The following is a 229,102-nucleotide window of genomic DNA, read 5'->3' as shown; positions in this document are numbered from 1 at the left end:
GCCAGGCGCAGGCGCAACAGGCGCAGGAAGGGCGCGTCCGCGCGCCGGCCGAACCGCGCTGCCACGGCCGCATCGCGGACCACCTCACGTGCCAGCACGCGGGTGGAAGGCACCAGGCCGAGTTCGCGCATCTCGTCGGTGAAGCCCTTGAGCTGCTGCAGCACGGGCGACACCTGCGGCGCGCTGTGCACGGCCGTCCCGCCGCGCCGGCCCCGGCTTCGCAGCACCTGGGCCTGGCGCAGGCCGTCGTAGCTGCGCTTGACGGTGGCGCGGCTCACCTGCAGCGCTTCGGCCAGGTCGCGCTCCGAAGGCAGGTTGCTGCCCGCCGGCAGGGCGCCGGACTTCACAAGGGCCTCGATCTGCCGCTGCAGTTGCAGGTAATAGGGCTCGGAACTGCTCGTCTCCAGCCGCAGGCGGCCCAGCAGTTCGCCGGCATCGATGGTCGTTGGCGGCAGCACGGCGGAAGAAGAGGACGAGGTGGGCATCGGAACGACGCCCAGGATTCTAGGGAGTCGGCGCCGGCACCCGTCCCTTGGCCCGGCCGGTGGAACCTCTCTACGGCCCCGAAGGCAGCAGATGGGTGCGGTCGTGGTCTGCATCCACCCACAGCGCCAGGGCCGTGTAGTTGTCGTGGCCGGGCTTGGCGCGCGCCTGGATCTGCGCGTCCAGCAGCGCCAGCCAGGGCGCGGCCGTGGTGGAGGCATGCAGCGTGCTCAGCAATCCCTCGTCGCCCAGCACTTCCCACACGCCGTCGGAACACAAGAGCAGCACGTCGCCCGGCTGCACGCGCATGCGGTCGGACACCGCGATCTCGGGCGGCTCGCTCAGGGAACCCAGCGCCGACAGCAGCATGTTGCGCTGCGGATGCAAACGCGCGCCCTCTTCGTCGAGCATGCCGCCGGCCACCATCTGCTGCACCAGGCTGTGGTCGGTGGTGCGTGCCACGATGGCGCCGTCCCGGAAGAGGTAGGCCCGGCTGTCGCCGCTGTGCGCCCACACCAGCCCCTGCTCATCCAGGTTGAGCGCCGCCAACACCACCGTGGAGCGCATGCTGGCCAGCGCCCCGCCCTCGGCCTGGCGGGCCACGATGTCGGCATTGGCCTGCTCCAGCATCTGCCGCAGCGCCTGGGTGTCCAGCGTCGGTGCAGCCGCGAAGCGGCCCAGGATGCTCTGGCGCGCGGTGGCGGCCGCCACGTCGCCCCCGCCATGGCCGCCGGCGCCATCGGCCACCAGGCAGGCCACGAAGCGGCCGTCGTGCCAATACCCCTGCACGTCTTCGTTGTAGTCGCGTCCCCCCTGGCGGGACAGCGTGACGATCTCGATCTCCACGGTTCTTCCCGGACAAGGTTCAGGAGGCCGGCGGTCCGCCGCCCTTCAGGCGCGCCATCTGCGCTTCATAGGCTTCGCGGAAGGCCTTGCCGAACAGCGCATGGAAATCGTCCTCGGCTTCGCTGGCGATGGTCTGGTACAGCGCATGGAACTGGTCCCAGAGCTTGGCCTTGCGATTGGCGGCAAACAGGCTGTCGAGCGCCGAACGCGCGGCGATCTTCTTCTCCAGCTCCTGCGGCTCGAAGCGCGCAATCAGCCGCTCCAGCGCCGCGCGCATGCCGACCATCACACCGAACTGATGCGCGCGCAGGTCGTCGTAGGCATCGCGCATGGCGGCCTCGGCGGGCATGAAGCCGCGGATGCCCGGGCCCAGCAGGTGCGCCAGCGCCACGTCGGCCGTGGGCGAGAACTTCAGCGGGTTGTTGGCCTGCGCTGCGATCAGGGTCACCTCGGCCCGCACCTCGCGCTTGAGCTCCTGGCGGGTCAGCAACAGCTGCAGCGTGCCTTCGGTGGCGCTGCGCAGCAGGCTGCCGATGCGCTCCATGAGCGCCGGGGTGAGCACGGTGGGCGCCTGGTGCACCGGGCCCAGGCCGCGCAGGAAAGCGGCGAGGAGCTCGGCGTCACCGGCGGGGTCCTGGCGGGCAACAGGCACTGCGGGGGCGGCGACGGCCGGCACCGGCACCGGCACCGGCGCTTGCTGCTGCGGCTGCGGCGGCGCCACACGGTGCGTCGCCGGCAAGGGCTGTGACGGCACGGCAGGCGCGGGAGCCGGAGCGGCTGGAATGGGTTGCGCAGCGATGGCCGCCGCAGCCGACGGGACGTCCTCCAGCAGACCGTCCAGCGCCGCCGCCGGTGCGGGCGAGAGCGCCCCGAGCAGGTCGTCGAAGGCATCGGCGGCGCCCGGCACGCCCTCGCCTGGAGCGAGCGCATGCGGCGCCTCGGGCAATGGCGCAGTGGCGGGCTGCGCCGCTCGAGGGGCACGGGCAATGCGTATCGGCTGCCCCGTCTGGTCGTCGAAACCCACGATCGGTTCCATCGCCTCCGGCCCGGCGGCCGGCGGCGGCACGGTCGACACCTTGGGCGGCACGAATCCGAACTGGCCAATGGGCAGATGGTCGCTGCGCGCGGCCTGCACGGCGGTCGGCGCTTCGCCGAAGGCCGCCAATGGATCGTCGCGCGCGGCGGTGTTGGGCTGCAGCAGCGGGTCGGCCAGGGGCGACAGCGCCAGTGGATCGCCCCCCAAGCCAGGGCCCATCCCACCAAAAAGCTCGTCGATGCGCTGGGCGTTCGCCGTCGGGCGGGCCGCCGCGGGCAAGCCCAGGTCGGAAAAATCGTCCGCTGCCCCATCGGGTGGGCGCGAGGACGCGCCCGAGGAAGGCGGCCCCAGCAGATCGGCGAAGGGGTCGAGCGCCGTCGACGAACCTGCCGCCCGTCCAGGTCCACTCAGGGGGGCGGCGAGGGCATCGCCGGCCTCCATGAACGCGGCCGGCGCTGAGGCGGGCGCATTCGCACGGGCCGCTGCCACCACGGGTGCGGCAGGTGCCAGCCCTTGCAGCAGGTCGGCAAAAGGATCGTCTGCGCCCCCCGCTTGCGCAGGCACGGTTGCCGCGGGCACGGTGACCCGTGCGGCCTGTGGCGACGCATCGGCCTCGGGCACGGACACCGCCAGCTCGAACCCGCCCACCACGAGCCGCTCGCCGCCCGTCAGAGGCACCTCGTTACCGGCCCCCAGCGCCACGCCGTTGCAGTAGAGGGGGTTGCTGCCGCGATCCACGATGAAATAGCGGCCGTCGCGGTACAGCACCTGGGCATGCACGCGCGAGACCGTGCGGTCCGGGTCGCTGAGCACCAGGGTGTTGGTGTCGGCACGACCAAGGGTGCCGCCTTCGGGCCCGAAGCGCACGCCCCGGGCCTGGCCGATCGTTGCCCCTTGCTGGGCAACGACGACGATTTCGATCATGTAGGGGTCTCCCAACCACGCACCTGCCCGGCCAGGGGGGCCCAAGGGCAAAGACGCGCGCAGTATTGATGCGGCGAGACGCCATTGGCAATCCTGCCAGAAGAGGTATGCCAAGCACCCGGGCTGCGCAATGAAGGCATCGGTCCTCTAACAGGCCGTTGAAAAAATGCTCATCGAACGCGCCAGGGTCGTGGATTTCGAAGAAACGGATCGCCCAAACTGGCCTGCGCAGCGATTGGAGCGGCCATTTCGGCCTGTTTGCAGGCCGTTTTGCCCGTTCCGGGCGCACGTATCCCATGGTTCACGCATGATGCGCGTCCCACCAGCCGCCCAGACTGCCCATGCGCACCAGGTTGTAGGTGGCAAAGCACAGCAGCGCCTGGCCCGCGAGCTTGGCCTGACCGATCAATTTGGTCTTGGCCAGACCACCCACTGTCTTGATCCAGCCAAAGGCCTCCTCGATGCGCTTGCGCACTTTGAGGCTGGTCTTGTAGCCCTCGTGGCGCCGGATGCGGCCATCGACCGCCGAGTGCTTGTCCTTGGCCGCCACGTGTGGCGTGACTTTGAGCTTTCGGCAGCCCTTGATGAAGGCCTGGCTGTCGTAACCTTTGTCGGCCCCGACCGTGGCCCGCTTGTTCTTGTTTCCCCGGCGTTTGAGCATCGTCAGCGCCGCCTCGCGCTCGGCGGTGCCACTGGCATGTGTGATCTCCACATCCACGATCAGCCCGTTGCGGTTCTCCATGAGGATGTGCCCCATGTGGCACAGGCGAGATTTGTCGCCCGCGCCCTTCTTGAACAGCCGGGCATCGGCATCGGTGGTGCTGGCGTGGGGGTCGTTGCAGCGCTCCTGCCCTTTGAAGTTCACCTCGGGGTTGCGTCCGGGTGGCGTGCCGCTGTCGTCGTCTTTGCGTTTGAAACTCTTGTGCGAGGCCCAGGCCTCAATCAGCGTGCCGTCCACGCTGAAGTGTTCGTCGCTGGCAAGCCGGCCCCACTGGGCGCTGAGCTTGACGCGCTCGAAGAAGGCGCGCGCCAGGTCTTCGTTGAAGAGGCGTTCGCGGTTGGCGCTGAAGGTGGAGTGGTCCCAGACCTTGTCTTCAATGTTCAGGCCCACGAACCAGCGGTACAGCAGGTTGTAGTTGACCGCCTCGACCAGCTGGCGTTCGCTGCGGATGGAGAACAGGATTTGCAGCAGCAAGGCCTTGAGCAGCATCTCCGGCGGCACCGAGGGGCGGCCACGGCGGGCGTACACCGCTTCGAACTCGCTGTTCATGCTCGACAGCAGCGCATCCACCACGGCGCGCAACTTGCGCAGCGGGTGTGCCGCTGGCACTCTTTCTTCAAGGCTGATGTAGCTAAACATCGCCCCCTGGAAGTCTTGGTTGCCTCTCATCTTTCTTGTCGCAGTTGTTCCGGGATGGCTTCAGATCGTAGCGGCCGACGCGGACGCTCGCAGGGGATTTTTCAACGGCCTGCTAATGCAGGCATGCCTCTCTTTCGCTTCCAGAGTCTGGCCATGGCACTGCTCAGCACCTTGACCGCCTTTCTGACAGCCTGCACCGGCGGCACCCCGGAAACGCCCGGCGACCAATCCAGCCCCGTGCTCGCGGCGCTGCTGCAGAAAGCCCTGGAGGCCGAGATCGGACGCATGAACCCGGTGTGGGCGCCGGGCCTGCTGCCCTCCGCGTCCAAGGCGGCCCGCGAGTGGCTGATGACAGTCGACGAAGTGGTGGCGCGCTGCCGCTATGGCCCGGGCAATCGCACCAAAGGCAACCGGCTCGAATACGACCTCAGGCTGCACAGCGGCGAGCAGGTGACGGGCCTTCAGAGCGGCCAGCGCTGCCTGTACGGCTTTGCGCCGCCGCTGGTGATGCGGGTGCAGTTGGAAGGCGGGCAGGTGCGCGATGCGCAGACCGACGGCCGCGAGCGGCAGTCCCCCATGGATGCCATCTCGCCCGAAGTGCAGCAGTTCGCCCGCAGCCTCATCCGGGCCGACTGGAAGCGCCGCCCCGGGCTCTACTTCCCGCCAGAAAAGTCCGCCGAGGACATTGCGCGCGAGTGGGCGCAACCGCCCGCCAAGTAAGCCCGGCAGCAGGGCAGGCACGCGCGATGCGCGTCTGCAAAAGCTCCACACGCGCGGCAGCGCCGCCAGGCACGCCCCTATGCGCGTGCTCTGGGCAGGTTCAGGCCCTGGCGCCAAGCGCATGGAGGATGTCCGACCTCATGGCGCCAGCAGCAACACGATGGTCTGGCTGGGCACCGTGCGCACGCCGGGGCAGTTGGTGCTGTTCTGCAGCGATACGCTGGTCAGCCGCGTGGCCGGCATGCCATTGAGCAGGACCGTGAAGGCGCCGGTCAGGTGGCGGCTGGGCCCCATCACCGTGCCGGACGCCACGCCCAGCAACACGCCGGCGTTGTCGCCGTTGGTCATGGGAATGGTGGTGCCCAGGTTGTGGGCCGGCCCCCCCATGAAAAGGATGGTGGGGCAGTTCGGGATGGCCATTGGTCCCATCGCGATGTTCGGATAGGGCACGGGAATGGGCGAAGGCGCGGCGGGCGTGATGCACACGTCCGGAAAGCCCATGTCGGTTCCCATCAGCTGGCAGTTCGCAAACATGGCGCTCTCCGGGTGCGGGCCGGCGCTCAGCCGAAGTGGATCTGGCCACCTCGGGCCTTGACCAGCTTCTCGCCGTTGACCAGCGCATGCTCACCCGACAGGCGCAGCAGTTGCTCGGCCTCGCAATCTAGGTGCGTGGCATGCACGCGGTCCAGCCCTTCGGTGCGGCGCAGGTAGTGATGGCTGAAGTGCTGCACCCGGTCCATGACACTGGACAGCACCGAGCCGACGAGCTTGAGCACGCCCGCGCTCACCCGCAACTGGCGCCCCATCACCTCGCCTGTCTCAACGGCCAAGCGGGCCTGCGAGGCGGCCAGTTCCAGCGCGTCATCGGCACGCAGGGACAGGTCGGGCGCCCGCACCGCAAGTCGGCCGTGCTCGATCTGCAAGGTGGTGTCGCCGCGCAGGCTCAGCAGATGGGGCGCGTGATCGTCTTCACGTTGCAGCACGGCGGTCACCCACCACTCGTCGGGCGCCACGCGCATGCAGGCCACGGTGTCGCCCGCGCGCGGCTCCAGCAGACAGCTCAGTGCGCGCCTCGCCCAGGCCTGCACGCCCCCGCTGTGGATCTGCAGGCGACCCTTCTCGGTCGCGCCGACCACGCCCACACAGTACTCGGCAGCCAGTGCCGCCGCGCGGGGCGCGGTGCGCGATGCGGTGGAAGTCAAAGAGGACATGGTCTTGCTCCAGGGAGAGTGAAGGCTCAGCCGGCCTGCGGCTGCCATTGTTCAGCCTGCGCCAGGGCGGCATCGGTGTCGAGGGCCTGGGCGCGGCCGGGGATCGCCGCGTCCTGGGTCTGCGCGCCATGCAGCACCGTGCGCATCAGCCGGGCGCCTCGCAGGTCGGCACAGTTCAGGTCGGCGTGACGCAGGTCGGCGTAGCTCAGATCAGCGTTGCGCAGGTCGGCGCCTGGTAGTTGCGCACCGGCGAAATGGGCCTGATACAGGTCGGCTCCCGCGAACCGGGCCGCCGGCAAGCGGGCGCCGGTGAACAGGCTCTGCCGCAGATGGGCGCCACCAAAGTCGATCTGCGCCCCTTCGGCTTCGCAAAACAGCGCATGAACCCCCTGGACGCGCGCGAAGCGGGCGCCGTCCAGGCGCGCCTTCTGGAAGTTGCAGCGCCCCAGGGCGGCCTCCGTGAAGTCGCTGCGCGACAGGTCGGCGCCCAGGAACTGGCAACCGTCGAGGGACAGGCCCGCGAAGTTCATGCCGGCCAGCGAGGTGTCCACGAAAACGGTGCGCAGCATGCGCGCGCCCGCCCAGCTCAGGTGGTCGAGCCGGCACTGCGCCAGCACGGTCTGGCGCCAATGCACGTCATCGGCTGCCACGTCGAGCAGGGAGACTTCGGTCAGCGTGGCCGCGTCCAGATCGGCGCCGCGCAGCACGGCGTGATCGAGCCGCGTCTTGCTCAGGGTCGCCATCGACAGTTGCGACTGGCCCAGTTGGGCGTGGTCGGCCTGGCATTCGGCCCACACGGTGCCGTGCAAGTTGGCCCCGCGCAGATCGGCATGGTCCATCCGGCAGCGGTTGAAGACCGCCTTGCGAAGCTGTGCCCCGCCCAGCAGGGCTCCGCGCAGGTCGCACGCGTCGAACACACATTCGCGCAGATCGGCCTCCCGCAGATCCACGCCGGCCATCGCGCAACGCGAGAAGGTGCCACCGGGCAACCCGGCACGGGCGTAGCTGCCCTGGGCGAGGTCCGCGCCTTCGAGCAGTTCGCCGAGCGCGACGGCGATGGACAGGGTGTCGAGGGACAGGCTCATGGCCAAGCCCTCCCCGCAGCGCGCGCAGCGGGCCGGGTCGAGGTGAACGGCAGGCGCTCGCGCATGATCTCGCTCACGGCGCGACCTGTTGCTCGGGCGTGAGCCGCGGCCAGGTGCGCGCGCGGGTCAGCAGGGCTTCGTCCAGCCGAACTTCCCCGTCGAGCCGCACGCGCGACAGATCGGCCGCGAACAGGTTGCTGCGGCGCAGGTCGGCGCTGCGCAGGTCCGCGTGCTGCAGCACCGTGTCCTGCAGGTTCGCACCGGCCAGCAGCGCCTGACGCAGGCGCGCCTTGCGCAGCACGGCACCGCGCGCACTGGCCAGCCGCAGGTCGGCCCCCTCCAGATCGGCCTCGGCCAGGAAGGCGCCGTCCAGCACGGCACGCACGAAGCTGGCGCCGGCCAGGGCGGCGCCGCTCAGGTTGGCGCCGCGCAGGCGGGCGCCGCTAAAGTCCGCCTTGCCCAGGGCGCAGCCCTGCACGAAGACCGCGCCTTCGAGCCAGGCACCCGCCAGGCGCACGCCGTTCATCCGGCAGTTCACGAAGCTGGCCTGCGCCAGCCGGGCACCGCGCAGATCGACACCGCTCAGCTCGCATTCGGTGAAGGTGGCGCCGTCCAGTTCGGCTTCGGCCAGTTGCAGGCCCTGCAGATCGCGTTTGTGAAAGATCTGCTTGGGCGCCTGGACGCCGGACCAGTCCGCCACCCCCCACTCGCTCTCATGCAGCAGCGCGGCCGCCATGCGCGCGCGCCGGAATTGCGTCTGGGCAAAGCGGCAGTTCATCAACGTGGCCTGATCGAACCAGGCTTCGTCGAACACCGCGTCCGCCAGTGACGCGCGCCCCAGGTTGGCCCCCGTGAAGCGGGTGCCCACCGCAATCGCGCCCTGCAGGTCGGCATGGGCCAGCACGGCGGCGCTGAAATCGGCGCCCGATAGATTGGCACGCCCCAGCCGGGCGCTTTCCAGCCAAGCGCCCTTGAAGTCGCAACCGCGCAGGTCCAGGCCCGAGAAGTCGGCGCCGGTGAAGTCCATACCCGCGAACACGCGCATGCCCGAGGCGACGGCACGCTCCATCTCCACGCGCAGCGCGCGCGCGGCGGCAGCCTCCATCGACAAAGCAGGGGGCTGGGCGTGGGCCGATTGCAGATAGCCCAGCCGCTCGGCCGCCTCCTGCTGGATCAGGGCCGGGTAGATGCGGGCCTTGTCGATGCCCTTGCCTTGTGCCGCGGCGCCGGCCACCCATGCATCCAGGCGCGCTTCCGCGCTGAACTTCGGCGGTCCGCGGTGGGCCAGGCTGGCCAGATTCAGCTTCTGGCTGGCGGCGAATTCCAGCGCCTTCTCGGCCTGGGTCACCACATCTTCGAGCATGGCCCACTGCTGCCGCTCGGCTTCCTTGAACTGCTTTTCCAGGTAGGCCGGCATCTCGCTCAGGCGCCGGGGCGGCGTCTCACGGGGCGGCATGCGGATGCCCAGCGCATCAGGGTCAAGACCGGCCGCGCGGGCCTGCTCGCGGGCCAGTTGCACCTCGACCTCGGCACGCCGACGCTGCGACTCGGCCTGCAGGTTCTCGCTGGCGAACACGGCCCGCGCCGCTTCGGCCGCGGGGTCCAGGTCATCCAGGCCCTCGGGCAACAGGTCGGCGTCGTTGAGGACGTGAATCGCGCCCATCCGCGGGTCGGCCCGCTTCTCGATCACCTGTGCGTAATGCGCATCGGAGCGGGTCTGCGACAGCCGTTCCACCGCGCCCAGCAGCAAGCGGATATCGCTGCCATCGTCGGTGCGCACTTCGGCCATACCCTGGAACAGCAGGATGCTGCGCTCGGCATGCGGGAAGAACCACGCCGTGGTCAGGCGCAGCGGCACTTCGCGCAGGCAGGATTGGCCATCGGCCAGCACGTAGTCGGCAAAGGCACGCGCGCGCAAGCCGGGCAGATGGCCCTGCACCCGGGACTGCGTGGGATGCATGTGGTCGAAGGCGAAGGCCTCGTCGCCCCGCAGCGGTTGCGGGAACCACTGGTCGGGCGGGGCCAGATTGAAGAAGCGCCAGTCGAGGTCGGGCGCAAAGCCCGGCGCATGCGCCTGCAGATAGTCTTCGTCATAGGTGCCCCGGTGCTGCACACGCCAGGGGTGCACGGCCTCCAGCGCGCCGAAGCCGGCCGGCGCGGCCGTCTGGCCGGGCCGCACCAGGCGTTCGCCGGGCGATTCGATGCGGGGCAATACGTGAACGCCATCGACCGCCACATGGCCGCGGCCCACCGGATTCAGCATGAAGCCCGGGCCGCCATAGGCCTGCGTCCAATCCAGCGGGAGGGACTCGAAGGCCTGAGGCGGCGTGGAACGGTCGCCGTCCCAATGGCGCTCGCCGAAGACCAGCAGCGTTTTTTCGAGCGAGCCCACCTGCGCCCGCACGGCGCAGGCCTGCGGCTGCGCAGGGTCGGGCCAGGCCTGGCCATGCACCAGGAACTCGGACGTCGTCTTGGCCACGCCCTCGTCGATCAGCGGCACGGCCATTTCCTGGGCCAGGAACTCCCACATCGACTGCTCGCCCCACAGCGTGCCACCCTCGGCCTGCGAGAAGGGCACATGCAGGCTGGCCGTGATGCACAGGCCGAATCGCTTGCGGTATTCGATGGGCCGGGTGGAAAGACCCATTGACAAGGGTTTGTGGACCTGCATATGGCCTCAATGCCCCCCGGGCGGCTGGTACGGTGGCGGCAGCGGCGGCATGTCGGGCAGATCGGGAAGCACAGGCGCAGGGGGCGTGACCGGCGGCAGGCCGGCATTGGCCGGACCACTGTCCTTGGCTCCGGTGACGAAGTCCCAGGCTGACTTGGCTACCGCCACATCGGACGCGACGGACTCACCGATGCCCACCAGGCCCGGCGCCACCACGCCCGCCACGCCTTCAGCGGCACGCAGCCTTGCCGTCCTAGCCAAGCCGCTCAAGCGAGTGGAGAGCGAAGTCAGGCCCTGTGATCGAGCCTCCTCAGCCGCTGTCTCCAGATCGCTCGCCGCATCCAGGTACTGTTTGATGGTGGCACCGACATCGAAGAGACCACGGATCGCGGCCCCTGCGCCGACCGCCAGGCCCGCCAGCATGCTTCCTGCAGAGGCTGCCGATACCGCGGGGCCATTGCCAGCCCCGCCACTGATCGTCTTCAAGGTGCTCAACTCCACTTCGATGGTGTTCTGGCCGATATAGGCTGCGGCGACGTTCTGCAGCCGCAGCGCGGCCGTGTTCTCGATCTGCAGCCCAGCGAAGTTGGCGATGTCGATCGCCAGCGCGTTGCTCATGCTCAGCCCCATGAACGTGGAGCGAGACATGCCGATGCTGACATCGGTGGCGGATCCGATGTAGCCATTGGAGTTGGCGCCCAAAACCGTCGTGTTCGATCCCATGGAGGTTGCATTGATGTCGCCCACCGACATCGTCTCGACCTTGCCGGCAATCACCTTGACCTCGTTGGCCATGATGGCGTGCTTGCCATTGGTCACGTCGTTGCGTTCGCCGCCAGTCTGGATCTTGGTGTTGCCGTTGACCAGCAGTGCGGCGTCCGCCCCCACCGAAGTGGTCTGGAAGCCCACCACGCCCACGTCCATGTTGGCGCCCACCACGGTCTTCTGGAAGCCGCCGATGGCCACGTCCTGGTTGGCCGTGACGATCAGGTTCTGCATGCCCTTGACCGAGGTCTTCTGACCCGCGTGGTAGATGTTCTCCTGAAAACCCGCCACCTGCGTGAGCTGGCCACCACCGCCGATGGTGTTGATCTGGCGCACGCCGATGGTGTTCTCCTGCTTCTCGGCCACTGAGTTCGTGTCGTTGCGCCCCACCGTGGTGGTGTGGTCGCGTTTCACGCCTTCGGTCTGGTCGCGGCCAACGCTCAGGGAATCGTCCACCTCCACCGAGGTGCTCATGTTCCGCTCGGCATGGATATTGATGTTCTCCTGCCCCTTGCGGTCCTCGAACATGATCTCGTTGTAGTTCGCGGGCTTGCCGTTGGGCGTGGAGCGGGTCTTGAAGCCGCTCTGCGTGGGCGAGGCGTAGGGAATGGGCTGGTCGTCGTTGTAGACGCGCCCCGTGATCAGCGGGCGGTCCGGATCGCCGTCGAGGAAGTCGACGATCACCTCCTGCCCGATGCGCGGCGCGAAGTAGCCGCCCCACTTCTTGCCGGCCCAGGGCTGCGACACGCGCAGCCAGCAGGTCCACTTCTGGCCGTCGAAGTCCTTCTTGCCTTTCTCGTAGCGGTTCCAGTGGAAGAACACCTTGACGCGGCCGTAGGCGTCGACGTAGAGGTCTTCGCCGTTCTCCGGGATTTCCTCGCCCTTGGGCCCGACCACGATCGCCGACTGCGGCCCGGGCATGCGCACGCGCGGCGTCAGGCGCGGCGGCTTGTAGGGCACGGACAGGGGCCACACGGTGACCAGGAAGGCGCGCGTGCCGACCACGAGCTCGCGCAGCGACGGCGAGCTGTCCACCAGCCGCCGCAGCGTGTCGGCCGTGTCGCCGTTGACGGCGTCGTTCTCCAGCGCACGGTCCAGCATGCGCCGCACGGCCCACGGGTCGGAGGGCGGGCGCGGCACGCTCTCGTGCCCGGGATGCACGGCCACCACGATGCAGCCGCCGATCAGGTACTTGCCGTTGCGCGCAGTGTCCGGATCGCCCTCGTAGGTGAAGCTGCAGCCCGGGGCCACGTCGGGCCATCCGGTCAGCGCCCAGTGCCGCTCGCGGCGCGAGCGCAGCTCGTCCACGCGGCGCCCGAGCACGAGCTCGGACGCGTCCGGCTCCTGGTAGCCGCCGGGGAATTCGAACTCCTCGAAGTCCGCCAGCTCGTGCTCTTCCAGGTCCGCGCCGATCGCGCCGAGCTTGGTGCGGATCTTGCGGTAATTGCTGTCGCGCGAGTCGAACCAGCCCGTGTCGAGCTTGCGCTCCGATTCCCAGCTCCAGACGTCGTTGAAGCGGGCCTCGCTGGCGCCGCCGGGCGCATGGTGCAGGGTGTCGGCCACCGGCAGCGGCGCGTGGGCGACGGCGGCGTTGTCGGCCAGCCGCATGGTGCCGGGTTCCGCATGGGCGTCGAACCAGTAGTAGATGCCCTCGTCCTCCAGCAGCCGGGAAAGGTAGTGGTAGTCGCTTTCCTGGTATTGCACGCTGTAGCCGCGTGCATCGTGCGTGCCCAGGCCGTCGCTCCTGAGCTTCTTGATCGCGCGGATGGGGCTGTTCTCGAGCACGATGTCGAGGATCTCCAGCACGTTCTTGGCCGCGCCCTCATCCTTGTCGTCGCCCAGGATGCGCGAGTTGCGGCGCTTGTGCAGCAGCCAGAACCACGAGCGCAGCTCGATCCGGTACTCGTGGTAGCGGCCCAGCGCATGCAGCCGCGCGAAGCGCACGGCCACGCCCTGGCAATGGCGCTCGTGCGGGTTGCCGTCGGCGTCCTCGAAGCCGATCGCCACGTCGAAGCTGCGCCCCAGGATGTCGGCCGCCTGGATGTGCGGGTTGGCCGACAGCACCGTGAGCTCGTACACCGAAGGCCGCGACAGCGCCTCGTGGCCGATCAGCGACCAGAACAGGAGGTCGCCCCCCGCGGGCGAGTCGGTGTCGATGCGGTAGTCGGTGCTGGAGGCCATGGTGTTCGTCGCTCAGGGGTGCGCAGCGCGCGGCTTCAATCGAAGGCGTAGGTGAAGTCGCTGTCCTTCACGTCCAGCGCCACGCGCTGGATCTCGCCGCCCGCGGCCAGGCGCTGCAGGTACTCGACCGAGATGGTCGGCAGCACGGTGTTGGTGAGGATGGCGTCGATGACACGGCCGCCCGACTCCGGGTCCTGGCAGCGCGCCACGACCTGGTCGACCACCGCGTCGCTGTACTCGAAGGGCACGCCGTGGTTGGCCTCGACGCGCTTCTTGATGCGGCCCAGCTGCAGCCGCACGATCTTGGCCATCATGTCGGGCGACAGCGGGTAGTAGGGAATGGTGACGATGCGGCCCAGCAGCGCAGGCGGGAACACCTTCATCAGCGGCGCCTTCAGCGCATCGGCCAGGGCGTCGGGCGCGGGCAGCAGCTCCGGGTCGCGGCACATGCTCATCACCAGGTCGCTGCCGGCGTTGGTCGTGAGCAGGATGATCGTGTTCTTGAAGTCGATCATGCGGCCCTCGCCGTCTTCCATCCAGCCCTTGTCGAAGACCTGGAAGAAGATCTCGTGCACATCGGGGTGGGCCTTCTCCACCTCGTCGAGCAGCACCACGCTGTAGGGCCGGCGGCGCACCGCCTCGGTCAGGATGCCGCCCTCGCCGTAGCCCACGTAGCCCGGCGGCGCGCCCTTGAGCGTGGAGACGGTGTGCGCCTCCTGGAACTCGCTCATGTTGATGGTGATGATGTTCTGCTCGCCGCCGTAGAGCGCCTCGGCCAGCGCCAGCGCGGTCTCGGTCTTGCCCACGCCCGACGTGCCGCACAGCATGAACACGCCGATGGGCTTTTGCGGGTTGTCCAGCCGCGCGCGCGAGGTCTGGATGCGCCGCGCGATCATCTCCAGGCCGTGCTTCTGGCCGATGACGCGCTGGTTCAGCGTGTCGGCCAGCTTGAGCACGGCCTCGACCTCGTTCTTCACCATGCGGCCCACGGGGATGCCGGTCCAGTCGGCGACCACCGAGGCCACGGCCTGCTCGTCGACGGAGGGCAGGATGAGTGGCGATTCGCCCTGCACGGCGTGGATCTTGGCTTGCAACTCATGGAGCTCGGCCAGCATCGCTTCCCGGCCTTCGCTCCCTCTCCCGTCTGCGGGAGAGGGTTGGGGTGAGGGCTGGGCGGCGGATGAGGCACCACGCGTGGACTCGGCGCCATTGCCCTCACCCCCGCCCTCTCCCGCAGGCGGGAGAGGGAGTGAATCCGGCACATCCACCGGCTTGTTGCCGGCGCGCAGCTTTCCGCGCAACTCCAGCAGGCGATCGACCAGCCCCTTCTCCTCCTGCCAACGCGCGTTCAGTTTCTCCAGCTCGGCCTTCGACTCGCCCAGCATCGCCGTGACCTGCGCCGCGCGCTTGCTGACGTCGATCCCGATCGCCTCCTCGCGGCCGATGATTTCCTGCTCCACGGTGAGCGCCTCGATGCGGCGCATGCAGTCTTCCACCTCCGGCGGCGTCGCATGCTGGCTGACGGCGACGCGCGCGCAGGCGGTGTCGAGCAGGCTCACCGCCTTGTCGGGCAACTGGCGCGCGGGGATGTAGCGGTGGCTGAGCTTGACGGCGGCCTCGATGGCCTCGTCCAGCAACTGCACGCGGTGGTGCTTCTCCAGCACGCTGGCCACGCCGCGCAGCATGAGGATGGCCTTCTGCTCGTCGGGCTCGGGCACCTGCACGACCTGGAAGCGGCGGGTCAGCGCCGGGTCCTTCTCGATGTACTTCTTGTACTCGGCCCAGGTGGTGGCGCCGATGGTGCGCAGGTTGCCGCGGGCCAGCGCCGGCTTGAGCAGGTTGGCCGCGTCGCCCGTGCCGGCCGCGCCGCCTGCGCCCACCAGCGTGTGGATCTCGTCGATGAACAGGATGATGGGCGTGGGCGAGGACTGCACCTCGTCGATCACCTGCCGCAGGCGCTGCTCGAACTCGCCCTTCATGCTCGCGCCGGCCTGCAGCAGGCCGATGTCCAGCGTGAGCAGCTTCACGTCCTTCAGTTGCGGCGGCACGTCGCCGCGCGCCAGGCGCTGCGCGAAGCCTTCGACCACCGCCGTCTTGCCGACGCCCGCCTCGCCGGTGAGCAGCGGGTTGTTCTGACGCCGGCGCATCAGGATGTCGACGATCTGGCGGATCTCCTCGTCGCGGCCCGTGACCGGGTCCATCTCGCCCTTCTTCGCCTTCTCGGTCAGGTCGACGGCGAACTTCTTCAGCGCGTCGCCCTTGCCCATCGCCGCCGGCGCCATGGCGCCGGTCTCGTCGCCCACGTCACCGCTGCCCATGCCGGTGCCGTCCTGCGCGCGCATCTTCGACTCGGCCGAGGCATCGCAGATCTTGGCGAAGTTGTCGCCCAGGTCCTCGACCTTCACCTTCTCGAATTGCTTCGACAGCCCCAGCAGCGGGTTGCGCAGGCTGGGCGACTTGAGCATGCCGAACACGAGGTAGCCGGTGCGCACCTGTGCCTCGCCGAACTGCAGCGTGGCGTAGGTCCAGGCGCGCTCGATGGCGTTCTCGATGTGCGGCGAGAAGTCGCTGATCGCGGTGGCGCCGCGCGGCAGGCGGTCCAGCGCGGCCGTCACGTCCTTGGCCAGGACGGAGATGTCCAGCCCGTAGTGCTGCACGATGCGGTGCAGGTCGCTTTCCTGGTTCTGCAGCAGCTGCGCGAACCAGTGCTCCAGCTCCACGTAGGGATTGCCGCGCATCTTGCAGAACACGGTCGCGCCCTCGATGGCCTTGTAGGCCAGCGGGTTCAGTTTTCCGAACAGGGCGGTGCGGCTGATTTCGCTCATGGGTGACTCCGGGAGATAGACGATCCGACGCGCGTGTTTTGCAAGTCCGCGCGCCTGTCCGCGATGGGGGGGCGACGGCCGGGCGGCGGGCCCGCGGCGTTCGCGCCGGAAATGCGCACGTCGCGCGCATCGCGCGTGCGCGGGCGATGGCCGAGCCAGCTCGTCCAGCCGAGCCGCGAGGCATGGGCGGCGGGCCCCGGCGAAGCGCCGGCGCCCAGCTGCGTGGGCGGCACTTCGTCCTGGCGCAGCACCAGCTCGGCATCCCAGTCCAGTGCTTCGCCCACCAGCTGGCGCATCCATGCGGCCAGCACCGGCCGGGCATCGCCGATGGGCAGGAAGCGCCGGTACTGGGCCAGCGTCAGCGGCCCCAGGTGCAGGCGCACCTTGTGCTGGCGGTCCCACACCTGCCGACCGAGCACGGCGCCCAGGCCCAGGGTGCGCGAGGGCGCGTTGGGATTGCTCGCGCCCACGCGCGTCAGTTCGCCGTCGGGCAGGCGCATCCAGTGCCCCACCCACCGCTCCAGCCGCACAGGCACGCCGAAATAGGCGCCGACCACCGCTTCGACCCCTTCGGCGCTGTGCACGCCGCGCGCCAGCCAGCCCGAAAAATGCAGCCGCGCATCGTCATGGACCGCGTCGCGTTCCTGCCGGGCCGTGGTGCCGATGCCCACGAAGGCGCCGATCTGCCGCCGGAAGGCGTCCTCGCCGGGCCGGTCCATGCCGGTCACGGGGCGCGCCTGCGCCCACGCCCGGTAGAACTGCAGCGCGAAGCGGTGCAGGAAGGTGTCGAGAAAGGCCAGCCAGGTGGGATCGCCGTGGTTGAGTGCCCGCTCGCGGATGAATTCGCTCAGGTGCACTGGCAGCGGCCCGTTGGGGCCGATGTAGCTGAAGAAGTGCTGACGCAGTCGCGGAGGGAGATGCGCGTCGGCCGGCTCGAAGCGGCTGAAGCCGGCCGGCGCGAAGCTCAGCGAGGGCTCCTGCGCCACGCGCACGGGCTCCGCGCTGGGGCGCAGCGCGCGCCCCCAGCGCGGCAGCTCCGGCGCCAGCGATTCCAGCCGGCGCAGGGTGGCGAAATAGTCATAGGCCCAGGCGCGCGCCGACCAGGACGCCAGCAGCTGCCCGGCGCTCGTCGCCGCCGGAGGCAGGGGGGCCGTGGCCGCGTTCACAGGATCTGCCGGGTTCCGCACGCGGGCCTCCATCGCATGCGCTCGCCCTGGCCGGCCATGCGCAGCACCGTTTCGACGAAATGGTTCACTTCCACGTGGCGCCCCAGGTAGCGCGACATCACCGCACCGAACAGGAAGGCGCTGTGGCCATGGAAGGCGGCCGGGTCCAGCTCCAGCGTCACCTCCAGCCCGCGCCCGAAGGCGATGGGGCCCGGCAGCGGCAGGCGGCGCGTCACGGCGCGGCTGCGCACCGACAGCAGCCCACGCACCTGCATCTGCCGCGCGTCGTCGGCGTGCACCGCGTAGAGCGTGAGCATCTCGCGCAGCGCCGCCGCGCCCTGTTCGGGGCTGCTGTCGGACAGCGACAGGTAGTTCAGGGCCAGATGGTCGATCACGCGCCAGCCCAGGCCGCCGCTGACCACCGGCGACACGGGCCGCGAGGGCCCGCGCAGCATGCGCACGCGCGCCACCGGAAAGGAGTCGACGCAGTCGAAGTCGTTGTCGCGTCCGGCCGGCAGCAGCAGCGGCAGGTCGCGGTTGCTGACCAGGGCGCTCACCGCCAGTTGCCGCAGCGCGGCCGAATACGGCGCCTGCTGCGGATCGACGATCTGCAGGTACAGCTCCGAGCCGATGTGGCTGCTGCGATGCCCTTCGCTGCGCTGGCGCTGCGACTGCACGCGCGGCTCGCGCGTGGTGGTGTAGTAGGCCGGATGGCGATGGCGCGCGCCATGGAAGGCGGCGTAGAAGGGCAGGAAGAGCTGCTCCAGCGGCGCGTCCTGCGGCGCGCCGGCGCTGGCGCCGCCGTGGCCCACCACTTCGGTCAGGCTGTGGATCTCGAAGTCCTGCGGCCGCGTGCGGTCGGCCAGCAGGTGGTACTGGCTCACGCCCTCGTCGACCACCACGCGGTCCAGCCGCTTGGGAAAGAGGTTGATGGCGGGCACACAGTGCAGCTGCACGTTGTCGGCGCTGACCAGCTTCTCCAGCACCGCGTCGCCGCGCGAGAACAGCAGCACCAGCTCGACCTCGGTGGCCGGCGTCTGCGCCAGCAGCGGCGCCAGGCCGGTGATGCGCGCGAAGCGGAAGCGCTCGGCAAAAGCGAAGTACTCCTGCACCAGCCGGAAGCCCGAGAAGCCCGTGACGGTGGCCGGAAGCAGGGCCTCCTCGTCGGCGAAGCCCATGTCCTGGATCACCTCGCCCGGCAGCATGCGCACCGGCGCCGTGGGCTGCGCGGCGCGCAGCATCACGCCCACCGGCTGGCCCAGCACGCACTCGTGCAGCTGCCAGGCCACGTCGTCGGCGCCGCCGAAGTACAGCTCCAGCGCGTCCAGGGCGATCTGGTCGAAGCGCAGGCCGGCGGTGGCCTGCAGCGTGAGGCGCAGGCCGCCCCGGATTTCCCTTGCACGCGGGTGCTGCGCCAGCGGCAGGTCGGGCGCATAGCTGAAGTACTGGGCGCGTGCGATCTCCACCGGCCACAGGCGCAGGGCATGCGCGGTGCGGAACTCGCAATGGGTGTTCTGCCCGGCGGCCTGGCGCGCGCGCAGCGCGCTGCCGCGCGGCAGCGCCGGGCCCTGCGCCAGGTTGGCGTCGTCGTGCATCGGGGTGACGGCGCAAACGGCCATCGAGGGCGTGGGCGCCAGGAAATGCGGGTAGACGATGTCCAGCAGGTGGCCCGTGAAGCGCGGGTATTCGGCATCGAGCTTGAGGTTCACGCGCGCCGCGAGGAAGGCCGTGGCCTCGATCAGCCGCTCCACGTAGGGATCGGCAACCTCCTGGCCCTCGATGCCCAGGCGGTGCGCGATCTTCGGGAAGGCGCGCGCGAACTCGCCCGAGCTCTCACGGAAGTAGCGCAGTTCCTGCTCGTAGAGCGACAGAAGCCGGGGGTCCATGCGTGCGTCCTGGCGTCCTGGCCCGTGGCGCTCAGAGCGCATCGACCTCGATGCGGCCTTCCTCCAGGTCGATGCGGCTGCGCAGCAGGAATTCCAGCGGCACCGGCTGCGCCCACAGCATGCCGCGCACCTGCAGGCCGATGCAGTTGTGGGAATCCAGGACCGAGCCTTCCATGATCAGTTCAACCTCGAGTGTGCGGGGCAGGATGCGCGGCTCGAACCGCAGGATCGCGGTCTTCAGAGCCTGCTCCATGCTGACACGCTGGATGGAAGAGGTGAACTGGCCTGAAAGCATAGGCAATCCGTAGTTCAGCACCGAGCGCGCGGCCTGCGGGTGGCGCCGCTCGTCCAGGCCCATCCCCGTGGCGTTGAACAGCCAGGCCAGGTCGCGCAGGATCGCCTGGCGCAGGGCCTGGCGCGTCAGCGTGCGCTTGTCGTCGCTCTCGCGCTTGTCCTGCGGTGCGGTGTCGACGAGGCGGTCCAGCAGCGAGGGCTGCAGGCGCTCCTGCGCCAGCGGCTCAGCCATGGTCCGGCGCGGCGGGCCCTGCGCCCTCGGCCCCGGCCCCAGTGCCGGAGGCGGCGGTGGCGGTGTCGAACACGATCTCGCGCACATCCATCAGCGCATGCTCGCCCGCGTCGCTGCCGAACAGCCGCTGGCCCAGGCCGCACCACACGTCGGGCGCGCGCTCGCGCCATTCGGTCTTGCGCGCCAGCAGCACGCCGCCGTCGGCGCTGGCTTCGCTGCCCTCGTAGCGCGTGGGCACCAGCGCCAGCGCTTCGCCGCCGTTCTCGAAATCCAGGTGCACCGGCATCCAGACCGCGTCGCGCAGATCCTCCGGCGGCTCGATCTTCACGCGCGCCAGGCGCGCGAAGGGCACCCAGTAGTAGCGCCCGTGGATGAAGGCCTCGAGCACCGGCCCCAGCCGCATGTCGGCATCGGCCAGCCATTCGAAGGGGGCGCCGTCGATGCGGCCGGCGACGGCCGGGGCGGCGTCGAAGGCCCGCGCGCGCAGCTGCTCGCCCGCGGCGGCATCGCCGGCGCCGATGCGCAGCAGCGACTCGATGAGCAGCGCCAGCCATTCGTCGGGCTGGCCGAAGACCATGGGCGTGCGCCGGCCCGCGAAGACCTGCGCACGCAGCCCCTCGCAGCGGATGGCTTCGCCGTACACCTGCTTCATCGGCACGGCCAGGGCGTCGAGTTCGGCGGCCACGCCGAGCTGGTTCAGCGCCCGCTCCCACTGGCCGAGCACGCACAGCAGTTGCGCCAGGAACACGCGCAGCCGGCTGTCGCCGGGACGGGCGCGCACCTCGTCGGTCAGCGCCCTGAGCGCGGCCGCCGGATCACCGGCCTTGAGCAGCTCTGCAGAAGACGGCATGGCGGTGCCTCACTGACCGCTGGCGGTGTTGATCTGGCATTCGCGCACGGCGCCGCGCGAGCCGGTGGCCTTCTGCGGCGCCGCCTTGATCTGCACGCTGCGGTAGCTGAAGACCAGCACCTCGCGCAGTGTCCCGTCGGCCCCGCTGACGAAGTACTGGCCGATGATCTGGGCCTCGCTGATGGCGATCTCGAACAGCGGCTCGGTGTCGACGACGGTGAAGTCGCCGCCGGAGCGGTAGAGGCTGATGCACGCCGAGATCTTGCGCGTGCGGTTGCTGGCGAGGATGGCCAGCGAGCCGGAGGCCGAGTCGGCCAGCCGCACCACGGTCAACGGCGTGAGGTGGCGCGCCGCGTCCACGGCGCCGCTTTCGGAATGGGCGCTCTGGCCCCAATGCCAGCCGGTGATGTCCAGGCGCGACTTGCCGTCGGGATGGCGCCGCGCCGATTCGCCTTCGACCACGGTGCCGGCGTTGTCGACCAGCATCACCAAGTCGGCGCCCGAGCGGGTGCCGCCGGCCAGTTCGAGGGTTCGCAGCAGTTCGTCGATGCTCAAGAGGGACATGGGAAAACTCCTTTGCGTTAGCGTGCGGCAGATGGGGCGGCGGCGCCATCCACCCAGACGGCATACACCGCCCGCACAGGCTCGGCGCGCCACTGGCCGCGCACCCGGACGTCGGCCGCTTCGTAGGCCGGCCCGGCGCCGAACAGGCGCGGGCCCTGGTGCGTCGAAGCCGGCGTGGCCACCAGCAGCAGGCGGCTGCCCGGCGCGCCCAGCCAGGGCAGATCGAAGCGCTTGGCGGCCACCGCCTCGCGCGTGCCGCGCTCGAAGCGGTTGCTTTCGCCGGCGTCGGCGGGATAGACGGCGTGCAGTTCGCCCTGGGCGTCGATGCCCACGGCCACCAGGTCCAGCGACTGGCCGCTGCTGTTGCGCACGTGCAGGCGCGCCCGCTCCTGGGGGCGCAGCGGCAGCACGCCGGCCGCCACGGCCTGCCGCGCCTCGGCGTCGCGCAGCAGACGCTCGCCGGCCCAGGCTTCCAGGCGCACCTCCAGCCCCTCCAGCACGCCATCGCGCGCCAGCGCATGCAAGTGCTGCAGCCACTTCAGCCGCGCCAGCGCCTGCAGGCGGCGCCGCAGCAGTGCGGGCTCGGAAGCCGGCACGCTCAGGGTCGCGCGGCCGAGGGCCGGGTCCAGCACTTCGAGGCGCGTGGCGCCGCCACCCGTCACCAGGCGCACTTCGGCATCGGCGCCGGCCTTGACGATGCCGGCGGGGTAGTCCAGCGCCAGGCCGGCCGGCAGCGGCCCGTCGGTGCGCACGCGCAGCGCCAGGGCCGGCGGCGGTGCCACGGGCCCAACGCTCCACAGCGGCTGGCCGGGCAGGCCCGCCAGGGCAGCGGGCAGCGCCACGCGCGCATGGTCGCGCTCCAGCGCCAGCACCGTGGCGGTCGTCGTGCGCTGGCTGCCGTCTTCCAGCACGGCCTGCACCTGCACGGCCTGCTGCGGCACCAGGCCGTCGAGTTCGCCCGCCGACACCAGCAGCTCCGGCCCCGCCCGCCGCGCGCGCCAGACGGGCCGCGCCGAGGCCGGCGCCGGGCTGTTGGCGAACAGCGCCGCGTCCAGGCTGCCTTCGGCCACCGGCGAGGGCAGTTCACGCTCGGGAAAGCGCTGCGCCAGTTCGTCGATGACCGGCGGGTACAGCGCCAGCATGCCGTCGAAGAGCGCGCGCCAAGTGGCCGGCTTGCGCGCCAGGGATTCGGCGAAGGCCCAGGTCAGGAGGCCGTGCGGCTGGGCGCCGCGGCGGCCGCGCGGCAGCCGCAGTTCGGGCGTGACCTGGTGGCTTTCGGCGGCGAACAGCGCCACGTAGCGCGCACGCGCGACCTGCGCCGCCGGCGCAGGCGCCGCCTCGGCCGGCGCGGCGGCGGGCGTGGAGGCCGGGCCCGCCCGCAGCTGCGCGGCGGGCACGCCGCGCCAGCGCACGTCGTCCTCGGCGGCGGCGGGGGCCGCCGCCGCGGGGCGCCCGCGTGTCATGGAGGCGGCCGCGCAGGTGTCGAACACCGCGGCGACGAAGACGTTGCGGGCCAGGAAGGCCTGCACCCAGGCATCGACATCCACGTCACGCAGGCCGCCCTCGAGCGTGGGGCTGGTGCCGATGGCGCCGCGCACCTCGCGCGCCAGGAAGTTCTCGGCCAGCCCGTCGGGCTCCTGGTAGCGCTTGCGCGTGTCGCGCAGCCGCGTGCCATGGCCCGAGAAGTACAGCAGCACGAAGTCGCCCTCGCGCGAGGCCTCCAGCAGGCGCCGCAGGGCGGCATGGATCTGGGCCGCTTCCGGCAGGGCGGCGCCCGGCACACCGTCGGCCAGGGTGAGGATGTCGTCGGCGGCAAAGCCCTGGCCGAGCAGGGCCTCGCGCATCAGGCGCACGTCGTTGCGCGGCGCCTGCAGCCACAGGGCGGGCGGCTGGTGCACCAGCTCCGACACGCCCACCAGCAGCGCGCGCGGGGTGGCCTGCGCCGGCAGGGCCGCGCCCAGGCCCACGGTCATCATCAACAACAGCAGCAGCGCGGCCAGGCCCCGCAGGCCAGGCCGGAAGCCGCAGCGGCCGGACGGATTCATGGCGGCGTCACCAGCACATCGACCAGCGGCGAGGACTGCAGCACGCGCTGGCCGTCGCGCGGATGCTGCAGCCGCAGCGCCCAGAAGCCGTCGGCGTCGGGGCCGCCGATCACCTGGGCGTCGGCGCGCTGCAGCAAGGCCGTGGCTTCGGCCACGCCGGTGCCGTCGCGCCAGCGCAGGCGCAGATCGGGCGCGGCCGGCAGCGGGGCCGTGGGCACGGCGGCCGGGCCGCCGCGCAGGCGCACGTCGTCCGGCTCGGCCGGCAGCAGCCCCGCGTTCTGCACGACCACCACCAGGGCCAGCACGGCCGCCGCCGGCCGCCACAGGCCCGCGCCACCGGCGGGGAACGACAGGCCCAGCCAGCCGCGCAGCCGCGCGCCCCAGCCGGGCGACTGCCGCCCAGCAGGCGCCGCCGGCCGGGCGGCGGCATCCGCCCGCGCCGGGCGGGCCGCCAGCAGCGCCTGCGCCGCTTCGCGGTACAGGGCCTGGTGCTCGCTGCGCGGGTCGCCCTGCGCCGCCAGGGGCGTGCCCGTGAGCACGCCAAAGCCCGCCACCTCGCGCAGTGCGATGCGCCCGGGCCGCGCCGCCAGGCCCAGCGAGGCCGGGGGGGCCGCATCCCCGCATGCCGCCTGCGCGGCCACGGCCCGCACGGCCGCCATGCGCGAGGCCGACAGCTCGCCCTGCACCCGGGCCTCGGTCAACGCCGAGGGATGCAGCTCGACCGGGTTCCAGGTCTGCACCACGCCCCACGCCGGCTCGAAAGGCTCGTCCTGCGGCTCCAGCAGCACGTCGAAGGGGCCGGCCCAATCGGCTTCGCCCGCGACCAGCCAGCCTTGCCAGCCCGGCACAGCGCCCGTGGCCGCGGCCAGCGGACGGTCCAGCAGCACGCCCAGGCGCCAGCAGCCGTGGCGCACGCTCAGCAACCGGCCGCTGGCCCAGTGCGCACCGAAGGCGCGCTGCGCCAGCGCCTCGCGCCGGCGGGCCAGTTCGGTCAGCGGCAGCAGCAGGGCCTCGGTGTCCGGGGCGGGCGCGACGGGCGGCGCCTGCGCATCGCGCGGTGCGGCGGGGATGGGGGTGGCCGCCGCGGGGCGCTCCTGCGTCAGGCCGCGGCGGATCAGCGCCAGCGGGGGCCAGAGTTCAACGGGCGAGGTCATGCGTCGGGTCCTGAATGGCTATGTCTTCAGGCATAAGACGCTTCAGCGCCGAGGATTTTGAACACCTGCAGGATGGCGGCCATGTTCTCGGCCTCGATGCGCAGGCCCAGCTCGGCGTGCAGCCAGTGGCCGATGAGCGTGCGCGCATAGTCGGCCGGCAGTGCCTCGCGCTTGTGCACCAGGCCCAGCCGCCCGGCCCGGTAGTGGTAGGAGGCGATGGCATGGCGCGCGGCCACGCCCGACAGCGGCGCCTCCTGCCCGAAACCCTCACACAGCAGCAGGCGCTCGGGGGCTTCCAGGCCGGCGATGAAGGCGCGCGCGGCCGCCTGCACGCGGGCGCTGGACAGGCCGTGTTCGGCCAAGCAGTCCTCGGCGTCCTCGTGCGCGCCCAGCTGGGCCTCGAGCTGGGCGTCGTCCACCTCGTCGCCGAGGGACAGCTTGCGCCGGAAGGCGCTGGCGCGTGTGCAGTCGATCAGGTAGCGGCGGAAATAGGCGCACAGCGCGAAGGCGGTGGACGGCGCGCTGTGGCCGGCGCGCGCCTTGGGCGCGGGCTCGCCGTCCTCGCCGTCGTCGGGGTCCACGTCCAGGCGCAGCACCTTGATGTAGATGAACTGCGCCACCAGCTCCTGCCGGCTTTCGCCCAGGGCCTGCAGCTCGGGCGGATGGCAACCCGCCAGCGCAGCGCCGACGATGGCGTAGAGCCGCCCCATCTGCGGCGGCGCCAGCGCCTGCCGGTGCTGCCACAGGCGCACCAGTTCGGCGCTGTCGTCGGCGGACAGGGGCGGCTGCATGGCGCGCCCTCAGCGGCGCATCCGCACGCGGGCGGCCGCGCGCCCGGCGCGAAGCCGCGCCGGGCGCATGCGGCGGCACGCCGGGAACGCGGCCCGCCGCCATGCGCAGAGCCACCGCCGGGAGCCGGGGCCTGCGAACGCCATGCAGGGGGCCGCGCAGCGCATCGCGGGCCTAGTCATTCACGCAGGTGTCGTCGTCGGGCACCAGGCAGCTGGCCAGCGCCAGGCCGGCCCCGCGCGTGCGGATGCCGCCCTGCGTGCCGGTGGCCGCCGCCACCTGCTGCCCGCGCGGCAGCAGGATCCACATGTTGCCGCGCTCCTTCATGCGGCGCGCCTGGTCGGCCGCCTGCGGGCCGTAGCCGAAGAAATAGTCGGCCCGCACCGCGCCGCGGATGGCGCCGCCCGTGTCCTGCGCGATGGTCAGCCGCTGCGTGGGCGCGTTGGCCCCCGGCATGCGGGTGGACACGAACACCGGATAGCCCAGCGGCGTGCTGCGCGGATCGACGGCGATGGAGCGGCCAGCCTGCAGCGGCACGCCCAGCGCGCCCACGGGGCCGGCGCCGCCGGTGTCCACCTCCTTGAAGAACACGTAGCTCGGGTCCTTGATGCCCGACCCCGTCACCGGGCCCGACGCGCGCCGGCCCGGCACCACCACGGCGCCGCTGGCCACCGGCCGCGCGAGCGTGAAGCCGCGCGTGCGCACCGCCCCCACGTCGCCGATGTCGCTGTCGTCCCCGTCGTCCACCTCCAGCTCGATGCTGGAGCCGCGCGTGCGCACGGCCTGGCGGCCCTTGCCGCCGCTCGCCTGCGCCAGCGTGGGGCGGAAGGGCTGGCCGTTCTGCTCGGCATAGCCCAGGCGGATCACCTGGCCGTTGGTCAGGCGGATGCGGCCCGAGCCCTGGATCTGCATCTCGTACAGCGCGTTGGCATTGCTGACGAAGGCCAGCACGCGGGCGTTCGGGGCGCCGCGCGTCTCGATCTCCTCGCGCGTGTAGTAGGGCAGCAGCTGGCGGCCTTCCACGCGCAGGCGCATCTTGCGGTCCAGCGTGTCCCGGATGACGGTGGACAGGTCCAGCGCGAGCAGGCCCGGCGCCCCCATGTCGCGCGTGCTCAGGCCCTGCTGGATGACCACGTTGCGCCCGTCCAGGCGCGCGGCCACCGTGCCGCGCCCGGCAGGCAGGCGCCGCGTGTCCAGGAACACCATGTCCTCGGGCTGGCCGTAGACGGGGTAGATGAAGGGCGGCGCGTAGGTCCGGCTGCCTTCGATCTCGGGCTCGAAGTAGCCCGTGACCACGCCGTCGGGCCGCCGGTCGTCGTCGCGGATCTGGTAGGCCGCGAATTCGCTTTCGTAGAAGCTGCGGATGGCCGGACCGCTCTTGGCGTTGACGGCGCGCGCCCGCGTGCACAGCGCTTTCCACTGCGCACCGCGGCGCGTGAGCACGCGGCAGCTTTCGAGGAAGGCGGGCCAGGTTTCGGAGAAGTCGTCGCGCGCCCAGCCGGGCAGGGTGTCGAAGCTCACCGCGGTGTAGGTGGCCAGCTGCGTGGAAAAGGTGCGGGCCTGGCCCGCCACGCTGCCGCCGCCCGCCGCGGGGCCGGGGGCCGGCGCGGGCGCGGCGGCCTGCGGCACGGGCGCAGGCGCCGCCGCCACGGGCGCGGCGGGCGCAGGCGCGGGTGCCGGCGCCGGGGCGGGCAGCAAGGCGCAGCCGGCCAGCGCCAGCGCCGCGGCGGCGCACAGCGGGAGGGGGCGGAAGGAAGAAAGGGCAGTCATGGTGATCTCCTGGCGAGGGGGCGCATGCCCATCAGTCGGCGGACGGCCTGCCGGCGCCCCGGCCCGCGCGCACGCCGGGGCGTGGCGGGGTGGACGATGCGCGCGCAGGTGCATGTCATTCACAGACGATCACCGCTCGACGATTTTGAAATCGGCCACGCCGAACACGTCCGTGCAGCCGCTACCCTGCGGGCACTGGGGCTTGCCCAGCAGGGGCGTCGGGCCCTTGCCGGCCTGCGCGGCCTCCAGGGCCGAAAGCACCGGCAGCGGGAACTGCGGGAACACGCCGTCGGTCTGTATGCCGGCTTCGCTGAAGTCCCGCTCGTGCTGGCTCACCACCACGGCGAAATGGTTGACGCCCGGCGGCCCGCCCGCATTCATGGGCCAAGAGGCGCGCGGCAGCGACAGCGTCTGGTTGGCGTTGATCTTGTTGTACTTGTCCAGCAGGTTGGGAAAGAGCATGAACATCTCGCCCCCGCTGGCCAGCAGGTAGACGTACACGAAGCCTTCGCGGTTGCTGCGCAGCTCGAAGGCCAGCTTGTCCTTGCCGACCACCACCTCGGCCTGCGCGGGCCGGGCCTGCACCTGGAAACCCGGCGTGGCCGTCTCGCCCAGGGCCTGCAGCGATTGCAGCGCGTTGCGGCGCACGGGCGGCGGCGGGGGCGCCGGCGGGGGCGGCGCGGGCGCGGGGGGCGCCGCATCGGCCGGCGCAGCCACCGGCGCCTGGGCCACCGCGGGCGCGGGCGCTTCTGCAGGCGCGCGGCCCTGCATCCACCACCCCAGGCCGCCCGCCAGCAGGACGGCGCCCAGCACGCCGGCGCCGGCCAGGGCCTTGCCGCGGCCGGCCGCAGCCGCCGCGGGGGGCTTGGCCGCGCCCGCGGCATGGGAGGTGGCGCGCGCGCCGCCCGCCCCGGGCACCGTGCGCGGGCCGGCGGCGCGCAGCGGCGCGATGGTGGTCGTTTCTTCCAGTCCCAGCTCGGCGCGCAGCGCCAGCATGGACTGCGGCCGCTGCTCGGGCCGCACGGCCAGGCCGTGGTCGATGGCTTCCAGCAGCTTGCGGCTGTAGCGCTGGCGCAGCAGCTCGTTGCCGGCCAGCGGCACGTAGGTGTCGGACATGATGCGCGCCACCGACGGCGGCGGCGGCCGGCCGCACACGGCCACGTGCATCACGGCGGCCAGCGCGTAGACGTCGGTCCAGGCGCCCTGCGACATGTCGGGCATCTCGGCGTACTGCTCGACCGGCGCGTAGCCCGGCTTGAGGATCACCGTGATGGCCTGCGTCTTGTCGCTGATCACGCGCCGCGCCGCGCCGAAGTCCAGCACCACCGGCTTGCCCGAGCCTTCGAGCAGCAGGATGTTGTCGGGCGCGATGTCGCGGTGGTAGCAGTTGGCGTTGTGCATCACGGCCAGCGCCTGCGTCACGCCGTCCATGATGCGCAGCAGCCAGCCTTCGTCCACGTTGGGCCTGTCGGCCAGCGTCTGGCGCAGCGTCTTGCCGCGGTACAGCGGCATGACCATGTAGGTGGTGCCGTTCTCCTCCCAGAAGCGGTAGACCTTGAGCAGCGAGGGGTGGTCGAACTGCGCCAGCAGCCGCGCTTCGTTGATGAAGCTGCGCATGCCCAGGTCGAAGGTCTCGCGGTGCTTGTCCGACAGCGGCGTGACGGTGCCGTCGCCCCCGCGCGTGGACAGCGAGGTGGGCAGGTATTCCTTGATCGCGACGGTGCGCTCGAGCGTGTGGTCCCAGGCCTCGTAGACGGCGCCGAAGCCGCCCTGCCCGATCAGGTGCGTGATCTCGAACTCGGCCATGCGGCTGCCCGGCGGCAGCACGCCGGCGTCGCCCGCAGGCGATGGCGCACGCCCCGCCGCCTGCGTCGGCGCGCCCGGCGCCGCCGGCGGCGCGGCCATGCCCGGGGCGCCGCTGGCCACGTTCGCGGGACCGCGCCCGGTCATCACGCGGGTCGGCTCTTCGGCGCCGGAGGAAGGGCGGGAGGTGTCGGTCACGGGGCAGCAGGGGTCAGTTCAACGGCAGCGCATCGGCCGTGTCGTCGAAGCCGAACAGGCGCTCGAAACGCGCGCTGCGCGGCAGGCCGGCGGTGCGCAGGCGGGCGGCCCGGGCGTCGCACAGGTCGGTCAGCCACAGCGACTGGCCGTCCGCGGGCCAGTCGGGCCGAAGGGGGGGCGGCGCATCCGCGCCGTCCGAGCCCGCCCCGGGCGGGGGCGCGTGGCCCAGCAGCGCATCGACGCCGGCCGCGTCCAGGTCCTGCTCCAGCGCCGCGAGCGCGCAATGCGCGGCGTGCCGCCACCAGCGCGCCAGGTCCAGCCACCGGGCGCCCGAGAGCGTGTGAAGCGGATCGGCCAGCTCGCACGCGATGGTGAAGGGGAAGTAGCGGCCCACGCCATCCACCGACGGCATGAGCACGCCGATCCAGGGCCGCGCGCCCGCGACCTGCGGCGCCAGCACGAAGAACCACAGCGGGCTTTGCAGGTAGCGCGCGGTCCAGTCCTGCGCATGCTGCTGGCGCAGGTGCAGCAGGCCGGTCTGCAGCCAGTGGTCCCAGCGCTCGCGGAAGGCCTCGGGCAGCCGGCGATGCGCGAAGTCGCCCATGCCCGGCAGCTTGCCGAACCAGCCCGGCTGCATGCCGGTTGCGCTGAACGATGCGCCGCTGCTCACAAGCCCTCCGGACACGCGAACTCGCGCAGCTCGGGCATGCGGATCGGATGCCGCACGCTGTTGGTCGTGACCTCGAAGCGGGTGCGCCGCTGATCGAGCTGGAAGGTGATGATGAACTTCTCGGGCGCGTCGCCGGGCGCGAGCTGGCCGCGGTCCAGCGTCTTGAACAGCGCCCAGGGGCCGTCGGTGGTCATGCCCGAAGTGCCGGCCGAGGTGGGCGGCTGGATGTTCAGGCGTACCTGGTTGGTGTTGCGCGGGCCGGGCCACTGCACGGTCATGGGCACGATGGGGCCGTGCGCGTACTTCACGATCTGGCCGTCCACGTCGAGCGAGAACTGTGTGATGCCCGCATCCATCTCCAGCGGCCGGAAGTCCAGCCGCAGGCCCGGCACGCGGCCCCCACTGCGAAAGAACACCTGCTTGATCAGGTCGGCGCGCTCGAACTGGCGCAGCGCCGCGGTGGAGATGGCGCCCTGCTCGGCCACCGGCTTGTAGCGCCACGGGCGGCGGCTGGTGTCCACCAGCTGCGCCAGGCGCTTCTGGAAGAACTCGTCCATCAGCCCGCCCGGCCCGAACATCTGGCCGAAGTCCTCGGGCAGCACGTCGAGATTGCTGCTTTCCACGAAGGGGTAGCGGCCCGCGATGGCACGGCGGCAGAACTCGGCCACGGGCTGCAGGTCCTGGCTCAGGTTGCCGCGCTCGGCCACGCGCGCCTGCGCGGCGCCGGTGCTGGACAGGCCCTCCACCATCGAGCGCACGGGCTCGGGCAGGCGGCCCGCGTCGGAACGCAGCTTGCCGGCCACGTCGCCGGGCGGCGGCGAGCTGCGGCTCTTGACGGCCGTGTCCACCGCCGTGAGGTAGACGTACACCTCGTTGAAGAGCTTGAGCGCCTCGTCCAGCGGCGGCGGCGCATTGGGCACCGGCGAGACGACCAGCCGCCGCAGCGACTCGAAGCGGTCGTCCACGATGCTCTCGATGCGCTTGCCCGGCGGCAGCGCGCGGCCGCCGCCGGTCTCGGGCCCGGCGCCGAACAGCGCCTCCAGGCCCTGGCGCGTGCTGCGCACCGTCTGCGCAGCGCGGTCGACGGCGGACTTGTCGGTCTCGGGCGGAATCAGCGTTGTTTCCTTGACCACCGCGCGCAGGAAGTTGGCCAGCGGCGAATCGGCGCCCGAGAGGATGCGCGCGATCTCGATGTTCTTCTCCAGCCCGCCGGCGCGCACCAGGCGCACGTCGGTCAGCAGCCCTTCCCAGACCTTCACGTACTCCTCCAGGTAGAGGCGGCGCACGCGGTCGGTGAGCTGGCCCAGCGCCGCGGCGTCGCGCGCGCGGTCGGCGGCGCTCCGCTCCTGGCCCAGCACCCACGGGTCTTCGGCGGCCAGCAGGCCGGTGACCACCACCACCTCGCTCTGGAAGCGCTTGTGGTAGCCGTCGAAGGTGAACAGGCCCGGCACGCCTTCGGTCAGCGGCTTGCCGCTGGGCCGCTCGAAGACGAGCGGGGTGGACGGGCCGCCGGCCTGGGCCACGCTGAAGGCCGGCACGTCGCGGCCCAGGCGCTGGCGCTTGAGGCGGCTGAAGATGCGCTGCTCGGGCGGGTAGCTGGCCAGCAGCGCGCGCACGCTGCGCACCAGGTTCTCGTCCATCTTGAGCGGCACGCGCGGTGGGCCCTGCGCGATCAGCGCGTCCAGCTGCGCTTCCAGCAGCTGGCGCTGCGCCTGCGGCAGGCCGCGGTCCAGGCTGCGCGACCAGTCCAGCGTGATCCAGGCCTTGAGCGCCTCGGCATCGAAATGCTCGGGCTGGTGGATCATGAGGTAGCTCTTGAGCGCCTCGTAGCTGAACTCGAGGTTGTCCTTGCCGGCGCTGCGCAGCTGCTGCTCGATGCGCAGCGCCAGCTGCGGCAGGAAGGCCTCGTTGAGCGCGCGCTGGTGCGCCATCTGCGCGGCCGAATCCAGCTTGTCGCCCTGGTACAGCCCCAGCATCATCGAAAGCGGCGCATCGCCCTGCCGGTTCTCGGGCACCTTCCAGATCTCGCGCAGCTGCTGCAGCACGGGCGCCACGTGCACCAGGCTGTGCGTCTGGGCGGGCAGCGCCTGCAGCTGCTCCCTGGCGGGCGGCACGCGCGCTTCCACGGCCTTCAGGTAGTTCAGGTTCTGCCAGGCGCTCCAGCCCCAGGCGGCGGCGAGGCCCACGGTCAGCAGCACCAGGGCCGCGACGGCCGCGCCGCGCAGCAGGTGGCGCCGGCGCTCCAGCTTCAGGTCGGCCCCGGCCAGGCGCTGCTCGGGGAAGACCACCTCCTTGAGCAGCGTGGTGAGGAAGTAGCTGCGCCCGCTGCCCTGCTGCGGCGCCAGGATGGCACGCTCCAGCCCGAAGCTGCGCGCCAGCGTGCCCATCACGCGGTCGATGGGGCTGCCTTCCTGCGTGCCGCTGGTGAAGTACACGCCGCGCACCCAGGGCGGCTGCGCGAAGCGCGAGCCCGTGAACACCTGGTCCAGCAGGTCGGCCAGCAGCGGGCCGACGGCCGCGAACTGCGCCGGGAAGCCGAAGATGGCGGCGCGGCGCGTGCCGTCGGTCTCCTGCTGCATGCGCTCGACCAGGCCGTCGTTCAGGCGCCCGTGCAACAGGGCGAACTCGCGCTGGAAGGGCGCATCCAGCCCATGCTCGGCCAGTTGCGTGCCTTCCTCGGGCGGCAGGGTGAAGCCGAAGACCTGCGCGCGCTGCTCCTTGCCCAGGTCGGCGAAGTAGTCCGTAAAGCCGTAGAGCAGGTCGCTCTTGGTCACGAGCACGTAGACTGGCAGCCGCGTGGTCAGGCGCTCGTCCAGCTCCAGCAGCCGCGCGCGGATCGAGGCGGCGAGCGCGCTGCGCGCCTCGGTGCCCTGGCTCAGCAGGTCCGCCACGCTCACGGTGAGGAAGACGCCGTTGAGCGGCCGGCGCGGACGCGCCTTCTTCAACAGGCCCAGGAAGCCGTCCCAGGCGCTCTTGTCTTCGCTGGCATGGCTGTCCTGCGTGGTGTAGCGGCCCGCGGTGTCGATCAGCACTGCCTCGTCGGTGAACCACCAGTCGCAGTTGCGCGTGCCGCCCACGCCGCGGATGGCGCCGGGCCCGAACTTCTCGGCCAGCGGGAAGGACAGGCCCGAGTTGACCAGCGCCGTGGTCTTGCCCGAACCCGGCGCGCCGATGAACACGTACCAGGGCAGGTCGTACAGGTAGCTGCCGCCCGAGAGCGAGAGCCAGTCGCGCCAGCCGGGCTTCCTGCCGGCCGCGTGCAGGCGCATCTTCTTGAGCGTGGCGATGGCCTCGGCGAAGCGGTCGCCCAGCACCTTTTGCTCGCCACTCACGGCCGGCGCACCGGGCGCGGCGGCCACCGGCGCTTTCATGAGCCCGTCGGTCAGGTGCTGGCTGGCGCGCCGCACCCGCCAGCGGCGCAGCGCCCAGCGCAGCAGCACCAGCAGCACGAGCACGCCGATGACGAGGGCGCGCGCCAGCTCGCTGGCCAGCGGCATGAGTTCGCCCACCTTGACGAGCGGGCCGATCCACCAGACCAGCACGCCCAGCACGAGCAGCGCCAGCCCCGTGAGCAGCACGGGATGGAAGAGGAGGCGCAGGAGCTTTTTCATCGGGCGGCTCCCTGAGGGGCGGGCGCGAGCGCGGGGGCGGCCGGCAGCGCCGCTTGCGCCAGCAACGCGGGCGGCACCAGCAGCACCACCTCCACGCGCCGGTTGCGCGCGCGGTTGGCCGGTGTGTCGTTGGGCGCCACGGGCTCGGCATCGGCCTTGCCTTCGGCGCGCATGCGCGACGGATCGACCAGCGGTGTGAGCGCGGCCTTGACGGCCTCGGCGCGCGCGGTGGACAGGTGCCAGTTGGAGGGGAAGCGCAGCGAACGGATCGGCTGGCTGTCGGAATGGCCGGTGATCAGCACCTGGCCCTGCACCTCGGCCAGCGCCTGGCCGATGCGCGCCAGCACGGGCAGGGCGGCGGGCATGGGGTCGGCGCTGCCGGAACCGAAGAAGGCATCGCCGCGCAGGCGCACCGTGCTGCGGTCGGCCTCGTCGGTCACGGTGACCAGGCCTTGCTTGACCTCGGGCTCCAGGAAGCGCGCCAGACGCGGCGCGCGCGCCGGCACCGGGGGCGGCAGTGCCACCTGCACCTGCGGCATGCGCAGGCCGGCGAGCTGGGTCCAGGTCAGGTCCGAGCGGTTGCCCAGCCACACCCGCAGGCCGAACCACAGCAGCGCCAGCAACAGCAGCAGCGCGGCCCCGACCACCCACAGCGGAATCGCGTCGCGCAGCGCCACGCCGCCGCCGCCCTGCCCGCGCCAGTGCGGCGACAGCGCCGGCTCCAGCGGCGGGCGGTCCTTGCGGATCAGGTCAGCCAGGCGCTGGCGCACCGTGTCGAGCTGGGCCTTTCCGTTGTCGATGACGCGGTAGCGGCCCTCGAAACCCAGCGCCAGCACGGCGTACAGCAGCTCCAGCAGGTCGCGGTGCCTGGGCACGTCCTGCGCCAGCCGCGCGAGCAGCTGGAACACCTTCTCGCCACCCCAGGTCTCGTTGTGGAACTGCACCAGCAGGCTCTGCTTGTTCCAGCCGCCCTGCACGCCCCAGGGCGTGTTGGCCACGGCCTCGTCGAGCGCCGTGCACAGGATGTAGCGCGCGGCCAGCACCGTCTCGTTGCTGGCGCCCGCGCGGCGCGCCTCGGCGTCGAAGCGCTGCACGGCCTCGGCCGTGGAGGCGCGCAGCGTCGCGATGTTGGAGGGCTGCACCTGGTGGCGCAGCTTGGCCGTGAGCACCAGCAGCCCGGCCGCCGCCGACACCAGCGGGTTCAGCAGGCCCAGGCTGCCCAGCTCCACCGGCAGCACCTCGCCCGAAGGCGCAGCCTGAGGCATCGAAGGCGGCGGCGGCGCCCCGCCCGGCGTGCGCGGCTTGGGCTTGATGACCGTGCGCTCGGACTCGAAGGCCGCGAAGGGATCCGGGGTGCTCATGATCGGACGGCCCAGAAAGCGAGGTCGAGGCCGGGAAACTCCCCGGCGATGTGCATGGCCAGGCCGCCCGACTGTTCGAGCTGGCGCCACAGGTCGCTGCCGCGCGTTTCCAGCTCGAAGTAGTTGGCGCCCGCGTGGTACGGAATCTGCCGCGGCGCCACCGGCATGGGCGTGAGCGTGACGCCGGGCAATTGCAGGTTGACCAGGTCGCGGATGCGCTCGACCGGGCCGATCTTGACCTGCGTGGGAAAGCGCGCGCGCAGCGCCTCGCCGGGCATGTTCGACTGCACCGCCAGCACGAAGGTGGCGTTGCGCTGCAGTTCCACGTCGGAGATCAGCGCCACGCGCACGCCATGCTTGCGGTCGTGCAGTTCGATGCGGATGGCCGACTGCTCCAGCACCATCGACAGGCTGCGGCGCAGGTCGTCCATCAGCGGCTTGAAAGTGGCTTCCAGCTCGTCGTGCGCATAGGCCGGGAAGCGCGCGGCGCGCCGGCTTTCGCGGAAGGTGCCCAGGTCGCCGGCCAGCTGCAGCGCCTGTTCGTAGAAGTGCCGGGGATGCAGCGCCGTCTCGCCCGCCAGGCGCGCGAAGTGCGCCAGCACGGGCTCGTGCCGGTTCACGGTCTGCAGCAGCAGGAAGTCGGCGATCTCGGCCACGCCGCCGGTGCCGCCCTGCGTGAGGCGGCCGGCCAGCGCTTCGCCGCGCTGGCGCAGCAGGCCCAGCAGCTCGTCGACCCAGCCGCGCACGTTGGCGCTGGCCGCAACCTGCAGCAGCGGCGGGATCAGGCCGCGGTGCAGCTGCACCTGGTTGTCGGTGCGGCGCTCCTGCACGCGCGCCACGCGCAGCGTGGTCCAGGCGTCGGTCCTTTCCGTGGCGCGCAGCAGCCGCGTGTGCAGCGCGCCCAGCTGCAGCGTCGCCGTGCGTTCGCCGGCGGTGTTGGAATCGGGCACCTCGGACTCCAGCACGCGGTGGCGCACCAGTTCGTCGTAGTCCTCGGCATCGGCCTCGCGCGCGCCGGCGCGGCGCAGCGGCAGCGCGAGCAGCAGATCCTCGTCGCGCAGGCCGGGCGGGACCTCCAGCGGCTCGGGCAGCGGGTCCACGGCCGGCATGTCGAACACGGTGCCGTCCGCGAACACCCCCACCGCGCGCACGAGGGCGAACTTGCCCAGCGACAGCGCGGCGGCGTCGATCTCGAGCTCGGCAAAACCCCAGCCATGCGGCACCGTGCCGCGCAGCAGCACCTGGCGCGCGTGGTCGGCATGGCGCTCGGCCTGCTGCAGATGCTGGGGCTGCAGCAGCATGCCCTCGCTCCACACCACTTTGCTTCGCCAACTCATCCGCGCGCGCTCCGTCCGTTCGTTCTCCGGGCGGGCCCGCCCCATGCGGACCCGGACCCGGGCGACGCCGGCGACCGCCCGTTCAGGAACAGGGGCCGCAGCCGGGGCGGCGCACGTGCGACGCGCGCGCGGCCCCGGCACTTTGCAGCGTCCGGTGCAGTGTCCGGCCCGGGGATGGGCCGGCAAATCCGACGGACGGCCTAGGCAGCCGGCGCAGACACCCCGAAGGGACTAGTACCCGGGCGGCTCAGGCGCGCACGTGCAACGTGCAACGTGCAACGTGCAACGTGCAACGTGCAACGTGCAACGTGCAAGGCTCAAGGCTCAAGGCTCAAGGCTCAAGGCTCAAGGCTCAAGGCTCAAGGCTCAAGGCTCAAGGCTCAAGGCTCAAGGCTCAAGGCTCTGCAGCAGCGTGACCTGGCGCGCATGGGCCTGCGCCAGCTTGTGCAGGCGCGCCTCGCGCGCGGCTTCGCTGACCCACTGCGCCGCCGCCGCGCGCTGGCGCCCCAGCTCCAGCACCAGCTGCGCGACCGGCAGCAGCGCGCGGTTGTCCGCGGCACGAAAGCCGCGCGGCATCTGCAGCGCGTTCAGGGCCGCGCGCCATTCCGGCGGCGCGGCCGGTTCGCCCACGCGCACGAAGAAGTCGCGCACCTGGGCCTTCCAGGCCTTGGTCGCCTCCTCGCGCACCAGCAGCAGGGGCGCCGGGATGGGTGCGGAGCGCCAGACCACGCGCAGGCGCGCGGCCTCCAGCGGAAACTGCTGGGCGAAGCTGGCGAAATGCAGGCTGTCGGCGGTGGCCAGGTCGACGTCGCCGTTGGCCAGCGCCAGCAGGGTCTCCTGGGGGCTGCCCACGCGCTCGTCGCGGAAAGCCGTCTCCATCGGCAGGCCGCGCGGCAGCAGCAGCTGCGCCTGGGGCACCACGAAGCCGGACAGCGAGCGTTCCTCGCCGCGCGCCAGGCGCCAGCGCGCGGCCTGGCTCAGCAGCGCGTCCAGCTCGGACGGCAGGCCCGGCGCCCGGCGCGTGAGCAGCAGCGCCTGCGGCGCCTCGGCCGGTTCGCACGCCATCTGCGCGACCACCCGCAGGCGGCGCTCGCTCACGGCGTCCAGCGCCAGCCGGCCGCCCAGGAAAGCCACGTCGACCTGGTCGCGGGCGATGGCGCGCGCGAGGGCCTCCTCGCCGGCCACCGACACGCTGCTGACGGGCCGCTGCACGCGGGCACCCAGGGCGGCCAGCAGCGTGTCCCAGTGCCGGCGCCATTCCACCGCACCACCCACGGGCAGGGCCGCGAAGCGCACGAAGGCGGTTTCGCTCGCCGCCCGGCGGCGCGGCACCCATTCGGGCTGGGCGCCCACCCGGGCCGGCGCCCAGCCCGCCAGCAGCCCCAGCAGCAGCAGCAGCCGGCGGCGGCCGCCGGCCGATGACGACGGGGCCGCGCCGGGGGTCATGGCCGGGCGCCGGCCGGCGTCTCCAGCACCTGCAGTTGCTCGGCGAACTGCGCTTCGATGCGCGCCAGGCGGGCCTGGCGGGCCGCGTCGTTGACGAACTGCGCGCCCGCGGCATTGCGCAGCGCGAGCTGGTGCGCCAAGCGCGCGGCCGGCACCAGCGAGCGGTTGTCGGCCGCCACGAAGCCGGCCAGGTCGTGCAGCGACTTGAGCACGGCGCGCTGGGCGTCGGCCTGCGGCCCCTTGCCGCGCGCGTAGGCCACCAGGAAGCTCTGCACCTGCGCCTGGAAAGCGGGCGGGTAGTCGCCGCGCATGACCACTTGCGCATGCGGGATCAGGTCCGACTGCCAGATCACCTGCAGGCGCTGGGCCTCGCGCGGGAACTGGGTGCGCAAGCGCTCGAAATCGGCGGTGTTGTTGGTGGCGATGTCGGCTTCGCCATTGGCCACCGCGAGCGCCGTGGCCTGGTGCGTGCCCACGATCTCGTCGCGGAAGGCCGTTTCCATGGCCACGCGGTTGGGCAGGAAGAGCTGCAGCTGCGGCACGATGAAGCCCGACACCGAGCGCGACTCGCCGCGCGCCAGCCGCCAGCGCCCGGGCTGCTCCAGCACCGGCTGCACCGAATCGAGGCCCGACCCCTTGCGCGAGAGCAGCAGCGCCCGGTAGCCCGGCAGCCCGTCATGGCGCGTGACCTGGGCCAGCACCTGCATGCGGCGCTGGGTCACGGCATCCAGGGCCATCTTGCCCGACAGGAAGGCCATGTCCACCTCGCCGCGCTGGATGGCCTGCTCCAGCGCTTCGTAGGAGGTGACCGAGAGCACGGCCACCGGCCGGCCGATGGCCGTGCTCAGGTCGGCCAGCAGCGGATCCCAGTCGTTGCGCGATTCGAAGACGCCGCCCAGGGGCAGAATGCCGAAGCGCAGCGGCGCCGGCGCGGTCTGCGCGGCCGCCGGGACGGCCGCGAGCGCCAGCAGGAGCAGGCCGCCCGCCGCAGCCAGCCGGCGCCGCAGGCGCGAAGGCGCTTCACGCAGCAGACGGGACAGGAACGGCAGGCGGATCATGGAGCGGAGCACGATGACGCAGGAAGATGGCCAAGCGGCCGACTGGTCAGGCCCGGGGCGCGCCAACACAATTAGAAACCAAATCCTTCGCCGGAACGTAGATTTCTTCATGGGCAACTCTCCTGCAGCGCCGCAGACGCCGGGCCGGGCGGCCGCCGGCGCGCCCCCTCTCCCGGGGCGTGGGCTGTCGCTGGCGCAGCAACTGGTGCTGCTGGCCGTGCTGCCGGCCGTGCTGGCCATGCTGGGCACCATCGGCGTGCTCACGCGGCAGTACCTGGACGGCGTGAGCGAGCTGGTTCGCGCCAATGCGCGCACCGTGGCGCTGCAACTGGCCACCGCCGCCCAGAGCCCGCTGGCGGCAACCGACCGCCGCGCTCTGCTGCGGCTGGCGCAAAGTGGCATCCACCAGCCGCATGTGCAGCAGGTGCAGCTGTGGTCCGAGGACGGCGAGATCCTCGCCAATGCCGAAACCGTGGACCGCCAGCGCGCCGAGGGCGTGCAGGTGCTGGTGCCGGTGACGGACGAGGCGGGCCGGGCGCTGGGCCAGGTGATGGTGGAAATGAGCCTGGAGGCCGTGCGCCATGCCCGCCGGACCGTCTGGTTCAACGTGCTGGTGGTGCTGGGCGCCAGCCTGCTGGGCGTGCTGCTGGCGGGCACCTGGGCCGCGCGGCGCATCAGCGCGCCCATCCATCGCCTGGGCCAGGCCGTGGACCGGCTCGGGGCCGGCGAAGAGGTGCACGTGCCCCTGGAGGGCGCCGCCGAGGTGCGGCACCTGCAGGCGGGGTTCAACGAGGCCTCGCGCGCGCTGGCCGAAAGCCAGCGTCTGCTGCAAAGCCGCATCGACGCCGCCACGGCCGAGCTGGCGCACAAGAACCAGCAGCTGGAGGTGGCCAGCCAGGCCAAGACCCGGCTGCTGGCCGCCGCCAGCCATGACCTGCGCCAGCCGCTGCATGCGCTGACGCTGTTTTCGGACGGGCTCGCCAACGGCGAGACGGACCCGGTGCGGCTCACGCGCATCGGCCACATCCGCGAATGCGTGGAATCGCTGGACCGCCTGTTCTCGGAACTGCTCAACCTGTCGCAGCTCGACGCCGGCGTGCTGCAGCCGCAGTGGCGCGAGTTCGCGCTGGACCCGCTGTTCGACGAGATCAGCCGCAACTTCCGCCCGGTGGCCGAACAGCAGGAGCTGCGGCTGGTGGTGCGCAAGACCGACCTGTGGGTGCGCAGCGACTACGTGATGCTCTCGCGCATCCTGTCCAACCTGGTGTCCAACGCGCTGCGCCACACGGCCGAGGGCGGCGTGCTGGTCGGCGCCCGGCGGCGCGGGCGGCAGGTGTGGATCGAGGTGTGGGACACCGGCATCGGCATCGCGCCGCAGCACCAGCGCCGCGTGTTCGAGGAGTTCTACCAGATCGAGACCGCCTGCCCCGAAGCCCGCCGCGCGCAGGCGCGGGCCCCGGGCGCCGCGGACACCGGCAGCCGCGCGGCGCGCGGCATGGGCCTGGGACTGGCCACGGTGCAGCGCCTGGCCGCGCTGCTCAACACCCGCGTCGAGCTGCGCTCGCGCCCGGGGCGCGGCACCTGCGTGCGCGTGAGCGCGCGCGTGGTGCCGCCTGCGCAAGCCGTGCCGTCCGCGCGGGACGAGCCGGCGGTGGAGGACGGCCGCCTCGATGGCCTGCGCATCCTGGTCATCGACGACGAGCGCACCATCCTCGAAGGCCTGCAGGCGGTGCTGGGCAGCTGGGGCGCCGAGGTGATGGCGGCCCAGGACCGTGCCGAGGCCCTGGCCCTGGCCGCGCGCTGGCCGCAGCCGCCCGACGTGGTGGTGAGCGACCTGCTGCTGCAGGGCGGGGACAACGGCCTGGACGTGCTCGCCGCGCTGGAGCGCCACCCGGGCGGCATCCGTGCCGGCACGGCGCGCCTGCTGGTGACCGGCGAAACCAAGCCCGACCGCCTGCGGGAAGTGGCCGCCGCGGGCATCGCCGTACTCTACAAGCCTGTGTCGCCGACGGCGCTGCGCCAGGCCATCCTGGCGCAGGTGCGCGCCCGGCAGGGACAGGGGCCTGCCGCCTGAGCGGCCTGCCGGCCGCCGGCACACCGGGACGCTAGGCCATCAGGCATAGACCGCGCGGCACAGCCGCGGGCAGCGGCCCCGACCTCCGGCCTTCGCCGCTAAGCCCTCTGCCTTATCGCGCGCGCCGGGCGCGCTCCGTACATTCCCGGCAGGGCCCACATGGTGCGGGCCCGTCGCTGTGCGTCCATGACCCTGGCTGTCTTCCTGGCGCGCGGGGCGCTGCCTGCAAGCCTTGCACGCACGCTGCTGCGCTTTGCCCTGCAGGGGCTGCTGCTGACGGGCGCCTGCGCGGCCTGGGCGGTGGAATGGCAGTTGGTGCCGGGGCCAGCGGCGCAGGCACCGTCGCAGGCCGAGTTCCTGCGTGCGCTGCAGGACCTGGGACAGGCCACGCCGGACGAGCCGGCCGCGAACGCCGGGGTGCGCACGCGCGGCGTGCGGGCCGCCGGCGCCGGGCGCGTGACGCTGGCCCTGGGCGCCGAGGCCGCCCGGGCCGCGCTGGCGCGGGACCCCGCCGAGCCGCTGCTGCTGGCCCTGCTGTCCCGCCAGGACTACGACGCCCTGCCCGCGGCGCCGCGCTCCGCCGCCCGCGTGGCCGTGCTGCTGCGCGACACCGCGCCGGCCGAACAGCTGAAGCTCGTCGACGCCCTGCTGCCGGGCCGCCGGCGGCTGGGCCTGGTGGTGACGGCCGGCTCCGAAACCCTGCTGCGCGAGCTGCAGCAGGCCGCCGAGGCCGACGGGCGCGGCTGGTCGCTGCAGGTGGCCACCGCCGCGGACCCGCTGGCCCTCGGCCCCGCGCTGCGCGAAGTGCTGCCGCGCAGCGACGTCCTGGTGCTGCTGCCCGACGCCATCGGGACCAGCCAGGCCGCCACGCTGGCGGTGCTGCGTGCCGCAGCGGCGGCCGGCGTGCCGGTCATCGGCAGCGGGGAAGGCCCCGTGCGCTCGGGGGCGCTGGCCGCCAGCACCTCCAGCCCCGCGCAGCTGGCGCGGCGCGCGCACGCGCTGGGCGAGCGCCTGCTGGCCCGTGGCGGGCCCGCGGCCCCGCTGCTCGAGTGGGCGCCCGTGGCGCAGGTGCGCATCAACCCGCACGTGGCGCGCAGCCTGGATCTGCGGCTGCCCAGCGAGCAGGCGCTGACGCAGCGCCTGGCCGTGCCGCCAGGGGGTTCGTGAGCGGCATGAGCGCGGCCCCTTCCCTGCCGGCGCCTGCCCTGGCCTCTCCCTTGCCCGAGGGGCCCGCGCCGCCACCGGCGCCCCTTCGCCTGCGCGGCGGCCTGCAGCGCGACCTGCTGCGCCTGGGCGTGCTGCCCTGCGCCCTGCTGGCCCTGCTGCTGACGGGCTGGTTCACCCATGCGCGCCTCGATGCGCTCGACAGCCTGTTCGAGGCGGAAGGCCTGGCCATTGCGCGCCAGGTGGCGGCCCTGTCGGACCTGAGCCTGTACGCCGGCGACGTGCCCGCACTGCAGAGCGTGGCCCAGGCGGCCCTGCGCACCGGCCAGGTGACGCGCGTGGAGATCAGCAACAGCGCCGGCGTGTACGTGAGCGCGGGCCCGGCGGCGGGCGTGCAGCAGCGCAGCTTCTCGGCCCCGGTGCTGCTGCGCGAGGCCTCGCAGGCGGCCTTCGCGCCGCCGGGCAGCGCGTTGGCCGGCGAGCGTCCCATCGGCCTGGTGCAGACCTTCCGCGACACACAGCCGCTGTCGCGGGCCCGGGCCACGACCTGGCTCACCAGCGCCGGCCTGGCGCTGCTGGCCCTGCTCGTGGCTTGGCTGGCCGCGCGGCACATGGCGCGCCGCATCTCGCGCCCGCTGGGCCGCATCTCGCGCACGGTGGCGGCGCTGCAGGCGGGCCATTTCGGCGCCCGCTGCGGCGTGGCCGCCGATGCCCCGGCCGGCCGCGCCCCCCACGAACTGGCCACCCTCGCGCAGGACGTGAACCGTCTGGCGGAGCACCTGCAACAGCACCAGCAGATCAGCGAAGCGCGCGTGCGCGAAGCCACCGCCGTAGCCCTGATGCGCATGACCGAGGCCGAGCAGGCCTCGCTGTCCCGCGCCCGCTTCCTGGCCGCAGCCAGCCACGACCTGCGCCAGCCGCTGCATGCCATGGGGCTGTTCATCGACGGCCTCATGGCCGGCGCCAGCGCGTCACAGCGGCCGGCCATGCAGCGCCTGCAGGAAAGCACGGCCTTCATGAGCCTGCTGCTCGACGACCTGCTGGAGATCTCGCGCCTGGATGCGCAAGTGCTGACCCCCGCGCTCGCCGACGTGCGGCTGGCCGACGTGTTCGACGCGCTGGCCGCGCAGCACGCCGCACAGGCGGCGCAGGGCGGCGTGCGCCTGGTCTGGCAGCACCGCGGGCTGAGCGTGCGCAGCGATGCCGCGCTGCTGCAGCGCGTGCTGGGCAACCTGGTGAACAACGCCATTCGCCACGTGCCCCTGGACGGCACCGTGATGGTGGTGGCCCGCGCGCGCGCCGGCGGCGTGCGCGTCGAGGTGCGCGACAACGGCGTGGGCATCGCCCCCATCCACCAGAGCCGCATCTTCGAAGAGTTCTACCAGGTCAGCAACACCGAGCGCGACCGCCGGCAGGGCTTCGGCCTGGGCCTGGCCATCTGCGCGCGCATCGCGGCCCTGCTGGGCACGCGCATCGCGCTGCGCTCGGCACTGGCACACGGCAGCACCTTCTCGATCCAGCTGCCGCGCGCGGGCGAGGCGGCCCCGCCGGCCGCCGCGGCACCGGCCGAAGCCGCGGCGGCGCCCCCCGCCTCGGTGGCCGGCCTGCACTGCCTGGTCGTGGACGACGACCCCGTGATCCTCGAAGGCACGCGGGCGCTGCTGCAGCAGTGGGGCTGCACGGTACGGGTGGGCGCCACCTTCGACGAGGCGCGCGCCCACCTGTCGGCGCCCGGCGCCGCGCTGGACGTCGTGCTGTGCGACCTGCAACTGGCGCACGCGGGCGGCGCCGACCCCGCCGACGCTTCCCGCGGCGGCCTGGCCGTCCTGGCCGCCGCCCGGGAGATGCAGCCCCAGGCGCTGTTCATCGTAATCTCCGGCGCCACCCACGCCGAAGCCCTGCAGCGCCTGCGGCAGCAGGGCGTGCTGCTGCTCACCAAGCCGGTCGCGCCGGCGCGGCTGCGGGCGCTGCTGGCGACGCGCTGCGCTCCGCCCGCCGGGGCGGCGAGCGCCTGATGCCCAGCCGGCCTGCCCATCCGGAACCTTCGCCATGCTCGACACCCACGCCCTGCGGCAGATCTGTCCCTTCGTGGCCACGCCCACGCATTCCGGCGCGCTGAGCAGCCTGTACGTACGCAGCCTGCTGGCCTTCGTCAACGAGGCCTGGAACCGCGGCATGGCGCTGCAGACGCGCTTTCTGGACGGCGACAGCCTGATCCCGCGGGCGCGCAACCGGCTGGAGCGCGAGACCGGCCGCGACCTCAGCGAGGGCGGCGCCTTCTGCCGCCGCTGGCAGGCCCTGGGCGGCAAGGTGCACGTGGACACGCGCTCACGCCTGGCCCACCAGGGTCTGCAGACTTGGCAAGGCGATCTGCCGCGTGCGCTGCTGGCGCGGCACCCGGGCTGAGCGGCAGGCACGGCGGGTTCCCGGCGCACGCGGGGCGCACGCGGCACCTGTGGGCGCGCCTGCGGCCTCACATCCCCCGGGCGGGGGCCGCGTTCAGAAGTCGCCGCACCCGTCTTCGCGCCCGGTGTCGATGCACTGCGTGAGGTTGGGCCGCGAGCGCACCTTGACCCATTCGCGCGACAGCGTGTCCTCGCCCGGCAGCACCCGGTCGCCGGCCAGCCGGTCCGTGGCCAGGCAGACAGGCACCGCATTGATGTTGCGGTCGAAGGTGTAGGTGTTGGGCAGGTCGCGCAACAGGTCGAATTGCTGGGCCACACGCTGGAGCACCTGCGCGTCAATGCCCCCCCGAGGTGGCAGCGGCAGCGGTGGCGGTGGCGGTGGTGGCGGTGGCGGTGGCGGTGGCGGTGGCGGTGGCGGTGGCGGTGGCGGTGGCGGTGGCGGTGGCGGTGGCGGTGGCGGTGGTGGCGGTGGTGGTGGTGGTGGTGGTGGCGGTGGCGGCGGTGGTGGTGGCGGCCGTACGTCCACCACGGCAAGTGTCCCCGGCACAACATTGACCGCATAGCCCTCGGCAGACGTGAAAGTGCCAGTGATCGGATAACTGCCTGCCGGGCTGCCCGCGTTCGCCGGAGTCGAGACCACGCCCGAGATCCCCGCCCCCGTGTCGCCCAGGATCAGCCCGGTGAGCGTGTAGCTGAACGCAGGATTGGCTTCGCCCACCGCGCGCTCGGCAGGCGCGATCGAAACCGTCGCCACGGGCTGCTGCGCATAGATGAACTGGCTGTCGCTGCCCGAGACAGTGACGCCGCATGCGCCGGCATAGCGGCAGTTGTAGAGGTTGGGCAAGGTGCCCGTGCCGGCCATGCCCCCGCGGCTTTCGCCGACCCAGGTGTCGGCCCAGACGCGCCAGCGCCCGCCCGTGATGCGATAGGCGCCCTGGTTCTGGAAGCGGCTGCCCGCGACCAGGTCGGCCCCGGCGCTGCTGCTCACGTCGGTGGCCAGGGAAAGATCGCCGGCCAGCGTGCGGATGAACACGGTCTGCGCCTGCATGGAGGTGGCGCTGATGACCTGCGGCTGATCGCTCGCGGTATTGAAGCCCGTCACCGACACGCTGCCCAGGCGAAGCGCATCCACGTCCTGGTAGCGGAAGTCCTGCGCGGCGCTGCCGCCCAGCGTGGCCGCGCTCACGTCGTTCGCCGCCTGGTCCAGCAGCACGGAGCCCCGGCTGGCGCTGGCCAGCAGCGTCTGCGCCGTGACCGCGCCGGCCGCAGTCTGCGTCACCGTCCCGCCGGCCACCAGGCCCAGCGTGCCGGCCGTCACGGGCGCCATCAGGGCGATGTTGCCGGCCCCGCCGCTGGCGCCGTCGTTCTGCAGGGTCAGCGCACCGCTGCGGCTGACGGCCCCCGCCACGGTGATGTCCCCCGCATGGGTGCTGCCGCCGATGACCAGCGTGGGCGCATTCAGCCGGCCCAGGTCCGCCGAGGAGATCGACAGCCCCGTGGCATCAACCCCGCCCACGCGGATGCCCTGCCCCACGCGGTTGACGGCGGTGACGGCCATCGCATCGGGCCCGCCCGCCACGTCCAGCCCGCCGGGCCGCAGGTTGAGCACCCGCGCCGCGCTCACGCTGCTGCCGGCGCCGGTCACGAAGGCGTCGCCGGCCCCGTTGTTCGCGGCCCGGATCACCACGTCGCGCTGGCCTTCAACGCGCGCGGCGGCCAGCGCGCCGGAAGCGGCCGCCAGCTCGACACCCGCCGCGGCACCGCGGGTCTCGCCGGTCAGCTCCACGCGCCCTTGCCCGGTGGCCCGCACGCGGGTGCCGGCCGCCAGCAGGAGGCCGGCGCCCGGCTGCGCGTCCGGCACGGGGTCCGCCATCCGGCTCACGCCGCGCACCTGGATGTCCCCATCGGCCGACACCAGGCCGGGCCCTTCGAGGGCGCTGCCCGCCGCCCCCAGGACGACGCCATGCCCGGGCGAATAGCCGCTGCTGGGCGAATAGCCGCCCACGCCCGTGATGCGGATGTCGCCGCTGGTGGTGCGCACGCCCGCGTTGGCGCTGCTTCCGGTAAGGATCACGCCGCTGCCCGTGGTCGCCGTGCCGAGGATGTCGACGTCGCCGGTCGAGGTCCGGATCTGCGTGCCGCTGATGCGCACGCCGTCGAAGGAGTTGAAGGCCGACTCGAAGTTCGTGCGTCCCGTGATGGCGAGGTCCCCGCCCGGCAGCCCATCGCTGCCGCCCGAGTTGAGCAACGGCCCGCCCGAGGGGAGCGGCGTCTGCGTGTTGCCCTGGCGCGTGTCGATCACCGGGCCGTCGAGGCTCACGCTCACCGAGGCGGTGTTGTTGGCCGCGGCGCCGTTCATGCGCACGTCGCCGCCGTTGCTGTAGATGCTGCCGCTGTAGCTGACCTGGCCGCCGCCGGTGGCCTGGCCGCCGCCTTCCGCATCGGCGTTGAAGACCACGTTCAGGGCGCGCCCCGCACCCGCCGCGGCGATCACCACGCCGGTGTCGGCGCGCACGCTGTTGGTCGCATCGAGCGTGAAGGTGCGCGTGCCGGTGGCGTTCTGGTTGTACTGGATCTCCACCCCACTGAACATGCGGATGTCGCCCGCCTCGCTGCCGCCCGAGGCCTGGGTGGTGGCGATGGTGACGTCCGTGCCGGCGTTCAGGGCGGCGCTGATGGCACTGTCCTGAAGGGTCGAGCTGGCCAGCGCCGTGAACGGGTTGGCGGGCAGGCTGCCGGCATCGGACCCATGGACGATGATGACGTTGTACGGATCCACCAGCCACTGCCCGCCCGCCCCCGACGCCGCCCCCGCGTCCACCGCGATGCCCGAGAGGTCGAAGGCATCGGCCGAGGTTTCGACGAAGCCGCCCTGGCCGCCGGCGTCGCCGCCGCGCGCGCGCAGCGTGCCGTGCGCACGCAGGCTGCGGTCGCCCAGCACCACGATGCGGCCGCCGTCGCCGGCCGCGCCGGCCTGCGCGCTGGCGTCCAGCGTCAGGCGCGGGCCGATGGCCACGGCACCGGTACCGGGTGTCTGCGCAACGCTGCGCACCTCGATGCTGCCGCCCTGGCCCAGGCCGCGCGCATCCGCCAGCGTGCCCGCATCCACGCCCGCATTGGCGATGGCCACCAACTGGGTCCCGGTCAGCCGGATGTCGCCGCCCGCCCCGCTGTCGCTGGACACGTCGAGCAGCGGCCGGGCATCGCTGCCCACTGCCACCAGCACATCGCCCTCCTTGGCCTCCAGGTGGATCTTGCCGCCCTGCGCCCGCAGCCCGTCGGTGCTGCGCGAGGAGCCAACCAGCACCCCGAAGGGTGTCAAGCCCTCCTCGATCGTGGTCGGCGCGGGCGTGGGCGTGCCCGCGGCGGTGACGCCGAAGCCGGCGCTGCCCATGGTGCCGAGCACTTCGATCGTGCCCTGCGGGCCGGCCTCCACGCGCGAGCCGCTGACCACGGCGCCGTAGGACGCGCCGACCGTGGCCGCCTCCTTCTGGCTGGTCGCCCATCCCGGCAGCACGCTCTGCAGGCCGCTGAGGTCCGCCCCTTCGCCGCGAATGCTCACATGGCCCCCGGTCACCAGCTCGGACCGGGTGGCGATCACGCCGGCGCTCACCTGGCCGGCCCGCGGCGGCGCGGAGACGTCGGTGTCCGTCCAGCCGCGCGTCGTGCCCGCGATGTCAATGGTCCCGCTGGCCGATTGCAGTTGCAGGGTGTAGCCCACGTCGGCGCCGCCGCCCTGCAGCCGCACGCCGGTGGCGCTCACCGCACCCTCGCCCTGGATCTGGATCGCGCCGCGCTGGGTCTCGATCCGGCTCGCGCCCTGCAGGTGCACGCCATCGCTGGCGACCAGGTAGGTACCGCCCTCCGTGCCGCCCGCACCGCGCAGCAGGACCTGCCCGTCGCCCTTGGTGCTCAGTGTGCTGTCGCCCAGCCAGATGCCGCTGCGCAGCACGTTGTCCACGTCCGCCGGCGGCCCCTTGACCACGCCGCCCACGGCATGGCCACGGGTGTCGAAGTTCACGTGGCCCTGGCCATAGAACAGGATGTCGCCGCCATTGGCATCGATCGAGGCGCCGTTCATGCGAATGGCAGCCGCAGGCGCGCCGGGCGCACCGAGCCGGGCCTGCGCCAGGCCTTGCATGTCGGTGTCGAATTCCACCTGAAGCGCCCCTTGCGAGGCCGCGATGCGCGCGCCCGGCGCCATGTCGATGTGGCTGGTGGAATGCACGCGCAGCACCGCATCGCCGCCGGCCTGCTTGAGCACCTGGGCGTTCTCCTCGAAGGTCACGCCCAACGTGTCCACACCCAGGGTCCCGGGGCGCAGCAGCGTCACGTCGGTGGCGCTTTCGAGCGTGCGGCCGATCACACCGGCATCGAGCTGCGTGCTGGGGTGTTCCGGCGCCACCGCGGCCACGATGCGCATGTCGCTGTGGGCCTCGGCCTCCCAGTGGCCGTTGAAACCATTCTTGCCACCGCCGCCGTCGGCGCGGATGCGCGCGCTGTCCAGCACCTGCAGCCGGTCGGCGCCGGTGTAGATGGAGCCGCCGGCCACGCCCGCCTCGGCCGCGCTGGCGTCCAGGGTGCCGGCCACCACCACCTGGTTGCGCGGCGCGTCGCCCTCGGGCGCCAGCGCTTCGAGCCGGATCTCGCCGCGGCGCGAGACGAGCGACTGCGCGCGCAGCGTGCCGCGCTGGTTGACCACCTGCTGCGCCAGGTCGGTGCGCCCCATCAGCACGATGCGCCCGCCATCGGCCAGCACCTGGCCTGTGGTGCCATTCATCACCTGCGCCACGGTGTCCTGGTCCAGCGGGTCGGCCGACGCCCGCACGACCTCCAGGTTGAGGCCAGCCATGCCGTCGGCGGGAATGACGAAGCGCGTGAGGCCATCGCCCGCGAAGTCGACCGACACCTTGCTGGCCGACACCAGCCCGGCCGTGCCGCGCGCCACCTGGATCTCGCCCTCGTTGCGCACCAGGCCGCCCAGCAGCGCCACGGTGCCGCCCTCGGCCGTGAGCTTCGCGCCGCCCTCGACCATGACACGCGCGGTGGTGCCCGAGGCGCCGGTGAAGTCGAACTTCTGGTTGCCCGCGTCCATGACCTGGGCATCGGCCACATCCAGCGTGGAGGCGACGAGCCCGCCGACATTGACGCGCGACTGGTTGCCGAACAGGACGCCGGCCGCGTTCACGATGAAGACCCGCCCCGGCGCCGTCAGCGTGCCCTCGATGCGCGACGGCGCGCCCCCGCCGTTGACGCGGTTGAGCAGCACGCTGGCGGCGCCCTGGGTCTGCTGGATGTTCACGAGGTCCTTCGCCCCGATCGAGAAGCTGTTCCAGTTGAGCACGCCGCGCAGCGAGGTCTGCTGGATGTCCATGCGCGAACCGCCATTGCCCAGCGGCGTGCTGCCGAAACTGCCCGCCCCGAAGGTGCCGCCCACCACGGTGGGGCCCGTCGGCAGCGTCTGGGCCAGGGCATGACCGGCCCCCATGCAGGCCAGGGACAGCACCAGCGGCCGCAGCCGCCCAGGGTGCGCGGCGCGGTTCGAAGCGGAAACGGATCGGCGGTTCATGACGGTGTCCCTGCATTGCGTCGTCACGCGGGTGACGGCTTAGAAGCTCTTCTGGGCCTGGATGTACAGGCGCGGGTTGCGCCCACCGCCATCGGTCAGCGCGGGCGGCGTGCCCTGGCGCCAGGCCAGGGTGGCGTTGATGGCGAAGTTGCCGCTGCGCACCCAGTTCAGGCCGATGCCGGCGCCGCGCAGGCTGCGGCTCTGGGGCCCGGTGTCGAACCAGCCGGGCTGCTTCAGCGGGCGCCCCCGCGCAGCGTCGTAGAAGACGAAGGGCGTGAACTCGTCGTTGAGCGACCAGCGCCACTCCAGCGTGCCCACCCACCCCTGGTCGACCAGCACTTCGCCCGAGGGGTAGGCCCGCACGGCGCGCGCACCGCCCAGGGCCAGCTTCTCGGAGGCGTCGAGGTTCTTGCTGGCCCACTGGCCACCCAGTGACGCGTACAGCGTGTGGCCCGGCATCAGCGCCTGCAGGCGCGCCACCTGCGCCGTGAGTTTGGAAAAGCCGCCGGCCGTGCGATGCCCGCCGAAGCCTTGGTCGGAGGCCAGCACGTCGGCCTGCTGGATGCTCAGCCGCCCGCGGTAGAAGGTGCCGGCGCTGGACCAGTACCCCCCGCCCAGCAGGTCGTCGCGCCGCTCCCAGGTCCAGCCCAGGCCCACACCGCGCACGCGCTTCTTCAACTCGAAATCGACCGCGGTGTATTCGTCCGTCAAGCGCTTGCTGTCCGCGCTCGCGCGCAGGAACAGGTTGTGCTGGCGCTGGCGGATCAGCGGGTACGACAGCGAGACGTCGAACACGTCGGCCTTGCCTTGCGCCCCGAGTTCGGCGAATTCGCCGCCCAGTTCGTAGTTCACGCGCGCCACCCCCACGCCGGCGCGCAACCCGCTGGTGCCCAGCGGGGCTTCGTAGGACACGCGGCCGAACTTCAGGCCCTGCCCGTTCGACACCATGAGCCGCACATCGAGGTTGTCACCGATGCCGAAGGGGCTGTTGAGCCGCGCCGTGCCCCCGACGCGCCAGCGCCCCGACTCCTGGGTGCCGTGGTTGTCGGCTTCGGCGCTGAACTGCCAGCGCTGCGCCGGGTTGACCTCGACGGCCAGGTCCGTGGTGCCCGGCTGCGCGCCCTCGCTGAGCGCGGAGCTCACGCGCAGGCCGGGTTGGTCGGACAGCAGCAGCATGGCCCGCTCGTACGCGGGCGCGTTCACGGCCGCCCCCACCGCCACCGACGCCAGGAAGCCGCGCACGCGTGCCTCGGCGATGGGCGCCTCGGGCGCCACGACCACGTCCACCTTGCCGATGCGGCCCTCGATGACGCTGATCTCCACCACGCCGCCCTGCACGGTCTGCACGGGCACCACGGCCTGCGCAAGGAAGTAGCCGCGATCGCGGTAGCGCTGCGTGATGGCCTGCGCCAGCGCCTCCAGGTCCGCCAGCGTCACGTCGCGGCCGATGTAGGGCGCGGTGGTGCTGCGCAGCTCCTCCGCCGTGAGCGCCTCGGCGCCGTTCAGTCGCAGGTCGTTGAGGCGGAAACTCGCCGCCGGCGTGGGGGGGGCGGGCAGGCTCTGGGGCGCGGCCGGGGCCGTTTGCGCAAGCGGCGCCGCGCAGGTGCTGCATGGATCGGCCGTCGGCAGCAGCGGCGTGCCGCTGGCGGGCAGCGTCTGCGGCGCGTTCTGGGCCGCCGCCGTCACTGCGCCCCAGGCGCAGACCGCGCCGGCGGCCCAGGCCACTGCGCGCATCCCGTTGTGCGCGCGCACCGGGCGCTGCGGGGTCAGGGTGTTCGTGTTCATGCGCCCGCTCCCACCGTCAGCCGCCAGTTGCCGATCAGGTTGAACGGCGCCCAGAAAAAGGGATGCGCGAGCTTCGGCTCCCTGAGCACCGCCAGCTGCCCCGTGCGCATGGCGCTTTGCAGGTCGCGGCCTTTCGCCAGCTCGCCGTACAGGGTGGTCATCAGCACCTCGGTCGCATCGTCGGACACCGGCCACAGCGAGGCGATCAGCGCCGAACTGCCGGCCGTGAGGAAGGAGCGCGTGAAGCCCAGCACCTCGTCGCCCTGCGCGATGCGGCCCAGCCCCGATTCGCAGGCCGACAGCGTCACCAGGGCCGTGCGCTGCATGGGCAGCTCCAGGATCTCGTGCGCCTCGAGGAAGTTCTGCCGGCCGCCCTCGTTGGCCAGCAGGATGCGCGAGTACAACGGGTCGATCTCGTCGGCCTCGGCATGCGCGGCCACGTGCACGATGGGCGCGGCACTCGCCACTTCGCGGAACTGGGTCTTGGTAGCCTGCGCGCCCATGAACACGCTGTTGCTCGGGAAGAGCTGGGCCAGGCGCTTGACCTCGGCCTCCGAGCCCGGCAGGTCGTACTTGGCTTCGATCAGCGGATTGCCGAAGGCCGTGAGTGCGGGCGGGACCTGGGGTGAGCGCTGGGCCAGCTGCACGGCCAGGCTCATCGACGGCGCCACGGCCACCGGGTGGTCCTCGATCAGGTACCTGCCATTCAGGCGCAGGGCCTGGAAGGGCAGGTAGTGCAGCGCGCCGTGCGGCACGAAGATCAGCCGCTGCCCGGCCTTCAGGCCCAGCGGGCCCAGCAGGCCTTCGCCCATGCGCTCGGCATTGGTGACGGCCGTGCGCCGCCCGCGTACCACCGAGTTGCGGAAGGTGTCCACCAGGTTCACCAGTTCATCGCGCTGGATGGGCAGCGTGCGGGCTTCGATGCTGTCGGGGCCCACGACCCACACGCGCAGCTGCTGCGGCAATGAGTGGAACTGCACCACACGCTCGTCGGGGCGCAGCAGGCGCTGCAGCTGGGCCAGGTCGGCCGTCTGCGCCGCCGTTTCGGGGACGCTGGCGCGGCCGCGCACCGCGTCGAGCAGGGCGCGTGCGCGGCTGCGCTCGCTCACCTCCAGCGCCCGGCGCGCGTCGCCCATGTCGCTGTACAGGTCCACCGCGCGTTCGAAGACCGCCTGCAGGTCCGAGAACACGCCCATCTTGAATTCCTCGCTGCGAAAGCGCGCCCGCACCTTGTCGAAGCCGTCCAGCGCGCGCTGCATGGCCGCGGCGGCCTCGGTCCGGTTGCCCAGCGCCAGCTGGCTGCGCGAGACACCGTCCCAGGCCCACAGGCGGTAGTACTCGGTCTCGGTGTCCACGCGCCGTTCGGTGAGGGCGCTGAACAGCTGCAGCGCCTCGGCCGGCCTGGCTTCGGCCAGCAGCAGGCGCGCGCGCGTGCGGTCGATCTGCGCCGCCAGCGCGGCCTCGCGCGGCGTGGGCAGGCTGTCGAGCAGCGCGCGGGCGCGGGCGGTGTCGCCCTGGTCGATGAGGGCGCGCACCAGCGAGGCCTGCACCAGCGGCGCGTAGCGCGGCGAGCTGTTGGCCAGCGCGGTCTCGTAGCTGGCCACGGCGCCGGCCGCGTCGCCGCGGCGCACCTGCACGTCGCCGATGACCTTGTGCGCCGGGCCGACGACGAGCCTGGGGTCGCGCGCTTCGTGGCGCAGCGCCTCGCGCGCGAACTGCTCGGCCTTTTCCATCTGGCCGGCATAGCTGAAGACGATGGCCAGGTCGCGGTTGGCCAGCGCGAGCAGGTTGGGGTCGCTGGTGCTGTGGGCCAGGTGCAGCGCCTTGCTGGCCGCGCGCACGCTCTGGCGGAACTCGCCCTTCTCGGCCAGCGCCACGGCCTGGCTGCAGTACTGGTAGCCGCTGAGCTTGACCGCGTCCTGCGCGTAGAGGATGGCGCCCTCGCTGGTGAGGGCCAGCAGCGTGTCGCTGTCGGCCAGCCGCGCGGCCGCCGCGCGCGTGGCCACCGCCTCGGCGTCGGGCGCCGCAGGCTGGGCGCCGGCGGCCGTGCAGGCGCACCAGAGGGCGGCCGCCACCCACCAGCCCCGCCGCCCCCTGACGGGCGCAGCCAGGACGCGCCCCCTCGGCCATACCACTGATACATTCCGCCTCCGCACCCCAGCGCGCCGAGGCCATCTGCGAAGGCAGCCGCCCCGGGGAGCCGGCGGCGCCGGCCCCTCATGCCTGGTGGGCAGACTTTAGGCAGCGCCTGCGGGCGGCGCCAGATGCAATTCCGGCTAGGTCGAAAAGCCTAGGGCACTCGACGGAGGGGGCTTCCCAGCCGCCCCGCGCGCCTTCAGGCCGCGACCTGGTCCAGGCCCGGGCGCTCCCAGTGGCGGTGCCTGGACAGGGCCTGCACGAACTGCTGCACGATGGCCGGCACGGCCTCGGTGTCGCCCGTGCTCACGGCCGGCGTCGGCACCCGCAGCACGCCCGGCACCTCTGCCGCGCCCTCGGACGGCAGCGGCAGCCCCTTGAGCAGCTGCGCGCCTTCGCCCACCGCGCACACCGTCTTGCAGTGCCTGTAGGCCTCGTGCACGAAATGCACGGCGTCGCCGAGGGCCGAAAGCGCCTGCGCGCCCTGCTCGCCGGCCGGGATCAGCACCGCGTCGAACATCACCGAAGGCATGGCGGCGAAGGTGGCGTCCACCTCCAGCTTGCGCTGGCTCGCGCTGCGCACGGCCCCCAGCCACGGCCCGACCACGGTGCATTGCGCGCCGGCGGCGGTGAGCCCGTCGCGCAGCGGCTTGAGCGAGGCCGAATCCACCCCGTCGGCCACCAGGATCGCGATCTGCCGCGTGCGCACCGAGCCGTCGCCCGTGCCCACCATGCGCAGCGACGGCGCTTCCTCCAGCGGCAGGTTCGCCTCGGCATGGCGAAAGCCCGCGCGGCCCGCGGCGGCCCGTGCGTCGGGGGGATGAATGCCCAGCGCCTCGGCCACGCGGCGGGCCAGCTTCTCGTCCACGTGCGCGAGGTTGTCGACCATGCGCTGGCGCACGGCCGGCACCGTCACCTTGCCCAGCTCGAAGCGGAAGGCCGCGACGATGTGCTCGCGCTCCACCGCACTCTGGCTGGCGAAGAACAGGCGCGCCTGGGAGAAATGGTCGTCGAAGCTGGCGCTGCGCTCGCGCAGCTTGGGCGACTCCACGGCCTCGGGCCAGGTCACGAAGCCTTCGCTGTCGCCGTCGACACGGAACTCGCTGCCGTTGGCCAGGGTGTTGGGCTCATAGGCCACGTGGCCCTGCGGCACGCTCTGCTGGTGCAGGCCGTCGCGCTGGAAGTTGTGCACCGGGCACACGCCGCGGTTGATGGGCAGCTGGTGGAAGTTGGGGCCGCCCAGGCGCGAGACCTGCGTGTCGGTGTAGCTGAACAGGCGGCCCTGCAGCAGCGGGTCGTTCGTGAAGTCGATGCCCGGCACCACGTGGCCCGGGTGGAAGGCCACCTGCTCGGTCTCGGCGAAGAAGTTGTCGGGGTTGCGGTCCAGCACCAGCTTGCCCACGGGCGTGATGGGCACCAGCTCGGCCGGGACGAGCTTGGTCGGATCGAGCAGGTCGATGCCCAGGCTGTGTTCCTTGTCCTGCGGGATCAGCTGCACGCCCAGCTCCCATTCGGGGAAGTGGCCGGCGGCGATGGCGTTCCACAGGTCGCGCCGGTGGAAGTCCGGGTCCTTGCCCGCGATCTTCTGCGCCTCGTCCCAGGCCAGGGCGTGGATGCCCAGCTTGGGTGTCCAGTGGTACTTCACGAAATGCGCGTCGCCATGCGCGTTGACCCAGCGGAAGGTGTGCACGCCAAAGCCCTGCATCATGCGCAGGCTGCGCGGCAGCGTGCGGTCGCTCATCGCCCACAGCAGCATGTGCGTGGTCTCGGGCATCAGCGAGACGAAATCCCAGAAGGTGTCGTGCGCGCTGGCCGCCTGCGGCATGCCGTGGTGCGGCTCGGGCTTGAGCGCATGCACGAGGTCGGGGAACTTCATCGCGTCCTGGATGAAGAAGACCGGGATGTTGTTGCCCACCAGGTCGTAGTTGCCGGCGCGGGTGTAGAACTTGACCGCGAAGCCGCGCACGTCGCGCACCGTGTCGGCCGAGCCCGCGCCGCCGGCCACGGTGGAAAAGCGCACGAACACCGGGGTGCGCTGGCCGGGCTCCTGCAGGAAGTCGGCGCTGGTGAACTGCGACATCGACTTGTAGACCTGGAAATGCCCGTGCGCCGCACTCCCGCGGGCATACACGGCGCGCTCGGGGATGCGCTCGTGGCCGAAGTGCGAGATCTTCTCGCGCAGGATGAAGTCCTCGAGCAGCGTGGGCCCGCGCGCGCCGGCGCGCAGCGAGTTGTGGTTGTCGGCGATGCGCACGCCCTGGTTGGTGCTCAGGTGTGGCAGAGGCAGTTCGTTGCCCTGGCTGGCCTGCGCGAGCTGGGCCTGCTTGGCCTGCGAGGGATCGGACGAGACGGCCGTTCGGCGCGAGGAAGGGGGACGGGAGGAGACAGGGCTTCTGGGCATGGTGTGGGTTCCGAAAAATCATCGCCCCACGCTTCGAAGCGCAGTACCGGGACCAGGCTTTCGCGCCGAAACGGGGGCCGCGCAACAACGGCGGCGATCGCGGAGGCCCGGGGCGCGGTCCGCCCCGGGGGAGCGTGGCGGCGCCGCCTGCGCGCGTCAGGCGCGCGCGGCGGCGCTCCGGGCACCGCGCGCGCCTTCAGGACATCTCGCTGTCGAACAGCATTTCCAGCGCATTGACCAGGGCCACGACCGCCAGGCAGGCGGCCACACCGGCAACGCCCCAGATGAGCAGTTCGTCCAGATGCGGGGGCCAGTTCGCGAAGAGGGAGGCGGCGAGGTCCATGGATGCTCCTGGGAACATGAAGAACAAAAAGAGGGAATGGCGGCCGCATGTCCCTGGAGACCTCGTCTCGTGGTCCGGCGGGCCGTCATGCGGCGGCGCCCGCCGTGCCGGGGGGAGGTCCTTTGCTGCGGTGGAGCCAAGCTTAGGAGCCCCATCGGCGCCTTCTCGTAGTGGCGGCCCGCTGGCGACCGTGGGAGACGCCATGGCGCATGAGTAGGAAGCCGCCGACCCGACGCGCGCGGCGCCTACGCGCGCACGGGCTGTGCGAGCGCAGCGCCCGCGTGCCCGCTCGCCCAGGATGCAGGCACGGGCACCGCTCCGCATTCAGGAACGGGCCGCCTTCGCCCGCCCCGCGTGCGGATCTCTTGCACTCACCCGCTCACCCATCCCTTGCAGCCTTGCCCCATGCGCATCCGCATCGGCTACGACATCGAACTGGGCCTGCAGCCCCCCACGGCCGTGGTCTTCCTGCTGCAGGTGCACCCCGACCGCGCGCAGGACCTGCTGGCCGTGGACACGCCCCGGCTCGAGCCGCCGCTGATGCGCGACGGCTACACCGACGCCTTCGGCAACCGCTGCGTGCGCGTGCGCGTGCCCGAGGGCGTGACGCGCCTGGCGCTGCACGCCCGCGCGCTGGTGAACGACAGCGGCCTGCCCGACCCCGTGCCCGCCGACGCGCCGGCCTGGCCCGTGGACCGGTTGCCGCCCGAGACGCTGGCCTTCCTGCTGCCCAGCCGCTACTGCGAGGTGGACAGCGAACTCATGGCCTTCGCGTGGCAACGGTTCGGCGCGCTGCCCGCGGGCTGGCCGCGCGTGCAGGCGGTGTGCGACTTCGTGCATGCGCACCTGCGCTTCGACTACCAATGCGCCCAGCCCACGCGCAGCGCACGCGGCGCCTTCCACGAGCGGGTGGGCGTGTGCCGCGACTTCACGCACCTGGCGCTCACGCTGTGCCGCTGCCTCAACATTCCGGCGCGCTACGTCACGGGCTACCTGGGCGACATCGGCGTGCCGCCCGCGCACCATCCGATGGACTTCAGCGCCTGGTTCGAAGTGTGGCTGGGCGGGCGCTGGTACAGCGTGGATGCGCGCCACAACCGGCCGCGCATCGGCCGCATCGTGATCGCGCGCGGCCGCGACGCCGCCGACGTGCCGATCACGATGGTGTTCGGCGAGCACCAGCTGCTGCGCTTCGACGTCGTCACCGAACTGGAAGCGCCCTGAACCTTGCGCCTGCGGCGGCATTGCGGGCCGGGGCGGCGCCGCGGCGCCCCTTCAGGCGTCGAGCCGCCGGTCGCTCGCCGTGGCGAAGTAGAACCACTCCGTGCCCGGCAGGGCGAGCGGATTGGGGAACACGATGAAGCCCTCGCCGGGCGCGCGCACCGGCGTGCCGTCGGCGCGGTGGCCCACGGTCTGGCCGGCCTGCACGGGATCGAAAGTGGCCCATTCGCGCACGAAGCGGTCGCCGGCATGCAGCCGGTCCACCACGCTGTGCAGGCGCAGCACGCGCGGCGCGGCCGGCACCGGCAGCGCGGCCAGCCCGGGCGGCAGCGGCGCCATCTGCAGCAGCGCCAGCGTGCGGCGGATGGCGCGCCAGGCCACCTCGGGCGCCTGCGGGTCGCGGTGCTGGCCGCATTCCAGCGTCACGGCATAGCCGCTGCGGCTGCGCATGTATTCGTTGGTGCCGCAGCCATAGGCGATCTCCTGCGCCGTCGGCGGCACGCCCCCGCCGCGCTGCGCCAGCCCGGCTGCGTAGATCTCCAGCCAGCCCTCGACGACGGTGGGCGTGCCGATGTGCCAGGCCAGGCGGCCTTCCTCGCGCGCGCGGTGGAAGGGCTCGAGCGCGCCGTCGTTGTCGCGCGGGCCGATCATCGCGAACGCCTCGCCCGGGCTTTCGAAGGAGTGCAGGTCCAGCAGCACCTCGTGCCGGTCGATCACCGGGGCCAGCAACCGGGTGATGCGGTCTTCGTTGTCCTGCGGCGCGTCGGTGGGCGCGAAGCTGCGGTTGAGGTTGCGCTCGCCTTCGCGCGCCAGGCGCCGCCGCGCCAGCGGGTTGGCCACGGGCACCAGCGTGAGTTGGCCGCAGGCGAGCGACAGCGCGCCGCGCTGCAGTTCGTCCAGCACGCGCTCGATGCCGGCGGTGCCGCTGGTCTCGTCGCCATGCACGCCGCCGATCACCAGCAGGCGGGGCCCCGGCGTCAGGCTGCTGAAGCTGAACACGCGCAGCGTGTCGTCAAGGGGGGTGGCGGGCATGCGGGGATTATGGGCGTGCCCGGCGCCTGCCCTTCGCCGCGCAGGCCGACAGCCGCTGCGCGAGGCGTCCTACCGGCGGGCTGCGCGCTGGCGCAGAGCATCGAGCCATCGATTCCACCGCGCCGCGGCGCCCGGGCCCTCGCGGCCCATCCGTCCGGCGGCGCCACCCCAGGAGGCTGCATGGCCCGCACGCAAGACCGCCCCGACACGCCCGACACGCCCGACACGCCCGACACGCGAAACGACCTGCGCGAAGGGCAGACCACCACCCGGCAGAACGGCGAATCGTCCCCGCGCCTGCCGCACGAGCGCGACCAGTCCGCCGACAGCCAGACACCGCCCGACGGCCAGCCCACGGAAGTCGGCCGCCAGGCCCACGAGGACGTGGAGAGCGGCCTGGTCGACACCGACCGCGGGCCGGTGATGGACAGGCTGCGCAAGAAACTGGCGCCCTGAGGCGCCGGCGTCCTGGCGGCGCGCCGGCACGGCGCCGGGAAACGCTCAGCGCGCCGGCACGCCGCGCAGTTGCCCGCGCATGGCCTCGATCACGCCCGCGTAGTCGGGCGCGTTGAAGATGGCGCTGCCGGCCACGAAGGTGTCGGCCCCGGCGGCCGCCACGCGCGCGATGTTCTCGGTCTTGATGCCGCCGTCCACTTCGAGGCGGATGTCGCGCCCGCTGGCCTCGATGCGCTTGCGCGCCTGCTCGATCTTGCGCAGCGCCGAGTCGATGAAGCTCTGGCCGCCGAAGCCCGGGTTCACGCTCATGATCAGGACCAGGTCGATGTCGTCGATCGCCCAGTCCAGCGGCTCCAGGCCCGCGCCGGGGTTGAACACCAGCCCGGCCTTGCAGCCCGCAGCCTTGATGGCCTGGATGCTGCGGTGCACGTGCGGCGAGGCGTCGGGGTGGAAGCTGATGTAGTCCGCGCCCGCCTTGGCGAAGGCGGCGGCCAGCGCGTCCACGGGCTGGATCATCAGGTGCACGTCGATGGGCACGGCCTGGCCGTCGGGCGTCCTGGCATGGGGCTTGAGCGCCTCGCACACCATCGGGCCGAAGGTCAGGTTGGGCACGTAATGGTTGTCCATCACGTCGAAATGTATCCAGTCGGCACCGGCGGCGATCACGTCGCTCACTTCGGCGCCCAGGCGGGCGAAATCGGCCGACAGGATGGACGGCGCGATGCGGAAGGTGGGGCTGCTCATGCGGCCATTGTCGCAGTGCGCGTGCATGCGCGGCCGGCCGCGCGGGAAGGCCGGCAGCCGTTGCTAACATCGCGGGCATGGCCAGCTCCCCCTTGCGCATCGACGTCGAACCGCGGTTCCTCGCGGACCAGTCCGCGCCCGAGGCGGGCCTGTACACCTTCTCGTACACGATCACGGTGACCAACACCGCGACGGTTGCGGTGCAGCTGATCGCGCGCCACTGGCTCATCAGCGACGCCTCGGGCCACACGCAGGAGGTCAAGGGCCTGGGCGTGGTGGGCCAGCAGCCGCTTCTGGCGCCGGGCGAATCGTTCCGCTACACCAGCGGCTGCCGGCTCAAGGCACCCAGCGGCACCATGCACGGCAGCTATTTCGTGGTCAGCGAACACGGCGAGCGCCATGACGTGCCGATCCCGATGTTCCTGCTCGAAGCCGACGCGCCCGCCGGCACGGCCGGCGGCACGCCGCGCGTGCTGCACTGACCGGGCCGGCGCGCGCCGGCCGCCGGGGCCGCGCATGCGCCGCGGCCGCTTTCCGTTGAACCTGCCTGGAGCCCTGCCCCTGCCATGCCCGCCGCCGCGCGCGATCTTTCCAGCCTGCTGAGCCAGCTCGATCCCGAGGCCGGCCTCGCGCAACGCCACCTGTGGCTCATCGCGCTGTTCGACTGGATCCGCGGCGACGGTGCCGCGCCCGAAGCCGCGGCGGGCCGCGTGGAACTGCTGCTGGACGCGGTGGACGCCCGCGCCGAACTGTCCGCGCGCGTGCGCCGCTGGTGGCTGCGCTTCACGCGCGAGGTGGACCTGGCGGCCCTGCTGGCGGACCACGGCTTCGCGCCGCGCACCGCTTTTCTGAGCGAGCTGGCGCTGCGCCTGCGCCACAAGCTGCTGCCGGGCACGCCCGAGACGGCCGATGCCAGCGAGCTGTTCCGCCTGGTGCTGCCCGGCGACTTCGATGCGCGCTGGATCGCGCGGCTGCCCGAGCGCCAGCTGGCGCGCATCGGCGCGCTGCTGGGCGATGCGCAGGCGGCCGCGCCTGCGCTTGCTGCCACGGGCGAAGCCGGGACCGGCCCCGAGGCCCCGCGCTGGCGCCATGTGCTGGTCGACGCCGTGCTGTACTGCACCAGCCAGGTGGCGGCCACTGGCTTTTCGCCCGAGCTGCGCCTGCGCATGAGCGCCGCCGCGCGCGACGCGCGGCCCTTCCACGCGCTGATGAACGACCTGGAGCGGCTGCACCACGAGCTGCTGCGCGTGCCCGCCGACGACGCCGCGCTGCAGGCCGCCTTCACCGCCTTCCGCGAGCGGCTGGAAGCCTGCCGCGCCGCCTCGGCCACGGTGTACGAGCATTTCGAGGAGAACGGCATCTCCGTGGGCCTGGTGTTCCGGCTGCGGCAGCTGCGCGAACGCATCCTGCGCATCCGCGAACTGCTCGACTGCCTGATCGCGCCGCAGCCCGGGCCCAGCGTGGCGCGGCTGCTTACGCGGCTGATCGCCGCCGGCAGCGAGCGCCAAAGCGTGCGCGCGCTCATCGCCAGCAATTCCTCGCTGCTGGCCGCCAAGGTGGCCGAGCGCAGCGCCGAGACCGGCGAGCACTACATCACGCGCGACCGCGCCGCCTACGGCCGCATGCTGCGCCAGGCCGCGGGTGGCGGCGCGATGACGGGGCTGACGGTGCTGATGAAGTTCGCGCTGCTGGCGCTGGGCCTGTCGGCCTTCTGGGGCGGGCTCGCGGCCGGCCTCATGTATGCGGGCAGCTTCATCGCCATCCAGCTGCTGCACCTGACGCTGGCCACCAAGCAGCCCGCCATGACGGCGCCGGCCATGGCGGCCAAGCTGCGCGACCTGCGGGACGATGCGGCGATCGAGGATTTCGTCAGCGAAGTGACGCACCTGGTGCGCTCGCAGGTGGCGGCGGTGGTCGGCAACGTGACGGTCGTGGTGCCGGCCGTGCTGGCGCTCACGGGCCTGCTCTGGCTCACGCTGGGGCGGCCCATGGTGGAGCCGGCCTATGCGCACAAGGTGCTCGAGGGCCTGTCGCTCGCCGGCCCCACGGCCCTGTTCGCGGCCTTCACGGGCGTGTTGCTGTTCGCGGCCAGCATCGTGGCGGGCTGGGTGGAAAACGCCTTTGTCCTGCACAGGCTGGACTCGGCCCTGCGTTACAACCCCCGCATCGTGCGGCTGTTGGGAGCGGCGCGCGCCGATCGCTGGGCGACTTTCATGCGGCAGAACATCTCGGGACTGACATCGAACACCGCGCTGGGCCTGATGCTGGGCCTGGTGCCGCCCGTGGCCGCCTTCTTCGGACTCGGGCTGGACGTGCGCCACGTCACCCTGTCGGCCGGCCAGATCGCGGCGGCCGCCGCGGCCCTGGGGCCGGCGGTGCTGCAAAGCCCGGCGCTGGGCTGGGCCCTTGCGGCGATCCCGGTGATCGGCGCGCTCAACGTCAGCGTAAGCTTCTACCTCGCCTTCCGCCTGGCGCTGCGGGCCCACAACGTGGGGCAGGTGCAGCGCGCACGCATCCGTTCGGCCATCTGGGCGCGCTGGCGCCACCGGCCGCTGAGTTTCTTCGTGCCGGCGCGCGCCGGCTGATCCCGACGATCCTTCCTTCACACGCTGCATGTCCTTCCTCCCCACCGAACTCGCCGGCTTCTGGGCCGAATGGATACGCCCCACGGCCGGCCTGCCCACGGTGTGGTGGGCGCTGCTGGTGGCGGTGGCGGCGGCCGTCGGGCATCTGGTGCAGCGCTACATCGGGCTGCCCAAGCTGGTCGGCTACACGGTGGTGGGCGCCATAGCGGGCCTGGCGGGCTTCGAAGGCGCCGTCTGGCCGCTGCAGGGCACCGCCCTGTTCCTGCTGGAGCTGGGCGTGGCCATCGTGCTCTTCGAAGCCGGCGGGCGGCTGCCGCTGGGCTGGTTCCGCCACAACCCGATGGTGCTGGTGCAAAGCCTCGTCGAGGCCACCCTGACCTATTTCGCCGTCTTCTGGACGCTGCATTTCTTCGACGTGCCGCACCCCGTGGCCGCGCCGCTGGCCATCGTGGCCGTGGCGGCGGCGCCCGCGGTGCTGATGCGCGTGGCCATCGACACGCGCGCCTCGGGCCCGGTGACGGAGCGCGCGCTGGCCTTGTCCACGCTCAACACGCTCTATGCGCTGGTGCTGGGCTACACGCAGGCCAGCTGGATCGAACGCGGCCCGCAGGGCCCGGCGCAGACGCTGCATGCCGTGCTGGTGGTGCTGGGCCTGTCCTTCGTGGTGGGCGCGCTGATGGCGCTGGCGCTGCGCTCGGCCCTGCGCGTGATGAGCCCGACCAGCGAGAACACCGCCATCCTGCTGCTGGCCATCATCGGCGCCGGCGCGGCCGTCTCCACCTACCTGGGCGGCGCCTCGCCGCTGGCGGCGCTGCTGGGCGGCGTGCTGCTCAAGCTGCTCTCGCCCCGCCCCTGGGCCTGGCCGCGGCAGTTGGGCACGGCTGCCTCGCTCATCACCATGCTGATGTTCGTGCTGGTCTCGATGGTGGCCGCGCAGGCCCCCTGGAACCTGCACGTGGCCACCACCGTGCTGGCCCTGGTGGGCGTGCGCGCGGTGGCCAAGATCGCAGGCGTGGCCATCGCCAACCCCGGCAGCGGTGCCAGCTGGAGGCAGGCCGTGTGGATGGGCTGCGCGATGTCGCCGCTGTCGTCCATCGCGCTGCTGATCACGTCCAACTTCGTCATCGCCTCGCCGCTGCTGGGCGCCATGATCACGCAGATCGCGCTGCCCGCCATCCTGCTGATGGAGGTGTTCGGCGCGGTGCTGGCCACCGTCGCCATCTATGGCGCCCGGGAAAGTTCGCGCCCCTGGGCGCCCGAGGCCTTCAAGCCCGCGCCGCCGGAAGACACGCAACGATGAGCACCTCTCCCTTTTCCACCGCCCCGCTGCCCGAGGCCGACCTGCCGCCCGCGGCGCGGAGCCAGGCCGACGCGCGCATGGTGCCGCTGGAGCCCTTCACCAGCTCCAAGGCGCTGTCGCTGGGCGTCGAGCTGGAGCTGCAGCTGGTCAACACGCACGACTACGACCTCGCGCCCTACGCCGAGGACATGCTGCGCGGCATGGCCCAGTTCGACCTGCCCGGCAGCGTGGTGCCCGAGATGACCTCGAGCATGATCGAGATCTCCACCGACGTGTGCCACTCGGCCGAGGAGGTGCTCACGCAGCTCACGCCGATCCGCGACGCACTGGTGAAGACAGCCGACAAGCTCAACATCGCGGTGCTGGGCGGTGGCACGCATGCCTTCCAGCAGTGGCACGAGCGGCGCATCTACGACAAGCCGCGCTTCCAGGAGCTGTCGCAGCTGTACGGCTACCTGTCCAAGCAGTTCACCATCTTCGGCCAGCACGTGCACGTGGGCTGCCCCGACGCCGATTCGGCGCTGCTCATGCTGCACCGCATGAGCCGCTACATCCCGCACTTCATCGCGCTGTCGGCCTCCTCGCCCTTCGTGCAGGGGCAGGACACGGCCTTCGACTCCGCGCGGCTCAATTCGGTGTTCGCCTTCCCGCTGTCGGGCCGCGCGCCCTTCACGCTGAGCTGGAAGGAATTCGGCCACTACTTCGAGCGCATGACGCGCACCGGCGTGGTCAAGAGCATGAAGGACTTCTACTGGGACATCCGGCCCAAGCCCGAGTACGGCACGATCGAGATCCGCGTCTTCGACACCCCGCTCACGGTGGAGCGCGCCGCGGCGCTGGCCGGCTACGTGCAGGCGCTGGCCTCGTACTTCCTGCAGGAACAGCCCTTCATGCCCAGCGAGGACGACTACCTGGTCTACACCTACAACCGCTTCCAGGCCTGCCGCTTCGGGCTGGAAGCCGTGTACGTGGACCCGGCCACCGGCGACCACCTGCCGCTGCGCGAGCACATCCTGCGCACCATGACCCTGCTCGAGTCGCACGCCGCCACGTTGGACGCCACGCGCGCCTTCGCGCGCCTGCGCACCTCGGTGGAGGCGAGCCAGAACGACGCGCGCTGGCTGCGCGAACGCCAGGGCAAGGAGCGGCTGCTGGCCGAGGTGGTGCGGCAGGCCGGCATGCGCTTTCGCGCGAGCGAGGGCTGAGCCCGGCGCCGCCGCCAGGCCCGCTGCCAGGCCCGCCTCCAGACCGGCCCTCGCCGCCACGACGGCGCCTCCCGCACTTCGCTGCACGCGTCGGCTGTCGCCCGCGCCTCATGTGCGGGGCCCGGTCTTCGGGCCACTGCTGCGGGGGCATATCCCGGCCGTCGCCTATGCTTGGCCCATGACTTCTTCCGTGGGTGAATTCGACCTGATCGCGCGTTACTTCAAGCGCCCCGTGCGCCGCTCGCCCCTGGGCGGCGGCGATGACTGCGCGCTGCTGGCCCCCGCGCCCGGCATGCAGCTGGCCGTGTCCAGCGACATGCTGGTGGAAGGCCGCCACTTCCTGAGCACCGTGGACCCGACGAGCCTGGGCCACAAGGCGCTGGCCGTGAACCTCAGCGACCTGGCGGCCTGCGGCGCCGCGCCGCTGGGCTTCACATTGGCTTTGGCTTTGCCGGCCGTCGATGCGGCCTGGCTGGAAGGCTTCTCGGCCGGCCTGTACGCGCTGGCCGACGCCCATGGCTGCGAGCTGGTGGGCGGCGACACCACGCGCGGCCCGCTGAACATCTGCGTCACGGTGTTCGGCGAAGTGCCCGCGGGTGCCGCCCTGCTGCGCAGCGGCGCGCGGCCGGGCGACGAGCTGTGGGTCAGCGGCACGCTGGGCGATGCGCGGCTCGCGCTGGAAGCCTTTAGCGGCACGGTGCAGGTGCCGATGGAGGTCTTTGCCGCCGCGCGCGCGCGCATGGAACGGCCCACGCCCCGCGTGGCCCTGGGCCTGGCCCTGCGCGGCTTGGCGACCAGCGCCATCGACCTGAGCGACGGCCTGGCCGGCGACCTGGGCCATGTGCTGGCCGCCAGCGGCGTGGGCGCCACGGTGGATGCCGACGCGGCCGCCGCTTGCGTGGCGGCGCGGGCCACGCATCCCGCCCTGTTCGACGGCGCCACCTGGCGCCAGCTGGCCCTGTCCGGCGGCGACGACTACGAACTGGCCTTCACCGCCCCGGCCGAGGCGCATGACGCCGTGCTCGCCGCGGGCCGGGCCAGCGCCACGCCTGTCACGCGCATCGGCCGCATCGAGGCCGCGCCCGGCCTGCGCATCGTCGACGCGCAAGGCGCCGCGGTGGCGCAGCGCTTCGCCTCCTTCGATCACTTCGGCTGAGCCTGCGCGGGCTGGAGCGTGCGCGCCAGCGTGTCGACGAAGCTGCGCGCCGCGGCCGACAGCGAGCGGCCGCGCTTGGTCACGACCATCACGTCGCGCGACACGCGCGGCGCCGACAGCGGCCGCACCACCAGCGACGGATCGCCCGCCGCGCGCGCATAGGCCGAGGGCATCAGCGACGGGCCCATGCCGCTGGACGTCATCCATAGCGCGGTGGACAGGAAGGACACCTCGTTGAGCACCTCCAGCGCCACGCCCGCGCGCCCCGCCGTGGCGTCGATCAGCGGCCGGATGCCGTAGCCCGGGCGCACCGTGATGAGCGGCTGCCCCGCCAGATCGGCCCAGCGCACCGTGCGGCGCGCGGCCAGCGGGTGGTCGGCCCGGCACACCACGGCCAGGTGGTCGCGCAGCAGGGTCTGCGTGTCCACCTCGGCGCCCGGGCGCTCGGGCGTGCCGATGCCGAAGTCCGCCTGCTCGCCCAGCACGCGCGCGACGAACTGGTCGGGCGCGCAATCGTCGATCACCAGCCGCACCTGCGGATGCTCCACGCCGAAGCGGCGCACCGCCTCGGGCATGAGGAAGCCTGCCAGCGTGGGCGTGATGGCCACGCACACGCGGCCGCGCTCCAGCGTGCCCAGCTCGCGAAAGCCGGTGGTCAGCGCGTCCACGTCGCGCAGGATGCATGCGGCCATGGCCAGCATCTCTTCCGCGGCGGCCGTGGGCTGGAGCGAACGCGTGGTGCGGTCGAACAGCCGCGTGCCCAGGCCTTCCTCGAGCTGGCGGATCAGCATGCTCACGGCCGACTGCGTGACGAACAGCTTCTGCGCCGCCGCGCCCAGCTTGCGCAGCTGGTAGACCGCGACGAAGGCACGCAGCTGGCGGATGGTGGGGCTGAAACGCGGATTCATCAGCTTGTCTGAAATTTCATTCGTAATTTTTTAATTTACGGATGAATGAGGGAGAAGTCCAATCGTCCGCGGAGACAACACAGGAGCATCCGCATGAAAACATGCACATGGGCCCGCGTGGCCCGCCGGGCGCTGCTGCCGGCCGCGCTGGCGCTGGCCGGCGCGGCCCCGGCCCTGGCCCAGGCTCAGCCCCCGAGCCCCGCCGCCCCCTACCCCGACAAGCCCATCCGCATGGTCGTGACCTTCCCGCCCGGCGGCAGTGCCGACGCGGTGGTGCGCATGATCACCCCGCGGCTCAACCACAGCCTGGGCCAGGCCGTGGTGGTGGACAACCGGCCCGGCGCCGGCGGCAACGTGGGCCTGAGTGCCGTGGCCAAGGCCCCCGCGGACGGCTACACGCTGGGCGTGGGCGCGGCCGGCGCGCTGGCGGCCAACAGCAGCCTGTATGCGGACATGCCCTTCGACCCGCTCAAGGACTTCCGGCCCGTGGGCATGCTGGCCGCCATTCCCTTCGTGATCGTGGGCCACCCGAGCGTCGAGGCCAAGACGCTGCCCGAGCTCATCGCGCTGGCCAAGCGCCAGCCGGGCGGCCTGTCGATCGCGCATGGCGGCAACGGCACGGCCATGCACCTGTCGGCCGCCCTGTTCGAGCAGATGGCGGGCCTGAAACTGGTGGGCGTGCCCTACAAGGGCTCCGGCCCGGCCGCGCTCGCGGTGCTGGCCAACCAGGTGCCGCTGGCGGTGGTGGACCTGCCTTCGTCGCTGCAGCAGATCAAGGCCGGCAAGCTGGTGGCCTATGCGGTCACCAGCACGCAGCGCCTGCCCATGCTGCCCGAGGTGCCGACGGCGGCCGAAGCCGGCCTGCCCGGCTATGACGCCGTCGGCTGGTTCGGCGTCGTCGCGCCGGCCGGCACGCCCGAAGCCATCGTCGCGCGCCTGAACGCCGACATCGGCAGCGCGCTGAAGGATCCGCAGCTGCAGGTCGCCATGCGCAACCTGGGCGTGGAACCGGCGCCCGACAGCCCGGCCGATTTTTCCCGCTACATCCACGCGGAAACCCGCAAGTGGGCCCAGGTGATCCGCAGCGCCCAGATCAAGATCGACTGATTTCCCTCTTCTCCCATGACTTCCGACAACCGAACGGCCCTGGAGGCCGACGTGCTCATCGTGGGCGCCGGCCCGGTGGGCCTGACCCTGGCCATGGACCTGGCGTCGCGCGGCGCCACGGTGCTCATCGCCGAGACGCGCCATTACGCCGAGCCGCCCAGCGTCAAGTGCAACCATGTCTCGGCGCGCACGATGGAGCAGTTCCGCCGCCTGGGCGTGGCGCACAAGCTGCGCGCGGCCGGCCTGCCCGAGGACTACCCGAACGACGTGGTCTTTCGCACACGCATGACGGGCACCGAGCTCACGCGCATTCCGATCCCGTGCCGGCGCGACCGCTACACCGAGACCACGGGGCCCGACGGCTGGTGGCCCACGCCCGAGCCGCCGCACCGCATCAACCAGATCTACCTGGAGCCGATCCTGCTCGAACACACGGCGGCGCTGCCCGGCGTGACCTTGCTCAACCGCACGCAGGTCACCGGCTTCACGCAGGACGCGCAAGGCGTGCGCGCCGAGGCCGTGGACCTGGGCAGCGGCGCGGTGCGCACCCTGCGCGCGCGCTACCTGGTCGGCTGCGACGGCGGCAGCTCGGGCGTGCGCAAGGCCATCGGCGCCAGGCTCGAAGGCACGCCGGTCATCCAGCGCGTGCAGTCCACCTTCATCCGTGCGCCGCAACTGGGCGCGCTGGTCGACGGCCCACCGGCCTGGTGCTGCTACGCGGTCAACCCGGACCGCTGCGGCACCGTGTTCGCCATCGACGGCCACAGCACCTGGCTGGTCCACAACCACCTGCACGCCGAGGAGCCCGAGTTCGATTCGGTGGACCGCGACCGCGCGATCCGCGACATCCTGGGCGTGGACGCGGACTTCACGTACGAGGTCATCAGCAAGGAGGACTGGGTGGGCCGCCGCCTGGTGGCCAACCGCTTCCGCGACGGCCGCGTCTTCATCGCGGGCGATGCCGCGCACCTGTGGGTGCCCTACGCCGGCTATGGCATGAACGCCGGCATCGCCGACGCCCTGAACCTCGCCTGGCTGCTGGGGGCCTGCCTGCAGGGCTGGGGCGACGAGGCGATGCTGGACGCCTACGAGGCCGAGCGCCAGCCCATCACCGAGCAGGTCTCGAACTTCGCGATGGACCATGCGCAGAAGATGATCCGGGCCCGCCGCGCGGTGCCGCCGAACATCGAAGGCATCGACGCCGAGGCGGCCGCCGTGCGCGCCGAGGTGGGCCGCGAGGCCTACGAACTCAACGTGCAGCAGTTCTGCTGCGCGGGCCTGAACTTCGGCTACTACTACGCCGGCTCACCGCTGATCGCACACGAGGAGCAGGCGCCCCCGCCCTACACCATGGGCGATTTCACCCCCTCCACCGTGCCGGGCTGCCGGGCGCCGCACCTGTGGCTGGCCGACGGCCGCTCGCTGTACGACGCCTTCGGCCCCGGCTACACCCTGCTGCGCCGCGACCGGGCCGTGCCGGTGGACGCGCTGCTGGCCGCCGCCGCCCAGGCCGGCATGCCGCTGCAGCTGGTGGACCTGGCGGACGCGCGCGGGGCGCTGCCCGCCGCCTACACCCACGCCCTCACCCTGTGCCGGGCCGACCAGCACGTGGCCTGGCGCGGCGCCCGGCAGCCCGCCGACGCCGCCACGCTGGTGGCGCAGCTGTGCGGCCGCCGGGCCGCGTCGCCGCGCGGCGACGAGCCGATACCATCAGGGGCTTGCGCCGTGGGCTGAACCGCCCGCCCAGGCGCAGCGCTCCATGACGACCGACGCCGCTTCGCCTTCCCCCGCCCCGCGCCGCCCCAGCGCGCGCTTCCTGCTCTCGCACCCCGCCCACTTCATCGCGCTCGGCGCCGGCACGGGGCTGTCGCCCGTCGCGCCGGGCACGGCCGGCACGCTGTGGGCCTGGGTGGCGTTCCTGGTGATGCAGCAGTGGCTGTCGCCCGCCGCGCTGGGCGGGCTGATCCTGGCCGGCCTGCCCGTCGGCTGGTGGGCCTGCAGCGTGACGGCCCGGCACATGAACGTGGCCGACCCCGGCGCCATCGTGTGGGACGAGATCATCGCCTTCTGGCTCGTGCTGTGGCTGCTGATGCCGGCGGGCCCCTTCATGCAGGCCACCGCCTTCCTGCTGTTCCGCTTCTTCGATGCCGCCAAGCCCGGCCCCGTGGGCTGGGCCGACCAGCGCTTCAAGCCGCTGCCCGGCCAGCCGCGCTGGTGGCGCGCGGGCTGGGGCATCCTCTTCGACGACCTGGTCGCGGCCTTCTGCACGCTGCTGGCCATCGCCCTATTCATGCGCATGGGATGAGGCTGCCCATGTCCCCGACCTTCGACGACGACCTCCACGAACTCGACGTTCCCGCGCTGGTCGCGCACACGGCGCAGCTGCTGCAGGCCCGCGGCTGGATGCTGGCCACGGCCGAAAGCTGCACGGGCGGGCTGATCGCCGCCGCCTGCACCGAACTCGCCGGCTCCAGCGCCTGGTTCGAGCGCGGCTTCGTCACCTATTCCAACGAGGCCAAGGCCGAGCTGCTGGGCGTGGACCCGGCGCTGATCGCCGCCCATGGCGCCGTGAGCGATGCCGTGGCGCGGGCCATGGCCGAGGGTGCCGTGGCCCGTTCGCGCGCGCAGGTGGCGCTGTCGGTCACCGGCGTGGCCGGCCCCACGGGCGGCTCCCCCGAAAAGCCCGTAGGGACCGTGTGGTTGGGCTGGCAGTTGCAGGGCCAGGCGCGCACCGAGCGCCGCCGCTTCGACGGCGACCGTGCCACCGTGCGCAGCGCCACGGTGGAACATGCCTTGAGAACACTGGTACAACTGCTGCAACAAGCGCCCGCGCGCTGAACCTCGCGCCAGCGGCCGCCTGCCCGCCGCACCGCGGTCCCCCGCGCCTGCCGGGCGCCCGGCGCTGCCGTGTGCGCGCCCAAGGAGAACACCATGACCGACGTCCCCGCCCTGCACTTTTCCAACAACGTGGAAAGCCACCGCTACGAGGCCCACCACGGCGACAAGCTGGCCGCGTACGTGGAATACAGCCAGCTCGCCAACGGGGTGCTCTTCAGCCACACCGAGGTGCTGCCCGAGTTCGAAGGCCAGGGCGTGGGCTCGGCCATCGCCCGCCATGTGCTGGACAGCGCGCGCGCCGACGGCCAGGCCGTGATCCCGGCCTGCCAGTTCATCGCGGCCTACATCCGCAAGCACCGCGAGTACGTGGACCTGGTGCAGCCGCAGGTGCGCGCAGCGTTCAAGATCTGACGCGCAGGCTGCGTCGCCCCCGGATGGGCGGCGCGCGGACGGCAGCGCCGCGCTGCCCGGCGCTGCCGCTCAGAAGCGGTGCCGCACGCCCACCCCGAACGAGGTGCCGCTGTGCACGTCCGTCGCGCGGTCGTGCATCACGTTGGCGTAGAGGTCGGTGCGCTTGGACAGGAAATAGTCGTAGCCGACGGTGGCGGTGGTCCGCTTCGTCGCTTCACGGCCGGACTCGACCGGCCAGCCGGCCCATGAGGCATACAGCGGCATCTCGCGCTTCGTCTGCGCGACCGAGGCGGCGATGCGGCCCGCGCCGATCGGCGCCGACACGCCCAGCTGCACCGTCTTGAAGCGCTCTTCACTCAGCTCGCGCTTGGCTTCGCCATAGGTGAGGAAGAACTTGGCCCACTGGAAGTCGTAGCTGGCGCCCAGCATGCCGCTCTTTCGCACGTCGCCCCCCGCGATCAGGCTGGTGCCTGCGGGGTTGGCGATCTGCGCGCGCTCGTAGTAGGCCACCAGCGACAGCGGCCCGGCGCCGTACCAGACGTCGATGCCGTGGTTGTTGGCGTCGCGCAGGCCCGAGGTGCTCTGCTCGCCGAACTGGTAGTGCAGGTTGGCGCGAAAGCCCCCGAACGTGGGCGTGGAGTAGACGACCTGGTTGCTCCAGCCCGTGTCGGCCGTGTTGGTGGTGGTCGGGAAGCCCGCCGCCGACACCGCCGAATGCAGCACCAGCGGCGAGAAGGCGAAGGAATCGCCGAAGGGGTTGAACAGCACCGTGGGCAGGAAGTTGGGCGCCGACGAACGGCCCAGCGACAGCGTGCCGAAGCCGCCCGAGAGGCTCACGTTGGCATCGCGCGCAAAGAAGTTGTCGCCGTTGAAACGGCCCGCGTCCCCGGTGTCGATGCGGTAGAAGGCGCCGAGCTTGAAGCCGGCGGTGAGCCCGCCGCCCAGGTCCTCCGTGCCCGACAGCCCCCAGTACGAGGTGCTCATGCCCCCGCTACCCAGCACCGTCTTGCGGGCATCGCCCGCCATGCGGATGGAGCCCACATAGGCATCGGCAATGCCCGACAGCGTGACGCTGCTCTGGGCCCATGCACCCGTTGCGCACATCACGGCGGCCGCCATGCACCATTTCTTCATGTTTTCCTCGTGTCTGGTTGAAGAGGCACGAGGATTTGCAACTTGCGGGCCAGCCTGCGGAAGCCGCCCGCCACACCGGCGACGCAGGAGCGGCCTGCAAGAACCGCGAGCGCAGCGGCAGAAGCAGGCGCCTCAGAGCCTATTCAGCGTCTCCAAGGGATCGCGGAACAGGCGCTCAGACCACCGCCGGCACCATCGCCCCATCCATGGCGATGACTGCGCCCGTGATGTAGCTCGCGCGCGCCGACGCGAGGAACAGCACGGCATCGGCAATCTCGCGCGGCTCGGCCACACGGCCCAGGGGCTGGCGGCGATGGGCGCGGGCCAGCGCCTCCTCGGGGGAAATGCCCAGCAGCTGCGCTTCGGCCCGGGCGCCTTCGTGCAGGCGCTCGGTGGCCACCGGGCCCGGGTTCACCACGTTCACGCGCACGCCGCGCGATGCGTAGGCGTTGGCCAGCCCCGCGCTCGCCAGCATCAGCGCCGCATTGGCCGCCCCGCCGGCCAGGTGCGTGGGGCTGGCCACCTTGCCGCCGGCGCCCACCACGTTGACGATGGCGCCCGCACCGCGCGCGGCCATGCGCTTGACCAGCGGGTCCATGACGTGGACGTAGGTGAAGTATTTGGCCTCCATGGCCGCGTGCCACTTGGCGGCCGTGAGCTCGTCGGGCGGCGTGCGCCGCGCGGCGCCGGCCGCGTTGACGAGCACATCGACCGGCCCGTGGGCCTGCTCGATGCGATCGAGCGCCGCGACCGTGGCCTGCGCATCGCCCAGGTCGACCGGAAAGGTGGCGATCAGGCTGTCGGCATCGGCCCGCGCGTCCGTCAGGCTCAGCGCGGCCTGCGCCAGTGTGTCGGCGTTGCGCGCCACCAGGCTGACGCGGGCGCCCTCCTGCAAAAAGCCGCGGGCACAGGCCAGGCCGATGCCCTTGCTGCCGCCGGTGATGAGCACATGCTTGCCTGCGAGTTCGAGGTCCATGCGCGCATTGGGGCGCAAGGCCGGTGCGCTGTCAAATGGGCCCGCCAGTTCCCCGCCGGGGCGCAAGCCCGCTCAGCGCGCCGCCAGCGGACAGCGGCGGCCTGCGCTCAGGCCCCGTGGCACTTCTTGTACTTCTTGCCGCTCCCGCAGGGGCAGGGGTCGTTGCGGCCGGGCTCGTCGGCACGGCGCACGGCCTGCACGCGCGGGCCCAGGCTGCGCCAGAGCTGGCGCAGGTCGTACACGGCCCAGATGGCTTCGCCGAAATCGTTGAGGCGCTGCTCGCTCACCGTGGGCGGGCCGTTCTCGTCGTACATCGACAGCGCGGGCGGCGCGGTGTCGTCGCCGGCCAGCACCTCGATGGCTTCCAGGCCATCGGCCAGCATCTCGGCCACTTCCTTGTCGCGCGGCGGCGCCCAGTCCTCGGACCAGTGCTCGACGGCCGCGAGGAAGCCCAGCGCCCACACCTGGGCGAAGGACGGCAGCTCGCCATCGCCCGTGACCGCCTGCTCGCGCTCTTCCGCGGGCAAGGCCGCGATGGCGCCGCGCAGGTCCAGGCATTCGGGCTGGAAGCAGCGTTCGTCGTCCAGCGACTCCACCTTCTCGGCGTCGAGCGCATTCCGGATCTCGGCCCAGCGGCGCTTCCAGCGCCACACGAATTCCATGTGCTGCGCGGGCGAGAATTCGGGGCCGAACAGGGCCGGCCAGTATTCGTCCGCACCGACCTCGCGGCGTGTGCAGATCAGCGCCGTCATGAAGCCCTCGCAGAACTCCCATTGCGGCACGTCGTCGTCATGCGCGCGCATGGCGTCGAGCGCGTCGTCGAGGGCATCGAAATCTTCGGGGGTCAGCGCGGCCGTGGCCTGGGCTTCGGGGGCACTGGAGGAGGCGTTGGGGGTCGTCATGATGCGTGCCATTGTCCGTCCTATCATGCGGCGCCCGGTTCACCGACTTCTCCCACGGAGCCCCGATGCGTTCCCTGATGCGCCTGCTGTTCACGCGCTACACCGTCTTCGGCCTGTGCGTGGCCGGCCTGCTGGCCAGCCTGGCCGTGCTGCTGCGCCTGCCGCTGGCCTGGGGCGCCTGGCTGGGCGCCGCCGTGTTCGGCGTGCTCACGGCCACCGGCGTGCACGACCTGCGCCAGACCCGCCACGCCATCCTGCGCAACTATCCGGTCGCGGGCCACCTGCGCTTCCTGCTCGAGTACATCCGCCCCGAGATGCGGCAGTATTTCATCGAAAGCGACACCGAAGCCGCGCCCTTCTCGCGCGCGCAGCGCTCGCTGGTCTACCAGCGCGCCAAGGGCGACCCGGACAACCGCCCCTTCGGCACGCAGCTCAGCGTGTCGCTAACGGGCTACGAGTGGATCAACCATTCGATGGTGCCGACGCAGATCCCCAGCCACGACTTCCGCATCACCATCGGCGAGGGCTGCGCCCAGCCCTACAGCGCCAGCGTGTTCAACATCTCGGCGATGAGCTTCGGCGCGCTGTCGGCCAACGCCATCCGCGCGCTGAACCTGGGCGCCAAGCTGGGCGGCTTTGCGCATGACACGGGCGAAGGCTCCATCAGCGCCTACCACCGCGAACACGGCGGCGACCTGATCTGGGAGATCGGCTCGGGCTACTTCGGCTGCCGCGACGAGCGCGGCCGCTTCAGCGAGGAGCGCTTCATCGCCAACGCGCGCGACCCGCAGGTGAAGATGATCGAGATCAAGCTGAGCCAGGGCGCCAAGCCGGGCCACGGCGGCGTGCTGCCCGGCCCCAAAGTCTCGCCCGAAATTGCCGCCGCGCGCGGCGTGCCGGTGGGCGTGGACTGCATCTCGCCCTCGTCCCACAGCGCCTTTTCCACGCCGCTGGAGATGATGGCCTTCATCGCGCGGCTGCGCGAACTGTCGGGCGGCAAGCCGGTGGGGTTCAAGCTGTGCATCGGCCACCCCTGGGAATGGTTCGCCATCGTCAAGGCCATGCAGCAAAGCGGCATCACGCCCGACTTCATCGTGGTCGACGGGGCCGAGGGCGGCACCGGGGCAGCCCCTGTGGAGTTCATCGACCACGTGGGCGTGCCGCTGCAGGAAGGGCTTTCGCTGGTGCACAACACGCTGGTGGGCGTGAACCTGCGCCAGCGCGTGAAGATCGGCTGCGCGGGCAAGGTGATCACGGCCTTCGACGTCGCGCGCATGATGGCGCTGGGCGCCGACTGGTGCAATTCGGCGCGCGGCTTCATGATGGCGCTGGGCTGCATCCAGGCGCAGGCCTGCCACACCGGCCACTGCCCCACGGGCGTGACCACGCAGGATGCGCGGCGCCAGCAGGCGCTGGTGGTGCCCGACAAGGCCAGCCGCGTGCACAACCTGCACCGCGCCACGCTGCATGCGCTGCAGGAGCTGGTGCAGGCCGCGGGGCTGTCCCACCCGCAGGAAATCACGGCCCACCACATCGTGCGGCGCATCTCCGACACCGAGGTGCGGCTGCTGTCGAACCTGGTGATGCAGGTGCAGCCGGGCGCGCTGCTGGGCCCGCTGGACGCGCAGCACAACGTGTTCCGCAGCTACTGGCCGCTGGCCAGCGCGCACAGCTTCCAGGCGCAGCCGCTGCCCGTGCCCGCGGCGCCGGCTGCGCTGGCGGCCGCGGCCTGAGCCCCGCGGCCACGCTGGGGCCGCAAAGCGGACGGTCCCGCCGGCGAAAGCGGGCGGTGCGCACTTTGCTATCGTCGCGGGCGTGAGAGGACACGCATGAATCCGCTGCGACGACCGCGCAGCCCGCAGGCCCGACGCGGCCCCGCGAGCACGCCCGCCGCCCTGGGCGCACAGCCCGAACCCGCGCCGGGCCATGAGGACTACAGCGCCTTCCTGCGCCGCATGCTGCCGCAGCAGGCCACGGGCGTGGCCGCCCACCGCATCGGCGGCGAGCGCGTGTGGCTCAAGAAGGCCGGGCCGCGCCACAGCCGCCTGCGCTACCGGCTGCTGGCGCTGATCGCGCGCACGCTGCGGCTGGACATGCTCACGCCCGTGCCCAACCTGGGCGGGGAAGCCGCCATCGCCACCGAAGCGCGCCGCCTGCGCGCGCTGGCCGAATCGGGCCTGCGCGTGCCGCGCGTGCTGGCCCAAACGCGCGAGGGCCTGCTGATCTCGGACCTCGGGCAGGAGGGCCGCGCCGCGACCGTGTTCAACGAACGGCTGGAGCAGGCGGTGGCCCAGGGCCCGGTCGCGCTGCTGGCCGCCTGGCGCGAAGGGCTGCGCGCCATCGCGGCCGTGCATGCGCGCGGCGCCTACCTGAGCCAGGCCTTCGCGCGCAACCTCATGCACTGCCCCGACGGCGTGATCGGCTTCATCGACTTCGAGGACGACCCGGGCGAGGTGCTGTCGCTGGCCGAATGCCAGGCGCGCGACTGGCTGAGCTACCTGCATTCCACCGCGCTGCTGATCGACGCCGCCGCGCCGCAGGCCGCGCGCGCCGACTGGCACGCCGCGCTGGCGCCGGCCGACCCCGAGGTGCGCCACCGCATCGCCATCGCGGCGCAGCGCATGCGCTGGCTGCGCCGGCTGCCGCGCGGGCGCCGCTGGGGCCGCGACACCCAGCGCGTGCGCGCGGTGGCGCGGCTGCTGGCGCAGTGGCACCTGAGCCCGGCATCCAGCTCCTGACACGACGCCCCCGAGGACATCCGCCATGACCCTGCCTCCCACCCCGCCCACCGGCCTGCACGAAGGCGGCTGCGCCTTCGCCGACGGCGCCTACGTGCCGCTGTCGGAAGCGAAGGTCTCGCTGTTCGACTGGGGCTTCACCCGCTCCGACGCCACCTACGACGTGGCCAGCACCTGGGAGGGCGCCTTCTTCCGGCTCGACACGCACATGGACCGCTTCTTCGCCAGCCTGGAGAAGATGCGCATGTCGATCCCGTACAGCCGCGAGGCGCTGCGCGCCATCCTGCACGGCTGCGTGCGCGCCTCGGGCCTGAAGGACTGCTACGTCGCGATGGTGTGCACGCGCGGCGTGCCGCCTCCCACGAAGTACGGCGCGCGCGACCCGCGGCTGGCCGAGAACCGCTTCTACGCCTATGCCCTGCCCTACGTGTGGATCGCCTCGCCCGACAAGCAGCGCGAGGGCATCGACCTGCACATCAGCGAGCGCGTGCGCATCGCACCCGAGTCGGTCGACCCGACGGTGAAGAACTACCACTGGATCGACCTGGTGCAGTCGCTGTTCGACGCCTACGACCGCGGCCGCGACACGAGCTGCGTGGTCGATGCGCAGGGCAACGTGGCCGAGGGGCCGGGCTTCAACGTCTTCATCGTCAAGGACGGCGAGGTGCGCACGGCCGACCGCGGCGTGCTGGAAGGCGTCTCGCGCCGCACGGTGATCGAGCTGTGCGGAAAGCTGGGCATCCCGCTGCGGGTGGCGCCGCTGCCGGTGGCCGAGGTGCGCGCGGCCGACGAGGTGTTCCTCAGCTCCACCGGCGGCGGCGTGCTGCCCATCGCGAAGCTCGACGGCGTGCCGCTGCCGTGCTTTCCCGGCCCCGTCACGCAGCGCCTGCACGACGCCTACTGGGCGCTGCGCAAGGAGCCGGCGTACCGCGACGAGGTGGACTACGGCTGAGGCCAGCGCGGCGCCACCGTGGCGCCCACGCGGGCCAGCCGGCGCGCCAGAGCGAGCACGGCCTTGTCCTTGCTCAGCAGCCAGGCGCCGTGCGCGGCGGCCAGGTCGACGAAGCGCTGGTCGTCCGGGTCCTTGCAGGTGAAGGGGGCCTTGGCCGCCGGCTCGGCGATGCGCGCATGGCGGTCGAAGCGCGCCAGCACCGCCTCGGCGCTGAGCGCGTGGTGCGCCAGGCGCGGCGCGATCTGCGGGTAGGCCAGCACCCGGGCCAGCTCGCCGCGCATCTCGGCGGTGGCGATCCAGCGCAGCGCCCCCGCTTCCAGCGCAGCGCGCAAACCGGCCGCCGCCTCGTCGGCGAAGACGAAGAGGTCGAGCACGATGTTGGTGTCGAGGACGACGGCGGGCGCGTGCGTCACGGCTTCTCGCGCGCCGAGCCGGCCACCATGTCGAAGCGCAGCAGGCGGCACTCGATGGGGCCGTTCCACATCGGCACGCGGCGCGACTCCTTCAGGCGCATGCGCTGCGGCAGCTTCATGTCGGGCGTGAGCACCCAGGCGGTCCAGCCGGCGTAGTGCTTCTTCCAGTGGGCGGCGAGGCGGGCGAAGAACTCGCCGCCGTCGTCCCCGGTCTGCGCCGTCTCGCGCGCGCCGCGGCCGGCGCCGGCGAAGCCGCCGGGCGCGATGCGCTCGCCGTAGGGCGGGTTCAGCAGCATCACGCCGGGCCGCTCCGAGGGCGGCATGCGCTGCAGCGCGTCGCCGCCGCGCAACTGCACGCGGCCGGCCACGCCCGCGCGCTCGGCGTTGCGCTGCGCGAAGTCGACCATGCGGTGCGAGACGTCGCTGCCGAAGATGAGTACCTCGCGCATCGCCGCCGCAGTGGCCGCGGCCTGCGCCTCGGCCCGCAGGGCGGCCCACGGCTCGGCCCGGTGCGGCAGCAGGCGCTCGAAGCCGAAGCGGCGCTGGCCGCCGGCGGGCAGGCCGGCGGCGATCTGCGCGGCCTCGATGGGCAGCGTGCCGCTGCCGCAGCAAGGGTCGTACAGGGGCAGGTCGGCCACGGCGCCGGTCTCCGGGTCCCACCAGCCGCTGGCGGCGAGCATGGCGGCGGCCAGCGTCTCCTTGAGCGGCGCATCGCCCTTGTCGGTGCGCCAGCCGCGCTTGAACAGGGCCTCGCCGCTGGTGTCGATCGACAGGCTCAGCCGGTCGGCCGCGAGGTGCGCGAACACGCGCACGTCGGGGCTGCGCGTCTCGATGCTGGGCCGCACGCCGCCGGCCCGGGCGCGGAAGCGGTCGGCGACCGCGTCCTTGATGCGCAGGGTGGCGAAGTTCAGGCTCTTGAGCGGGCTGCCGGCGGCGGTGGTCTCGACCTTGAAGGTCTGGCGCGGGGTGAACCAGGCCTCCCAGGCGACCGCGCCGGCGGCCGCGTACAGATCGTCCTCGCTGCGGTAGGGGGCGTGCGCCAGTTCCACCAGCACGCGCTGCGCGAGGCGGCTCTTGAGGTTGAGCGCCAGCACGTCGCGCCAGGCGGCGTGCACGCGCACGCCGGCGCGCAGCACCTGCAGGTCGGCGCCGGCGCGGCCGGTGATGGCATGCACCTCCTGCGCAAGGAAGTCCTCCACGCCGGCGGCGCAGGGCAGGAAAAGGGAAAGGTCGTTCACGAAGCGGCGGCGGTCGGCGGGGTGGCGATTGTCGCCGCGGGCCGGCCGGCGGCCTTCAGGCCGAGCCGGCGCGCCAGCTTGTGCAGGTTGCTGGCGTCCAGCCCGAGCGCGCGCGCGGCGGCGGCCCAGTGGCCCTGGTGGGCGGCCAGCGCCTCGTGGATCGCCTGGCGCTGGCAGGCCTCGACCTGCCGGCGCAGGCTGCCGGCGACGGCGGCGGGCGGCAGCGGCGCCGCACCCGGCGGCGCGGGCGGCAGCACCGACGGGTCCAGGTCCAGCAGCTCCGGCGCCAGGGTCACGATGTCGGTACGCGCCGCGCCGCGGCTGACGGCCTTGAGCGCGGCGCGGCTGATCACGTGCTCCAGCTCGCGCACGTTGCCCGGCCAGGGGTAGCTGCGCAGCGCCTCCTCGGCGGCGGCCGACAGCCGCAGGCTGCGCAGCCCCAGCCGCGCGCAGTTGAGTTCGAGGAAACGGCCCGCCAGCAGCAGCACGTCGCTGCCGCGCTCGCGCAGCGGCGGGATGGGGATCGGGTAGACCGACAGGCGGTGGTACAGGTCGGCGCGGAAGGCGCCGTCGCGCACCTGGTCGCGCAGGCTGCGGTTGGTGGCGGCGATCACGCGCACGTTCACCTTGCGCGGCTGGTCGGCGCCCAGGCGCTGGATCTCGCCGTTCTGCAGCGTGCGCAGCAGCTTGGCCTGGATCGCCAGCGGCAGCTCGCCCACCTCGTCGAGGAACAGCGTGCCGCCCTCGGCCGCCTCGAAGCGGCCGGGCCGGTCGCCCACTGCGCCGGAGAAGGCGCCGCGCACGTGGCCGAACAGCTCGCTCTCGGCCAGCGACTCGGGCAGCGCCGCGCAGTTGACGTGCACCATCGGCCCGCGCGCGCGCCGCGACAGGCGGTGCAGCCGGTGCGCGAACAGCTCCTTGCCCACGCCCGTCTCGCCCAGCAGCAGCACGGGCAGCTCGGAGTCGGCCACCACCTGCAGCTCGTGCAGCAGGTGGGCGATGGCCTCGCTCTGGCCGACGATCTCGCCCTCCTCGCGCGAGGCCGCGCCGCCGGCCGCCAGCACGCCGGCCGACTGCTGCGCGGCGGCGCGCAGCGCCAGCTCCAGCCGCGACACGCGCACGGCCGCCTCGACCAGCGGCTGCAGCTGCGCCAGTTCGAGCTGCATGGCCTCGTCGAAGGTGCCCACGGTCAGCGCGTCCAGCGTCAGCACGCCCCAGCGCTGGCCTTCCAGGTCCAGCGCCACGCCCATGCAGTCGTGCACGTGCAGCGGCTCGCCGGCGCGCTCGATCACCAGGCCGTCGTAGGGGTCGGGCAGGCCGCTGTCGTGGTGGAAGCAGGTGACCTCGCGCCGCTGCAGGATGGCCGCCAGCCGCGGGTGCTCCTTGATCGCGAAGCGCCGGCCGAGCGCGTCGCTGGTCAGGCCGTCCACCGCCACGGGGCGCAGCAGCTCGCCCTCGCCGTCCAGCCGCAGCAGGGCCACCGCGCCGCAGCGGAAGTGCAGGCGCAAGGTCTCGACCAGCCGCTGCGAGCGCACGGCCACCGGCAGGTCGGCCGCCAGGTCGGCCAGCAGCAGGGCGTGGACGGGGTTCATGGTGATAAATACCTCTCAGGGTCTTTATGACCTTCTTGAGCAATGGTGATTTTAACCATCACTTTTACAACCCATTGAATGCAAAGGGATTTTTTCTGGCGCGCGCCATGCAAGGAAGAAGGCATCCACACAACCGACCGAGAGAGTTTCATCATGTCCCCGCGACGTCTTCTCCCCATCGCCGTGGCCATCGCCGCATTGGTGTGCGCGACGGCGGTCCCGGCCCAGCAGGCGGGCGCGCCCGCCGCCACCCCGGCGCAGGCCGCGCAGGCCGCCGTCAAGCGCTTCGTGCTGCACACCAACATCGTGGACGGCAAGATGGTCTACGTGGACGACAAGGGCGCCGTCAACCCCACGCTGAACGCGGCGGTGGGCGACACGGTAGAGATCCTGCTCGACAGCGGCGAGGGCGCCGAGCACGACCTGGTCATCACCGAGCTGAACGTGGCCTCGCCCAAGTTCAGCGCGGGCACCGGCCGCCAGAGCGTGCGCTTCCAGGTCACGCAGCCGGGCGAGTTCAGCTACTTCTGCTCGGTGCCCGGCCACCGGCAGATCGGCATGGAGGGCAAGCTGCGCGTGACGGGCGAGGCCGTGGCCGCCAGCCCGGCCCGCGCCTCCACCGACGCGGCCCTGGCGCTGTACACGCCCGCGCCGGTGCCGCAGCGCGGGGCCGACCCGGCGGCGGTGGACGTCTCCGCCGATCCGGCCAAGGTGCCGCCGGCCATCGGCGCGCGCGCGCCGCAGACGCAGAAGGTGCGCCTGGAGACGGTGGAGCTGGCCGGCAAGCTCGACGACGGCACCAGCTTCACCTACTGGACCTTCGATCGCCAGGTGCCCGGCCCGATGCTGCGCGCCCGCGTCGGCGACACCATCGAACTGACGCTGGCCAACGCCAAGGACAGCAAGGCGATCCACTCCATCGACCTGCACGCGGTGACCGGCGGCCACGGCGGCGGCGAGCACACGCAGGTGGCGCCGGGCACCGAGAAGACCATCACCTTCAAGGCGCTCAACCCCGGCCTGTACGTCTACCACTGCGCCACGCCGCTGGTGCCGCAGCACATCGCCGCGGGCATGTACGGAATGATCCTGGTCGAGCCCGAGGCGGGCCTGGCCAAGGTGGACCGCGAGTACTACGTGATGCAGGGCGACATGTACACGCACCGGCCCTTCGGCGCCAAGGTGCACCAGGAGCCCGACCTGGACAAGATGTCCAACGAGCTGCCCGACTACTACGTCTTCAACGGCGCCGTCGGCGCGCTCAGCAAGACGCACAAGCTGCAGGCCAGGGTCGGCGAGACGGTGCGCATCTACTTCGGCGTGGGCGGCCCGAACAAGGTGGCCTCCTTCCACGTCATCGGCGAGATCTTCGACAAGGTCTACAGCGAGGCCTCGCTCACCGGCCTGAAGAACGACGTGCAGACCACGCTGGTCGCACCGGGCGGCGCCACCATCGTCGAGCTCAAGGTCGAGCACCCCGGCAGCTACCTGCTGGTGGACCACGCGCTCTCGCGCACCGCCAAGGGCGCGGTCGGCGTGCTCGAAGTCACCGGCGAGGGCGTGCCCGGCGTCTACAAGCCCCGGAAGCTCTGAGCAGGCCGGCGCCCCACGTACCCACCCCACCAAGGAGACCCCCATGGACTACCTCGACCAATCGCTGGGCCAACTGGCCCGCCGCATCCCGGGCGCGACGCGCCTGTTCGACCAGCACCACCTGGACTTCTGCTGCGCGGGCAACCGCACGCTGCGCACGGCGGCGCAGGACCTCGGCATCGCGGCCGAGCCGATCGCCGCCGAGCTGCAGGCGCTGCAGCAGCGCACCGAGGCCGGCGCCGCGCAGGACTGGAGCACGGCCACCGACACCGAGCTGGTCGACCACATCCTGGCGCGCTACCACGCGGTGCACCGCGAGCAGCTGCCCGAGCTGATCCGCCTGGCGCGCAAGGTCGAGCAGGTGCACGGCGAGCGCGCCGACTGCCCGCACGGCCTGGCCGACCACCTGGAAGCGATGGCGCAGGAGCTGGAGAGCCACATGCGCAAGGAGGAAGCGGTACTGTTCCCCATGTTCGCCCGCGGCCAGGGCCGCATGGCGGGCATGCCCATCGGCGTGATGCGCGCGGAGCACGACAGCCACGGCGCCGAGCTGCGCCGCCTGGCCGAGCTGACGAACGACATCGCCGCGCCGCAGGGCGCCTGCACCACCTGGCGCGCGCTGTACGCCGGCCTGCGCACCTTCCGCGAGGACCTGATGGCGCACATCCACACCGAAAACAACATCCTGTTCGAGCGCTTCGCGCCCGCGCAGGTGCACTGAACGCATCCCACGAGGAGAAGACACCATGGGTCCCTACAAGAAGCACTGGTACACGCTGATCGGCCTGTGCATCGTCATGTTCTCGCTGCTGGGCTACTTCGGCGCGGACATCTACCGCTCGGCGCCGCCGATCCCCGCGCAGGTGGCCAGCAGCAGCGGCAAGGCGCTGTTCACCGAGAAGGACATCCTCGACGGCCAGACCGCCTGGCAGTCGGTGGGCGGCATGCAGCTCGGCTCCATCTGGGGCCACGGCGCCTACCAGGCGCCCGACTGGACGGCCGACTGGCTGCACCGCGAGCTGAGCGCCTGGCTCGACCTGGCCGCGCAGGAGCGCCACGGCAAGCCCTATGCCGAGTTGGACGACAGCCGCCAGGGCGCGCTGCGCGCCGAGCTGCGCGCCGAGTACCGCGGCAACCGCGTCGACGGCGAGAACAGGCTGGTGGTGAGCGAGCGCCGCGCCGAGGCCATCGCCCAGGTCGCCGCCTACTACGACCAGCTCTTCTCCGACGCGCCCGCGCTGAAGAAGAGCCGCGAGAGCTTCGCCATGAAGGAGAACACGCTGCCCAGCGCCGAGCGGCGCCAGCAGCTCACGCACTTCTTCTTCTGGACTGCCTGGGCCGCCGCCACCGAGCGCCCGAACAGCAAGGTGACCTACACCAACAACTGGCCGCACGAGCCGCTGATCGGCAACGTGCCCAGCAGCGAGAACGTGGTCTGGTCGATCGCCAGCGTGGTGGTGCTGCTGGCGGGCGTGGGCTTCCTGGTGTGGGGCTGGTCCTTCCTGCGCCGGCACGACGAGCCGCAGCCCGCCGCCCCCGCGCGCGACCCGCTCACGACCTTCGCCCTCACGCCCTCGCAGCGCGCCTTGGGCAAGTACCTGTTCCTGGTGGTGGCGCTGTTCGTCTTCCAGGTGTTCATCGGCGGCTTCACGGCGCACTACACGCTGGAGGGCCAGCAGTTCTACGGCATCGACGTGTCGCAGTGGTTCCCCTACTCGCTCACGCGCACCTGGCACATCCAGAGCGCGCTGTTCTGGATCGCCACCGGTTTCCTCGCCGTGGGCCTGTTCCTCGCGCCCGTCATCAACGGCGGCAAGGACCCGAAGTTCCAGAAGCTGGGCGTGGACGTGCTGTTCTGGGCGCTGGTGTTCGTGTGCGTCGGCTCCTTCGTCGGCAACTGGCTGGCCATCGCGCACAGGATGCCGGCCGAATGGAACTTCTGGCTCGGCCACCAGGGCTACGAGTACGTGGACCTGGGCCGCATCTGGCAGATCCTCAAGTGGGTCGGCATCCTGCTGTGGCTGGTGCTGATGCTGCGCGGCGTGCTGCCGGCGCTGTTCGCACGCAGCACATCGGGCAAGAAGGAAGACAAGAACCTGCTGGCCCTGCTCACCGCCTCGGTGGGCGCGATCGGCCTGTTCTACGGCGCGGGCCTGTTCTACGGCGAGCGCACCAGCCTGTCGGTGATGGAGTACTGGCGCTGGTGGGTGGTGCACCTGTGGGTGGAGGGCTTCTTCGAGGTCTTCGCCACCACCGCGCTGGCCTTCGTCTTCAGCAGCATGGGGCTGGTGTCGCGGTCGATGGCCACCTCGGCCAGCCTGGCCTCGGCGTCGCTCTTCCTGCTGGGCGGCATCCCGGGCACCTTCCACCACCTGTACTTCGCCGGCACCACCACGCCGGTGATGGCGGTGGGCGCGGCCTTCAGCGCGCTGGAGGTGGTGCCGCTGATCGTGCTGGGCCACGAGGCCTGGGAGAACTCGCGCCTGAAGACCCGCGCGCCGTGGATGGCCAACCTCAAGTGGCCGCTGGCCTGCTTCGTCGCCGTGGCCTTCTGGAACATGCTGGGCGCGGGCGTCTTCGGCTTCATGATCAACCCGCCGATCTCGCTGTACTACATCCAGGGCCTGAACACCACGCCCGTGCACGCGCACTCGGCCCTGTTCGGCGTCTACGGCTTCCTGGCGCTGGGCTTCACGCTGCTGGTGCTGCGCTACGTGCGGCCGCAGTTCGTGTTCAGCGAGGGGCTGATGAAGACCGCCTTCTGGGGCCTGAACGCCGGCCTGGTGCTGATGATCGCCACCAGCCTGCTGCCGATCGGCTTCATCCAATTCCACGCCAGCGTGACCGAGGGCCTGTGGTACGCCCGCAGCGAGGCCTTCATGCAGCAGCCGATCCTGGTGACGCTGCGCTGGGTGCGCACCTTCGGCGACGTAGTGTTCATCGTCGGCGCGGTCGCGATGGCCTGGCAGGTGGTGCTGGGCCTGGCCGGGCGCAGCGCGGCGGGACACGCCGACCCGCTGCTGCAGCCCGCAGCCCGCTGATTCGGGGCAGGCCCGCGCGATGACCCACGTCGTCACCGAGGCCTGCATCCGCTGCAAGTACACGGACTGCGTCGAGGTCTGCCCCGTCGACGCCTTCCGCGAGGGGCCGAACATGCTGGCGATCGACCCCGACGACTGCATCGACTGCGCCCTGTGCGTGCCCGAGTGCCCGGTGCACGCGATCTTCTTCGACGAGGACACGCCGCCGGACCAGCGCGACTTCCTGCCGCTGAACGCGCGGCTCGCCAAGGTCTGGCCGTTGATCGTCCGCGGCCACGGGGCCCTGCCCGATGCCGACGCCTGGGCCGACGTGGCCGACAAGCGCCATCTGCTGGACGAAGGCTGAGGCGTCCCATTCCAGCCGCCGCCGGGCGCGAGCTTCGACCTCGGCCCGGCGGCGCTGTTTTCACGGCGCCGGCATCGGGTCAGAATCGGCCCCGACGCAACAGGACCCTTCATGACCATCGAAACCCAAGACGACGTCGTCGCACTGAAACGCATCGGCAGGATCGTCTCGCTGACGCTGCAGCGGATGCTCGATGCCGCGGAACCCGGCATGACCACCCGCGAACTCGACCGGCTCGGCGAACGGCTCCTGGAGGAGCACGGCGCGCAGTCGGCGCCGAGGCTGACCTACGGCTTCCCGGCCGCGACGTGCATCAGCATCAACGAGCAGGCGGCGCACGGCATTCCCGGGGACCGGGTCATCCGGGCCGGCGACGTCCTGAACGTCGACGTGTCTGCGGAACTCGGCGGCTATTTCGCCGACACCGGCGGAACCACCGTCGTGCCGCCCTCCACTGCGCAGAAGACGCGCCTGTGCCACGCTACCCGCGCGGCGCTCGCCGAGGCCATGAAGCGCGCCCGGGCGGGGCAGCCGGTCAACGGCATCGGCGGGGCCATCGAGCGCACCGCGAAGGCGTACGGCTTCAAGGTCATCGAGAACCTCGGAAGCCACGGCGTCGGGCGCGCACTGCACGAGGCGCCGGACCACATCGCCGGCTACTTCGACCCCGCGGACCGGCGCATCCTGCAGGAAGGCATGGTCATCACCATCGAGCCCTTCCTGTCGACCAAGAGCCGCACCGTCACCGAGACCTCCGACGGCTGGACGCTGGCCGGCGCCCGCGGGAACCTGTCCGCGCAGTACGAGCACACGATGATCATCACGAAAGGCGCGCCCATCGTCGTCACGCAGCACTGACGGCGCGCGGGCGGAGGGCAGGCCCTACAGCGCCTTGCGCAGGTTCGCCGGCGCGATGCGCAGCGCCTCGCGGTACTTGGCGACGGTGCGGCGCGCGCACTCGATGCCCTGCTCCTTGAGCATCTCGGAGATCTGGCTGTCCGACAGCGGCTTCTTGGCGCTTTCGGCGCCGACGAACTGCTTGATCAGGGCGCGCACCGCGGTGCTGGAGGCGTTGCCGCCGGTCTCGGTGCCCAGGGCCGAGCCGAAGAAGTACTTCAGCTCCACCGTGCCGAAGGGCGTGGCCATGTACTTGGCGGTGGTCACGCGGCTGATGGTGGACTCGTGCAGGCCCAGCTCGTCGGCGATCTCGCGCAGCACCAGCGGGCGCATGGCCAGCTCGCCGTGCACGAAGAAGTTCTTCTGCCGCTCGACGATGGCGTTGGACACGCGCAGGATGGTGTCGAAGCGCTGCTGGATGTTCTTGATGAACCAGCGCGCCTCCTGCAGCCGCTGGCCCAGCGCCTGGCTGCCCTCGCCCTTGTGCGACTTGAGCGCGCCGGCGTAGATGTCGTGCACGCGCAGGCGCGGCATCACGTCGGGGTTGAGTTGCACGCGCAGCTTCATGTGGGCACCGCGGCCCGTGCGCGTGACGATCACGTCGGGCACGATGACGTTGCGCTCCACGTCCACGAACTTGCGGCCCGGCTTGGGCTCCAGCCGTGCGATCAGCTGCAGCGCCTGGCGCACATGCTCCTCGCGTGCATGCGTGAGCGCGGCCAGCCGCTTGAAGTCGCGCTTGGCCAGCAGGTCCAGCGGCTGCTTGCACATGGCCAGCGCCACTTTCATCACCGCCTCGGCGTCCTCGTCGTCCGTGCCCTCTTCCTCCTGCTCGCGCGCCAGCGCGCGCAGCTGGATGGCCAGGCATTCGCCCAGGTCGCGCGCGCCCACGCCCACCGGCTCCAGGCTCTGCAGCAGGCCCAGCGCCACCTGGAAGTGGTGCACCAGTTCGTCGAACTCGTCGTTGTCGTCGCCGGCCAGGCCCGAGGCCAGTGCCGGCAGCGAATCCTCGAGATAACCGTCTTCGTTGAGGGATTCGATCAGGAAACGCAGCGCGGCCGAATCCTCGGGCGACAGGCGCAGCGCCAGGGCCTGGCGGTGCAGGTGGTCCTGCAATGACTCCTGGCTGCGCGCCAGTTCGGTGGCGTCGGCGCGCTCGTCGTCGCCGGTGCCGTTGTTGCGCGCGGGCGCGTCGCCGCCCCACTCGCTGTCATCGGCCGCGATGTCGGTCGTGCCGTCGCCATCCCAGTCGGGTTCGGACTCGGGGGCGTCCGACGCCGCGCTGTCGGTCTCCGACGCCGACTCGGCCGTGGATTCGGTGGAGCTGGTGCTGGTGGCGGGCGACGCATGGTCGGCACCGTCTTCACGCTCTTCGCGCGGCGCGGGCGCATCGGCCTGGTCGACGCCGAATTCCTCGCGCGTCGCCTCTTCGGTCTGGCGTTCCAGGAAGGGGTTGTCGTCGAGCATCTGCTCGATTTCCTGGCTCAGCTCCAGCGTGGACAGCTGCAGCAGCCGGATCGATTGCTGCAGCTGCGGCGTGAGCGCCAGATGCTGGGAGACGCGAAGAGACAGGCCCTGCTTCATACGGAACGGGCCGCTTACATGCGGAAGTGCTCGCCCAGGTACACGCGGCGCACCTCGGCGTTGTCGACGATCTCCGAAGGCGTGCCTTGTGCCAGCACTTGCCCGTCGCTGATGATGAACGCGTGATCGCAGATGCCCAGCGTCTCACGCACGTTGTGGTCGGTGATCAGCACGCCGATCCCGCGCTCCTTCAGAAGCTTGATGATGTTCTGGATCTCGATCACCGCGATCGGGTCGATGCCGGCGAAGGGCTCGTCCAGCAGGATGAAGCGCGGCTGCGTGGCCAGCGCCCGCGCGATCTCCACGCGGCGGCGCTCGCCGCCCGACAGGGCCAATGCAGGCGACGCGCGCAGGTGGTCCACGCGCAGGTCGGCCAGCAGCTCGGACAGGCGCTCCTCGATGCGCGCCTTGCTCAGCGGCAGCAGGCGGCCGCCGGCGTCGGGCTCGCGCTGCAGTTCCAGCACGGCGCGCACGTTGTCTTCCACGCTGAGCTTGCGGAAGATGGACGCCTCCTGCGGCAGGTACGACAGGCCCATGCGCGCACGGCGGTGGATGGGCATGTGCGCCACGTCCTCGCCGTCGATGGTGATGCTGCCGGCATCGGCGCGCACCAGCCCCACGATCATGTAGAAGGAGGTGGTCTTGCCGGCGCCGTTGGGCCCCAGCAGTCCCACCACCTCGCCCTTGCGCACTTCGAGCGAGACGTTCTTGACCACCTTGCGGCTGCCGTAGCTCTTTTGCAGGCCCCGGGCCTGCAGCAGACTGTCGCCGGCCAATGCGCCGCCGGGCGCCGCGCCTGCGGCGCTGTCCAGGACGGGGTCGCTCACGGGCGGGATCCCTCGGTGGCCGGCGCGCCGTCCAGCGTGGTGCTGGGCCGCAGGTTGCGCCCGTTGCCGGGCGCAGGCGCGGCGGGCGGCGCCGGCTGGGCGCCTTCCGTGCCGGCGCGTGGCGCCAGCACGGCCCGCACCCGGCCGCCGCTGCCCGGGGCCGACACGCTGGCGTCGGGCGGCAGCGCCGCGCCGTTGACGGTGAAGGTGTCGTTGCTCTGGTCGTAGACGATCAGCGGGCCGGTGGTCTCGTCGTTGACCTTGGCGCCCACCAGCCGGCGCATCACGGCGCGGCGGATGAACTTGACGTTGTCGGCGCGGCCGTCGTATTCGATGACTTCGGACTCGCCCTCGATCCATTCGTCGGGACCGGCGTCGCGCTTTTGCTTGTAGTAGGCGCGCTGGCCCGGCGCGGCCGTCACCACGCCGTACTGGTAGCCGTCCGGGTCCTGGCGCACGTCGATGCGCGCGCCACGGATGATGATGGTGCCCTTGGTGACCACCACGCGCCCCGTGAACACGGTGGTCTGCTTGATGTCGTCATAGCGCATCGCATCGGCTTCGATGTTCATGGGCTTGTTGCGATCGGCGCGCTCGGCCATCGCCGTGCCTGCGCCGCCCAGCGCCAACGCGCACAGGACTGCCGCCGCACCGGGGCGCAGCAGGCGGGAAAGGCGGGGGGGAAAGTGCGTAGTCATAAAGGCACGAAACTTGCGTTCATTGTAAGAGCGCCTGGGGCGACGCCCCCCGGAAAAAACGAAGCCCGCAGCAGCGGGCTCGGAGGGGTTGACACGGGCGCCAAGGCGCTGTGGTCTTGGGGACCTTCAGGTCTTCGCCGCCTGCCCCACCAGGTAATCGCAGATCTGCAGCATGCGCGGCAGCGTCTTGCCCATGCCGCCGTCCACGTACCAGCGGCCGGCCACGCCCATGGCCGGCGTGCCAGGGATGTCGTAGGCCTGCGTGAGCTGGCCCGCGCGCTGCACCTTGCCCGCCACGCCGAAGGACTTGAAGGTTTCCTCGAACCTCTTGGCGTCGATGCCGGGCTGCTTGCCCGCCCATTCCAGCACGGCAGCATCGCCGAACAGGCGCTGGCGGTCCACGTGGATGGCCTGGAAGACCTTCATGTGCAACTCGTCGAGCTTGCCCATGGCTTCGAGCGTGTAGTAGAGCTTCTGCTTGGTCGCCACGTCGCTGCCCACGAAGGGCACGGGCACGCGGCGCAGCACGGCGTTGGCCGGCATCTTCCTGGACCAGGCCTCCAACGCAGGCTCGAAGGTGGCGCAGTGCGGGCAGTTGTACGAGAAGAACTCCACCACCTCGACCTTGCCGGCAGGCGCGTCGGTGGGCGCGGGCTTCTTGAGCACGGCGTAGTCCTCGCCTGCGGCGAAGGGCGCCGACTGGGCATGGACGGCGGGGGCGAGGCTCGCCAACCCCAGGGCGGCCGAAGCCAGCGAAAAATCACGACGGTTCATGGACATGGGAATACTTCTCCTGTGCTGCTGACAGAGCCCGAGCGCAGCGCCGAGTTCCCTGCCGATGTTCGGGTGGCGGTTCACCGGCACTGCGGGCCCTTCGAGCCCACCGCCCGGCACCTCACACTGAATGCGCCTATCGCTGCACGCGCACCAGCGCCGATTCGAAACCGTTGCCTTCCAGGCGGCTCTTGGCGCGGTCGGCATCGTCCTTCTTGCCGAAGGGCCCCACGCGCACGCGGTAGACGGTGCGGCCGGCCTGCTCGCGTTCGGTCACGCGCGCCTCCACGCCCATCATGGAGAGCCGCGCGCGCTGCGCATCGGCATCGTCCTGGGTGCGGAAGGCGCCGGCCTGCACGAAGTAGATGAAGGGATCGTCGCTGGGCGTGGTCGCCGGCGAAGCGGCGGCCACCGCCGTGCTGCTGCTGTTGTTGCTGCTGCCACCGGCGCGGGCGCGCGCGAAATCGCCCAGCGGGTCGGACGAGGCGGAGCCCTGCGCGCCCGGGCGGATCGGATTGACCGTGATCGGCGGGGCCGGCTGCGCGGGCGCGGCCGGGCGCGGTGCGGCCGGCGGCGGGGCCGGCACGGTGACGGGGGCCGGCACCGTGAGCGGGCCGCCGGCCACCGGGCCGCTGGCGACGGGCGGCGCGGCCGGCACTTCGCTGGGCACGGGCGCCGCGGCGGTGGGTGCCGGGGCCGGCGCGGCCGGCGCACGCGGGCGGCCGGCCAGCGGCGAATTCGGATCCCAGTCGCGGTTCCTGCGGGCTTCGGCCTCGTCCTGGTCGGCGCTGCGGGTCTGCGGCTTGCTCACGAAGGGCACCGGCACCTTGGTGACGTACACGGCCACGCCCAGCGCGAGGCCCAGCCCCAGCACGCCGCCCACGATCAGGCCGATGAGGAAGTTGCCCTTCTGTCTGGATCTCATGAATGCTTTCCGCTCACATCTTGCGCGGCGCGCTCACACCCAGCACCGCCAGGCCATTGTGCAGCACCTGTGCGGTGGCGGCGACCAGCGCGAGGCGGGCCTTCTTCACCGTTTCGTCGTCGACGAGGATGCGCTCGGCGTCGTAGTAGCTGTGGTACGCGGCCGCCAGCTCGCGCAGGTAGAAGGTCACGTCGTGCGGCGCGAAGTCGCGTGCCGCGGCCGTCAGCATCTCCGGGTACTTGGCCAGGAGCAGCATGAGCGGCTGCGCGGCCTCGGTGGCCAGCGGCGACAGGTCCACGCCTTGCAGCGCCGCCACGTCGGCGCCTTCCTTGTCCAGCACCGAGCAGATGCGCGCATGCGCGTACTGCACGTAGTAGACCGGGTTGTCGTTGTTCTTCGCCACGGCCAGGTCGACATCGAAGGTGTATTCGGTGTCGGGCTTGCGGCTGAGCAGGAAGAAGCGCACGGCATCCGTGCTGGTCCACTCGATCAGGTCGCGCAAGGTCACGTAGCTGCCGGCGCGCTTGCTGATCTTGACCTCTTCGCCGTTGCGCACCACGCGCACCATGGTGTGCAGCACGTAGTCGGGGTAGCCGGACGGAATGCCGACGTCGGCCGCCTGCAGGCCGGCGCGCACGCGCGCGATGGTGCCGTGGTGGTCGGTGCCCTGGATGTTGACCACCTGGTGGAAGCCGCGCTCCCACTTGGCGATGTGGTACGCGACGTCGGGCACGAAATAGGTGTACGTGCCGTCCTTCTTGCGCATCACGCGGTCCTTGTCGTCGCCGTACTCGGTGGACCTGAGCCACAGCGCGCCGTCCTGTTCGTAGGTCTTGCCGTTGGCGATCAGGCGCTGGACGGTGGCCTCGACCCGGCCCGAGGTGTAGAGGCTCGATTCGAGGTAGTACTGGTCGAACTTGAGCTGGAAGGCCTGCAGGTCCTTGTCCTGCTCGTTGCGCAGGTAGGCCACGGCGAACTGGCGGATGTTGTCCCAGTCCTCGACGTCGCCATTGGCCGTGAAGCTGCGGTCGTCGGCCTGCACCGTCTTCTTCGCCAGGAAGTCGTTCGCGATGTCCTGGATGTAGTCGCCGTTGTAGAAGGCCTTGCTGGCCGGGTTCTCGGGGTCCGTCGGCCAGCAGTCGTCGCCGGGCTTGAAGCCCTTGGCGCGCAGTTGCGTGCTCTTGGTCAGCGTGTCGATCTGCACGCCCGCGTCGTTGTAGTAGAACTCGCGGTGCACCTGGCGGCCCTGCGTCGCGAGCAGGCTGCAGATGGCGTCGCCCAGCGCGGCCTGGCGCCCGTGCCCCACGTGCAGCGGGCCGGTGGGGTTGGCGGAGACGAATTCGACCAGCACGCGGTCATCGGCCCGCGCGGGCTGGCGGCCGAAGTCGGCGCCCTGCGCCAGCACTTCCTTGACCACCTGCTGCTTGGCGGCGGGCTTGAGCCGGATGTTCAGGAAGCCCGGGCCGGCGATCTCGATGGCGTCCACCCACTGCGCGTAGGCCGGCCGTGCCAGCAGGGCGCCGCGCAGTTCCTCGCCGAGCTGGCGCGGGTTCTTCTTGAGCGGCTTGGCCAGCTGCATGGCGGCCGTGCAGGCGAAGTCGCCGTGCGCGGCGACCTTGGGCGATTCGAAGGCGGCCTTGGCGCCGGCACCGGGCACGAGCGCCTCCAGCGCCTCGGCCAGGGCGGCCAGCAGATCCTGTTTGACGGTAAGCATCGATCGATTTTATCGGGGGCAAACCCTGGGGCAGCCCGGCTGTCGGCGCGCCGCGGCTGCGGTACGTTAGAGGGGCGGGCGGCGCCCTTGCCGCCTGCCGAACTCACCGGAAGGAACAACACCATGAAGAAAGCCGTCTTTCTGCTGGCCCTGGGCGCCGCCCTGTCGCTGAACGCCCTGGCCCAGGCGCCCGCAGCCGCCCCGGCGGCGCCCGCCGACAAGGCGCCCACCGCGCAACAGAACAAGATGAAGAGCTGCAACGCCGAGGCCGGCGACAAGAAGGGCGACGCGCGCAAGGCCTTCATGAAGCAGTGCCTGTCGGCCGCCAAGGCCACGCAGCAGGAAAAGATGAAGACCTGCAACGCAGAAGCGGGCGCCCAGTCGCTCAAGGGCGACGCGCGCAAAGCCTTCATGAAGACCTGCCTGAGCGGCGCCGCGGCCTAGTTTGACGGCCCGCCGGGCCGCTTCGCGGCGCCCCTTCTGCTGCGCGAGGGGGCCCAGAGGCCGGGTCCAGCCCGTTCCTCGGGTGCCTTGAGCGCTTCGCTGCGCTCGCCCGTGGCCTTCGCCGCGGATCGCGCCCCGCTCAGCCGCCGAAGCCGCGCGCCAGGAACACGGCCGCCAGCGGGATGAGCGCCACGAGGTGCGCCTCGATCATCACGAGCTTGCGCGTGGCGCGGATTTCGGCCTCGGTGGGCAGCGCGCCCGTGGCGCGCAACTGCCGGCGCCAGCGCAGGAAGCGCATCGTGGGCCCGATGGACAGCAGGCCCACGACGATGAAGAGCGTGAACTTGATGTGCAGCAGCGGGTTGCTCCAGTACCAGCTGGCGCCTTTCACGCCCCACACGGTGCGCGCCACGCCGGTGGCCAGCACGGCGATCGACGCAATGCCATAGATCATGTCCACGCGCGCCAGGCGCTCCACCACCTGCGCATTGAGCCATTCCACGCGGCACAGCGCCGCCTCGCTGGCGAGGAAGACGACCATCGTCAGGATGGCCAGCAGGTGCAGGTAGGCAAGGATGGCTTCGAGGGTCATGGTTTCGCTCGCGGCTGGAAAGGGTGGCGCCGGCGCGCCGCCGCGCATTGTCCACGGCGGCGATGACCTGGCCGGACGTGGCCCACACCCCTGGCCGCGCACGCGCCCCGCTAGCCGCGCCGCGCCCCGAACTCCTGGCGCACCCAGTCGTCGATCAGCGCCTTCTCATGGCGCAGCGGGTCGTCGCGCGGGTGCGGGCTGGGCCGCATCAGGAAGGCGGTGTCGCTCAGCGTGCGGGCCCCTTCGCGCAGCACCCGGCCGTCGGCACCGCGCAGGCGGAAGTCGAGCTCGATGCGCGGCGGGTAGATGTCGCGCACGATGCGCACCTCCCCGGCCTGCGGGCCGCGCCAGGGCTCGAAGGCGCCCGCACGCTGCACGCGGCGCAGGTGCACATCCAGCCGCTGGCCCTCGGGCAGGGCCGCCGCGCTGCGCTCGGCCAGGTACGCGCTCAGGGCGTCCACCCAGGCGCGGCGCGCGGCCTCGCTCTCGGGCGGGCCCTGCCGGCCGGCCTCCAGGCGGTCCGGCTCGGCATGGGTCACGCTGACCGTGCCGGCGGAGCGGAAGGTGCCGGCGCCGTGGCGCAAGCGGCAGCGAGGCCCGCCACGAGCAGCCAGCCGGCCGAGCGCAGCCGCAGGATCCAGGGGCGGGACCGGTGCCAGAGCATGGCCCATTATGGGGAGCCGGGCCCTGCGCCCGGCGGTGCGCCGCCCCAGTAACCCGGCTGGGCGTATTGGTGCTTGAGGAAATCCAGCCAGAGCCGCACGCGCAGCGGCAGGTGCTTGCGTTGCGGCACCACCGCATAGATGCCGTTGGGCGGCGCCGCGAACGCGTCCAGCACGGCCACCAGCGTGCCGTTGCGGATCTCCGAATCCACCTCCCAGGTGCTGCGCCATGCGATGCCGTGCCCGGCCAGGCACCAGTCGTGCAGCACCTGGCCGTCGGAGCAGTCCATGGGGCCGTGCGGCTTGAGGTGGATGACCTCGAAGTCCGCGCCGGCTTCTTCAGGGGCTTCACTGCTGCGCCCCTGGGCGGTCCGTGGAACGCCGGCGTCCGAAAGGGCGCTTTCGGCATGGCGCCCCTGGGTGGTCCGCGGAATGCGGAACGCCCAGCCGCGCGTCTGCGAGGCGTCGCTGCTGAGGGTGAGGCAGGCAAAGCGCAGCAGCTCGTGCGGGTGCTGCGGCACGCCGTGGCGCTGCAGGAAGGCGGGCGTGGCCACGCAGCGGCGGCGGTTGTCGGCCAGGCGGATGCTCACCAGCGAGGAATCGGGCAGGTCGCCCACGCGCACGGCGCAATCGAAGTTCTCGCCCGCCATGTCGATCACGCGGTCGCTCAGGTTCAGCGAGATCGTCACCTCGGGATGCAGCGCGTGGAACCGCGGCACCAGCGGCGCCACGTGGCGGCGGCCGAAGCCGGCCGGCGCCGTCACGCGCAGATGGCCGCTGGCCTTCACGCCGCCCGCGCTCACGCTGGCCTCCGCGTCGGCCAGCTCGACCAGCAGGCGCTGGCAATGCTCGAGGAAGGCGCTGCCTTCGTGCGTGAGCGTGAGGCGGCGCGTGCTGCGCAGCAGCAGCTTGACGCCCAGGCGCTCCTCCAGCGCATCCAGGCGCCGCCCGATCAGCGCGGGCGCCACGCCTTCCGCGCGCGCAGCCGCCGAGAGGCTGCCGCGCGCGGCCACCGCGACGAAGGTTTCGAGCTGCTTCAGGCGATCCATGGCGCGAGCGTACGCCAAGCGCGGGCGCCGCAGCCGCGCCGCTACCATGCACGGCCTCGCACGCCCCGCGCCGCCATGTCCGATCCCGCCGACTCCGTCGATGCCTCCGCGCCCGCACCCGCGCAACCGCGGGAGTGGTCGCGGCTGCTGATGGCCTCGCCGCTGCCGCTGGCGTGGTGCGATGCCGAAGGCTTGGTGCGCTGGGTGACGCCGGCCTGGTGCGCCTGGTTCGGCCAGACGCCCGCCGCCTGGCTGGACCGGCCCTGCGCTCAGTGCCTGCCGGCCGCGCGCGCCGAGCGGCACCAGGCCCATGTGGCGCGCGCCCGAGGGGGCGCGGGCGGCAGCTTCGAGGACGCCTCGCCCGACAGCAGCCCGCCGCGCTGGGGCCGCATCCATCTCACGCCCGAAGCCACGGGCCGGCCGGGGCAGCACAGCGTGCTGCTGTGGCTGCAGGACCAGAGCGCCGAGCGCCGCGGCGACGCCGCGCGCGAGGCCGAGCTGCAGAAGGCGCGCACCCTGCTCGACTGGCGCACCGCCATGCTGCAGGAACGCAACGACATGCTGCAGCTGCTGTCGCACGAGATCCGCCAGCCGCTGAACAACGCCTCGGCCGCCATGCAGGCGACCATGAAGGCCATCGCGGGCGTGTCCTCCAGCGAGGCGGCGCAGGCCGGCAGCGCCCTGCTGCGCGCCGAGCACGTGCTGCAGCAGGTGATCGGCACGCTGGACAACACGCTGGCCGCCGGCACCACGCTGGCCGACGGCGCGCATCCGCTGTCGGAATGCGACCTGCCCACCCTGGTCAAGCTGGCGGTGCACGACATCGCCGCCGATGCGCGCGCACGCGTGGCGGTGGAGTGGCGCACCGGCACGCGCACCGTGCAGCTGCACCCGGCCCTGATGCGCCTGAGCCTGCGCAACCTGCTGAACAACGCGCTGGCCTATTCGCCGCCGCAGGCGCCGGTGGTGCTGCGCATCGACGAATCGGACGAGCCGCTGGCGCTGCACCTGGAGGTGGTGGACCAGGGGCCCGGCATTCCCGACGAGCTGCGGCCGCGCCTGTTCGACAAGGGTTCGCGCGGCAGCAATGCCAGGCACCATCCTGGCGTGGGGCTGGGCCTGTTCATCGTGCATGCGGTCGCGCGGCTGCACCAGGGCAGCATCGAGGCGCTGTCGGCGCCCGGCGGCGGCACAATCATGCGGCTGACCCTGCCCCAGGGTCTGGCCGATTGAAAGGCCGGGCGCCTTTCACCCCAGCCATCCCCCTCCGCTTTCCGCCCATGCTCCCCCGCAGTCTGGCCCTGGTCGACGACGACACCGAATACACCGAGTTCCTCGCGCAGCACCTGCAGGCGCAGGGCGTGGCGGTGCAGTGCTATGCCGACAGCAGCGACCTGCTGGCCGACGTGGCGCCGTGGCGGCACGAGTTCTACGTGGTGGACCTGATGCTGCCCGGCGTCGCCGGGGCGGAGCTGATCCGCATCCTGCGCAAGCGCACCGACGCGGGCGTGCTCGTGGTGTCGGGCCGCCTGGGGCCGGAAGTCTTCGCCGAGGTCATCCACGCCGGCGCCGACATGTACCTGGCCAAGCCGGTGACCTTCGAGCAGGTGGAGCTGGCCGTGCGTGCGGTGCACCGCCGCATCATGACCACGGCCCGCACCCACACGGCCTGGAAGCTGGACCCGCCGCGCAGCCTGCTCACCGCGCCCGATGGCGCCGCGGTGGAACTGGGCGCCACGGACCTGCTGGTGATGCAGTGCTTCCTGCAGGCGGCCGGCGAGACCGTCACCCGCGAACAGCTGCGGGCGCAGCTGGGCCACCTGAGCGGCATCGAGTCCGACAACAACCTGCACGCCACCATCTACCGCCTGCGCCGGCGCATCGAGCGCGCCACACCCATCGCGGTGCCGCTGCAGTCGCAGCAGCGCGTGGGTTACGTGTTCCGCGCGCCGCTGATCGCGGCGTAGCGACCGCCGCCGCATTCACCGCTTCCTGCGCTGCGCAGCGCTCGTCGTCAGCGGCCGGCACAAAAAGAAAGGGGCCGCGCATGGCACGCAGCCCCCCGAGCTCGCGAGCGCCGCGCAGAACTCAGACCGTCAGGGTCTTTTCCACGTCCTGCACCTTGCGGCGCGCCAGGGCGAGGTTGGCGCGGTTCTTGTCGAGCACGTAGTAGACGAACACGCCTTCGGTGCGGGCCGAAGGGCGGATCAGGTGGTACTGCTTGCCCAGCGTGATCAGCATGTCGTCGATGGTGTCATTCAGGCCCAGCGCGCGCATGGTCTTGATCTTGGCACGCACCACCTCGGTGTTGCCGGCCGCGGCCAGCTCCATGTCCACGCCCGAGCCGGCCGAGCCCAGCAGCATGCCGCTGTTGGCGTCGACCACGGCCGCGCACATGGCGCCTTCGAGGGTCAGCAGTTCATTCAGGGAATCGGTGATGTTGGCCATGGCGGGCTCCGTGTGTGCGTTGGAAGAAAAAAGAAAGGAGAGGCGGCAATCCATCAGATTTCCGATGGTTGCAACAAAATATGACGTATGCAATCAGAACTGATTTCTTGACGCCAGGCAAGGCAGAACTTCGTTCTATGCCGAGTGGAATTGCACGCCGTGAAAAAGTTGGCGAAGACGTGTGGCTTCACGGCCAAGGCGAGCATGCCGCGGGAGCGGCGCAGAGACGCACGTGCGCCTTCGTTCCTCTGGGGAAACCCGCGCGTGCCCGCCAAGGGGCCGCCGCCAGGTGATTACTGCGCCTGTGCCCGCCCGCTGGCGATCAGGGCCTCCACCGCTTCGGCGCTATAGCCGGCGCCCAGCAGCAATTCGCGCGTGTGCTCGCCGGTCAGCGGCGGCTGCAGGCGGATGCCCGGCCGCGCGCCGTCCAGCGCCAGCGGCAGCAGCGGGACGGGCGAGAAGCTGCCGTCGTTCATGCGCACCGGCGCCATGCCGCCGCTGGCCTTCAGGTGCGGGTCGTCGAACAGTTCATGCGGCTTGGTGATGGGCGCGAAGGGCAGCTCGTTCGCCTCAAACAGCGCCGCCAGTTCGGCCGCGCTGCGCTCGGCCACATGTGCGCGCAGCAGCGGCATGAGCCAGTCGCGCGCGCGCACGCGGTCGTTGTTGCTGGCCAAGCGCGGATCGGCCAGCAGCTCGCCCAGGCCCAGCGCGCGGCAGAACACCGCCCACTGCTTGTCGCTCACGGCCGCCAGGAAGATCTGCTCGCCGTCCTTGACCGTGAACACGTCGTAGATGCCCCAGGCCGAGATGCGGCTGGGCATGGGGTCGGCCGCCTGGCCCGTGGCGGCGAACTGCATCATGTGCTGCGCCACCAGGAAGATGTTGTTCTCGAACAGGGCCGACTGCACCTCGCAGCCCTCGCCAGTCAGTTCGCGCTGGCGCAGCGCGGCCATGGCGCCGATGGCGCCGAACATGCCGCCCATGATGTCGTTGACGCTGGTGCCGGCGCGCAGCGGGTCGCCGAGGCGGCCCGTCATGTAGGCCAGGCCGCCCATCATCTGCACCACCTCGTCGAGCGCGGTGCGCTGTTCGTACGGGCCGGGCAGGAAGCCCTTGTGGCTCACGTAGATCAGGCGCGGGTTGCGCGCCTTGAGCGTGGCGTAGTCCAGGCCCAGCTTCTTCATGGTGCCGGGCTTGTAGTTCTCGGTCACGATGTCGGCGCTGTCGGCCAGCGCCAGCGCAGCGGCGATGCCCTCGGGCGTCTTGAGGTCGAGCACGATGCTCTTCTTGTTGCGGTTGAAGGCGGGGAAGAAGCCCGCGCCCGAGCCCAGCAGCCGGCGCGTGCTGTCGCCGCCCACGGGCTCGACCTTGATCACTTCCGCGCCCAGGTCGCCCAGCAGCAGGCCGCAGGTCGGGCCCATGACCATGTGCGAGAACTCGACCACGCGGATGCCCGCATAGGGCAGTGGCGCCTGGGAATCAGACATGAGGCAACGCTCCTCCGGCCCTGTGTCTCGAGGTGGCGGGCTGGAATCCCAGGGGCAGGCCCGCCTCGGGCGTCATGCCGTAGAGCGGCTCGCCGGGCAGGCCTTCGCGCAGCGCTTCGCGCGCGGCCAGCAGGCGTTCCAGGTCCACGCCCGTGGCAATGCCCATGGCCTCGAACATGAAGACCAGGTCTTCGGTGACCACGTTGCCCGAGGCGCCCGGCGCATAGGGGCAGCCGCCCAGGCCGCCCTGCGAGGCGTCGAAGGTGCGCACGCCGGCCTCGTACGCCGCCAGGCAGTTGGCCAGGCCCAGGCCGCGCGTGTTGTGCAGGTGGGCGGCGCCGGCCTTGTCGCCCAGTTCGGCACGCAGGCGCGTGAACAGGCGCCGCACCTGCGCCGGGTTGGCATGGCCCACGGTGTCGGACAGGCCCACCTCGTCGGCGCCCGCCTCGGCGCAGGCCACGGCCAAGCGGATCACGGCGTCTTCGTCGACGCGGCCCTGCAGGGTGCAGCCGAAGGCGGTGGAGATGCCGGCCTCCAGACCCGCCAGGGGCCCGCCAGCCGCGTGCGTGCGCCGCAGCGCGTCGATGGCGCGCACTTCCTCGACCATGGCCAGCGGTGTCTTGCGCACGTTGGCCAGCGAATGCGCCTCGCTGGCGGACACCGGCATCGTGAGCTTGTGGGCGCCGGCCGCCAGCGCCGCCTGCGCGCCGCGCAGGTTGGGCACCAGCGCCATCACGCACAGGCCGGGCAGGGTGGCGGCATGGCGCACCACCTCGGCCGCGTCGGCCATCTGCGGCAGCAGGCGCGGCGGCACGAAGGAAGCCACCTCGATCTCGCGCAGCCCGGCCGCCTGCAGGGCGGCGATCCAGCGCAGCTTGGCGGCCGTGGGCATGGTGGCGGCCACCGACTGCAGGCCGTCGCGCGGCCCGACCTCGCTGATCAGGAGGGGCGGCGCCGGCGGCAAAGAGGAGGCGGGGTGGGCAGCGTTCATGCGCAAGAAGAGAGAGCTGGACCGGCGTTCTATCTTGCAGAACGATGTTCCAATAGTCAGAATTAGACCGTGCCTGCGCACCCGCTGTCAACGCAAAGCCCCGCCCCTTCCTGTCCCGCCCGCACATGCCCCGCCCCGCCCGCACCGAATCGCTCGCCGACCACAGCGCCGCCGCCGGCGGCGTGGCCGCGGTGGACCGCGCGCTCACGCTGCTGGCCGCCTTCCGCGAGTCGGACACCGCCCTGGGCCTGGCCGAGCTGGCCCAGCGCACGCGGCTGTACAAGAGCACGGCCTTGCGCCTGCTGGCCTCGCTGGAACATGCAGGCCTGCTGCACAAGCAGGCCGACGGGCGCTATGCGCTGGGGGCCGAGATCGCGCGCCTGCATGCGGTGTACGCGGCGGCCTTCTCGCTCGACCGGGTGGTGCTGCCGGTGCTGCAGGACCTGGTGCGCGAGACCGGCGAGAGCGCGGCCTACCACGTGAAGCAGGGCCAGGGCGCCCAGGCCGTCCGCGTGTGCCTGTTCCGCGTCGATTCGCCGCACCCGGTGCGCGACCACATCAAGGCCGGCGACGTGCTGCCGCTGTCACGCGGCACCGGCGGTCGCGTGCTTTCGGCCTGGGATCCGGAACGGCAGGCCGCGGCCGACGCCGCCGAGCGCGCGGCCTTCGCCGCCATCCGCGCCGCCGGCGGCCATGCCGCGGTGGGCGACCGGCTGGCCGACGTGGCAGGCATTTCGGTGCCGGTGTTCGACGTGCGCGGCGCCATCGCCGCCGCGCTCACGCTGACCATGCCCGCGCACCGCTACCGCGCCGGCTACCTGGCGGCCGTGCAGCGCGCCGCCGCGCGGCTGCACGGGCAGGTCGGCTAGCGCAGAACGGGCGCAGCGGCAGGCGCCGCACAGCCCCCGCTCAGGGACGCTCGCGCGCCATGGCCCAGGCCAGCCCCGCCAGCACGACCAGCACCGCGCCATAGGCCAGCGTGGTGGCGTGCAAGCCGAAGGCGCCGATCGCCAGCCCGGCCCCCATGGCCGGCACGCTGAACGCCAGGTAGCTCAGCACGAAGAAGCTGGACAGCAGCGCCGCCCGCTCGTGCGGCGGCGCGGCCGGCACCAGCAGGCGCACGTTGGCATTGAGGCCGCCCCCGAAGCCCATGCCGGCCACCCAGGTGCCGCCGAAGAACAGCGCCGCGCTGCCGGCCTGCACGCCCGCCAGCGTGAGGACCAGCCCTGCGCCCAGCAGCAGCGCGCTGGCGCGCAGCACGCGCTGGGCCGGCCGCTGGCGCACCACGTAGACCGCGGCCGCGCCCGTGAGCACCAGCGTGGCGATGGCCGCGCCCCCCACCAGCGGCGCCGACCAGCCGGTCACCTGCCGCGCCAGCGTGGGCCCCAGCGACAGGAAGAAGCCGCCCAGCGCCCAGCCCGCGGTGTTGAGCGGCGTGAGCCGCCACAGCACGGCGCGGGCCGAAGGCGGCACCTGCACGCGCGGCACCATCGAAGCCCAGGCGCCGGGGCGGCGGCTGGCGGTCTCGGGCAGGAAGAGGGCCAGCGCGGCCTGCACCACCAGCACGGCCAGCAGCAACTCGTACACCAGGCGCGTGGGCTGCGGCGCGAACTGCACCAGCGCACTGGTGCCCAGCGCGCCCAGCGCCATGCCGAACATGGGGGCGAGCCCGTTGAACAGCGAACCGCGCGCCGGATGCAGGTCCAGCAGGGTGGCACTGAGCACGCTGGTCGCCATGCCCGTGGCCACGCCCTGCAGCACGCGCGCGGCCAGCAGCCAGGCCACCGAATCGGCTTCCCAGAACAGCCCGAGGGCCCCGATCTCCAGCACCAGGGCCGCGAGGATCAGCGGCCGGCGGCCCACATGGTCCGACAGCGCGCCGAAGACCAGCAGCGAGCCGAGCAGCGCGAAGGCGTAGACCGCGAACACCACCGTGAGCACCAGCGCCGAGAAGCCCCAGGCCTCGCGGTACAGCGCGTAGAGCGGCGACGGCGCGCTCGAGGCCGCGAGAAAGGAGACGACCAGGCTGGCGACCAGCAGAAAAGCCCCGTCGGGCGGCAGGCGGCGGGCGGGCGCGACATCGGCGGTCGCAAGGCGCGAGGAAGACATGGGAAACCTCTAACGCAAAGATTTTGCGTTTGCGGATTGTGCGCCGCGCCCTGCCCTAACGCAAATTCTTAGCGTTAATATGCCGCCATGCACCCGTCCCGTCCCATTGCCCCCCGCCCCGGCGGCCGCAGTGCGCGCGTGCAGGAAGCGGTGCACCGCGCCACGCGCGAGCTGCTGGCCGAGCACGGCCGCGAGGCGCTCACTGTGCCGCTGATCGCCGCGCGCGCCGGCGTCACGCCCTCCACGGTCTACCGCCGCTGGGGCGACCTCGACGACCTGCTGGCCGACGTCTCGGTCGAACGGCTGCGGCCCGACGGCGAGCCGGCGGACACCGGCAGCCTGCGCGGCGACCTGCAGGCCTGGGCCGAGCAGTACAACGAGGAAATGGGCTCCGACCTGGGCCGCGGCATGCTGCGCGACGTGCTTTCGGCCCTCTCGCCCGCCGACCGCCCGGCCTGCCGCTGCGCCGCCTTCACGGCCGCGCAGATGGAGGTGATGCTCGAGCGCGCCCGCGCGCGTGGCGAGGCGGTGCCCGGCGTGCAGCGCGTGATGGACCATCTGGTGGCGCCGCTGGTGTACCGTCTGCTGTTCACCACCGCGCCGGCTTCTGCGGAAGAGATCGCGCACTGGGTGCGGCAGTGCGTGGACGCACCCGCCCCCCCTGCCGTGCTGACGCGAACGCGGCCCCGGCGCCCGCAGGCGCCGGCCTGACGGAGGGATCCGGCCCCGGCCGGCGCCGCGAACAGGGGGCCTGCCGGCACGGGCCTGCCCGGCATCCCTGGCGTTCGGGCCCTAGCGGCGGGTCCGTGCCCCCGGGCGCTCATGGCCGGTCGATTACCATCTTTTTTGTCACAAATAATCAGATGGACTGGGGATTAATCTTCAGCCACGTATCTAATAAAGTGAGGCCACAGCGTGGCCGCTTTGCCGACCGCCGCGCGATTTCCCGTGTTTCAACCGCTTGCGCGGCACCGCCGCATACCGAGAACGCCCATGACCGCACGCACCACGACCCAGCGCCTCCAGGTGGCCACCGAGCTGTACCGCTTCATCGAAGACAAGGTGCTGCCCACGGTCGGCCTGCACAGCGAAGCCTTCTGGAAGGGCTTCGACGCCATCGTCCACGACCTGGCGCCCAAGAACGCCGCCCTGCTGGCCGAGCGCGACCGCATCCAGCTGGAAATGGACGCCTGGCACAAGGCGCACCCGGGCCCGATCGCCGACATGCCGGCCTACCGCGTCTTCCTCGAGAAGATCGGCTACCTGCTGCCGCAGCCGAAGGGCGTGAAGGCCACGACCGCCAACGTGGACGCCGAGCTGGCCCAGCAGGCGGGCCCGCAGCTGGTGGTGCCGATCCTGAACGCACGCTATGCGCTGAACGCCGCCAACGCGCGCTGGGGTTCGCTGTACGACGCGCTGTACGGCACCGACGCCATCCCGGAAACCGACGGCGCCGAAAAAGGCAAGGGCTACAACCCCGTGCGCGGCGCCAAGGTGATCGCCTTCGCCCGCGAAGTGCTGGACCAGGCCGCACCGCTGGAAAACGGCTCGCACAAGGACGCCACGGGCTACAGCGTGAAGGACGGCCAGCTGGTCGTCGCGCTGCACAGCAGCAGCACACGCCTGAAGGACGCGGCCGCCTTCGTCGGCTACCAGGGCGACGCGGCCCACCCCTCGTCGGTGCTGCTCCGGCACAACGGCATCCACCTCGACATCCAGATCGACCGCAGCACGCCCATCGGCAAGACCGACCCGGCCGGCGTGAGCGACGTGGTGCTGGAGTCGGCCCTGTCCACCATCCTGGACCTGGAAGACTCCGTGGCCGTGGTGGACGCCGAGGACAAGGTGCTCGCGTACAGCAACTGGCTGGGCATCCAGCTGGGCACGCTGACCGAGGAAGTGAGCAAGGGCGGCAAGACCTTCACCCGCCGCCTGAACGCCGACCGCGTGTACACGGCGCCCGACGGCTCGGGCCCGGTCACGCTGCACGGCCGCTCGCTCATGTTCGTGCGCAACGTGGGCCACCTGATGACCAACCCGGCGATCCTGTGGGGCCCTTCGGAAGCGCCCAAGGAGATCCCCGAGGGCATCATGGATGCGGTGATCACCACCGCGATCGCGATGGCCGACCTGCAAGGCAAAGGCGCCAACGGGCTGCGCAACTCGCGCACCGGCAGCATCTACATCGTCAAGCCGAAGATGCACGGCCCGGCCGAGGTGGGCTTCGCCAACGAGCTGTTCGGCCGCGTCGAGCAGATGCTGGGCCTGGCGCCCAACACCGTGAAGCTGGGCATCATGGACGAGGAGCGCCGCACCAGCGTGAACCTGCAGGCCTGCATCGCGGCGGCGCCGGCGCGCGTGGCCTTCATCAACACCGGCTTCCTCGACCGCACGGGCGACGAGATGCACACTGCCATGCAGGGCGGCCCGATGCTGCGCAAGGGCGACATCAAGGGCACGAAGTGGATCGCCGCCTACGAGCGTAACAACGTGCTCACCGGCCTGAACTGCGGCCTGCGCGGCCGTGCGCAGATCGGCAAGGGCATGTGGGCCATGCCCGACCTGATGGCCGAGATGCTCAAGCAGAAGATCGGCCACCCCAAGGCCGGCGCCAACACCGCCTGGGTGCCCTCGCCCACCGCCGCGACGCTGCATGCGCTGCACTACCACCAGGTGAACGTGGCCGAGGTGCAGAAGGAGCTGGAGAAGACCGACGCGGAAGGCCAGCGCGACGCGATCCTCAACGACCTGCTGCAGGTGCCGATCACCGCCACGCCCAACTGGAGCGAGGCCGAGAAGCAGCAGGAGCTGGACAACAACGTGCAGGGCATCCTGGGCTACGTGGTGCGCTGGATCGACCAGGGCGTGGGCTGCTCCAAGGTGCCCGACATCCACGACGTCGGCCTGATGGAAGACCGCGCCACGCTGCGCATCAGCAGCCAGCACATCGCCAACTGGCTGCTGCATGGCGTCGTCACCAAGGAGCAGGTCAACGCCACCTTCGAGCGCATGGCCGCCGTGGTCGACCAGCAGAACGCCGGCGACCCGCTGTACCGCAAGATGGCCGGCAACTTCGCCACCAGCGCCGCCTACCAGGCTGCGCAGGACCTGGTGTTCAAGGGCGTCGAGCAGCCCAGCGGCTACACCGAGCCGCTGCTGCACGCCTGGCGCCTGAAGGTGAAGGCGGCGGGCTGACCGGCTCGCGCCTTCGGCGAAGCATGAACAACGGCGCCCCAGGGCGCCGTTGTTCATGAGGCGGGCCGCGGCCTGGCGCGAAGCGGTTCAGGAAGCCGGGCAGGCGGCGCGGATGATGCGCTCGGTCGGGTTGGGCTGCACGTCTCGAAAGCGCATGGGCGGGCGCGGCTCGTCGTAGTGGGCGTCCTGCACCGGCCCCTCCCACAGCGGCTGCACGAACATGCGAAGGTTCAGGTACTCGCCGCGCCGCTCCTCGCACAGAATGCGCACCTGTGCGGTGTACGAGCGGTAGGGCACCCCGTCCCAGTTGTTGCGCAGGCGCGCGCGATTGACGCGGATGTGGAGCGTGCGCGAGTCGGCGCTGCGGTCCAAGGCCACAGGGTTGACCTGCACCGTGTCCAACCCGGCCTGGCGCGGATCGCCCGTGAGGGTGAGCCAATCGTCCGCCGCCCACGCGCTGTGCGCGATCAGGCAGCCAGCCAGCAACAGGGCCCGCTTCACGGCATCTTTCTCCTGGGTGTGTCGACCTGCGGACGATTCTAGGAAGCGGCGCGATGCCCGCGCCTTGCACGCGCACAATGTTTGACATGGCTCACGCACCTGCCCCCGCCCTCCATCCCGCGCAATGCCCGCTGTGCGGCCACGGCAACCATTGCGGCGTGCAGGCCGCGCGCGAGGCCGGCCGGCCCCTCCAGGACGCGGCCTGCTGGTGCATGGCGGTTCGGGTGCCGGCGAGCCTGGTTGCGCGCGTGCCCGCCGCCGCGCGCGGGCGCAGCTGTCTGTGCGCGGCCTGCGTGGCCGCGGCGCGGCAGGCGGACCCGGCCGCCCGAGAAGGCGCTCTTCACGCCGGGGCGCCGGGCGAGGCAGCCGCCGGGGCCATCGCTGCCGGCCCCTGCGCGGGCGGCGCCTGATCGTCCGCCGCCCCGGGCGCCGGTGGAGCCGCCTGCGCCTCGCGCTGCGCCGCCACCAGCTGGTGGATGAACTGCAGCTTGCCCACCGCCGCATGCGGCAGCACGAAGGGGTAGTAGTCGGGCTGGCCCATGCTGCGCGACAGCTCGTTGAGCACGTTGGTCAGCCGCACCCAGCCGTTGAGGAAGTCCAGGAAGGCCTGGGCGCCCGCGTGCTCGGGCTGCCACAGGTCCTTGAGCTCGAACAGGTCGCTGCTCAGTTCCACGTTGGCGGCGTTCACGCCGAAGCTCAGCGCGGTGTCCACCGTGTCGGCCATGTGCAGGTAATGGGCCCAGGTCTCGGCCCAGTCCTCCCACGGGTGGGTGCTGGCGTAGCTGGTGACGTAGCGCAGCGCCCAGTCGGGGGGCGGCCCGTGGTCGTAGTGCGCGCGCAGCGCGGCGGCGTAGTCCTGCGTTTCGTCGCCAAAGAGCGTGCGGAAGTCCTCGTGCCAGGCCGTGTTGGCGACGAGCAGGTCCCAGTAGTAGTGGCCGATCTCATGCCGGAAATGGCCCAGCAGCGTGCGGTAGGGCTCGCGCATCTCGGCCCGGATGCGCTCGCGCACGGCGTCTTCGGCTTCCTCGGCATTGAGGGTGATGACCCCGTTCTGGTGGCCCGTCATCACGTGCGGCTGGCCGGGCAGGCTGGACAGGAAGTCGAAACTCATGCCGTGCACCGGGTCGGTGAAGCGCGTGTGCACGGGCAGCCCCAGCGCCAGCAGCTGCGACAGCAGCCGGCGCTTGGCGCTCTCGAGCTTGCGCCAGTGCTCGTCATTGCCCGCGATCGACAGGTCGGGAATGGTGCGCGTGGTGCTGCAGGCCAGGCAGAAGCCCTCGGCCAGGTCGGCCGCATGGTCGCCCGTGCCGCCCTGGCCGGCCGGCAGCGGCACCATCCAGTTGCAGCCGGCGGCGGTCTCGAAGTTGGCGCAGCGTCGCCAGGCCGGGCCCTGCGGGTCGTCGTGCACGGCCCAGGTGCCGGGCTCGGCGCCCGGCGTGAGCGGCACCACGCCCAGGCGCTCGATCACGTAGCCCAGCGCCGTGCCGCAAGCCAGGCACTGGCTGTTGCGCAGGTAGACCGGGCGGCCGCACTGGCATTCGTAGGCGCGGCTGACGCTGGGCGCGGTGAGCGTGTCGGCCAGGCTGGCCGCTTCGCCGGCCGGGGCGGCAGCGGGGGTCCCCGCCGGGGAAGCCGCAGCGTCCTCGGGGGCGGCGGGCGGCGCGGCGTCGGCAGCGGTCGGCGGTGCAGTCATGCGCGGAATCTCCCTGCGGCACGGGTTGGAGCTGTTGTGTGTGCGCCGGATCGGCCGGCCGGGCCATTGTGGACAGGTGCCTTCGCCGGCGCGCCCGCCGCAAGCCCGATATGCTCGTAGGACAGGCCCGATGACTCCCTCCACCCCGCCCCGACCCCGCCGCCCCGCCGATGCCGCAGCGCCACGGCCCCCGCTACCGCTGGCTGCTGCTGGTGTCGGTGATGGTGGGCGTGATGGCGTCCATCATGTCCTCCACCATCGTCAATGTGGCGATCCCGGGCCTCAGCCACCACTTCCAGCTGGGACAGGAGCGCGCACAGTGGGTCAGCTCCGGCTTCATGGTGGCCATGACGGTGTCGATGCTCACCACGCCCTGGCTGCTGGCGCGCTTCGGCTACCGCGCCACCTACATGGGCACCATGGCCGCGCTGCTGGCCGGCGGCCTGCTGGGCGGGCTGGCCCAGCATTACCCGCTGGTGCTGGCCGCGCGCGTGATCGAAGGGCTGGCCGCGGGCGTGGTGCAGCCCATCCCGGCCATCATCATCCTGCGCGCCTTCGAACCGCACGAGCAGGGCCGCGCCAGCGGCCTGTTCGGCATGGGCGTGGTGCTGGCGCCGGCCATCGGGCCCAGCATCGGCGGCGTGCTGGTCGACCTGTTCGGCTGGCGCTCGATCTTCTTCATGGTCGTGCCCTTCTGCATCGCCTCGCTGGGGCTGGCCTGGAAATACGTGCCGACCACCGCGCCCGGCGGCGTGGCGGCCAGCCGCGGCAGCCAGCTGGACTGGCGCGGCATGCTGATCGCCACCGTGGGCACGCTGTGCCTGCTCAACGGCCTGGTGGAACTGCGCGGCGACACGCCCTGGCACGGCCTCGTGCTGATGGCGCTGGCGGCCGGCGCGCTGGCGGTGTTCATCGCCTGGCAGAAGCGCCTGGCCGAACGCGGCGGTCAGCCGCTGATGGCGATGGGGCTGTTCCGCTTCCGCGCCTTCGCCATGGGCTGCGTGGTGGCCTTCATCTACGGCACGGCGCTGTTCGGCTCCACCTACCTGCTGCCGGTGTACATGCAGGTGGCGCTGCACCTGTCGGCCTCGCACGTGGGCACCATCATGCTGCCGGCCGGCATCGTGCTGGCCTTCACCATCGCCGGCGTGGGGCGGCTGGCCGACCAGCAGCCCACGCGCCGGCTGGTCAGCATCGGGCTGGCGCTGCTGGCCGCGTCCTTCGCGCTCATGCTGCTGCTGGGGCTGGATGCTTCCCTCTGGTGGCTGGCGGGCATCGTGGTCATCGGCCGGCTGGGCCTGGGCTTCATCCTGCCCTCGCTGAACCTGGGCGCCATGCGTCCGCTGGACAAGCCGCTGATCCCGCAGGGCGCCAGCGCGATCAGCTTCCTGCGCCAGCTGGGCGGTGCGGCCGGCGTGAGCCTGTGCGCTGTGGTGCTGGAATGGCGGTTGGCCGAGCATGGGGATTCGCTCACGAACCCGCTGAGCAGCGCCGCGCGCCTGGCCGCGTTCAACGAAGTCTTCCTGGTGCTGGCCGCGCTGTGCCTGCTCGCGCTGTGCGCGGCGTGGCAGCTGCGCGAGCCGGCGCGCGCCGACGCGGCACCCGCAAAGCCTTGAAGCCCTGGCCGCGAAGGCAGGGACTCACTTTGCAGGGGAAACACCAAGTGTGAAATAGTTCCTATCAGTATCCAATTGTTTCTCAATTCCAACGAGAGACAGCATGGAACGAAGGAGTTTCCTGGCGGCGGGCGCCGTCGCCGGCAGCGCCGCCTTGGGCGGCAGCCGCGCCTGGGCGCAAGGGGGTGGCGTGTCCGACACCGAAATCGTGCTGGGCCAGACCGGCATCCTCAACGGCCCGCTGGGCGCGCCGATCCGGGTGGTGCTGGCCGGCGCGCAGCTGGCCTTCGACGCCGTCAACGCCCAGGGCGGCGTGGCCGGCCGGCGCGTGCGCATGGTCTCGCTCGACGACGACCTCTCGCCCGAGAAGGCGGTGGCCAACTACAACGCGCTGCTGAACCAGCACCAGGCCTTCGCCTTCTTCTGCTGCGTGGGCTCGGGCACCACGGCAGCCGCGGCGTCCTTGCTGACGCAGACCGGCGTGCCCATGGTGGCGGGCTACGCGGTGTCCGATTCGGCCCGCACCAAGGCGGGCGGCGCGGCGTACTTCGTGCGCGCCACCTTCGCGCGCGAAGCGCAGGCGCTGGTCCAGCACCTCACGACCATCGGCGTGTCGCGCATCGCGATCGCGGCGCTGGACAACCCGGGCGGCGCCGAGGTGATCCAGCTTGGCGAGGCGGCGCTGGCCGCCCAGCAGCTCAAGCCCGTGGCCGCCGTGTCGGTGAAGGGCGATGCTTCCAACGCCGCCGCGGCCGGCAAGACGCTGGCCGAGAGCAAGGCGCAGGCCGTCATCATGTACCTGGGCGGCACCGTGGGCGGCGAGCTGATGAAGGGCGCCGCCGCGGCCGGCGGCCAGAGCCAGATGTTCTACGGCATGTCCATCGTGCCGGGCGACCTCACGGCCAAGCTGGTCGGCAAACAGACCAGCGGGCTGGCCATCTCGCAGGTGGTGCCCTACCCCTGGAGCGAATCGGACGCGCAGACGCGCGAGTACCGCACGCTGGCCGAACGCTCGCAGGTGCCGGTGGGCTACCTGAGCTTCGAGGGGTACGTGAATGCGCTGGTGATGATCGAGGCGCTGCGCCGCGCCGGGCGCGAACTCACGCGGCCCCGGCTGCATGCCGCGCTCAGGACGCTCAAGCTGCGCGTGGCGGGCATGGACGTGGACTTCACCGGCAACGGCGGCAACACCGGCTCGCGCTTCATCGAGCTGGTGCGCGTGACGCCGGAAGGGCGCTTCCTGCGCTGAAGGTCGCGGCCGGCCCGCGCGGCGGGGCGCCGAACGGCGCTCAAACGTGTCTAATCGGCCGCATGTGCCAATTGCTAGGGATGAACTGCAACACGCCCACCGACGTGCAGTTCAGCTTCACGGGATTCGCCCAGCGCGGCGGCCGCACCGACCACCATGCCGACGGCTGGGGCATCGCCTTCTTCGAGGACCGCGGGCTGCGCCACTTCGTGGACCATGCACCGGCCTGCGATTCGCCGGTGGCCGAGCTGATCCGCCGCTACCCCATCAAGAGCCGCAACGTCATCGCCCACATTCGCAAGGCGACGCAGGGCGAGATCAACCTGCAGAACTGCCACCCCTTCGTGCGCGAGCTGTGGGGCCGCTACTGGGTCTTCGCGCACAACGGCGACCTGAAGGACTTCCACCCGCGCCTGCACGGGCACTTCCGCCCCGTGGGCAGCACCGACAGCGAGCGCGCCTTCTGCTGGCTGATGCAGGAGCTGGCCAAGTCGCATGCCGACGTGCCCAGCGTGGAGGAGCTGACGCTGACGCTGCGCGAACTGGCGCCGCAGATCGCGCGCCACGGCACCTTCAACTTCATGCTCAGCAACGGCCAGGCGCTGTGGGCCCATGCGTCCACGCACCTGTGGTCCATCGAGCGCCAGCATCCCTTCACCGAGGCGCGGCTGGCCGACGAGGACCTGTCCATCGACTTCGCGCAGCACACCACGCCGCAGGACCGCGTGGCCGTGGTGGTCACGGCGCCGCTGACCACCAACGAGACCTGGACGCCCTTCGCGCCCGGCGAGCTGCGCGTGTTCCGGGATGGTCGGCAAATCGGGCGCTGAGTCCGGGCGCTCGGCGCCAGCGTGCTCCGGCTCGCCCACTTGCGGGACGCCCGCCGCTTGGCGCTCTCTGCGCCTGCCTGGGCCCGTACACCGGCACCCATTTGCGCTGCGGCTGACATACACAGACAAAAAGTATCAGCGCCGCCTCGACGCAATAAAATAATAACAATTCTCATTTGCTATTCGGCTTCGCGCATGTCCTCCCCTTTCCCCGCCCTCCACCCCTTGAGCATCGCCCTGTGGCTGGCGCTGCCTGCGCTCGCCGCCCAGGCGCAGACGCCCGCGCCCGCCGAAGCCCAGCCCGCCGTGTCGGCCGGCACCCTGAGCGCCGTGACGGTGGAAGCCAGCGCCGACGCCAGCGCCGAAGGTCTGGCCAAGCCCTACGCCGGCGGACAGGTGGCCCGTGGCGGCCGCGTCGGCATCCTGGGCACGCAGGACGTGATGGACACGCCCTTTTCCAGCACCAGCTACACCAACGAGCTGATCCAGGACCAGCAGGCGCGCAGCGTCGCCGACGTGCTGCTCAACGACCCGTCGGTGCGCCAGGCGCGCGGCTTCGGCAACTTCCAGGAGCTGTACGTGGTGCGCGGCTTCCCGGTGTATTCCGATGACGTGGCGTACAACGGCCTCTACGGCATGCTGCCGCGCCAGTACATCGCGTCGGAGTTCTTCGAGCGCGTCGAGGTCTTCCGCGGCGCCAACAGCTTCCTGAACGGCGCAGCCCCCTTCGGCAGCGGCATCGGCGGCGCCATCAACCTGCTGCCCAAGCGCGCGCCGAACGAGCCGCTCACGCGCATTGGCGTGGGTGTGCAGACCGGCGGCCAGGCCTATGTCAACACCGATCTGGCCCGCCGCTTCGGCCCGGACCAAAGCACCGGCATCCGCATCAACGCCGTGCGGCGCGAAGGCGGCACCGGCATCGGCGACGAGAGCCAGAAGCTCAGCGCGCTGGGCGTGGGCTTCGACTGGCGCAGCCGCAACGTGCGCCTGTCGGCCGACCTGGGTTACCAGAGCTACGAGTTGCGCGAAGGCCGTCCCAGCGTCACGCCGCTGGCGTCGGTGCCCATTCCGCGGGCACCGGAGTCGAGGACCAACTACGCGCAGCCCTGGACCTATTCGGACGAGACCGACAAGTTCGCCACGGTGCGCGGCGAAGTCGACATCACGAACAACATCACAGCCTGGGCCGCAGGCGGCATCCGCCGCAGCTCGGAAGACAACGTGCTGTCGAACCCGACGATCAGCAATGCCTTCGGCGCCACCAGCAACACCCGCTTCAGCAACACGCGCGAAGACAAGGTCGGCACGGGCGAGATCGGCGTGCGCGCGAAATTCGCCACGGGCTCGGTGAGCCACAGCGTGGTCGCCTCGGCCGCCACCTTCAGCAACGACCGCGACAACGCCTATGCCATCTCGGCCGGCAGCGTGCGCAACAGCATCTACCAGCCCTACGATTCGTTCTACCCCGTGGCGAACGGCGCCTTCGTGGGCAACCGGCTCAGCGATCCGCGCCTGACGGACAAGATCAAGACTTCCAGCATCGCCATCGCCGACACGATGGGCTTCTTCGACGAGCGCCTGCTGGTGACGCTGGGCGCGCGCCGCCAGACCATCGATCAGGAGAACTACGCGTACAACACCGGCAAGCTGAACAGCGCCTATGACAAGAGCCGCACCACACCGGTGGCCGGCGTGGTGTTCAAGGTCACGCCGCAGCTGTCGGCCTACGCCAGCTACATCGAAGCGCTGGTCAAGGGCAACGTGGCGCCCACCACGGCCAACAACCTGCCGGTCACCAACGGCGGCACCATCTTCGCGCCCTACCAGTCCAAGCAGAAGGAAGTGGGCCTGAAGTACGACGGCGGCAGCATCGGTGCCAGCGCCGCCTTCTTCACCACCGCCCAACCGCAGTTCTTCGTCGTGAACCAGACCTACGGCGCGAACGGCGAGCAGCGCAACCGCGGCCTGGAACTGTCGGTGTATGGCGAGCCGGTCAAGGGCCTGCGCCTGCTGGGCGGCCTGACCCTGCTCGACGCCGAGCAGCGCCGCACCGCGGGTGGCGCCACCGACGGCCGCGACGTGATCGGCGTGCCCAGGCAGCAGCTGAACATCGGCGCCGACTGGGACGTGCCGGGCGTGCGCGGCCTGGCCATCAACGCCCGCCTGCTGCACACGTCCAAGCAATACGCCAATGCCGCCAACACGCTGGAAGTGCCGGCCTGGACGCGCTTCGACCTGGGTGCGCGCTACCTGATGGACATCGGCAACGGTCGCACGCTGACGTTGCGCGCCCGCGTGGACAACCTGTTCGACAAGAACTACTGGGCCTCGGTCGGCGGCACGCAGGGCTCCAACTACCTGATGATGGGGTCACCGCGCACCTTCGCGCTGAGCGGCACGGTCGACTTCTGACCGTGGCGGCACGGGTCGACTCGCTCGGCCCTCGCGCCCGTCAGGCGCGTATCAGCGACATGCGCGCCGCAAAGCCAAAAGGCCGGGTTTCCCGGCCTTTTGCATCAAGCGAACTCCGCAGTGTCGGCGGGATCAGCGCGGCGCGCTCAGTCGCTTCTCCAGCGCGTCGATGAACATCGCCGGCACGTTGAAGCCGGTCTGGTCCGTGATCTCCTGGAAGCAGGTCGGGCTGGTCACGTTGATCTCGGTCACGGCGTCGCCGATCACGTCCAGGCCGATCAGCAGCAGCCCGCGCGGCGCGAGCTTGCGGCCAATGACTTCGGCGATCTCGCGGTTGCGCGGCGTGAGCGGCTGCGCCACGCCCTTGCCGCCGGCCGCCAGGTTGCCGCGGACCTCGGTGCCCTGCGGAATGCGCGCCAGCACGAAGGGGACCGGCACGCCGTCGATGATGAGGATGCGCTTGTCGCCTTCCGCCACGGCGGGCACGAAGCGCTGCACCATGATCGTTTCGGCGCCGTCCTTGTTCAGTGTCTCGATGATCGAGCCCAGGTTCAGCGCATCGGCCTTCACGCGGAAGATGCCCATGCCGCCCATGCCGTCCAGCGGCTTGAGGATGATGTCCTGGTGCTCGGCATGGAAGGCCCGCACGTCGGCCGCGCTGCGCGTGACCAGCGTAGGCGTGATGAACTGCGCAAACTCCATGATCGCGAGCTTCTCGGGGTGGTCGCGCAGCGCACGCGGGCTGTTGACCACGCGCGCGCCCTCGCGCTCGGCCTGCTCCAGCAGGTGCGTGGCGTAGATGTACTCGGCGTCGAAGGGCGGGTCCTTGCGCATGAGCACCGCGTCGAAGTCCTTGAGCGCCACGCGCTCGACCGCGTCTTCGGTGAACCACGCGTCCGGCTCGCCCGTGAGCGTGATCCGGCGCACCGTGGCGGTGACGAGCCCGCCCGACACCCAGTTCATGTCCTGCGGCAGGCAGGCGGCCACGCGGTGGCCGCGCCGCTGCGCCTCGCGCATCATCGAGAAGGTGGTGTCCTTGTAGATCTTGAAGTGCTCGAGCGGATCGGCGACGAAGAGGAGGTTCATGGTGCGTTCTTTTCCGTGGCGGCAGCATTCGCCGCCTTCTGGTCCAGCCGGATCTTGCACGCAGGCGCAATGGCTTTGCCGCCCTGGGTGCTCTTGCCGCGCCCCAGCTGCTGCACCGCCAGCGCCAGCGCGCCCGCCACCACGCCCCAGAAGGCCGAGCCGATGCCGGCGATCGTGACGCCCGACAGCGTGACCAGGAAGGTGATGAGGGCGGCCTCGCGGTGCGATTCCTCGCGCACCGCGGCGGCCAGCCCGCCGCCGATGGTGCCCAGCAGCGCCAGGCCCGCGATGGCGGCCACCAGCTCCTTGGGAAAGGCCGTGAGCAGGCCCGTGACGGCCGCGCCGAACAGGCCGATCAGCACATAGATGGCGCCGCAGCTCACCGCCGCCGTGTAGCGCCGCGCCGGGTCTTCGTGCGCCTCGCGGCCCATGCAGATGGCCGCCGTGATGGCGCTCAGGTTGAGCGCATAGCCGCCGAAGGGCGCCAGCAGCAGCGTGGCCACGCCGGTCATCGTGATCAGCTTGCTGATCGGCATGTCGTAGCCCGCCGCACGGATGGCCGCCACGCCCGGCAGGTTCTGCGAGGCCATGGTGACGACGAAGAGCGGCAGCGCCAAGCTCACCACGGCCTGCCAGCTGAAGGCCGGCATCGTGAACACCGGCATCGCCAGGCTGAAATGCACGGCCGACCAGGCCAGCTCGCCGCGCAGCGCGCAAAACACGATGGCTGCCAGCAACGTCAACGGCACGGCATAGCGCGGCATGGCGCGCCGCCCGGCCAGGTAGGTGCCCAGCATCAGCAGCACCAGCGGCAGCGCCGTCTGCGCCGCCTGGAACGCGGCCAGGCCGAAACGCGCCAGCACGCCCGCCAGCAGCGCCGAGGCAATGGCCATGGGAATGCGGTTCATCACGCGTTCGAACCCGCCCGTGACGCCGGCCAGCGTGATGAGCAGCGCGCAGACGATGAAGGCGCCCACCGCCTCGTTCATCGAGAAACCCAGCCCGGCCGTGGCCAGCACCGCGGCGCCCGGCGTGCTCCAGGCCACCATCACGGGCTTCTTCAGCCACAGCGAGGGCAGCGCGGACGTCAGCCCCATGCCGATGCCCAGCGCCCACATCCAGGACGCGATGACTTCCGGCGTCGCACCGAAAGCCTGCGCGGCCTGGAACACGATCACCACCGAACTCGTGAACCCCACGAGCACGGCCACGAAGCCGGCCGTGAAAGCCGAGAGGCTCAGGTCTCTGAAGAAGCGCATCGGATGATTGTCTCCCGCCCGGGGGCCGCGCTACCTGCGGCGCCGCTCAGATCTCGACCTTCGACCCCAGCTCCACCACCGCGTTGGTCGGCAGGCTCAGGAAGGCCGCGGCACCGCTGGCGTTGTGGTGCATGTGTGCGAAGAGCTTCTCGCGCCAGGGCGCCATGCCGCTGCCCAGCGTGGGAATGACGACGTCGCGCGACAGGAAGTAGCTGGTCGTCATGGGCTCCATCTGGCAGCCGCGCAGGCGTGCGTGTTCCAGGGCGCGCGGCAGGTCGATGTCGTTCTTGAAGCCGTAATGCACGATCACCTGCCAGCAGTGGTGGCCCAGCGGTTCCATCTCGATGCGCTTGTCCATGGGAATCCACGGCACTTCGTGGTTGCGCACGGTGACGAACAGGTTCTGGTCGTGCAGCACCTTGTTGTGCTTGAGGTTGTGCAGCAGCGCGTTGGGCACCACGCCGGGCTCGGCCGTCAGGAACACGGCCGTGCCTTCCACGCGCGTGGGCGGGCTGATGAACACCGATTCGAGAAAGCTGCGCAGGTCGATGGCGTCGGCGCGCTGGGCCTCGCTCATCAGCTGCCGCCCGCGGTGCCAGGTGATCATCAGCGTGAACATGGCCAGGCCGATCATCACGGTGAACCAGCCGCCCTGCGGCAGCTTGAGCATGTTCGAGGCGAAGAAGGCCAGGTCGATGAGGAAGAAGACCGAGGTGGAGGCGATGCACAGCAGCAGCGGCAGCTTCCACGCGAAGCGGATCACAAAGAAGGTGAGCACCGTGGTGATCAGCATGTCGGTGGTCACCGCGATGCCGTAGGCCGCGGCCAGGTTGCTGGAATTGCGGAACATCACCACGGCCAGCACGATGGCCACGAACAGGCCCCAGTTGATGAAGGGGATGTAGATCTGCCCGGCCGAGCGCACGCTGGTGTATTCGATGCGCAGGCGCGGCAGGTAGCCCAGCTGGATCACCTGCCGCGTCACGCTGAAGGCCCCCGTGAGCATGGCCTGCGAGGCGATCACCGTGGCGGCCGTGGCCAGCAGCACCAGCGGCACCAGCGCCCATTGCGGCGCCATCAGGAAGAAGGGGTTCTTCACCGCTTCGGGCGTTTCCAGCAGCAGCGCGCCCTGGCCGAAGTAGTTCAGCACCAGGCAGGGCATGACGACGGCGAACCAGGCGATGCGGATCGGCTTCTTGCCGAAGTGGCCCATGTCGGCATACAGCGCCTCGGCGCCCGTCACGCACAGCACCATGGCGCCCAGCACGATGAAGCTGACACCGGGGAAGTCCCAGATGAAGCGCAGCATGTAGAGCGGGTTGATGGCCAGCAGGATCTCGGGGTGCGTGGTGATCTGCGCCACGCCCAGCAGCGCCAGCACGAGGAACCAGGTCAGCGTGATCGGGCCGAAGAAGCGGCCGATGCCGGCCGTGCCGCGCTTTTGCACCGCGAAGAGGCCGAAGAGCACCACCAGCGTGATGGGGATGACGTAGTGCCTGAAGTGCGGCGAGACGATCTCCAGCCCTTCGACGGCCGAGAGCACCGAGATGGCCGGGGTGATGACGCCATCGCCGTAGAACAGCGCGGTGCCGAAGATGCCCACCACCAGCATGCCATTGCGCAGCTTCGGCCGGTCGGCCACGGCGCGCGAAGCCAGCGCCAACATCGCGACCAGCCCGCCCTCGCCCTCGTTGTCGGCGCGCAGCACCAGCACCACGTACTTGAGGGAGACGATGATGGTCATCGTCCAGAAGATCATCGAGAGCATGCCGTACACGTTCTCGATCGTGAACGGCACGTGGCCGTGGCCGAAGATTTCCTTGATGGCGTACAGCACGCTGGTGCCGATGTCGCCATAGACGATGCCGATGGCGCCCAGCACGAGCGCGGGAAGAGGCGTTTTGGGGGCTGACACGAGGTCGGGGGGACCGGCGGAGGGCGCGCGGCGCCTGCACCGGGACGGCAGGCGTGCAGAACGACGATGCGCGCTTCAGGGGTGCGGCGGGACGCCGCAGGCATGCTTCTCCGCTGGGCGGGTCCGTTGCTGTGGGGCCGCTATTGTCCCAGCCGCGCGGGCGCCGGCAAGCCCGCGCGCGCCGTGGCCCTGCCGCGGTGTGGGCTGGCCGCCACGGTGGGTGGCGGGCCGCCCGCGCGGCTCATTCGTAGACTTCGGCCTCGGGATTGGTCGCTTCGAGTTCGTAGGCGCCGGCCACCATCGCCAGGCGGCCGATCACGCCGTACATGTAGAAGCGGTTGGGCGCACTGGCCGTGAGCCTGGCGCCGGGCTGCGGCAGGTGCGCGCTGTCGGGGAAGCCCAGCGGCACGAAGCTGGCGCCGGCGATGGCCAGGTTCTCGTCACTGCCGCGGTCGGGATGCACGCGGTAGAAGCCGCCCACCACGTAGCGGTCCATCATGTAGACCACGGGCTCGGCCACGCCGTCGTTCACGCGCTCGCTGGTGCGCACGCCTTCCTGCACCAGCACGTCGATGTCGCCTTCGCTCTCGCCCTTGCCCTTGAGCGAGGCCACCAGCGCCTCGAACTCCCGGGCGTCGCGCACGGTCAGGATCGGCATGCTGCTGGCGCCGTTGTCGGCCTTCACGATGACGAAAGGCTTCTCGTTGATGCCGTATTCCTTGTACTTGCGGCGCACCTTGGCCAGCACGGCATCCACCTGCGCGGCCAGGCCCTCGGTGCCGCTGCCGCGCGTCAGGTCAACGTCCTCGGCCTTGGCCCAGATGGGCTGGATCAGCCAGGGGTCGATGCCCAGCAGCTTGCCGAAGCGCTTGGACACTTCCTCATAGCTGTGGAAATGGTGGCTCTTGCGGCGCACCGACCAGCCCGCGTGCAGCGGCGGCAGCAGGTACTGCTCGTGCAGGTCTTCCAGGATGCCGGGCGTGCCGGCCGCCAGGTCGGTGTTCAAGAGGATGGTGCAGGGGTCGAAATTCTTGATGCCCAGGCGGCGCTTGGTGCGCACCACGGGCTCGAGCAGCAGCAGTTCGCCGCTGGGCAGCTCGATCTTCTTGGCGCTCTTGATGGCCGGGTCGATGGAACCGACCTTCACGTTCAGGCCAGCCAGCCGGAAGATGTGCGCCAATCGCGCCAGGTTGCTGTAATAAGACGTCGTCTTGAGCTTGTTGTCCGGAATGATGAGCAGGTTGCGCGCCTCCGGACAGATCTTCTCGATGGCCGCCTGGGCCGCCTGCACGGCCAGTGGCAGCATGGGCTGCGTCAGGTTGTGCCAGCCGCGCGGGAAGAAGTTGGTGTCCACCGGCGCCAGCTTGAAACCCGCGTTGCGCACGTCCACCGAGGTGTAGAAGGGCGGCGTGTGCTCCATCCATTCGAGGCGGAACCAGCGCTCGATGGCCGGCATGCCTTCGAGCACGCGCTGCTCCAGTTCATTGAGGGGGCCGGTCAGGGCGGTGACGAGGTGGGGGACCATTCGGGCGACCTTGTTGGACTTGTGCTGGGCGGCGAGGAATCTTGAGCGGGATTGTAGGAAATGGGGATGACGGCCCCGGCTTGCAAGCACCGCCCCGCGAATCGAAACGCGCCCGCCTGCCCGCCCCGGCCTGCCGGCTCCATCCCCGGCGCTCAATGCCGCCAGAACGAGGGCGTGAGCAGCGCGATCAGGCTCAGCATCTCCAGCCGGCCCAGCACCATGGCGACGGAGCAGACCCAGACCTGGAAGTCGGTGAGCACGCCGTAGTGCCCGGCCGGCCCCACCTGCCCCAGGCCCGGCCCCATGCAGTTGACGCTGGCGATCACCGAGCTGAAGGCCGTGACCGGGTCCAGCCCCGACAGCACCATCGCCATGCCCAGCACGACGATGGTGCCGCCATAGACCAGCATGAAGGCCAGCACGGCAAAGATGTCTCGGTGCTCGACCACCGTGGCGCCCAGGGTCACGGGCTGCACCGCGCGCGGGTGGGCCAGCCGCGTCATCTCGCGCCGCGCCTGCTTGAGCAGGATCAGCACGCGCACCATCTTGATCCCGCAGCCGGCCGAGCCCGCGCTGGTGGCCACGCCCGAGAGCATCAGCATGAACAGCGGCGCGAAGGCCGGCCAGAGCAGGAAGTCCTGCGACGCGAAGCCGGTCGTGCTGCCAATGGAGATGGCATTGAAGAAGCCATGCCGCACCGCGTCGAGCGGGGCGTGTTCGCCCTGCGCCAGCAATACCAGCGAGACGATCGCCCCGCCCCCCAGCAGCGCCAGCATCGTGGCGCGCAGCTCGATGTCGCGCCAGCAGATGCGCAGGCTGCGCTTGCGCAGGGCGACGAAGTACAGCGCGAAGCTGCCGCTGCCCGCCAGCATGAAGACGATCGCAATGCCTTCCAGCAGCGGGGAATCGAAATAGCCGAAACTCGAATCGTGCGAGGACAGTCCCCCCAGGCTCACGGTGGTGAACATGTGCATCAGCGCGTCCATGGGGGTCATGCCGCCGGCCCAGTAGGCCAGGAAGCAGGCCACCGACAGGCTCACGTAGATGCCCCACAGCCCCTTGGCGGTCTGCGTGATGCGCGGCGTGAGGCGGTTGTCCTTGATGGGGCCCGCCACCTCGGCGCGGAACATCTGGCTGCCCCCCATGCCGAACATGGGCAGCACGGCCACGGCCAGCACCAGGATGCCCATGCCGCCGATCCACTGCAGGAAGGTGCGCCAGACATTGATGGACAGCGGCAGCGAATCCAGCCCCTGCAGCACGGTGGCGCCGGAGGTCGTGAGGCCCGAGACGGCCTCGAAATAGGCATAGGAAAAGTCCAGCTCGCGGCCGATGGCGTGCAGCACCATCATCAGCGGCAGGCAGGCCACCAGCGGCAGCACGAGCCAGGTGGCCGACACCAGGATCACGCCGTGCCGCGCGCGCAGCTCGCTGCGGTAGGCATGCAGGCCGGCCCACAGCCAGGCCCCGGCGCCGAAGGTGGCGCCGGCGGCGCCCAGCCAGAAGCCCAGCAGCCCGTCGCCCTGCACCCACGACACGCCGGCGGGCAGCAGGAACGCCAGGGAGAACAGCGTGATCAGCGCACCCAGCAGGCGCAGCACGGGCAGCAGGTCGGTCATGGCGCGCGGGCGGGCGGCGTCAGAAGAAGGTCGGTGCCACGCGGAAGAGCTTTTCCACTTCGCGCACCAGCCGCTTGCGCGGCATGAAGATGACCACATGGTCGCCGTGCTCGATCACCGTGCCGGCGTGGGGCACGATGACCTCGGGCTCCGGCGGCTCGTCCGCCTCGGCCCGGGCCGCCTGCGCGTCGTGGGCGGCGTCCGGGTCCGGCAGCCCGCGCAGGATCAGCCCGAAATGCGCCTCCTTCGGCAGCTTGATGTCGGCCACGCGCCGCCCCACCACGCGCGAGGTGCGCGCGTCGCCGCGCGCCACGATCTCCATGGCCTCGGCCACGCCACGGCGCAGGCTGTGCACCACCTGCACGTCGCCGCGCCGCACGAAGGCCAGCAGCTCGCCGAGCAGGGTCTGCGAGGGCGTGAGCGCGATGTCGATCTGCGTACCGTGGATCAGGTCGGCATAGCTGCGGCGGTTGATGAGCGCCAGCACGCGCCGCGCGCCCATGCGCTTGGCCAGCAGCGCGCCCATGATGTTGTCTTCGTCGTCGCTGGTGAGGGCCAGGAAAAAGTCCGTCTCGCCCACGCTTTCGTCGCCCATCAGCTCTTCGTCGGTGGCATCGCCCTGCAGCACCATCACCGACGAAGGCAGCTGCGCCGCCAGTAGCACGCAGCGCTCGGGGTCGCGCTCGATCAGCTTGATCTGCAGGCCGGGGAAGACCTCGTGCAGCTGCTGCGCCAGCCGCAGGCCCACGCGGCCGCCGCCCGCGATGGTGGCGCGCTGCACGGTGCGAGGCGTGTTCGCATCGCGCCGGTGCAACGCCGCGAGCGCGGTGCGCAGGTTCTTGCGCGCGGCCAGCACGAAGACCTCGTCGCCGGGCTCGATCACGCTGCGGTGCGCGGCCGGAATGAAACGGTCGGGCCCGTCTTCCTGGCGCCGGTACAGCGCCACGATGCGCGTGCCCTCGGCCGGCGCATGCACGCCGAGTTCATCCACATGGCAGCCCACCAGCGGCGCGCCGGCCACCGCGCGCACCGACACCAGGCTGGCCATGCCGCCTGCGAACTCGTGCACCTGCAAGGCCTCGGGGTAGTCGATCAGCCGCACGATGTAGCGTGTGAGCGATTCCTCGGGGCGGATCACGCGATCGACCGCAAAGCCTTCGCGCGACAGCAGCGGCGAGTCGCCGGCGAAGGCCTCGGAACGCACGCGCGCGATGCGGGTGGGGATGTTGAACACCTGCTGCGCGATCTTGCAGGCGACCAGGTTGGTCTCGTCCTGCGCCGCGCAGGCGATGAGCATGTCGGTGTCGCGCGCGCCCGCCTCTTCCAGCAGGGCCGGCTCGATGCCGTTGCCCACCACGCCGCGCAACTCGAAGCGGCTTTCCAGCTCGCGCAGGCGCGGCCCGTTCTGGTCGATGACCGTGATGTCGTTCTGCTCGGACACCAGCGTGGCCGCCACGCTTTCGCCGATGCGGCCCGCACCGAGAATGATGATCTTCATCCGCCCTCCCGGCCGCCCCGTCGCGCGGCTTGGCTGTTCGCTGTCAGCCCCTGATTTCGCCCTGGCCCAGCACTACGTACTTGAGCGAGGTCAGGCCCTCGATGCCCACCGGCCCGCGTGCGTGGAACTTGTCGGTGCTGATGCCGATTTCGGCGCCCAGGCCGAATTCGAAGCCGTCGGCGAAGCGCGTGCTCGCGTTGACCATCACGCTGGCCGAATCTACCTCGCGCAGGAAGCGCTGCGCATGCACGTGGTCGCGCGTGAGGATGGCGTCGGTGTGGTGGCTGGAGTAGCGGTTGATGTGGTCGATGGCCTCATCGATGCCGGCCACCACTTTGATGCTGATGATGGGCGCGAGGTATTCCTCGGACCAGTCCTGCTCGGTGGCGGGCACGATCTTCGGCTGGCCGGCCAGGCCCTGGAGCAGCGCCGCGGCCTCGGCGTCGCAGCGCATTTCCACGCCCTTGGCCGCGAACACGGCGCCGATGCGCGGCAGGAACGCGGCCGCCACGCCGCGCGCCACCAGCAGGCCTTCGGTGGCGTTGCAGGGGCTGTATTTCTGGGTCTTGGCGTTGTCGACCACCTTCACGGCCATGTCCAGGTCGGCCATGTCGTCCACGTAGGTGTGGCAGTTGCCGTCCAGGTGCTTGATGACGGGCACCTTGGCCTCGGCGCTGATGCGCTCGATCAAGCCCTTGCCGCCGCGCGGGATGATCACGTCCACGTATTCGGGCATCGCGATCAGGCGGCCGACGGCGGCGCGGTCGGTGGTGGGCACCAGCTGCACCGCGTCCCCGGGCAGGCCGGCCTCGGCCAGCGCCTCGCGCACCAGCGCGGCCAGCGCCTTGTTCGAGTCGATGGCCTCCGAGCCGCCGCGCAGGATGGCCGCGTTGCCGCTCTTGATGGCCAGGCTCGCGGCCTCGATCGTCACGTTCGGCCGGCTCTCGTAGATCATGCCGAAGACGCCGATGGGCACGCGCATCTGGCCCACGCGGATGCCGCTGGGCTGCTCCTTCAGGCCAACGATGTCGCCGATCAGGTCGGGCATGGCCGCCAGTTGCTCACAGCCCAGCGCCACGGTCTCGATGACCTTGGGCGTCAGGCGCAGGCGGTCGACCATCGGCGCGGCCAGGCCTGCGCCCTCGGCGCGCGCCAGATCCAGCGCGTTGGCCTCGGCCAGCCGCGGCCCGGCCTCGCGCAGGCGGCGCGCCAGCGCGCGCAGCGCCGCGTTCTTGCGCGCGGCGCTGGCCTTGGCCATCAGGGCGGCGGCCGTGCGGGCCTGCAGGCCCAGCAGGTTCATGAGCTCGGTGACATTGCTCGCGTTCATGCCGCCGATTTTCTCACTTCGCACCGGCGGCTGCCGGCCGCCGGCTTTGCGCTCACAGGCCGTGCTGCTGCACCAGGATGTGCGAATGCATGCCGCCGTCCACGGGCAGGTTGGCGCCGCGCAGCCAGCCCGAGCCATCGCTGAGCAGGAAGGCCACCACGGGTGCGATGTCGGTGGCGCGGCCCGGGCGGTCCATGGTCTTCATGTCTTCCTCGGCACGCGCGCCCAGGGTCTCGATGAAGTCCTGGAGGATGGGCGTGTCCACCGGGCCCGGGCTCACGGCATTCATGCGGATGCCGCGGGCGCGCCAGGTCCAGCGGTTCTGCAGCGTCCAGGCGATCAGCGCCTCCTTCGAGAAGAAGTAGCTGCGCGCGCCCTCGATGCCGTGCGCGGCACAGAAGGCCTCCACGCTCTCGAAGTCCAGCGACTCGCTGGCGCGGATGGCCGGCACGGCCTCGGGCCAGCCCACACCGGCCAGCGAGGCCAGGTTGACGATGGACGCGCCATCCGCGAGCTTGGGCAGCACGCCCCGCGTGAGGTATTTCAGGCCCACCAGGTTCACGCGCAGCACCTGCGGCGCCGGCCGCGTGGGCGGCAGGCCAGCGATGTTGGCCAGGCCGTCCAGCCCATAGGGCAACAGCTGCAGTTGCGCCAGCAGCGCGTCGATGGAGGCGCGCTCGCCCAGGTCGGCGCGCAGGAACTGGTCCACCTCCACCTTCGGCGGGTTCACGTCCACGCCGATGACGGTGGCGCCCTGCGCGCGCGCGATGCGCGCCGTCTCTTCACCGATGCCGGAGGACACCCCGGTGATCAATAACTTCTTGCCTTGCAGCATGTTCGTCTCTCTCAAAGGGCCGTTCAGAACGGGTAGTGGCGCGGCGCGGTCTGCACCGTGATCCAGCGCAGCTCGGTGAAGGCCTCGATGCCGGCGCGGCCGCCGAAGCGGCCGTAGCCCGAGGCTTTGACGCCGCCGAAGGGCATCTGCGCCTCGTCGTGCACCGTGGGGCCGTTGACATGGCAGATGCCCGACTCGATGCGCTGTGCCACCGCGTAGGCACGCGCCGCGTCGCGGCCGAAGACGGCGGCCGAGAGGCCGAACTCGTTGTCGTTGGCGCAGGCGATGGCCTCTTCGGTGCCTTTCACGCGCACGATGGGCTTCACGGGGCCGAAGCTCTCCTCGCGGTAGATGGCCATCTCGGGCGTCACATGGTCCAGCACCGTGGCCGGGATCAGCGTGCTGTCGGCCTTGCCGCCGCACAGCAGCCTGGCGCCCTTGGCCAGCGCGTCGTCGATCAGGCGGTTGCAGCGCTCCACCGTCGCCATGTCCACCACCGAGCCCAGCACCACCGGCCCCTGGCGCGGATCGCCCAGCGGCAGGGCCTTGGACTTGGCCACGAACTTCTCGACGAAGGCGTCGGCCACGGCCTGGTCCACGATGATGCGCTCGGTGGACATGCAGATCTGGCCCGAGTTCATGAAGCTGCCAAAGGCGCAGGCGGCCACGGCGGCGTCCAGGTCGGCATCGTCGAGCACCACGAAGGGCGCCTTGCCGCCCAACTCCAGCACGCATTGCTTGAGGTACTTCGCGCCCAGCTGCGCAATGATGCGACCCACTTTGGTGGAGCCCGTGAAATTCACGCGCCGCACGGCCGGGTGCGCGACCATGGCTTCGACCACCGGGCCGGCGTCAGCCGGCGCGTTGGTCACGAAGTTGACGACGCCCGGTGGCAGGCCCGCCTCCTGCAGCGACTCGATGATCAGGCCGTGCGTGTGCGGGCTCAGCTCCGAGCCCTTGAGCACCACCGTGTTGCCGCAGGCCAGCGGCGTGGCGATGGCGCGCGTGGCCAGGATGACCGGCGCATTCCAGGGCGCGATGCCCAGCACCACGCCGGCCGGCACGCGCTGCGCCATCGCCAGGCTGCCGGGCACGTTGGACGGGATCACCTCGCCGCTGATCTGCGTGGTCAGCGAGGCGGCCTCGCGCAGCATGTCGGCGGCCAGATGGGCGTTGAAGCCGGCCCACAGCGCGGTGGCGCCGGTCTCGGCGGCCATGGCGGCGATGAAATCGGGCGTGCGTGCATCCAGCGCATCGGCGGCCTTGAGCAGCAGCGCGCGGCGCGCGCCCGGGCCCAGTGCGGCCCAGGCCGGGAAGGCCTGCGCGGCGGCATCGACGGCGGCCCTGGCGTCTTCGGGCGTGGCGGCGGGCGCGGTGGTGGCCACGCTGCCGTCCAGCGGGTTGCGGCGCGTGAAGGTGGCGCCGTTGGACGCGGCGCGCGGGGCGCCGCCGATCAGCATCTGGATGTCGCTCATGGTTGTGTTCCTCTGGAAAAAGGGGGAAGGGTCTCAGTGGGCCGCTGCGCCCAGGTAGGCGCGGCGGACGGCAGGGTCGTTCTGCAAGTCGCGGGCGCTGCCGGCGCCGACCAGGCGGCCGGTCTCGATCAGGTAGCCGCGGTCGGCGATGGCCAGGCTCTGGCGCGCGTTCTGCTCGACCAGCAGCACGCCCACGCCCAGCGTGCGGATGCGCGCCAGCGCCGCGAACAGCTCCTTGCACATCAGCGGCGACAGGCCCAGCGAAGGTTCATCGAGCAGCAGGATTTCGGGCTGCGACATCAGCGCGCGGCCCACGGCCACCATCTGCTGCTCGCCGCCGCTCATGGTGCGCACGGCCTGGTTCAGGCGCTGCGCGAGCTTGGGGAAGAGCTGGAACACGCGCGCCTGCATCTGCGCCTCGCCGGCGCGCGCGCGCGCCGGGTGCGCGCCGAGCTGCAGGTTCTCGCGCACCGTGAGTTCGCCGAACACGCCCCGGCCTTCGGGCACCAGCGCCAGGCCCGCGTCGACGATGCGGTGCGCGGGCAGTTGCATGAGGTCGGTGCCGCCGAGGGTGGCGCGCGCGCCGGGCTCGGCCTTCACCATGCCGCCCAACGCCTTGAGGAAGGAGGACTTGCCGGCACCGTTGGCGCCCAGCATGACCACGATCTCGCCCGGCGCCACGTTGAGCGACACGCCGTGCAGCGCCTCGTGCTGGCCGTAGCGCACCGACACGTCGTGCACTTCAAGCATGCGCAGCCTCCATGGCTTCATCGTCCTCGCCCAGGTAGGCGCGGATCACCTGCGGATCGGAGAGCACTTCGCGCGTCGGTCCGTCGGCGATCTTCGTGCCCGCATTCATCACCACGCAGCGCGTGCACAGCGCGTGCACGGCGTCCATCACATGCTCCACCAGCAGCAACGTGAGGCCCTCGGCGCTCAGCGAACGGATCAGCGCGATACCCTGCTGCAGCTCGGTCGGGTTCAGGCCGGCCAGCCATTCGTCCAGCAGCAGCAGGCGCGGCTCCAGCGCCAGCGCGCGCGCCAGCTCCAGCCGCTTCTGGTCGATGTAGGTCAGCGCGCCGGCGGGCAGCGCGGCCTGGGCGCCCAGGCCCACGCGCTCGAGCAGGACCTGCGCGCGCGCTCGCGCGGCGCGGCCATGCAGGCCGTGCGGGCGGAAGGCCAGGCCGGCTTCCACGTTTTCCAGGGCGCTCATGCCGCCCAGCACGCGCACCAGTTGGAAGGTGCGCGCCACGCCCAAGCGTGCGATCTGGTGGCTGGCCAGGCCGCTGATGCGCCGGCCGTCGAAGACGATCTCGCCGCCGTTGCAGGCCAGCGCGCCCGAGATCAGGTTCATGGCCGTGGTCTTGCCCGAACCGTTGGGGCCGAGCAGGCCCACCACCTCTCCGGCCTGCACCGACAGGCTCAGGTCGTTGACCGCGACCAGGCCGCCGAAGCGGCGCGTGACGCCTCTGAGTTCCAGCAGCGCACTCATGGCCGGGCTCCCGGCCTGCGCCGACGGCGCAACAGGCTGGCCAGCCCGTGGGGCACCAGATAGACGATCACCATGAACACCAGCCCCAGCAGGATCGAGAAGTGATTCGGGAAATGGGCCGACAGGTACTCGAAGAGCAGCACCAGCGGCACGGCGCCCAGCAGCGGCCCGAAGAGCGCGCCCGCCCCACCCAGCAACGCCATGATCAGCGTCTGGAAGGAGATCATGGGAGCGAAGGCGATGCTCGGGTCGATGTAGGTCCAGCGCGGCGCCATCACGGCGCCGGTCACGGTCATGAAGGCGGCCGACAGCGTGAACAACAGCACCTTGGCCCGCGTGGTGTGGATGCCCACGTGCACGGCCACGGTTTCGTCCTCGCCGATCACGCGCAGCGCCAGGCCCAGCCGCGTGCGGTTGATCAGCGCGCGCAGGCCCAGCACCAGCGCCAGCAGCGCGAGCAGTTGCCAGTAGATGTCCTGCTGCGTGATGTCCACGAAGACGTAGCGGCCGATCTCCTTCGTGATGTTGACCTCCCACCAGGTGACGAGCTGCTTGGTCAGCTCGGCCAGCCCAAAGCTGAAGATCACGAAGTACACGCCCGACAGGCGCAGCGTGGCCAGGCCCACCAGCAGCGCCAGCACCGCGCCCAGCCCCAGCGCCACGGCCAGCACCGCGGGCCAGGGCAGCGATTCGCCGAGCACGGCCGTGGTGTAGGCGCCCAGGCCGAAGAAGGCCACTGTCGCCAGCGACACGTAGCGCGTGGGCCCCGAGAACAGCGCCCAGGCGGTGGCCAGCACGCCGTACATCAGCACGCTGATCAGCAGCGACAGCACGTAGTCGCTCTCCAGCCACAGCGGCAGCACGGCCAGCGCCGCCACCACGAGCGCGCCCAGGCCCCAGCCCGCGATCTCGCGCCGGCTCATCGCGCCGCCCTCCCGAACAGCCCTGTGGGCCGCAGCAGCAGCACCAGCAGGAACAGCCCGTAGTTCACGGCCAGCGTGAGGCCCGGATCGACGAAGCTCGCGACCAGCGTTTCGGCGAAGCCCAGCAGCAGCCCGGCCACCAGGCAGCCCATGAGGTTGCCCACGCCGCCCATGATGACGACGATCAGCGCCTTCATCGCGAACAGGGTGCCCATGGCGGCCGAGAAGGGCAGGAACATGCTGACCAGCACGCCGCTGCAGGCCACCAGCGCGCCGCCCAGGCCGAAGGCCAGCGCGGCCGTCTGCCGCACCTGGATGCCCACCAGCGGCGCGAAGCGCGGCGCCACGGCCACCGCGCGCACCACCGTGCCCATGCGGGTGCGCGTCATCAGCAGGTACAGCCCGCCGCCCAGCACCAGCGCCGCCACCAGCACCAGCAGCCGGTTGGCCGCGACGGTGCTGCCGAGGATGTTCACGGGCACCGAGAGGTAGCCATAGCTGTGGTAGTTGCCGCCGAAGATCACCAGCATCACGCCCTGCACCACGAAGAGCAGGCCGAAGGTGGCGAGGATGGAATCGACTTCGAGCTGCGGGCCGGCGCCGGTGCGGCGCACCAGCGGCGTGAGCAGCAGCTGGTACACGCCCCACTGCACGGCAAAGCCCAGCGGCAGCGCCAGCAGCAGCACGGCCAGCGGCGACCAGCCCAGGCCCGTGACCAGCCCATAGGCCAGGAAGGCCGGCGCGATCAGGAATTCCCCATACGACAGGTTCATGATGCGGGCCACGCCGTACTGCAGCGTGAGCCCCATCGCCACCAGCCCGTACAGCCCGCCCAGCGTGGCGCCGGCGAGCAGGACATCCAGAAAGTTCATTTCCAGGCCGGCTTGGGCAGGATGGCGGGTTTGGCGCCCTTCTTGTTCGACGGCGCGATGCCGTAGAACTCGCCGTTCTGCCACTGGCCCACCCACCACAGGTTGGTGAAGAGCTGGTTCTCCAGCTTCACGGGGCCGAGGATGGTGTCGAAGCTGCCGGTCTTGATCTCCTGCGTGACGGCGGCGCGGTCCACCTTGCCCACGCGCTCGATGGACTGCTGCAGCACCTGCAGCGCGGCGTACTGCACGGTGCTCGCGAAGCGGTCCGGCTCCTGGCCCGAGAAGGCCTTGTGGCGCGCGAAGTAGTCCTGGATGGCCGGGCTGTCGAAGTCCACGCCGCCCGGGCCCATGATGCCCTCGGCCGCGGCGCCGAACTTGGCCTTGTACATGGGGAACTGCGTGCCCACGCCGGTGAACATGACCTTGGGGTTGAAGCCGATCACGCGCGCCTGGTCGGTGATCATCACCGTGTCGGGCGGGTACGAGAAGGCGAGGAACACGTCGGCGTTCTTGCCCTTCACCTCGTTGAGCACGGGCGTCATGTCCTGCGTGCCGATCGGGTAGCTCTTGTCGTAGACCAGCGTGAAGCCATGCTTGGCGGCGGCCTTGCGCGCCGCATTGGCCAGCTCCACGCCGAAGCCGTCGGCGATGTTGATCATCGCGATCCTGTCGCCGATCTTGCCGGCCTTCTTGGCCTCGTCCAGGTAGCTGACCAGCGCCTCGGCGTACTGCGCGCCGGTGCCCAGAAAGAAGAAGGCGTGCTTCCAGCGCTTGACCAGATCGGGCGCCTTGTCGGTCACCGAATTCACGGCGATCAGCGGGTACTTGTGCTTCTCGTAGGTCGGACCCACGGCCAGGTTGTTGGCCGTGCCCCAGGGCGGCAGCACGAAGTCCACCTTGTCCTGCGTGATCAGGCGCTCGGTGGCGCGCACCGCTTCCTCGGAGCTGGAGCGGTCGTCGTATTCCACCACCTCGATGGGCACGCGCTTGCCGTAGGCCTTGAGCATCAGGCCGCCCGCGTCGTTGATCTCCTTGACCCACATCCGGTAGTTGGGCGCGACCGTCGTCGCGGTGCCGCCCGCGTTCGGGCCGGTCTTGGCGATGGCCCAGCCGATCCGCACCGACTTCGGCGCCTCCTGCGCCTGGGCCAGCGGCGCGGCCAGCAGGGTGAGGACGGCGGCGCCCAGCAGGGTGCGCCGCGCGAAGGGAAGGCGTGTGTTCATGGTCTTGTCTCCTCGTGCATGCCCCGGTGGGGCACGGCTGGCGCGAATGGTGGCGCGGTCCCACCCGACTGGCTTTTCCGCCGGCGCACCCAGGCTTGACCGCGCGTGCATGCGGGGCGGGGTTAACCCTGAGTGCGGGGCCGTCCACACGGCGGATCGGATCATCCTTTGCGCCTCATACTCCCCGCCATGTCCACCGCCCTGTCACTGAGCACTGACGGCATGCCCACGCGCGAGACCGTGGGCGCGTGGCACCAATGGATGGCGGGCCTGTTCCACGGCCTGCAGTCCGACGTGTACGGCGACACGCAGTTCGACGGCCACCTGCACAGCGCCCGGGCCGGCGACGTGTTGATGGTGTGGCTGGAAGCCAACCGCCACCGCGTCACGCAGATGGCCGCGCGCAGCGCGCTGCGCAGCGACGCGCCCTGCCTCAAGATCGTCGCGCCCTGGCAGGGCCTGGCCAGCGTCGAACAGCACGGCCGCCAGGCGCGTGCGCGGCCCGGCGCCTGGGCCATCTACGACACCACGGGCCGCTACGTGGTGCAGAACCCCGAGCGCTCGCAGCACCTGATCGTGATGGTGCCCAAGGAGCAGCTGGCCGCCACGGGCCTGCGGCTGGACGAACTCATGGGCCGGCTGGTGGGCGGCTCGGCCGGCATCTCGCGCGTGGCGCTGGAGACCATGCGCAACACCTACCTGGAGCTGCCCAGCATGTCGCCCCAGGCCGCGCGCGGCGCGGGCGACCTGATCACCGAGCTGGTGCGGCTGTCGCTGTGCGACCTGGCGGGCCAGGGCACGCCGGCCACGCAGGCCGAGGCGATGCGCGACCGCATCCGCGCCTACGTGGGGCGGCACCTGCACGACGCGTCGCTGTCCATCGACGGCATCGCCCACGCGCTGAACTGCAGCAAGCGCCTGCTGCACAAGAGCTTCGGCGGGGGCGAAGCCGACCAGGGAGGCGACACGCTGGCGCAGTACATCCTGCGCCGCCGGCTGGAGGGCTGCATGCGCGAGCTGCGCGATCCGGCCCAGGCCGCGCGCAGCATCACCGAAATCGCCTTTTCCTGGGGCTTCAACAGCAGCGCGCATTTCAGCCGCGCGTTCCGCGCGCACACGGGCGTGTCGCCGTCGGACTACCGCCGGCAGGCCGGGCCGGCCGGCTGAGCGGGGCCGTCCCTTTCTCGGTCCTTGCGCTCAGGCGAGGCAGGTGCGACCGGCTTCGCGGGGCGGGTCCGCCACAGGGCCCGGCTCGGTCATGGCCGCCAGCAGGTCGAAGGCCGCCTGCGCCGTGCGCCCGTCGCTGTCATGCCGCGGGTTGTACTCCACCACTTCCAGCGCGGCGCAGGCCGGGTCGGCGGCACAGGCGCGCAGGGCACCCATCGCATCGGCCAGCCGGATGCCGGCCGCCACCGGCGTGCCGGTGCCGGGGGCATCGGCGGGGTCCAGCGCATCCAGGTCGAAGCTCAGGCCCCAGGCCACGGTGTGCCGGCGTACCTGCGCCACGGCTTCGGCGAGGCAGGCCGCGAAGCCGCGCTGTGCGACTTCGGGCATGTACATCACGCGCACGCCCAGCGACGTGAGCAGCGCCAGCTCGCCGGCCTCGAAGCTGCGCGCGCCGAGGATCACCAGATGGTCCGGCTGCAGCTTGCCGGCCCAGCCGCCCAGCGACGTGAGCCCCGGCGTGCCATGGCCCAGCAGCGCCGCCACCGGCATGCCGTGCGGCGCCCCGCTGGGCGAGGAGGCCGGCGTGTGGGCGTCCAGGTGCGCGTCCACCCACACCAGGCCGATGTCGCCCTGCGGGCGCCAGTGCTCGGCGATCGCGCTCCAGGTGCCGACGGCGCAGGAATGGTCGCCGCCCACCACCACGGGCAGCGCCCCCGATTGCGCCTCGGCCAGCACGCGCTGCGCCAGCTCGGCATTGAAGCGCTCCACCGCGCGCAGCCGCCCGGCAGCATCCCTTGCGCCTGGGGCCTGCACCCAGCCCGCCCAATGCGCCTGCCGGCCGGCGCGATGCAGGTGCGCGGCCAATCCGCGCTCGCGCAGTGCCTGGGCGCCCCACTTGCAGCCGGCGTCGCTCGCGCCCTCGCCCACTTCGGCGCCGATCAGCGCCAGCGGGCAGGGCGTGCGCATCCTGCGCATCGCTTCACGGTTCATGCCATCGCCTCCATTCCTTGCGCCACCGGCGGCGCTGGCTCGGCGCCCCTGCCGAGCGCAGGGCCGAACAGGTCCTTGGGATCATCCAGCGCGGGCACGAGGTCGATGTCGCGGCCCACCCCGGCGTCCAGCGCCAGCGCGTGCAGGTAGCGCAGCGCCGAGAAGTCCTCCAGCGCGAAGCCCACCGAATCGAACAGCGTGATCTGCTGCGCGCCGTCGCGGCCGGCGGCGCGGCCGGCCAGCACCTGCCACAGGGGCGTGGCGGGGAAATCGGCGGGCATCTGCTGCAGCTCGCCCTCGACGCGGGTTTGCGGCTCGTATTCGACGAAGACCTTGCTGCGCGCCACCAGCGCGGGCGGCAGCTCCGTCTTGCCGGGGCAGTCGCCGCCCACCGCGTTGAGGTGCGTGCCCGGGGCCACCCAGGTTGCGTCGAGCACGGCAGCGCGGCGCTTGTCGGCCGTGGCCGTGGTCACGATGCCGGCGCCCTGCACGGCCTCCTGCACGCTGCCCGCGCCCTGGATCCGCAGCTCGCCGCTGCGCACCCAGGGCGCCAGGTTGGCCACCAGCTTGCCGGTGGCGCGCGGATCGGTGTCGAACACGCGCAGTTCGCGGATGCCCAGGCCTTCCATGAAGGCCAGGGCCTGGAATTCGGACTGGGCGCCGTTGCCGATCAGCGCCAGCGTCCGTACACCGGGGCGCGCCAGCGCGCGGGCGGCCAGCACCGAAGTGGCGGCCGTGCGCAGCGCCGTCGTCACGGTCAGTTCGCTGAGCAGGAGCGGATAGCCGGTCGCCACCTCGGCCAGCACGCCGAAGGCCATTACCGTCGGCAGCTGCACGCGCGGGTTGCCGGGATGGCCGTTGACGTACTTGAAGGCGTAGCGCTGCGCGTCGGACACCGGCATCAGCTCGATCACGCCGGCGGCCGAGGGATGCGCCACGCGCGCGCTCATCTGGAAGGACTCCCAACGCAGGAAGTCCTCTTCGATGCAGGCGCGCATCTCGCGCAGCATGCGCGGCACGCCGCGGGCGCGCAGCAGCTGCCGCAGGTCGTGGACGTCGAGATAGCGTGTCATGGCCCGCTCCTTGGACTGGACGGATCAGGCCGCGTGGGGCCGCCCGACCCGCCTCAAAGTCTAGGCAGCCGGGCGCCCCGCAATCGACGTTGCGAGGCCGCGCAGCGGCCGTTTCGGTGGCAGGGGCGGGGGAGGCGCTTCCGTTTCGGAAGTCCAACCGGTGCGGGCCCGGGCCGTGAAGACCGTCCCTAGGCGCCGGGCACCGGAAAGCCGGTGAACTCCTTGACGGTCTGCAGCTCGGTGCTGGTCACGATGCGGTCGATGCCCAGGCCCACGTCCTCCAGCCAGGCATCGGTCAGCCGGCGGTAATGCGCCAGGTCGCGGCAACCGAAGCGCAGCAGGTAGTCGTAGCGCCCGCTGAGCAGCCAGCAGCCCACCACCTCGGGGCAGGCGGCCACGTGGCGCTCGAAGCGCTGCACGGTCGCCGGGCGCTGGTCCTTGAGCGTGACCTCGGCAAACAGCGCCACGTGCTCGCCCAGCGCACTGCGCTGCACCTGCGCGTGGCAGCCGGTGATGACGCCGTCTTGCTGCAGCCGGTGGATGCGGCTCAGCGTGGCGCGGGCCGACAGATGCACGGCTTCAGAGAGCGCCTGGGCGCTCTGGCGCGCGTCGGCCTGCAGGGCCTGCAGCAACCGGCGGTCGATGCGGTCCAGCGGAGCGCTCATGGCGGGCGGCGGCGCTCAGCGCGCGCAGGCGCGGCACAGCATCAGCGCCAGCCGCTGCAACGCCTGCCAGCCGCTGGCCGGCCAGTCGGGCTGCTTGAGGCCCTTGACGATGCCGTCCACCAGATGCGCGGCGCGCAGCAGATGGGCCAGCTGCCGGCTCTCCAGCTGGGGCAGCACGCGCTCGAAGGCGCGCTCGCGCGGGCCCCAGATGCGGCTCTCGCGCAGCGCCATGGGCAGCGGCCGGCCGGCGTTCATCGCGTCCTTGACGCGCTTCAAGGCGCGGATGTCCTCGGCCAGCGCGTAATGCACCAGCACTTCGGCCTCGCCCTCGGCCTGCAGGCCCTCGAGCATGCGCGCCGTGCGCACCGCGTTGCCGGCCAGCACGGCTTCGGAGAGCTTGAACACGTCGTAGCGCGCCACGTTGTTGACAGCCGCCTCCACCTGCGCGAGCGCCAGTTCGCCGGCCGGATACAGCAGCGCGAGCTTCTGGATCTCCTGGTGCGCGGCCAGCAGGTTGCCTTCCACGCGGTCGGCGAAGAACTGCAGGGTACGCTGGCCCTCTTCGCCGCCCTTCACGCGCTGGCCCTGCTGCGCCAGGCGCTGCGCGATCCAGGCCGGCAGCTGCCCGCGCTCCACCGGGTCGACCTGGACGGTGACGCCGTGGCCGTCGAGCGCGCCGAACCAGGCGCCGCTGCGGGTCTGCTTGTCCAGCCGCGGCAGCAGCACCAGCGTGAGCGTGCTGTCGTTGCCCGCGGCGCTCTCGGCGATCTGCTGCAGCGCCGCGCTGCCGTCCTTGCCCGGCTTGCCCGAGGGGATGCGGATCTCGACGATCTGCTTGTCGGCGAACAGGCTCAGCGAGCCCCCGGCCGCCAGCACCGCGCTCCAGTCGAAATGCGCACCGGCCACGGTGTGGCTGCTGCGCTCGGTGTGGCCCGCGGCGCGCGCGGCCGCGCGGATGGCGTCCGCCGCCTCCTGCACCAGCAGCGGCTCGTCGCCGTGCACGGTGTAGAGCGCGCGCAGCCCCTTCGTCAGGTGCGCGGCGAGTTGCGCGGGCGCCAACTGCATGGAGACCTCAGAGCGCCTTGACGAAGCCGATCTGGCGCACGATCTGCTGCGCGATGTCGACCGTCATGTCGCGGTAGAGCAGCTCCTGCTCGTTCTCCTTGGCGAGCGCGGAAGTTTCGTTGTAGCTGATGTCGCGCGACTGCTGCACCGAGGTGGGCGGGATCAGCTCCTTGCCGCCTTCGGTGCGCACCAAGCGGTAGCGCACGGTCAGGCTCAGCGTCAGTTCGCGGATCTGGCCCCCCGAGGTGCTGGCCGCGATGCCGCTGCTGCGCGAGATGTCCTGCAACTGGCACACCACTTCGGCGCCCATGAAGTCGGCGCCCTCGGCCAGCACGGTGACCGTGCCCTGGCCCTTGAGTTCGCGCCGGATGGTGGCGGCCAGCAGGCCCGAGCCCACGACGGCGATGGACTTGAAGGGATAGTTGGCCGCGCGGCGCAGCTGGAAGCCGCAGCCGGCCAGCAGCAGCGCGGGCGCCGCGGCGAGCAACGCGCGTCGGCCGGCCATCGAAGTCGCGGGCGCCTTCATGCTCAGCCCACCACCACGTTGACCAAGCGGCCCGGCACGACGATCACGCGCTTGACCGGCTGGCCTTCGGCGAACTTGGCGAATTCCTCGCTCGCCACCGCCAGCTGCTCGATCTGGGCCTTGTCGGCACCGGCGGGCACGACCAGCGAGCCGCGCAGCTTGCCGTTGACCTGCAGCATGAGCGTGACCTCGTCCTGTTCCAGCGCCTTCTCGTCGACCTGGGGCCAGGGCGCGTCCAGCAGCTCGCCCGCCTCGGCCGCATAGCCCAGCGCATGCCACAGCTGGTGCGTGAGGTGCGGCGTGGCCGGGTACAGCACGCGCAGCAGGATGCCGAAGCCTTCCTTCACGGCCGCCGCGTCGCCGGCGTCACCCTCTTGCGGCTTGAAGCCTTCCAGCGCGTTCAGCAGCTTCATCGCGCCCGAGACGACGGTGTTGTACTGCATGCGCTGGTAGTCGTAGTCGACCTGGCGCAGCACGGTGTGCACCTCGTGGCGCAGCGCCTTGGCGGCCTTGCCGAACACCACGTCGCCGGTGCTGCCGGCCACGGCCGCACGGCCCTGCAGCGCGGCGCCGAAGCTCCACACGCGGCGCAGGAAGCGAAAGCTCCCTTCCACCGCGGCGTCGTTCCATTCCAGCGTGGCCTCGGGCGGCGCCGTGAACATGGTGTACAGGCGCGCGGTGTCGGCGCCGTATTTCTCGATCAGGTCCTGCGGGTCGACGCCGTTGCGCTCGCTCTTGCCCATCTTGCCCACGCCGCCGTACTCGACCTGGCGGCCGTCGGCCGCCGTGCCGCCGACGATGCGGCCCTGCGCGTCGAGCGTGGGCGTCACTTCCAGCGGCGGGTGGTAGTGCTTGCCGCCCTTCTCGTCGCGGTGGAAGTAGATGTGGTTGAGCACCATGCCCTGCGTGAGCAGCTTGGTGAAGGGCTCGTCGATCTTCACGAGGCCCAGGTCGCGCATGACCTTGGTCCAGAAGCGTGCGTACAGCAGGTGCAGGATGGCGTGCTCGATGCCGCCGATGTACTGGTCCATCGGCATCCAGTACTGCGCGCCCTCGCCGACCATGGCCTGATCGTTCTTGGGATCGCAGTAACGCATGAAGTACCAGGAGCTGTCCACGAAGGTGTCCATCGTGTCGGTCTCGCGGCGCGAGGCCTTGCCGCAGATCGGGCATTCGCAGGCCAGGAAGTCCTCGCGCTTGTTCAGCGGGTTGCCGCTGCCGTCGGGCACGCAGTCGGTGGGCAGCACCACCGGCAGGTCCTTCTCGGGCACGGGCACGGCGCCGTGCTCGGGGCAGTGGATGATGGGGATCGGCGTGCCCCAGTAGCGCTGGCGCGAGACGCCCCAGTCGCGCAGCCGCCAAGTGGTCTTCTTCTCGCCCAGGCCCTTGAGCTGCAGCGCATGGGCCACGGCGTCCACCGCTTCCTGGTAGCGCATGCCGCTGAAGTTGTCGGAATTGATGGTGACGCCGCGTTCCTTGTCGGCGTACCAGTCCTGCCAGCGGTGGTAGTCGAAATCGGGTTCGTCGTCGACCAGCACCACCTGCAGGATGTCGATGCCGTACTTGTTGGCGAAGGCGAAGTCGCGCTCGTCATGGGCGGGCACGCCCATCACGGCACCGTCGCCGTAGCTCATCAGCACGTAGTTGCCGATCCACACCGGCACCGGCTCCCCGGTGATCGGGTGCGTGACCGTGAGGCCGGTGGGCACGCCCTTCTTTTCCTGCGTGGCCAGTTCGGCCTCGGTCACGCCGCCGGCCTTGCATTCGGCGATGAAGGCCGCGATCTTCGGGTCGGCCTTCGCCGCGTGCGCGGCCAGCGGGTGCTCGGGCGCCACGGCGCAGAAGGTCACACCCATGATGGTGTCGGCGCGCGTGGTGAACACGTACATGCGGCCGTCCTGGATCGGCTGGCCGTCTTCGCCGCGGATGTCGTGCGTGAAGGCGAAGCGCACGCCCTCGCTCTTGCCGATCCAGTTCTCCTGCATCAGCTTCACGCGCTCGGGCCAGCCCGGCAGCTTGTGCTGGGTGTGCTCCAGCAGCTCGGGCGCGTACTCGCTGATCTTGAGGTAGTAGCCCGGGATCTCGCGCTTTTCCACCAGGGCGCCGGTGCGCCAGCCGCGCCCGTCCACCACCTGCTCGTTGGCCAGCACGGTCTGGTCCACCGGGTCCCAGTTCACGACCTGGGTCTTGCGGTAGGCGATGCCCTTTTCCAGCATCTTGAGGAACAGCCACTGGTTCCACCTGTAGTAGGACGGGTCGCAGGTGGCGATCTCGCGGCTCCAGTCGATCGCCAGCCCCATGGCCTGGAGCTGGCCCTTCATGTAGGCGATGTTCTCGTAGGTCCACTTCGCCGGCGGCACGCCGTTCTTCAGCGCCGCGTTCTCGGCCGGCAGGCCGAAGGCGTCCCAGCCCATCGGCATCAACACGTTGTAGCCGTTCATGCGCAGGTAGCGCGTGAGCATGTCGTTGATGGTGTAGTTGCGCACGTGGCCCATGTGCAGCTTGCCGCTGGGGTAGGGCAGCATGGAGCAGGCGTAGTACTTCTTCTTGCCGGCTTCTTCGGTGACGCGGTAGGCATCGGCAGCCTTCCAGTGCGCCTGGGCAGCCGATTCGACCTCGGCAGGGGTGTAGGTGGGATTCATGGCTTGGGACACGCAAAGCCCGGCGGCTGGCGGCCGGGAAGGGCGGATTATCGGCGCAGCGGCCCGCCGGGCCCGGGGCCGCCGCGCTTGGCCCGCTTCTCGCATGCCACAATGAATCGACGACGCGATCAGGGACCGGTGATGGGCAAGGATTGGTGGCGTGGCGCGGTGATCTACCAGATCTACCCGCGCAGCTTCATGGACAGCAACGGCGACGGCATTGGCGACTTGCCGGGCATCACGGCCCGCCTGGACCATGTGGCCCAGCTGGGCGTGGACGCCGTCTGGATCTCGCCCTTCTTCCGCTCGCCCATGAAGGACTTCGGCTACGATGTGGCCGACTACCGCGACGTGGACCCGATCTTCGGCACGCTGGCCGATTTCGACGCCCTGCTGGCCCGCGCCCACGCCCTGGGGCTCAAGGTCATCATCGACCAGGTGCTCTCGCACACCTCCGACCAGCACGCCTGGTTCCAGGAAAGCCGCAGCAGCCGCGACAACCCCAGGGCCGACTGGTACGTGTGGGCCGACCCGAAGCCCGACGGCACGCCGCCCAGCAACTGGCTCTCGGTCTTCGGCGGCAGCGCCTGGCAATGGGACGCGCGCCGGCGGCAGTACTACCTGCACAGCTTCCTGGCCGAGCAGCCCGACCTGAACTTCCACCACCCCGAGGTGCAGGACGCCCTGCTGGGCGAGGTGCGCTTCTGGTGCGAACGCGGCGTGGACGGCTTTCGCTTCGATGCCTGCAACCACCAGTTCCACGACCGGCAGCTGCGCGACAACCCGCCCGCGGCGGCGGAGGAAATCGGCGGCGTGAGCACGGTGCGCGTGGACAACCCCTATGCCATGCAGCGCCACCTGCACGACAAGAGCCAGCCCGAGAACCTGGCCTTCCTGGAGCGCCTGCGCACGCTGCTGGACGCGTTCGGCGCCGCTGCGCTGGGCGAGGTGGGCGACGAGAACGCGCCCCCGGTGATGGCCCGGTACACCGAGGCCGGCAAGCGCCTGCACATGGCCTACAGCTTCTCGCTGCTGACCAGCGAGCGCAGCGCGCGCCACCTGCGCGGCCAGGTGCAGGCGCTGGAAGACGCACTGGCCACGACGGGCGGCTGGGGCTGCTGGGCCGTCTCCAACCACGACGTGCCGCGCGTGGCCACCCGCTGGGGCGCCGGCGGCGCCACCGACGCCGCCCGTGACCGGCTCTGGCTGGCCCTGCTGCTGAGCCTGCGCGGCAGCGCCTGCCTGTACCAGGGCGAGGAGCTGGGCCTGCCCGAGGCCGAGGTGCCCTTCGAGCGGCTGCAGGACCCGTACGGCCGCGCCTTCTGGCCCGAGTTCAAGGGCCGCGATGGCTGCCGCACGCCCATGCCCTGGCAGACCGATGGCCTGCACGGCGGCTTTTCCACCGGCGCGAGCGCACCGCCCTGGCTGCCCGTGTTCGCCGACCACCTGCCGCTGGCGGTGGACCGGCAGGCGGCCGACGCCCAGTCCATGCTGGCCTACAGCCGGGCGCTGATCCACTGGCGCCGCGGCCAGCCGCTGCTGCGCACGGGCGCCCTGCGCTTCTTCGACACCCCCGAGCCGCTGCTGTACCTGGTGCGCAGCAACGATGCCGGGGCCGCGCTGCACGCGGTCTTCAACCTGTCCGACCGGCCGCAGACGCTCGCCCTGCCCGCCCCGCTCCAGCCGCTGGCGGGGCACCCCTGCACCGGCGGCGCGCTCGCGGCCGACGGCACCCATCTGCAACTGGCGCCCTGGGGCGTGTTCCTGGCGCAGCCCACCCTCGTTCCGCATGCCCGTCCTGCTGCCTGAAACCGAACTGCAGGCGCTGATGCGCGCCGAGCATGGCAACCCCTTCGCCGTGCTCGGCCCGCATGAACTGCCCGAGGGCCTGTGCGTGCGCGCCCTGCTGCCCGGCGCCCAGGCCGTGGGCGTGGTGCATGCGGGCTCGGGCGATCCGCTGGCCATGCTGCAGCGCCAGGGCGATTCCGACCTGTTCGGCGCGCTGGTGCCGGCCGCGCCTGCGCGCATGGGCTACCGCCTGCACGTGCACTGGGACACCCATGCCCAGCTGCTGGACGACCCCTACCGCTTCCCGCCCGTGCTGGGCGACATGGATGTCTGGCTGCTGGCCGAGGGCACCCACCTGCGGCCCTGGGAGCGGCTGGGCGCGCATCCCCTTCAGATGCAGGGCGTGCGCGGCACCGCCTTTGCCGTCTGGGCGCCCCATGCGCGGCGCGTCTCGGTGGTGGGCGACTTCAACAACTGGGACGGCCGGCGCCACGTGATGCGGCTGCGCCGCGAATGCGGGGTGTGGGAAATCTTCGCGCCGCACGTGGGCGTGGGCGACGCCTACGAGTTCGAGATCCTGGCGGCGGACGGCCAGGTGCTGCGCAAGGCCGATCCCTATGCGCGCAGCACGCGCCTGCGCCCGGCCACGGCCTGCCTGGTGCAGCCGCTGCCCGCGCCGGTGCCCCTGCCCGCCGGCCGCGCCGCGGCCAACGCGCGCGAGGCGCCGATCAGCATCTACGAAGTGCACCTGGGCTCCTGGCGGCGCAAGAACGGCTATGAATGGCTCACGTACCGCGAGCTGGCCGACACGCTGGTGCCCTATGCCAAGGACCTGGGCTTCACGCACCTGGAGCTGCTGCCCGTCGCCGAGCACCCCTTCGACGGCTCCTGGGGCTACCAGCCCATCGGCCTGTATGCGCCCACCTCGCGCTTCGGCGCGCCCGAGGACTTCCGCCACTTCGTGCAGGCCGCGCACGCGGCCGGGCTCGGCGTGATCCTGGACTGGGTGCCCGCGCACTTCCCCACCGACGCGCACGGCCTCGCGCGTTTCGACGGCACGGCGCTGTACGAATACGCCGACCCGCGCGAGGGCTTCCACAACGACTGGCACACGCTGGTCTTCAACTGGTCGCGCACCGAGGTGCGCAACTACCTGGTGGGCAACGCGCTCTACTGGCTGGAGCGCTACGGCGTCGATGGCCTGCGCGTGGACGCCGTGGCCTCGATGCTCTACCGCGACTACAGCCGCGCGCCGGGCCAGTGGGTGCCCAACGTGCAGGGCGGGCGCGAGAACCTGGAGGCCATCGACTTCCTGCGCCGCATGAACCATGTGGTGGGCACCGAGCGGCCCGGCACCGTCACCCTCGCCGAGGAATCGACCAGCTTCCCGGGCGTGACACGCCCGCCCGACGAGCAGGGCGAGGGCGGCCTGGGCTTTCACTACAAGTGGAACATGGGCTGGATGAACGACACGCTCGAATACGCGCGGCTGGACCCGGTCTACCGCCAGCACCACCACCGCGCCATCACCTTCGGTCTGATGTATGCGCATTCCGAGAACTTCGTGCTGCCCTTCTCGCACGACGAAGTGGTGCACGGCAAAGGATCGATGCTCGCCAAGATGCATGGCGACGAGTGGCAGAAGTTCGCCGGCCTGCGCAACCTCTACGCCTACCAGTGGGCCTACCCGGGCAAGAAGCTGCTGTTCATGGGCAACGAATTCGGCCAGCGCGCCGAATGGAACCATGACCGCAGCCTGGACTGGCACCTGCTGGAAGAGCCGGCCCACGAAGGCCTGCGGCGCCTGGTGCGCGACCTCAACAACATCTACCGCCATTTCCCGGCCCTCTACGAGCAGGACTGCGAGAGCGCCGGCTTCCAGTGGCTGGTGCATGACGACGTGCAGCAGTCCGTCTTCGCCTTCGTGCGCTGGGCGAAGGACGGCGCCTGCGTGGTCGCCGTGTGCAACTTCACGCCCGTGGTGCGCCACGGCTACCGGCTGGGCCTGCCCGCCCCCGGCGCCTGGCGCGAGATCCTCAACACCGACCAGCCCGTGTACGGCGGCTCGGGCGTGGGCAACGGCATCGTCAACACCGAGGACGCGCCCTGGCACGGGCAGATGCAATCGGCGCTCGTCACCGTGCCGCCGCTGGCGACGGTGATGTGGGTGCGGGCCTGAGCGCCATGCTGTCCGCGGGCCGGCCTCATCCCCTGGGCGCCACCGTGCAAGCCGGTGGCGGCGTCAATTTCGCGCTGGTGGCGCCGGCCGCGGAGGCGGTGGAGCTGTGCCTGTTCGACGCCAGCGGCCGGCAGGAACAGCAGCGCCTTCGGATGCCGGCCTGCACCGATGGCGTCTGGCACGGCCTGCTGCCGGCCGCGCGCGAAGGGCTGGTCTACGGCTATCGCGTGCATGGCCCCTGGGCGCCGCGCGAAGGGCTGCGCTTCAACCCGGCCAAGCTGCTGCTGGACCCGCATGCGCGCGAGGTGGTGGGCGTGTACGGCGGCCAGGACGTGTTTCTGGGGCATGTGCCGGGGCAGCCCGACGAGCGCGATGCGCGCGACAACGCCGGCGTGGCGCTCAAGGCGCGCGTGTGCGCGCCGCTGCCGCCTTCGGCCATGCCGCGCCCGCGCGTGGCGGCCGGCGATCGCGTGCTCTACGAAGCCCATGTGCGCAGCCAGACCCGGCGGCACCCGGCCGTGCCCGAGGCGCTGCGCGGCAGCTACGCGGGCCTGGCGCATCCGGCGGTGCTCGACCACCTGCAGCGCCTGGGCGTGACCACGCTGAGCCTGATGCCCGTGCAGCACCGCGCCGACGAGGAGCGCCTGCAGAAGCTGGGCCTGGCCAACCACTGGGGCTACAGCCCCATCGGCTGGATGGCGCCCGAGGCCCGGTACTGGAGCGGGTTCGCGCGCGAACAAGGGAGCGGCCAGCCCGGCAGCTCGCCGCGCAGCGAGTTCCGCGCGCTGGCCGATGCGCTGCACGCGCGCGGCATGGAGCTCGTGATCGACGTGGTGTTCAACCACAGCGCCGAGACGGACGAGCTGGGCCCGACGCTGTCGCTGCGCGGCATCGACAACGCGCTGTACTACCGGCTGCGCGCCGACGCCCCGGCCTTCTACGAGAACTGGAGCGGCTGCGGCAACTGCCTCGATTTTTCCGAGCCGCGCGTGGTGCAGCTGGCCATGGACAGCCTGCGCGAGTGGGTGGCGCTGGGCGTGGACGGCTTTCGCTTCGACCTCGCACCCATGGTGGGCCGCGGTGCGGGCGGCCACTTCGACGCCCGCGCGCCTTTCTTCGCGGCGCTCATGCAGGACCCGGTGCTGTCGCAGGCGCTCTGGATCGCCGAGCCCTGGGACATCGGCCCGGGCGGCTACCAGCTGGGCGCCTTCCCGCCAGGGTGGCTGGAATGGAACGACCGCTTCCGCGACACGCAGCGCGCCTTCTGGCTGCATCCCGGGGGCGCCGAGGGCGTGACGCGCGGCGACTTCGCGCACCGGCTGCTGGGCAGCAGCGCCGAGTTCCGCCACAGCGGCCGTGCACCCACGGCCAGCGTCAACTTCATCTGCGCGCACGACGGCTTCACCCTGCGCGACCTGCTGAGCTACGACCAGCGCCACAACGAGGCCAATGGCGAACAGGGCCGCGACGGCCATCGCCACAACCTGAGCGCCAACCAGGGCGCCGAGGGCGAAACCGACGACCCGGCCGTGCAGGCGCGCCGCCGGGCCAAGGCGCGCGCGCTGCTCGCCGTGCTGATGCTGTCGCAGGGCACGCCCATGCTGCTGGCCGGCGACGAGCTGGGCCACAGCCAGGGCGGCAACAACAACGCCTACTGCCAGGACAACGCGACCACCTGGCTGGACTGGGCCGTCGCCGACGAGGGGCTGGCGGCCTACGTGGCACGCCTGGCCGCGCTGCGCCGCCAAGCCGCGCCGCTGCGCCACGCCCGGTGGTGGCCGGCCGGCTTCGATCCCCGGGAAGGCGGCGTGCAATGGCTGCGCCCCGACGGCCTGCCCCTGCAGGCCGCCGACTGGGAAGACCGCCACCGGCATGCGCTGGGCGTGCTCTTCACCCCGGCCGACGCCGATGCCCCGCGCTGGCTGCTGTGGGTCAACGCGGCCGACGCCGCGCAGGACTTCGCCACCCCTGCCGGGGCATGGGACTTGCATCTGGCCAGTGCGCCGGCGCAGGACCTGGCGCCGCCCGCGGCCCCGCGCCGGCTGCAGGCCCGCGAGCAGGTGGCGGCCGCGAGCCTTTGGCTGTCCGCCTGCAGACCGGCGCCTGCGCCGCGGCTAGCCTGAACCTTTTGCACGCGCGCATCCCCCCGCAAGGAATCCTGGAGACCCGGATGGAACAGACCCTCGAAACCCACCAGCTCGTGCGGCGCAGCATCGCGCTGGTGCTGGCCGGCGGCCGCGGCTCGCGGCTCAAGCAGCTGACCGACCGGCGCGCCAAGCCGGCCGTGTACTTCGGCGGCAAGTTCCGCATCATCGATTTCGCGCTGTCCAACTGCATCAATTCGGGCATCCGCCGCATCGCGGTGATGACGCAGTACAAGTCGCATTCGCTCATGCGCCACCTGCAAAGCGGCTGGAGCTTCCTGCGCGCGGAAATGGGCGAGATGGTGGAAGTGCTGCCCGCGCAGCAGCGCGTGAGCGAGGAACACTGGTACCGCGGCACGGCCGACGCCGTGTTCCAGAACATCGACATCATCCGCTCGCGCTCGCACCGGCACGACTACGTCGTGATCCTGGCCGGCGACCACATCTACAAGATGGACTACTCGCTGATGCTGCGCGACCACGTGAGCAACGGCGGCGGCTGCACCGTGGGCTGCATCGAGGTGCCGCGCGCCGATGCCACGGCCTTCGGCGTGATGGCGGTGGACGACCAGCGGCGCGTGACGGCCTTCGTCGAGAAGCCGGCCGATCCGCCGCCCATGCCCGGCAACCCCGCGGTGTCGCTGGCCAGCATGGGCATCTACATCTTCGACGCCGACTACCTGTACCGGCTGCTGGAGGAAGACGTGGACAACCCCGGCTCCAGCCACGACTTCGGCAAGGACATCATCCCGCGCGCCGTGGCCGAAGGCCGGGCGGTGGCGCATCCCTTCGGGCTGTCCTGCGTGAGCCGCGAGCCCGGCACCGAGCCCTACTGGCGCGACGTGGGCACGATTGATGCATTCTGGTCGGCCAACCTCGACCTGGCTTCGGTCACGCCGGAGCTGGACATCTACGACACCGACTGGCCCATATGGACCTACCAGCGCCAGCTGCCGCCGGCCAAGTTCGTGCCCGACCGCGACGGCAACCCGGGCCAGGCGGTGAACGTCATCACCTCCGGCGGCTGCATCGTGTCGGGCTCGGGCGTGCGCCATTCGGTGCTGTTCTCGGGCGTGCGCGTGCATTCCTTCTGCGACATCCAGGAGGCGGTGATCCTGCCCGACGTGGTGATCGGCCGCGGGGCGCGGCTGCGAAAGGTGGTGATCGACCGCGCCTGCGAGATCCCGGACGGGCTGGTGGTGGGCGAGGACCCGGCGGCCGACGCGCGCCGCTTCGAGCGCACCGAGGGCGGCGTGGTGCTGATCACGCGCGCGATGCTGGCCCGGCTGGCGCACGAGGAGCGCGCGGCCTGATGCGCATCCTGCTGGTCGCGGCCGAGATCTTCCCGCTGCTCAAGACCGGCGGGCTGGCCGACATCGTCGGCGCGCTGCCGCCCGCGCTCACGGCCGCCGGCGAGGACGTGCGCGTGCTGCTGCCGGCCTTTCCCGCGATCCGCGCGGGCGTGGCCGAGGCGCAGCCGGTGGCGCGCCTGCAGGCGCCCTGGGGCGAGGAGGCGCAGCTCCTTTTCGGGCGTCTCCCGCTGGACGGCGGCGCGCGGCGCATCGCCATCTACCTGATCGACGCACCCGGCCTGTACGAACGCCCCGGCAACCCGTACGAGGACGCGCAACGCCAGCCCTACGGCGACAATCACCGGCGCTTCGCGCTGCTGGGCTGGGCCGCGATGCGGCTGGCGCAGGGCCTGGATGCGCAATGGCGGCCCGAGCTCGTGCATGCGCACGACTGGCATGCGGGCCTGGCGCCGGCGTACCTGCGCTTCCATACGCCACAGGTCAGGAGCCTGTTCACCGTCCACAACCTGGCCTACCAGGGCCTGTTCCAGCCCTGGAACTTTCCGGAACTCGGCCTGCCCGCCGAGGCGTTCCAGGTCGAAGGGCTCGAATTCCACGGCCAGCTGTCCTTCATGAAGGCCGGCCTCTTCTACGCCGACCGGATCAGCACCGTGAGCCCCGGCTACGCCCGCGAGATCCAGACCCCCGCGCAGGGCCAGGGCCTGGACGGCCTGCTGCGCGCGCGCAGCCACGTGCTGCACGGCATCCTCAATGCGGTGGACGATGCGGTCTGGAACCCCGCCACCGATGCGCTGCTGCCCCGCACCTATCAGCAGCCCGATGGCCGCGCGATGCACGGCAAGGCCCTGTGCAAGGCGGCGCTGCAGGCCGAGCTGGGCCTGCACGCCGAAGCGCAGGCGCCGCTCTTCATCGTCGTGAGCCGGCTCAGCGAGCAGAAGGGCCTGCACCTGGTGCTCGAGGGCCTGGACGCCCTGCTGGCCCAGGGCGGCCAGCTCGCGCTGCTGGGCAGCGGCGAGGCGTGGATGCAAGACGCCTTCCGTGCCCGCGCCGCCGCGCAGCCTGGGCGCATCGCCGTGCGCGTGGGCCATGACGAGGCGCTCGCGCACCGCCTGTTCGGCGCCGGCGACGTGGTGCTGGTGCCCTCGCGCTTCGAACCGTGCGGCCTGACCCAGATGTACGGCCTGGCCTATGGCGCGCTGCCGCTGGTGCACCGCGTGGGCGGCCTGGCCGACACGGTGACCGACTGCACGCTGGAGAACATCGCCGACGGCAGCGCCAACGGCTTCGTCTTCGAGACCTTCGACAGCGATGCCTTCGCGCGCGCCGTCCGGCGCGCCTTCGCGCTGTATGCGCGCCCCATCGAATGGCGCCGCGTGCGCGCCACCGGCATGCGCCAGCCCCATGCCTGGGCCGGCGCGGCCGCCGCGTACATCGCGCTCTACCGCCAGGCTCTGCAGGCCGCCTGAGCCCCAACCCCCGATCCGCCCCAGCCCATGACCTCCGCCTTCGAATATGACCACCCGGACCGCGACGTTGCCGCCTTCAAGCGCGCCGTGGCCAACAAGCTCATCTACGCCGTCGGCAAGGACCCGGTGGCCGCCAGCCAGGACGACTGGCTGCATGCCACCGCGCTGGCCGTGCGCGACCAGCTCGTGGAGCGCTGGATGGCCACCACCCGCGCCAACTACGCGCAGGACCGCAAGCGCGTGTACTACCTGTCGGCCGAATTCCTGATCGGCCGCACCTTCACCAACGCGCTGCTGGCCGTGGACCTGTACGACACCGTGAAGACGGCGCTGGCCGACTTCGACATCGACATGAGCCAGCTCGCCGAACGCGAGCCCGACGCGGCCCTGGGCAACGGCGGCCTGGGCCGGCTCGCGGCCTGCTTCCTGGACTCGATGGCCACGCTGGGCGTGCCGGGCATGGGCTACGGCATCCGCTACGAATACGGCATGTTCCGCCAGCGCATCGTCGACGGCCAGCAGGTGGAGACGCCCGACTACTGGCTCACGCGCGGCAACCCGTGGGAGTTCCAGCGGCCCGAAGTGACCTACCGCGTGCGCTTCGGCGGCCATGTCGAAGGCCACACGCCGGGCGGCGCGGCGCGCTGGGTGGGCACGCACGACGTGCTGGCCATGGCCTACGACACCATCATCCCGGGCTACGGCACGCAGGCCACCAACACGCTGCGCCTGTGGTCGGCGCGGGCCACCGAGGAGATCGACCTGTCGGCCTTCAACCGAGGCAACTACATGGCGGCGGTGGAGAGCAAGAACCACTCCGAGAACGTCTCGCGCGTGCTCTACCCCGACGACTCCACGCTCTCGGGCAAGGAACTGCGCCTGCACCAGGAGTACTTCTTCTGCAGCGCCAGCGTGCAGGACCTGCTGCGCCGCTACCTGCGCAACCACACCGGCTTCAGCCAGCTGCACGAGAAGGTCAGCATCCACCTGAACGACACGCACCCCGTGCTGGCCGTGCCCGAGCTGATGCGCCTGCTGCTCGACGAGCACGGCCTGTCGTGGGACGAGGCCTGGGCGCAGACGCAGAAGGTGTTCAGCTACACCAACCACACGCTGATGCACGAGGCCCTGGAGACCTGGCCCGTGGACATGCTGGGCCGCGTGCTGCCGCGCCACCTGCAGATCATCTTCGACATGAACGCGCGCTTCCTGGCCCAGGTGGCGGCGCAGGCGGGCCACGACAACGAACTCATGCGGCGCCTGTCGCTGGTCGACGAAAGCGGCGAGCGCCGCGTGCGCATGGCCTATGTGGCCGTGCTGGCCAGCCATTCGATCAACGGCGTGTCGGCCCTGCATTCGGAGCTGATGAAGCAGTCGATCTTCGCGGACTTCGCCAAGCTGTTTCCCGAGCGCTTCAACAACAAGACCAACGGCGTCACGCCGCGCCGCTGGCTGGCGCAGGCCAACCCGCCGCTCGCGTCGCTGTTGGACACGCGCATCGGCAAGGGCTGGCGGCGCGACCTGTCGCAGCTGGAGGCGCTGCGTCCCATGGCCGCGCAGCCGGCCTTCGTGCGCGCCTTCCGCCATGCCAAGCGCGAGAACAAGCTGCGCCTGGCCAACTGGGTGGAGCAGCACATGAACGGCCTGGTGCTGGACACCGATGCGATGTTCGACGTGCAGGTCAAGCGCATCCACGAGTACAAGCGCCAGCTGCTCAACGTGCTGCACGTGATCACGCGCTACCACCGCATCCTGGACGAACCCGAGGGCCCCCATGTGCCGCGCGTCGTCATCTTCGCGGGCAAGGCGGCGTCGGCGTACCACATGGCCAAGCAGGTGATCCGCCTCATCAACGACGTGGCCGCCGTGGTGAACGCCGACGCGCGCACGAACAAGCGGCTCAAGGTCGTGTTCCTGCCCAACTACTCGGTGAGCCTGGCGGAGATCATCATGCCGGCGGCCGACCTGAGCGAGCAGATCTCCACCGCCGGTACCGAGGCTTCGGGCACGGGGAACATGAAGTTCGCGCTCAACGGCGCGCTGACCATCGGCACGCTGGACGGCGCCAACGTGGAAATGAAGGAAAGCGTCGGCGAAGAGAACATCTTCATCTTCGGCAACACCACGCCGCAGGTGGCCGACATCCGCGCCCGCGGCTACCAGCCGCGCGCGATCTACGAGGGCAACGCCGAACTCCGGCGCGTGCTCGACGCCATCCAGTCGGGCGTGTTCTCACCCGGCGAGCCGGGCCGCTACCAGGCCCTCTTCGACGCGCTCGTGAACTGGGGCGACCATTACCTGCTGCTGGCCGACTACGAGAGCTACGTCGCCCGGCAGGCCGACGTGGACGCGCTCTACCGCGATCCCGAGGCCTGGACGCGGAAAGCCATCCTCAACGTCGCCGGCATGGGCGCCTTCTCGTCCGACCGCACCATCGCCGAGTACGCGCACGAGATCTGGCAGGCGAAGCCGGTGGCGCTTTGAGCGCCCGCGCGCGGCTCAATCCTCGACTTCGACCACGCGGCCGCCGCACTGCACGTAGCAGGCGCGGTAACCCTCCTCGCAACTGTCGGTGCCGGCGTAGGCGCCGGCGCAGTGCGGCGCCACCTTGTGGCAGTAGGCGCGCGCTTCAGGCGTGAGCGCCACGGCCAGGCAGCTGGCCAGCTGCGTGGCTCGCCGCGTCTCGCAGGCCTGGTTCTGGGCGGCCGCAGCCTGTTCCTTGCCCGCAACGCAGATCTGGCGGTTGGTGTCGCAGGTGGCCACGCACTGGCGGCCGGCCTCGGACGCGGGCGGGATGTACTGGTAGGAGGTGCAGGCGCCGGCCAGCAGGGCGAAGGCCAGAACGGACGCGTGTCGGAGAAGGCGCATGGGTCGGGTTCCAGGAAAGCGCGCTCGGCGAGAGGGCGATCTGCGTGATTCTCGACGCATTCGCGCGGCGCGCCATGCCGATGCGCCCTGGCCGGGGGGCCCGGCATGCCGGGCCCGCACCGGCCGGCGCCATGCGCACGGCGGCCCGCGCCGCGCGCGGCTCAGCGCGGCGGCGGGCCGGAAGGCGCCGCTTCGGCCGCCTTCTCGGTCACGAAGCCGATGCGCGTGAGCCCGGCTTCGTGGGCCACGCCCATCAGTTCCACCACACGGCCGTAGGGAACGGTGTGGTCGGCGCGCAGCTGCAGTTCGGTGTCGGCGCCGCGTGCGGCCGCAGCCCGCAGGCGCTGTGCGACCCCCGCGTCATCGGGCACGGGCTGGCCGTCGACGAAAAGGCGGCCTTGCGCATCGATCGCCAGGCTCACGAAATGCGGCGCGTCCAGCGCCTCGCTGGCGCCGCTGCGCGGCAGTTCGAGCTTGATCGCGCTGGCCATCAGCGGCGCGGCGATGATGAAGATCACCAAAAGCACCAGCATCACGTCCACCAGCGGCGTGACGTTGATGTCGGACAGCGGGCGCTGTGCACCGCTGCCCAGGGCGCGGCCGCCGCCAGCGCCGGTGCTGGCCCCGAGGTTGCTGCGGCCGAAAGCCATGCCAGCGTTTCCCGGACTGGCCCTCAGGCCTGCACCGGCATCGGCCGCGCGGGAGGCAGCGGCGGCGGCGCATCGCCGGCCGCGAAGGTGGCCAGCAGGTCGTGCGCGAAGCCTTCGAGCTCGGCTTCGATGCGGCCGATGACGCGGCCGAAGACGTTGTAGGCCAGCACGGCCGGAATGGCGACCGCCAGGCCGAAGGCCGTCATCACCAGCGCCTCGCCCACCGGCCCGGCCACCTTGTCGAGCGTGAAGCCGCCGCTCTGGCCGGCGATGCTGGCCAGCGCGCGGTGGATGCCCCACACCGTGCCCAGCAGGCCGACGAAGGGCGAGGTGGCGCCGATCGTGGCCAGCAGGATCTGGCCCGCCTGCAGCCGCCGCAGCACGCCATGCAGCGCATCGCGCAGCGCGCGCGTCAGGCGCGGCAGCAGCGGCCCCTGCGTGCCCACTTGCGCAGGCAGGTCCGCGGCCTGGACCAGGGCCGGCACGGCGTCGGCGAGCGGATGCACGAAGCCGGCACGGTCGAAGGCCGCGCAGGCCCGGGCCGCCTCAGGCAGCGCGGGCGCCTGCCAGAAGGCCGCCACCGCGCGCAGCACGCCGCGCGCGCCACCGCGCAGCAGCCAGCCCTTCCAGAGGATCACGACCCAGCTCGCGACGGACATGGCCAGCAGCAGCGCCGCCACGGCACGGCCCACCGCGTCGCCCTGGGTCAGGAGTTCGAGGGCCGACATGTCGTGGATCAGAACCGGCCGGCGCGGCGGCTCAGTGCAGGTTCAGCACGTCGGCCATGTCGAACAAGCCCTTGCGCCGCTCGGCCAGGAAGCGCACCGCGCGCAGGCTGCCCTGGGCGTAGCCGGCCCGGCTGCTGGACTTGTGCGAAATCTCGATGCGCTCGCCCGTGCCGGCGAAGAGCACCGTGTGGTCGCCCACGATGTCGCCGCCGCGGATCGTGGCGAAGCCGATGCTCGAGGGGTCCCGCTCGCCGGTCACGCCCTCGCGCGCATAGACGGCGCAGTCCTGCAGGTCGCGGCCCAGCGCCTGCGCGATCACCTCGCCCATCTTGAGCGCCGTGCCCGAGGGTGCGTCCACCTTGTGGCGGTGGTGCGCTTCGAGAATCTCGATGTCGTAGCCCGTGGACAAGGCCCGGGCCGCCATTTCCAGCAGCTTGAAGGTGACGTTCACGCCCACGCTCATGTTGGGCGCCATGACGATGGCGATGTCCTGGGCGATCTCGGCGATCTCGGCCTTCTGCGCCTCGCTGAAGCCGGTGGTGCCGATCACGGCCTGCACGCCCAGTTCGCGGCACACGGCCAGGTGGGCCAGCGTGCCTTCGGGGCGCGTGAAGTCGATCAGCACCTGTGCGTCCTTCAGGCCGGCGCGCAGGTCGTCGGTGATGGCCACGCCCGAATTCAGGCCCAGGAAAGCGGCTGCGTCGGCGCCCAGCGCCGGGCTACCGGCGATGTCCAGCGCGCCCGCGAGCTGCACGTCATCGCTTTTCTGCACCGCCTCGATGAGCATGCGCCCCATGCGGCCGGAGGCTCCGGCAATGGCGATGCGGCGGCGGGCGGCAGAAGACGATGGAGCGGTCAAGGAAGGCATCTCGGCGAGGGACGGGGCGGCCGGAGGCGGCCGCTGAAAAGGAATCGGGAACGACGGCACGGCACAAGCCGAGCCGCGCCGGCCGCCCGCGCTCAGCGGGATTCGAGCGGCGGGTAGGTCGGCGGCAGCGGCGCCAGCGTGCGGCCGGCGTTCTGGCTGGCCGTGTCGGCCGCCGGCGCATGTTTCTTGAGCTGCTCCTCGGTGGCTTCGAGCACCGGCACCTTGCCCGACAGCTTGCGCGTGTCCAGGCCCGCGACGAACTCTTCCTCGCTGGGCATGGCGTCGCCCTCGAAGCGGTCCAGGGTGTCGCCGTTGAAGAACACGGTCAGCCGGCGCTGCTGCGGGTCGACGCGCTGGCGCTTGATGGTGAACACGTAGTCCCAGCGGTTGGCGTGGAAGATGTCGGCCAGCAGCGGCGTGCCCAGCAGTTCGCGCACCTGCTGGCGCGACATGCCCGCGCGCAGCAGCTCGACCTGCTCCTTGGTGATGACGTTGCCTTGCACCACTTCCACCTTGTAGGGGGTCACGGCATGCAGGGCGCTGCGCATGCGGTCGCTGGTGCTGCTGCAGCCGGCCACGCCGAGCCCGATCAGCAGGGCTGCGGCCGACAGTGCCAGCCGGCGTCGGGAGGATGCAAGCATGGGAGAAAGACCAGGCGATATGATCGGGCGATTGTAGCGGCTGCCCCTGCGCGGGCCTGTAGCCCCCCGTGACCGAATCCCTTTCCCGGGCCGGTGAGAACGCCCCGCGCGGCGCCTTCCGTGCCGAACCGTGAAAGGCCCGACTGCCTGCCGGAGCGCCCATGAGCAACATCGACAACCTCAAGAGTACCGGCCTCAAAGCCACGCTGCCCCGCCTCAAGATCCTGGAGATCTTCCAGACCGGCGACCAGCGCCACATGACGGCCGAAGACGTGTTCCGCGTGCTGCTCAACGAGCATTCGGACATCGGCCTGGCCACCGTGTACCGCGTGCTCACGCAGTTCGAGCAGGCCGGCATCCTGGAGCGCAGCCACTTCGAAAGCGGCAAGGCCGTCTACGAGCTCAACGAAGGCCAGCACCACGACCACCTGGTGTGCACCTCCTGCGGCAAGGTCGAGGAGTTCTACGACGCCGAGATCGAGCGCCGCCAGCAGATGATCGCCAAGGACAAGGGCTGGACGCTGCAGGACCACGCCATGTCGCTGTACGGCCTGTGCGGCGATTGCCAGAAAAAGTAGCAAGCCCCACCGATCCGTTTCGTGCCCCCTTCTGCGGCGCGAAGGGGGGTGCACTCCGAGGCCTGGCGAAGCCGGATCCTCGGGGTGCCCCGAGGCCGCTCATCTCTCGCCGGCCCGGACTCAGCAGGACCCCGGCGCGGCCTCAGTTGCCCATCGCCTTGTGGTGGCGCGCCACGAAGTCGGCATAGGTGTCGATGCCGCGCAGCTGCAGGATGGAATTGCGCACCGCGGCCTCGACCAGCACGGCGATGTTGCGCCCGGCCACCACCTGGATCACGGCCTTGCGCACCGGCACGCCCAGCACGTCCTGCGTCAGCGGCTCGGCCGGCAGGCGCTCGTAGTCGCGCTCGAAGGAATCGCGCCGCACCAGGTGCACGATCAGGTTCAGGCGCATCTTCCGGCGCACCGCCGTCTCACCGAAGATGGCCTTGATGTCCAAGAGGCCGATGCCGCGCACTTCGAGCAGGTTCTGCAGCAGGTCGGGGCAGCGGCCCACGATGGTGCCCTGGTTGATGCGGTACAGGTCCACGGCGTCGTCGGCCACCAGGCCGTTGCCGCGCGAGATCAGCTCCAGGCCCAGCTCGCTCTTGCCCAGGCCGGATTCGCCCGTGATCATCACGCCCATGCCCAGGATGTCCATGAACACGCCGTGCATCGAGGTGCGCTCGGCGAAATGCTTGGACAGGTAGGCGCGCAGCACGTCGATGACGAAGGCCGCCGACTCGCGCGTGGCGAACAGCGGCAGCTGCGCGCGCTCGCACACCGACAGCAGCTCCTCCGGTGGCGACTGGCCGTCGGCCAGCACCAGCATGGGCGGCTCCAGCGTCACGATGCGGGCAATGCGGCGCTCGCAGTCCTCGGCGGTGCTGCGCGTGAGGTAGGCCACTTCGCGGGCGCCGAGGATTTGCACCCGGTACGGATGGATGTAGTTGAGGTAGCCCACCAGGTCGGCGGCCGACTGGGCGCGGCTGATGACGTCGGGGTCGAACTGGCGCTCCGACGCGCCCAGGCCCGCCAGCCACTCCCAGCGCAGCGAGCCGCGAAATTCCTCGAACATCGCGTCGGCGCTGATGACGGTGGGTTTCATGCGTACGGCGTCGGCGGGTCGGGCAGAAATGCCGCCAGGGCGCAGCGGCAGGCGCTCAGGCCGCCTGGGTGGACCGCCAGCCGGCGATCAGGCCATGCAGCTCGGCCGCGTCGGTGCTGGCCTTGATCTTCTCGCGCAGCGCGGCGTCGCTGAGCATCTCGGCGATCTCCGAGAGGATTTCCAGGTGCTTTTGCGTCGCGGCTTCGGGCACCAGCAGGAAGATCAGCAGCACCACGGGCTGCTCGTCGGGCGCGTCGAAACCGATGGGATTGGCCAGCCGGAAGACCGCGGCCATGGGGGACTTCAGGCCCTTGATGCGCCCATGCGGGATGGCCACCGCATGGCCCAGCCCGGTCGAGCCCAGCCGCTCGCGCGCGAACAGGCTGTCGGTGATCAGGGCGCGGCTCAGGCCATGGAGGTTCTCGAACAGCAAGCCCGCCTCTTCGAAAGCGCGCTTTTTGCTGGTGGCATCGACGCTCACGAGCACTTGAGCGGACGGCAGGATGGACGCAAGTCTGTTCATGGTGGGTAGCGGCGCGATTATGCATCCCTGGGCCGGAATGCACCAAAAACAGCAAACCGCCCGAAGGCGGCTTGGCAAGAGGGCTTGCCCGGAGGCGTCCGGGCAGCCGGCCATCCGGGCCAGCAGAAGGAAGGATTACATCACTTCTGCCCCCGGGGGGTTCACTGGACGACGCGCTTGGGCGCCATGTGGTGGTGGTCCTGCAGGCGGTCCTTGTGGCGCACCACTTGCCGATCGAGCTTGTCCACCAGTTCGTCCACCGCGGCGTACAGGTCGAAGTGGCTGGACTCGGCGAACATGTCATTGCCCTTGACGTGAATGTTGCATTCCGCGCGTTGTCGCTTCTCCTTCTCCTTTTGCTTTTCCACCGTCAGGATCACCTTGACGTCGACCACCTGGTCGAAGTGCCGGGTGATCCGGTCTAGCTTGCTGGTCACGTAGCTGCGCAGTGCGGGGGTGACGTCGAGGTGATGACCGCTGATCGTCAAATTCATGAATGACCTCCTGGAATTGACGGTTGGGAAAAGACGGCGGGCCGAAAGGACGCCATCTGCGGGAACTCGTGCGCTGGGGGGAAAGAGGTTGTCGTTGTTGTGCGGGAGGGAAAGCGAAGCTGTCGAATTCACTATGCCCGCGCTGTCACTGTTTTGCAATACAGGTTTGGTGGCGCACGCGCAAAAGTCCGCAGCAGGGGCGCAAGGCGCGCTGCACACCCTGTAGCGCCACCCCCCGGCGCCGTGCCGTCGAGGGCCTGCTGCCGCGTGCTGGAAGCCGGCTCAGCGCCACGCGGCGCGCAGCCGTGCGCGCAGGTCCATGACCGCAGGCGGCGCAGGGACAAACACGGGCTGCGGCGGCGGGGGCGGCCACACCACGCGCTCGTAGCCGCCGAGGTCGCCGTCGGGGATGAAGCGCGTGCGGCCCACATAGAGATGGCGGTCGCCCAGCGGGGTCTGCTGCGTGACATGGAAGCGCTGCGGCTGCAGCAGGTGCAGGTGCTCCTTGGCCCGCGTCATGGCCACGTAGAGCAGGCGGCGCTCCTCTTCCAGCTCGTGCGCGCCCTGCACCACGTCGGCGGGCATGCAGCCATCGACCACGTTGAGCACCGACACCGCATTCCATTCCTGCCCCTTGGCGGAATGAATGGTGGACAGGATCAGGTAGTCCTCGTCGAGCAGCGGCGGGCCGGGCCGGTCGCTGGTGGCCTCGGGCGGATCCAGCGTGAGCTCGGTGATGAAGCGCTCGCGCGAGGCATAGCCGGCCGCCAGCTGCACCAGCTGCGCGATGTCGCCGGCGCGCACCACGGCGTCCTCGTGCAGGCGCTCGAGGTGCGGCAGGTACCACTGCCGGGCCAGTTCCATCTGGCCCGGCCAGCCCACCGCGCCCAGCCGCAGCGCGCCCCAGGTCTGCGCGAAGTCGCGCCAGGCCTCGGCCGCATTCGCGGGCGGGCGGAAGTCCTGCAGCGCCTGCGCCGGATCGGCCGCGGCCTGCATCGCATCGAGCAGCCGCGCCGCCGTGGCGGGCCCGATGCCCGGCAGCAGCTGCACGGCGCGAAAGCCCGCCAGCCGGCTGCGCGGGTTGTGCACGAAGCGCAGCAGCGCCAGCAGGTCCTTGATGTGCGTGGCTTCGAGGAACTTGAGACCGCCGAATTTCACGAACGGGATGTTGCGCCGCACCAGTTCCAGCTCCAGCGCCGCGCTGTGGCTGGTCGTGCGGAACAGCACTGCCTGCTGCTTGAGCGTGAGCCCGTCCTCGCGCAGCGCCAGCGTGCGATCGGCCACCCACTGCGCCTGCGCCGCCTCGTCGGCCACCAGCACCAGCTGCGGCTTGCCGGCCGAGGCCTTGTCGGTCCACAGCTGCTTGGCGTGGCGCTCGGTGGCATGCGCCATCACGGCGTTCGAGGCGTCGAGGATCGGTTGCGTGGAGCGGTAGTTGCGCTCCAGCGCGACCACACGCGCGGGCTGCGTGAACTGCGAGGGGAAGTCCAGGATGTTGCGCACCGTCGCGCCACGGAAGGAATAGATGGACTGCGCGTCGTCGCCGACGGCCGTCACGCCCGCGCCGTCGGGCTTGAGGCGCAGCAGGATCTGCGCCTGCAGCCGGTTCGTGTCCTGGTACTCGTCGACCAGCACATGGTCGAAACGCGCGCCCACATGCGCGGCCAGCGCAGGCTCGCCCATCATCTCGGCCCAGGCCAGCAGCAAATCGTCGTAGTCCAGCACGTTCTGCTGCGCCTTGGCTTCTGCGTAGGCGGCGAAGAGGCGCGGCAGCTCGCCCACCCAGTCGGCACACCACGGAAAGCTGTGCGCCAGCACCTGCGCCAGCGGCTCGCGCGTGTTGACGCAGCGCGAATAGATGGCGAGGCAGGTGCTCTTGAGCGGGAAGCGCCGCGTTGTGGACGACAGGCCCAGCTCGTGCCGCACCCAGCCCATCAGGTCCTCGGCGTCGCCTCGGTCATGGATGGTGAAGTCGGGATCGAGCCCGATCTGCGGCGCGTACTCGCGCAGCAGGCGCGCGCCCACGCCGTGGAAGGTGCCGGCCCAGGGCAGCGCGGGCACGGCCTCGGCGCGCAGGCCCAGCACGCGCGCCGCGACCTGGCCGGCGCGGCGCGACATCTCCTGCGCCGCGCGGCGCGAGAAGGTGATGAGCAGGATGCGCTGCGGGTCGGCGCCGCGCGCGATGAGATGCGCCACGCGGTGCGCCAGCGTGCTGGTCTTGCCCGAGCCCGCGCCCGCGATCACGAGCAGCGGCGCGGCGCGCGCCGCATCGGCCGCAGGGCCCGCCGCGTTGCCACCCGCGCCGCCCTGCGTGCCGTGCTCGACGGCCGTGCGCTGCGCCGTGTTGAGCGTGGCCAGCGCCTGCGCGAGCCGCTCGTGCAGGGCCACGTCTGGCGCCACGGGGGCAGGGGTGGAGGGAGCGTCGGGAAGGAGGTGCATGGCGACTTGGGTGCGCCTCAACTGTACTGGATGCGCATCCAGTCGCGCCGGCATGAGGGCGGGGCCGGAACACGCCCCAGGGGCCGGCCGCGGGCGTGCTCCGGCCCGCGCGGCCGCTCCGGGCCCGGATGCTGCGGTGCCATAATCCGCGCCGCTGCAACCCCTGGAGTGTTCACTTGGAACCCGACCCTTCTTGGCAGCTTTCAATGCCCGCCTGAGCGCCGTGCCGGCTGCCCGGCGAGGCCATTGAAAGCGCCCCACCCCGCCTTCTTTTCGCCCTCGCCACCGCCACCTTTCAGCCGGGGAGCACGCCATGCTCAACATCTTCACCCTTGCCAACGGCCGTCTCGCCCAGGAAGAGATCGAGTCGCTGGAGGAGCTCTCGCATTTCCAGCCCATCTGGGTCGACCTGGAGTCGCCCACCGTGGAGGAAAAGCGCTGGGTCAAGCAGTACTACGGCCTGTCCATTCCCGAGGACGTGACCGACGACGACATCGAGGAGTCGGCGCGCTTCTACGAGGAGGACAACGGCGACCTCCATGTGCGCAGCGACTTCCTGATCGCCGACCCGGACGAGCCGCGCAACGTGCGCGTGGCCTTCATCCTGAACCAGCACAACGCCGAGCTGAAGAGCCGCGGCGTGCTGTTCTCCATCCATGACGAGGACGTGCCGGTGTTCCGCCTGCTGCGCATGCGCGCGCGCCGGGCGCCGGGCCTGATCGAGGACGCCAAGGATGTGCTGCTGGCCCTGTTCGACGGCGACGCCGAGTACTCGGCCGACACGCTCGAAGGCATCTACGACGAGCTGGAAGAAGCCGGCAAGCGCGTGCTGCGCGGCAACGTCAGCGACGAGACCGCCGGCGAGGTGCTGGGCCTGATCGCGCGCCAGGAAGACATGAACGGCCGCATCCGCCGCAACGCGATGGACACGCGCCGCGCCGTCAGCTTCATGATGCGCCAGCGCATGCTGGACGCCGAGCAGTTCGAGGACGCGCGCCAGATCCTGCGCGACATCGAGTCGCTGGACAGCCACACGGCCTTCCTGTTCGACAAGATCAACTTCCTGATGGACGCCACGGTCGGCTTCATCAACATCAACCAGAACAAGATCATCAAGATCTTCTCGGTGGCCAGCGTCGCGCTGCTGCCGCCCACGCTGATCGCCAGCGTGTACGGCATGAACTTCAAGTTCATGCCCGAGCTGGAATGGAGCTTCGGCTATCCCTATGTGCTGGCCCTGATGGTGGCCAGCGCGGTGGGGCCGATGCTGTACTTCCGCAAGCGCGGCTGGTTGAAATAGCCCACCCCCGTGGCGCCTGCGGCGCCTCCCCCTCAAGGGGGCGCGCGCTGCGGACCGGCGGAGCCGGATCCGCGCGCGCACTGGGCAAGAGCGGGTGCGGTGCTGCGACCTGGCGCGCGCAAAGCCCTGCCGGAGCGCCTGCCAACGCGCGCGCCGACAATCGGGGCCTATGACACAACCCAAGCATCGCGTGGTGGTGGGCCTGTCGGGTGGCGTGGATTCCGCCGTCACGGCCCACCTGCTCAAGCAGCAGGGCCACGAGGTGGTCGGCATCTTCATGAAGAACTGGGAGGACGACGACGACAGCGAATACTGCTCGTCGAACGCCGACTTCGTGGACGCGGCCAGCGTGGCCGACGTGCTGGGCATCGAGATCGAGCACGTCAACTTCGCCGCCGACTACAAGGACCGCGTGTTCGCGGAATTCCTGCGCGAGTACCAGGCCGGCCGCACGCCCAACCCCGACGTGCTGTGCAACGCCGAGATCAAGTTCAAGGCCTTCCTGGACCATGCCATGCGCCTGGGCGCCGAGAAGATCGCCACCGGGCATTACGCCCGTGTCCGCTGCGTGGCAGCGGACACGGGTGAGCCCCTCGGGCAAGATGGAACATCCCGCGCGGCCGCGCGGGATGGCGCGCACGTGCGCTATGAGCTGCTCAAGGGCCTGGACCCGTCCAAGGACCAGAGCTACTTCCTGCACCGGCTCAACCAGGCGCAGCTCTCCAAGGCGCTGTTCCCCGTGGGCGAGCTGCACAAGACCGAGGTGCGCCGCATCGCCAGCGAGATCGGCCTGCCCGTGGCGGCCAAGAAAGACTCGACCGGCATCTGCTTCATCGGCGAACGGCCCTTCCGCGAATTCCTCAACCGCTACATCAGCAAGACGCCGGGGCCGATCCGCGACGCGCGCGGCCGGGTGCTGGGCGAGCACCATGGCCTGTCCTTCTACACGCTGGGCCAGCGCCAGGGCCTGGGCATCGGCGGCGTGAAGGAAAAGGGCGCCCAGCGCGGCGGCGGCGAGCATGCGCCCTGGTTCGTGGCGCGCAAGGACGTGGAGAAGAACACCTTGTGGGTGGTGCAGGGCCACGACCACCCGTGGCTGCTTTCGCAGTCGCTGCGCGCCGAAGACGCGAGCTGGGTGGCGGGCGCCCCGCCCGCCGCGGGCCGCTACGGCATCAAGACCCGCTACCGCCAGGCCGACGCCCCGGGCACGCTGCAGGCCGAGGGGGAAAAGGTCTTCGCGCTGGCCTTCCCGCCGCAGCAACCGCAGTGGGCCGTGACGCCGGGCCAATCGGCCGTGCTCTATGACGGCGAGGTGTGCCTGGGCGGCGGGGTGATCGCGGCCGCCGAGCCGGTGGCCGAGGCGGCCGCCACGCGGGCCGCCTGAGCAGGCGCGGCCCTCGCCCTCAGGCCGCGCGCCGCGGCGCGGCCACCGAAGGGTCGACGTGGAACAGGTCCAGCGGGTGGCGCTGGCCGGCCAGGTAGTCCTCGACGCATTCGAGCAGCAAGGGACTGCGGTGGCGCTCCACCGAGGCGCGGATCTCGTCGGGCGTCATCCACAGCGTGCGCACGATGCCCTCGTCCAGCGCACGCCCGGGCTCGAAGGCGCCCAGTTCGCCCACGAAGGCGAAGCGCAGGTAGGTGATGTCGGTCTCGCCCTGGTCGCCGGGCGTGCCGCGCTCGAAGCGCGCCATGTAGATGCCCAGCAGCGCCGTGGGTTTGAAGTGGTGGGCCGTCTCTTCCAGCGCCTCGCGCGCGCAGCCCTCGGCCGGCGACTCGCCCGGGTCCAGGTGGCCGGCGGGCGTGTTGAGCTTGAGCCCGCGGTCGGTGTGCTCCTCGACGAGCAGGAAGCGGCCGTCCTTTTCGATGACGGCCGCCACCGTGACGTTGGGTTTCCAGCGCGCGGGCGGGAGCGCCGGGTTCTTCGAAGAAGGAAGGCGGCTCATCGGATCACGTAGCCACTGAAACGCCAGGTGCCGTCGCGGCCCAGGTGGAAGGTGGTCAGTTCGCGCACGTTCTGCGCCTGGCCGGCGAAGCGGGTTTCGTATTCCACGCTGACGTACTGCCCGGCCAGGTCCGGATCGTCGCCACCGGCGGCCAGCCGGTTCACCGACACCCACGTGCGGGCCTGCGGCGCGCCCAGCGGCGCACGGGCCTGCGCCACCTGGCGCACGAAATCCTCGCGCGCCACGCGCTTGCGGGCACCGGCGGACGCGCCCTCCCACAGCTCGGCGGTGCGGCCCTGGTCGATCAGCTGCACGACCTGCAGGCTGCCGCGGATCATCTGCGTGGCGTCCACGTCCTGGGCCGACGCGGCGGCGCCCAGCCCCAGGGCCAGGACGGCCGCCAGGGCCCACGGGCGGGCGCTGCGGCCCCAATGGCTTGGACTCATCTCTTTCACTCCAGGTCGCCGCGCAATGCGGCCAGTTCGTTCGGGTCGGGCTGCGGCAGCACCAGGGTCACGGTGCAGCCCGCATTGGCCGCGCTGTCGATCTCCACCGCGCCGCCGTGGCGCTGGACCACCGTGCGCACCAGCAGCAGGCCCAGCCCCACGCCGTGCACGTCGGGATGCGCGTCGCGGTGCAGCCGGTGGAAAGGCCGGAAGAGCTGTGACTGTAGCTCGGGCGCGATGCCCGGGCCTTCGTCGCGCACGCTGATCGCCCAGCAGCCCGGCTTCTCGACGATGCGGCATTGCACTTCGCGCACCGGCGGCGAGTACTTGAGCGCATTGCTCACCACATTGGCCAGCGCACGCGCCAGCAGGCCGCGGTCGCCCAGCACCCACGCCTCTTCGGGGCTTTGCAGCATGCGCACCTCCACATGGCGCGCGCGGCCCTGCACCCAGGCGCTGTCCACGGCCTGCTGCAGCAGCGACACGAGTTCCACCGCCTCGGGCACGAAAGCGTGGACCTCGGCCCGCGCCACGTTGACGAAGCCGTCGGCCAGCTCCAGCCCGGTCTGCGCGTGGCGGCGGATGCGCTCCAGCATTTCCTGCTGCGTGAGCAGGCCCGGCTGCGTGCGCACCAGCTCCAGCACCGTGAGCACGGCCGCGGAGGGTTCGCGGATGTCGTGCGAAATGAAACGCAGCGCCTCGTCGCGCTGGCTCTGCGCCTGCCGCATGCGCGAGATGTCGACCAGCGCCACCATCCAGCCCGCGTGCGCGCCGCGGCTGTCGAAGAAGGGCACGCAGCGCACCAGCAGCACGCGGCCGTGCGCGTCCACGGCCTCGCCCAGGCGCGGGGCGCGGCTGTGGTGAAGGGCGCCGGCGGGCACGAGGGGCCGCCCGTCGCTGCGCGTCGCCAGGTCGGCCAGCAGCCGGTGCGCGTCCTGCCCGGCCAGGGCCGGCGCCTGCCAGTGGCGCAGGGCCGCCCGGTTGGCGATCAGCACCTGGGCCTGCGCGTTGAGCACCAGCGTCGGATCGGGCAGGTGCTCCAGGCCGTCGCGCGCGAAGCGGTGCACGTCGCGCATGCGCACCACGGCCAGCGACAGCGCCTCCATCTGCCGGTCCAGGAAATCGCCGCTGCCGCTGGGCGCGGGCGGCGGCGGGAAGCCGTCCAGTTCCACGTGCAGCTGGCGCGTGGCCTGGCGCATGATGCGCAGCGCGGTCATCAGCCGCAGGCCGAGCCATGCGGGGTACACCGCCAGCAGCGCGATGAAGCCCGCGGCCGGCATGAACTGCACGCCCAGCCAGGGGCGCGCCGCGTGCAGGCCCAGGCGCAGCAGCAGCATGCCGGCGATGAGGGCCAGCACGCCGGCCGGGCGCAGCCGCAGCAGGCCCAGCAGCACCGCCGCCAGGGGCAGCAGGTTGAAGCCCAGGTTCTGCCAGGGACCGGCTTCCGACACCGCATGCCCGTTGAGCTGGCTCTGCAGCAGGTGCGCGAAGATCTCGACGCCGGTGCGCGGCGCCCATTCGGCGGGTGCGGGCGTGGCATAGGCTTCGGCCGCGCCGGGCGCCGTCACGCCCACCAGCACGTAGCGGTTGCGGAACAGGTCGGGCGGTACATGGCCGCGCCAGACGTCGACATAGGAGACGCGGCGCAGCGGCGGATCGTCGCGGGCGAGCACCAGGACCTGCTTGTCGCTGCGCAACCAGGGCCCGAGCGGGAGCGCCGGCGGCGGCAGGGACGGATGGGCGAGGGCCGGCGCGCCGCCCGACCGGGCCTCGCCGGCGCGGCGCAATGCGTCCACGAAATGGGGCCAGGGGCGGCCTTCGAAGCCCTCTTGCAGATACGCGCTTCGCACCAGGCCGTCGCTGTCCAGCGCCTGGTGCACGTGGCCGATGCCGCTCGCTGCCGCGGCCAGCGCGGGCGCGGGCGCGCGCTCGCGCAAGGTGCCGTCGGCGCTCGCCTGCAGGCTCAGCGGCAGCACCACGCAATGCCCCTGCATGGCCTGGGCCAGGGCGGCGTTCTCGGCCGGGCGGGCATCGTCGGCCTCTGCCAGGGGCAGGTTCAGGCCGATGCAGCGCGGCTGCTGGGCCGCGATGTGCTGCACCAGCCGGGCATGGTGCGCGCGGCGCCACGGTCCGCCTTCCAGGGCCTGCAGGGAGGCGTCGTCGAACTCGACGATCACGATCTCGTCACCGCTGCGTTCGTGCAGCTGAGCGAGCGGGCTGTCCTGCAGCAGCCGATCGATGCGGGTGAACGGATGCAGCCAGGCCAGCACGCCCGTGACCAGCAGCACGGCGAGGCTGAAACCGAGCCAGCCGCGGCGGCGATGCACGGCGCCCCGCCAGCCGGCCTCTGCAGGCAGCGGCTCAGGCGGGGGCGCTGGCGCCATGCGTGCGTGCGCGGCCGCCTTCCGGGCAGGCGCGGCCTTTCATCGCCTTGGGCGGCCTGGGGCCAGGCTCCTGCGCCGGGCCGGACCCGCCCGCCGCCCGCTCGCCCGCCGCATCAGGCGGCCATGGCCAGGTTGTCGGGGCGCGTGCCCAGCGCTTCGCTGTCGATGGCCTCCAGGCGGTAGCCCAGGCCGTAGATGGCCGACAGCAGGAAGCCGTTGCGCGGGCGCAGGTCCAGCTTGGTGCGCAGGCGCGAGATGTGGGTGTCCAGCGAGCGCGACGTCGCATCCGGCCCCTGGCCCCACACCGCTTCGCGCAGGTGGTCGCGCGACAGCAGCCGGCCCATGTTCTGGAACAGGAACAGCGCCAGCTCGTACTCGCGGTGCTTGAGCTCCAGCGGCTCGCCGTGGACCTTGAGCGCACGCGAATGCGGATAGAAGTGGTAGGGGCCGAACACGACCTCGGTCTCGTGCTGGCTGGGGTAGGCGCGGCGCAGCAGGGCCTGCGTGCGCGCGGCCAGTTCGCCCACGCGGATGGGCTTGACCATGAAATCGTCGGCGCCCGCGCCCAGGCCTTCGACCATGTCCGCCTCTTCACGGCGGTTGGTCACGAAGAGCACGGGCAGGCGGCTGAGCATCTCCTCGCGGATCACCTTGACCACGCTCGGCCCCTCCATGTCGGGCAGGGCCCAGTCCAGCACCAGCAGGTCGAAGCTCTCCTGCCGCAGGGCGCGCAGCAGGCTGCGTCCGTCGACGAAGCCGTGGCATTCATGCCCCAGGCTCTCCATGGTGTGCCGGATCAAGTCCAGCTGGCTCGGCTCATCATCCAGTGCTGCGATACGCATGAGGTGCTCCCTGACATTGTTAACTGAACAAGTCTAGGACGGTGCCGCGCAGCCCGACAGCCCGCGGCGAGCGGGTAGGCGCGAACTTATCCACGGACCCGCACGTTTGTATATCAAAAGACGCAATTGCAAGAGATCGGCAACCAGAAGCCGAACAGCGCGCGAGACTTTTGCGCCCCCGCAGCCCCAGGGCGGCCGGCGGCCTGGGCTGCCTGCGGGACATGCCCGCGGCCAGCCGGTCGTGTAAGCTGCGCCGCGGCCCGCAAGCCGGGCCCTGGCGCCTTGCGCCGGCGCATGCCGGGCAGGCCGCGCCCTTGAAAAGAACCAGTATGCGAGGAGATTTCATGTCCAGCAGCCCCGAGACGGCCGTGCAGCGCATCGGCGTCCCCAAGGAAAGCTACGCGGGTGAGAAGCGCGTGGCCACGGTGCCCGAGGTGGTCGAAAAGCTCGTCAAGCTCGGCTTCCAGGTCTCGGTGCAGGCCGGGGCCGGGGAAGCCGCGAACTTCAGCGACGACGCCTACCGCGCCGCCGGGGCCGACATCGCCCCCGATGCCGCGGCGCTGTGGGCGGCGGCGGACATCGTGCTCAAGGTGCGGCCGCCCACGCCCGAGGAGGTCGGGCTGCTGCGCGAAGGCGCCCTGCTGATCGACTTCATCTGGCCGGCGCAGAACCCGGAGCTGATGCAGCAGCTGGCCGCGCGCAAAGCCACCGTGCTGGCCATCGACTGCCTGCCGCGCACCTTGAGCCGGGCGCAGAAGATGGACGCGCTCACGTCCACCGCGGGCGTGTCGGGCTACCGCGCGGTGATCGAGGCGGCCAACGCCTTCGGCCGCTTCTTCAACGGCCAGATCACGGCCGCGGGCAAGGTGCCACCGGCCAAGGTGTTCATCGCCGGCGCCGGCGTGGCGGGCCTGGCGGCCATCGGCACGGCGGCCAACCTGGGCGCCATCGTGCGCGCCAACGACACGCGCGCCGAGGTGGCCGACCAGGTCAAGTCGCTGGGCGGCGAGTTCGTCAAGGTGGACTACGAGGAAGAGGGCTCGGGCGGCGGCGGCTACGCCAAGGTCATGAGCGAGGGCTTCCAGGCGGCGCAGCGCCAGATGTACGCCGAGCAGGTGAAGGATGCCGACATCGTCATCACCACCGCGCTGATCCCCGGCAAGCCGGCCCCGAAGCTCATCACCGCCGAGATGGTGCAGAGCATGAAGCCCGGCAGCGTGATCGTGGACATGGCCGCCGAGCAGGGCGGCAACTGCGAGCTCACGGTGCCCGGCGAGGCCGTGGTGCGCCACGGCGTGACGGTCATCGGCTACACCGACCTGGCCTCGCGCCTGGCCAAGCAGTCGTCCACCCTGTACGCGACCAACCTGCTGCGCCTGCTGGAAGAGCTGTGCAAGGCCAAGGACGGCCGCGCGGTGGTCAACATGGAGGACGACGCGATCCGCGGCCTGACGGTGGTCAAGGACGGCGCCATCACCTGGCCCGCCCCGCCGCTGCAGCAGGCGCCCGCGCCTGCGCCCAAGGCCGCCACCGCGCCCGTCGAGCAGAAGAAAGGCGGCCACGGCCATGGCAGCAGCGGCCCGCTGCCGGCCAAGACGCTGGCCCTCCTCTTTGCCGTCGCGGCGGTGGCCTTCTGGTTCATCGGCGCGTACGCGCCGGCGGCCTTCCTGGGCCACTTCACGGTCTTCGTTCTGGCCTGCTTCATCGGCTACATGGTGGTGTGGAACGTGACGCCCGCGCTGCACACGCCGCTGATGAGCGTGACCAACGCCATCTCCAGCATCATCGCCATCGGCGCGCTGGTGCAGATCGCGCCGCCCGGCGCCGGCGTGAACGGGCGCCCCGACGGGCTGATCCAGTGGCTGGCCTTCGCCGCGCTGGTGCTCACGGCCGTCAACATGTTCGGCGGCTTCGCGGTCACGCGCCGCATGCTCGACATGTTCCGCAAGTAAGCCCGGGAAAGAACAACAATAAGGAACGACGACCATGTCCCAAAGCCTCGCGACGGTCGCCTATCTCGGCGCCGCGATCCTCTTCATCCTCAGCCTGGGCGGCCTGTCCAACCCCGAAACCTCGCGCCGCGGCAACCTCTTCGGCATGGTCGGCATGGCGCTGGCCGTGCTGGCCACGGTCTTCGGCCCCAGCGTCAGCGCCTCGGGCATCGCCTGGATCGTCGGCGCGCTGGTCATCGGCGGCGGCATCGGCCTGTACGCGGCCAAGATCGTCAAGATGACGCAGATGCCCGAGCTGGTCGCGCTCATGCATTCGCTCGTGGGCCTGGCGGCCTGCCTGGTGGGTTTCGCCAGCTACGTGGACACCTCGCTCCAGCTCACGGGCGCCGAGAAGGTGATCCACGAGGTGGAGATCTATGTCGGCATCCTGATCGGCGCCGTGACCTTCAGCGGCTCGCTGATCGCCTTCGGCAAGCTCAACGGCAGGATCGGCGGCAAGCCGCTGCTGCTGCCGGCACGCCACTGGCTCAACCTGGCCGCGCTGCTGGTCGTGCTGTGGTTCGGCCGCGAGTTCCTGCGCGCGGAAACCGTGGCCGACGGCATGCTGCCGCTGACGGTGATGACCGTGATCGCGCTGCTCTTCGGCGTGCACATGGTGATGGCCATCGGCGGCGCGGACATGCCCGTGGTGGTGTCCATGCTCAACAGCTACTCGGGCTGGGCCGCGGCCGCCACGGGCTTCATGCTGAGCAACGACCTGCTGATCGTGACCGGCGCGCTGGTGGGCTCCTCGGGCGCGATCCTGAGCTACATCATGTGCAACGCGATGAACCGCAACTTCATCAGCGTGATCGCCGGCGGCTTCGGCTCGGGCGGCGGCACGCCGGCCAAGAAGGGCGACACCAGCGAGCCCCAGGGCGAGGCCGTGCCCGTGAGCGCGGCCGAAACGGCCGAGCTGCTGCGCGATGCCAAGAGCGTGATCATCGTGCCCGGCTACGGCATGGCCGTGGCCCAGGCGCAGCACACCGTCAACGAGATCGTGAAGACGCTGCGCGGCAAGGGCGTGCAGGTGCGCTTCGCCATCCACCCCGTGGCGGGCCGCATGCCCGGCCACATGAACGTGCTGCTGGCCGAGGCCAAGGTGCCCTACGACATCGTGATGGAGATGGACGAGATCAACGAGGACTTTCCGGACACCGACGTGGCGATGGTCATCGGCGCCAACGACATCGTGAACCCGGCCGCGCAGGACGACCCCACCAGCCCCATCGCCGGCATGCCGGTGCTGGAGGTGTGGAAGGCCAGGACCTCGATCGTGATGAAGCGCTCCATGGCCTCGGGCTACGCGGGCGTGGACAACCCGCTGTTCTACCGGGACAACAACCGCATGCTGTTCGGCGATGCGAAGAAGATGCTGGACGAGGTGCTGGCGGCGCTGAAGGGCTGAGCCGCCTCGCCCCCGGCCCGACCGCTGGCCAACGCCCTTTCCGAGGGACAGCCCCGGGTCGGGGCGCCGTTACATCGCGCTACCATGCGGCCGCGGCCTGCGTGCACCCGACGGGCACGCAGGCTTTTTCATGGCCGGATTCACCGGATGCCCGCGCCCCGACAGGGGCGGCAAGTCCCGAGTGGCCACTTCCCTAGACCTAGGAGACCCGCGCAAATGACCGACCGCCCCTGGCTCAGTGCCTACCCCGCCGGCGTGCCTGCCGACATCGACGTGAACCAGTACAACTCGCTGGTGGCGCTGATGGAAGAAAGCTTCCGCAAGTACGCCGACCGGACGGCCTACAGCTTCATGGGCAAGGACGTGAGCTACGGCGAAACCGACCGCCAGAGCCGGGCTTTCGCGGCCTACCTGCAGGGCCTGGGCCTGGCGCGCGGCGACCGCGTGGCGGTGATGATGCCCAACTGCCCGCAGTACCCGATCGCGGTGGCGGCCATCCTGCGCGCGGGGCTGATCCTGGTCAACGTGAATCCGCTGTACACGGCGCGCGAGCTGGAGCACCAGCTCAAGGACTCGGGCGCCAAGGCCATCGTGATCATGGAGAACTTCGGCACCACGCTGCAGAAGTGCCTGGCGGCCACGCAAGTCAGGCACGTGGTGCTGGCCGCCATGGGCGACCGGCTGGGCTTCCTCAAGGGCGCGCTGGTCAACTACGTGGTGCGCAACGTCAAGAAGATGGTGCCGGCCTTCAACCTGCCGAACGCCGTGCGTTTCAACGACGCGCTGTCGCAGGGCGCCGGCCGCACGCTCACGCCGCCGGCCATCGGCCCCGACGACGTGGCCGTGCTGCAGTACACCGGCGGCACCACGGGCGTGAGCAAGGGCGCCGTGCTGCTGCACCGCAACGTGATCGCCAACGTGCTGCAGTCCGAGGCCTGGAACCAGCCCGTGATGGACCGCGTGCCGCAGGGCGAGCAGCCCACCAGCGTCTGCGCGCTGCCGCTCTATCACATCTTCGCCTTCACCGTGGGCATGATGCTGAGCATGCGCACGGGCGGCAAGCTGCTGCTGATCCCGAACCCGCGCGACCTGCCGGCGGTGCTCAAGGAGCTGTCCAAGCACAAGGTGCACAGCTTCCCGGCCGTGAACACGCTGTTCAACGGCCTGGCCAACCACCCGCAGTTCGACACGGTGGACTGGAGCCACCTGAAGATCTCGGTGGGCGGCGGCATGGCGGTGCAAAGCGCCGTGGCCAAGCTGTGGCTGGACAAGACCGGCTGCCCGATCTGCGAAGGCTACGGCCTGTCGGAGACCTCGCCCTCGGCCAGCTGCAACCCGACCACCAGCAAGGAGTACTCCGGCACCATCGGCGTGCCACTGCCCAACACCTGGTTCAAGCTGCTCGACGACGCGGGCCAGGAGGTGCCGCCGGGCCAGGCCGGCGAGATCGCCATCAAGGGCCCGCAGGTGATGGCCGGCTACTGGCAGCGGCCCGACGAGACGGCCAAGGTCATGACGGCCGACGGCTACTTCAAGACCGGCGACATCGGCACCATGGACGAGCGCGGCTTCTTCAAGGTCATCGACCGCAAGAAGGACATGGTGCTGGTCAGCGGCTTCAACGTCTATCCGAACGAGATCGAGGACGTGGTGTCCACGCTGCCCGGCGTGCTGGAATGCGCCGTGGTCGGCGTGCCCGACGAGAAGACCGGCGAGGCCGTGAAGCTGGTGATCGTGAAGAAGGACGAATCGCTGACCGAGGAAGCCGTGAAGGCTTTCTGCCGCGCCAACCTCACGGGCTACAAGCAGCCGCGCATCGTCGAGTTCCGCACCGAACTGCCGAAGACGCCGGTGGGCAAGATCCTGCGCCGCGAGCTGCGCGACAGCAAGTAGGCCGCGCCCCCCGCGCTCGGGGGCCCCAGCGAAGAGGCGCCCACGCAGCCCGCGTGCGGCGCCTTGGCTTTGCCTGGCCCTCTCCGGCCATGGCGGCGGCGAGAGCCGAGCGCATCGCGGCTGTCGCGCGGGTGTCATTGCGTCCCCCGGCCGGCGCTCCACCCGCACAAGAATGCGAAGACCGCACGCAGAAGGCGGATTCCGTTCCATGGCCGCCCACCGAAGTGCGGCCGCTGTCACATCGCTTCCGGAGACATCCCCATGGCCGCTGCCGCCAGCCCGACCTTTTCGCCCGACACCCCCTGGATCGCCCACTACCCGCCCGGCATGCGCTGGGACTGTGAACTGCCGCTGCAGCCCGTCACGCGCTTTCTGGACGACGCCGTGCAGCGCTGGCCCGAGAACACCGCCATCGAGTTCATGGGCCGCAAGATCACGTACCGCGAACTGGGCCGCCTGAGCGACCAGGCTGCGCGCGGCCTGCAGCAGCTGGGTGTGGGCCCGGGCGTGCACGTGGGCCTGTACCTGCCCAACAGCCCGCACTACATCATTGCCTTCTTCGGCGTGCTCAAGGCCGGCGGCGTGGTGGTCAACTACTCGCCGCTGGACGCCGAGCGCGTGATCGCACACAAGATCGAGGACAGCCGCACCGACGTGCTGATCACGCTGGACCTGGCCAGCCTGTACCCGCAAACGGCACGGCAGCTGGGGAATTCGCGCCTGAAACACCTGGTCGTCGGCGACCTGGCCGAGTTCGCCGGCGCCCCCGCGGCGGTGCGCGCCCACCTCGAAGGCGCGAAGCAGATCGCGCCCCGGGTGGAGGACGCACGCCAGCTGAGCTTCGCGGCGCTGCTCGACAACGACGGCGCCTTCACGCCGCACCCGGTGAAGGACGTGCGCGACGAGATCGTGGTGCTGCAGTACACCGGCGGCACCACCGGCCTGCCCAAGGGCGCCATGCTCACGCATGCCAATCTGTGCGCGGCCAACGTGCAGTACCTCGAATCGACCAAGGGCGATCCGCCGATCCTGGCCGAAGGCGTGGAGCGCTTCCTGGTCGTGCTGCCGCTGTTCCACATCTACGCGCTCAGCGCCGCCATGCTGCTGGGCATCCGCCTGGGCGCGGCGCTGGTGCTGCACACGCGCTTCGACCCCGACGCCGTGATCCAGGAACTGTCGGGCAGCAGGATCACCGTCTTCCCGGCCGTGCCGACGATGTTCATGGGCATCCTCACACATCCCAAGGCCAGGGAGCTGGACCTGCGCTCGCTGAAGTTCTGCGGCTCGGGCGGCGCGCCGCTGCCGGTGGAAATCGAGCAGCGCTTCTTCGACCTCACCGGCTGCCACCTCAACGAAGGCTGGGGCATGACCGAGACCTCGCCCAGCGGCACCTTCACGCCCGCGCGCGGCAAGCGCAAGGCCGGCTCCTGCGGCATGCCGCTGCCGCATGTGCGCTTCAAGATGCTGGCGCTCGACGGCTCGGGCGAAGAAGTGCCCGTGGGCCAGCCGGGCGAGATGTGCATCCAGGGCCCCAACGTCATGAAGGGCTACTGGAACAACCCGCAGGCCACGGCCGAGGCGATGACGCCCGACGGCTACTTCAAGACCGGCGACGTGGCGCGCATGGACGCCGACGGCTTCGTCTACATCGTGGACCGCACCAAGGACATGCTGCTGTGCGGCGGCTTCAACGTCTACCCGCGCGTGCTCGAAGAAGCGATCTACGAACACCCCTCGGTGGCCGAGGTCTGCGTGATCGGCGTGCCCGATGCCTACCGCGGCCAGTCGCCCAAGGCCTTCGTCAAGCTCAAGGACGGCGCCGCGCCCTTCGACATCGACGCGCTCAAGCTCTTCCTCAAGGACCGGCTGGGCAAGCACGAGATGGTGCAGGAACTGGAGATCCGCGCCGAGCTGCCCAAGACGCCCGTGGGCAAGTTGTCGAAGAAGGACCTGGTGGACGAAGAGGCCCGCAAGCGCGCGGCGGCCTGAAGCGCGAAAGCCCCCGCCGGCCCGGGCGCCAGCGGCATGCGCACAATGCGCGCATGCTGCCCGACGCTGTTGAGCGCGGAGCAGTTCAGCACCGCCGGCACCGACAGCCGCCCGCTGTTGACCAGCGTGCGCGCAAAAGGATGCTTGCGCGCCAGGTGCAGCACGGCGTCGCGGTACAGGCGGCTGATCTCGCTCTTGGGTGTGATGAAGTCGGTGGCGCGCGTGGAGTTGCGGATGTTTTCGTCGGCCGCGAATTCACGCTCCTGCGCGTAGCTCTGCAGCAGCGCCTCGGGCGCCTCCTGGCGCAGCACGGCGGCCAGCTTCCAGGCCAGGTTCTCGGCGTCCTGCAGGCCCGAGTTGGCACCGCGCGCGCCGAAGGGCGACACGCCGTGCGCCGAGTCGCCCGCGAAGAGCACGCGGCCATGGCGGAAGTCGTCCATGCGCAGACAGGCGAAGGTGTAGATGCTGGCCCATTCCAGCGTGAACTCGGTGCCCTTGAAGGGCGAGGCGTCGAGCAGCGCGCGCACGCGCGGCAGGATGTGTTCGGGCTGGCGCTCCTTCTCGGGGTCGGCGTCCCAGCCCAGCTGGAAGTCGATGCGCCACACACCGTCGGGCTGGCGGTGCAGCAGCACGCTCTGGCCGGGTGGAAGGCGGGGTCGAACCAGAACCAGCGCTCGGCCGGGAAGTCCACGTCCATGCGCACGTCGGCGATGAGGAAGCGGTCCTTGAAGACGCGACCCTTGCTTTCCTGCCCCTGCAGCCGGCGCAGGGTGGAGCGCGAGCCGTCGCAGGCCGCGACCCAGTCCGCCTCGATCTCGTAGGGGCCGTCGGGCGTCTCGATGGTCAGGCGCACATGGTCGGCCTGCTGCTCCATGCCCACCACCTGGTTCTTCCAGCGCAGGTCGATCAGCGGCAGCTGCGCCGCGCGCTCGGCCAGGAAGCCTTCGACGTAGTACTGCTGCAGGTTCACGAAGGCGGGCCGCTCGTGGCCGGCCTCGGGCAACAGGTCGAAGGCATAGATCTGCTCGTCGCGCAGGAACACGCGCCCCAGGTTCCAGGACACGCCCTTGTCGGCCATGCGCTCGCCGCAGCCCAGGCGGTCGAAGATTTCCAGCGAGCGCTTGGAAAAGCAGATGGCGCGCGAGCCGGTGGACAGGCGGTGGTCGTTGTCCAGCAGCACCACGGGCACCTTCTGCTGCGCCAGGTCGATGGCCAGCGCCAGCCCCACCGGGCCGGCGCCCACGACCACCACGGGATGGCGCGCCACCTGGCCGGCCCGCGCGGCCTGCTGGTCGACATGCGGGCGGTAGTCGAAGACCAGCTTCTGGTAGTCCGGTGACGGCCCCGCGGCCGCCAGATCGCTCAACTGCATGGAAATGTCTCCTGGTCGTTCAACGCGGCGGGGCGGCGCCCCGGACCTGGGGACTCCGGAGGGGCATGTACCGCCGCGCGGCTGCTGAATTTTGCTATTGGTAAATGCGTTTGCCGAACGGATGGTAGACGCAACCCATCCATTCCTGCAAATGAATTTGCCTAAGGTAAAGTCCCGAGCCGCAACAGACATCCCCGGGCAAGGCATGGCGACGAGAAAGACAGACGAGGAAGGGACGGCCCAGCGCGCGGTCCAGTCGGTGGAGGTGGGCGGGCGCCTGCTGCTGGTGCTCAGCGAGCGCCGCGAGCCCATGGCGCTCAAGGATCTGGCCACGGCGGCCGGGCTGTCACCGGCCCGCGCGCACCACTACCTGGTGAGCTTCGGCAAGCTGCGGCTGATTGAGCAGGAGGCCCTCACGGGCCGCTACGGCCTGGGCCCCGCCGCGCTGCAGATGGGCCTGGCGGCGCTGCACCGGCTGGAGCCGATCCGCATCGCCGAGCCGATCGCCGAACAGCTGGCCCGCGAGACCGGCTACGCGGTGGCGCTGGCCGTGTGGGGCAGCTTCGGCCCCACCATCGTGCGCATGACCGAGGCGCGCCAGCCGCTGCTGGTGGCCATGCGCGTGGGCACCGTGATGTCGGTGCTGGGCACGGCCACGGGCCGCGCCTTTGCGGCCGCCCTGCCCGACGAGCGCGTGGCGCATGCGCTGGGCGGCGCGCTGGGCGACGCGCCGATGGCCCCGCGCGTGTTCACGAAGGCCGAACGGGCGGTGCTGGACCAGGCGCGCGCCGACATCGCGGCGCATGGCGTGGTGCGCGCCGAAGGCCGCCCCATTCCGAGCGTGAGCGCCTTCAGCGCGCCCGCGCTGGACCATGCGGGCACGGCTTGCGTGGTGATCACCGCCCTGGGGCACCAGGACGAGTTTCCGACCGACTGGGATTCGGAGGCGGCCGTGCGGGTGCGTGCGGCGGCGGCGGAGATTTCGACGCGGTTGGGCTGGCGCGTCGCGCCCGCAGCCTGAACAGACTCAAGCCGGGCCGCGTGGCGGGGCTTCAGGCGCCCGCGCGCAAGCCCTGGGCCGCTTCGGCCGCCAGCGCATACGAGTGCAGCCGCGCCGCGTGGTCGTAGATGCCGCTGGCGATGATCAGCTCGTTGACACCGGTCTGCGCCACGAACTCGCGCAGGCGCGCTGCCACCTGCTCCTGCGTGCCGATGGCCGAGCAGGACAGCACCGAATCGAGCAGCGCGTTCTCGGCCGGGCCGATGCGCTGGCGGTAGCCTTCCACCGGCGGCGGCAGGCGGCCCGGCATGCCGGTGCGCAGGCGCACGAAGGACTGCTGCCACGAGCTCGCATGCCAGTGGGCCTGCGCCTCGTCGTCGGCCGCGAAGATGTTGAAGCCGGCCATGGCGTGGGGCTTGTCCAGCTGCGCCGAGGGCTGGAAGTTGTCGCGGTAGATCTGCAGCGCAGGCATCAGCATCTGCGGCGCGAAATGGGAGGCGAAGGCGAAGGGCAGGCCCAGGTGCGCGGCCAGCTGCGCGCCGAAGGTGCTGCTGCCCAGGATCCACACCGGCACCTCGCTGCCATGGCCTGGCACGGCCAGCACGCTCTGGCGCGGCTCGCGGCTCATGAAGTCCATCAGCTCGACCACGTCCTGCGGGAAGCGGTCGGCATCGCTGTTCAGGTCGCGCCGCAACGCGCGGGCCGTGCGCTGGTCCGAGCCCGGCGCGCGGCCCAGGCCCAGGTCGATGCGGCCCGGGTACAGCGCGGCCAGGGTGCCAAACTGTTCGGCGATGACCAGCGGCGAATGGTTGGGCAGCATGATGCCGCCGGCGCCGATGCGGATGCTCTTCGTGCCCGCGCCGATGAAGGCCAGCAGCGTGGCCGTGGCCGCGCTCGCGATGCCGGGCATGCCGTGGTGTTCGGCCAGCCAGTAGCGCCGAAAGCCCAGCGCCTCGCCGTGCTGCGCCAGCGCCAGCGAGTTGCGGAAGGACTCGCCCGCGTCACCGCCTTCACGGATGGGCGAGAGGTCGAGGATGGAGAGGGCGACGTCGTGCATGGCGCGATGATGGCGCGAAGCGCCGCCGCCTGCATCAGCAGGGTCTTGCGGCTTCGGCTAGCGCGGCGCCGACACGCCACCCCAGCGCGCGATCACCCGCACATAGACCAGCTCGGCCAGAAGCTCCACCAGCGTCTGCGTGAGCACCACGGCTGGCAGCAGCGCACCGCCGCCGGGCACGGCCAGCGCCAGCGGCAGCACCACCAGCGAGTTGCGCGTGCCGGCGCTGAAGGCCACGGCGCGGCCGGCGGGCACCGGCAGGCGCAGCGCCCGCGCCACGGCCCACCCCAACGGCGGCGCGACCAGCGCGAAGGCGATGTAGAGCGGCAGCACGCATACCACGGCTTCGCGGGCCGCGCCCAGTTGCGGCAGCAGCGCGGCCATCACGACGAAGAGCACCGCCGCGGTGGCGGGAACGGGCAGCAGGCCCAGTCCCTGCACGGCTGCGTCGGCCCCGCGATGGCGCGCGGCCGCGGCCTGCGTGAGCGCGGCCAGCGCCAGCGGCACGGCGATGAGCCAGACGAAGGCCCGCAGGAAGGGGCCGGGCCGCACCCATTGCGCGGCGGCCTCGCCCAGGCCCACGCGCAGAAACAGCGGCAGCAGCGCCATCTGCGCCAGCAGCAACAGCGGTGTGGCCGCCAGCAGCGCGCGCGCGTCGGCCCGCCCCAGGTGCGCGAAGGTCACGACATAGTCGATGCAGGGCGCCAGCAGCACCAGCAGCACGGCCAGGCGCAACAGGTCGGCTTGCGGCTGCGCGGCCGGCAGGAACAGCCCCAGGCCCGCCACCAGCAGCGGCACGGCCACGAAATTGGCAAGCGCCAGGGCCGCCAGAAACCGGCCCTGCCGCAGCCCCCGCCCCAGCGCACGCATCGGCACCTGCAGGAAGGTGAGGTAGAGCATGAGCGCGATCGCCGGATCGATGAGGGCGGCCGGCATGCGCCCGGGGCGGGCCAGGCCCGTGACCGCGCCCAGCGCAAGCGCGGCGAGGTAGACCGCGACCTGGCCCCGCTCGAGGCGCTCACGCCAGGCCGCGAAGTGGGCAGCAGGCGCACTCATGCGAAGGCCGGGCCCGTCGCACGCGGCGGCGGCCGAAGGGGCGAAACCCCGCGCATGCGGCTCGGCGCCGCGGGAGCGCAAGGAGATGACGCGCGCCGGCGGGCCGAGGGAAAGGCCGCCTGAAGGCGCGGCAAGAGAAAGGGCACCCGCAGGTGCCCTTGGCGTCGGCCCTTCGTTCCGGGGGCGCTGCCGCTGTGGCATCGGCCTGCTGGCTTCGCGGCGGGCTTCCCCTTCGCAATGCACGGAGGCTGTGCCAATCGGTGGCAGCGTCCGGGTCTCCGAAGGTCGGGGCCGTCCGCAAGGCGTTTTTCGCGCAGCGCCGGCGCCCGGCTTGTAGGCCGTCGCGCCTTGCGCGGGCCACTCCCGTCGGCCTGCGGGCGCGCCGCCGGCCTCACTTCAGCCACTTCTGGGCCGCCGCCTTCACGCCGCCACGGCTGTCGACCAGCTCCCAGCTGAACCTGATCACGCGCGCGTAGTCGGCATCGTCCACCGGAATCATGAAGCCCAGCGTGTTCACGGGCGTGAGCGGCGCGTCGATGAAGGCGGCATGCAGGCGCGGGTCGGTGCGCGCGTAGTGCAGCGCCTCGTAGGTCTCGGTGATCATCACGTCGCCCTTGCCCTCGGCGATCAGGCCCGGGATCTCGGCGTTCTTGTCGTGCGTGCTGACCTGCGCGGCCGTGAGGTTCTGCAGCACATAGGCCTCGTTGGTGCCGCCCGGGTTCTTGATCACGCGCACGCCGGGCTGGTTGAGGCTTTCGCGCGTGGTGAACCTGTCCTTGGCCGCGGCCTGCACCAGCGCCACCTTGCCGAAGGGCGCGTAGCCCGGGAGCATGTCGATCTGGCGCAGCCGCGTGACGTTGCGCGTGATGCCGCCCACGGCGATGTCGAACTTGTCGGACTGCAGGTCCTTCATCAGGTTCGGCCAGCTGGTCGCCACGTACTCCACCTTCACGCCCAGCTCCTTGGCCATGGCCTCGATCAGGTCGATGTCATGGCCGCTGTAGCCGGCCTCGGTCTTGATGGCGAAGGGTCGGTAGTCGCCCGGCGTGCCGACGCGCAGGGTCTTGCTCTCCATGACCTTGTCCAGGCGCGGACCGGCCTGGGCGGGCACCGCGGCGGCGGCCAGGCCCATCAGCAGGGCGGCGCAGGCGCTGGCCAGGCTGCGGCGGGTGACGTTCATTTCGGTTCTCTCCTCGAAGGGGGGGTGCGGGGGAAAGGCGCGGGCAGCATACGCCAGCAGGGATCAGGCCTTCAGCAGGCGCTGCACGGTGCGTGCCAGCGCGCTGTCCGCGTGCTCGAAACCGTGGATGGCCGAGTAGTGGTTGGCGCCGGCCTGCGGCATCAGCTCGGCGCGGTTGCCGGCCTGCGTCCAGGCGGCGTGGAAGGCCTGCGACTGCTGCGCGAAGGCGTCCTGCTCCCGGTCTCCCCAGGTCAGCACCAGCGGCGTGGCGCTGGCCCGCACGCGGCGCACCGGCGACTGGCGCTGCACCAGCCCCTCGTCGAGCTGGATCATGGGCTGCAGGTAGCTGTAGCGCAGCGGCGCCAGGTCGTACAGGCCGCTGACCAGCAATGCGCCCACGAAGGGATCGGCCGGCAGCCCGTAGTCGCCGGCCCAGTCGGCCAGCAGCGCCATGGCGCCCAGGTGGCCGCCCGCCGAATGGCCGCCGATGGCCACGCGCGCCGGGTCGCCGCCCTGCTCGCCGATGTGGCGCAGCACCCAGGCCAGGCCCGCGCGCACCTGGCGCACGATCTCGTCCAGCCGCACCTGGGGGCACAGCGCGTAGTTGAGCACCACGGTGGTGATGCCCAGCGGCTGCAGGCCCAGCGCCACGCTGCTGAAGTGCGAGGCGAGGCCGGCGCGCCAGTAGCCGCCGTGGATGAAGACGAAGACCGGTGCGTTCGGCTGCGCGGCCGGGAAGATGTCCAGCGACTCGGCCAGCGTGGGACCGAAGGGCACGTCGAACCGGCCCGGCAGCGTGCGGCGCGCCTCGGCGCTGCGCGCGCCGAAATGCGCCAGTTCGGCCTCTTCGTCGGCCACCGCGAACGCGGGGTTGTAGGCGGCGTCGATGGCGGCCTGGCTGTCGAAGCCGTGGGGGAAGGCAAAAGAAGTCATGGGAGCGGCAGGGCTGCGGAGCCCCCGAGCCTATCGCGCCGTCGCACCTTCGCCCAGGGGCCGCCGGGCTTCGTCCGCGCCCCGGGATCAACCCGAGGCTGCCGCGCTGGCGACAGCCGCGCGCCGCGGGGCCGGGCGCAGAATGTCCGCGCCACGACAACCAGCCTGGAAATCCCATGTCCGACCCCACGCCACCGCCCCCGGTCGCCCCGCAGGCTGCCGCCTCGGTGCTCATGGTGCGCGACGGCCAGGCCGGGCTGGAGGTCTACCTGCTGCGCCGCCACGAGCAGTCCAGCGTGCTGGGCGGTGCGTGGGTCTTTCCCGGCGGCAAGGTGGATGCGGCCGATGCCGACCCGGCGCTGCAGGCGCACATCGACCTGCCCGCCGATGCGCTGCAGGCGCGGCTGGGCGAGGCCGGGCTCGACAGCACGACCGCCGTGGCCCTGCATGTGGCCGCTGCGCGCGAGGTGTTCGAGGAATGCGGTGTGCTCTTCGCCCATGGCCCTGCGCAGGCCCTGCCCCTGCAGGCCGCGCGCGACGGCGACTTCGGCAGCCTGCTGCGCACGCACGGCCTGCATCTGAGCACCGGCACCCTGCGGCCCTGGTCGCGCTGGGTCACGCCCGTGCAGGCGCTGTTCGTGAAGGCGCGGCGCTTCGACACCCGCTTCTTCATCGCCGCCCTGCCCGAAGGCCAGCAGGCCGTGCCCGATGCGCACGAGGCCGTCGACGGCCGCTGGTTCGCGCCGCGCGACGCGCTGGCGCAGTACTGGGACGGCAGGATCGTGCTGGTGCCACCCCAGCTCATGAGCCTGGTGCATCTGGCCGCCTACGCGGACACCGCCACCTTGCTCGCCGCCGCCGCACAACGCCAGCCGCATTGCGTGCGGCCCGAGGTCTTCGACCACGAAGGCGCACGCGCCATCGCCTACCCCGGCGACCCGCTGCACCCCGAGCGCGAACGCGTGATGCCGGGCCCGCTGCGGCTGCTGCAGCGCGGCGTGCGCATGGAGCCGGCGGGCGGGTTCGCGGACTTCTTCGGCTGAAGGCGACCGGCCCGGTTCGGCCCACGGGCTTCGCCCTTCGCTCCGCGGCCCAAGCCGCTTGCTTCTATAGTCACCGCATGTCCCCCGACGCGCCCAGCACCTTCCAGCGCGGCACGCGCCAGCGCGCCGCCATCCGCCATGCCATCGACGCCGCCAAGCGCCCGCTGCTGCCGCAGGAAATCCTGGAGCTGGCGCAGCGCCAGGTGGCCGAGCTGGGCATCGCCACGGTCTACCGCAACATCAAGCTGCTGCAGGAAGCCGGTGAGATCCGCGCCGTGGAACTGCCCGGCGAGGCGCCGCGCTTCGAATCGGCCCACCACGGGCACCACCACCACTTCCAGTGCCGCAGCTGCCAGCGCGTGTTCGACGTGCACGGCTGCCACGAGGACTTCGCGCGCTGGGCGCCACCGGGCTTCGCGGTGGACGGGCACGAACTCACGCTCTACGGCCGCTGCGCCGACTGCGCGCGCCAGGCGGCGCGGCGCTGAGACGCCCGCAGCGGCCGGGCTCTTCCAAACGAAAGGCCTGCGCGTACATGACGCGCAGGCCTTTGTTCTTCTTGGACGGGCGGGCAGCCGGGCGGCTGCCAAGGCCCCAGATTCAGAACGGAATGTCGTCGTCCATGTCGTCGAAGCCGGTGGCCGAGCGCGACGCGGGCGCCGGAGCCGGTGCGGGGCGCGGTGCCGGCGCCCGCGGCGCCGCGGCCGGCGCGCGCGAGTAACCGCCGCCGCCCTCGCCATAACCGCCGCGGCCCCCGCCGCCGTAGCCCTCGTCGTCGCCGCCGCCCGAAGGGCCGCCCTGGCCCTGGCGGCTGCCCAGCATCTGCATCTGGTCGGCGCGGATTTCGGTGGTGTAGCGCTCGTTGCCGTCCTTGTCGGTCCACTTGCGCGTGCGCAACTGGCCTTCGACGTAGATCTGCGAGCCCTTGCGCAGGTATTGCGCGGCGATCTCGGCCAGGCGGTCGTTGAAGACCACGTTGTGCCATTCGGTCACTTCGCGCATCTCGCCGCTTTGCTTGTCCTTCCAGCGGTCGGTGGTGGCGATGCGCACGTTGCACACCTGGCCACCGCTGGGGAAGGTGCGCGACTCGGGGTCGCGGCCCAGATTGCCGACCAGAATGACCTTGTTGACGGATGCCATGTGCGCTGCCCCTGATGACGTGGATGGAAGAAAAAAGCGAGCCGGGCATTGTGCCCGAAGCCGCCGCCCTCGACTGCCTGGCGTGGTCCGCCCCCCTGGGCAGGCGGGCCGTGCGCACCTGCCTGCGGTTCGCGCTCGCCCCCCTTATCATGCCCGGTTGCCTTCCCACGCCCCCACGCCGTCCCTGCCCGTGAACGCTCCCGATCGCGCCCCTTCCGACGACGCCTACCTCGGCAGCCTGCTGGCGCAGCAGCGCATCAGCATCCGCGGCGCGCGCACGCACAACCTCAAGAACGTCGATCTCGACATCCCGCGCAACCAGCTGGTGGTGATCACCGGCCTGTCGGGCTCGGGCAAGTCCAGCCTGGCCTTCGACACGCTCTACGCCGAGGGGCAGCGCCGCTACGTCGAGAGCCTGTCGGCCTATGCGCGGCAGTTCCTGCAGCTGATGGACAAGCCCGACGTGGACCTGATCGAGGGCCTGTCGCCCGCCATCAGCATCGAGCAGAAGGCCACCAGCCACAACCCGCGCTCCACCGTCGGCACGGTCACCGAGATCCACGACTACCTGCGCCTGCTGTTCGCGCGGGCCGGCACGCCCTACTGCCCGGACCACCACCTGCCGCTGCAGGCGCAGACCGTGTCGCAGATGGTCGATGCGGTGCTCGCCATTCCCGACGAATCCCGCCTCATGATCCTGGCCCCGGTGGCGCGCGAGAAGAAGGGCGAGTTCCTCGAGCTCTTCGCCGAGATGCAGGCGGCTGGCTACGTGCGCTTTCGCGTCGACGGCCAGACCTACGAGTACAACGACCTGCCCAAGCTCAAGAAGACCGAGAAGCACGACATCGACGTGGTGATCGACCGGCTGCGCGCCCGGCCCGACATGCAGCAGCGCCTGGCCGAGAGCTTCGAGGCCGCGCTGCGGCTGGCCGAAGGCCGCGCCATTGCGCTGGAGCTGGGCGGCGAGGGAAAGGAAGACAAGGAACACCTGTTCAACGCCAAGTTCTCCTGCCCGCTGTGCCACTACTCGCTGGCCGAGCTGGAGCCGCGCCTTTTTTCCTTCAACTCGCCCGTGGGCGCCTGCCCGAGCTGCGACGGCATCGGCCACCGCGAGTTCTTCGATCCGGCGCGGGTGGTGGCCTTCCCCTCGCTGTCGCTGGCCAGCGGCGCCATCAAGGGCTGGGACCGCCGCAACGGCTACTACTTCAGCATGCTGGAGAGCGTGGCGAAGCACTACAGGTTCGACCTCGACACGCCCTTCGAGGCCCTGCCCGCCTCCATGCAGCAGGTGGTGCTGCACGGCTCGGCCGGCGAGGAGATCAAGTTCAGCTACACGCTGGAAAGCGGTGCCTCGGCCGGGCGCAAGCTGACGAAGAAGCACCCCTTCGAAGGCATCATCCCCAACATGGAGCGGCGCTACCGCGAGACCGATTCGGTGATGGTGCGCGAGGACCTGGCGCGCTTTCGCAACCTGCAGCCCTGCCCCGACTGCGGCGGCTCGCGGCTGCGGCGCGAGGCGCGGCACGTGTTCCTGGTGGACGAAGCGCAGCCGGCCGGCCAGACGGAAATGCCCCTTTACCTGCTGAGCCATCTCACGCTCAAGGACTGCCTGGGCTACTTCCAGGCGCTGCGGCTCAAGGGCGCGAAGGCGGAGATCGCGGACAAGGTGGTGCGCGAGATCGGCCTGCGGCTCAAGTTCCTCAACGACGTGGGCCTCAATTACCTGAGCCTGGACCGCAGCGCCGAGACGCTGTCGGGCGGCGAGGCACAGCGCATCCGCCTGGCCTCGCAGATCGGCTCGGGCCTCACGGGCGTGATGTACGTGCTCGACGAGCCCAGCATCGGCCTGCACCAGCGCGACAACGACCGCCTGATCGGCACGCTGAAGCACCTGCGCGACATCGGCAACAGCGTGATCGTGGTCGAGCACGACGAGGACATGATCCATGCCGCCGACCACGTGATCGACATGGGGCCCGGCGCCGGCATCCACGGCGGCCGCGTGATGGCACAAGGCACGCACCAGGAAGTGGCGGCGAATCCACAGTCGCTCACGGGCCAGTACCTGAGCGGCGCGCGCAAGATCGAGGTGCCCGCGCGCCGCACGCCCTGGCTGCCGGTGGTGCGCCAGGAAGCGCCCGAAAAGAAGAAGGCTTCCAAGTTCCCGCCCAGCCCGGCTGCCGAGCGCCGGGCGGAGCGCGAGGCGCGGCACATCGCCACGCAGGGCGCGCTGCAGGAGATCCGCGTCATCGGCGCCACCGGCAACAGCCTCAAGAACGTCAGCGTCGCGTTCCCCGTCGGGCTGCTGACCTGCGTGACCGGCGTGTCGGGCTCGGGCAAGTCGACGCTGGTCAACGACACGCTCTACGCCGCCGTGGCGCGCACGCTGTACCGCGCGCACGAGGAGCCGGCACCGCACGAGGCGGTGGAAGGCATCGAGTACTTCGACAAGGTCATCAACGTCGACCAGTCGCCCATCGGCCGCACGCCGCGCAGCAACCCGGCCACCTACACGGGCCTGTTCACGCCCATCCGCGAGCTGATGGCCGAAACGAACACGGCCAGGGAACGCGGCTACGGCCCCGGCCGCTTCAGCTTCAACGTGGCGGGCGGGCGCTGCGAGGCCTGCCAGGGCGATGGCGTGGTGAAGGTGGAGATGCACTTCCTGCCCGACGTGTACGTGCCCTGCGAAGTCTGCAAGGGCCAGCGCTACAACCGCGAGACGCTGGAGGTGCAGTACAAGGGCCGCAACATCGCGCAGATCCTCGACATGACGGTGGAAGACGCGCACGAGTTCCTCAAGGCCGTGCCCACCATCGAGCGCAAGCTGCGCACCCTGCTGGACGTGGGCCTGTCCTACATCAAGCTGGGCCAGGCCGCGACCACGCTGTCGGGCGGCGAGGCGCAGCGCGTGAAGCTGGCGCTGGAGCTGTCCAAGCGCGACACGGGCCGCACCCTCTACATCCTGGACGAGCCCACCACCGGCCTGCACTTCGCCGACATCGAGCTGCTGCTCAAGGTGCTGCACCAGCTGCGCGACGCGGGCAACACCATCGTCGTGATCGAACACAACCTCGACGTCATCAAGACCGCCGACTGGGTGATCGACATGGGCCCCGAAGGCGGCGCCGGCGGCGGCCAGGTGGTCGTGGCCGGCACGCCCGAGGACGTGGCGGCCTGCGAGGCCAGTCACACGGGGCGCTACCTGAAGCGACTGCTGCCCGCGGCGGCGAAGGCCTGACGAGCGGCGGACCATGCCTGCGCCGCGCCGCCCTCGCATCGGCCTGGCCCTGGGCAGCGGCTCGGCCCGCGGCTGGTCGCACATCGGCGTGATCCGCGCGCTGGAGCAGGCGGGCTATGCGCCCGACGTGGTGTGCGGCACCTCCATCGGCGCGCTGGTGGGTGCGGTGCATGCCGCAGGGCGCCTGGACTGGCTCGATGGCTGGGTGCGCCAGCTCAGCTGGCAGGGCGTCGTGTCGCTGATGGATTTCAGGATGGGCGGTGGGCTCATCGAAGGCGCCAAGCTCACGGGCTTCTTTCGCCGGCATTTCGAAGACCGCGGCATCGAAGGCCTGGCGCGCCCCTTCGCCTGCGTGGCGACCGAACTGGGCACGGGCCGCGAGGTGTGGCTGCGCGAGGGCCCGGTGATCGAGGCCGTGCGTGCCTCCATCGCGCTGCCGGGCCTGTTCACGCCGGCGCAGCTCCATGATCGGCTGCTGGTCGACGGCGGGCTGGTGAACCCGGTGCCGGTGTCGCTGTGCCGGGCCATGGGCGCCGAGGTGGTTGGCCGGGGAACCGGCCGACGTGGTGATCCGCCCGCGCCTGTCGGACATCGCGGCCATGGATTTCCACCGCGCCGCGCTGGCCATCGCGCAGGGCGAGGCGGCGGTGCTCCGCGCGCTGCCGCTGCTGGCGGATGCGCTGGGCGAACCCGGCCCGGTGGGAGGGCCGTCGGCCCTGGCCCAGGACCCCGGTGCGCCGGACGCGGCCTGAGCTGTCACCTCACGCAAGCCACGCCCTGCGTGGCGCCAAGTTTCACGGAAGGGAGGCTGAGTCGCGCGCTGTGCATGGAACAGGGACCGCCCAAGAAAAACGGGTGGCCCTGGCCACCCGTTTTGTCGTCTGTCGCGTGATGCGCGGCGCTCAGTGCGCGCCTTCGGCGCGGGCCGCGCCGCGCCGCCTCATCCACAGGCCGATCAGCAGCACCAGTGCGGCGCCGGCGGCGGCCAAGCCGTGGTGCAGCCAGGGCTGGGCCTGCACCAGCGCATGCAGCGACAGGTCGCCAGCCACCGTTTCACCGCCCACCCAGCCGATCAGCGCAGCACCCGCCAGGATGATCAGCGGGAAGCGTTCCATAACCTTGATCATCAGCGTGCTGCCGAAGATCACGAGCGGAATGCTCAGGGCCAGGCCCAGGATGAGCAGCAGCGTGTCGCCATGCGCGGCGGCGGCCACGGCGATCACGTTGTCCAGGCTCATCACGAGGTCGGCGATCAGGATGGTGCGGATGGCCGTCATGAGACCACCGCCGGCTTCGGCGGGGCCTTCGTCCCCGCCCTCATCGCCCAGCAGCTGCACGCCGATCCACAGCAGCAGCAGCCCGCCGATGATCTGCAGGAAGCGCAGCGACAGCAGCTTGGCCGCCACCACGGTCAGCACCACGCGCAGCACGACGGCGGCGCCGGAGCCGAACAGCACGGCCTTCTTCTGCTGATCAGGGGGCAGCGCGCGGGCGGCCAGCGCGATCACGACCGCGTTGTCGCCCGAGAGCAGGATGTTGATCCAGACGATCTTGGCCAGAGCCAGCCAGAAAAGGGGGCTTTGAAGGAATTCCACGGTGCTCATCTCCTAGTTGTCATCGGCGTTCGTGGGTGAAGGAAACCGGCCCTTGTCAGGGGCCGGAACGTAAAACGCCCATCACGGAAAAGTGACAGGCGTCTTGTTCATTGAAGCTGTGTTCAGGCGCGCACGGCGAAGCCCCCAGAGCACCCGAGGAACCGGCTTTGCCAGGCCTCTGGGTGCGCCCCTTCCCGAAGGAAAGGGGGAGCCGCGAAGCGGCCTGGGGGTGGCTTCAGATCAGCGATTTGAGGATGCGGCCCATCTCGGACGGGTTGCGCGTGACCTTGAAGCCGCACTCTTCCATGATGGCCAGCTTGGCGTCGGCCGTGTCGGCACCGCCGGAGATCAGCGCGCCGGCGTGGCCCATGCGCTTGCCGGGAGGCGCCGTGACGCCGGCGATGAAGCCGACGATCGGCTTCTTCATGTGGTCCTTGCACCAGCGGGCAGCGTCCGCCTCGTCGGGGCCGCCGATCTCGCCGATCATGATCACGGCGTCGGTGTCCGGGTCGTCGTTGAAGGCCTTCATCACGTCGATGTGCTTGAGGCCGTTGATCGGGTCGCCGCCGATGCCCACGGCCGACGACTGGCCGATGCCCAGTTCGGTCAGCTGCGCCACGGCTTCATAGGTCAGCGTGCCGGAGCGGCTGACCACGCCGACGCGGCCCTTCTTGTGGATGTGGCCCGGCATGATGCCGATCTTGATCTCGTCGGGCGTGATGAGGCCGGGGCAGTTGGGGCCCAGCAGCAGCGTCTTCTTGCCGCCCTTGGCTTCCTTGGCCTTCATCTTGTTGCGCACTTCGAGCATGTCCTTGACCGGGATGCCTTCGGTGATGCAGATGGCCAGGTCCAGGTCGGCCTCGACGGCTTCCCAGATGGCGGCGGCGGCGCCGGCCGGCGGCACGTAGATCACCGACACGGTGGCGCCGGTCTGCTGGGCGGCTTCCTTCACCGAGGCGTAGATCGGGATATTGAAGATCGACTCGCCGGCCTTCTTCGGGTTCACGCCAGCCACGAAGCAGTTCTTGCCGTTCGCGTATTCCTGGCACTTCTCGGTGTGGAACTGGCCGGTCTTGCCCGTGATGCCCTGGGTGATGACCTTGGTGTCCTTGTTGATGTAGATCGACATGGCGAATGTTCCTTACTTGACGGCTGCAACCACTTTTTGGGCCGCTTCGGCCATCGTGTCGGCGCTGATGATGGGCAGGCCGGATTCGGCCAGCATCTTCTTGCCCAGCTCCTCGTTCGTGCCCTTCATGCGCACGACCAGCGGGACCTGCAGGTTCACGGCCTTGCAGGCGGTGATCACGCCGGTGGCGATGGTGTCGCACTTCATGATGCCGCCGAAGATGTTGACCAGGATGGCCTTGACCTTGGGGTTCTTGAGCATGATCTTGAAGGCCTCGGTCACCTTCTCGGGGGTGGCGCCGCCGCCCACGTCCAGGAAGTTCGCCGGCTCGGCGCCGAAGAGCTTGATGGTGTCCATGGTGGCCATGGCCAGGCCTGCGCCGTTCACCAGGCAGCCGATGTTGCCGTCCAGGCTGATGTAGGCCAGGTCGAACTTGCTGGCCTCGATCTCGGCCGGGTCTTCCTCGTCCAGGTCGCGCAGGGCCACGATCTCGGGGTGGCGGAACAGCGCGTTGGAGTCGAAATTGAACTTGGCGTCCAGGGCGATCAGGTTGCCCTTGGAGTCGCAGTTCAGCGGGTTGATCTCGACCAGCGATGCGTCGGTGTCCATGTAGCACTGGTAGAGCTTGGCGAACAGGTCCACGGCCTGGTCGACCGAGCCGCCGGTCAGGCCGATGGCCGCGGCGATCTTCTTGCTCTGCTCGGGCGTGATGCCGGTCAGCGGGTCGATGTACTCGGTGACGATCTTCTCGGGCGTGGCGTGGGCCACTTCCTCGATGTCCATGCCGCCTTCGCTCGAAGCGATGAAGGCGACCTTCTGCGTGGCGCGGTCGGTGACCAGCGACACGTACAGCTCGTTCTTGATGTCCGCGCCGTCCTCGATGTACAGGCGCCGCACCTTCTGGCCTTCGGGGCCGGTCTGGTGCGTCTTGAGCTGCATGCCCAGGATCTGGCCCGCGAGTTCCTTGACCTGGTCGATGCTCTTGGCGACCTTCACGCCGCCGCCCTTGCCACGGCCACCGGCGTGGATCTGGGCCTTGACCACCCACACGGGGCCGCCGAGCTTCTGGGCGGCCTCGACCGCCTCCTGAACCGTGAATGCCGGAATGCCGCGCGGCACAGGCACGCCGAACTTGGCAAGGATTTCCTTGCCCTGGTACTCGTGAATCTTCATGAGGTGTCTCTCGGAGCGGGGGATTTGGGGGGTGCTGTTGTCCGAAGGCGACGGCGGCCTGCTCAGGCCGGGGCCGGCACAGCAGCCGTCGACTGTATCATGGGGCGGCATTTCGCCCCCTGATGCGTGACCGCGGTCAATACGTGGTTTCGCCAGCATTCCCACCCGGTCACCCCACCGTTTTCCGAGGCACGCGCCCATGTCCAAGGTTTTCATCGACGGCGAAGCCGGCACCACCGGCCTGCAGATCCGCGAGCGGCTCGCGCTCATGCCCGAGGTCGAGCTCGTGAGCATCGCGCCCGAGTTGCGCAAGGACGTGAACGCCAAGCGCGAACTGATGGCGGGCGTGGACCTGGTCGTGCTGTGCCTGCACGACGATGCGGCGCGCGAGTCCGTGGCGCTGATCGACGGCCTGGCCGGCCGCAAGCCGCGCATCATCGATGCGTCCACCGCGCACCGCGTGGCGCCCGGCTGGGTCTACGGCTTTCCTGAGCTGGCCCCCGGCCAGGCCCAGGCGGTGGCCGCGGCCGACCGCGTGGCCAACCCGGGCTGCTACGCCACGGGCGCCATCGCCCTGCTGCGCCCGCTGGTCGACGCCGGCCTGCTGCCGGCCGACTTCCCAGTCGCGCTGCCTTCGGTGAGCGGCTATTCGGGCGGCGGGCGCACCATGATCGAGGCCTACGAAGCCGGCAGCGCGCCGCTGTTCGAGACCTATGCGCTGGGCCTCAAGCACAAGCACATCCCCGAGATCATGAGGTACACGGGCCTCGCCACGCGGCCGATCTTCATCCCCTCGGTGGGCAACTTCCGCCAGGGCATGCTGGTGCAGCTGCCGTTGCACCTGGACCAGCTGCCCGGCAAGCCGCGCACGCAGGACCTGCAGGCTGCCTATGAAGCGCATTACGCCAGGAGCAACACGGCCGAGAATTTCGTGCGCGTGCTGCCGCCCACCGAGGACGGCAAGCTGGACGCGCTGGCGCTCAACGACACCAACGCGCTGGAAATCCGCGTCTTCCCGAACGAGGACCACCGCCACGCGGTCGCGATCGCGCGCCTGGACAACCTGGGCAAGGGCGCCAGCGGCGCCGCCGTGCAGAACCTCAAGCTGATGCTGGGGCTGTGACCCCGGCAGTCCACCTGCGATGGGCTGGGGGGATCTGGTCGGCCATGCGCTGACGCTGGGCAAGGGTGCGCTGCTGGTCATCGCCACGCTGCTTCCCATCATCAATCCGCCCAGCACGGCGACCATCTTCCTGTCGCTGACCGAGGGTGCATCCGAAGCCACGCGGCGCGAACTGTCGCGCCGCATCGCGCGCAACGTCTTCTTGCTGATGCTGGCCTGCACGCTGGTCGGCTCCTTCGTGCTGGAGTTCTTCGGCATCTCGCTGGAGATCGTGCGCGTGGCCGGCGGCCTGCTGGTGGTCAACATCGGCTGGCGCCTGCTCGACGCCCAGGAGGCCGAGTCGGCCCGCGCCGCCCGACTGGCCGAGGCCTACACGCCCGAGATGGTGCGCAAGACGCATTTCTACCCCCTGTCCTTCCCGATCACCTGCGGCCCGGGCACCGTGGCGGCCACCATCACCGTGGGCGCCAGCCTGGCCGACCCCGCGCTGGCCACCGCCACCGCGCGCACGTTGGGCGCCATCGTGGGCCTGGCGGTCGTCGCGCTGACCATCCTGATGTGCTACCGCTACGCCCAGGCCATCCTGCGGCCGCTGGGCGAGACCGGCACGCTGGTCTTCATGCGGCTGTCGGCCTTTATCCTGCTGTGCCTGGGCATCCAGATCCTCTGGGACGGACTGGCGCCGCTGCTGGCAGATGTGGCGCGGCAGGGCGCATGGCCGGGCATGCCGGGCCGCTGAGATCCGCCCCGCGCCGCGGGGGAGGCGGCGCAAGCCGAAGCATTTCCTGCCCGCAGCCCGGCAGCGGCGGACGGCGGACCGGATCGCCCCAGTGCCGGCGTCAGTCGTCGGAGTCAGTCGTCGGAGTCGGTCGCGGGCGCCCGGCCCGCCGCCCGGACCTGCGTGCGCGCGGCACGCAGCACCCGCGCGACGACCTCGGCCGAGAAACCCCGCGTGAGCAGGAAGCGCATCTGCCGCGCATGCGCCTTCGCGTCTGCAGGCGGCTGGCCGAAGCGCCGCTGCCACACGGCCTGGGCCCGCGCCAGCTCCGTGTCCTGCAGGCTCTGCACGGCCTGGGCTACCGCCTGGGCGTCGATGCCCTTGGCCTGCAACTCCTGGCGGATGCGCGCGCTGCCCAGGCGCGCGGCACGCTGGTGCAGCACGGACTGCACCACGCGCGCCTCGCTGATGAAGCCGCGCGCCTCGAGTTCGTCGAGGGCGCGCGCCAGGCTGCCGGGCTCTTCCTCGTAGGCCGCGAGCTTGCGCATCAGCTCGGCGCGCGAATGCTCGCGCTGGCTCAGCAGGCGCAGCGCACGGCCCTTGAGCGAGGGGGCGGCAAAAGCCAAGGACACGCTCCGCGCTGCGGCGCCGGTCAGGCCTTGTCGCCCTTGTCGCCCTTCTCCGCCTTGCCGCCCTTGGCGGCGGCAGGCGCATCGGCCTCGTCCGCATCGGTGGGCAGCAGGGCCACGCCCAGCGATTCGCGCACTTTGTTCTCGATCTCCACGGCCAGGTCGGGGTTCTCGCGCAGGAACTCGCGGGCGTTGTCGCGGCCCTGGCCGATCTTCTCGCCGTTGTAGGCGTACCAGGCGCCGGACTTCTCGACGATGCGGGCGTTGACGCCCATGTCGATGATCTCGCCTTCGCGGCTGATGCCTTCACCGAAGAGGATGTCGAACTCGGCCGTCTTGAACGGGGGCGAGACCTTGTTCTTGACCACCTTGACCTTGGTCTCGTTGCCGATCGCCTCGTCGCCCTTTTTGATGGTGCCGATGCGGCGGATGTCCAGGCGCACCGAAGCGTAGAACTTCAGCGCGTTGCCGCCGGTCGTCGTTTCGGGCGAGCCGAACATCACGCCGATCTTCATGCGGATCTGGTTGATGAAGATGACCATACAGTTGGTCTTCTTGATCGTGGCCGTGAGCTTGCGCAGCGCCTGGCTCATCAGGCGGGCCTGCAGGCCGGGCAGCGAATCGCCCATCTCGCCCTCGATCTCGGCCTTGGGCGTGAGCGCGGCCACCGAGTCGACCACGATCAGGTCCACGGCGCCCGAGCGCACCAGGCTGTCGACGATCTCCAGCGCCTGCTCGCCGGTGTCGGGCTGGCTGATCAGCAGGTCGGGCAGGCTCACGCCCAGCTTGCTGGCGTACTGCACGTCCAGGGCATGCTCGGCGTCGACGAAGGCGCAGGTGCCGCCCTGCTTCTGCATGTTGGCGATCACTTGCAGCGTGAGCGTGGTCTTGCCGGACGATTCCGGACCGTAGATCTCGACCACGCGGCCGCGCGGCAGGCCGCCCACGCCCAGCGCCACGTCCAGGCCCAGCGAGCCGGTGGAGACCACCTGGATGTCTTCGATCTGTTCGCCTTCGCCCAGGCGCATGATGGTGCCCTTGCCGAACTGCTTCTCGATCTGGGCCAGCGCGGCCTGCAGGGCCTTGGCCTTTTCGCTGTTGGCGGCGCCGCTGATGGTGGCACCCTTGACGACTGCGTCCATGTGAAAACTCCCGGTGGATCAATGAGATGGAGGTGGATCTGAAGCACCTGCCGTTCATCACAGACTGGATGCTTGAACAGTAGTTTAGGGGCGATCGAATGCATCGCAACGCGTTATTTGGTCAGTTTGGCTTACCATCTGTCGCCATGAAAGTGCCCGCCCTGCAACCCGCCGACGACCCGGCCGACGCCTGGCGCCAGACCCACCTGGGCCGCCTGCTGGGCGAGGCCATGCGCCGCTTCGACGCCCGGGTCTACACCCTGATGGCGCATGACGTGGAAGTGCCGCTGGCCCTGTCGAACCTGGCGGCGCGCGAGCAGGTGACGGCCGCCCACATCCACATCACACGGCACCTGGCGCGCGGCGGCTCGCGGCTCACCGACCTCGCGCAACGCGCCGGCATGAGCAAGCAGGCCATGGGCACCCTGGTGGACCAGTGCGCCGCCTGGGGCCTGGTCACGCGCGAGGCCGACCCCCATGACGCCCGCGCGCGCATCGTGCGCTTCACGATCGACGGGCTGGCCTGGCTGGACGCCTTCCGCCGCAGCGTGGCGCAGGCCGAGGCCGAGTTCCGCGCCAGCGTGGGCGACGAGGTGGCGACGGTGGTGTCCCTAGGGCTGGAAGCCTATTGCGGCTCCTAGAATCCGCGCACTCTTTCACACCCCGCCGGTCCATGCGCATCCTCATTGCCGAAGACGATCAGGTGCTGGCCGATGCGCTGCTGCGCAGCCTGCGGGCAGGCGGCGCCGCGGTCGACCATGTGGCCAGCGGCTCGCAGGCCGACACGGCCCTGCTGACCAACAGCGAATTCGACCTGCTGATCCTGGACCTGGGCCTGCCGCAGCTGCACGGCCTGGAGATCCTCAAGCGCCTGCGCGCGCGCGGCTCGCAGATGCCGGTGCTGGTGCTCACCGCAGCCGATTCGGTGGAAGAGCGCGTGAAAGGCCTGGACCATGGCGCCGACGACTACATGGCCAAGCCCTTTTCGCTGCAGGAGCTCGAAGCGCGCGTGCGCGCCCTCACGCGCCGCGGCATGGGCGCCACCAGCAATGCCATCCGGCACGGCCCGCTGGTGTACGACCAGGCCGGCCGCGTGGCGACCATCGACGGCAAGATGGTCGAACTGTCGGCGCGTGAGCTGGGCCTGCTCGAAGTGCTGCTGCAGCGCGTGGGCCGCCTGGTCAGCAAGGACCAGCTCGTGGAACGCCTGTGCGAATGGGGCGAGGAAGTGAGCCTCAACGCCATCGAGGTCTACATCCACCGCCTGCGCAAGAAGATCGAGAAGGGACCGATCCGCATCGCCACCGTGCGCGGGCTGGGCTATTGCCTCGAAAAGATCCAGGGTTGATGGCGTGCGCCCGGCGTCGCGCAGAAGGCACGGCTGGGCGCCGCGCGTGCCACCCGCCTGCGGCCCTGGGCCCTGACGCACTCCATCGCCGATGAAACTCTTCCAGCGCGCCCAGAACTCGCTGTTCGGCGAGATCCTCGATTCCCTGCTCGCGCCCGCGCTGCTGGTGGTGCTGATGAGCATCGGCGTGACCTGGCTGGTGGCGCGCGGCATCGCCAACGCGCCATATGACCGCATCCTCACGCACAACGTGCGCGCCCTGGCCGAGGACGCGATGCGCGCGCACGACCGCGGCACCACGCTGCACGTCACGCCCACGCTGCTGGCCGCGCTGCGCGGCGACGAGTCGGACCACATCTGGCTGCAGGTGCTGGACGACGACGGCCGCCGCCTGGCCGGCGACACCCAGATGCCCGCGCCGCAGTGGTCCGACACGCCCATGCCCGGCGTGGTCTACCTCAGCGACGCGCAGATCAACGGCATGGCGGTGCGCATCGCCCAGCTGCGCGTGCGCGTCGACGCCAAGGCGCCCGCCGCGCCGGGGGAACTGCGCAGCGAGGAAGCCCCGCCGCTGCGCTTCGGCCCCGACGGCTTGGCACTGCAGGAAGCCGCGCCGCCCGCCGCGGCCACGGAGCGCACCCTGCTCGTGCAATTGGCCGAAACGCGCATCAAGCAGGCCAGCCATGCCAGCGAGATCATCACCGGCGTGCTGCTGCCGCAGTTCGCGCTGCTGCCGCTGGCCGTGATGCTGCTATGGATCGCGCTGGCGCGCGGCATCAAGCCGCTGTCGGTGGTGGAAGAGCGCCTGCGCGAGCGCCGGCCCGACGACCTGAGCCCGATCGACGAATCCACCGTGCCGCTGGAAGTGGCGCCGCTGGTGTCGGCGCTCAACGTGCTGCTGGGCAAGCTCAGCGACTCGATGGCGACGCAGAAGCGCTTCCTGGCCGATGCGGCGCACCAGCTGAAGACGCCGCTGGCGGGCCTGCGCATGCAGGCCGACCTGGCACTGCGCGAAGCAGCCGACGCGCAGGCGCTCAAGCAGTCGCTCAAGCAGATCGGCCGCTCCAGCGTGCGCGCCACGCACACCGTGAACCAGTTGCTGGCGCTGGCACGCGCCGAAGGCGGCATCGGCACCCTGGCGCGCCACCCCTGCGATCTGGCCAAGCTGACGATGGAAGTGGTGCGCGAGATGCTGCCGCGCGCCATGGACAAGTCGCTGGACCTGGGCTACGACGGCGCTGAGCCGGGCTCGGCCGGCGTGGTGGTGGAAGGCAATGCGGCGCTGCTGCGCGAGCTGATCCACAACCTGCTGGACAACGCGATCAACTACACGCCCTCTTCGGCCACCCAGCCCGGCGTGATCACGGCGCGCGTGCTGGCCGACCCTTTCGGCCACGTGCTGCTGCTGCAGGTGGAGGACAGCGGGGCGGGCATTCCCGAGTCCGAGCGCGAACTGGTCTTCGAGCCCTTCTACCGCGTGCTGGGCAACGAGGCCGACGGCTCGGGCCTCGGCCTGCCCATCGTGCGCGAGATCGCCCACCAGCACCGGGCGCAGGTGCTGCTGGAGGATGCGCACCCGGGCCAGACGCCGCCGGGGACGCGCTTCACGGTGCGCTTCGACACGGCGCCGCCTTGACGGCGGGGCGCCTCAGCGCGCGGGCGCGGCGGCTGGCTCCACCTTCAGCCATTGCGGCTGGATCTGCTGCGTGAGCCGCTGCGGCTCGCGTTCGGCGGCCTGGCGCGCCGATTCGTCGGCGCGCGACCAGAGGAAGTAGCCGACGTTGGCCAGCACGAGCACGGCGAAGAGGGCACGCAGGATCATCCGCGCATTGTGTCACCGCCGCCGCGATGCCCCGATGAAGGGGCGGCGCTGCGGCGGGCGGCGCGCGGCCGCTCAGCGCCCCTGGAACACCGGCTCGCGCTTTTCCACGAAGGCCCTGGCGGCCTCGCGGTGGTCCTCGGTCTGGCCGCAGTGGATGTGGTGCGTGGCTTCCAGGTCCAGGCAGTCGTGCAGCTCCCCGCCGGCCAGCGCACGGTTGAGGTTTTCCTTCATGTAGCGGTACGCCACCGTCGGGCCGTTGGCCAGGCGCTGCGTGATCTGCAGGGTTCGCTCGGCCAATTCCTCAGGCGCACAGGACCAGTTGGCCAGGCCCAGCCGCACGGCCTCGTCGGCGCTCACGCGCTCGCTCAGGAAGTACAGCTCGCGCGCCTTGGCCGCGCCCACCAGCTGCGTCATGAAGTAGGTGCCGCCGTAGTCGCCCGAGAAGCCCACGCGCGCGAAGGCCGTGGTCATGATGGCCTTGCTGCTCATCAGGCGCAGGTCGCAGGCCAGCGCCAGCGCCAGGCCGGCCCCGGCCGCGGCCCCGGGCAGCACGGCCAGCGTGGGCTTGGGCATCTTGAACAGGCGGCCGGCCGTTTCGCGCTGGTTCACGCGCTGCAGGTGGATGGCCTCGTCGATGGTGCGCGGGCCCACCGTGCCGTCGCCCGAGGCGGCCATGCCCTTGACGTCGCCGCCCGCGCAGAAGCCGTCGCCGGCGCCGGTCAGCACCACGCACTTGACGGCGGGATTCAGCTCGGCCTGCGCCAGCTGCTGCGCCAGGGCCTGGTTCATCGCGCGCGTCATGGCGTTGCGCGCCTCGGGGCGGTTCAGGGTCAGCGTCAGCACGCCCGCTTCCAGCGAGGCGAGCAGTTCAGGGGTGCCGGTGTCCAGCGCAGTGGCAGTCATTCGTCATGTCTCCGTCAAGAAAGGGAAGCGGCCGGGCGCACGCCGGCGCCCGGTGGCAAAGGCGACAGCGCCTTCGCGAGCAGCAGCGGGGATCCGCCCCAGGCAGCGCTCAGGCTTTCAGGCCCAGCGCCTTGGCCTCTTCCTCGTAACGCGGGTACGAGGCCTTCATGGTCGCGCCGTTGAGGATCATCTCGGCCACGAGCTTGCGTGTGGGCAGCTCGTAGACCTTCGTGCGCACCCACACCGACTCGGTGCGCGCGCTTTCGGACAGGGCGATGATCTCGCGCTCCAGCGCATAGTCCTGGTCGACGAACAAAGGGCCGTCGATCAGGCGGATCTCCTGCCCCGCGAACAGGCCCACGGCCGGCTTGCGGCCACTGAGTCCGGCTTCGGCGATGGTCGAGCCCAGCAGCACGCTGATCATCTCGGTGGGGATGATGGGGCGGCCCCAGGGCGAGGTCTTCGCGCCCTCGGCCGTGTACCAGGCGCTGGGCTCGGTGATGACCTTGAGCTTGTCGTTCAGCGTGAAGGGGTAGTGGTCGCCCATGTGCTGGTCGAAGCCCATGCGGATCGACTCAGGCTTCGCGCCGCGCTGGCCCACCTTCAGGTCGCGGTTGATCACCAGCCCGGTGGCCGGGCGCAGCCTGGCGATGCGCTGCTGCAGCTCGTGCGGATGCGCATTCGCGTCGCCAATGGAGGCGCTGCCCGTGAGCACGGGCGTGCCGTCGGCCTTCTCGGCGAACAGGCGCACGAAGGTCGCGCCCGGCGCAGGCCGCTCGACGAAGGCGCGTACCGATTCGCCTTCCACCACCATGTTCTGGTAATGGGCGCTGATGCAGCCGGTGCGCAGCCATTCCTCGCCGAAGGTCTGGAACAGCAGGGGATCGAACTGGCTGAAATGCGTGGGCCCTTCGATGGGGCCGGCGCGCAAGCCCAGGCCCTCGGCCATCGCGTCGTCATGGATGGACTTGTGGCCGTCGTACTTCTGGTCGGCCAGCATCTGGCGCGGCTGGCGCAGCGCGCCGCACAAAAAGGTCGCCGTCTGGGCGAAGGGGTCAGCGGACATGCGCGGGTCTCCGGATTCAGGAACAGCGCGCATGTTGGCCCAAGCCCGCGCGCAACGCTGTCACGCGCGGCGCACGGGTGGCGGCGTCAGAAGGTCGAACGCAGCGTGACCGACACCTTGCGCGGCTCGCCGTAGAAGTTGCCGGCACCGGTGGCGATGGCGCGGAAGTAGGTGCGGTCGAACAGGTTGCTCACGTTCATCGACACCGAGGTCGAGGGCGTGATGCGGTACTGCGCATGCAGGTCGGTGACGGCATAGCCGCCCTGCATCACCACGCGGCCGGAGCCCGTGTTGTAGGTGCGGCTCTGCACGTTCACGCCGCCGCCCACGCTCCAGCGGCCCAGCTCGCCGGGCAGGCGGTAGTTGGCCGCCACGCGCAGCAGGTGGCGCGGCGTGCGGCTGCTCAGGGGCTGGCCCTGGGTGTTGCGGTCGCGGACCATGGTGGTGCTGTTGTAGGTGTAGCCGGCAAAGGCCTGCAGGCCCTTCATCAGCTCGCCCGACAGTTCCAGCTCGAAGCCTTCGCTGCGCGTCTCGCCCGTGGCGATGGAGCAGTAGGTGCCCGGCGTGCCCCCAGTGGTGTGCGGGCAGGGGCTGGGGCCGTCCACGTCGTTCTGCGCGCGGTTCTTCTCGTCGATACGGAAGATGGCCAGCGAGGCCATGGCGCGGCCCTCGAACAGGTCGCGCTTGATGCCGATCTCGTAGCTGGCGCCCTGGCGCGGATCGATGATCTCGCCATAGCGGTCGATGTTGTTCTGCGGCTGGAAGATGTCCGCATAGCTGGCGTACAGGCTCGTGGCCTTGTCCAGCTCGTACACCACGCCGGCATAGGGCGTCACTTCGCGGTCGATCTTGTAGCCGGCGCGCGAGGTCTGCAGCCACTGGGCGTTGTAGACCCGCTTGTCGTAGTCGTACCAACTCACGCGGGCACCCAGGATGACCTTGAGCGGATCGGTCACATGCAGGCGTGCCATGCCATAGATCGCCTTCTGGTCGAAGCGCGTGCGGTTGTTGTAAGCGCTGTTGTAGATGCCCCGCGGCGGGTCGTACATCGCCGCCGGGTTCCACACATAGGGGTTCGCATTGTTGTAGTTCGGCCCGATCAGGCCGCCACCGTCGGTACGCACGTCACCATCGCGCTGGCTGGCCCCGAACACCAGTTCATGCTTGCGGCCGAACAGCTGAACCGGACCGGACGCCGTCAGCTCCAGGCCCTTCTGCTTGTCCATGTAGTCGTACTCGGAGCCGGTCGAGATGTTCAGGCCGCGGCCGGTCAGCGGGTCGTAGTTGCCCGTGTAGTAGGACTGCCGGAAGTCGTACAGGTGCATCTCCGCGTAGGTCAGGTTGGCCTTGAGCTTCCACTCGTTGTCGAAGCTGTGCTCCAGCTCGGCGAAGTAGCTGGTGTTGTCGCGGCTCCAGCGGTTCCAGGCGCCGCCCAGCTTGGTGGAGCGCGGCAGGTACCAGGGCAGGTCACCGCGCGGGCTGGCCGGCAGGCCGTACCAGGAGCCGGTGGTCTTCTGGTCCTGCCAGGTGGCACCCACGGTCAGGCGGGTGCTGGGCGTGAGGTCCGCCTCGACCACACCGTACACCGTCTTGCGGTCGTCGAAGTAATAGTCCTGAAAGGTCTTCTTGTCGTCGTTGGCGACCACCAAACGGCCGCGCACCTTGCCCGAGGCGACCAGGGGCGCGGAGATGTCAGCCTCGGCGCGGTACTGGTCCCAGCGACCCACGGTGAGAGCCGCGCTGCCGGCGAATTCGGCCAGCGGGCGCTTGCGCACCATGTTGATGGACGCCGAGGGGTTGCCCGAGCCCTGCAGCAGGCCGGCCGAGCCGCGCAGCACCTCGATGCGGTCGAGCAGCAGCATGTCCGTCTGCACCAGCATGCCGCCCGTGTCGGGCGAAGGCTGGAAGGCCATGCCGTCGAACTGCAGCGTGTCCACGCTGTGGCCGCGCACGTTGTAGCTCATGCGGTCCGGGTCGCCCATGGTGATGGTGACGCCGGTGCTGGCACCCAGCGCCTGGTCCAGCGTGCGCAGGCCCTGCGCGTCCATGCGCTCGCGCGTGATCACGCTGACCGACTGCGGGATCTCGCGCAGCGATTGCGTGCTCTTGCCAATGGTGGCCGAGCGGCCGGACCAGCTGCCCGAGCCCTCGGTAGAGGCGTTGCGCTCGGCCGTGGCCTGCACATGCGTGGTGGCCAGCACCGGCGCCGAGCCCTCTGGCGTGACGACGGTCGTGGCCGCCTCGACCCCGGCCGCGCGGCGCAGCGTGAGCACGCCGCTGCCGGTGCGCACCAGCTCCAGGCCGCTGCCGACCAGCGCCTGCTGCAGCGCGGCTTCGGGCGTCAGCTGGCCCTGTACGGCGTGCGCCTGCAGGCCGCGCACCAGTTCGGAATCGACCGACACGCGCACGCCGCTGCTGCTGGCGATGCGCGCCAGCGTGATGTTGAGCGGCTGGGCCGGCAGGTTGTAGGCCTGGGTGGCCAACACGGGCGCGGCCGTCTGGGACAGGGCCGGCAGGCTGGCGAAAGCCAGGGCCATCGCGAGGGCCAGGGGGGCGCAGCGTGGCGGGAAGAGCGCAGACATGTGAAGGAAATCCGGGAATGCGGGTGGACGAAGGAAGGGGTTCAGGGCGCGTTGGGAGCGCCTCTTCCCTTGCATGAGCCACGAGCGCGAAAAAGTGACAGGCTGCGCTTCGAATATTCTGGAGAAATGAAGGAGGCCGAAGAGACGCGCAGACACGGCGGCTCGGCCATACCTCCTCCCTGACCTCGCAACAGGCGCGCGGCGATCAGCGTTGCGGCTCGATGCGCACCAGCCAGTCCGCCGCGTGGCGGTACACCTCGATGGGCATGGTCTCCGCCAGCGCCGTGAGCGCGGCATCCACATCGTCGAGCGGGAAGGCGCCGGTCACGCGCAGGCGCGCCGCCTCGGGCGCGACACGGATCAGGCCGCGCCGGTAGTGGCGCAGCGCGGCCACCACCTCGCCCAGCGACGTGTCCAGCGCCTCGAACATGCCACGCGACCAGGCGGCGGCAAAGCTGGCCGGGCCGTCGGCGGCTTCGCGCACGATGCGCTGACCGTCAAAGCGGGCGGCCTGGCCCTCATCCAGGCGTTCGGCCACCGCACCTGCCGTCGGCGTGCGCAGTTCGACCGCATGTTCCAGCACCAACGCCAGGCTGTCGTGCGCGTCCTGCCGCACCAGGAAGCGCGTGCCCAGCGCCTGCACCTGGCCATGCGCGCTTTCGACGACGAAGGGCGGTGCATCCGCGCCCGCGGGATGCACCTGCACGATCAGCTGGCCGCGCCGCAGCCGCACCCAGCGGCGCGCCCGGAAGTCCACGTCCACCGCGCTGTCGGCGTCCAGCAGCGGCGAACTGCCGTCGTCGAGCGCGAAGCGCTGGCGCTCGCCGATGCCGGTGCGCAGATCGGCCATCACGTCGGGCACCCAGCCCACGCGTGAGCCCGACACCATCAGCCCCGCCCCCACGCCGACGCCCGTGAGTGCCAGGGCGCCCTGCAGCAGGCGGCGGCGCTGCTGCGTGGCGCGCTGCGCGCGGTTCATCAGGCCATCCATCCAGTCCGCCTGGCCGCGTTCGGGGGCCGCGCCACCGTCGAACACCTGCCCCACCGAAGCCTGCAGGCCGGCCCAGGCCTGCACATGCCGCTCATCGGCGGCCAGCCAGCGCGCGAAGGCGACGCGCATGTCGGGGCCGACCTCGCCCGAGCGCAGTTCCACCCACCAGTCGACCGCCGCTTCGGTGGCATCGGCGACCGACAGACGCGTGTGCAAGGGGGACGGCGCCGCGCGCGCCGGGGAGGTCGCCGAGGTCGGGCGGGCGCTCATGCCTGCGTGGCCAGCAGGCAGGCGCGCAGCCCCTGCGCCATGTACTGGCGCACCGAACTGACCGACACGCCCACTTCCAGGGCGATCTCGGCGTAGGTCAGGCCGTCGAGCTGGCTCAGCAAAAAGGCGCGCCGCGCGCGTGGCGACAGCGTGTCCAGCGCCTGCGCGATGCGCTCCAGCTGATGCAGCAGCGCCACGCGCTCCTCGGCCGACGGCGCCACCGCTTCCGGCAGCGCGGCCAGGCTGTCGAGGTAGGCGCGCTCCAGCTCGCGCCGGCGCCACTGCCGCACGAGCACGCTCTTGGCCACCGTGGTCAGGTAGGCGCGCGGCTCGTCCAGGCCGCGCACGCGCTCGTAGCCGATCACGCGCACGAAGGTCTCGGAGGCCACGTCTTCCGCCTCGGCGCGGTTGCGCAGCCGCTGCTGCAGGCGGCCCAGCAACCAGGAATGGTGATCTTGGAAGAGGACGCCGGCGGCCGCAGCGTCCGCGGGCGTCAGAGACATCGGACTCTTCACTGCAAATAAGAATTGTTATCAATTTTAGCCTGAGGCCATACCCGCGCGTCGCGCATGGATCTTGCGTGGGCGCGGAATGGACCTTCGTCAATTGCGCTACTTCGTGGCGGTCGCGGACACGCTCAGCTTCCGCCGCGCGTCCGAGCAGTTGCACATCGCGCAGCCGGCGCTGAGCCGGCAGATCCAGCAGTTCGAGCAGCAGCTGGGCGCGCGCCTGTTCGAGCGCGACAAGCGTTCCGTCAGCCTCACGGCCGCCGGCCTGGCGGTGCTGGAACACGCGAAGGGGCTGCTGTCGCAGGTGCACGGCCTGCCCGCCATCGCGCAACGCGCCGCGCAGGGGCAGAGCGGGCGCCTGCGCATCGGCTTCATCAGCCTGGTCGCGTACGAGTACCTGCCGGCGCTGGTGCGCGCCTTCCGTGCGCACCTGCCGCAGGTGGACGTGCGCATGCACGAGTTCCCGGTGATGGAGCAGTACGCGCCGCTGCTGGAGGACCGCTTCGACGTGCTGATCCTGCGGCCACTGGTGCCCGATCCGCTGATCGCGCTGCAGGTCATCGACCACGCCCGCTTCGTGGTGGCGCTGCCGGCCCATCACCCGCTGTGCAGCCGTGCGCAGCTGCGGGTGGGCGACCTCGCGAACGAAGAATTCATCTCGCTGCCGCGCGCGGCCCATGGCCCCAGCTTTCAGGCCCAGATCCTCGGCTTCTGCCGCGCGGCGGGCTTCTGCCCGTCGGTGCTTCGCGAGGTGGGCGACTCGCAGGCAATGATGGGGATGGTGGGCGCCGGCATGGGCGTGGCCATCGTGCCCGAGCCCGTGCGCCACCTGCGCACGGCCGGCGTGGAGTACCGGCGCCTGTCCGACCTGACACAGCGCGCCGACATCGCACTCGCCTGGCGCAGCGACAGCAGCAATCCGCTGATCGAGCCCTTCTCCGTGGCGGCCACGCAGGCCTTTCCCGGGCCAGCCCGCGCCCCGTCCCGCCAGCCCGCGCTCTGCGCCTGATGCCGCCGCGGCATCACAGGCCGCTTCAAACGGTATTGGCCCATTCGGCGGGCGCCTTTCACACTGCATCCGCAGCAGGCCGCATCGCCATGCCGCCGCGACACCTCCGCCTTTCCCCACCCTCGCAGGAGCGCCCCATGACCCTTCCGTCCCCCACGCAGCCCATGCCCGTCCTTCGCCGCCGCCAGCTCATGGCCGGCCTGGGCGCCACGGCCCTGGCCGGTGCCTGGCCCTTCGCGCCCGCCTGGGCCCAGCGCGGCAAGTTCGGCAATGCCGAGTGCGGCATCGCCAGCATCGACCCGCTCTACGCCATGGTCTACGTGGGCGCGAAGAACGGTTACTTCGCCGATGCGGGGCTGAACCTCAAGCCCATGAACGCGCAGAGCGGCCCGCGCGCCAAGCAGATGCTGGCAGCCGGCCAGATCTTCGCGGCCGTCTCGGGCGTCAACGACGCGGTGTCGCTCACGCTGGCCGGCAAGCAGGCCGTGCTGGTGGGAGGCTTCGACACGCGCATCCCCTTCGCCAACATCCTGATCAGCAAGAAGCTCTACGACAGCGGCGTGCGTGACATCCAGGGCCTGGCCGGCCGCTCCATCGGCATCACGCAGCCGCAGTCGGCCACCTGGCTGATGGCCGTGTACCTCAGCGACCGCGCCGGCATCAAGGACAAGGTGCAGATCCGCCCGCTGGGCGACTTCGCCACCATGCTCGGCGCCGTCAAGAGCGGCTCGGTGGACTGCTGCACCGCCACCTACTCCATGCTCAACAAGGCGCAGGCCGAAGGCTGGGGCGTGCCGCTGTTCGACGTGACCGACACCGCCAAATGGAACACGGCCTTCGGCGGCGACATCCCGGGCGTGGGCATCTACGTGATGAAGGACAGCATCGACAAGCGACCCGAGGCCGTGCAGGCGCTGGTGACCGGGCTGTCCAGGGCCACCGACTACCTGCACAAGACCTCCGCCGAGGAGGTGGTCGCGCTGATCGGTGCCGAGTACCTGCAGGGCTACGAGCGCCAGCTGTCCATCGACGCCGTGACCAACTTCAAGAAGGTGTGGAGCCCCGACAACCTGATCGGCCCGCAGCACTACGAGCGGCTGATGGCCGTGATGGGCGACGGCCGCCAGATGAGCGCCGAAGACGCGGCCCGGGTGCCCTACGCGAACATGGTCGACATGCGCTTCGTCAAGGCCGCGCGGGGGCTCGCATGATCGACATCCAGCACATCAGCAAGGCCTACCTCAGCGCCACGCGCGAGACCTGGGCCATCGGCGACGTGTCCTTCACCGTGCGCAAGGGCGAGTTCGTCTGCATCGTCGGCCCCAGCGGCTGCGGCAAGAGCACGCTGCTGAACATGGTGGGCAGCTTCATGGCGCCCAGCGCGGGCAGCATCGCCATCGACCGCATTCCGGTGGTGCCGGGCACCATTCCGCACCGGCTGGGCTACATCTTCCAGAAGGACACCGTGCTGCCCTGGTACACGGTGGGCCGCAACATCGGGCTGGGGCTGAAGTTCCGCGGCCATCCGGAGCAGAAGATCGCCGAGAAGGTCAGGCGCCTGCTGGCACTGGCCAACCTGTCGGGCTGCGAGGACATGCTGCCGCACCAGCTTTCGGGCGGCATGCGCCAGCGCGTGGCGCTGCTGATGACGCTGGCCTGCGAACCCGATGTGCTGCTGCTGGACGAGCCCTTCGGCGCGCTGGACAGCAACACCAAGATGACGCTGCACCACGAGCTGCTGGACATCTGGCAGAAGCTGAGCCAGACCGTGATGATGGTGACGCACGACCTGGACGAGGCCGTGACCCTGGCCGACCGCGTGATCGTGCTGTCGGCCCCGCCCAGCCGTGTGGTGCTGGACCATCACGTCGACCTGCCGCGCCCGCGCGACGTGTTCGCGCTGCGCGACTCCGAGGCCTTCGGGCGCAACGTGCGCGCCATCTGGAGCGTGCTGGGCCGCGAGTTCCAGGCCGCCCAGGGTGCGAGCCGGGAGGTGTCCCATGTCGCCTGAGACCCTGGCCGCACCGGCCCTCGCGCAGGCCACCCAACAGGCGTCGTCGCAGCGCATCCAGCAGTTCGCGGCCAGCGCGCGCCAGGCCGCGCGGCGCGAAGCGCTGATCGTGCTGGGCTGGCAGTTGGCCCTCTTCGGCGGCCTGCTGGCCCTGTGGGAGAGCCTGACGCGCGTGCCCTGGTTCGTGGAGAACACCTTCATCGATCCCTTCTTCGTCAGCCGCCCCTCGCTCGTGATCCAGCGCATCTACGACTGGACGCTGGGCAGCCAGGCCGGCTTCGTGCTGCCGCACCTGAGCTCCACGGTGGTCGCGACGATGCTGGGGCTGGTGGTGTCGGTCGCGACCGGCTTCGTGGCGGGTTTGAGCCTGTCGCAAAGCCCGCGGCTGGCCCGCGTGCTCGGCCCCTTCATCACGGCGGCCAACTCGCTGCCCCGCATCGCCTTCGTGCCGCTGATCACCATGATCTTCGGCCTGGGGCTGCTGTCCAAAGTGGTGACGGCCTGGTTCCTCGTGTTCTTCCTGGTGTTCTTCAACACCTTCAAGGGCGGACAGAGCATCGAGCCGCACATCATCAATTTCTGCCGCACGCTCGGCGCCTCGCGCACGCATCTGCTGTGGAGCGTGCGGGTGCCCTACGTGATGGGCTGGATGTTCGCGGCCCTGCCCAACGCCGTGGCCTTCTCGCTGGTCGGGGTGGTGATCTCCGAGTTCGTCGGCTCCGACCGCGGCATGGGCTACCTGATCATCACCTCGCTATCCACGCTCAACGCGACCGACATGTTCGCCACCATCACCGTGCTGTCGGTGCTGGGCGTGGCCCTGGTGGCCGCCATCCGGCAGTGCGAAAGCCGCCTGATGCGCTGGACGCCTGAGTTCCGGGAAGGGCAATAGCCGCGCCCGTTCCGCTTTCCGCATTCCCGTCCCCCCACACACAAAGGAGTCACCATGGACGCAAGCACCCTGGACCGGCCGCGCAAGGCGCAGCCCACGATCGGCGGATCGATCTACATCAAGCCCGACACGATGGAATGGAAGCCCACGCGCTTCGAGAAGGTCTCCATCAAGGTGCTGTACGAGAACGCCGGCGAGGGCGAGATGACCTGCCTGCTCAAGCTGGAACCCGGCGCCTTCATTCCCTTCCACAAGCACCCGGAGCTGGAGCAGACCTTCGTGCTCAGCGGCTCGGTGGAGGACCACGACGGCATCGCGCTGCAAGGCGACTACATCTGGCGCAAGCCCGGCTCCTTCCACGACAACAAGTCCGACACCGGCGCGGTCGTGCTCGCGGTCTACCGCAAGCCCAACATCTTCTTCCACGCCACCAAGGGCGAAAGCGCCGGCTTCTGAAGCCGGCCCGGGCCGGGCCGCGCACCGCCCCTCGAAGGGCGGAGCCGGCCCGTCTCGCCTGGCCGGGGCGAAGCACAGCTTCTCGCTCGGCGCGTCACCCCGGGGCCAGCGGGCCGGCGCGCGGCTGGCCACAATCGGCGCCATGCCCACCCTCACGCCGCGCCAGTTCGCCCTGCTCATTCCGCTCACCCTGGTCTGGGGCCTGAACTGGCCCGTGATGAAGCTGGGGGTGATGGACTTCCCGCCGCTCACCTTCCGCATGCTCTCGCTCTGGCTGGGCGTGCCGGTGCTGGGCCTGGCGCTGGTGGTGATGAAGGTGCCCTTCCAGGTGCCGCGCCGGCACTGGCCCGAAGTGCTGTGGCTGGCCGCCACCAACATGTTCGTCTGGCACGCCTGCATGATCGTGGCGCTCAAGGAGCTGTCGAGCGGGCGCGCCGCCATCCTGGGCTACACCATGCCCATCTTCTCGGCGCTGATCGGCGCGCTGCTCTTTTCCACCCGGCTGTCGGCGCGCGCCTGGCTGGGCGTGGGCGCGGCCGGGCTGGGTGTGGCGCTGCTGCTGTGGCACGAGTTGACGGGCTTGGCCGGCAAGCCCGCCTTCGTGCTGCTGGCGCTGGTGGCGGCTGCCACCTGGGCCGTGGGCACGCAGCTGCTGCGGCGCACGGCGATGCCGGTGCCCACGCTCACGCTGTCCTTCTGGATGACCGTGCTCACCGCCGTGGTGCTCACGGCCCTGTCGGCCTTGCTGGAGCGCCCGCAGTGGAAGGCGCCCAGCGCCGCCACTTGGGGCGCCGTGGCCTACAACGCCGTGCTGATCTTCGGCTTCGCGCACGCGGCCTGGTTCGCGCTCGCGCGGGGGCTGCCGCCCATCGCGTCCACGCTCAGCGTCATGTTCATCCCGGTGCTGGGCGTGTTCAGCGGCGCGCTGTGGCTGCGTGAGGTGATTCACTGGCAGGACTGGGCGGCAGTCCTGCTGATGGTGCTGGCCATCGCGGCCGTGCTGTGGCCCACGCGGCAGGCGGTGCCGGCGGAGTAGGCACCTGGCCGTGTTCGGGCGGGCACTGATCGTGCATGGCCCACGGGGCGGCTACAGTCGCGTGCCGGCCCGCGTCGGCACCCCTTTCGTCCCACCAGGAGCCTGTCCGTCCATGCGTGCCCCTTCTTCGCTGCCTTCGCGTCCCCTCCTTTCGCGCACGCTGCGCACCTTCATGCTGACGGCCGCCGCCCTGGCCGCGGGCGCAGCCCTGGCGGCGCCGGTCAAGGTTGGCATCGCGCTGGACATTTCCGGCCCCTTCGCCGCGCTGGGCGCCGAGGCGCGCGACGGCTTCAACCTGGCGATCAAGCAGATGGGCGGCCAGCTCGGCGGCCAGCCGGTGGAGTACGTGCAGGCCGACATGGCCGGCAGCCCCGACCAGGCCAAGCAGCTGGTGGACCGCATGATCCAGCGCGAGAAGATCGACCTGTTCACCGGCCCCATCGGCTCCAACGTGGCGCTGGCCGTGGGCCCCACGCTGTTCCAGGCCAAGGTGCCCTACCTGTCGTCCAACGCCGGCCCCAGCCAGTTCGCGGGCGCGCAGTGCAATGCCTACTTCTTCGGCACGGCCTACCAGAACGACCAGTTCCATGAAGCGGCCGGCAAGTTCGCGCAGGACAAGGGCTTCAAGAAGGCCGTGCTGATCGCGCCCAACTACCCCGCGGGCAAGGACGCGCTGGGCGGCTTCAAGCGACAGTTCAAGGGCCAGGTGGCCGACGAGCTCTACACCAAGCTGGGCCAGATCGACTACGCGGCCGAGCTCGCGCAGCTGCGCGCGGCCAAGCCCGATTCGGTCTACTTCTTCCTGCCCGGCGCGATGGGCATCAACTTCGTCAAGCAGTTCGTGGGCGCGGGCCTGTCCAAGGACATCACGCTGGTCACCAGCGGCTTCTCGGCCGACGAGGACGTGATCGGCGCCGTGGGGGACCCGATGCTGGGCCTGTTCAACACCTCGCACTGGGCACACGACCTGGACAACGCGGCCAACAAGGCCTTCGTGGAGGCCTTCCGCAAGGAATACAACGGCCGGTACCCCTCGCTGTACGCCGCGCAGGCCTACGACGTGATCCTGGCCATGGACGCGGCCGTCAAGCAGGCCGGCGGCAACGCCGCCAACCGCGAGGCGGTGATCGCCGCGCTGAAGAAGGCCAACTACGCCTCCACGCGCGGCGCCTTCAAGTACGCCAACAACCACTTTCCCGTAGAGAACTTCTACCTGCGCGTGATCGGCAAGGACGCGCAGGGCAGGATCACCAACAAGACGGTGAGCACGCTGCTGACGAACTACGGCGACAGCTACGCCAGCAAGTGTGGGATGAAGTAAGCCACGGCATGAAACGCCTTCCAAGTCGGCGAGCGCAGCGAAGCCTCCAGGGCACCCGTGGAACGGGCTTTGCCCGGCCACTGGGTGCGCCCCCCTCGCGCAGCGGAGGGGGGAGCCGCGAAGCGGCCTGGGGGGTGTCTCGCCAATGACCGGCACGCTCGTTCTTGAGCAACTGCTCAACGGCATCGGCTACGGCCTGATGCTGTTCCTGCTGGCCGCCGGCCTGACGCTGGTGTTCGGCATCATGGACGTGCTGAACCTCGCGCACGGCTCGCTGTTCATGGCCGGCGCCTACCTGGCGGCCGAGGCGCACACGCGCACCGGCTCCTTCACGGCCGCCATCGTGTTCGCCGTGCTGGCCACTATGGCGCTGGCGCTGCTGCTCGAGGTGCTGCTGATGCGCCGCCTGTATGCGCGCGACCACCTGGCGCAGGTGCTGGCCACTTTCGGCGTGATCCTGATCGCCGACGACCTGGTGAAGATGGCCTGGGGCCCCTCGCCCGTGATGGCGCCCACGCCGCCCGCACTCAGCGGCCCGATCGAGATCCTTCCCGGCCTGCCCTACCCGGCCTACCGGCTGCTGATCCTCGGCGCCGGCGTGGCCGTGGCGCTGGGCCTGTGGTGGCTGGTGAACCACACGCGCATCGGCATGCGCGTGCGCGCGGGCGCGTCGGACCGGCCCATGGCCGAATGGATGGGCGTGCGCGTGGGCCGCATCTTCAACGGCGTGTTCCTGCTCGGCGCTGCGCTGGCGGCGCTGGCCGGCGCGCTGATGGGGCCGCTGGTGGCGGTGCAGGTGGGCATGGGCGAGCAGATCCTGATCCCGGCGCTGGTGGTGCTGGTGATCGGCGGCATCGGCTCGGTGCGCGGCGCTTTCGTGGCCGCGCTGCTGGTGGGCGTGGTGGACACCATCGGCCGCGCCTTCCTGCCCATGGCGCTGCGCGCCACCCTGCCGCCCGCCACGGCGGCCGACCTGGGTCCGCTGTTCGCCGAACTGGCCATGTACGCGCTGATGGTGGGCGTGCTGATCTTCCGGCCCGCGGGCCTGTTCTCCCCCCGGACATGAAGCGCTCGACCCTGCTGTGCCTCGCGCTGCTCGCCGCGCTGGCCGCCTTCCCGCTCCTCGCGCCGCTGCTGGGCCTGGAGTTCTACGTGAACTTCGTGCGACGCGTGCTGATCGTGGCGCTGGCCGCGGCCAGCCTCAACTTCATCCTCGGTTTCGGCGGCATGGTGGCGCTGGGGCATGCGGGCTTCATCGGCGTGGGTGCGTACACGGTGGTGGCGCTGACCGAGGCGGGCATCGCTTCGGCCTGGCTGCTGTGGCCGGCCGCGATGGCGGTGGCCGCCACCATCAGCGGCCTCATCGCGCTCGTGGTGCTGCGCACGCGCGGCGTGTACTTCATCATGAGCACGCTGGCTTTCGCGCAGATGCTGTACTTCTGCGCCGTGGCGCTGCGCGCCTATGGCGGCGACGACGGCTACACGCTGACGAGCCGCCCCACCTTGCTGCCCGGCCTGGACCTGGGCCACGAGCCCACCTTCTACTGGGTGGTGCTGACGCTCGTGGTGCCGCTGCTGTGGCTCCTGCATCGCGCCACACGCGCGCGCTTCGGCCATGCGCTGAGGGGCATCCGCGACAACGAGACGCGCATGCGCGCGCTGGGCTACCCGGTGTTGCGGCTGCAATGGGTGGCCTTCGTGCTGGCCGGCGCCATCGCCGGGCTGGCGGGCGCGCTGCTGGCCGCCGGCAACAACTTCGTGAGCCCCGCCACCCTGCACTGGACGCAATCGGCCACGCTGGTGGTCATGGTGGTGATCGGCGGCCTGGGCCGCAGCTGGGGCGGCCCCGTGGGTGCCGCCGTGTGGCTGCTGCTGGAGGAAGTGCTGAAGCTGCATGCCGAGTACTGGCACCTGCCGCTGGGCGTGTTGCTGGTGGCCGTCGCGCTGTGGGCACCGCGGGGCCTCGCGGCGCTGGCCGGGCGTCGGAGGCCTGCCCATGACACGGAGCCTGCGCCATGACCACCGATGCGCTCTTTCGCATCGACGGCCTGGTCAAGCGCTTCGGCGGCCTGCTGGCGACCGACCATGTCACGCTCGCCATCGCGCCCGGCGAGGTGCATGCGCTGATCGGCCCCAACGGCGCGGGCAAGACCACGCTCATCCACCAGATCACCGGCCTGCTCAAGCCCGACGCCGGCCGGCTGTGGCTGGCCGGCCGCGACATCACGGCGCTGGCCGACCACCAGCGCGTGGCGGCGGGCCTGTCGCGCTGCTTCCAGGTCACGCGCGTGTTCGCGCGCAACACGGTGCAGGACAACCTGGTGCTCGCGCTGCAGGCGCATGCCGGGTCGAGCCTGCGCTTCTTCGCCCCGCGCACGCGGGAAGCCGGCCTGTACGCGCAGGCGCGCGAGCTCGCGGCGCGCGTGGGCCTGGACCAGGTGCTGTCACGCGAAGCCGGGACCCTGCCGCACGGCGCGCAGCGCACGCTCGACGTGGCGCTGGCCCTGGCCGCCAAGCCGCGCCTGCTGCTGCTCGACGAACCCATGGCGGGCATGGGGCCGGAGGAATCGGCCCGCATGGTCGAACTGATCGAATCGCTGCGCGGCAATGATGGCGAAAGGTGCGCCGTGCTGCTGGTGGAGCACGACATGGACGCCGTGTTCCGCCTGGCCGACCGCGTGACGGTGCTGGTGCAGGGGCGTGTGCTGACCACCGGCACGGTCGACGCCGTGCGCGCCGATGCGCGCGTGCAGGCCGTCTATCTGGGCGCCGAAGACATCGCCACGGAGCCCGCGCCATGAGCGGCCTGCTCGACGCCCAGGGCCTGGAGGCCGGCTACGGCGCCAGCCAGGTGCTGTTCGGCATCGACCTGCAGCTGCAGCCGGGCCAGGTCACGGCCCTGCTGGGCCGCAACGGCATGGGCAAGAGCACGCTGCTCAAGGTGATCAGCGGCGCGCTGCCGGCGCGCGCGGGCCGCGTCCAGTTCCTGGGCGCCGACATCACGAACGCGCGTGCGGACGCCATCGCGCGGCGCGGCATGGGCATCGTGCCGGAGGGGCGGCACGTCTTCCCCAACCTCAGCGTGGATGAACACCTGCGCGCCTTCGCCCGCACGCGCGAGGGCGAGCCCGCACGCTGGACGCCCGCGCGCCTGTACGAGCTCTTTCCGCGCCTGGCCGAGCGGCGCGGGAACGCCGGCCATCAGCTCTCGGGCGGCGAGCAGCAGATGCTGGCCATCGCCCGCGCCCTGTCCACGCACCCGCGCCTGCTGATCCTGGACGAGGCGACCGAAGGCCTGGCGCCCGTGGTGCGTGAAGAGATCTGGCACTGCCTGGCGCGCCTGAAGGCCGAGGGCGAGGCCATCCTCGTGGTCGACAAGTACGTGCGGCGCCTGCTGCCGCTCGCGGACCAGCACGTGGTCCTGGAGCGCGGCCGCGTGGTGTGGCGCGGCGACTCGGCCGCGCTGGACGCGGACCGCTCGCTGTGGGCACGCTACCTGGGCGTGTAGCGGCCGCCCGCGCGCCGACGCCACGCCGCAAGGACGGCCGGTAATGAAAAAGCCGGCCGCGATGCGCGGGCCCGCTTATGGCCGCTTCATGTCCGTGCAGGTGTTGGGCAGCATCGCGTCCTTGGCGTCGATCTTCTTGGCCGTGTACACGCCCACCCCGGTGTTCTCCAGGTCGTACTTCACGCCCTTGTCGCCCACCTTGGCAAAGGTCTGCACGTACAGGTCCTGCTGCAGCTGGTGGTCGTCCGGGCGCATCCACACCTCGCCCACGTCGCTCTTGTAGCGCATGTTCTCCAGCTTGCGCGCCACGTCAATGGCCTTGGTGGACTTGGACTGGCGCATGGCCTCGGCCAGCATCTCGAGCGAGGTCTTGGCGCGCAGCAGCAGAAAGTCGCTCTTGAACTGCTTCTTGAAGTCGTTGGCGAAGGCTTCGGCGCCGTTGTTCTCGACGTTGGCATGCCATTCGGACAGGCTGAACACGGTGCCGATGCCGCTGTCCTGCAGCACGGTGGGCACGCCGACGGTGTTGGCGTACAGCGTGTAGATGTTGACCTTCAGGCCCGCTTCCTTGATGGCCTTGATGAGCAGCGTGAGGTCGTTGCCCCAGTTGGTGGTCATCACCGTGTCCGCGCCCGAAGCCTTGATCTTGGCGGCATAGGGCGCGAAGTCCTTCACGCGGCCCAGCGGATGCAGGTCGTCGCCCACCAGCTCCAGGTCGGCGCGCTTCTTGGGCAGCATCTCGCGGAAGGCCTTCTGCGCCTGGTAGCCGGCCACGTAGTCCTGGTTGATCTGGTGCACCTTCTTGATCTCGGGGCGCGCCGCGATCGCCGACGTGATCGCGTTCATGCTCATGTCCACGTTCTGGATGAAGCGGAAATGCCAGAAGGTGCACTTCGGGCCCGTCATGTCGGGGTCGAAGGCCGAGTAGTTCATGACCAGCATCGGCTCCTCGCCGCGCGCGACCATCTTCTGCACCGCGTCCACCAGCGCGGCCGTGACGTTGGAGCCGTTGCCCTGGAACACGTAGCGCGCGCCCTTGTCGTAGGCGGCGCGCAGCGCGCTGGCGCTCTCGTTGGCGCTGGACTTGCCGTCGAAAGGCAGGATCTCGATCTTCTGCCCCAGCACGCCGCCCTTGGCGTTGATCTGCGCGGCCGCGGCCTGGAAATGCTGCAGCTGCAGCTCGCCCACGTTGGCGAAGGGGCCCGACAGCGGGTCGATGTAGGCCACCTTGATCTGGGCCAGCGCCGGGGCGGCGAGGAAGGTGGTCAGTGCGGCGGCCAGGGCCGCGCGGCTTGCGCGCTTGAACATGGGTTCTTGTCTCCTGCGATGAATCTTCTTGCGGGCGACGGCACGGCCTGTGCCGCCGCCGGCAGTACATCACCGCAGGTCCGCGGCGCCGAGTCATCCACGCGACTTGGAAGGCGCGCGGCCATTCATTCGGTGCATGGTCGGCCATTCGCCGCGCGTGCCCCGCGGCCGCGGCGCCAGGCGCGGGAAAGCCGCCCGAACGTCAGGGCATGGGCTTTTCGAGGATGCGCAGCATGCCCTCCTGCGCCGTGGAGGCGACCAGGCGGCCGTCGCGCGTGAACACGCTGCCGCGGCACAGGCCGCGCGCACCGCTGGCACTGGGCGAGTCGATGACGTAGAGCAGCCAGTCGTCGAAACGGAAGTCGCGGTGGAACCACATCGCATGGTCCAGGCTGGCCGCGCGCACCCGCCCGGACATGAAGCTGTAGCCGTGCGGCACCATCGCCGCGCGCAGCAGGCCGTGGTCGGAGGCGTAGGCCAGCAGCGCGCGATGCACCATGGGGTCGTCGGGCAGCGGCGCCACGGCGCGCATCCAGATGGCGCTGCCGCCCTCGCGCGGCTTCGGCGCCAGCAGGTCGTCGTCTTCCACGCGGCGGTATTCGATGCCGTGCGGCTGCACGCCCTTGACGCGCCAGCGCGCGGGCAGGCGCTCGCCCAGGGCCTGGCGCTGCTCCAGCTCGCTGGGCAGGCCTTCGGGGCCGGGCAGCCCGGGCATGGGCAATTGGTGCTCCAGGCCCTGGTCCACGGTCTGGAAGGAGGCGGCCATCTCGAAGATGATGCGGCCCTGCTGGCGCGCCAGCACGTGGCGCGTGGTGAAGCTGCGGCCGTCGCGCACGCGGTCCACGCTGTAGTCGATGGGCGCGTGTTCGCCGGGCAGCAGGAAGTAGGCATGCATCGAATGCACGGGGCGGTCGGGCTCGACCGTCAGGCTGGCGGCCATCAGGGCCTGCCCCAGCACCTGGCCGCCGAAGACCGCCGGGGTGCCGATGTCTTCGCTCTGGGCGCGGAAGCGGTTGTCGTCCACCTTCTCCAGCCGCATCAGGGCGACCAGGTCCTCGACGAGGCAGGCGGTGGCGGGAATTTCGGTCATCGTGTCGCAGGCAATCAGGAAAAGCCCTGAACATAGCAAAGCCCGGGCCGCTGCGCGCCGCCCGGGCTTTGGAGATGCGCGTTTCAGGGTCTGCAGGAGCCCTTCGAGCCCCTGGCGCTGTCGCGCAGGTGTCGGGAAGCCGGGCGGTGCGCCCGCGCGCTCAGCGGCTGCCGCTGGCCTGCGCGCTGACGTCCACGCGCCGGTTGGGTGCCAGGCAATCGATCAGCGCAGCGCGCGCACTCTGGCTGCACTGCACCACGGGCTCGGCGGCGCCCCGGCCGCGCGCGTCGATGCGCGACGCGGCCACGCCGCCTTCGACCAGCACCGCACGCACCGTGTTCGCGCGCTGCTGCGACAGGCGCAGGTTGTACTCGGCCGAGCCCAGGCGGTCGGTGTGGCCCACCACCTCCACGCGCTCGTACTGCGCGCCCTTCAGCTCGGCCGCCAGCCGGTCCAGGGCGCGTCGCCCTTCAGGCTTCAGGTCGGACACACCTGAGCGGTCGAAGGGAAAGAGGGCATCCGCCGTCAGCCGGAAGTTGCGCGTGGCCGCGGCCGGCACCGTCGGCGCGGCCACGGCCACGGCAGGCGCCGGCACCGGGGTGTCCGCCAGCAGGGCCGCGCAGCTGTCGGGCTTCCAGTGGAAGTTGCGCGCCAGATAGTCCTTGTCGAACAGCACCTTGTACTGGCAGGTGGTCACGCCGCCGCCGCTGCGGAAGTTGAAGACATAGTCCCACTCGCGCACGCCGAACATGCCTTCCTGGAAGTGCGGGGTGCCCAGCAGGTCGTACAGCTGGTCCTTGCTCAGGCCGGCGCCGACGGCGCGCAGGTTGTCCCGATTGACGAAGGTGCCCTCGGGCAAGGTGGCGCGGTTCGCGATGTCCGGGAACACCACTTCCGACGCCACGCCCTCGGCATTGAGCCCCTTGCTCACGACGGAGGTGCCGCAGCCGGCCAGCAGCAGCGCCGCACAGCCAGCGGCCACCCAGGACAGCACGGCAGAAGGCCGGCGCGACAGCTTGTTGCTTTCTTGCTTCTTCATGGTCTTCTCCTTGCGGCTCACCACTGGTAGCCCACACCCACCGACGCACCCACCTTGCCCCGCGTGTTGGCGGAACCGGTGATCTTGGTCACCCACTTGCCGTTGTCGGAAATCTTCGACAGGCCGATGGCGATCGCGCTCTGGCCTTCGTAGTAGCCCACGCCGGCCGCCAGCATGCTCTTGCCCGGCAGATAGGCCTGCGGCATGCCGGCCATGGCCATGGCGCCGGCCGTGCCCGCGTTGCCGTCGCGACGGTTCACGTCGATCTGGTTGCGCAGGTCGTTGAGCTGGTTGTTCACCACGCCCAGCACGCTGTTGCCCATGTGGTTGAGCTGGTTCACGTTCACCGCGTCGGTGCCCTGCGTGCCAGCCGCCACGTTGGTGATCTGCCGTTCGTTGCCCGCCGAGCCCACCGACATCACGTTGGCGCGGCCATCGTCGAAGGAGCCGGTGCCGATCGCGATGGAGTTGGTGCCGACGGCGATCGAGCCACTGCCGATGGCGGTGGCGTTCACGCCCACGGCGCTCGGCGCCTTGTAGTCGGTCACGTTGGCCGTGACCCACTTGTTGGCCGCCGTGTTCAGCTGGTTGACGTTCACCGCATCGCTGCCGTTCACGCCGTTGGCCACGTTGGTGATCGTGGTCGGACCGTTGCCGTTCGGGTTCAGGTGGACCTCGTTCTTGTTGTAGGTGCCGTCCACATTCTTCGTGTACTGCACCACGCCCGCCACGTCGGCATCGATGCCGTTCTTGCCATCCTTGCCGTCCTTGCCATTCAGACCGTTCTGGCCTGCAGCGCCCGTGGCTCCGGTGTCGCCCTTGGCTCCGGTGGCTCCGGTGGCTCCGGTGGCTCCGGTGTCGCCCTTGTCCCCCTTGGCACCTTGCGGACCTTGCGCGCCCGGCTGCCCTTGCGGCCCCTGCGGACCGGCGGGACCCGCAGGCCCTTGCGGACCGGCCGGACCTTCCGGCCCCTGCGGCCCCGTCTGCGTCGGGATGTTGTCGATGCGCTCGTTCAGCCCCTGCGCCACGGCGTACAGCTGGCTGCCGTTGATCGCATCGGTGCTGGTCGCCGTGATGGCACCGGGCGCCACGTTGGTGATCTGGCGTGTGGCGCCATTGGCACCGCCCACGCTCACCACGCCGACCACGTTGCTCGCACCGGCAAAGCCGCCGTAGTTGTAGGTGCCTCCGTTGGCGCCGGTGGTGGTGATGGACGCCGTGGTCACCGCGGCCGAGGCCCCCGTCACCGAGCCACTGCCCAGCGCCACGCTGTTGGCATGGCTGGCCGTGGCGTTCTCGCCCAGCGCCACCGAACCGGTGGCCGCAGCGGTGGTGCTGGCCCCCACGCCGGCCGCGATGCTGTTGCTGCCCTGCGCGCCGTCGTTGTTGTAGTTGCCGGCCTTGGCGTCGGTGCTGCCCACGCTGTAGAAGTGGGTGGCGCCCGCCGCCGCACTGTCGGCCACGGCCTTGAGCTGGCTCACGTTGACGGCGTCGCTGTCTTCGCTGCCCGCTGCCACACCCGTGATCTGGCGGAACTGGCCATTGGCCGCATCGCCCACGCTCACGGCGCCCAGGGTGCTCTTGGTGTTGGCAATGGCCGTGCCTGCGGCGGCGGTGGTGCCGGTGCTCGCGTCGTACCCCACGATGCCCCCCGCCGTGCTGGCCACCGCGCCGCTGCCCAGCGCCACGCCGCCCCCTTGGGTGGATTGCGCCTTGCTGCCAATGGCCACGCTGTCGTCGGCCAAGGCCGAGGCTTCATAGCCGCCCGCAAAACTGCGCTCACCCACGGCTCGGTTGAAGCTGCCGACGGCCGTGGAGGCAATGCCCGTGGTGCTGGCCTTGTAGCCAATGGCCGTGCGGTACGAATTGGCGCTGTCGTCGGTGGCACCCGCAGGGTTGGTCGCCCCCGTATTGGCATAGGTACCCACCGCGGTGTCGCCCACGCCCTTGGCCTGCGCCGCGAAGCCCACGGCACTGCCGAACTGACCCGCCGTCGTGCTCTTGGCTGCGGTGCCGTCGCCGCCACCGATGGCCGTGCCACCATAGGCACCGGTCGTGCTGGCGCCCGAGCCCATCGCCACGTCGTAGGCGCCCGCAGCCGAGGCGCCCCTGCCCGCCGCCATCGCGTCCGCACCCGTGGCCCCATCGTTGTCGTAATTGCTGCCCGCCGTCTTGTCGGTGCTGTTGACGCTGTAGTAGCGCGTGCGTGCCCCATCGAGCTGGCTCACGTTCACCGCATCCGTCGGGTTCACGCCCGCTGCCACGTTGGTGATCGTGTTGCCGCCGTTGTTCAACCCCGTGTTGGTCAGCGAGACGGGGCTGTTGGGGCCGCCCGTGATGCTGATGCCCGTGTTGTTCATCACCGTGTTGCCGGTGGTCACGCTGGTGAAGCTGGGGGTGTCGGACACCGCCAGCTGCACGTCCTTGCCGCTTTGCGTGATGGCCACGTTCTTGCCGGCCGTGAAGGTCACGGTGTCGCCAGGCGCCACATTGGCCACGCTGGTGCCGCTGACGCTGCCGCCCGCGGCCGCCGCCGTGGTCACGTTCCAGCCCTTGTTGGCCGTGGTGTTGACCAGGCTCAGCTGCTCCTCGGTGGCCGCGCGGCCCACCGTGGCAAAGCCCGGCTCGGTCAGCGTCGTGTTGGTCAAGCCCGTGATCTGGCCGGCCGCGCCGCTGATGTTGATCGGGTTGGCGCCACCCACCGCCACGCTGGTCGGGTTCAGGGTGGTGGTGTAGGTGCCGTCGCCCACGCTCACCACGCCTGCGCCCACGTTGGTGGTGCTGCCGCCTGCGTTGGTCACGGTGGTGCCCGCCACGCCGGTGGTGGTGGTGTTGCCCGCGCCGTCGGCGACCGTCAGCCCGCTGTTGTCCAGCTTGCCCTGGCCCGTGGTCACGCTGCCGGCGGCGCCCAGGTCGATCTGCTCGGCCAGCTTCACCGTCAGTGTATCCGTGCCGTTGGCCACCACGCCGATGTTGCCGTCGGTCAGCGTGCCGCTGGCGCCGCCCACCACGTTCAGGGTCTCGCCCAGCTTGCGGTCCACCTTCGCGCCGCTGTCGCCCACGAAGCTCAGCGGGCTGTTGGCCAGCGTGGTCAGCTGGCTCACATTGACCGCATCCGTCGGGTTCGATCCCGCCGCCACGTTGGTGATGGTGTTGCCGCCGTTGTTCAACCCCGTGTTGGTCAGCGAGACGGGGCCATTCGTGCCACCAGTGATGGTCACACCCGTGTTGTCCATCACGGTGTTGCCCGTGGTCACGCTGGTGAAGTTGGGCGTGTCAGACACCGCCACCTGCACGTCCTTGCCGCTTTGCGTAATGGCCACGTTCTTGCCGGCCGTGAAGGTCACGGTGTCGCCAGGCGCCACATTGGCCACGCTGGTGCCGCTGACGCTGCCGCCCGCGGCCGCCGCCGTGGTCACGTTCCAGCCCTTGTTGGCCGTGGTGTTGACCAGGCTCAGCTGCTCCTCGGTGGCCGCGCGGCCCACCGTGGCAAAGCCCGGCTCGGTCAGCGTCGTGTTGGTCAGGCCCGTGATCTGGCCCGTCGCGCCGCTGATGTTGATCGGGTTGGCCCCGCCCACCGCCACGCTGGTCGGATTCAGGGTGGTGGTGTAGGTGCCGTCGCCCACGCTCACCACGCCTGCGCCCACGTTGGTGGTGCTGCCGCCTGCGTTGGTCACGGTGGTGCCCGCCACGCCGGTGGTGGTGGTGTTGCCCGCGCCGTCGGCGACCGTCAGCCCGCTGTTGTCCAGCTTGCCCTGGCCCGTGGTCACGCTGCCGGCGGCGCCCAGGTCGATCTGCTCGGCCAGCTTCACCGTCAGTGTATCCGTGCCGTTGGCCACCACGCCGATGTTGCCGTCGGTCAGCGTGCCGCTGGCGCCGCCCACCACGTTCAGGGTCTCGCCCAGCTTGCGGTCCACCTTCGCGCCGCTGTCGCCCACGAAGCTCAGCGGGCTGTTGGCCAGCGTGGTCAGCTGGCTCACGTTGACCGCATCGGTCGGGTTCGACCCTGCCGCCACGTTGGTGATGGTGTTGCCGCCGTTGTTCAGTCCCGTGTTGGTCAGTGAGACGGGGCCGTTCGTGCCACCGATGATGGTCACACCCGTGTTGTCCATCACGGTGTTGCCCGTGGTCACGCTGGTGAAGCTCGGCGTCGCACTGGTGGCAATGGTCAGGTTCTGGCCTGCCTGCGTGATCGCGATGTTGTCACCTGCCGTGAAGGTGGCCGTGTCGCCCGGCTGCACAGGCGTCACCGTCGTGCCCGTCGCCGTGCCCGTGCCGGTCTGCGCGGTCGTCACCTTCCAGCCCTGGCCGGCGTAGCCCAGCGCGTCCTGCACCGTGGTGTAGCTGTTGCCGTTGACGGTCAGGCCCGTGGTCAGCGTGTTCGTGGCCCCGTTGTAGGTGGTGGTGCCGCCGATCGAGTTGGCGATGGTCGTGCCCAGGCCATTCAACTGGCTGCCGTTGACCGCCTCCTTGCTCGTGCTGCTGATGGTGCCTGGCGCCACGTTGGTGATCGCCAGATTGCCGGCATTGATACCGGTGGTGGTCATGCTCGGGCCACCGGTGATGACCACGCCCGTGGTGTCCATCTTCGTACCGCCCGTGGTCACACTGCCGGCTGCGCCCAGGTCGATCTGCTCGGCCAGCTTCACCGTCAATGTGTCGGTGCCGTTGGCCACCACACCGATGTTGTTGTCGGTCAGCTTGCCCGTGGCCCCGCCCACCACGCTCAGCGTCTCGCCCAGCTTGCGATCCACCTTGGTGCCGCTGTCGCCCGTGAAGCTCAACGGCAGGTTGCCCACCGCCTTGAGCTGGCTCACATTCACTGCGTCACTGTCATTGGTACCCGCTGCCACGCCCGTGATCTGGCGGTACTGGTTGTTCGCCACATCGCCCACGCTCACCGCGCCCAAGGTGCTCTTGGTGTTGGCGATGGCCGTGCCGGCCAGCGCCGTGGTGCCGGTGCTCGGGTCATAGCCCACGATGCCGGCGGCCGTGCTGGCCACCGAGCCACTGCCCAGCGCCACAGCGCCAGCCACCGTGCTCTTGGCACTGGTGCCCAAGGCCAGTGCGCCCGTCGCGCCGGCGGCCACCACGGACTCGTTGCCCAGGCTGATACCCCCCTCTGCACCGGTTTCCACCTTGGCCGTCCCGCCAATGGCCACCGCATAGTCGGCCAGCGCATTGGCGGCCGGGCCGAACGGCACCGTTGGATCGGTGCTGAGGGCCGAGGAGCCGCCGATCGCCACCGCGCCCAGGCCGCTGGCCTTGGCCGACTGGCCCATGGCCTGTGCGCCAGCGCCGGTCACCTCGGCACCCCGACCGATGGCCTGCCCGCCGGGGCTGTCGAGCGTGACGTGAGCGGCATTGCCGATGGCCAGGGAACCATCGCTGTCCGCCAGGGCGTAGTAAGGCGATTGGGCGCCAATGGCAATGCTATTGATTTCGTTGGCTCGGGCCGCACCGATGGCCACTGAGCCACCGTAGGCAGTCTGCGCATCGTGGCCCACTGCCGTGGCCCCAAACATCGTCCCTCCCGTGGGACTGACCGACCCCACGGTACCCACCTTGGCATTGGTGCCGATGGCCACACTGTTTTCGAACACCTCGGGCGACGAAGCGTCCAGAGGAACCGCGGCGTTCGTGCCGATGGCCACGCTGCCGTTCGAGCCGGCACTGGCGCCGATGCCGGCAGCCAGGGCCTGGATGCCCGTGGCGCCATCGTTCTTGTAGTTGGTGCCGTCGCCCGGCAGGCGCACGGCGCCCGTGTCATTGACACTGTAGTAGTGCTGCTGTACTGCCTTGAGCTGCGCCACATTCACCGCGTCGGAATCCTCCGAACCCGCAGCCACACCGGTGATCTGACGGGTGACATACTCACCGGAGCCCACGCTTACCTCTCCGTGTGTGCTGTTCCACACACCACCGGCAGGCGCTGCGCCACCCGCCGGGTTGTAGCCGGGCATGCCCGGTGCCCTGCTGGCCCTTGATAAGCTGCCCAGCGCAACACTGTCTTCCGTTTCGGCATAGGCACTGGCGCCCAGCGCGACGGAACGTGCGCCCTCAGCCACCGTGGAGCTTGGCCCGTAGACGCCGATTGCCACAGAGCTGTAGCCCCTTGCGATCCCGCCAACCGAAACTGCGTAGTCCGCGCCGGGTTCAACGATTCCATTGATCGCGGTCGAGTTCGTACCCTCCGCCTGTGCACCCGAGCCTGCTGCCAGCGCGCCCGGGGCTTTGGCGCCATCGTTGTCGTAGTTGCTATTGGGGCCGGTGGCGTTGGAGTTGACGCTGTAGTAGCGCGTCTGCGCGGCTTGCAGTTGCGCCACGTTGACCGCATCGCTGTCATAAGTGCCCGCCGCCAGATTGGTGATCTGACGGTTGCCCCCCAACCCACCGCCCACACTCACCGCCCCCAATGTGGTGCTGTTGGTGTTCTCGATGTTGGTAACTTGCGAGGCCGATGCGCCTCCCGGGATGTACCCCGGATTGCCGCCAGATGTGTAGGCCACGCTGCCCGCACCCAGCGCCACGCCATCATCCACATACACATTGGTGTTGGCGCCCAGGGCAACAGCGCGGTCCATGCCAGCCAGCGCACGGTTGCCAATGGAGACCGCGTTGCTATAGGTGGACTTCATACCGGGCGTGATGACCGTCGGGGAATTGCCGCTCGCATCAAACGGAACAGCGGTGCCCGCTTCACTTCCGATGGCCACGTTGCCGCTGCCTATCACGGCTACACCGGCACCCAAGCCTGAAGCCACATTGTTGGAGCCTGATGCGAGTGCGCCAGCGGCATACCCAGCGTAGGTATTGAGCGCCCCCGCACTCTTGTTGCCCGAACCGGCACCCACAAAAGTCGACTTGGCGGCATTGACCGATTCGGCACCCGCCTGCAAACCCACGGCGGTCGTCATCGTGGACCCTGTGGACGTGCCCAAGGCACCTGCGCCCACGGCCACGTCATAGGCCCGGGCCAACGCGTTGTTGCCCAAGGCATAAGAAAGATCTCCAAGCGCCTGCGCACCAGAACCAATGGCAACGCTGTACGAGCCCTCTGCTTCTGTGGCATAGCCCACTGCGGTTGCCGTGAGGCCGGTTGCGGCGGCTTTGTCACCCACGGCCGTCGCCGACTCGGTGGTGGCCGTTGCCCGTGTGCCCGCTGCCAACGCGTTGATGCCAGTGCTGGTGGCGCCGTCGTTAGCATAGTTGGCCAACTGCTTGCCGTTGTCGTTGACGCTGTAGTAGTGCGTCTGCGCGGCCTTCAGCTGCGCCACGTTCACGGCATCGGTCGCCGTCGACCCAGCCGCTACACCCGTGATCTGGCGCGTGGCGGTGGCCGCGCTGCCGGCCGTGCCGCTGCCCACGCTCACGGCCGCCAGGGTGCTGTTCCAGGTGGCGCCGCTTTGCTTGGTGAGCGCGCCGGTCGTCGGGTCATAGCCGGCAACACCTGCTGCGGTGCTGGCCACCGAGTTCTGCCCCAGCGCCACACCGCCCGCCTGGGTCACGCTGCTATTGCTGCCCAACGCCACGGCGCCACTGACGTTGTTGTTGGGCGTGCCCGTGGCGTCGGTGCCCAGATAGACGTTGTTGCCCAACGCGAACGCGTTGCTGGTGGCAGCACTGATCTTGTTGTTGTTGCCGACGCTGTAGCTGTCGGCGCCATTGATGACGCTGGGGTCGCCCAAGGCGCCCGAGCGTGCACCGGCCACCACATTGCCGACACCGATGCTTATGCTGCTTGCACCCGAGGCCACAGCGCCCTTGCCGATCGCAATGGCCTGCAGGCCAGATGCCTCTGCATCGCCGATGGCGATAGTGTCCGTCTGACTCGCCAGGCTGCCGTAGCCCATCGCCGTGGCACGTGCGCCCGTCGCCTGCGCCGCGTTGGCGGCTGTGTCGCTGCCGCCCATGGCCACGGCATTGGCCCCCGAAGCCACTGCGCGCGTGCCCAGGGCCGTTGCGTCCGTTCCAGTGGCCTGCGCACTGCGCCCCACCGCCAGACCGCGCAATCCGGTGCCCTGCGCGTCATCGCCAATGGCAATCGCGTAGTCCTGGGTCGCGTCTGCCGAGCGCCCCATGGCCAATGCACTGGTCCCGCTGGCCACCGCGCTGCCGCTCATCGCGATCGCATTCGTGCCCGTTGCCTTCGCAATGCGGCCGATGGAAATGGCGCTTGTGGCAGTAGCTTCGGAGCCGTTGCCGATGGCCACGGTCGAATCCGCCGTGGCGTCGGTCGTCGTCCCCATCGCCACCGCGCGCGAGCCCGTCGCTTCGGCCGAGTCACCGAGCGCCACGGCACCTGGTGCCGTGGCCTGGTTGATGCGCCCCACCGCCACGGCGCCATCACCGGTCGCGGTGTTGCTCGAGCCGATGGCCACCGCGCCGACGCCGTTGGCCTTCTGGCCGTGCCCGACGGCCACCGCACCGCCGGATCCTGTGGTGAAGGTGGAGGCCGCGGTGCTGGCCTCGGCCCCGTTGCCGATGGCGACGTTGTAAGACAGCGAGTCCACGGTCCCCGCGGCGGACTGGGCACCGGCTCCGATGGCAATGCCGTTCTGACCCAAGGCCTTGGTGGACGCGGTGCCCAGCACGATGGCGTTGGCACCGGTGAGGTTGGTGCTCACCCAGTTCGCCAAGGTCGTGAAGTTCGGGCTCGCGCCCACGCCGGCTGCGCCGGTCACGGTGGCAAAGCCGCCGTTGCCCGTGGGCACCTGGCAGACCCAGGCCGCGGTGGTGGCTCCTGCGGGACGCGAGCAGGAAGCCCCTGTCGTCGGGTCAAAGGTCTGTGCGCCCGCCGGCGTGCTCAGCGCCCCCAGGGCCACCAGCATGCCGCCCACCAGGCCGCGCAGGCGCCACACGGGTGCCGCTGTGGATGTCCCTGCGCTGCTGCGCTTGCCGCGTGCCGAGGTGATTTCGCTGGCCGCCACCCACGCGCCCAGCGACTCGTTCCAAATGCTCCGGTAGCTCTTGTTCATGACTCTTACCTCGATAATTTGACGAAGGGACAGCCTACGAAGCGGCCTCGCATCCAGCGGCCACGGGTCTAGGATGGGCGACTGTAGAAAGGTCGCCGTCGTTTGTGGTGTGATCAGGTTGGCAAAACGTGGCACGCAAGTGCGACATACCATGATTGCGTGAAATCAATCACAAAGAACAACGATTGATTCCAAATGTGAATGCACTCAGCTCTTTGCTCTGAATATGAAAGCGTCGCATTACCGCCACGGGCCCCTCAGCCACAATGGCGGCGGTGCTCAGTCACGCGGCGTCGAGCCGCATCTTTCTCATCCAAAAACGACACCATGCAAAAAAACCGATTCGATCTCTTCTCCCTGTCCGCTCTGGGCCTGGCGGCCGCCAGCGTGATGGCGTTGGCGGGGTGCGCCTCGGGCTCGGGCGGTAGCGCCGGCTCCGCGGGCGCAGCTGCTGCGGCTCCACCGGCCGCCGCGCCGGCCCCGGCACCTGCGCCGGCGCCCGAACCCGCCGCACCCGCGGGCCTGGGCTATGCCGAGGTGGCCGCCACCCTCAAGGGTCCGATCACCAAGGCCCGCCAGGAACTGATCGGCCAGACGGTGTCGGTCGACCTGCAGCGCGCCACGGGCCGCGGCGCCGCCGCAGGCACATACATGGTGCAGGCGGGCGACAACGTGTTCTTCCGCTGCCTGAGCACGGAGCGCGGCTTCCAGGGCGGCCCGGTGAGCGCCGAAGTGCGCGCCGTGCGCATGCCAGCCAGCGGCGCGACGCGCACGGTGGAGCTGGCCCGCTGCGAGGCCGGCGCCGGCGCGGCCGCCCCCGCACCGGCTGCGGCACCCGCCCCGCGCGCTGCAGCGCCGGCACCGGCGCCCGCGCCTGCGGCGGCCGCACCGGCCCCGGCCGCTTCGGGCGGCGCCGGCACCGTGGGCGCCGGCAAGCCGGGCATGGACGCGCGCGGCAACGTGGTGGATTCGTCCAAGGTGGAAGCCGGCAGCGGCCGCACCGTGAAGGGCCTGAACGACTACGAAGGCGAGATCACCGGCAACCCCGCCCCGGGCAGCAAGTTCACGCGCCTGCAGATCGGCATGCCCGTGCGCCAGGTCACCGACCTGATCGGCCCGCCCACCGACCAGGGCGCCTACGTGACGGGCAAGGCCTTCATCCCCTTCTATTTCGGCGGCGACCGCCACCGCTACGAGATGACCTACAAGGGCCAGGGCCGCCTGATCTTCGCCGGCGGCGGCATGGGCGACTACACCAGCGGCAACCTGATCTGGATCATCCACAACGCCAACGAGAGCGGCTACCGCTGAGGCCGGATGCGGCAACGCCCCGGCACGATGCCGGGGCAAGCCGCCGACAGGCCCCACCGGCCCGGCGTTGCAGAATGACGCGCATGAGCAACTTCGCCTCCCTGCTGAAGGCCGAGATTTCCCGCGTCGCGCGCAAGGAAGTCCGGGCCGAAATCGAATCGCTGCGCAAGGCCAGCGCGCAACAGCGCGGCCACATCGCCGCGCTGCGGCGACAGATCCAGGACCTGGAGCGCGCGCTGCGCCGCGCCGCCCGCAGCGCCCCGGCGCACGGGACGGCCGGCCCGCCCGCGGCAGGCTCGGCGCTCGACAGCGAGCCGCAGCGCCGCTTCAGCGCCCAGCGGCTGGCCAGCCACCGCAGCAAGCTCGGCCTGTCGGCCGCGGCCTATGGGCAGCTGGTGGGCGTGTCGGGTCAGACCATCTACAACTGGGAACAGGGCCAGGCGCGGCCACGGCCGGAGCAACTCAAGAAGCTGGTGGCCGTGCGCGTGCTGACCAAGGCGTCTGCGGCGGCACAGTTGCAGAACGCGGCCGACGCCGGTTGAGGCCGCGTCGCGCGCCTGGTTGCCGCGCGACGTGTTCCAGTTTGAAGAAGGAGGCTCAGGCCACGCCGTCCAGGTCGGCGCCGTCGGCCTTCAGCCGCCGCTGCAGCGCGGCGACGTCGATGCGCGCGAAATGGCCCTGCTCGCCCAGATGCGCGGCGGCGGTGCCGGCCGCCTGCCCCATCACGAAGCAGCCGCCGCTGGCGCGCGCGGCCGACTGGCCTTCGTGCGTCATGCTCGCGCAGCGGCCCGCCACCAGCAGGTTGGCCACCCCTTGCGGCACCAGCATGCGCCACGGCAGGTGGTTGTAGGCGTTGGCTTCGTCGCGCGGGAAGGCCCACTGCACGCCGCCATCGGCATGCAGCTCCATCGGCCAGGCGTTCAGGCCGATGCTGTCGTCGAAGCGCGCCGAGGACAGGATGTCCTCGCCCGAGAGGGCATAGAGCCCCGTGATGCGGCGCGTCTCGCGCAGGCCCACCTGCGGCGCAATCTCGACGATGGCGGCCTTCTCGAAGCCCGGCACCTCGGCCTGGAGGAAGCGGAAGTACTCGGCGATCTGGCGCCGGCCCTCGACCTCGCCGGCGCTGAACTCGCGCGCGTCCACGCCGTTCATCGCCGTGCCGCGTTCGTTGCGGATCTGCGTGACGTTGGCGCGCCATTCGCGCGGGTCGATGTTGGGCCGCAGGATCGCGCCCTCGCGCGGGAAGCGGTACGCGCCCGGCTTGGCCGCCTGCACGCGCGCCATCACGTCGTTGATGGCCTTGAACTCGCCCACGGCCGCGAGGGCGGCGGGCGCATCGACCTGGCCGACGCGGAACATGGTGGTGGGGAACAGGCCGCTGCCCGCGCCGTCGCCCAGCTCGAAGGGCGCGCCGGCGAAGGCGGCCAGGTCGGCGTCGCCGCTGCAGTCGATGAAGGCCTTGGCGCGGATGGCCTGGCGGCCGGACTTGGTCTCGACCACCAGCGCGGCGATGCGCTGCGCGCCGGGCTCGCCTTCGAGCAGCACGGCCGCCGCCCAGGCATGGAACAGCAGGTCCACGCCGGCGTCGATCGCGAACTGGTCGGCCGCGATCTTGTAGACCGAGGTGTCGTAGGAACGCACGCGGATGCGCCCGCCCATGCCGTCCTGGGGCTTGTTCAGGCCGCCCAGCGCGGCTATGCGCGCGAGCAACTCGTCGGCCACGCCGCGCACCAGCAGCTGCATTTCGCCGCCGCGCTTGCCGTACAGGCCCGCGAAATTGGTCACGCCGCCGGCCGTGCCCATGCCGCCCAGGAAGCCGTAGCGCTCCACCAGCAGCGTGCGCGCGCCGTGGCGCGCCGCACTCACGGCTGCCGCGATGCCGGCCGGGCCGCCGCCCACCACCACCACGTCGTATTCACCGAAGACCGGCAGTTCACGCGCCGGCTCATGCAGGGAAGAAGTCATCGTTGTTCACTCCGAAAAATGCAAAGGGCTTCGCACACCTGCCCGGGCAGGTGCCGCGAAGCCCCTCTCACAGGGCGCAGGCCCCTTACTGGATCTTGATGCCGCGGGTCTGGATGATCTTGGTCATGATCGCCGCCTCTTCCTGCACGCGCAGGCGCATGCCTTCGGGCGAGGTGCCCACAGGCTGCCAGCCCTTGTCGAACAGCGACTGGCG

The 229,102-nt window shown here is 71.0% G+C and carries 183 protein-coding genes and 1 pseudogene (2 of these 184 only partly in view); 73 read left to right on the top strand and 111 right to left on the bottom strand.

The annotated features are described in order from the left end of the window. From LG388_RS08290 to LG388_RS08275, 4 genes are all read right to left on the bottom strand, one after another. On the bottom strand, window positions 1-485 hold the 5' portion of the coding sequence (locus LG388_RS08290) for a GntR family transcriptional regulator (protein WP_225782386.1). 316 nt of this gene lie to the left of the window's left edge; 485 of the gene's 801 nt are visible here — the first part of the coding sequence; it begins with the start codon at window positions 483-485; the stop codon falls past the left edge of the window. 70 nt (window positions 486-555) lie between these two features. Further along, a complete protein-coding gene (locus tag LG388_RS08285; protein WP_225782385.1) occupies window positions 556-1,329 on the bottom strand; it encodes a PP2C family serine/threonine-protein phosphatase in 774 nt (257 codons plus the stop codon). 19 nt (window positions 1,330-1,348) lie between these two features. Continuing rightward, entirely contained in the window at window positions 1,349-3,289 is a 1,941-nt protein-coding gene (gene tagH / locus LG388_RS08280) for a type VI secretion system-associated FHA domain protein TagH (protein WP_225782384.1), read from the bottom strand. Window positions 3,290-3,590: 301 nt separating this feature from the next. Continuing rightward, window positions 3,591-4,679, bottom strand: coding sequence for an IS5 family transposase (locus tag LG388_RS08275; RefSeq protein WP_225782383.1), 1,089 nt, complete (start codon window positions 4,677-4,679; stop codon window positions 3,591-3,593). Between the two features lie 123 nt (window positions 4,680-4,802). Here LG388_RS08275 and LG388_RS08270 point away from each other — a divergent pair, with 123 nt between their 5' ends. After that, window positions 4,803-5,369, top strand: a complete 567-nt coding sequence (locus LG388_RS08270) for a hypothetical protein (protein WP_225782382.1) — start codon at window positions 4,803-4,805, stop codon at window positions 5,367-5,369. A 138-nt stretch (window positions 5,370-5,507) separates the two neighbouring features. On the opposite strand, the gene LG388_RS08265 is transcribed toward LG388_RS08270, so the two are convergent. From LG388_RS08265 to phnD, 22 genes are all read right to left on the bottom strand, one after another. Then, window positions 5,508-5,903, bottom strand: a complete 396-nt coding sequence (locus LG388_RS08265) for a DUF4150 domain-containing protein (RefSeq protein WP_225782381.1) — start codon at window positions 5,901-5,903, stop codon at window positions 5,508-5,510. 26 nt (window positions 5,904-5,929) lie between these two features. Then, complete coding sequence (locus LG388_RS08260; RefSeq protein WP_225782380.1) at window positions 5,930-6,580, bottom strand: DUF3540 domain-containing protein; 651 nt, start codon at window positions 6,578-6,580, stop codon at window positions 5,930-5,932. 26 nt (window positions 6,581-6,606) lie between these two features. Then, on the bottom strand, window positions 6,607-7,665 hold the full coding sequence (locus LG388_RS08255; RefSeq protein ID WP_225782379.1) for a pentapeptide repeat-containing protein: 1,059 nt from the start codon (window positions 7,663-7,665) through the stop codon (window positions 6,607-6,609). 73 nt (window positions 7,666-7,738) lie between these two features. Then, window positions 7,739-10,312, bottom strand: coding sequence for a DUF2169 domain-containing protein (locus LG388_RS08250; protein ID WP_225782378.1), 2,574 nt, complete (start codon window positions 10,310-10,312; stop codon window positions 7,739-7,741). A gap of 30 nt (window positions 10,313-10,342) precedes the next feature. Beyond that, on the bottom strand, window positions 10,343-13,282 hold the full coding sequence (locus LG388_RS08245) for a type VI secretion system Vgr family protein (RefSeq protein WP_225782377.1): 2,940 nt from the start codon (window positions 13,280-13,282) through the stop codon (window positions 10,343-10,345). A 35-nt stretch (window positions 13,283-13,317) separates the two neighbouring features. Further along, window positions 13,318-16,107, bottom strand: coding sequence for a type VI secretion system ATPase TssH (gene tssH, locus LG388_RS08240; RefSeq protein WP_225782376.1), 2,790 nt, complete (start codon window positions 16,105-16,107; stop codon window positions 13,318-13,320). Beyond that, window positions 16,104-17,294 carry a type VI secretion system baseplate subunit TssG gene (gene tssG / locus LG388_RS08235; protein WP_225782375.1) on the bottom strand — a complete coding sequence of 397 codons (1,191 nt, stop codon included), beginning with the start codon at window positions 17,292-17,294 and terminating at the stop codon, window positions 16,104-16,106. Before tssG ends, tssH begins: the two co-directional genes overlap by 4 nt. Further along, window positions 17,270-19,159, bottom strand: coding sequence for a type VI secretion system baseplate subunit TssF (tssF, locus tag LG388_RS08230; protein ID WP_225782374.1), 1,890 nt, complete (start codon window positions 19,157-19,159; stop codon window positions 17,270-17,272). Before tssF ends, tssG begins: the two co-directional genes overlap by 25 nt. Before the next feature lie 31 nt (window positions 19,160-19,190). Next, window positions 19,191-19,685, bottom strand: coding sequence for a type VI secretion system baseplate subunit TssE (gene tssE / locus LG388_RS08225; protein ID WP_225782373.1), 495 nt, complete (start codon window positions 19,683-19,685; stop codon window positions 19,191-19,193). Then, window positions 19,678-20,535 (bottom strand): type VI secretion system accessory protein TagJ, encoded by an 858-nt coding sequence (locus LG388_RS08220; protein WP_225782372.1) that lies wholly within the window; start codon window positions 20,533-20,535, stop codon window positions 19,678-19,680. The genes tssE and LG388_RS08220 overlap by 8 nt, the downstream gene beginning before the upstream one ends. 9 nt (window positions 20,536-20,544) lie before the next feature. After that, a complete protein-coding gene (locus LG388_RS08215) occupies window positions 20,545-21,099 on the bottom strand; it encodes a type VI secretion system tube protein Hcp (protein ID WP_225782371.1) in 555 nt (184 codons plus the stop codon). 17 nt (window positions 21,100-21,116) lie between these two features. Next, window positions 21,117-23,144: a caspase family protein gene (locus LG388_RS08210; protein ID WP_225782370.1), complete on the bottom strand. Its 2,028-nt coding sequence runs from the start codon at window positions 23,142-23,144 to the stop codon at window positions 21,117-21,119. Continuing rightward, a complete protein-coding gene (locus tag LG388_RS08205) occupies window positions 23,141-24,298 on the bottom strand; it encodes a hypothetical protein (RefSeq protein ID WP_225782369.1) in 1,158 nt (385 codons plus the stop codon). Before LG388_RS08205 ends, LG388_RS08210 begins: the two co-directional genes overlap by 4 nt. 26 nt (window positions 24,299-24,324) lie before the next feature. Then, window positions 24,325-25,089 (bottom strand): hypothetical protein, encoded by a 765-nt coding sequence (locus LG388_RS08200; RefSeq protein WP_225782368.1) that lies wholly within the window; start codon window positions 25,087-25,089, stop codon window positions 24,325-24,327. Window positions 25,090-25,261: 172 nt separating this feature from the next. Next, window positions 25,262-26,857: a murein transglycosylase A gene (locus LG388_RS08195; RefSeq protein WP_225782367.1), complete on the bottom strand. Its 1,596-nt coding sequence runs from the start codon at window positions 26,855-26,857 to the stop codon at window positions 25,262-25,264. A 129-nt stretch (window positions 26,858-26,986) separates the two neighbouring features. Then, on the bottom strand, window positions 26,987-28,858 hold the full coding sequence (locus LG388_RS08190) for a serine/threonine-protein kinase (RefSeq protein WP_225782366.1): 1,872 nt from the start codon (window positions 28,856-28,858) through the stop codon (window positions 26,987-26,989). A gap of 13 nt (window positions 28,859-28,871) precedes the next feature. Next, complete coding sequence (tagF, locus tag LG388_RS08185) at window positions 28,872-29,528, bottom strand: type VI secretion system-associated protein TagF (protein WP_225782365.1); 657 nt, start codon at window positions 29,526-29,528, stop codon at window positions 28,872-28,874. Beyond that, window positions 29,525-33,139, bottom strand: a complete 3,615-nt coding sequence (gene tssM, locus LG388_RS08180) for a type VI secretion system membrane subunit TssM (protein WP_225782364.1) — start codon at window positions 33,137-33,139, stop codon at window positions 29,525-29,527. The genes tagF and tssM overlap by 4 nt, the downstream gene beginning before the upstream one ends. Beyond that, the gene (locus tag LG388_RS08175; RefSeq protein ID WP_225782363.1) at window positions 33,136-34,500 is read right to left on the bottom strand and encodes a DotU family type VI secretion system protein; all 1,365 of its coding nucleotides are present in this window, start codon (window positions 34,498-34,500) and stop codon (window positions 33,136-33,138) included. Before LG388_RS08175 ends, tssM begins: the two co-directional genes overlap by 4 nt. Next, window positions 34,497-35,837, bottom strand: coding sequence for a type VI secretion system baseplate subunit TssK (gene tssK, locus LG388_RS08170; RefSeq protein WP_225782362.1), 1,341 nt, complete (start codon window positions 35,835-35,837; stop codon window positions 34,497-34,499). The genes LG388_RS08175 and tssK overlap by 4 nt, the downstream gene beginning before the upstream one ends. 387 nt (window positions 35,838-36,224) lie before the next feature. Further along, a complete protein-coding gene (locus LG388_RS08165; protein ID WP_225782361.1) occupies window positions 36,225-37,283 on the bottom strand; it encodes a phosphate/phosphite/phosphonate ABC transporter substrate-binding protein in 1,059 nt (352 codons plus the stop codon). After that, on the bottom strand, window positions 37,280-38,341 hold the full coding sequence (gene phnD / locus LG388_RS08160; RefSeq protein WP_225782360.1) for a phosphate/phosphite/phosphonate ABC transporter substrate-binding protein: 1,062 nt from the start codon (window positions 38,339-38,341) through the stop codon (window positions 37,280-37,282). The genes LG388_RS08165 and phnD overlap by 4 nt, the downstream gene beginning before the upstream one ends. A 109-nt stretch (window positions 38,342-38,450) precedes the next feature. On the opposite strand from phnD, the gene LG388_RS08155 reads away from it, so the two are divergent. From LG388_RS08155 to LG388_RS08140, 4 genes are all read left to right on the top strand, one after another. Further along, complete coding sequence (locus LG388_RS08155; protein WP_225782359.1) at window positions 38,451-40,415, top strand: hybrid sensor histidine kinase/response regulator; 1,965 nt, start codon at window positions 38,451-38,453, stop codon at window positions 40,413-40,415. Window positions 40,416-40,601: 186 nt separating this feature from the next. Further along, window positions 40,602-41,582: an ABC transporter substrate binding protein gene (locus LG388_RS08150; protein WP_225782358.1), complete on the top strand. Its 981-nt coding sequence runs from the start codon at window positions 40,602-40,604 to the stop codon at window positions 41,580-41,582. A gap of 5 nt (window positions 41,583-41,587) precedes the next feature. Then, complete coding sequence (locus LG388_RS08145) at window positions 41,588-43,594, top strand: hybrid sensor histidine kinase/response regulator (RefSeq protein WP_225782357.1); 2,007 nt, start codon at window positions 41,588-41,590, stop codon at window positions 43,592-43,594. A 34-nt stretch (window positions 43,595-43,628) separates the two neighbouring features. After that, window positions 43,629-43,985 (top strand): hypothetical protein, encoded by a 357-nt coding sequence (locus tag LG388_RS08140; protein WP_225782356.1) that lies wholly within the window; start codon window positions 43,629-43,631, stop codon window positions 43,983-43,985. 93 nt (window positions 43,986-44,078) lie between these two features. Here LG388_RS08140 and LG388_RS08135 read toward each other — a convergent pair whose 3' ends face one another. The 5 genes from LG388_RS08135 to LG388_RS08115 all read right to left on the bottom strand — a co-directional run bounded on the left by LG388_RS08135 (window position 44,079) and on the right by LG388_RS08115 (window position 56,218). Further along, window positions 44,079-49,553, bottom strand: a complete 5,475-nt coding sequence (locus LG388_RS08135; RefSeq protein ID WP_225782355.1) for a filamentous hemagglutinin N-terminal domain-containing protein — start codon at window positions 49,551-49,553, stop codon at window positions 44,079-44,081. Window positions 49,554-49,592: 39 nt separating this feature from the next. Continuing rightward, window positions 49,593-51,338, bottom strand: coding sequence for a ShlB/FhaC/HecB family hemolysin secretion/activation protein (locus LG388_RS08130; RefSeq protein ID WP_225782354.1), 1,746 nt, complete (start codon window positions 51,336-51,338; stop codon window positions 49,593-49,595). After that, window positions 51,335-53,413: a CHAT domain-containing protein gene (locus tag LG388_RS08125; protein WP_225782353.1), complete on the bottom strand. Its 2,079-nt coding sequence runs from the start codon at window positions 53,411-53,413 to the stop codon at window positions 51,335-51,337. The genes LG388_RS08130 and LG388_RS08125 overlap by 4 nt, the downstream gene beginning before the upstream one ends. Before the next feature lie 260 nt (window positions 53,414-53,673). Continuing rightward, window positions 53,674-55,875 carry a catalase gene (locus LG388_RS08120; protein ID WP_225782352.1) on the bottom strand — a complete coding sequence of 734 codons (2,202 nt, stop codon included), beginning with the start codon at window positions 55,873-55,875 and terminating at the stop codon, window positions 53,674-53,676. A gap of 196 nt (window positions 55,876-56,071) precedes the next feature. Next, a complete protein-coding gene (locus LG388_RS08115; protein ID WP_225782351.1) occupies window positions 56,072-56,218 on the bottom strand; it encodes a hypothetical protein in 147 nt (48 codons plus the stop codon). Window positions 56,219-56,623: 405 nt separating this feature from the next. Between LG388_RS08115 and LG388_RS08110 the strand changes: the two genes are divergently transcribed. Beyond that, window positions 56,624-57,442, top strand: coding sequence for a transglutaminase family protein (locus tag LG388_RS08110; RefSeq protein WP_225782350.1), 819 nt, complete (start codon window positions 56,624-56,626; stop codon window positions 57,440-57,442). 51 nt (window positions 57,443-57,493) lie between these two features. On the opposite strand, the gene LG388_RS08105 is transcribed toward LG388_RS08110, so the two are convergent. Next, a complete protein-coding gene (locus LG388_RS08105) occupies window positions 57,494-58,471 on the bottom strand; it encodes a succinylglutamate desuccinylase/aspartoacylase family protein (RefSeq protein WP_225782349.1) in 978 nt (325 codons plus the stop codon). A gap of 180 nt (window positions 58,472-58,651) precedes the next feature. On the opposite strand from LG388_RS08105, the gene LG388_RS08100 reads away from it, so the two are divergent. Further along, window positions 58,652-58,927 carry a hypothetical protein gene (locus tag LG388_RS08100; protein WP_225782348.1) on the top strand — a complete coding sequence of 92 codons (276 nt, stop codon included), beginning with the start codon at window positions 58,652-58,654 and terminating at the stop codon, window positions 58,925-58,927. 45 nt (window positions 58,928-58,972) lie between these two features. On the opposite strand, the gene rpe is transcribed toward LG388_RS08100, so the two are convergent. Then, window positions 58,973-59,671 carry a ribulose-phosphate 3-epimerase gene (gene rpe, locus LG388_RS08095; RefSeq protein WP_225782347.1) on the bottom strand — a complete coding sequence of 233 codons (699 nt, stop codon included), beginning with the start codon at window positions 59,669-59,671 and terminating at the stop codon, window positions 58,973-58,975. 77 nt (window positions 59,672-59,748) lie between these two features. On the opposite strand from rpe, the gene apaG reads away from it, so the two are divergent. From apaG to thiL, 5 genes are all read left to right on the top strand, one after another. Next, window positions 59,749-60,153 carry a Co2+/Mg2+ efflux protein ApaG gene (gene apaG, locus LG388_RS08090; protein ID WP_225782346.1) on the top strand — a complete coding sequence of 135 codons (405 nt, stop codon included), beginning with the start codon at window positions 59,749-59,751 and terminating at the stop codon, window positions 60,151-60,153. A gap of 84 nt (window positions 60,154-60,237) precedes the next feature. Beyond that, complete coding sequence (locus LG388_RS08085) at window positions 60,238-62,256, top strand: site-specific recombinase (RefSeq protein WP_225782345.1); 2,019 nt, start codon at window positions 60,238-60,240, stop codon at window positions 62,254-62,256. A 28-nt stretch (window positions 62,257-62,284) separates the two neighbouring features. Next, window positions 62,285-63,556: a cation:proton antiporter gene (locus LG388_RS08080; protein ID WP_225782344.1), complete on the top strand. Its 1,272-nt coding sequence runs from the start codon at window positions 62,285-62,287 to the stop codon at window positions 63,554-63,556. A gap of 80 nt (window positions 63,557-63,636) precedes the next feature. Next, a complete protein-coding gene (locus tag LG388_RS08075) occupies window positions 63,637-64,761 on the top strand; it encodes a YbdK family carboxylate-amine ligase (protein ID WP_225782759.1) in 1,125 nt (374 codons plus the stop codon). Between the two features lie 190 nt (window positions 64,762-64,951). Continuing rightward, on the top strand, window positions 64,952-65,917 hold the full coding sequence (gene thiL / locus LG388_RS08070) for a thiamine-phosphate kinase (protein ID WP_225782758.1): 966 nt from the start codon (window positions 64,952-64,954) through the stop codon (window positions 65,915-65,917). Here thiL and LG388_RS08065 read toward each other — a convergent pair. After that, the gene (locus tag LG388_RS08065) at window positions 65,905-66,825 is read right to left on the bottom strand and encodes a LysR family transcriptional regulator (RefSeq protein WP_225782343.1); all 921 of its coding nucleotides are present in this window, start codon (window positions 66,823-66,825) and stop codon (window positions 65,905-65,907) included. The genes thiL and LG388_RS08065 overlap by 13 nt on opposite strands. 93 nt (window positions 66,826-66,918) lie before the next feature. On the opposite strand from LG388_RS08065, the gene LG388_RS08060 reads away from it, so the two are divergent. The 5 genes from LG388_RS08060 (at window position 66,919) to LG388_RS08040 (ending at window position 71,181) form a co-directional block, all read left to right on the top strand. Continuing rightward, complete coding sequence (locus tag LG388_RS08060; protein WP_225782342.1) at window positions 66,919-67,932, top strand: tripartite tricarboxylate transporter substrate binding protein; 1,014 nt, start codon at window positions 66,919-66,921, stop codon at window positions 67,930-67,932. Window positions 67,933-67,947: 15 nt separating this feature from the next. Beyond that, window positions 67,948-69,666 carry an FAD-dependent oxidoreductase gene (locus LG388_RS08055; RefSeq protein WP_225782341.1) on the top strand — a complete coding sequence of 573 codons (1,719 nt, stop codon included), beginning with the start codon at window positions 67,948-67,950 and terminating at the stop codon, window positions 69,664-69,666. Window positions 69,667-69,691: 25 nt separating this feature from the next. Continuing rightward, the gene (locus LG388_RS08050; RefSeq protein WP_225782340.1) at window positions 69,692-70,237 is read left to right on the top strand and encodes a phosphatidylglycerophosphatase A; all 546 of its coding nucleotides are present in this window, start codon (window positions 69,692-69,694) and stop codon (window positions 70,235-70,237) included. 8 nt (window positions 70,238-70,245) lie between these two features. Beyond that, entirely contained in the window at window positions 70,246-70,770 is a 525-nt protein-coding gene (locus tag LG388_RS08045) for a CinA family protein (RefSeq protein WP_225782339.1), read from the top strand. A 93-nt stretch (window positions 70,771-70,863) separates the two neighbouring features. Continuing rightward, the gene (locus LG388_RS08040) at window positions 70,864-71,181 is read left to right on the top strand and encodes a GNAT family N-acetyltransferase (RefSeq protein WP_225782338.1); all 318 of its coding nucleotides are present in this window, start codon (window positions 70,864-70,866) and stop codon (window positions 71,179-71,181) included. 69 nt (window positions 71,182-71,250) lie between these two features. On the opposite strand, the gene LG388_RS08035 is transcribed toward LG388_RS08040, so the two are convergent. The 3 genes from LG388_RS08035 to LG388_RS08025 form a co-directional block, all read right to left on the bottom strand. After that, a complete protein-coding gene (locus LG388_RS08035; protein WP_225782337.1) occupies window positions 71,251-72,315 on the bottom strand; it encodes a porin in 1,065 nt (354 codons plus the stop codon). A gap of 175 nt (window positions 72,316-72,490) precedes the next feature. Next, entirely contained in the window at window positions 72,491-73,291 is an 801-nt protein-coding gene (locus LG388_RS08030) for an SDR family oxidoreductase (RefSeq protein ID WP_225782336.1), read from the bottom strand. Between the two features lie 107 nt (window positions 73,292-73,398). After that, window positions 73,399-74,193 (bottom strand): YecA family protein, encoded by a 795-nt coding sequence (locus LG388_RS08025; protein WP_225782335.1) that lies wholly within the window; start codon window positions 74,191-74,193, stop codon window positions 73,399-73,401. A 65-nt stretch (window positions 74,194-74,258) separates the two neighbouring features. Here LG388_RS08025 and LG388_RS08020 point away from each other — a divergent pair, with 65 nt between their 5' ends. The 3 genes from LG388_RS08020 (at window position 74,259) to LG388_RS08010 (ending at window position 77,883) form a co-directional block, all read left to right on the top strand. Next, window positions 74,259-75,926, top strand: a complete 1,668-nt coding sequence (locus tag LG388_RS08020) for an FMN-binding glutamate synthase family protein (RefSeq protein WP_225782334.1) — start codon at window positions 74,259-74,261, stop codon at window positions 75,924-75,926. A gap of 96 nt (window positions 75,927-76,022) precedes the next feature. After that, window positions 76,023-76,931: a hypothetical protein gene (locus tag LG388_RS08015; RefSeq protein WP_225782333.1), complete on the top strand. Its 909-nt coding sequence runs from the start codon at window positions 76,023-76,025 to the stop codon at window positions 76,929-76,931. A 25-nt stretch (window positions 76,932-76,956) separates the two neighbouring features. After that, window positions 76,957-77,883: an aminotransferase class IV gene (locus tag LG388_RS08010; RefSeq protein WP_225782332.1), complete on the top strand. Its 927-nt coding sequence runs from the start codon at window positions 76,957-76,959 to the stop codon at window positions 77,881-77,883. Here the strand turns inward: LG388_RS08010 and LG388_RS08005 are convergent. From LG388_RS08005 to norR, 3 genes are read right to left on the bottom strand one after another with little or no spacing between them, the layout of a single operon-like run. After that, window positions 77,874-78,296 carry a putative toxin-antitoxin system toxin component, PIN family gene (locus LG388_RS08005; protein WP_225782331.1) on the bottom strand — a complete coding sequence of 141 codons (423 nt, stop codon included), beginning with the start codon at window positions 78,294-78,296 and terminating at the stop codon, window positions 77,874-77,876. The two genes, LG388_RS08010 and LG388_RS08005, sit on opposite strands and share 10 nt — an antisense overlap. Continuing rightward, on the bottom strand, window positions 78,293-79,534 hold the full coding sequence (locus LG388_RS08000; protein ID WP_225782330.1) for a class I SAM-dependent RNA methyltransferase: 1,242 nt from the start codon (window positions 79,532-79,534) through the stop codon (window positions 78,293-78,295). Before LG388_RS08000 ends, LG388_RS08005 begins: the two co-directional genes overlap by 4 nt. Beyond that, window positions 79,531-81,126, bottom strand: coding sequence for a nitric oxide reductase transcriptional regulator NorR (gene norR, locus LG388_RS07995; protein WP_225782329.1), 1,596 nt, complete (start codon window positions 81,124-81,126; stop codon window positions 79,531-79,533). Before norR ends, LG388_RS08000 begins: the two co-directional genes overlap by 4 nt. 153 nt (window positions 81,127-81,279) lie before the next feature. Between norR and nirK the strand changes: the two genes are divergently transcribed. From nirK to map, 5 genes are all read left to right on the top strand, one after another. Continuing rightward, window positions 81,280-82,719, top strand: a complete 1,440-nt coding sequence (gene nirK / locus LG388_RS07990) for a copper-containing nitrite reductase (RefSeq protein WP_225782328.1) — start codon at window positions 81,280-81,282, stop codon at window positions 82,717-82,719. 43 nt (window positions 82,720-82,762) lie between these two features. Then, entirely contained in the window at window positions 82,763-83,440 is a 678-nt protein-coding gene (gene ytfE, locus LG388_RS07985; RefSeq protein WP_225782327.1) for an iron-sulfur cluster repair protein YtfE, read from the top strand. Window positions 83,441-83,465: 25 nt separating this feature from the next. Beyond that, entirely contained in the window at window positions 83,466-85,760 is a 2,295-nt protein-coding gene (locus LG388_RS07980) for a nitric-oxide reductase large subunit (protein ID WP_225782326.1), read from the top strand. 19 nt (window positions 85,761-85,779) lie between these two features. Continuing rightward, window positions 85,780-86,106 (top strand): ferredoxin FdxA, encoded by a 327-nt coding sequence (gene fdxA, locus LG388_RS07975; protein WP_225782325.1) that lies wholly within the window; start codon window positions 85,780-85,782, stop codon window positions 86,104-86,106. Window positions 86,107-86,217: 111 nt separating this feature from the next. Further along, a complete protein-coding gene (gene map, locus LG388_RS07970; protein WP_225782324.1) occupies window positions 86,218-86,964 on the top strand; it encodes a type I methionyl aminopeptidase in 747 nt (248 codons plus the stop codon). Window positions 86,965-86,988: 24 nt separating this feature from the next. Here the strand turns inward: map and LG388_RS07965 are convergent, their stop codons facing one another. The 6 genes from LG388_RS07965 to argS all read right to left on the bottom strand — a co-directional run bounded on the left by LG388_RS07965 (window position 86,989) and on the right by argS (window position 93,525). Beyond that, window positions 86,989-88,587, bottom strand: coding sequence for an RNA polymerase factor sigma-54 (locus LG388_RS07965; protein WP_225782323.1), 1,599 nt, complete (start codon window positions 88,585-88,587; stop codon window positions 86,989-86,991). Between the two features lie 14 nt (window positions 88,588-88,601). Then, window positions 88,602-89,363, bottom strand: a complete 762-nt coding sequence (gene lptB, locus LG388_RS07960) for an LPS export ABC transporter ATP-binding protein (protein WP_225782757.1) — start codon at window positions 89,361-89,363, stop codon at window positions 88,602-88,604. Between the two features lie 47 nt (window positions 89,364-89,410). Continuing rightward, entirely contained in the window at window positions 89,411-90,112 is a 702-nt protein-coding gene (gene lptA / locus LG388_RS07955; protein WP_370630120.1) for a lipopolysaccharide transport periplasmic protein LptA, read from the bottom strand. A 126-nt stretch (window positions 90,113-90,238) separates the two neighbouring features. Next, window positions 90,239-90,886 (bottom strand): thiol:disulfide interchange protein DsbA/DsbL, encoded by a 648-nt coding sequence (locus tag LG388_RS07950; RefSeq protein ID WP_225782756.1) that lies wholly within the window; start codon window positions 90,884-90,886, stop codon window positions 90,239-90,241. Window positions 90,887-91,022: 136 nt separating this feature from the next. Next, complete coding sequence (locus tag LG388_RS07945) at window positions 91,023-91,811, bottom strand: SPOR domain-containing protein (RefSeq protein WP_225782321.1); 789 nt, start codon at window positions 91,809-91,811, stop codon at window positions 91,023-91,025. Between the two features lie 13 nt (window positions 91,812-91,824). After that, complete coding sequence (argS, locus tag LG388_RS07940; RefSeq protein WP_225782320.1) at window positions 91,825-93,525, bottom strand: arginine--tRNA ligase; 1,701 nt, start codon at window positions 93,523-93,525, stop codon at window positions 91,825-91,827. A 123-nt stretch (window positions 93,526-93,648) separates the two neighbouring features. Here argS and LG388_RS07935 point away from each other — a divergent pair, with 123 nt between their 5' ends. Further along, window positions 93,649-93,969 carry a PsiF family protein gene (locus tag LG388_RS07935; protein WP_225782319.1) on the top strand — a complete coding sequence of 107 codons (321 nt, stop codon included), beginning with the start codon at window positions 93,649-93,651 and terminating at the stop codon, window positions 93,967-93,969. A gap of 139 nt (window positions 93,970-94,108) precedes the next feature. On the opposite strand, the gene LG388_RS07930 is transcribed toward LG388_RS07935, so the two are convergent. From LG388_RS07930 to LG388_RS07920, 3 genes are all read right to left on the bottom strand, one after another. Then, on the bottom strand, window positions 94,109-94,561 hold the full coding sequence (locus LG388_RS07930) for a DUF2214 family protein (protein WP_225782318.1): 453 nt from the start codon (window positions 94,559-94,561) through the stop codon (window positions 94,109-94,111). 110 nt (window positions 94,562-94,671) lie between these two features. Then, window positions 94,672-95,145 carry a DUF3016 domain-containing protein gene (locus LG388_RS07925; protein WP_370630119.1) on the bottom strand — a complete coding sequence of 158 codons (474 nt, stop codon included), beginning with the start codon at window positions 95,143-95,145 and terminating at the stop codon, window positions 94,672-94,674. Window positions 95,146-95,231: 86 nt separating this feature from the next. Then, window positions 95,232-96,272, bottom strand: a complete 1,041-nt coding sequence (locus tag LG388_RS07920; protein WP_225782316.1) for a LysR family transcriptional regulator — start codon at window positions 96,270-96,272, stop codon at window positions 95,232-95,234. Window positions 96,273-96,347: 75 nt separating this feature from the next. Between LG388_RS07920 and LG388_RS07915 the strand changes: the two genes are divergently transcribed. Both LG388_RS07915 and LG388_RS07910 read left to right on the top strand, forming a co-directional pair. Next, window positions 96,348-97,505 carry an ATP-binding protein gene (locus tag LG388_RS07915; RefSeq protein WP_225782315.1) on the top strand — a complete coding sequence of 386 codons (1,158 nt, stop codon included), beginning with the start codon at window positions 96,348-96,350 and terminating at the stop codon, window positions 97,503-97,505. Window positions 97,506-97,552: 47 nt separating this feature from the next. Next, entirely contained in the window at window positions 97,553-98,239 is a 687-nt protein-coding gene (locus tag LG388_RS07910) for a response regulator transcription factor (RefSeq protein ID WP_225782314.1), read from the top strand. 121 nt (window positions 98,240-98,360) lie between these two features. Here the strand turns inward: LG388_RS07910 and LG388_RS07905 are convergent, their stop codons facing one another. The 3 genes from LG388_RS07905 to LG388_RS07895 all read right to left on the bottom strand — a co-directional run bounded on the left by LG388_RS07905 (window position 98,361) and on the right by LG388_RS07895 (window position 101,198). Next, window positions 98,361-98,720 carry a hypothetical protein gene (locus tag LG388_RS07905; protein WP_225782313.1) on the bottom strand — a complete coding sequence of 120 codons (360 nt, stop codon included), beginning with the start codon at window positions 98,718-98,720 and terminating at the stop codon, window positions 98,361-98,363. A gap of 293 nt (window positions 98,721-99,013) precedes the next feature. After that, window positions 99,014-100,207, bottom strand: a complete 1,194-nt coding sequence (locus LG388_RS07900) for a CaiB/BaiF CoA-transferase family protein (protein WP_225782312.1) — start codon at window positions 100,205-100,207, stop codon at window positions 99,014-99,016. Beyond that, window positions 100,200-101,198, bottom strand: a complete 999-nt coding sequence (locus LG388_RS07895; RefSeq protein ID WP_370630118.1) for a hydroxymethylglutaryl-CoA lyase — start codon at window positions 101,196-101,198, stop codon at window positions 100,200-100,202. The genes LG388_RS07900 and LG388_RS07895 overlap by 8 nt, the downstream gene beginning before the upstream one ends. A gap of 125 nt (window positions 101,199-101,323) precedes the next feature. On the opposite strand from LG388_RS07895, the gene LG388_RS07890 reads away from it, so the two are divergent. Next, complete coding sequence (locus LG388_RS07890) at window positions 101,324-102,067, top strand: IclR family transcriptional regulator (protein WP_225782311.1); 744 nt, start codon at window positions 101,324-101,326, stop codon at window positions 102,065-102,067. Window positions 102,068-102,107: 40 nt separating this feature from the next. On the opposite strand, the gene LG388_RS07885 is transcribed toward LG388_RS07890, so the two are convergent. After that, window positions 102,108-103,307 carry an MFS transporter gene (locus tag LG388_RS07885; RefSeq protein WP_225782310.1) on the bottom strand — a complete coding sequence of 400 codons (1,200 nt, stop codon included), beginning with the start codon at window positions 103,305-103,307 and terminating at the stop codon, window positions 102,108-102,110. Window positions 103,308-103,394: 87 nt separating this feature from the next. Between LG388_RS07885 and LG388_RS07880 the strand changes: the two genes are divergently transcribed. Beyond that, entirely contained in the window at window positions 103,395-104,018 is a 624-nt protein-coding gene (locus LG388_RS07880) for a TetR/AcrR family transcriptional regulator (protein WP_225782309.1), read from the top strand. Window positions 104,019-104,300: 282 nt separating this feature from the next. Beyond that, window positions 104,301-106,502: a malate synthase G gene (locus tag LG388_RS07875; RefSeq protein ID WP_225782308.1), complete on the top strand. Its 2,202-nt coding sequence runs from the start codon at window positions 104,301-104,303 to the stop codon at window positions 106,500-106,502. An 87-nt stretch (window positions 106,503-106,589) separates the two neighbouring features. Here LG388_RS07875 and LG388_RS07870 read toward each other — a convergent pair whose 3' ends face one another. After that, the gene (locus LG388_RS07870) at window positions 106,590-107,003 is read right to left on the bottom strand and encodes a surface-adhesin E family protein (protein WP_225782307.1); all 414 of its coding nucleotides are present in this window, start codon (window positions 107,001-107,003) and stop codon (window positions 106,590-106,592) included. A 53-nt stretch (window positions 107,004-107,056) separates the two neighbouring features. Between LG388_RS07870 and LG388_RS07865 the strand changes: the two genes are divergently transcribed. After that, the gene (locus LG388_RS07865; RefSeq protein WP_370630117.1) at window positions 107,057-107,413 is read left to right on the top strand and encodes a cysteine-rich CWC family protein; all 357 of its coding nucleotides are present in this window, start codon (window positions 107,057-107,059) and stop codon (window positions 107,411-107,413) included. On the opposite strand, the gene LG388_RS07860 is transcribed toward LG388_RS07865, so the two are convergent. Then, window positions 107,344-108,696, bottom strand: a complete 1,353-nt coding sequence (locus LG388_RS07860; RefSeq protein ID WP_225782305.1) for a putative zinc-binding metallopeptidase — start codon at window positions 108,694-108,696, stop codon at window positions 107,344-107,346. The genes LG388_RS07865 and LG388_RS07860 overlap by 70 nt on opposite strands. A gap of 170 nt (window positions 108,697-108,866) precedes the next feature. On the opposite strand from LG388_RS07860, the gene LG388_RS07855 reads away from it, so the two are divergent. From LG388_RS07855 to LG388_RS07840, 4 genes are all read left to right on the top strand, one after another. After that, window positions 108,867-110,312, top strand: coding sequence for a DHA2 family efflux MFS transporter permease subunit (locus LG388_RS07855; protein WP_225782304.1), 1,446 nt, complete (start codon window positions 108,867-108,869; stop codon window positions 110,310-110,312). A 103-nt stretch (window positions 110,313-110,415) separates the two neighbouring features. Then, a complete protein-coding gene (locus LG388_RS07850) occupies window positions 110,416-111,561 on the top strand; it encodes an ABC transporter substrate-binding protein (protein WP_225782303.1) in 1,146 nt (381 codons plus the stop codon). 62 nt (window positions 111,562-111,623) lie between these two features. Then, a complete protein-coding gene (locus LG388_RS07845; RefSeq protein WP_225782302.1) occupies window positions 111,624-112,391 on the top strand; it encodes a class II glutamine amidotransferase in 768 nt (255 codons plus the stop codon). Window positions 112,392-112,586: 195 nt separating this feature from the next. Then, window positions 112,587-114,803 carry a TonB-dependent siderophore receptor gene (locus tag LG388_RS07840; RefSeq protein ID WP_225782301.1) on the top strand — a complete coding sequence of 739 codons (2,217 nt, stop codon included), beginning with the start codon at window positions 112,587-112,589 and terminating at the stop codon, window positions 114,801-114,803. Window positions 114,804-114,935: 132 nt separating this feature from the next. On the opposite strand, the gene gshB is transcribed toward LG388_RS07840, so the two are convergent. From gshB to LG388_RS07770, 14 genes are all read right to left on the bottom strand, one after another. After that, window positions 114,936-115,889 (bottom strand): glutathione synthase, encoded by a 954-nt coding sequence (gene gshB / locus LG388_RS07835; RefSeq protein WP_225782300.1) that lies wholly within the window; start codon window positions 115,887-115,889, stop codon window positions 114,936-114,938. Next, the gene (locus LG388_RS07830; protein ID WP_225782299.1) at window positions 115,886-117,148 is read right to left on the bottom strand and encodes a benzoate/H(+) symporter BenE family transporter; all 1,263 of its coding nucleotides are present in this window, start codon (window positions 117,146-117,148) and stop codon (window positions 115,886-115,888) included. Before LG388_RS07830 ends, gshB begins: the two co-directional genes overlap by 4 nt. A gap of 46 nt (window positions 117,149-117,194) precedes the next feature. Next, the gene (locus LG388_RS07825) at window positions 117,195-119,063 is read right to left on the bottom strand and encodes a potassium transporter Kup (RefSeq protein WP_225782298.1); all 1,869 of its coding nucleotides are present in this window, start codon (window positions 119,061-119,063) and stop codon (window positions 117,195-117,197) included. A 241-nt stretch (window positions 119,064-119,304) separates the two neighbouring features. After that, window positions 119,305-120,588 carry a glutamate--cysteine ligase gene (gshA, locus tag LG388_RS07820; RefSeq protein WP_225782297.1) on the bottom strand — a complete coding sequence of 428 codons (1,284 nt, stop codon included), beginning with the start codon at window positions 120,586-120,588 and terminating at the stop codon, window positions 119,305-119,307. Between the two features lie 152 nt (window positions 120,589-120,740). Beyond that, a complete protein-coding gene (locus LG388_RS07815) occupies window positions 120,741-122,207 on the bottom strand; it encodes a TrkH family potassium uptake protein (RefSeq protein ID WP_225782296.1) in 1,467 nt (488 codons plus the stop codon). A gap of 19 nt (window positions 122,208-122,226) precedes the next feature. Beyond that, on the bottom strand, window positions 122,227-123,705 hold the full coding sequence (trkA, locus tag LG388_RS07810) for a Trk system potassium transporter TrkA (RefSeq protein ID WP_225782295.1): 1,479 nt from the start codon (window positions 123,703-123,705) through the stop codon (window positions 122,227-122,229). Window positions 123,706-123,748: 43 nt separating this feature from the next. Next, the gene (locus LG388_RS07805) at window positions 123,749-125,056 is read right to left on the bottom strand and encodes a glutamate-5-semialdehyde dehydrogenase (RefSeq protein ID WP_225782294.1); all 1,308 of its coding nucleotides are present in this window, start codon (window positions 125,054-125,056) and stop codon (window positions 123,749-123,751) included. 28 nt (window positions 125,057-125,084) lie between these two features. Further along, a complete protein-coding gene (locus LG388_RS07800) occupies window positions 125,085-125,867 on the bottom strand; it encodes a coniferyl-alcohol dehydrogenase (RefSeq protein ID WP_225782293.1) in 783 nt (260 codons plus the stop codon). A 23-nt stretch (window positions 125,868-125,890) separates the two neighbouring features. Further along, window positions 125,891-127,342, bottom strand: coding sequence for an aldehyde dehydrogenase (locus tag LG388_RS07795; RefSeq protein ID WP_225782292.1), 1,452 nt, complete (start codon window positions 127,340-127,342; stop codon window positions 125,891-125,893). A 33-nt stretch (window positions 127,343-127,375) separates the two neighbouring features. Further along, window positions 127,376-128,092: an ABC transporter ATP-binding protein gene (locus LG388_RS07790; RefSeq protein WP_225782291.1), complete on the bottom strand. Its 717-nt coding sequence runs from the start codon at window positions 128,090-128,092 to the stop codon at window positions 127,376-127,378. Continuing rightward, window positions 128,085-128,834 (bottom strand): ABC transporter ATP-binding protein, encoded by a 750-nt coding sequence (locus LG388_RS07785; protein WP_225782290.1) that lies wholly within the window; start codon window positions 128,832-128,834, stop codon window positions 128,085-128,087. The genes LG388_RS07790 and LG388_RS07785 overlap by 8 nt, the downstream gene beginning before the upstream one ends. After that, the gene (locus LG388_RS07780) at window positions 128,831-129,757 is read right to left on the bottom strand and encodes a branched-chain amino acid ABC transporter permease (RefSeq protein WP_225782289.1); all 927 of its coding nucleotides are present in this window, start codon (window positions 129,755-129,757) and stop codon (window positions 128,831-128,833) included. The genes LG388_RS07785 and LG388_RS07780 overlap by 4 nt, the downstream gene beginning before the upstream one ends. Then, window positions 129,754-130,629 (bottom strand): branched-chain amino acid ABC transporter permease, encoded by an 876-nt coding sequence (locus tag LG388_RS07775; RefSeq protein WP_225782288.1) that lies wholly within the window; start codon window positions 130,627-130,629, stop codon window positions 129,754-129,756. The genes LG388_RS07780 and LG388_RS07775 overlap by 4 nt, the downstream gene beginning before the upstream one ends. After that, the gene (locus LG388_RS07770; RefSeq protein WP_225782287.1) at window positions 130,626-131,852 is read right to left on the bottom strand and encodes an amino acid ABC transporter substrate-binding protein; all 1,227 of its coding nucleotides are present in this window, start codon (window positions 131,850-131,852) and stop codon (window positions 130,626-130,628) included. The genes LG388_RS07775 and LG388_RS07770 overlap by 4 nt, the downstream gene beginning before the upstream one ends. Before the next feature lie 189 nt (window positions 131,853-132,041). Here LG388_RS07770 and LG388_RS07765 point away from each other — a divergent pair, with 189 nt between their 5' ends. Continuing rightward, window positions 132,042-133,019: a helix-turn-helix domain-containing protein gene (locus LG388_RS07765; RefSeq protein WP_225782286.1), complete on the top strand. Its 978-nt coding sequence runs from the start codon at window positions 132,042-132,044 to the stop codon at window positions 133,017-133,019. A 30-nt stretch (window positions 133,020-133,049) separates the two neighbouring features. Here the strand turns inward: LG388_RS07765 and LG388_RS07760 are convergent, their stop codons facing one another. The 6 genes from LG388_RS07760 to leuS form a co-directional block, all read right to left on the bottom strand. Then, complete coding sequence (locus tag LG388_RS07760; protein ID WP_225782285.1) at window positions 133,050-134,009, bottom strand: arginase; 960 nt, start codon at window positions 134,007-134,009, stop codon at window positions 133,050-133,052. Then, window positions 134,006-135,082: an ornithine cyclodeaminase gene (locus LG388_RS07755; protein ID WP_225782284.1), complete on the bottom strand. Its 1,077-nt coding sequence runs from the start codon at window positions 135,080-135,082 to the stop codon at window positions 134,006-134,008. The genes LG388_RS07760 and LG388_RS07755 overlap by 4 nt, the downstream gene beginning before the upstream one ends. Window positions 135,083-135,270: 188 nt before the next feature. Further along, on the bottom strand, window positions 135,271-135,747 hold the full coding sequence (locus tag LG388_RS07750) for an Lrp/AsnC family transcriptional regulator (protein WP_225782283.1): 477 nt from the start codon (window positions 135,745-135,747) through the stop codon (window positions 135,271-135,273). Between the two features lie 15 nt (window positions 135,748-135,762). After that, window positions 135,763-136,812, bottom strand: a complete 1,050-nt coding sequence (gene holA / locus LG388_RS07745) for a DNA polymerase III subunit delta (RefSeq protein ID WP_225782282.1) — start codon at window positions 136,810-136,812, stop codon at window positions 135,763-135,765. Between the two features lie 7 nt (window positions 136,813-136,819). Continuing rightward, on the bottom strand, window positions 136,820-137,317 hold the full coding sequence (gene lptE / locus LG388_RS07740; RefSeq protein WP_225782281.1) for an LPS assembly lipoprotein LptE: 498 nt from the start codon (window positions 137,315-137,317) through the stop codon (window positions 136,820-136,822). Window positions 137,318-137,340: 23 nt separating this feature from the next. After that, window positions 137,341-139,980, bottom strand: coding sequence for a leucine--tRNA ligase (gene leuS / locus LG388_RS07735; protein ID WP_225782280.1), 2,640 nt, complete (start codon window positions 139,978-139,980; stop codon window positions 137,341-137,343). Window positions 139,981-140,121: 141 nt separating this feature from the next. Between leuS and LG388_RS07730 the strand changes: the two genes are divergently transcribed. The 6 genes from LG388_RS07730 to LG388_RS07705 are packed head-to-tail and all read left to right on the top strand — an operon-like array spanning window position 140,122 to window position 151,354. Next, a complete protein-coding gene (locus tag LG388_RS07730; RefSeq protein WP_225782279.1) occupies window positions 140,122-141,789 on the top strand; it encodes an alpha-amylase family glycosyl hydrolase in 1,668 nt (555 codons plus the stop codon). Then, window positions 141,770-143,947: a 1,4-alpha-glucan branching protein GlgB gene (gene glgB, locus LG388_RS07725; RefSeq protein ID WP_225782278.1), complete on the top strand. Its 2,178-nt coding sequence runs from the start codon at window positions 141,770-141,772 to the stop codon at window positions 143,945-143,947. The genes LG388_RS07730 and glgB overlap by 20 nt, the downstream gene beginning before the upstream one ends. Before the next feature lie 5 nt (window positions 143,948-143,952). Next, window positions 143,953-146,070: a glycogen debranching protein GlgX gene (gene glgX, locus LG388_RS07720; protein WP_225782277.1), complete on the top strand. Its 2,118-nt coding sequence runs from the start codon at window positions 143,953-143,955 to the stop codon at window positions 146,068-146,070. Between the two features lie 47 nt (window positions 146,071-146,117). Beyond that, a complete protein-coding gene (glgC, locus tag LG388_RS07715; RefSeq protein WP_225782276.1) occupies window positions 146,118-147,404 on the top strand; it encodes a glucose-1-phosphate adenylyltransferase in 1,287 nt (428 codons plus the stop codon). Then, on the top strand, window positions 147,404-148,870 hold the full coding sequence (gene glgA / locus LG388_RS07710; protein WP_225782275.1) for a glycogen synthase GlgA: 1,467 nt from the start codon (window positions 147,404-147,406) through the stop codon (window positions 148,868-148,870). Before glgC ends, glgA begins: the two co-directional genes overlap by 1 nt. A gap of 27 nt (window positions 148,871-148,897) precedes the next feature. Further along, window positions 148,898-151,354 (top strand): glycogen/starch/alpha-glucan phosphorylase, encoded by a 2,457-nt coding sequence (locus LG388_RS07705; RefSeq protein ID WP_225782274.1) that lies wholly within the window; start codon window positions 148,898-148,900, stop codon window positions 151,352-151,354. A gap of 15 nt (window positions 151,355-151,369) precedes the next feature. On the opposite strand, the gene LG388_RS07700 is transcribed toward LG388_RS07705, so the two are convergent. From LG388_RS07700 to LG388_RS07680, 5 genes are all read right to left on the bottom strand, one after another. Beyond that, window positions 151,370-151,738 (bottom strand): hypothetical protein, encoded by a 369-nt coding sequence (locus LG388_RS07700; RefSeq protein WP_225782273.1) that lies wholly within the window; start codon window positions 151,736-151,738, stop codon window positions 151,370-151,372. A 161-nt stretch (window positions 151,739-151,899) separates the two neighbouring features. Next, window positions 151,900-152,388 (bottom strand): biopolymer transporter ExbD, encoded by a 489-nt coding sequence (locus LG388_RS07695; RefSeq protein WP_225782272.1) that lies wholly within the window; start codon window positions 152,386-152,388, stop codon window positions 151,900-151,902. 23 nt (window positions 152,389-152,411) lie between these two features. Continuing rightward, window positions 152,412-153,116 (bottom strand): MotA/TolQ/ExbB proton channel family protein, encoded by a 705-nt coding sequence (locus LG388_RS07690; protein WP_225782271.1) that lies wholly within the window; start codon window positions 153,114-153,116, stop codon window positions 152,412-152,414. 31 nt (window positions 153,117-153,147) lie between these two features. After that, entirely contained in the window at window positions 153,148-153,975 is an 828-nt protein-coding gene (gene dapB / locus LG388_RS07685) for a 4-hydroxy-tetrahydrodipicolinate reductase (protein ID WP_370630116.1), read from the bottom strand. A 101-nt stretch (window positions 153,976-154,076) separates the two neighbouring features. Beyond that, window positions 154,077-154,625: an outer membrane protein assembly factor BamE gene (locus LG388_RS07680; protein ID WP_225782269.1), complete on the bottom strand. Its 549-nt coding sequence runs from the start codon at window positions 154,623-154,625 to the stop codon at window positions 154,077-154,079. Window positions 154,626-154,786: 161 nt separating this feature from the next. Here LG388_RS07680 and fur point away from each other — a divergent pair, with 161 nt between their 5' ends. After that, window positions 154,787-155,203, top strand: a complete 417-nt coding sequence (gene fur / locus LG388_RS07675) for a ferric iron uptake transcriptional regulator (protein WP_225782268.1) — start codon at window positions 154,787-154,789, stop codon at window positions 155,201-155,203. 142 nt (window positions 155,204-155,345) lie between these two features. Here fur and hprK read toward each other — a convergent pair whose 3' ends face one another. From hprK to LG388_RS07655, 4 genes are all read right to left on the bottom strand, one after another. After that, window positions 155,346-156,290, bottom strand: coding sequence for an HPr(Ser) kinase/phosphatase (gene hprK, locus LG388_RS07670; RefSeq protein WP_225782267.1), 945 nt, complete (start codon window positions 156,288-156,290; stop codon window positions 155,346-155,348). A 55-nt stretch (window positions 156,291-156,345) separates the two neighbouring features. Next, window positions 156,346-156,813: a PTS sugar transporter subunit IIA gene (locus LG388_RS07665; protein WP_225782266.1), complete on the bottom strand. Its 468-nt coding sequence runs from the start codon at window positions 156,811-156,813 to the stop codon at window positions 156,346-156,348. A 161-nt stretch (window positions 156,814-156,974) separates the two neighbouring features. After that, window positions 156,975-157,307, bottom strand: a complete 333-nt coding sequence (gene hpf, locus LG388_RS07660; protein ID WP_225782265.1) for a ribosome hibernation-promoting factor, HPF/YfiA family — start codon at window positions 157,305-157,307, stop codon at window positions 156,975-156,977. A gap of 282 nt (window positions 157,308-157,589) precedes the next feature. Beyond that, the gene (locus LG388_RS07655) at window positions 157,590-159,746 is read right to left on the bottom strand and encodes an ATP-dependent helicase (RefSeq protein WP_225782264.1); all 2,157 of its coding nucleotides are present in this window, start codon (window positions 159,744-159,746) and stop codon (window positions 157,590-157,592) included. Window positions 159,747-160,059: 313 nt separating this feature from the next. On the opposite strand from LG388_RS07655, the gene corA reads away from it, so the two are divergent. Together corA and mnmA are read left to right on the top strand one after the other, a co-directional pair. Continuing rightward, a complete protein-coding gene (corA, locus tag LG388_RS07650; protein WP_225782263.1) occupies window positions 160,060-161,046 on the top strand; it encodes a magnesium/cobalt transporter CorA in 987 nt (328 codons plus the stop codon). 169 nt (window positions 161,047-161,215) lie between these two features. Continuing rightward, on the top strand, window positions 161,216-162,430 hold the full coding sequence (gene mnmA / locus LG388_RS07645) for a tRNA 2-thiouridine(34) synthase MnmA (protein ID WP_225782262.1): 1,215 nt from the start codon (window positions 161,216-161,218) through the stop codon (window positions 162,428-162,430). A 19-nt stretch (window positions 162,431-162,449) separates the two neighbouring features. On the opposite strand, the gene LG388_RS07640 is transcribed toward mnmA, so the two are convergent. The 4 genes from LG388_RS07640 to LG388_RS07625 form a co-directional block, all read right to left on the bottom strand. After that, window positions 162,450-162,989, bottom strand: a complete 540-nt coding sequence (locus LG388_RS07640) for an NUDIX hydrolase (protein WP_225782261.1) — start codon at window positions 162,987-162,989, stop codon at window positions 162,450-162,452. Then, on the bottom strand, window positions 162,986-163,435 hold the full coding sequence (locus tag LG388_RS07635; RefSeq protein WP_225782260.1) for a DUF4019 domain-containing protein: 450 nt from the start codon (window positions 163,433-163,435) through the stop codon (window positions 162,986-162,988). Before LG388_RS07635 ends, LG388_RS07640 begins: the two co-directional genes overlap by 4 nt. Window positions 163,436-163,440: 5 nt before the next feature. Then, on the bottom strand, window positions 163,441-165,762 hold the full coding sequence (locus tag LG388_RS07630; RefSeq protein ID WP_225782259.1) for a CHASE2 and HATPase_c domain-containing protein: 2,322 nt from the start codon (window positions 165,760-165,762) through the stop codon (window positions 163,441-163,443). A gap of 170 nt (window positions 165,763-165,932) precedes the next feature. Next, window positions 165,933-166,661 (bottom strand): response regulator transcription factor, encoded by a 729-nt coding sequence (locus LG388_RS07625; protein WP_225782258.1) that lies wholly within the window; start codon window positions 166,659-166,661, stop codon window positions 165,933-165,935. Between the two features lie 344 nt (window positions 166,662-167,005). Between LG388_RS07625 and LG388_RS07620 the strand changes: the two genes are divergently transcribed. The 4 genes from LG388_RS07620 to LG388_RS07605 all read left to right on the top strand — a co-directional run bounded on the left by LG388_RS07620 (window position 167,006) and on the right by LG388_RS07605 (window position 173,942). After that, complete coding sequence (locus tag LG388_RS07620) at window positions 167,006-168,613, top strand: Re/Si-specific NAD(P)(+) transhydrogenase subunit alpha (RefSeq protein WP_225782257.1); 1,608 nt, start codon at window positions 167,006-167,008, stop codon at window positions 168,611-168,613. A 34-nt stretch (window positions 168,614-168,647) separates the two neighbouring features. Then, window positions 168,648-170,060, top strand: a complete 1,413-nt coding sequence (pntB, locus tag LG388_RS07615; protein WP_225782256.1) for a Re/Si-specific NAD(P)(+) transhydrogenase subunit beta — start codon at window positions 168,648-168,650, stop codon at window positions 170,058-170,060. A 216-nt stretch (window positions 170,061-170,276) separates the two neighbouring features. Further along, on the top strand, window positions 170,277-171,953 hold the full coding sequence (locus LG388_RS07610) for a long-chain-fatty-acid--CoA ligase (RefSeq protein WP_225782255.1): 1,677 nt from the start codon (window positions 170,277-170,279) through the stop codon (window positions 171,951-171,953). A 261-nt stretch (window positions 171,954-172,214) separates the two neighbouring features. Next, the gene (locus LG388_RS07605) at window positions 172,215-173,942 is read left to right on the top strand and encodes a long-chain fatty acid--CoA ligase (RefSeq protein ID WP_225782254.1); all 1,728 of its coding nucleotides are present in this window, start codon (window positions 172,215-172,217) and stop codon (window positions 173,940-173,942) included. Between the two features lie 65 nt (window positions 173,943-174,007). On the opposite strand, the pseudogene LG388_RS07600 reads toward LG388_RS07605, so the two are convergent. Beyond that, window positions 174,008-175,314: pseudogene (locus tag LG388_RS07600) on the bottom strand (FAD-dependent oxidoreductase); the annotation flags it as partial. Window positions 175,315-175,519: 205 nt separating this feature from the next. Here LG388_RS07600 and LG388_RS07595 point away from each other — a divergent pair. Beyond that, a complete protein-coding gene (locus LG388_RS07595) occupies window positions 175,520-176,335 on the top strand; it encodes an IclR family transcriptional regulator (protein WP_225782253.1) in 816 nt (271 codons plus the stop codon). A 31-nt stretch (window positions 176,336-176,366) separates the two neighbouring features. Here the strand turns inward: LG388_RS07595 and LG388_RS07590 are convergent, their stop codons facing one another. From LG388_RS07590 to LG388_RS07575, 4 genes are all read right to left on the bottom strand, one after another. Beyond that, the gene (locus tag LG388_RS07590; protein ID WP_225782252.1) at window positions 176,367-177,371 is read right to left on the bottom strand and encodes an LLM class flavin-dependent oxidoreductase; all 1,005 of its coding nucleotides are present in this window, start codon (window positions 177,369-177,371) and stop codon (window positions 176,367-176,369) included. A gap of 57 nt (window positions 177,372-177,428) precedes the next feature. Further along, on the bottom strand, window positions 177,429-178,427 hold the full coding sequence (locus LG388_RS07585) for an arsenic resistance protein (protein WP_225782251.1): 999 nt from the start codon (window positions 178,425-178,427) through the stop codon (window positions 177,429-177,431). Window positions 178,428-178,818: 391 nt separating this feature from the next. Next, entirely contained in the window at window positions 178,819-179,559 is a 741-nt protein-coding gene (locus LG388_RS07580; protein WP_225782754.1) for a transporter substrate-binding domain-containing protein, read from the bottom strand. Between the two features lie 111 nt (window positions 179,560-179,670). Beyond that, a complete protein-coding gene (locus tag LG388_RS07575; protein WP_225782250.1) occupies window positions 179,671-180,540 on the bottom strand; it encodes an alpha/beta hydrolase in 870 nt (289 codons plus the stop codon). Window positions 180,541-180,716: 176 nt separating this feature from the next. Here LG388_RS07575 and LG388_RS07570 point away from each other — a divergent pair, with 176 nt between their 5' ends. Both LG388_RS07570 and LG388_RS07565 read left to right on the top strand, forming a co-directional pair. Then, window positions 180,717-181,583 carry an NUDIX hydrolase gene (locus tag LG388_RS07570; RefSeq protein WP_225782249.1) on the top strand — a complete coding sequence of 289 codons (867 nt, stop codon included), beginning with the start codon at window positions 180,717-180,719 and terminating at the stop codon, window positions 181,581-181,583. A gap of 77 nt (window positions 181,584-181,660) precedes the next feature. Continuing rightward, window positions 181,661-182,071, top strand: a complete 411-nt coding sequence (locus tag LG388_RS07565) for a Fur family transcriptional regulator (protein WP_225782248.1) — start codon at window positions 181,661-181,663, stop codon at window positions 182,069-182,071. 112 nt (window positions 182,072-182,183) lie between these two features. On the opposite strand, the gene ssb is transcribed toward LG388_RS07565, so the two are convergent. Continuing rightward, the gene (gene ssb / locus LG388_RS07560; protein WP_225782247.1) at window positions 182,184-182,723 is read right to left on the bottom strand and encodes a single-stranded DNA-binding protein; all 540 of its coding nucleotides are present in this window, start codon (window positions 182,721-182,723) and stop codon (window positions 182,184-182,186) included. A 190-nt stretch (window positions 182,724-182,913) separates the two neighbouring features. Between ssb and uvrA the strand changes: the two genes are divergently transcribed. Next, window positions 182,914-185,964, top strand: a complete 3,051-nt coding sequence (gene uvrA, locus LG388_RS07555; RefSeq protein WP_225782246.1) for an excinuclease ABC subunit UvrA — start codon at window positions 182,914-182,916, stop codon at window positions 185,962-185,964. 13 nt (window positions 185,965-185,977) lie between these two features. Next, complete coding sequence (locus tag LG388_RS07550; RefSeq protein ID WP_225782245.1) at window positions 185,978-186,856, top strand: patatin-like phospholipase family protein; 879 nt, start codon at window positions 185,978-185,980, stop codon at window positions 186,854-186,856. Between the two features lie 10 nt (window positions 186,857-186,866). Here LG388_RS07550 and LG388_RS07545 read toward each other — a convergent pair whose 3' ends face one another. From LG388_RS07545 to sucC, 3 genes are all read right to left on the bottom strand, one after another. Beyond that, window positions 186,867-187,559, bottom strand: coding sequence for a YjbE family putative metal transport protein (locus tag LG388_RS07545; protein WP_225782244.1), 693 nt, complete (start codon window positions 187,557-187,559; stop codon window positions 186,867-186,869). A 235-nt stretch (window positions 187,560-187,794) separates the two neighbouring features. After that, window positions 187,795-188,688 carry a succinate--CoA ligase subunit alpha gene (sucD, locus tag LG388_RS07540; protein WP_225782243.1) on the bottom strand — a complete coding sequence of 298 codons (894 nt, stop codon included), beginning with the start codon at window positions 188,686-188,688 and terminating at the stop codon, window positions 187,795-187,797. Between the two features lie 12 nt (window positions 188,689-188,700). Continuing rightward, the gene (gene sucC, locus LG388_RS07535; protein WP_225782242.1) at window positions 188,701-189,861 is read right to left on the bottom strand and encodes an ADP-forming succinate--CoA ligase subunit beta; all 1,161 of its coding nucleotides are present in this window, start codon (window positions 189,859-189,861) and stop codon (window positions 188,701-188,703) included. Window positions 189,862-190,060: 199 nt separating this feature from the next. On the opposite strand from sucC, the gene argC reads away from it, so the two are divergent. Together argC and LG388_RS07525 are read left to right on the top strand one after the other, a co-directional pair. Beyond that, complete coding sequence (gene argC / locus LG388_RS07530) at window positions 190,061-190,984, top strand: N-acetyl-gamma-glutamyl-phosphate reductase (RefSeq protein WP_225782241.1); 924 nt, start codon at window positions 190,061-190,063, stop codon at window positions 190,982-190,984. 19 nt (window positions 190,985-191,003) lie between these two features. Beyond that, window positions 191,004-191,723 carry a MarC family protein gene (locus LG388_RS07525; RefSeq protein WP_225782240.1) on the top strand — a complete coding sequence of 240 codons (720 nt, stop codon included), beginning with the start codon at window positions 191,004-191,006 and terminating at the stop codon, window positions 191,721-191,723. Window positions 191,724-191,836: 113 nt separating this feature from the next. Here the strand turns inward: LG388_RS07525 and recX are convergent, their stop codons facing one another. Further along, window positions 191,837-192,328 carry a recombination regulator RecX gene (gene recX, locus LG388_RS07520; RefSeq protein WP_225782753.1) on the bottom strand — a complete coding sequence of 164 codons (492 nt, stop codon included), beginning with the start codon at window positions 192,326-192,328 and terminating at the stop codon, window positions 191,837-191,839. Between the two features lie 26 nt (window positions 192,329-192,354). Continuing rightward, window positions 192,355-193,473 (bottom strand): recombinase RecA, encoded by a 1,119-nt coding sequence (gene recA, locus LG388_RS07515; RefSeq protein ID WP_225782239.1) that lies wholly within the window; start codon window positions 193,471-193,473, stop codon window positions 192,355-192,357. Window positions 193,474-193,619: 146 nt separating this feature from the next. Here recA and LG388_RS07510 point away from each other — a divergent pair, with 146 nt between their 5' ends. The 3 genes from LG388_RS07510 (at window position 193,620) to LG388_RS07500 (ending at window position 196,457) form a co-directional block, all read left to right on the top strand. Beyond that, entirely contained in the window at window positions 193,620-194,114 is a 495-nt protein-coding gene (locus tag LG388_RS07510; RefSeq protein ID WP_225782238.1) for a MarR family winged helix-turn-helix transcriptional regulator, read from the top strand. A gap of 32 nt (window positions 194,115-194,146) precedes the next feature. After that, window positions 194,147-194,821: a response regulator transcription factor gene (locus tag LG388_RS07505; protein ID WP_225782237.1), complete on the top strand. Its 675-nt coding sequence runs from the start codon at window positions 194,147-194,149 to the stop codon at window positions 194,819-194,821. Window positions 194,822-194,912: 91 nt separating this feature from the next. Next, the gene (locus LG388_RS07500; protein ID WP_225782236.1) at window positions 194,913-196,457 is read left to right on the top strand and encodes a sensor histidine kinase; all 1,545 of its coding nucleotides are present in this window, start codon (window positions 194,913-194,915) and stop codon (window positions 196,455-196,457) included. A 12-nt stretch (window positions 196,458-196,469) separates the two neighbouring features. On the opposite strand, the gene LG388_RS07495 is transcribed toward LG388_RS07500, so the two are convergent. The 6 genes from LG388_RS07495 to LG388_RS07470 all read right to left on the bottom strand — a co-directional run bounded on the left by LG388_RS07495 (window position 196,470) and on the right by LG388_RS07470 (window position 202,958). Continuing rightward, window positions 196,470-196,643 (bottom strand): sporulation protein, encoded by a 174-nt coding sequence (locus tag LG388_RS07495; protein WP_225782235.1) that lies wholly within the window; start codon window positions 196,641-196,643, stop codon window positions 196,470-196,472. A 72-nt stretch (window positions 196,644-196,715) separates the two neighbouring features. Beyond that, a complete protein-coding gene (locus tag LG388_RS07490) occupies window positions 196,716-197,546 on the bottom strand; it encodes an enoyl-CoA hydratase-related protein (protein ID WP_225782234.1) in 831 nt (276 codons plus the stop codon). A 109-nt stretch (window positions 197,547-197,655) separates the two neighbouring features. Next, complete coding sequence (locus tag LG388_RS07485) at window positions 197,656-198,612, bottom strand: hypothetical protein (RefSeq protein ID WP_225782233.1); 957 nt, start codon at window positions 198,610-198,612, stop codon at window positions 197,656-197,658. Between the two features lie 86 nt (window positions 198,613-198,698). Next, window positions 198,699-201,194 carry a TonB-dependent receptor gene (locus LG388_RS07480; RefSeq protein ID WP_225782232.1) on the bottom strand — a complete coding sequence of 832 codons (2,496 nt, stop codon included), beginning with the start codon at window positions 201,192-201,194 and terminating at the stop codon, window positions 198,699-198,701. A gap of 205 nt (window positions 201,195-201,399) precedes the next feature. Continuing rightward, window positions 201,400-202,455, bottom strand: coding sequence for a FecR domain-containing protein (locus tag LG388_RS07475; RefSeq protein ID WP_225782231.1), 1,056 nt, complete (start codon window positions 202,453-202,455; stop codon window positions 201,400-201,402). Continuing rightward, window positions 202,452-202,958 (bottom strand): sigma-70 family RNA polymerase sigma factor, encoded by a 507-nt coding sequence (locus LG388_RS07470; RefSeq protein ID WP_225782230.1) that lies wholly within the window; start codon window positions 202,956-202,958, stop codon window positions 202,452-202,454. The genes LG388_RS07475 and LG388_RS07470 overlap by 4 nt, the downstream gene beginning before the upstream one ends. Window positions 202,959-203,046: 88 nt before the next feature. Here LG388_RS07470 and LG388_RS07465 point away from each other — a divergent pair, with 88 nt between their 5' ends. The 11 genes from LG388_RS07465 to LG388_RS07415 all read left to right on the top strand — a co-directional run bounded on the left by LG388_RS07465 (window position 203,047) and on the right by LG388_RS07415 (window position 213,197). After that, a complete protein-coding gene (locus LG388_RS07465; RefSeq protein ID WP_225782229.1) occupies window positions 203,047-203,973 on the top strand; it encodes a LysR substrate-binding domain-containing protein in 927 nt (308 codons plus the stop codon). Between the two features lie 137 nt (window positions 203,974-204,110). Further along, on the top strand, window positions 204,111-205,184 hold the full coding sequence (locus LG388_RS07460) for an ABC transporter substrate-binding protein (protein WP_225782228.1): 1,074 nt from the start codon (window positions 204,111-204,113) through the stop codon (window positions 205,182-205,184). Continuing rightward, window positions 205,181-205,984 (top strand): ABC transporter ATP-binding protein, encoded by an 804-nt coding sequence (locus tag LG388_RS07455; protein ID WP_225782227.1) that lies wholly within the window; start codon window positions 205,181-205,183, stop codon window positions 205,982-205,984. The genes LG388_RS07460 and LG388_RS07455 overlap by 4 nt, the downstream gene beginning before the upstream one ends. Beyond that, window positions 205,974-206,876: an ABC transporter permease gene (locus LG388_RS07450; protein WP_225782226.1), complete on the top strand. Its 903-nt coding sequence runs from the start codon at window positions 205,974-205,976 to the stop codon at window positions 206,874-206,876. Before LG388_RS07455 ends, LG388_RS07450 begins: the two co-directional genes overlap by 11 nt. 54 nt (window positions 206,877-206,930) lie before the next feature. Further along, window positions 206,931-207,332 (top strand): cupin domain-containing protein, encoded by a 402-nt coding sequence (locus LG388_RS07445; protein WP_225782225.1) that lies wholly within the window; start codon window positions 206,931-206,933, stop codon window positions 207,330-207,332. 142 nt (window positions 207,333-207,474) lie between these two features. Next, entirely contained in the window at window positions 207,475-208,368 is an 894-nt protein-coding gene (locus LG388_RS07440; RefSeq protein ID WP_225782224.1) for a DMT family transporter, read from the top strand. A 112-nt stretch (window positions 208,369-208,480) separates the two neighbouring features. Further along, the gene (locus tag LG388_RS07435) at window positions 208,481-209,689 is read left to right on the top strand and encodes an ABC transporter substrate-binding protein (protein ID WP_225782223.1); all 1,209 of its coding nucleotides are present in this window, start codon (window positions 208,481-208,483) and stop codon (window positions 209,687-209,689) included. Between the two features lie 145 nt (window positions 209,690-209,834). After that, window positions 209,835-210,755, top strand: coding sequence for a branched-chain amino acid ABC transporter permease (locus tag LG388_RS07430; RefSeq protein ID WP_225782222.1), 921 nt, complete (start codon window positions 209,835-209,837; stop codon window positions 210,753-210,755). Then, the gene (locus tag LG388_RS07425; protein WP_225782221.1) at window positions 210,752-211,708 is read left to right on the top strand and encodes a branched-chain amino acid ABC transporter permease; all 957 of its coding nucleotides are present in this window, start codon (window positions 210,752-210,754) and stop codon (window positions 211,706-211,708) included. The genes LG388_RS07430 and LG388_RS07425 overlap by 4 nt, the downstream gene beginning before the upstream one ends. Beyond that, window positions 211,705-212,490 carry an ABC transporter ATP-binding protein gene (locus LG388_RS07420; RefSeq protein ID WP_225782220.1) on the top strand — a complete coding sequence of 262 codons (786 nt, stop codon included), beginning with the start codon at window positions 211,705-211,707 and terminating at the stop codon, window positions 212,488-212,490. Before LG388_RS07425 ends, LG388_RS07420 begins: the two co-directional genes overlap by 4 nt. After that, a complete protein-coding gene (locus LG388_RS07415) occupies window positions 212,487-213,197 on the top strand; it encodes an ABC transporter ATP-binding protein (RefSeq protein ID WP_370630115.1) in 711 nt (236 codons plus the stop codon). Before LG388_RS07420 ends, LG388_RS07415 begins: the two co-directional genes overlap by 4 nt. Window positions 213,198-213,272: 75 nt before the next feature. Here LG388_RS07415 and LG388_RS07410 read toward each other — a convergent pair whose 3' ends face one another. The 4 genes from LG388_RS07410 to LG388_RS07395 form a co-directional block, all read right to left on the bottom strand. Next, entirely contained in the window at window positions 213,273-214,505 is a 1,233-nt protein-coding gene (locus tag LG388_RS07410) for a branched-chain amino acid ABC transporter substrate-binding protein (RefSeq protein ID WP_225782219.1), read from the bottom strand. Between the two features lie 202 nt (window positions 214,506-214,707). Next, the gene (locus LG388_RS07405; RefSeq protein ID WP_225782218.1) at window positions 214,708-215,595 is read right to left on the bottom strand and encodes an acyl-CoA thioesterase II; all 888 of its coding nucleotides are present in this window, start codon (window positions 215,593-215,595) and stop codon (window positions 214,708-214,710) included. A gap of 160 nt (window positions 215,596-215,755) precedes the next feature. After that, on the bottom strand, window positions 215,756-216,634 hold the full coding sequence (locus LG388_RS07400) for an OmpA family protein (RefSeq protein WP_225782217.1): 879 nt from the start codon (window positions 216,632-216,634) through the stop codon (window positions 215,756-215,758). A gap of 17 nt (window positions 216,635-216,651) precedes the next feature. Continuing rightward, on the bottom strand, window positions 216,652-225,612 hold the full coding sequence (locus LG388_RS07395; RefSeq protein ID WP_225782216.1) for an ESPR-type extended signal peptide-containing protein: 8,961 nt from the start codon (window positions 225,610-225,612) through the stop codon (window positions 216,652-216,654). Between the two features lie 327 nt (window positions 225,613-225,939). On the opposite strand from LG388_RS07395, the gene LG388_RS07390 reads away from it, so the two are divergent. After that, window positions 225,940-226,923 (top strand): hypothetical protein, encoded by a 984-nt coding sequence (locus tag LG388_RS07390; protein ID WP_225782215.1) that lies wholly within the window; start codon window positions 225,940-225,942, stop codon window positions 226,921-226,923. A gap of 83 nt (window positions 226,924-227,006) precedes the next feature. Beyond that, window positions 227,007-227,465, top strand: a complete 459-nt coding sequence (locus LG388_RS07385) for a DNA-binding transcriptional regulator (RefSeq protein ID WP_225782214.1) — start codon at window positions 227,007-227,009, stop codon at window positions 227,463-227,465. Window positions 227,466-227,520: 55 nt separating this feature from the next. Here the strand turns inward: LG388_RS07385 and LG388_RS07380 are convergent, their stop codons facing one another. Continuing rightward, the gene (locus LG388_RS07380; protein ID WP_225782213.1) at window positions 227,521-228,888 is read right to left on the bottom strand and encodes an FAD-dependent oxidoreductase; all 1,368 of its coding nucleotides are present in this window, start codon (window positions 228,886-228,888) and stop codon (window positions 227,521-227,523) included. An 85-nt stretch (window positions 228,889-228,973) separates the two neighbouring features. Next, on the bottom strand, window positions 228,974-229,102 hold the 3' end of the coding sequence (locus tag LG388_RS07375) for a tripartite tricarboxylate transporter substrate binding protein (protein ID WP_225782212.1). It continues 834 nt past the right edge of the window; 129 of the gene's 963 nt are visible here — the last part of the coding sequence; the start codon falls outside the window, past its right edge; its stop codon occupies window positions 228,974-228,976.

It is taken from the genome of Xenophilus sp. Marseille-Q4582 (assembly GCF_916700565.1).
In the GTDB taxonomy this organism is placed as follows: Bacteria; Pseudomonadota; Gammaproteobacteria; order Burkholderiales; family Burkholderiaceae_C; genus Xenophilus.
The sequence above is the reverse complement of the archived record's forward strand: the minus strand, read 5'-3'. Positions and strand labels throughout refer to the sequence as shown.

Excerpts from the sequence above, each read along its gene's own strand:
- LG388_RS08050 (WP_225782340.1), top strand. The coding sequence starts at position 69,692 with ATGACGACCGACGCCGCTTCGCCTTCCCCCGCCCCGCGCCGCCCCAGC.
- LG388_RS07485 (WP_225782233.1), bottom strand. The coding sequence starts at position 198,612 with ATGTCCGCTGACCCCTTCGCCCAGACGGCGACCTTTTTGTGCGGCGCG.
- LG388_RS08025 (WP_225782335.1), bottom strand. The coding sequence starts at position 74,193 with ATGACGACCCCCAACGCCTCCTCCAGTGCCCCCGAAGCCCAGGCCACG.
- LG388_RS07435 (WP_225782223.1), top strand. The coding sequence starts at position 208,481 with ATGCGTGCCCCTTCTTCGCTGCCTTCGCGTCCCCTCCTTTCGCGCACG.
- LG388_RS08145 (WP_225782357.1), top strand. The coding sequence starts at position 41,588 with ATGAGCGCGGCCCCTTCCCTGCCGGCGCCTGCCCTGGCCTCTCCCTTG.
- rpe (WP_225782347.1), bottom strand. The coding sequence starts at position 59,671 with ATGAGCAGCCCCACCTTCCGCATCGCGCCGTCCATCCTGTCGGCCGAT.
- LG388_RS07875 (WP_225782308.1), top strand. The coding sequence starts at position 104,301 with ATGACCGCACGCACCACGACCCAGCGCCTCCAGGTGGCCACCGAGCTG.
- gshB (WP_225782300.1), bottom strand. The coding sequence starts at position 115,889 with ATGAACCTCCTCTTCGTCGCCGATCCGCTCGAGCACTTCAAGATCTAC.
- LG388_RS07465 (WP_225782229.1), top strand. The coding sequence starts at position 203,047 with ATGGACCTTCGTCAATTGCGCTACTTCGTGGCGGTCGCGGACACGCTC.
- LG388_RS08270 (WP_225782382.1), top strand. The coding sequence starts at position 4,803 with ATGGCACTGCTCAGCACCTTGACCGCCTTTCTGACAGCCTGCACCGGC.
- LG388_RS07830 (WP_225782299.1), bottom strand. The coding sequence starts at position 117,148 with ATGCGCTTCTTCAGAGACCTGAGCCTCTCGGCTTTCACGGCCGGCTTC.
- LG388_RS08135 (WP_225782355.1), bottom strand. The coding sequence starts at position 49,553 with ATGAACCGCCGATCCGTTTCCGCTTCGAACCGCGCCGCGCACCCTGGG.
- holA (WP_225782282.1), bottom strand. The coding sequence starts at position 136,812 with ATGCAGTTGGCGCCCGCGCAACTCGCCGCGCACCTGACGAAGGGGCTG.
- glgX (WP_225782277.1), top strand. The coding sequence starts at position 143,953 with ATGCTGTCCGCGGGCCGGCCTCATCCCCTGGGCGCCACCGTGCAAGCC.
- tssE (WP_225782373.1), bottom strand. The coding sequence starts at position 19,685 with ATGGCTGAGCCGCTGGCGCAGGAGCGCCTGCAGCCCTCGCTGCTGGAC.
- LG388_RS07625 (WP_225782258.1), bottom strand. The coding sequence starts at position 166,661 with ATGCGTATCGCAGCACTGGATGATGAGCCGAGCCAGCTGGACTTGATC.
- norR (WP_225782329.1), bottom strand. The coding sequence starts at position 81,126 with ATGAACCCCGTCCACGCCCTGCTGCTGGCCGACCTGGCGGCCGACCTG.
- LG388_RS07895 (WP_370630118.1), bottom strand. The coding sequence starts at position 101,198 with ATGAACGCTGCCCACCCCGCCTCCTCTTTGCCGCCGGCGCCGCCCCTC.
- LG388_RS07800 (WP_225782293.1), bottom strand. The coding sequence starts at position 125,867 with ATGCTGCAAGGCAAGAAGTTATTGATCACCGGGGTGTCCTCCGGCATC.
- LG388_RS08140 (WP_225782356.1), top strand. The coding sequence starts at position 43,629 with ATGCTCGACACCCACGCCCTGCGGCAGATCTGTCCCTTCGTGGCCACG.
- tssF (WP_225782374.1), bottom strand. The coding sequence starts at position 19,159 with ATGGACCCCCGGCTTCTGTCGCTCTACGAGCAGGAACTGCGCTACTTC.
- recA (WP_225782239.1), bottom strand. The coding sequence starts at position 193,473 with ATGGACGCAGTCGTCAAGGGTGCCACCATCAGCGGCGCCGCCAACAGC.
- LG388_RS07385 (WP_225782214.1), top strand. The coding sequence starts at position 227,007 with ATGAGCAACTTCGCCTCCCTGCTGAAGGCCGAGATTTCCCGCGTCGCG.
- LG388_RS07910 (WP_225782314.1), top strand. The coding sequence starts at position 97,553 with ATGCTCCCCCGCAGTCTGGCCCTGGTCGACGACGACACCGAATACACC.
- LG388_RS08065 (WP_225782343.1), bottom strand. The coding sequence starts at position 66,825 with ATGAATCCGCGTTTCAGCCCCACCATCCGCCAGCTGCGTGCCTTCGTC.
- LG388_RS07455 (WP_225782227.1), top strand. The coding sequence starts at position 205,181 with ATGATCGACATCCAGCACATCAGCAAGGCCTACCTCAGCGCCACGCGC.
- LG388_RS07640 (WP_225782261.1), bottom strand. The coding sequence starts at position 162,989 with ATGAGCCGCCTTCCTTCTTCGAAGAACCCGGCGCTCCCGCCCGCGCGC.
- LG388_RS08105 (WP_225782349.1), bottom strand. The coding sequence starts at position 58,471 with ATGCCCGCCACCCCCCTTGACGACACGCTGCGCGTGTTCAGCTTCAGC.
- LG388_RS08195 (WP_225782367.1), bottom strand. The coding sequence starts at position 26,857 with ATGACTGCCCTTTCTTCCTTCCGCCCCCTCCCGCTGTGCGCCGCCGCG.
- LG388_RS07405 (WP_225782218.1), bottom strand. The coding sequence starts at position 215,595 with ATGACCGAAATTCCCGCCACCGCCTGCCTCGTCGAGGACCTGGTCGCC.
- LG388_RS07445 (WP_225782225.1), top strand. The coding sequence starts at position 206,931 with ATGGACGCAAGCACCCTGGACCGGCCGCGCAAGGCGCAGCCCACGATC.
- LG388_RS08245 (WP_225782377.1), bottom strand. The coding sequence starts at position 13,282 with ATGGCCTCCAGCACCGACTACCGCATCGACACCGACTCGCCCGCGGGG.
- map (WP_225782324.1), top strand. The coding sequence starts at position 86,218 with ATGACCATCGAAACCCAAGACGACGTCGTCGCACTGAAACGCATCGGC.
- LG388_RS08060 (WP_225782342.1), top strand. The coding sequence starts at position 66,919 with ATGAAAACATGCACATGGGCCCGCGTGGCCCGCCGGGCGCTGCTGCCG.
- LG388_RS08120 (WP_225782352.1), bottom strand. The coding sequence starts at position 55,875 with ATGCCCAGAAGCCCTGTCTCCTCCCGTCCCCCTTCCTCGCGCCGAACG.
- LG388_RS07920 (WP_225782316.1), bottom strand. The coding sequence starts at position 96,272 with ATGGATCGCCTGAAGCAGCTCGAAACCTTCGTCGCGGTGGCCGCGCGC.
- LG388_RS07765 (WP_225782286.1), top strand. The coding sequence starts at position 132,042 with ATGTCCACCGCCCTGTCACTGAGCACTGACGGCATGCCCACGCGCGAG.
- LG388_RS07780 (WP_225782289.1), bottom strand. The coding sequence starts at position 129,757 with ATGAGCCGGCGCGAGATCGCGGGCTGGGGCCTGGGCGCGCTCGTGGTG.
- LG388_RS07550 (WP_225782245.1), top strand. The coding sequence starts at position 185,978 with ATGCCTGCGCCGCGCCGCCCTCGCATCGGCCTGGCCCTGGGCAGCGGC.
- LG388_RS07635 (WP_225782260.1), bottom strand. The coding sequence starts at position 163,435 with ATGAGTCCAAGCCATTGGGGCCGCAGCGCCCGCCCGTGGGCCCTGGCG.
- LG388_RS07860 (WP_225782305.1), bottom strand. The coding sequence starts at position 108,696 with ATGACTGCACCGCCGACCGCTGCCGACGCCGCGCCGCCCGCCGCCCCC.
- LG388_RS07610 (WP_225782255.1), top strand. The coding sequence starts at position 170,277 with ATGACCGACCGCCCCTGGCTCAGTGCCTACCCCGCCGGCGTGCCTGCC.
- hprK (WP_225782267.1), bottom strand. The coding sequence starts at position 156,290 with ATGAAACCCACCGTCATCAGCGCCGACGCGATGTTCGAGGAATTTCGC.
- ssb (WP_225782247.1), bottom strand. The coding sequence starts at position 182,723 with ATGGCATCCGTCAACAAGGTCATTCTGGTCGGCAATCTGGGCCGCGAC.
- LG388_RS08220 (WP_225782372.1), bottom strand. The coding sequence starts at position 20,535 with ATGCCGTCTTCTGCAGAGCTGCTCAAGGCCGGTGATCCGGCGGCCGCG.
- LG388_RS08210 (WP_225782370.1), bottom strand. The coding sequence starts at position 23,144 with ATGAATCCGTCCGGCCGCTGCGGCTTCCGGCCTGGCCTGCGGGGCCTG.
- tssM (WP_225782364.1), bottom strand. The coding sequence starts at position 33,139 with ATGAAAAAGCTCCTGCGCCTCCTCTTCCATCCCGTGCTGCTCACGGGG.
- glgC (WP_225782276.1), top strand. The coding sequence starts at position 146,118 with ATGGAACAGACCCTCGAAACCCACCAGCTCGTGCGGCGCAGCATCGCG.
- fdxA (WP_225782325.1), top strand. The coding sequence starts at position 85,780 with ATGACCCACGTCGTCACCGAGGCCTGCATCCGCTGCAAGTACACGGAC.
- LG388_RS07915 (WP_225782315.1), top strand. The coding sequence starts at position 96,348 with ATGTCCGATCCCGCCGACTCCGTCGATGCCTCCGCGCCCGCACCCGCG.
- LG388_RS07410 (WP_225782219.1), bottom strand. The coding sequence starts at position 214,505 with ATGTTCAAGCGCGCAAGCCGCGCGGCCCTGGCCGCCGCACTGACCACC.
- LG388_RS08260 (WP_225782380.1), bottom strand. The coding sequence starts at position 6,580 with ATGTCCTCTTTGACTTCCACCGCATCGCGCACCGCGCCCCGCGCGGCG.
- LG388_RS08030 (WP_225782336.1), bottom strand. The coding sequence starts at position 73,291 with ATGGACCTCGAACTCGCAGGCAAGCATGTGCTCATCACCGGCGGCAGC.
- LG388_RS08205 (WP_225782369.1), bottom strand. The coding sequence starts at position 24,298 with ATGACCTCGCCCGTTGAACTCTGGCCCCCGCTGGCGCTGATCCGCCGC.
- LG388_RS08045 (WP_225782339.1), top strand. The coding sequence starts at position 70,246 with ATGTCCCCGACCTTCGACGACGACCTCCACGAACTCGACGTTCCCGCG.
- gshA (WP_225782297.1), bottom strand. The coding sequence starts at position 120,588 with ATGGTCCCCCACCTCGTCACCGCCCTGACCGGCCCCCTCAATGAACTG.
- LG388_RS08040 (WP_225782338.1), top strand. The coding sequence starts at position 70,864 with ATGACCGACGTCCCCGCCCTGCACTTTTCCAACAACGTGGAAAGCCAC.
- LG388_RS08020 (WP_225782334.1), top strand. The coding sequence starts at position 74,259 with ATGCGTTCCCTGATGCGCCTGCTGTTCACGCGCTACACCGTCTTCGGC.
- hpf (WP_225782265.1), bottom strand. The coding sequence starts at position 157,307 with ATGAATTTGACGATCAGCGGTCATCACCTCGACGTCACCCCCGCACTG.
- LG388_RS07850 (WP_225782303.1), top strand. The coding sequence starts at position 110,416 with ATGGAACGAAGGAGTTTCCTGGCGGCGGGCGCCGTCGCCGGCAGCGCC.
- mnmA (WP_225782262.1), top strand. The coding sequence starts at position 161,216 with ATGACACAACCCAAGCATCGCGTGGTGGTGGGCCTGTCGGGTGGCGTG.
- LG388_RS07505 (WP_225782237.1), top strand. The coding sequence starts at position 194,147 with ATGCGCATCCTCATTGCCGAAGACGATCAGGTGCTGGCCGATGCGCTG.
- LG388_RS08250 (WP_225782378.1), bottom strand. The coding sequence starts at position 10,312 with ATGGGTCTTTCCACCCGGCCCATCGAATACCGCAAGCGATTCGGCCTG.
- LG388_RS07395 (WP_225782216.1), bottom strand. The coding sequence starts at position 225,612 with ATGAACAAGAGCTACCGGAGCATTTGGAACGAGTCGCTGGGCGCGTGG.
- LG388_RS07755 (WP_225782284.1), bottom strand. The coding sequence starts at position 135,082 with ATGACACGCTATCTCGACGTCCACGACCTGCGGCAGCTGCTGCGCGCC.
- LG388_RS08155 (WP_225782359.1), top strand. The coding sequence starts at position 38,451 with ATGGGCAACTCTCCTGCAGCGCCGCAGACGCCGGGCCGGGCGGCCGCC.
- LG388_RS07575 (WP_225782250.1), bottom strand. The coding sequence starts at position 180,540 with ATGACTTCTTTTGCCTTCCCCCACGGCTTCGACAGCCAGGCCGCCATC.
- LG388_RS07595 (WP_225782253.1), top strand. The coding sequence starts at position 175,520 with ATGGCGACGAGAAAGACAGACGAGGAAGGGACGGCCCAGCGCGCGGTC.
- LG388_RS07580 (WP_225782754.1), bottom strand. The coding sequence starts at position 179,559 with ATGGGCCTGGCCGCCGCCGCGGTGCCCGCCCAGGCCGGTCCGCGCCTG.
- LG388_RS07525 (WP_225782240.1), top strand. The coding sequence starts at position 191,004 with ATGGGCTGGGGGGATCTGGTCGGCCATGCGCTGACGCTGGGCAAGGGT.
- LG388_RS07430 (WP_225782222.1), top strand. The coding sequence starts at position 209,835 with ATGACCGGCACGCTCGTTCTTGAGCAACTGCTCAACGGCATCGGCTAC.
- LG388_RS08015 (WP_225782333.1), top strand. The coding sequence starts at position 76,023 with ATGAATCCGCTGCGACGACCGCGCAGCCCGCAGGCCCGACGCGGCCCC.
- LG388_RS07480 (WP_225782232.1), bottom strand. The coding sequence starts at position 201,194 with ATGTCTGCGCTCTTCCCGCCACGCTGCGCCCCCCTGGCCCTCGCGATG.
- LG388_RS07930 (WP_225782318.1), bottom strand. The coding sequence starts at position 94,561 with ATGACCCTCGAAGCCATCCTTGCCTACCTGCACCTGCTGGCCATCCTG.
- sucC (WP_225782242.1), bottom strand. The coding sequence starts at position 189,861 with ATGAAGATTCACGAGTACCAGGGCAAGGAAATCCTTGCCAAGTTCGGC.
- LG388_RS07380 (WP_225782213.1), bottom strand. The coding sequence starts at position 228,888 with ATGACTTCTTCCCTGCATGAGCCGGCGCGTGAACTGCCGGTCTTCGGT.
- LG388_RS07500 (WP_225782236.1), top strand. The coding sequence starts at position 194,913 with ATGAAACTCTTCCAGCGCGCCCAGAACTCGCTGTTCGGCGAGATCCTC.
- tssK (WP_225782362.1), bottom strand. The coding sequence starts at position 35,837 with ATGAGTTGGCGAAGCAAAGTGGTGTGGAGCGAGGGCATGCTGCTGCAG.
- glgA (WP_225782275.1), top strand. The coding sequence starts at position 147,404 with ATGCGCATCCTGCTGGTCGCGGCCGAGATCTTCCCGCTGCTCAAGACC.
- tagH (WP_225782384.1), bottom strand. The coding sequence starts at position 3,289 with ATGATCGAAATCGTCGTCGTTGCCCAGCAAGGGGCAACGATCGGCCAG.
- LG388_RS07855 (WP_225782304.1), top strand. The coding sequence starts at position 108,867 with ATGCCGCAGCGCCACGGCCCCCGCTACCGCTGGCTGCTGCTGGTGTCG.
- LG388_RS08150 (WP_225782358.1), top strand. The coding sequence starts at position 40,602 with ATGACCCTGGCTGTCTTCCTGGCGCGCGGGGCGCTGCCTGCAAGCCTT.
- lptA (WP_370630120.1), bottom strand. The coding sequence starts at position 90,112 with ATGACTACGCACTTTCCCCCCCGCCTTTCCCGCCTGCTGCGCCCCGGT.
- LG388_RS08130 (WP_225782354.1), bottom strand. The coding sequence starts at position 51,338 with ATGAACACGAACACCCTGACCCCGCAGCGCCCGGTGCGCGCGCACAAC.
- LG388_RS07495 (WP_225782235.1), bottom strand. The coding sequence starts at position 196,643 with ATGATCCTGCGTGCCCTCTTCGCCGTGCTCGTGCTGGCCAACGTCGGC.
- fur (WP_225782268.1), top strand. The coding sequence starts at position 154,787 with ATGAGCAACATCGACAACCTCAAGAGTACCGGCCTCAAAGCCACGCTG.
- LG388_RS07770 (WP_225782287.1), bottom strand. The coding sequence starts at position 131,852 with ATGAACACACGCCTTCCCTTCGCGCGGCGCACCCTGCTGGGCGCCGCC.
- LG388_RS07980 (WP_225782326.1), top strand. The coding sequence starts at position 83,466 with ATGGGTCCCTACAAGAAGCACTGGTACACGCTGATCGGCCTGTGCATC.
- LG388_RS08080 (WP_225782344.1), top strand. The coding sequence starts at position 62,285 with ATGTCCTTCCTCCCCACCGAACTCGCCGGCTTCTGGGCCGAATGGATA.
- LG388_RS08100 (WP_225782348.1), top strand. The coding sequence starts at position 58,652 with ATGGCCCGCACGCAAGACCGCCCCGACACGCCCGACACGCCCGACACG.
- LG388_RS07605 (WP_225782254.1), top strand. The coding sequence starts at position 172,215 with ATGGCCGCTGCCGCCAGCCCGACCTTTTCGCCCGACACCCCCTGGATC.
- LG388_RS07900 (WP_225782312.1), bottom strand. The coding sequence starts at position 100,207 with ATGTCTGATTCCCAGGCGCCACTGCCCTATGCGGGCATCCGCGTGGTC.
- LG388_RS07865 (WP_370630117.1), top strand. The coding sequence starts at position 107,057 with ATGCCCGCGCCTTGCACGCGCACAATGTTTGACATGGCTCACGCACCT.
- LG388_RS08175 (WP_225782363.1), bottom strand. The coding sequence starts at position 34,500 with ATGAGCACCCCGGATCCCTTCGCGGCCTTCGAGTCCGAGCGCACGGTC.
- LG388_RS07475 (WP_225782231.1), bottom strand. The coding sequence starts at position 202,455 with ATGAGCGCCCGCCCGACCTCGGCGACCTCCCCGGCGCGCGCGGCGCCG.
- LG388_RS08215 (WP_225782371.1), bottom strand. The coding sequence starts at position 21,099 with ATGTCCCTCTTGAGCATCGACGAACTGCTGCGAACCCTCGAACTGGCC.
- pntB (WP_225782256.1), top strand. The coding sequence starts at position 168,648 with ATGTCCCAAAGCCTCGCGACGGTCGCCTATCTCGGCGCCGCGATCCTC.
- ytfE (WP_225782327.1), top strand. The coding sequence starts at position 82,763 with ATGGACTACCTCGACCAATCGCTGGGCCAACTGGCCCGCCGCATCCCG.
- LG388_RS07760 (WP_225782285.1), bottom strand. The coding sequence starts at position 134,009 with ATGAACCGTGAAGCGATGCGCAGGATGCGCACGCCCTGCCCGCTGGCG.
- LG388_RS07565 (WP_225782248.1), top strand. The coding sequence starts at position 181,661 with ATGTCCCCCGACGCGCCCAGCACCTTCCAGCGCGGCACGCGCCAGCGC.
- LG388_RS07695 (WP_225782272.1), bottom strand. The coding sequence starts at position 152,388 with ATGGCTTTCGGCCGCAGCAACCTCGGGGCCAGCACCGGCGCTGGCGGC.
- LG388_RS07510 (WP_225782238.1), top strand. The coding sequence starts at position 193,620 with ATGAAAGTGCCCGCCCTGCAACCCGCCGACGACCCGGCCGACGCCTGG.
- LG388_RS08275 (WP_225782383.1), bottom strand. The coding sequence starts at position 4,679 with ATGAGAGGCAACCAAGACTTCCAGGGGGCGATGTTTAGCTACATCAGC.
- LG388_RS07425 (WP_225782221.1), top strand. The coding sequence starts at position 210,752 with ATGAAGCGCTCGACCCTGCTGTGCCTCGCGCTGCTCGCCGCGCTGGCC.
- LG388_RS07655 (WP_225782264.1), bottom strand. The coding sequence starts at position 159,746 with ATGCACCTCCTTCCCGACGCTCCCTCCACCCCTGCCCCCGTGGCGCCA.
- LG388_RS07460 (WP_225782228.1), top strand. The coding sequence starts at position 204,111 with ATGACCCTTCCGTCCCCCACGCAGCCCATGCCCGTCCTTCGCCGCCGC.
- LG388_RS07470 (WP_225782230.1), bottom strand. The coding sequence starts at position 202,958 with ATGTCTCTGACGCCCGCGGACGCTGCGGCCGCCGGCGTCCTCTTCCAA.
- LG388_RS08110 (WP_225782350.1), top strand. The coding sequence starts at position 56,624 with ATGCGCATCCGCATCGGCTACGACATCGAACTGGGCCTGCAGCCCCCC.
- LG388_RS08055 (WP_225782341.1), top strand. The coding sequence starts at position 67,948 with ATGACTTCCGACAACCGAACGGCCCTGGAGGCCGACGTGCTCATCGTG.
- argS (WP_225782320.1), bottom strand. The coding sequence starts at position 93,525 with ATGCTTACCGTCAAACAGGATCTGCTGGCCGCCCTGGCCGAGGCGCTG.
- LG388_RS07690 (WP_225782271.1), bottom strand. The coding sequence starts at position 153,116 with ATGTCGGCCCTCGAACTCCTGACCCAGGGCGACGCGGTGGGCCGTGCC.
- LG388_RS07570 (WP_225782249.1), top strand. The coding sequence starts at position 180,717 with ATGTCCGACCCCACGCCACCGCCCCCGGTCGCCCCGCAGGCTGCCGCC.
- LG388_RS07705 (WP_225782274.1), top strand. The coding sequence starts at position 148,898 with ATGACCTCCGCCTTCGAATATGACCACCCGGACCGCGACGTTGCCGCC.
- LG388_RS07750 (WP_225782283.1), bottom strand. The coding sequence starts at position 135,747 with ATGAGCGCTCCGCTGGACCGCATCGACCGCCGGTTGCTGCAGGCCCTG.
- LG388_RS07945 (WP_225782321.1), bottom strand. The coding sequence starts at position 91,811 with ATGAGATCCAGACAGAAGGGCAACTTCCTCATCGGCCTGATCGTGGGC.
- nirK (WP_225782328.1), top strand. The coding sequence starts at position 81,280 with ATGTCCCCGCGACGTCTTCTCCCCATCGCCGTGGCCATCGCCGCATTG.
- LG388_RS07490 (WP_225782234.1), bottom strand. The coding sequence starts at position 197,546 with ATGACTGCCACTGCGCTGGACACCGGCACCCCTGAACTGCTCGCCTCG.
- lptE (WP_225782281.1), bottom strand. The coding sequence starts at position 137,317 with ATGGCCGGCCGACGCGCGTTGCTCGCCGCGGCGCCCGCGCTGCTGCTG.
- LG388_RS08255 (WP_225782379.1), bottom strand. The coding sequence starts at position 7,665 with ATGAGCCTGTCCCTCGACACCCTGTCCATCGCCGTCGCGCTCGGCGAA.
- LG388_RS07440 (WP_225782224.1), top strand. The coding sequence starts at position 207,475 with ATGCCCACCCTCACGCCGCGCCAGTTCGCCCTGCTCATTCCGCTCACC.
- LG388_RS08035 (WP_225782337.1), bottom strand. The coding sequence starts at position 72,315 with ATGAAGAAATGGTGCATGGCGGCCGCCGTGATGTGCGCAACGGGTGCA.
- LG388_RS07590 (WP_225782252.1), bottom strand. The coding sequence starts at position 177,371 with ATGCACGACGTCGCCCTCTCCATCCTCGACCTCTCGCCCATCCGTGAA.
- LG388_RS08010 (WP_225782332.1), top strand. The coding sequence starts at position 76,957 with ATGACCCTGCCTCCCACCCCGCCCACCGGCCTGCACGAAGGCGGCTGC.
- LG388_RS07890 (WP_225782311.1), top strand. The coding sequence starts at position 101,324 with ATGCCCCGCCCCGCCCGCACCGAATCGCTCGCCGACCACAGCGCCGCC.
- LG388_RS07815 (WP_225782296.1), bottom strand. The coding sequence starts at position 122,207 with ATGACCGACCTGCTGCCCGTGCTGCGCCTGCTGGGTGCGCTGATCACG.
- LG388_RS07585 (WP_225782251.1), bottom strand. The coding sequence starts at position 178,427 with ATGAGTGCGCCTGCTGCCCACTTCGCGGCCTGGCGTGAGCGCCTCGAG.
- LG388_RS07845 (WP_225782302.1), top strand. The coding sequence starts at position 111,624 with ATGTGCCAATTGCTAGGGATGAACTGCAACACGCCCACCGACGTGCAG.
- LG388_RS08115 (WP_225782351.1), bottom strand. The coding sequence starts at position 56,218 with ATGGACCTCGCCGCCTCCCTCTTCGCGAACTGGCCCCCGCATCTGGAC.
- LG388_RS07905 (WP_225782313.1), bottom strand. The coding sequence starts at position 98,720 with ATGGCCAACATCACCGATTCCCTGAATGAACTGCTGACCCTCGAAGGC.
- phnD (WP_225782360.1), bottom strand. The coding sequence starts at position 38,341 with ATGATCCGCCTGCCGTTCCTGTCCCGTCTGCTGCGTGAAGCGCCTTCG.
- leuS (WP_225782280.1), bottom strand. The coding sequence starts at position 139,980 with ATGAATCCCACCTACACCCCTGCCGAGGTCGAATCGGCTGCCCAGGCG.
- LG388_RS07420 (WP_225782220.1), top strand. The coding sequence starts at position 211,705 with ATGACCACCGATGCGCTCTTTCGCATCGACGGCCTGGTCAAGCGCTTC.
- trkA (WP_225782295.1), bottom strand. The coding sequence starts at position 123,705 with ATGAAGATCATCATTCTCGGTGCGGGCCGCATCGGCGAAAGCGTGGCG.
- argC (WP_225782241.1), top strand. The coding sequence starts at position 190,061 with ATGTCCAAGGTTTTCATCGACGGCGAAGCCGGCACCACCGGCCTGCAG.
- LG388_RS07665 (WP_225782266.1), bottom strand. The coding sequence starts at position 156,813 with ATGAACAGACTTGCGTCCATCCTGCCGTCCGCTCAAGTGCTCGTGAGC.
- LG388_RS07965 (WP_225782323.1), bottom strand. The coding sequence starts at position 88,587 with ATGAAGCAGGGCCTGTCTCTTCGCGTCTCCCAGCATCTGGCGCTCACG.
- LG388_RS07400 (WP_225782217.1), bottom strand. The coding sequence starts at position 216,634 with ATGAAGAAGCAAGAAAGCAACAAGCTGTCGCGCCGGCCTTCTGCCGTG.
- corA (WP_225782263.1), top strand. The coding sequence starts at position 160,060 with ATGCTCAACATCTTCACCCTTGCCAACGGCCGTCTCGCCCAGGAAGAG.
- LG388_RS07950 (WP_225782756.1), bottom strand. The coding sequence starts at position 90,886 with ATGAACCGTCGTGATTTTTCGCTGGCTTCGGCCGCCCTGGGGTTGGCG.
- LG388_RS07885 (WP_225782310.1), bottom strand. The coding sequence starts at position 103,307 with ATGTCTTCCTCGCGCCTTGCGACCGCCGATGTCGCGCCCGCCCGCCGC.
- LG388_RS07935 (WP_225782319.1), top strand. The coding sequence starts at position 93,649 with ATGAAGAAAGCCGTCTTTCTGCTGGCCCTGGGCGCCGCCCTGTCGCTG.
- LG388_RS07790 (WP_225782291.1), bottom strand. The coding sequence starts at position 128,092 with ATGCTTGAAGTGCACGACGTGTCGGTGCGCTACGGCCAGCACGAGGCG.
- LG388_RS07620 (WP_225782257.1), top strand. The coding sequence starts at position 167,006 with ATGTCCAGCAGCCCCGAGACGGCCGTGCAGCGCATCGGCGTCCCCAAG.
- LG388_RS07415 (WP_370630115.1), top strand. The coding sequence starts at position 212,487 with ATGAGCGGCCTGCTCGACGCCCAGGGCCTGGAGGCCGGCTACGGCGCC.
- LG388_RS07730 (WP_225782279.1), top strand. The coding sequence starts at position 140,122 with ATGGGCAAGGATTGGTGGCGTGGCGCGGTGATCTACCAGATCTACCCG.
- LG388_RS07700 (WP_225782273.1), bottom strand. The coding sequence starts at position 151,738 with ATGCGCCTTCTCCGACACGCGTCCGTTCTGGCCTTCGCCCTGCTGGCC.
- LG388_RS07680 (WP_225782269.1), bottom strand. The coding sequence starts at position 154,625 with ATGCTTGCATCCTCCCGACGCCGGCTGGCACTGTCGGCCGCAGCCCTG.
- LG388_RS08265 (WP_225782381.1), bottom strand. The coding sequence starts at position 5,903 with ATGTTTGCGAACTGCCAGCTGATGGGAACCGACATGGGCTTTCCGGAC.
- LG388_RS07785 (WP_225782290.1), bottom strand. The coding sequence starts at position 128,834 with ATGAGTGCGCTGCTGGAACTCAGAGGCGTCACGCGCCGCTTCGGCGGC.
- sucD (WP_225782243.1), bottom strand. The coding sequence starts at position 188,688 with ATGTCGATCTACATCAACAAGGACACCAAGGTCATCACCCAGGGCATC.
- apaG (WP_225782346.1), top strand. The coding sequence starts at position 59,749 with ATGGCCAGCTCCCCCTTGCGCATCGACGTCGAACCGCGGTTCCTCGCG.
- LG388_RS07880 (WP_225782309.1), top strand. The coding sequence starts at position 103,395 with ATGCACCCGTCCCGTCCCATTGCCCCCCGCCCCGGCGGCCGCAGTGCG.
- LG388_RS08200 (WP_225782368.1), bottom strand. The coding sequence starts at position 25,089 with ATGCAGCCGCCCCTGTCCGCCGACGACAGCGCCGAACTGGTGCGCCTG.
- glgB (WP_225782278.1), top strand. The coding sequence starts at position 141,770 with ATGCCCGTCCTGCTGCCTGAAACCGAACTGCAGGCGCTGATGCGCGCC.
- LG388_RS08085 (WP_225782345.1), top strand. The coding sequence starts at position 60,238 with ATGCCCGCCGCCGCGCGCGATCTTTCCAGCCTGCTGAGCCAGCTCGAT.
- LG388_RS07840 (WP_225782301.1), top strand. The coding sequence starts at position 112,587 with ATGTCCTCCCCTTTCCCCGCCCTCCACCCCTTGAGCATCGCCCTGTGG.
- LG388_RS07775 (WP_225782288.1), bottom strand. The coding sequence starts at position 130,629 with ATGAACTTTCTGGATGTCCTGCTCGCCGGCGCCACGCTGGGCGGGCTG.
- LG388_RS07390 (WP_225782215.1), top strand. The coding sequence starts at position 225,940 with ATGCAAAAAAACCGATTCGATCTCTTCTCCCTGTCCGCTCTGGGCCTG.
- LG388_RS07450 (WP_225782226.1), top strand. The coding sequence starts at position 205,974 with ATGTCGCCTGAGACCCTGGCCGCACCGGCCCTCGCGCAGGCCACCCAA.
- tssH (WP_225782376.1), bottom strand. The coding sequence starts at position 16,107 with ATGAGCGAAATCAGCCGCACCGCCCTGTTCGGAAAACTGAACCCGCTG.
- LG388_RS08165 (WP_225782361.1), bottom strand. The coding sequence starts at position 37,283 with ATGACCCCCGGCGCGGCCCCGTCGTCATCGGCCGGCGGCCGCCGCCGG.
- LG388_RS07795 (WP_225782292.1), bottom strand. The coding sequence starts at position 127,342 with ATGAGCGACATCCAGATGCTGATCGGCGGCGCCCCGCGCGCCGCGTCC.